The sequence below is a fragment of the Myxococcus sp. AS-1-15 genome (assembly GCF_020037055.1).
GTDB classification, from domain to species: Bacteria; Myxococcota; Myxococcia; order Myxococcales; family Myxococcaceae; genus Myxococcus; species Myxococcus fulvus.
Map to the genome: position 1 here is coordinate 459112 of NZ_JAIQDF010000004.1, position 226209 is coordinate 685320.

Below are 226209 nucleotides of genomic sequence, written 5' to 3' on the forward strand. Positions count from 1 at the left end.
GCGTCCTGACGAGGGCCCGTGACGCGGCACGTCATGGGGCAGCCGGGCGGCCGAACGCTCCCCGGTCGCCCTACCCCACGGGGTCCAAAGCCTCCCTCCACGGCCCATCCTACCCGCACCCACCGTCCCGCCCGCTGGGGAGTCTCGCGCGCCCCGGCCGCCGGAATTTCAGGGGGTTACAGAGATGTTCCACTCGGAGGCGGGCCTGGACGGAGATTCAGGTGGGATGCCTCGGAGTACGTGCAACCCCCCGAATTCGTTCCCTTTGTCAGGGGGGCATGGTAGTCCCGCCGCTTTGTTGAAGATTTCAGAGTCCATGGCGCGGAGTGCGCGAGTCACGCACCGCGTTCGGGTACGAGACGTTCTCACCTGGGTTCGAAGAGCATGCGCGCAGAAGCCGAATTGAAGACGCGAAAGAAGCAGGGGGGCTCGGGCGGCGGGGGTGGTGCCGCGGGCTCCGGTGGTGGGGGTGATGGGTTCGTCCCGGCCTCGCTGGCCGACGAGGCGCGTCGCCGGTACATCAACTACGCGCTGTCGGTCATCACCTCGCGCGCCCTGCCGGACGTGCGCGACGGCCTCAAGCCCGTGCAGCGCCGCATCCTGTACGGCATGTGGAACGACCTGAACCTGTCGTTCGACACGAAGTACCAGAAGTGCGCCCAGGTCGTCGGCGCCATCATGGGTCGCTACCACCCGCACGGCGACGCCTCCATCTACGACGCGCTCGTGCGCATGGCGCAGGACTTCTCCCTGCGCTACCCGCTGGTGGACGGCCACGGCAACTTCGGCTCGCTGGACGGCGACTCCGCCGCCGCCTACCGCTACACCGAGTGCCGCCTGGACAAGCTCGCCACCGAGATGCTCGGGGAGCTCGAGCGCAAGACGGTGGACTTCCGGCCCACCTACGACGGCACCCGCAACGAGCCCATCGTCATCCCCGCACGCGTGCCCCAGCTGCTGATGAACGGCACCACGGGCATCGCCGTGGGCATGGCGACCAACATCCCGCCCCACCACCTGGGCGAGTTGGTGGACGCGCTCGTGGCCCTCATCGAGACCCCGACGCTGCTCACCAAGGACCTGCTCAAGTGGGTCAAGGGACCGGACTTCCCCACCGGCGGGCAGATCCTCAACGACAAGAAGGAGCTGCGGGAGATCTACGAGACGGGCCAGGGCAGCGTGCGCATCCGCGGCGAGTGGGACACCGAGGAGCTCAAGCGCGGCGGGACGCAGATCATCATCACGTCCATCCCGTACACGGTGAACAAGTCCACCCTGGTCTCGAAGATCGGCGACCTGGTGCGCGAGCGGAAGCTGCCGCTCATCGTGGACGTGCGCGACGAGTCCACCAAGGACGTGCGCATCGTCCTGGAGCTCAAGAAGGACGCCAACGCCGAGCTGGTGATGGCGTACCTCTACAAGCACACGCCGCTGCAGACGACGTTCGGCGTGAACCTGACGTGTCTGGTCCCCAGCGAGGACAACCCGGAGGTCGGCACGCCGCGCCGGCTCAACCTCAAGGACATCCTCCAGCACTTCCTGGACTTCCGCTTCGCCGTCGTCACGCGCCGCTTCCAGCACGAGCTGGGCGAGCTGCAGAAGCGCGTGCACCTGCTCGAGGGCTTCGAGAAGGCCTACGACGCGCTGGATGAGATCATCCGCATCATCCGCCAGTCCGAGGGCAAGCAGGACGCGGCCCAGAAGCTGATGAAGCGCTTCCAGCTGGACGAGCTCCAGGTGGACGCCATCCTGGAGATGAAGCTCTACAAGCTGGCCCGCCTGGAGATCCTGGTCGTCCAGAAGGAGCTCAAGGAGAAGCGCGCGGAGATCAAGCGCATCGAGGGCATCCTCAAGGACAAGAAGAAGGTCTGGTCCACCGTCAAGGACGAGCTCGGGGAGATCAAGGGCCAGTACAACGACAAGCGCCGCACGAAGATTGGCGGCGCGGGCTCCGAGGAGGTGGAGTTCAACGCGGACGCGTTCATCGCGGACGAGGACGCCCACGTCGTCCTCACCCGCGACGGCTGGGTCAAGCGCGTGCGCGAGGTGAAGGACCCGTCCTCCACCCGTCTGCGCGAGGGCGACGCGGTGATGGCGGTGCTGGCCGGCAGCCTCAAGGCCAACCTGGTGCTGTTCAGCAACTTCGGCACCGCGTACGTCACCCGCTTCAACGACATCCCGGCATCCACCGGCTACGGCGACCCGGTGCAGAAGCTGTTCAAGTTCGACGACGGCGAGCGCGTGGTGGCCGCCTGGTCGCTGGACGCCCGGCTCGAGGCCCCGGCGAAGCTGGTCGGCGTGACGAAGCAGGGCATGGGCATGCGCTTCCTCCTGGAGCCGCACCTGGAGGTCTCCACGCGCGCCGGCCGTCGCTACGCGAAGACGGGCGAGGGCGATGAGATCATCGGCGTGCGCGAGGCGGGCGAGAAGGACCTGCTCGCGGTGCTGACCAAGAAGACCAACGCCCTGGTGTGCAAGGTGGCGGAGGTCAACGAGCTGGCCGGCCCCGGCAAGGGCGTCACCGTCATCAAGGTGGATGACGACGACCAGGTGGTGGAGTTCCTGGTCAGCGCGCCCAACCAGAAGGACGCGAAGATCGATTTCGACACGCAGAAGGGCCGCAAGCTGCAGCTCGCTCCCGCCAAGTACGGGGTGACGGGCCGCGGCGGCAAGGGCCACGAGATGTCCAAGCGCGACGCGGTGGAGGACGTGGCCCGGCCCGTCGTCTTCATCCCGTTGCCCGAGAAGAAGGATTAGCCAGAGGACGCCATGGCGACGAAGAAGGAAAGCTACACAGGCGCGGACATCCAGGTCCTCGAGGGCCTGGAGCCGGTGCGCAAGCGCCCGGCCATGTACATCGGCGGCACCGACAGCACCGGTTATCACCACCTGCTGTGGGAGATCCTCGACAACTCGGTGGACGAGGTCATCAACAGCCACGCCACCACCGTCGAGGTCGTGCTCCACAAGGATGGCCGCAGCATCACCGTGGTGGACAACGGGCGCGGCATCCCCGTGGACATCATGCCCAAGCTCAAGAAGCCCGCCGTGGAGGTCATCCTCACGACGCTGCACGCGGGCGGCAAGTTCGAGCAGGGCAACTACATCCACTCCGGCGGTCTGCACGGCGTGGGCAGCTCGGTGGTCAACGCGCTCGCGCGCAAGCTGACGATTGAAATCAAGCGCGACGGCAAGAAGTACGTCCAGACGTACGCGCGCGGCAAGGCCACCAGCCAGCTGAAGGTGGACGGCGCCGCCCGCGGCACCGGCACCTCCATCACCTTCGAGCCGGACCCGGAGATCTTCGGCGAGAAGCTGAAGTTCGACGCGGAGCTGGTGCGCGAGCGGCTGGAGGCCAAGAGCTACCTGCACAAGGGGATGACGGTCATCTGGAAGGATGAGACCGCCAGCCCCGCGACGTCCGTCACGTACAAGCACGACGGCGGCATCGCCGAGTACCTCACCAAGGTGGTGGCCGAGCGGCAGAAGCCCCTGGTGCCGGCGGGCAGCGCCACGTTCTACCACTCGCGCGACAACGGCGTGCGGCTGGAGGCGTCGCTGGGCTGGACGGAGGCCACCGACGAGCACATCCGCTCGTACGTCAACGGCATCCCCACCAACATGGGCGGCACCCACGAGGCGGGCCTGCGCGGCGCCGTCGTCAAGGCGGTGCGCAACTACATCGAGACGCACGACCTGACGCCCAAGGGCGTGTCGCTCACCGCGGAGGACATCCGCGAGGGCATCACCGCGATTCTGTCCGTCTACGTGGTGGAGCCGCAGTTCCAGGGGCAGACGAAGTCGCGTCTGAACAACCCCGAGGTGACGGCCCAGGTGGACGGCGTGCTGCGCCCCGCCCTGGAGAAGTGGCTCAACGACAACAAGAGCGTCGCCGAGGCGGTGGTGGCCCGCATCATCCTGGCCGCCCGCGCCCGCGAGGCCAGCCGCGCCGCGTCCCAGGCCGTCAGCCGCAAGACGGCCGTCAGCCACCGGCTCAACCTGCCGGGCAAGCTGGCGGACTGCTCGTCCACGGACCCCAACGTCAGCGAGCTGTTCCTGGTGGAGGGTGACTCCGCAGGCGGCTCCGCCAAGCAGGGCCGGGACAGGCGCACCCAGGCCATCCTCCCGCTGCGCGGCAAGGTGCTCAACGCGGAGCAGGCGTCCACGGACAAGGTGGCCGGCAACAAGGAGCTCCAGGACATCGTCAGCGCGCTGGGCTGCGGCATCGGGGCGGACTTCGACATCTCCAAGCTGAGATACGGCCGCGTGTTCCTGCTGATGGACGCCGACAGCGACGGCCACCACATCGCCACGCTGCTGCTCACCTTCTTCTACCGCCACCTGCGCCCGCTCATCGAGAGCGGCGCCATCCACATCGCCCAGCCGCCCCTGTTCCGCGTGGACATCGGCAAGGAGACGTACTGGGCGCTGGACGAGGCGGACCGCGACCGCATCATCCGCGAGAAGGTCAAGGGCAACGCCAAGCCCAACATCATGCGGTTCAAGGGTCTGGGCGAGATGACGGCCGACGAGCTCAAGCAGACCACCCTGGACGTGAAGAACCGGATGAGCCTGCGGGTCACCATCGACAACCCCATCGAGACGGACCGCGTCATCAATGACCTGATGGGCCGGGACGTGAGCGCCCGCTTCCGGTTCATCATGGAGCGCGCCGGCGAGGTCGAGGCGCTGGACGTCTAGCCATCCGTCATCCTGCCGCGAGTCCCCGCCACCCCGGGTGTTGCCCCGAGGGCCGAGGCGGGGGCTCGTGACGGCCCTTTCTAGCTCGGCTAGATTCCGACGCCGTGAACACCTTTCGCCGACTCGCCCTGCTGCTCACGCTGCTGTTGGCCGTCCTCCCCGCCCACGCCCAGACGACGCGCAAGAAGGCCGCGCGCAAGAAGGCCACCCCTTCCAGCAAGGTGGTGAAGGCGAAGAAGAAGCCCGGCATCAAGGGCCAGAAGAGCCCGGTCACCGCCGAGCCGACGGACGTCCAGGACGTCGAGTCGCCGCAGCCGCTCGTCTTCGGTGAGCCCGAGCAGCCCACGCCCCCGGAGAAGCCCGTCGGCACGGACAAGCCCACGGTGGCCACGCCCGTGCCGCCTCCGGCGACGAAGCCCCACGAGCCCGTCAATCCCAACGCGCGGCCCTCGCTGGCGAACACCCCCGCGGTGGCGTCCGGCACGGTGGCGCTGTTCTCGGTGGCCCGCACGCCGGCCGCCTCCGACGCCGCTGCCCGCCTGGAGGGGGAGCTGACGAGGCACCTGCAGCGCGGCGGGGACATCCCGTTCGTGGACCTGGGCACGGCCTTCCCTCCCCCGGAGCCGACGCCGCTGACGCAGGCGGATGGCCTCTACGACGAGGGCCGGGCCGCGTACGACAACCTGGACCCGGAGGCCGCGGAGACGAAGTTCCGCGCCGCCGCGGAGGCGTACGAGAAGTCCCCCGGCGACTTCCGCCCGGAGCGGCTGGGTGAGACGTACCTCTTCCTGGGCGCCGCCAGGCTGCTCAACGGCGACGCCGCGGGCGCAAAGGCGGCCTTCGTGCGCGCCGCGGTGGCCGAGCCCTCCACCCGTCCGGACAAGGCGCTCTTCGGCCAGGACGTGCAGAAGGCTTTCGAGGACGCCCGCGCCGAGGTGGGGGCGCGCCCCGCCGGCACGCTGGTGGTGGAGTCCAAGCCCGCGGGCGCCAAGGTGAGCGTGCGCGGCCAGGAGCTGGGCGTGACGCCCCTGAGGGGCGTGACGGTCCCCGCCGGCCACCACGCCGTGGTGGTGACGCTGCCGGGCCACACGCCCCACGCCGAGTACACGGAGGTGAAGTCCGGCGCGAGCGCGCAGGTGAAGGCGGAGCTCAGCCCCGGGCCGGGCCTGACGGCCATCCGCGACGCCTCCGTGCGCGCAGGTTCCCAGGCCGCCTTCGACAGCGAGACCTTGCCGCCGGACACCGCCGCCATCGCCGACCGGCTGGATGCGCGCTACGTGGTGGTGGCCGCCGTGTCGCAGGACAAGAAGGGCCGGCTCAAGGCGGAGCTCCAGGCGTGGGACGTGCGCACCCAGGCGCGGCTGCGCGGCGTGGACATCGACCTGTCGGGCCGCGAGCGCGACCAGAGCCCGGAGGCCGCCGCCCAGCAGGCGCGCGACTTCATCCAGGGCGCCATCTCCCCGCGCGTCGCCGAGAGCGGCGCGTCCGGCCAGTCCCTGCTCAAGCGGCCCTGGTTCTGGGCCGTCGTCGGAGGCGCCGCGGCCGTCACGGCGGGCGCCGTCTTCGTGGCGACCCAGGACAAGGGCCGCCCGTTCAACCCCATCACCGGAGGAACAGGCTTCTGAGCTCCGGGTTGAATGACGGTTCGCCCGCTCGCGTCGCTCGTTTCTGAGGTTACCCCATGAGAGCCCTCGTCCTCGCCCTGCTTCCCTCGCTCGCCCTGGCGGCGTCCCCCGCACCCGCGCGGCGCGCCACCAGCCTCCTCATCCCCATGGACCCCGCGGCCGAGTCCGGCAGCGTGAAGATGGAGGGCTACATGAACGAGGCGCTGGGGAACTTCGCCGGGTTCACCGTCCGCAAGTCCGAGGAGATCTTCGGCCTGCCCGCCGACCCCAACGCCCAGTCCGCGATGGAGCGCGCGCGCAAGGGCTACTCGGAGAGCGCCGCCGCCTTCGACAAGAAGGAGTACGACGACGCGGAGACGAAGGTGCGCGCCACGCTCAAGGAGCTGCAGAACGCTCCGGCGGCCATGCGCGGCTGCTCGCCTCTGTGCGAGTCGCTGGCGCTGTACGCGGCGCTGTTGCACCTGCGCGGTGACGTGGAGGAGGCGAAGCTGGTCCTCATCGACCTCATCGCCGTGTCCCCCACCTTCGAGCTCAACCCCAAGCGCTTCAGCCGGGACTTCATCGCCCTGCGCGTGCAGGTGGCCACCGGGCGCACGTCCCAGCTGCGCGGCAGCGCCACGGTGAAGTCGCGCCCCGCCGGCGCCCGCGTCTACGTGGACGGGGAGATGGCCGGGTACACGCCGGTGACGATTCCCGCGCTGACGGTGGGCAAGCACCTGCTGCGCGTCGAGCGGCCCGGCTTCCGCCAGTACGGCCAGCTCATGGAGGTGACGCCGGATGACGTGGAGGTGAGCACGGAGCTGGTGCCCACGGCCGCGTACAAGGCCTATGACGCGCAGTTGGACCGGGTGGCCAGCGAGGTGTCGCGCGGCATCAGCCAGGCCAACGGCGTCGCGGGGCTGGGCAAGTCGCTGGGCCTGGAGCGGGCCATGGTGGGCACGGTGAGGAGCCACGGCGAGGGCACCGAGCTCATCCTCGGCTACTACGACCTGCGCAACGGCCGGAAGCTGGGCGGCCGGCGCGTGGTGCTCCAGGGCGACGAGTTCGGTCAGCTCAAGTCGGAGATGGAGCGCATGGTGAATCAGCTGGTGAACACCAGCGAGGGCGGCGGGGAGAAGGTGGTGCGCAGCTCGGATCCGCTCGACAACCGGGGCGGCACCGAGGACTGGGGCGCCGAGGACCGCGGCGGCCGGACGCGCAAGCAGGAGAAGGCGAAGAAGCCCGGGGATGATCCGCTCGACGGGGTGTCTGGAACCGAGGACTGGTGACACGAGGCGCTTGTCCCCGGACGGGCGATGCCTAGAGTCCGGGGCTCTATGCGCCTGCTCGCCCTCCTGCTGCTCCCATCGCTCGCGCTCGCCCAGACGAGCTCCATCGTCCAGGCCCCCCTGCCCTCACGGGGGCTGACGTTGCCACCCACCGGCGCCGCGCTGGTGGACGAAGCCACGGCCCTGTCGCTCAACCCCGCGGGCCTGGGCTTCGTGCGCTCCGGTCAATTGTTCTACCTGCACGAGCGCAACCTCGAGCAGGACAGCACCGCCGACGGCGTCTTCCTGGGCGCGAAGCTGTTGGGCCTGGGCCTGGGCGCGTCGATGGAGTGGATGCGCCCCCGCCACGGGCCGGACTACCGGCGCACGTCACTGGGACTGTCCCTGGGTGCCCCCACGCTGCAGTTGGGCGCGTCCTGGCACACGTTCGGCTCGGACGACGAGGACGTGGACTCGCTGGACACCTTCGACGTGGGCCTCACCGCCCGGCCCGCCCGCTACCTGTCGCTGGCGGCGGTGGCCAGGAACCTCAACGCCCCACGGGAGGGCGCCTTCAAGATTGAGCGCGCGTACGACTTCGGCCTGGGCCTGCGCCCGCTGGGCGAGCGCTTCACCCTGGGCGTGGACTGGCTCTTCTCGGAGGGGGCCTTCCGCCAGGGGCAGGCCACGTACACGCTGCAGGCGGAGGTGATTCCGGGCCTGCGGCTGGGCGGCGGCGTGTCCCACGGCTTCGTCGACGCGGTGCCCCTGGCGCTCCAGCTGGCCGTCACGGTGGACACCGGCCACCTGGGCCTCACCTACGCGGCGGGCGGCGGGGAGAACGGCACGAACCACGTGGCGCAGGTGCGCCTGTCCACGGAGAACTACCGCTCGCTGCGGCCGCCCGGCGGCGTGGTGACGATGCTGGACCTCAACGACGTGCTGGCGGGCGGCGGCAGTCCGCTGCTGTCGCTCTTGGGCGTGAGCGAGGCGGACCCGTTCCTCCGGCTGTCGCGGTGGCTGGACCTGGCGGCGAAGGACGAGCGGCTGTCGGGCGTGGTGCTGAAGATGGAGGGCCTGCCCGGCGTGGACTGGGGCAAGGCGGAGGAGCTGCGCCAGGCGGTGCTGCGGCTGCGCGCGTCCGGCAAGCGGGTGATGGCGGTGCTGCTGTCGGCGGATGACCTGGGCTACTTCGTGGCGTCCGCCGCCGAGCGCGTCTACGCGCTCCCCGAGTCGTCGCTGCCCATCAACGGCCTGGCCGCGAGCCTGCAGACGTACGGCGGGACGATGCAGAAGCTGGGCGTGACGTGGGACGTGGCGCGGGTGGGCAAGTACAAGACGGCGCCCGAGCAGCTCACCCTCACCGAGCCGAGCGAGGCCTCGCGCGAGGTGGTGAACGCCTACCTGGACAACGAGGTGGCCTGGTACGAGCGCGCCGTCACCCAGGCTCGCAACGTGCCGCTGGAGAAGCTGCACGAGCTGTGGGCCGCGGGGCTGGCCACGCCGCAGCTGGCGCTGAAGCTGGGCTTCCTGGACGGCCTCATCCTTCCCTCGGAGCTGGACGGCAAGGTGCGCGAGCTGGTGCCGGGCGGGCGCTTCAGCGCCACGTACGCGCCGCGCGACGAGCGCGAGGGCCGCTGGGGCACGCGCCGCCGCGTCGCGGTGGTGCCGGTGCTGGGGACGATTGCCGGCGGCAAGAGCCGCGAGGACCCACTGGGCTTCAGCCGCATCGCCGGGGCGGAGACGGTGGTGCGGGCGCTGGAGGCGGCGAAGTCGGACCCGTCCGTGGTGGCCATCGTGCTGCGCGTGGACTCGGGCGGCGGCGAGGTGCTGGCCTCGTACCTGATGTACCAGGCGGTGGTGGACGCGGCGAAGGTGAAGCCCGTCATCGCCTCCATGGGCGACGCGGCGGCCTCCGGCGGCTACTACGCGGCCATGGGCGCCACGGAGGTGCTCGCGCTGCCCACGACGATCACCGGCAGCATCGGCGTCTTCTACTTCAAGCCCGCGCTGGAGGGCCTGTTGGGCGAGAAGCTCGGCGTGAGCCAGCAGACCCTCTCGCGCTCGCCCATGGCGGACGTCTTCGGCATGTGGAAGGCGTGGACGCCCGAGCAGCAGGCCGCGGTGCAGCAGTGGGTGGACACGTCCTATGACATGTTCATCACCGAGGTCGCCAAGGTGCGCAAGAAGGACAAGGCGGAGGTGGACGCCGTGGCGCGCGGCCGGGTGTGGAGCGGCAATGACGCCCTGGCGCGAGGGCTGGTGGACCGGCTGGGCGGCCTGCAGGACGCGGTGGAGTCGGCCCGCCGCCACGCGGGCGTCCCGGCGTCGGAGGAGCTGGACCTGGTGCTGATGGGCGAGGCGCGCGGCTTCTTCTCCAGCCTGGGCGGGGAGCCGGGCGTGCAGGCGGCGCTCGCCCTGCTGCCCGCTCCCGTGGAGCCCTTCCCGTCCGCCCTGCGGGAGCTGGCGCGGCAGGCGGGCGTGGACCTGGAGATGCTGCGCCCGGGGATGAAGGCGATGATGCCCTTCACCCTCACCGTCCGCTGAGCAACCCCCAGGCGGGCCGCGAGGTCGGCCCGCCAACACCGGCTGAAAAAACCGGGAGCGCCGCGAGCCTCCTCTGTTAGTGTTGTCTCCGCACTCCGGTCGGCCTTGGGCCACCAGGGTGTTCCAGGGACCGGCGGTTCGGCCTTTCGCGTATCTCGAAGGCCCCGCGCCCGGCTTCCTGTCCCACAGCCTGAGTCACCCTGCGTCCCCCCGCCCTCCCCTCGGGATGGCCCGTGAGGGGCGCACACGGTCTGGAAACCTCATGAGCGAAAACTCCGATAACCGCGACCCCCGTGATGCCACCCCGCCGCCCGCGGCTGCCCGTCCCGTCCCTCCTCCCGAGGCGGATGACGACGGCGACGAAGGCGACGACGAGGGTGGCGACGAGGGCGAAGGCGGAGGCGCCTCCGCGTCGGGCGGCCAGCCCGGTCAGCCCGGGGGACGCCGCCGCCGTCGGCGCCGTCGTCGTCGTGGCGCGCAGGTGCTCTTCACGCCGGAGGGTCAGGCGTACCGCATGACGGCGGGCCCGGACGGCCAGCAGGTCCAGGTCTTCCTGACGCCGCAGGAGTTGGAGCAGTACAAGCAGCGCCAGGCGCAGCAGCAACAGCAGGGCCAGCAGCAGCCCCAGCAACAGCAGCAGCATCAGGGCCACGGCGGCGGCCAGCAGCATCAGCGCCAGCACCACGGCGGCCAGGGTCAGGCGCAGCAGCAGTCCAACCTGGCGCCGGTGGAGGGCGTGCTGGACACCGAGGTCAAGGGGCCCAACGCGTTCCTGCGCCAGCTCAAGCGCAACCTGCTGGCGGCGCCGGACGACCCGGAGCTGCCCAAGAACCTGGTGCAGAAGCTGCGGCTGCGTCAGGGCCAGTACCTGACGGCCTTCGCGCAGATGCGCGGCAACAAGGGCATCATCCAGAAGGTGGACACGGTGGACGGCCGCCCGCTGGAGGGCGTGTCCCGGCTGCCGCACTTCGCGGACCTGACGTCGGTGGACCCCACCGAGCGGCTCAAGCTGGAGAACGGTCACAAGGAGATGGTGACCCGGGTGCTGGACCTCATCTCGCCCATCGGCAAGGGACAGCGCGCGCTCATCGTCGCGCCCCCGAAGACGGGCAAGACCATCATGCTCCAGCGCATCGCCCAGGCGGTCATCTCCAACCACCCGGAGGCGCACGTCATGGTGGTGCTCATCGACGAGCGGCCCGAGGAAGTGACGGACATGCGCCGCAGCATCAAGGCGGAGGTGCTCGCGTCCAGCTCGGACCGGCCCACCGGGGACCACCTCAAGGTGGCGGAGCTGGCGCTGGAGCGCGCCCGGCGCCTGGTGGAGACGGGCAAGGACGTGGTCATCCTGCTGGACTCGATTACACGGCTGGCGCGCGCCTTCAACAAGGAGGTCGACAACTCCGGCCGCACCATGTCCGGCGGCGTGGACAGCCGCGCGCTGGAGCGCCCCAAGCGCATCTTCGGCGCCGCGCGGGCGACCGAGGAGGCGGGCTCGCTCACCATCATCGGCACGGCGCTCATCGACACCGGCAGCCGCATGGACGAGGTCATCTTCGAGGAGTTCAAGGGCACGGGTAACTCCGAGGTCACCCTGGACCGCCTGCTCGCCGAGAAGCGCGTCTTCCCCGCGGTCAACATCGCCCAGTCCGGCACGCGCAAGGAGGAGAAGCTCTTCACCCAGCGCGAGTACGAGAAGGTGAAGAAGCTGCGGCAGATGCTCTTCGCGGTGAAGCCCGTGGAGGCGATGGAGGCCCTGGTGAAGCGGCTGTCGCGCTACACCTACAACGACGAGTTCCTCGACGAGCTCTGAGCCGCGCGCTGGGGGTGGTGTGGCGGGCCCGGCTCTGCTTAAGGTGGCGGCATGATTCAGGGCTCGGGCCGCTGCCACTACCACCCGGAGCGCGCCGGCCTCGGTGTCTGCGTGGAGTGCCGGCGGGTCATCTGCCGGGAGTGCACCACGCAGTTCGAGGGCATCAACCGCTGCGCGAGCTGCCTGGGGCGACGCCTCCAGGCGCTCGAGGGCCCCGCCGAGCGACGCGAGTGGACGGTCGGCAGCGGCCTGCTCGCCGTGGCGGGCCTGGGCATCGTCTGGGGGGCGGTCTACATGACGCTCCACCTGGTGATGGGCTGAGCCATGGCCGTCTCCGCGCTCGAGTTGCGGCCCCGGAACGCCATCGCGGTGATGGACGCGGCGCTGCGCCTGTGCGCCCGGAGCACGGGCGTCTGGGCCCTCACGCTGCCGGGGGGAGCCGCCGTCATCGCGTCCGTGCTGTACCTGGCGGAGGCGGCGCGGATGGGGCACTCGCTGGTGCTGCCGTCGCTGGCGTTCACCCTCGCGTGGTTCGCGCGGGGCGTGGGCCAGAGCGCGGCCGCGCACCATGTGCAGGCGGTGTTGCTGGGCCCGGCGGAGCCCACCACGTGGGCCTCGCTGAAGGCGGTGCTGGCAAGGCTGCCCTCGATCTTCGTCGCGGTGGCGTACCTCTTCGTCTTCAACTGGCTGCTGTTCAACCTGACGCTGGGCATCGCGTTCTTCGTCGTGTCGGCGCAGAGCGTGGGCTACGCGGCCGTGATGGAGGGGCGCGGCTCGGTGCTGCGGCTGTACGGGCAGTGCTCGCGGCTCCTGGGCCCGGCGCGAGGCACGGCGCTGAAGGTGCGCTTCCTCATGTCCGTGCAGGTGCTGGTGTTCTTCAACCTGCACATCGGCCTGAACTTCCTGCTCATGATGGCGCGCAAGCTGTTGGGCGTGGACCTGACGTTCGCGGAGCGTTACGCCTCGCTGGACAACATGCCGTGGCTGCTGTTCCTGGCCGCCCTCACCTTCACGCTGTTCGAGCCCGTGCGCGCCGCGACGGCCACGCTGCTGCTCGTCGACGGGCGCGTGCGCCAGGAGGGGTTGGACCTGCTGGCCGCGGCGCAGCAGCTGCCCCCGCGCTCCACGGGCAAGCCCCTGGGACAGCGGAGCGCGGCGATGCTCGCGGTGGTGTTGGGGCTGGGGCTGCTGACGGGCACGCCGGCGCGGGCGCAGGAGGACGCGCCTCGCGCGCCGGTGACGTCGAGCCGCGAGGCCGTGCGTCGGCTGGGCCAGGTGGCCACGGTGTGCGAGGGCGCGGGTCCGGAGGAGGACGCGCGCTTCGAGAAGCTGGGGGCGCTGGGGACGGGTGAGCGCGGCAAGCTGGACCGGCTGGTGCGCGCGGTGGAGCGGCAGGCCTACGACGACGAGGACTGTGACTCGGCGCTCGGCACGCTGGAGCAGGGGCTGGAGCAGGGCTCGCGGACGGTGCAGGCGCAGGCGGCCGTGGATGCGCGACAGGCCTCGGCGCGGGCGCGGGACATCCTGGCGCGGCCGGAGTTCGCGGTGGCGCCGCCGGTGGAGAAGGCCGCCGAGGAGCCCCCGGAGCCAACCCAGCCTCCCGACTGGTGGCGCCGCTTCACGACCTGGCTGGGGGAGTTCCTCAAGAAGCTCTTCGAGCGGGACGAGGCGCCGCCCACGCGGAACTTCACGCCGCCCGTCGTGTCCGGTGGCGCCGTGGCCAACACGCTGGTGGTGGTCATCGCGACGCTGACGGTGGCGGTGCTGCTGTATGTGCTCTGGAGCGCGCTGAAGAAGAACGTGCGCCGCAAGGCGGGCGAGGGGCTGGAGGTGTCCACCCTGGACGCCTCGACGCTCGCGGGGGACGCGGGCCATGCGCTGTCGCGTCCGCCGGAGGGCTGGGCGCAGCTCGCGGACGAGCTGGCCGCGAAGGGCGAGTATCGCGAGGCGGTGCGCAGCCTCTACCTGGCACTGCTGTCCCGACTGCACCGCGACGGCGCGATCCTCTACGACGTGACGCTGTCCAACTGGGACTACCTGAGCCAGTTCAAGGGGCGCATGGAGTGGAAGCCCCGCTTCCGGGAGCTGACGCTGCGCTTCGACTTCGCGTGGTACGGCAACACGCCGGTGGGCAGCAGCGGCTACCAGGAGTTCCGCGCCCTCAGCGCGCCGATGCTCGCCGCCCCCACGCCCCAGGAGGCCGCCGGTGCGTGACCGCCGCCTCGAGCTGATGGTGGGCCATGGGGTGCTCGCCGTGGTCAGTACGTCGATGCGCACCGCGCGCCCTCGCCGGGAGGCCGCCGGTGCGTGACCGCCTCCCATTGCTCGCGGTGGGCGGCCTGGTGCTCACCGTGGTGCTCGGTTCGATGCTGATCTCGAGCGCGCGTCGTGGCGAGTTCGCCGACACGCTGTCCACCTACCGCGCGCAGGAAGATGGCGCGCGCGCGCTGTACCTCCTGGCGGAGGAGAGCGGCCTGCCGGTGACTCGCCGCATGGCGGACCTGCGCATCGGCACGACGGGCTCGACGACACCGGTGCTGCTCGCGGTGGAGGTGCAGGGCGCTCGCGAGGATGACCTGGAGCAGACGCAGCTCGCCGCCGAGCCGGACGCCGGTCTGGGTGACGAGGACGTGCCGCGCACGGGCTTCAACACCTTCCGCGCCAGCGCACTCGACGACCGCGAGGTGACGGAGCTGCTCACGCACGTGTCCGCGGGCGGCTCCGCCGTCTACGTCCCCTGGGGCTCGCGGGAGAACCCGCTGCTCGACGCCTTGAGCGTGAAGCTCATCAAGGCCGACACGACGCTGCCCATGCGCACGCTGGTGCCCCCCTTCCCCTCCCCCTACACGCTCGGCGTGGAGCGGGTGGAGGTGAAGGTGCAGGCGTACCTGGAGCTGCCGACGACCGCGGTGCCGGTCCTCGAGGACGAGCGCCTGGGACGCATGGTGGCGGCGGTGGTGCCTCACGGCCAGGGCCGGGTGCTGGTGCTGGGCGCACCGGAGCTGGCGATGAACGTGGCGCTGTCGCGCGCGGACAACGCGCAGTTCTGGCTCTCCGCCCTGGCGGCGCTGGGCCCCGGCCCGTACGAGTTCGACGAGTTCCACCACGGCTTCACCAACGAGCGCTCCGTCGTCGACTTCGCGCGCCGCTACGGCCTGCACTTCGCGGTGCTCCAGCTGCTCGCGGGCGTGGCGCTGTGGTCCGTGGCGCTCAAGCGCTTCGGCCGCCCCCGCCCTCCGCCCGAGTCCGTGCGCGTGGGCGCCACCGATGCCCTGTTCGCCATGGCGCGGCTGTACCGCGAGGGACGCCACCACGGCTTCGCGGCGAAGCTGGTCGCCCGAGGGCTCACCCAGGAGTTCGCGCTGCACGCGGGCCTGCCCGCGCACGCGGCGCCCAAGGCCGTCTCGGAGGCGCTGCAGGAGCGCGGCCGGGAGGACCTCGCGCGCGGCCTGCGCGAAGTGGTCGGCCGGGCCGACACGGTGAACAACGACTCCGACCTCCAGCAGCTCACCGCGCGAGCGGCCACGCTGCGGCAAGGTCTCCACCCCGCCGGCCAGGCCCGGCGCAGCACTTCCGGTACCCCATGAACGCGAACGACCCCGCCTCCCCGCTCGTCCAGACCGGCTCCGCCGTGCAGGCCGCCCATGCCATCCGCGAGGGCGTGCTGCGCGAGGTGCGCAAGGCCGTGGTGGGCCAGGACGAGGTGCTGGAGCTGATGCTCTGCGGCCTCATCGCCGGCGGCCACGTGCTGCTGGAGGGCGTGCCCGGCGTGGCCAAGACGCTGATGGCCAAGGCGCTCGCGCGCAGCATCGGCTCGGACTTCAAGCGCATCCAGTTCACCCCGGACCTGATGCCCGCGGACATCCTGGGCACCAGCGTGTTCGACTTGAAGTCCCAGGGCTTCGTGCTCGTGAAGGGCCCCATCTTCACGGACCTGCTGCTGGCCGATGAAATCAACCGCGCCCCGGCCAAGACGCAGTCCGCGCTGCTGGAGGCCATGCAGGAGCGCGGCGTCTCGCTCGAGGGCCGAAACCTGCCGCTGTCCCCCCTCTTCACGGTGTTCGCCACGCAGAACCCGGTGGAGTCGGAGGGCACGTACCCGCTGCCCGAGGCGCAGCTGGACCGCTTCCTCCTGAAGATCGACGTGGGCTACCCCGCGCCCGAGGAGGAGGACGCCATCCTCGCCTCCGTGCACCGCGGCTTCGACGCCGGCGACCTGGCGCGCGCGGGGGTGCGCCCGGCGGTGACGAAGGAGGGCCTCCTGGGTGCGCGCGCCGCGCTCAACGAGGTCAACGTGGAGCCGCCGGTGCTGGGCTACATCCGCAAGCTGGTGGCGGCGACGCGGACCTCCAGTCGCATCCGCCTGGGCGCGGGTCCTCGCGCGGGCGTGCACCTCTTGCTCGCGTCCAAGGCCCTGGCCGCCCTGCGCGGGCGCAACTTCGTCACGCCGGACGACGTGCGCTTCCTGGCGGGCCCCGTGCTGAAGCACCGGCTGCTGCTGTCGCCGGACGCGGAGCTGGACGGAGCCACGCCGTCGGACGTGCTGCGCGAGGTGGTGCAGGCGGTGGAGGTCCCCCGGTGATTCCGACCGGGCGCCTCTGGGCGCTGTTCGCGCTGCTGGCCGTGCCCATGATGGCCGCGGGGTTCTTCCCCGGCCTGGGCGGCGCCGTGCTGGCGTTGGACGCGCTGGCCCTGGCGCTCGCCGTGCTGGACTTCCTGTGGGCGCGCGCGGTGCGGCTGGAGGCGCGGCGCGTGTTGCCGCAGCGGCTCAACGTGGGCGTGCCCAACAAGGTGGAGCTGCGGCTGGTGCACCGGGGCGGCCGGACGGCCCGGGTGCGCGTCAAGGACGGCGTGCCGGAGTCCTTCACCGCCGTGCCCGACGAGGCCACGCTGGAGCTGCCCCCGGACAGCGAGACGCGCTGGGTGTACCGGGTGACGCCCGCGAGGCGAGGCCGCTTCGACTTCACGGAGGTGACCGCGCGCGTGTCGGGCCCGCTGGGGCTCGTCCTCCACGAGCGCGTGTTCCCCACCACGCAGACCCTCTCGGTGTACCCGGACCTGCGAGGCGCCAGCCGACTGCTCCTGTCCGGCGCCGCGCTGGACCTGGTGAACCTGGGCCTGCGGCAACTTCGCCGTGACGGACGCGGCAGTGAGTTCGCGCGACTGCGCGACTACGCGCAGGGAGACAGCGCGCGCGACGTGGACTGGAAGGCCACGGCCCGTCGCGGACGGCCGGTGACGCGGGTGCTGGAGTCGGAGCGCTCGCAGTCCATCCTCATCTGCGTGGACGCGGGCCGCTCCATGGCCGCGCAGGTGGACGGGCTCACCAAGCTGGACCACGCGGTGAACGCCGCGCTCTTCCTGGCCTTCGTCGCCGTGCGCAACGGAGACCGGGTGGGGCTCGCCGTCTTCGCCGACGGCGTGAAGACGTACCTGCCGCCCGCGGCGGGGCGCACGCAGTACCGGAAGATGGTGGACGCGCTCTACTCCACGACGCCCAGCCTCACGTACGTGGATTATCTGGCCCTCTTCAAGGAGCTGAACGTCCGCCTCACGCGGCGCAGCCTGCTGTGCGTCTTCACGGACTTCCTCGACGAGGAGCAGGCGTCCACCATGGTGGCCCCGCTCCACCGGCTCGCGCGGCGGCACGTGCCCCTGTGCTTGTCGGTGAAGGACACGGCGCTGCAGAAGCTCCTGCGCACGCCGCCTCCGGGCCCCGAGGAGTCTTTCCAGCACGCGGTGGCCTCGGAGCTGCTCACGGACCGCGAGGTGCTCAAGGCGCGGGTGAGCCAGGGTGGCGTGCAGATGCTCGACGTGCAGCCGGATGACCTGAGCCTCGCGGCCGTCAACCGCTACCTCGACATCAAGGCCCGGGGCGTCCTCTAACCCCGCCATGCACCCGCTCTTTCAATCCGGCGACGTCGCCGCGCACCGCATCGGCGACGCCGAGGCCGAGCGCTTCCAGCCGCTGATGGAGCGCTGCGAGGACTTCTTCCGTCTGTGCTACGGCCGCCCCGCGCGTGCGGACGAGGCCCTTCGACTCACCCTGGAGCGTCCTCCTGGCGTGACGCCCGAGGAGGGGCACCTGCTCGCCCTCGTGGACCCGACGGGCGCGTGGGTGGGCCTCTTCGAGGGGCTCCAGGACTTCCCGACGCGAGGCGAGGCGTACCTCGGCCTGCTGCTCCTGGAGCCCGGGGCGCGGGGACACGGGCTGGGCGCGGGGTTGCTCGCGGGCTACGAGGACTGGCTGCGCGCCTCGGGCCAGCACGTGCTGCGCGTGGGCGTGGCCGAGCCCAACCCGGCGGCGCTGCGCTTCTGGACGCGCGAGGGCTTCCAGCCGGAGACGTGGGTGGGGCCGATGGCGCTGGGCGAGCTGAGCTACCGCGTCCTCAGGATGCGGAAGACACTGACGGAACCGGCAGCCACCCCGTGAAGCGGGTGTCGGTGTCGTTGCCGCGCACCAGGTGCAGGCCCCGCTTGAAGAGCGCGTAGACGCGGAAGAAGGACTCCAGTCCCGCGCGCTCGGCGGCGCTCATCGGGGCCGCGCCGCAAATCACCTTCGGGTCGCCCCGCCCCGAGTCGACGAAGCCCAGCACGCCCACCACCGGCAGCCGCACCCGCTGCCCGCGAGCGAGCCGCGCGCCCAGCACCACCGCGTCGAGCGGGTCTCCATCATCCGCCACGAGCCCCGGGATGCTGCCGTAGTTGTACGGACACGGCACCGGCGACACGAAGTCCACCGAGCCATCCGCCCGCCGCTTCACGAACGAGAAGCGGGGGCACTCGATGAGGACCTCGGGCAGGGGCGGCAGCGGGGGCAGGAGCAGCACCCGCCCCGTGTAGCACGGCCCCGTCGCCCACGATGCCCGTCAGGACGCCGGGGGAGCGTCCGGGCCCGGCCCGGCCGGGTGGGAGTCTCGGAGCCAGTCCGAGAACAGGTACGCATAGACGCCCGAGCCCACCACCAGGGCGAACGTCACCTTGAAGGCCACCGACAGCCTGGGCGGATGGATCTGCGACACGGTGCCCTCGATGAAGCCCGCGAGCACGAACAGCGCGAGCGTCCCGAACAGCAGCTTCACCGCCGTCACCGCCTCCAGGCGCAGCGCCTGTCCCCGGGTGAGACCCTTGGGGGCCACCAGCCCGCGCGCGATGACGAGCCCCGCCGCGCCCGCGATGCAGATGGCCGTCACCTCGGGGATGCCGTGCGGGAGGATCCACGCCCAGAACCAGCCGGCCATGCCCTTCGCCGCGTACACCTGCGCCAGCGCCCCCAGGAACAGTCCATTGACGAACAGCATGATGGCCGTGCCCAACCCCAGCGTCACGCCCAGGGCGAAGGCCAGGAAGGCCACCTGGATGTTGTGCGTGAAGAGGTACGATGAGAAATGGGCCTGCTGGTCGGCCGTCATCCCCTCGCCCTTCGCCTCGTCGGCGGCGCGCTGGACGGGGTCCAGGTCCAGGTGCTCGGCGGGCACCAGGTAGTGCGCCGCCTCCGGGTCCACCAGCATCCCCAGGTAGCCGAAGCCCCCGCCCGCGAGGAACAGCAGCACCGCGGCGAGGTACATGCGCACCTCGCGGTGGAAGAGCGCCGGGAAGCCCCGGGCCACGAAGCCCCACACGTCCGCGAACCGGGGACGCCGCCCCGGGTAGGTCAGCGCATAGGCCCGGCCCACCAAATCATTGAGGTACGCGCTCACGTCCGCCGAACCGCTGCGCGCCCGGACCCAGAGCAGGTCGCTCGACACGGCGCGGTAGAGCTTCCCCAGCGTCCGCGCGTCCTCCAGGCTCAGGCCCCGGAGGCCCCGGGTCTCCGACTGGTCCAGCAGCCGTTCGAGCTTCTCCCAGCGAGGCCGGCGCGACGCGATGAACTCCGCCATCTCCATGACGACACTCTAGCCCAGCGAGGAGGGATGCCCACCCTGCCCTACGGGCGTCAGTTGTGGGAAAACAGGAACATGACGTGTCGGCTGGCGTTGCTGGGGTGCCTTCTGGCCTGTGTGACGGGGTGCAGCTCCATGCGAGCACTGTGCCCCCTCGAGGGCGGCCGCCCCTGGGTGGAGGTGAAGAGCCCGCACTTCACCGTCCGCACGAACCTGGACGCGGAGACGTCCGCCGAGGCCGCGCGGGAGCTGGAGCTGATGCGCCAGGGCCTGCTGCAGGCCTGGGGCGGCAGCTTCGACCCGCCGGGCACGGTGGAGGTCATCGTCCTGCGCAACCGCCGGGAGCTCTCCGAGTTCACCCAGGTCAGCATCGAGGGCTTCTCCGCGACGATGGCCGAGGGCCCCGTGCTGGTGATGGCGGGCCACAGCTACGCGCTCAGCGAGGAGGGCGCGGACATCTCCACGCAGGCCCACGAGCTGACGCACTACCTCTCCCAGTTCGCGCTGGTGCGTCAGCCCCGCTGGCTGTCCGAGGGGCTGGCCACCTACCTGGAGACCATCGCCCTCAAGCCGGAGAAGCAGGAGGTGGTGCTGGGGGCGAAGCACGGCCCCTTCCTGGACATCGCCCGGCGCCAGGGCTGGCGCACGCTGGACGAGCTGTGGGAGTGGGACCGCCGCGGGCCGATGAGCAGCGCCGAGTCCCAGCAGTACTACGTGTCCGCGTGGCTCTGGGTGCACTTCTTCATCAGCCAGCACGCCGAGCGCTTCGAGCGCTTCCAGAAGCGGCTGATGGGCGGGGAGGACCCGCGCGTCGCCTGGGATGCGGCGTTCCACGGAGTGAAGGACCTGGCCGGACAGGTCCACGCCTACGCCCTGGGCACGGTGCCCATGCGCTCCCCGACCATCACCGCGCCGCTGCTGCCCGTCTCCGGGGACATCGACATCCGGCCCCTGGAGCCCGCGGAGGTGCACGCCATCCGCGCGCGCCTCTTCCTGATGACGCCGGGAGGCGCCACCCCCGAGGAGCGGCTGGAGAAGGCCGAGTTCGAGATGGCCCAGGCGCTGAAGGAGGACCCGGGCAACCTCACCGTGGCCCTGCTGCGCATCCGCAACACGGCCGAGCCGCAGGAGCAACTGGAGCTCGCGAGGGAGCTGGTGGGCCGCAGGCCCGAGAGCGGCAGGGCGTGGGACGCGCTCGCCCAGGCGCTGGATGCCGCGGGCTACGCGACGGAGGAACAGGAGGCCGCGAGGCTGCGCGCGGTGGAGTTGATTCCCGACAACGTCGCCGCGCAGGAGGGGCTCGCCCGCTACTACGCGCGCACGGCCCAGCCCGAGCGGGGACTGGCGGCGGCGCAGCGGGCCCTCGCCCTCGCGCCGGGGAACGCGAGCGTGCTGGACACGTACTCCACCATCCTCTTCCAGCTCGGCCGGTGCCAGGAGGCGCTCGCCACGCAGCAGCTCGCGGTGGAGGTCCTCTACGAGGGCACGCCGGTGCGGCTGAGCCAGACGGTGCACGACACGCTGGCCCGCTATGAGGCCGTGTGCGGCGCCGCACCTTCGGCGACCTCGCCCATCGGCGGCGAGTAGCCGCGCAGCCCAGGCCCCCGGGGCCACGTCCCCTGGGGCCCGCAACGACGAAGCGCCGGAGGAGCCCAGGTGGGAGCTCGTCCGGCGCCTCGTGGAGCCGCGCGTGGGCGCGGGTTACTTCAGCTGCTTCTCCAGCGGCTTCTTCTCGTTGGAGTCGAGCTGCTTGGTCCAGTCCACCACGGGCGTCTGCCACGCCATGCCCGTCTCGGTGGGCTCGGGGGCCAGCTTCTCGAACTCGAAGCCGTCACCGCCGAAGTACAGGTATTCGACGGTGGCGACCGTGTACTCCTTCGCGGGGTCCAGCGCCTTGCCCTTGGCGTCCTTGAACTTGCCCTTGCCCGCGGCGGTGAAGCCGGAGATGAGCGCGTTGGGGTTGGCCAGCTGCTTGGCCAGGTCCTCGCCCTTGAGCTTCACGACGAGCAGCGAGTTCTCGAACGGCATCACCGTGTAGATGCTGCCGCGAGTCACCGGGCCCGCCGGCAGGTCGCCGCGGATGCCGCCCTTGTTGAGGATGGCCGCGTCGGTGCCGAGCGACTCGCGCACCGCGCCCGCGACCCACTTCGCCATCTGCGGCGAGGCCTGGGGGATGCCCGTCTTGGTGAAGCCGATCTGCTGGCCCAGCACCTCGTCGAGCTGCGCCTTCCACTTGGCGACCAGCTGCGCGGTCTCGGCGTCGGGCGTGCCACCGGCCACGTCGACGAGCTTGCCCTCGAACTGGGTGACCTTCTCGCCCGCGGGCTTCGCCGGGTCGAAGGTGATGTGCGCGCGCAGGTACTTGGAGAAGCCGCGGTCCAGCGACGCGAAGATGGTGCCGTTCTCCTTCGAGTACACCTGCGCGGGGCAGCGGCCGCCGGCCACGAGCGCAAGCTTCCACTCGGGGTGCTTGGCGACCACCGGCTGAAGCTCGGTGACGCACGTGTCGGCCACGACGACGACGGTGTCCGCGCCGGCCTTGCGGGCCTCGGGGACGGCGCTGGCGAGCGCCTCCTCGTAACCGGTGACCTCGAGCCCGTCGGCGCGGCCGGCCATCGCCGTGCGCACGGTCTTCTCGGAGGCCAGGCCCACCACGCCGATCTTCAGGCCGCGACGGTCGAACACCTGGAACGCGGGCAGGGACATGTCACCCGCGAGCGCCGGGTCCTTCACGCGCAGATTGGCGGCGAGGAAGGGGAAGCCGCCGGAGGCGCGGTTCTTGAGGAAGGCCTCCTTGCCGAACGCCAGCTCGTGGTTGCCCATGGCGGAGGCGGCGTAGCCCATGCGGCCCATGACCTCGGCCGTGGGGGCGCCCAGGAAGAAGGACGACAGGGCGGGCCCGTTCCAGTGGTCACCGGTGGCGAGCGCCAGGGTGCCCGAGTCCGCGCACGTGGCCTGGCCATCCTTCACGGGGCCCGGACAGTGCTTCTCGTTGTTCACCCATTGCCCGAGCAGCTCGGCGGCGCCGCCCTTGCCCTCGACGGGCTGGAGCTGGCCGAAGGTGCCGCCGGTGACCAGCAGCGTGACCTCGCTGGGCACCGCGGGCTTCGCGGGAGCGGCGTCCGGCTGTTCGGTGGCGGGCGCGGCGGGGGGAGGACTGCTCTTCTCGCAGCCGGCCAGAGCGCCGAGCGCGAGGACCAGCACGCCAGACAGGCGCGACTGGCGGGAGGGACGGAAGCGATAGCAGGGGGTCGAGTTCACAGCAGCGCCGTTTAGCACAACTCCGGACGTGATACGGTGGCCGGCGTGTCGGATCATTCGGCCCCTGAAGCCCCACCCTCACGCCGAGGAGAGCAGAGTCAGGACGCGGCGCGCGGGGAGAACCCTTCCGGTCGTACCTCGACCCAGCATTTCTGGGAAGAACTGCAAAAGGGAGCCACCCACTTCCAGGAGCATGGCTCCGGTGTGGGCCAGCAGGGTCGGCTGAGGCAGTTCGCGCATGGGATGAGCCTGCCGTTCCACATCGCCCGGGCCTTGTTGGCGGACTCCGCCGCGCGCTCCCGGTACCTGCGTGTGGGGATGATGCAGACGATGGTCGCCCTGGCGCTCGCGCTGACGTGCATGGGGTCGGCGAAGAAGGCCGCGAACGCGGTGGACGAGCGACGGGACGCGGCCGTCGAGGCGGAGGTCTCCCGGGTCATCCAGGCGGCCGCGCACGCCATGGCGGAGGACAAGGCGAAGGACGTCGACCCGGAGGTGATGGAGCGCCTGCGCGAGCGGCGCCGACGACGCATCGCCGCCCGGGAGCGTGAGAAGCAGGAGGCCTCCGCGGGCCCCCAGGCCGGGGAGGAGACCTCCGTGGCACGGGGCACGGCCGTCGCAGAGGCCGAGGCCGCCGAGCAGGGTGACGGGGATGAGCCCGCGGAAGCGCAGGCGGCGCCGGGTGACGAAGAGGCGGCCGCTGAACAGGAGCAAGGCTCCGGGACGGTGGCGCCAACGCACTTCGCGAAGAAGCCTGGCTCGATGTCCTCAGCTGGAACGACCGAGACCGCGTCGGCAGAGAAGTCCGCGAAGCCAGGAGACGAAACCCGTGGAGGGGAGCGCCAGGCACCGGCCTCCGAGAAGCACGCGGCCCCTCAAGCCACGAAGCCGGACGAACCCCCGGCCTCCGAGAACAAGGCTCGACCTTCCGAGAAACTCGCGGCAGCGGCGGAGCCGGCGGATGAGCGTCCGGCCTCCGAGAACTCGGCGCGAGATTCCCAGGCCCCTGCGGGGGCAGGGCTCGCGGAGACCGCCATCCCGGGCGCGCGTCCGATGGGGTCAGGAGCCATCGCGGACGACACCCTCAAGGCCCCGGCGAGCACCGAGGCCGTGCTGGATGACGTGGACTCTCTGCCCCCCGACGTGCGCGAGAGCCTCAAGGCCGCGAGCGCCGCCATGCAGCAGGCCCTGGAGGCCGAGGCCGCGCGCGACAAGGCCCTCGAGCAGCGGGTTCGCGACGTCGAGGCCGCGGCGAGCGGACAGGGCGACGGGGGACCGTCTCTCGCGAGTGCGCTGGGAGCGCTCATCGCCGAGGCGATCACGACGGAGGTCCAGCAGGGCGGCGCCGAGGCCCCCTCTGACGGCGGCGTCGCGGGAGCCCCCTCGTCGAGCGAGCCCCGGAAGAAGGTCCATCCCCCTCCGCCGGAGGAGGACGCCCTGCCCTTCCTCTCGTACAAGGGCTTCTCGTTGCTCAGCCTGCCGTTCTGGATCGCCCTGTTCGCGGCGATGCAGCTCGCGCAGTGGGTCATCATCGCGCTCTCACGCGACTACCACGACGTCATCTCGCGCGACGCGAGCCTGCTCACGCGCATCGAGCCGGAGGACGAGGCCTTCACGCCACACGTCCGGCTGAACGTGCAGTGGCTGCGCAAGAAGGTCCAGCGTCGGGTGCGCGCGATGCTCCTGTTCGCGGTGGGAGTCCCGGCCGCGGTCTTCGTCGCCTCGCCCTTGTTCTGCACGGGCCTGAGCGGCCCGTTGCTCACGGCGATCACCTCGCTGTGGGGCATGTGGTGGCTGATGGTGTTCACCGCCGCCAAGAGCTGCCGCGCCTGGGATGAAGTGGAGGGCCAGCGGCCTCCGTGGTTCCTGCGCGCGTGGACGACGCTCACCACCCGTGTGCCGGGCCTGCGGTGGGGGATTCTCCAGCGCTACGGCGCCATGTGGACCCAGCGCACGAGCGAGGTCTACGCGCCCGTCGCCTCGGTGGAGCGCCACCCCTGGGCGTATGCGGGGCTGTCGCTGGTCCGCTTCGTGGGCTCCTTCGCTCCGCTGAAGTTCTTCGTGCGGCCGCTCATCCCGGTGGCCTCCGCGCACATCCTCCAGCACGAGCGTGCCCGCCGGCTCCCTCCCTCCAGCCCGGACCAGGACCACCCGGCCAAGGACTCCTGAGAGAGCGCGCCTCGTCACGGGGCGCAACGAACGACGCCGCCACCGCCACTCAGGCATCAACCTCACGGGCAGCCGCACGAAGCAGTCGGCACCTGGTCCCAGAGAAGCCGGAGCGCGGCGAGCCACTCAGGTGTCGCCGCCCCGGGAGCATGTCTACGTCATCGGCCCCAAGCCCTCGGACACGGCCCCCGCGGGCAGCGCCACGAACCCGTCGGCTCGAAGCCCTCGGTCAACCCGAGCACGCCGAGCCGCTCAGGCGTCTCCACCCCGGGTGCGCTTCTCCGTCGTCGGCGGCTCCGAGCCCTCGGGCGCGGGGCCCGTGGGCAGCGGCGGCGCGGTGGGAGCCGCGGGCGCGGTCATCTCCAGCCGCTCGCCCGTCTCGCGCGAGTCCGGCAGCGCGATGAGCGCCTGGAGTTGCAGGCTCACCGCGCGGAAGAACCCCGTGAGCAGTTCGGGACGGTCCGCGAGCAGGTCCAGGAAGTCACGCCGGTCGATGATGAGCACCCGCGTGTCCACCGCGGCCACCATGTCCGTGGGACGCGGCGCGCCATCCAGCAGGCTCACCTCGCCGAAGGCCTGCTTGCCCTGGAAGCGCAGCACGTGCTCGCCGTCGTGGAACGCATCGATGGCGCCGTCGACGATGACGTAGAGCGCGTCCCCCGGGTCGCCCTGCGCGTAGATGCGCTCACCGGCGCGGAAGAAGCCCTCGCGGGCCACCGCAGCGATGGCCGCGATGTCATCCACGTCGCTCTGGGAGAAGACGCTCACGCCCTCCAGCTCGAACATCCGTTGGACAATGCGGTCGCTCAATTCACCCTCCTGCGGGAGCACGTCCAGCCCGTTCACCCGCGCGATGTGGCGGGCGCACGCGCGCAGCACCACGTCCTCGCTCTGCACCAGCGCCGCCAGCCTGCGCCACAGCCGCCCCGACGCCCCGGGAGGCAGCTCCCGGTGGTGCGCCTCCACCTGCTCCATCACCAGCTCCCGGTCCTCCTCGGAGAGCAGGTTGTCCAACAACTCCAACGCCAGCGCCCGCCGCCGCGCATCCTGCCCCACCAGGTTGTAGTGGATGCCGCGCATGCGGTGCGACGAGTCCAACAACCCCAGCAGGAAGAACGACAGCTCGAGCGCCTGGTCCAGCCGGTCGCCCACCGCGCGGGTGAGCAACGAGCCATCTCCCAACGCCGCGCGCACGTCGCGATAGGCCCCCACCAGCGCCCGATACGTGTCCCGCCGGCGGCCCAGCGCCTCGCGCACGCGGTCCACGTCCACCGGATGCTCGGGGTGCTCGTCGCGAAGCCGCGACAGCTGCGCGCCGATGCGGAAGTGCAGCGAGGCATCATCCCGCACGTTGGAGAACAAGAGCGCGTCCAGCGCCGCGGGCGTACCGATGCCCCGCAGCACGCGAGGCAGCTGCAGCCGCATCGCCAGCGGCGCCTTCTTGTTGTTGAGGTGCTCCTCCACCAGCGGCGTCACCGCGTCGCCCAGCGCGATGAGCGCCTCGCGGGCCGTCTTGCGCTCCTCGCGCCACGTCAGGAAGGGCAACAGCCGGGGCGCGAGCTCCACGTAGCCGCCCTCCCCCACCGCGGCCAGCGTCACGCGCCGCACGGTGGTGTCCCCATCATCCAGATACCGGGCGAGCGGCCCCGCGAAGCGCGCGTCCTGGAGCCGCCCCAGCAGCTTCGCCACCTCACGGCGCTCCATCACCGGAGCCCCTTCACCGCGCGCGAGCAGCTCCTCCAGCGACGCGAGCGCCGCCGCGCTCCCCGTCGACTTCACCAGGGCGCCGATGGCCGCGCACCGCAGCCCCACGTCCGGGTGGTTGAGCAGCGCCGGCAACAGCCGCTCCGCCCGCTCCGGAGACAGCCGCGCCAGCGCCCACACGGCCTGGTCCCGAGGCCGACGAGGCCCCTCCTCCACCAATCGCTCCAGCACCGGCGCCAGCTCGCGAGCCTCCAGCTCCAGCGCCAGGGCCACGCCCCGCTCCAGCACGCGCTCATGCGGATGTCGCAGCAACGCCGGCAGGTGCTGCCGCAGCGACACCTCCGCCTGCTCCATCAAATCCACGGCGCGCAGCACGCGGTCCGGCATGGGGGCCGACAACGCCTCCGTCAACAGGCGCTGCTCCTCCTCCCCCTCCAGCTCCACCTCCTCTTCCTCGTGCGCGCCCACCTGCTCACCCAGCGCCGCGACGTAGGCGGGCTTGAGACGCACCAGGAGCAACCCGAGCGCCGCGCACATGGCCACCACGGCCACCGCCATCGACATGCCCGTGGCCGCGCGCCCCGCGCCGATGAGCAGCAGACCGGCCACCACCACGCCGCTCTTGCGCAAGAGCCCATCCACCGCCGCGCGCAGCCCCTCGCGCTGGTCATCCGGCACCGCCGCGTAGAGCAGCTGGATGCCCACCGGCAGGATGGAGTAGCTCACCGCCGTCTCCACCAGCCGCAACAGGTGCACCGGCCACAGGTCGGGCGTCACCAGCGTCGCGCCCGCCAACGGCGCGAGCACCAGCGGCACCAGCGCCACGTAGCGCAGGAGCCCCAGGCGCTTGAGCAGCCGCTGCGTCAACAACAGCTGGAACGCGACGCAGAACAGTCCAATCCACAGCTGCAGCGAACCGAAGAGCGCCGCCAGCGCGTCCTCGCTGAGCTGGCCCTCCAGCCGGATGCGGAACAGGTAGTCGACGAAGGACGACAGCACCGCGAACGAGATGCCCAGCGCCGCGAGCACCTGCGCGTAGGGGCTCTCCGCCAGGTAGCTGAACGCCATGAACGACGTGGGCGCCGGACGCCCCCGGGGCGGAGGCGGCGGCTCACCGCGATACAGGTGGTGGAAGATGGCGCCCGCGGCCAAGAGCCCCAGGCCGCCGCTCACCACCATGGCCGGCGTGCCCAGCCGCTCCGCCAGCCCCTGGACCAGCAGACCTCCGACGATGCCGCCGCCCATGGCGAAGCCATTGAGCGCGGTGAAGGCGCGCCGGGCCTCGCGCGCATCGAAGGCGGACGCCATGCGCGCCCAGAACCGGAATGACACGAACGTCGAGAACGTGTCCGCGAACAGGTACAACGCCAGCGCCGACGTGCTCACGCCCACCGACAGCGCCACCGCCAGCCCCATCGACACCACACCGCCCAGCCCCGTCAGCACGCCCGGCGACTCGAACGGCGAGCCCGGCTTGAAGCGCGGCAGCACCGTCAGCGCCGCGGTGATGAGGGCACCCAACAGGTACAGGTAGGGCAGCGCCTGCGAGTCGAAACGCGACAACACCAGCGCGTTGGCCGCCGTCTTGAGCTGCGTCACCCCAGCGATGAGCGCGAACTGAAAGGCGGCCGCCGGCAAGAGGCGGCGGTTCCAGGATGAGGTGGCGGAGGGGGGCACGTTGCGCGAGGGGCGGCGAGGCTACCCCACCACCCCGACAGCCATGATTAACACAGACGCCCGTCCGCCCGCGCCCCCCACGGGGCACTCGCCGGGTGGTCGGCCAGGCAGGGCCCCCGAAGGGCTCACCTGGGAATACCCGCATCCCCCCATGCTCCCCCGCATGCCCGGAGAGCCGGCTACACTGCCCGCCGTGACGACGGCCACCGACACCTTGCTGGACGGCACCCACACGGTGCTCACACCGGAGTACGTGGAGTTCCGCTTCACGCTCGCGGGCCTGTACTCGCGCTTCCTGGCGTGGCTCCTGGACTCGGTCATCGTCGTGGTCATCAGCCTCGCCGTCATCCTGGGGCTGAGCCTGGTCATGGCCGCCTTCCCCGGCGTCGCGAGCGCGCTGGGCATCGTCGTGTACTTCCTGGTGGACTGGGGCTACGGCATCACCCTGGAGACGCTCTGGAGCGGCCAGACGGTGGGCAAGCGCGCCCTGTCCCTGCGGGTCATCCAGGAGAGCGGCGTGCGCATCGGCTTCTACCACGCGGCGCTGCGCAACCTGGCCCGTCCCGTGGACCGGCTCCCCCTGCTGTACCTGGTGGGTGGCGTGACGGCGCTCGTCTCCGGCTCGCAGCAGCGGCTGGGGGACATGCTCGCCGGCACCATCGTCGTGCGGGAGCGGCGGCTGAAGGTGCCCTCCGCCATCAACGCCTCCGGCGAGGAGGGCCTGCTGGCGGATCCGCTCTTCGTCTCACGCGTGAAGCGGCTGTCCACGGAGGAGCGGGAGCTGGTGCTCACCGCCGTCCTCCGCCGGGACGAGCTGCGCATGGAGGCCCGCCTGCGCCTGTTCGCCGCGCTCGGCGCACGGCTGCAGGACGCGCTGGCGATGGAGAAGCCCGCCCACCTGTCCGACGAGAAATGGACGCTGCTCGTCGCCGCGGCCCTCCTGCCCAAGCGCTAGAAGTACGCCGCCACGCCCGCTGACAACGTCAGCGAGTTCTGCGTCTTCTCGTTGAGCGCGATGTAGAAGTTGTACTGCGCCCTGAGCCCCACGCTCACCGAGTCCGACATGAAGAAGTCCACGCCGGCATTGGGCCCGATGCCGACGAAGTTGCTCATGCTCTCCTTGAAGACGATGAGGTAGCTGATGTCGGAGCCGAGGTAGGGGCGGATGCTCTCCTCCATCAGCAGGTAGCGGATGCCCAGCGACGGGGCCAGGCCCACCACGCGCTTGCGCGCCGGGTCCGTCGTGTCGCGGGGGAAGGCCACCTTCGACAGGGACACCAGCTCGAAGCCGTTCTCGATATAGAGGCTCGCGTCGATGCCCAGGAAGAAGGCGTCGTCCAACCCCTTGGTGCGGTTGAAGTCCATGTAACCCAGCGACAACCCGAGGCTGCGATTGGCGAACTGGGCGTGAGCCGGGGCCGCCCCGAGCAGGGCCAGCGCGAAGGTGAAAGCACAGAGCAAGGTACGCATGGGCGGCCACTCTAATCGTGCAACCCACCGAAATCAGCCCGGATTCAGGCCCCGCCGAGGCGTTGCGCCAAAGGAGGCGCTCTCCTACACTCGGTCGGCCATGCGTCTTGCCCGTCTCGTCACCGCGCTTTCCCTGGTCTGCACGCTTCCGCTCGCCGGCTGTCTGTCCACGCCGCCGCCGCATGAGCGCGCGCTCATCAACAACGAGCTCTGCGCCCAGGAGCTGCACGCCCAGAACCTGGTGAAGGCGGAGGTCTACTGCGACCTGGGCCTGGAGTTCTCGCCGCAGTACGCGGACCTGTGGGCCAACAAGGGCATCATCGCGATGATGGCCGGCCGCAAGGAGGACGCGAAGAAGCACTTCATCAAGGCCCTGCGCTACAACCAGGAGCACCTCCAGTCCTACCAGAACCTGGGCTACCTCTACGCGGAGGAGGGAGCCTACGGGAAGGCGCACGACAACTACCGGCGCGCCCTGAAGGTGAACCCGGACAACCTGGACACGCGCTACAGCCTCGCCGTCACGATGATGAAGATGAAGAAGTACACGGAGGCGAAGAAGGAGTTCCGCACCCTGCTCGCCATCAATCCGAACCTGGCCGCCGCCCACCACTCGCTGGGCATCATCGCCTTCGAGGAGGACCAGTACGAAGAGGCCGCCGAGCACATGGCCCAGTCCGCCGCGACGGACCCGAACAACCCCGACGTCTGGCACGACTACGGCAACACGCTGATGGAGCTGGGCCGCTTCGTCGACGCGCGCGAGGCCTTCGCCAACTGCATCCAGCTGGACGCCAAGCTGACCAGCTGCGTCAACAACCTCGCCCTGGCCCAGCGCAAGGCGGCGCTCACGGACGCGGGCCTGCGTGAGGTCAAGGACACCCAGCAGGCGGAGAACTCCGCCCCCGCGCTCTTCACCCTCGCCCGCACCTTCCGCGAGAAGGGGCTTCTGGCCGAGGAGGAGACCACCTACAAGAAGTGCGTGAAGCTGGATGGGAAGTACGCCCCCTGCCACTTCGGACTCTTCGAGCTCTTCCAGGACGCCAACAAGCACGAGCACGCCGAGGTGGCCTGCAAGAACTTCCTGAAGTATGCGACTTCCGAAGAGTTCCCCACCGAGTATCAGACGTGCGAGAAGTACCTGAGCAACGCGACGTTCTGATGCCCCGCAGTTCCCTGCAAGCACCACCCCCTCGATGAGCGTCCGTCTCACCGTCACGCAGCGCAGCGAGGCCGGAGCCAAGGGCACCGAGCACGTCCTCACCGAATCGGTCATCACGCTGGGGCGAGACAAGTCCTGCCAGGTGGTGCTGGCCCAGCAGGCGGTGTCGCGCAACCACGCGCGCATCTGCCAGGAGGGCACGCTATTCTTCCTGGAGGACCTGGGCAGCGCCTATGGCACCCAGGTCAACGGCAAGCCCCTGCCCAAGGGCGAGAAGCGCCTCTTGCGCAACGGCGACGTCATCGCCATCGCGCAGTACGACGTGCGCTTCGACAAGGTGACGGAGCTCATCAACGGGGACGCCACGTCGGAGAAGACGTCCTTCATCGCGCGCGACAACCTGAAGGACGTGATGCGCGGACTGTCCTCCTCGGAGGAGCGCTACCTGCGCATCATGAACGGCCCCCGCGAGGGCGAGCGCATCGAAATCGCGGACGCGTCCGAGCTGGTCATCGGCCGGGACGAGAAGGAGGTGGACATCGTCCTCAAGGACGACCTCACCTCGCGCAAGCACGCGAAGATCCGCCGCGACTGGTCCGGAACCCACGTGGAGGACCTGGGCAGCCGCAACGGCATCAAGGTCAACAAGAAGCGGGTGAACCGCAAGGCGCTCAAGGACAACGACGAGGTGGAGGTGGGCGGCACGCGCTTCCTCTACGTCGACCCGGCCGAGCCCGCCGAGGAGCCCGTCCAGCTCGCCACCGACGTGAAGAAGGCCCCGCCTCCGTCGCCCTCGCGCCCCGCGCCGGTGCGAAAGGAGAAGCCTCCGGAGCCGGAGCCCGAGCCCGCTCCCCCGGAGCCGGAGCCGGAGCCCGCTCCCCCGGAGCCGGAACCCGAGCCCGAGCCCGGCCCCATCGAGGAGCCCATCCAGTCCTCCCAGGAGAACTCCGTCCCGGACGAGGTCGCTCCGGGCGGCGCCATGGCGATGCTCAAGGACAAGCAGAAGCTCGTCCCGCTCGTCGTCATGGGCGTGGTGGGGCTGGTGTTCCTGGTGCTGCTCATCGCCGTGGTCGCCGGCGCCTGAGGGGGCACGGGAGGCGCGGGCGCGACATGCGCGCCCGCACGCACTCACCGCGGGGACGGCGTCACGTCAGCGCTTCGGCCGGGCGGCCTTGAGCGTCTCGGCCTGCTTCTTCAGCGCGAGCAGCGTGCCCTTGGCGCGCTGGGTGGAGCGCTTCTTCAGGCCCGGGTCCAGCTCGATGGCCCGACTCAGGTCCTTGAGGCCCTCCGGGACGTTGCCCCGGCGCAGCAGGATTTCGCCGCGGCCCACCAGCGCGTCGCCGTGCGAGCCATCCAACGCGAGCGCGCGCTGGTAGGCGTCGAACGCGGCGTCCACGCGCTCCATCGTCAGCAGCGTGGCGGCCAGCTGGGTGTGGAAGGCGGGCTCCTGGGGCGCGGCCGCCGTCAGGCCCTGGAAGATGTCCAGCGCCAGCCGGGTACGGCCGGCCTGGAGCATCTTGTGGCCCACGGCGGCGTACTCGAAGAGCCGCTCACGTGTCATTCCCAGGAACTGGCCCAGCTGGAGCTCGCCCTTGACGAGCTTGTCCACCAGGGCCTTCGGAATCCGCACGTCCGGCGTTCCACCGCTCTCCGGTTTGCCGCTCAAGACCACCTCGCGAGAGGCCCCTCGGACAGGGCCCCTCTTGTTGCCATGGGTCAGATGAAGATGTTGCTGCGCGGCTTGACCATATCATTCAGCGAGTTGATCTCATCCAGCGCCTTGAACATGTCGGCGACGGACTTGAAGCGGTCCTCGAGGGGCTGCTCCTTCTCGGACTCCTTCGGCTTGCCCAGCACGGCGATGGCCTGGGTGATGTGGTCGTTCACCTTCTGCATCAGCGCGTCGCGCTGCTGGGTGACGTCCCCCGCCTTGGACGTGTCCTTCTTGTCCTTAGCCGGCTCGGGCAGCAGGTTGAGCACCGAGGGGGTGTCCTTGTACTGGAACTCCAGGTCCTTGCCGTGCTTGAAGGTGGCGCCGCCGCCCTCGTCGCCCAGGACTTCCTTGCCCTGGTTGGCCCAGTCGTCGGAGTCCTTGCCCATGACGAGCAGGTCCCGGCTGTTGTTCTGGAAGGTGTCGTTCCACTGGAAGGCGACGGTCGTCTCGTAGCCGTCCTTGGTCAGTTCACCGACCTTGCCCTTGCCCTTGTCGATGTCCGTGACGGCGATGTGGTCCGCGCCGTTGGTGATGTCCAGCTTGCCCGTCACCGTCATCCCGTTGTTGCCCCAGGGCACGGTGGTGCAGTTGATCTCCGTCCCGTCCGGCAGCTGGAACGTGGTGTTGCGCTTGAAGTCGAACTTGCCGCCGTCGCTCTCGTCGACGTGCGGGTCGCCCCAGATGCGGGTGCTCTTGCCGTCCGGACCGGAGATCTTCCACTCGAACTGGCCCAGCTGCTCGATCTTGTAGCCGCCCGGCGTGGTGATGGTGCCCTTGTCGTCCACCTTCAGCTTGTCCGCCGGGCGGAAGGTGTTCTCGTCGATGAGCGGCTTCTCCGTGGGGAACACGTTCCCGGAGTCCACCGTCGCGGTCAGGTCGCTCACCCGGACCGGCTCGGTCGAGAACGAGTTCTCGCTGAGCTGGTTGAGCGCCTTCACCGCGGACTCGATGTCCGCGAACGCGCTCTCCACCGTCTTCTCGATGAGACCGAGGTTCTTCGTCAGCTCCGCATCGCTCAGCCCGACCTTCGTGCTGCCAGTGCTGAGGGTACGGGAAGCGTTGCCGGCCTGATTGACACTCGTCATGACTTCCTCCCGAATCTCGGGGAATCCGCGCTGGAGAGCACGCACTCCCGCCTTCCTTCCATTGTCGGTGTCCGGCCTCGCGAGTTGCGTTGAAACGCGAGGATTCCGATCACGACGGCGGGGGTCGGAAGTGACGCCCCCGCGCCCTGCCCTGCCCCGGGACTACCGGGTGGAGATGCGGGCCACCGGCTGGATGTTCAGCTCGGGGGACAGCTCCTGGTAGCTCAGCACGGAGAACGAGGGGTTGAACTCGTACTCCAGCAGCTTGCGCACGTAGCGCCGGATGTCCATGGCGGTGAGGATGACGGGGCGCTGGGCGGACGGGGGCAGGTGGCCACACTCCGAGCGCACGGCCTGGACGATCTCCTGCGCCAGCTCCGGCTCGAGCGCCAGGTGCGCGCCCGCCGAGGTGCGCTTGATGGAGCCACGGATGGCCTCCTCGATGTTGGGGTCCAGCAGGTAGACCACCAGCGTGCCGCTGCCGCGCGCGTACTTGTGGGAGATGTAGCGGCGCTGCGAGGCGCGCACGTGCTCGGTGAGCATCACGTTGTCCGCCTCCACCTGGCCGTACTCCGACAGGGCCTGGAGGATGCCGCGCAGGTCACGGATGGAGATCTCCTCCTCCACCAGGCGCTGGAGGATGTCCGTGAGCTTCAGGACGTTGACGACCTTGGGGATGACCTCCTTGACGATGGCGGGGAAGGCCTTCTCCAGCTGCTCCAGCATCGTCTGCGTCTCCTGCACGCCGACGAACTCCCGCGCGTTGCGCCGGAGGATGGCCGCCACGTGGAGGATGATGTAGCCGGGCACGTCCCACGTCGTCAGGCCCGCGGCCTCCAGCGTGTCGCGGTGCTGCTCGGGCACCCACGCGGCCGGCTGGCGGGTGGCGGGGTTGATGGCCTCGAAGCCCTGGATGTTCATCAGGCGCAGGCGGTCCACCGTGTCGTTGACGAGCACGTGGCCCAGCGTGGCCTGCCCGGTGACGACGGGCACCTCGTTGATTTGAATCTGGTACGCCCCCGGCGGCAGCGACGAGTTGCCGCGCGCGCGCACGCCCGGGAAGCGGACTCCCAGCTCCACGAAGAGGCCATCGCGCATGAACGGGATGAGCTCGAAGAGGAACTTGCCGTTGTCCTGACGCGAGTCCACGTACGGCACCAGCGCGTCGGAGACCTCCAGGACGATGGGCGTGACGACGGGGATGAAGAGCTCGGAGTCCGGGTTCATCGGCTCCTTGGGCGCCGGCTCCGACGACATCGGCGTGCCCAGGTCCGACTCCATGGCCGGCCCGGCCTCCTCCACCATCTGCGCTTCCTTCTGCTTCTTGAGCATCGTCCACGCGCCGAAGCCCGCGCCGAAGCCCAACAGGAAGAAGGGAATCTTCGGCAGACCCGGCACCAGGCCCAGGATGATGAGCATGCCCGCGGCGATGGCGATGGCCTTGGGGTAGGCCGTGAGCTGGCTGCCCATGTCCTTGCCCAGGTGGGCCCCCTCCTCCTCGCCGCCGACGCGCGTCACGATGATGCCGGCGCAGGTGGAGATGAGGATGGCGGGAATCATGCCGACCAGGCCGTCACCGATGGTGAGCAGCGTGTACTTCTGGGCCGCGTCGGCCGCGGACATGCCCTTCTGCGTCACGCCGATGATGAGGCCACCGACGATGTTGACGACGGTGATGATGATGCTGGCGATGGCGTCGCCCTTGACGAACTTCATGGCGCCGTCCATGGCGCCGAACAGCTGGCTCTCGCGTTCCAGGTCGCGGCGCTTCTTCTTGCCCTGGTCCTGGTCGATGGAGCCCGCGCGCAGGTCCGCGTCGATGGACATCTGCTTGCCCGGCATCGCGTCCAGGGTGAAGCGCGCGGCCACTTCGGCGACGCGCTCCGAGCCCTTGGAGATGACGATGAAGTTCACGATGACCAGGATGAGGAACAGGATGGCGCCGACGACGAAGTTGCCCTGCACCACGAAGTTTCCGAAGGCGACCACCACCTCACCCGGATCTCCCGTCAGCAGGATGAGCCGCGTGGTGGAGATGGTCAGCGACAGCCGGAACATCGTGGTGATGAGCAGGAGCGTCGGGAACACCGACAGGTGCAGCGCCGCTGGCACGTAGAGGGACACCAGCAGCAGCACCACCGAGATGCTGATGTTCAGCGTCAGCAGCACGTCCAGCAGCAGCGGCGGCAGCGGGACGATCATCATCCCGACGATGGCCACCACGACAACAGCCAGGACGATGTCGGAGTACTTCGAGAGGAAGCTGTTCGGATTGGAGGCGGACATCAGAGGATACCCATCCTAGTCCGCGCCCGGCCCCGGGCCCAAGGGGGGCCTCACGAGCCGGGCGGGGGTGTTCCGTCCAGGGGGGAGACGGGGGGACTTCAGGGACGCTCGGAGCCGGAGTCGCGCTCGGGGGCGCCGGACTGGGCCTCCTCCACGCTCTCCAGGGCGGCGGCCGCCAGCATCCGCGCGCGAGCGCTCAAGGGATCCTTGCCCTCGGGGTCCAGGGACACCGCGTGGTTGAAGTCACGCGCCGCCTCCATCACCTTGCCCTGGCGCAGATGGACCTCACCCCGGTTGACGAACGGCGTCAGGTCCGAGGGGTCCAGCTCGATGGCCCGGTTGAAGAAGGCCTCCGCCTGGTCCAGGTTCTCCAGCGCCAGGTGGCAGGCGCCGAGGGCGGTCTGGAAGTACGCCTCCGAGCCATCCATCGCGGCCAGCTCCTCGAAGAGGGCCAGCGACTCCTGGAAGCGGCCTTCCTGGAACAGGTCGAAGCCCTGCGTGGCCCGCTCCAGCAGCGCCGGACCGGACAGCGGCTTCACATCATTCTCGGAGACCGGCGCCTTGGCTTGGGTCGTCGTCATCTGGACTCATTCCCGGGGCGGAACATGGAGGCGGCCTGGAGTCTAGCCCGCCTCCAGCAGGCCCACCAGTCAGGAGACGCCGAGCGAGCTAATCGTCGAAGCCGTCGCGCGTCTTCTGCAACTGCTTCTTCAGGTTGGCGATGGCCATGTCCACGCCCTTCTGGGCCACCACCGCGCTGAACATCTGCGCCTTGAAGCGGTCGTCGACGTGCTTGTCGATGTCCTTCAGGGACGCGTTGGGGTTCTGCTTCATGAAGCTGGCGACGTCCTCGTCCAGCTTCTTGGCGATGGTCTCCGACACGGAGTCGGGGAAGAAGCCGAGGAACGCCTTGTTCTCCAGGATCTTGTCCGTGCCCAGGGCGCTCGCGTAGTTGTCGCGGTCCGCGCCGGTCAGCTTGCTGGGGTCCTTCTTGCGGATTCCATCCATGGTGGCCTGCTGCTTGGCCCGCTCCGCGGCCGGATCCGACGGCGTCTGGGTGGAAGACTCGGACGCGGTCTTCTGCGTCGAGGAGGTATAGCGGGGACCGCCATTGACGGGAGCGACCATGGATTTCTCCAAAAGGTAGGGTTGAAGGAATTCTCGTGGAGCGGCGCGGAAAGTTTCGGACGCTCGAGGGCCGCGTGTCCACCGGCGGCCAGAAATGAACCGGCCCCGCAGCAGCTCGGAGAGCTGTTGCGAGGCCAGGGTGCTGCGACCAGCGCTGAACCGAATTAGCGCATGTTGCTGGTGATGGCGCTCTGCATCTTCTCGATGGCCTTCATCGAGTTGGAGATGAGCTCCACCAGCTTCGCCTCGCGCTGCATCTGCTCCTGCGCGCGGAGGAACGGCTGCTGATCCTTCGGGGCCGCCGCGATCATGTCGTTGGAGGCCTTGGAACCGGCCAGGATGCTGCTCGCAGCGGCGTTGAAGTTGGCAGAGATGCTCATGGACGTTCTCCTGTGATTAATTCGTGAGTGCTGCGAGGTGAAGTGCAGCGGCGGCTACAAAAAGATTATCGGGGGAGGGGGCCAGAAGTTTCCTGCGAATTATCCGGATCATTTCCGGCTTATCCGCCCGTCCCGGGTCCCCTCCGGAAACAGGCCTAACCCTTGATCTTTCCAAGGCTCGGGTTCTTCATCCAGGCCTTGAAACCCTCCAGCTTCTGCTGCTCCTGCTTCGGGTCCGCCGCGGGCGGAGGGGGGTTGGCCTCGGGGTCCAGCGCCAGGGCCCGGCGAGAAGAGCCGCTCTCGAAGCCATCCTTGGCGGCGGGGGCGCGGGCCGCGGCGGCCGGCGCCGCCGGTGCGGGGGCCGGCTGGGCGCTCGGAGGCGTGAACGCGAGCTTCGCGTGCATCTCCGGGTTCGCCTCCTTGACGGCGTTCTGGATGGTCATCCCGTAGGTGTTCAGGCGCTCCGACAGGTACGTCACCACCATGCCCAACGCGGGAGGCACCGGGAGGATGGGGTCGGCCATGAAGCGCTCGAGCGCGCTGGACACGTCGCCGTAGAGGCGCTCGTCGAACGGGGCGCCCGGCGTGGTGGACGACACCAGCATCTTCATGGTGCGGACGACCTGGAGGAAGGTGCCCTGGGCCGTCTTCGACTGCGTCTCCAGCTCCGCCAGCAGCTTCTCGCGCTTCTCCACCAGCGCCGCGGGCTCTGGCGGCAGCGCGCCCATCTTCGCCTTCTGCGTGCTCATCGAATGACTCTCCACCTCTCCACAAAGAGGGTTGGGGTGAGTGAACCCGGCGAGCCTAGCAGACTGTTCCAGGCTCACCTACCCGGCGTCTGGCCGAAGCCGGACGCCGGAGCGTGCTGGACTCAACGGCGGGTGAGCGCCGTCACCATGGCGCCGGCCTTGCGCACCACGGGATCATCCTGGGGCGTCATCGCCGCGGCGCGGCGAAGGTCCTCCAGCGCCTGCTGCTTCTGACCCAGGGCCAGCTTCACCTCGGCGCGGCCCACGTAGACGGAGGGGTCCTGCGGGGACAGCTTGGCGGCCACGTCGAAGGCGGCCAGGGCGCCCTGCCCGTTCCCGGCGGCCATCTCCACCACGCCCAGGGCCTTGGCGAAGTAGCCGTCCGTGGGGTTGACGGCGTACAGGCCCTGGAAGAGCGTGCGCGCCTCGTTGATGCGCCCCTGGTAGAAGAAGAAGTACGCCGTCTTGGCGATGGCGTAGAGCTCGTCGTTGGAGTAGCCGCGCACCTCGCGCAGCGTGGACTTGCCGTCCGCCCAACGCTGCAGCCGTGCCGCCAGCTGCGCCTCGTCCTGAGGGTCCTCCGGCATGGCGCTAGTAACCCTCGTCCTTCTGCTCCGCCCACATCCGGCGGATGATCTCCTTGGTCTCCTCGTTCACCTGGTCCACCAGGGTGAGCATGGAGGCCTCGCGCTGGAGCAGGGCCTTGAGGCGCTCCAGGCGGTCCGGCGAGGCGTTGATGCGCGACAGGCCGCGCTCCAGCAGGTGGCGCGACTCGTCGCTCCCCCGCCCCGCCACGCTGGCCAGGTGGGGCCTGTCACTGAAGCCCTCCAGGTCCGCCTCGTGTCCGCCGGGGTGCGGCGGCAGGGGCAGGCGGAGCTCCTCCGAGGAGTGCGCCGGACCGATGAAGTCCAGCAGCGCCGCGGACGCGAGCGCCGGGTTCTTGGGGTTGCCCGTCTTGCGCAGCTTCTTGCGGTCGACCTGGGACGGGTCGACCAGCCGCTCACGGACGCTGCGGGGTCCCCCCCAGGGCCACTGGGGTCCACCGGGGGGCTGATTGTTGATTCTGGCCATCGTCGATTCCGGAGCACACCCCAGACAGGGGGGGGCCGTCCAGCCCCCCTCGCCTACCTGCCGCCCGAGGCGGCCTGTTCCCGCTGGAGCTCGTAGATGAAGTTGAGGACCTCGGCCACCGCGTCGTACAGCTCCTCGGGCACCTCCTGGCCCACGTCCACCCGGTACAGCGCGTTGGCCAGGGGGATGTTGCGCATCACGGGGATGCCGTGCTCCTTGGCGATGGCGCGAATCTTCTCCGCCTTGAGCCGCAGGCCCTTGGCCACCACGCGCGGAGCGCCGTCCTTCTCCTTGTCGTACTTCAGCGCGATGGCGATTTCGGCGTCGTCACTCATGGGCAGCTCCGCGAAGTCCCGGCGATTGTAGCCCCACCCCACCCCGTCATGCGCGGGCCGCGGGGGCCTGGGGGGCGCCGTTCTTCAGCTCGTAGACGAAGTTGAGGACCTCGGCGACCGCGTCGTACAGCTCCTCCGGGACCTCGTGGCCCACCTCCACCCGCAGGAGCGCGTGCGCCAGCGGCACGTTGCGCAGCGTGGGGACCTCCTGCTCGCGGGCGATGCCCTTGATGCGCTCGGCCTTGTGGTCCACGCCCTTGGCGAGCACGCGAGGGGCGCCGTCCTTCTCCCGGTCGTACTTGAGGGCGACGGCCACGTGGTCGGGGTTGGTGACGATGACGTCCGCGTCCCGCACGGCCTCCATCTGCTGGCCCTCCATGATCTCCTGATGGAACTCCTTGCGCTTGGCCTTGTGATGCGGGTCGCCCTCGCTCTCCTTGTACTCCTTCTTCACATCGTCCTTGGACATCATCATGTCCTTCATGAAGGACTTGCGCTGCCACCAGACGTCGAAGATGGCGAAGATGACGAAGAGCAGCGCCACGCGCGCGGCCACGCGTGTCACCAGCTCCCCCATGATGACCATGATGGTGTGAGTGTCCTGGCGCACCGTCTCCAGCACCATGGGCATCGCGTCGCGCACCACGCCGTAGACGACGTAGGCGGTGACGGAAATCTTGATGAGGTTCTTGAGCAGCTCCACCAGCGACTTCTTGCTGAACATGTTCTTCAACCCGGCCAGCGGGTTGAGCTTGTCCAGCTTGGGCATCAGCGGGTCCATGGTGAACAGGGAGCCCACCTGCAGGAACTCCATCAGCCCGCCAATCACCGCGCCCCCCAGGAGCACCGGCAGCGTCACCAGCAGCAGCGCCCGCACGCCCAGGTAGAGCAGTTGGCCCGTCGCGTCGGCCAGGTCTCCGCCCCGCGCCACGTGGTCGAAGCTGAAGAGGAAGAGACTGGAGATCTCCTTCTCGAGGTTGTCCCAGGTCGCCTTCACGGCGGCCAGGCCCACCACGAGCACCGCCACGCCGCTCAGGTCCTTGCTCTTCCAGACCTGCCCCTTCTTGCGAGAGTCGTCGAGCTTCTTCTGCGACGGCTCCTCTGTCTTGTCTCCACTATCGTCCGACATGGGCGCGAGGTTCCCGTGGGCGCTAGGCCAGCAGCCGAAGGGCGTCGTGGAGCACCTTCAGCATGTGGGCCAGCTCGTCCTGGATGCGGCCGATCAACGTCCCCAACACCAGGAAGGTGATGAGCACGCCGACGAGCGGCTTGATGGCCATGGAGATGAAGAACACCTGGATCTGCGGCGCCACGCGGTTGATGGCGCCCAGCGCCACGTCGGTGAGGAACGCGGCCAGCGTGGCGGGGGCCGCCAGGGCCAGGCTGACGCGCAGCATGTCCGCGAAGACGCGGATGAGCACGTCGAAGAAGGTCCACGAGCCCTGGCTGAAGCGCGGGAAGCCATCCAGCGGCACCGTGGTGAGGCTGTCCGCCAGGGCACGGATGACCAGGTGGTGGCCGTCCAGGGTGAGGAAGAGCACCACGGACAGCTGCACCTTCAGGTTGGAGAAGAGCGAGACCTGCTGCCCCAGCTGCGGCACGTAGAGCTGGGCGTTGTTGCTGCCGGACATGGTGTCCGCGAGCGTGCCGGCGATGCGCGCGGCCTCGAACACGCCGTTGACGACGAAGGCCATGGAGAAGCCGATGAAGATCTCCTTGGCCATCAGCGCGATGTACGGCAGCGCGCTCAGGGGGATGGTCGTCACCGAGTGCGCGATGGACGGATACAGGACGATGGCCAGCGTCAGGCCGATGCCCATCTTCATCTCCGTGGGCACCACCTCACCGCCCAGGAACGGACTGAAGATGAGCACGGGCATCACCCGGCACATGAGCAGGGCGACCGTGAAGATGGCGGCGGAGAAGTTGGTCCGGGCAGCCAGCTCGGACACGAGTTCCGCGGCGTTCATTTGATGAGGGCGGGGAACCGGTCGAAGACGTGGAACGTGAAGCGCACCAGCTGGCCGCCGATCCACGGGCCCGTCATGGCGAGCACCCCGAAGACGATGATGACCTTGGGGGCGAAGGTGAGCGTCTGCTCCTGGATCTGCGTGGTCGCCTGGAACAGGGAGATCATGAAGCCCACCAACAGGCTCATCAACACCGGCGGGGCCGAGACCACGAGCACCAGGAACAGCGCTTCCTGGGTGATGAACGTGAGCTGGTTCATGGGTGCCTTCCTCTTACAGGTAGCCGACGACCAGGCCCTTGGCGATGAGGTACCAGCCGTCCACGAGCACGAACAGGAGCAGCTTGAAGGGCATGGAGATGGTGGTCGGCGACAGCATGTGCATGCCGAGCGCCAGCAGGATGTTGGCCACCACCATGTCGATGACGATGAACGGGACGAAGAGCAGGAAGCCAATCTGGAAGGCCTCCTTCAGTTCGGACACGACGAAGGCGGGGATGATGACCATGAAGTCCTCGCTCTTCACCGAGTCGCGGTCCTCACCCGTGCGCATCTTCTTGGCGAGGTTGTAGAAGAGCGAGCGGTCCTTCACGGTGACCTTCTTCATCAGCCACGCGCGCAGGGGCTCCTTGGCGCGGTCGGCGCCCTCCAGGAGCGTGCCCACCTTGGCGGAGGAGAAGTTGCCCGCGCCGCCGGTGTCCCAGATGTCCACCTCGGAGGCCCGGTACATGGAGGTGCCCACCGGGGCCATGATGTAGACGGTGAGGATGACGGCCAGGCCCGTAATCACCTGGGTGGGCGGAATCTGCTGGGTGCCCAGCGCCGAGCGGACGATGGAGAGGACGACGGAGATCTTCACGAAGCTCGTCACCATCATCAGCGCGAAGGGCACCAGGCCCATGGCGGCGAGCGCGAGGATGAGGACGAGGGGGCGCGAGGTGAAGGTGTCGGCGCTCACCGCTTCGTTGGCGACGGAGTCGGGGATGCCGCCCGGGCGCTTCTTCTGCGCGAGCGCGATGAAGGGATGCAGCGACACCACGGCCGCGAACAGCCAGGGCGCGACGCGCGGAAGACGAGGGAGGGCGGGTGTCAGGGCGTTCACGGGAAGGGGGCCATCAGGCGCCAGGGGGCTCGGACGACGAGCCCCCGGAGCGACGGGAAAGGAGCTTCTGGAGGAAAGGGCTGAGGGGAACCACGTTCGTCTGCGGGCGCTGTGCCCGGATGCGCTCGACGGCTTCCGCATCCAGCTTCGACAGCAACTGCAGGCCCGCCTCGCCGCCGCCCACCAACAGGTATTCGTCCGCGGCCTTCACCACGAAGAGAGCGCGCTTGGGGTCCAGGGGGAGCCGCTCCACCACGGAGACCACCGTCTGCCGCCCCGTCGAGGTGGACTGCAGGCCCATCAGCCGGCGAAGGCCCACGTTCAACGTCAGGTAGATGGACGCCACCACCGCGCCCAGGACCATCAGGGTGCGCACGAGCATCCAGCCCATGCTCTCCGGCTCCGCCTCCGCAGCCGCGGCGGCGTTGATGGACGGGTCCTCCCAGACGGGGGACGAGGCAGGAGAAGGCGCGGCAGGAGGAGGCGCGGCCGGGGCGCCCTGCCCTGCCTGTGGCGGCGCCACGGCGTCCCCGACCGCGGCCCCAGTGGGCGCGGCGGGAACGGGCGAGGGGCTCGGCGCGGGCGCCTGCGCCCACACGGACGCGGGCGCGAGCAGCAGCGTGACGCCCAGGGTCAGGCGCGGGAGGGGGTTGCGGAGGACTGCCATGGCTGGGGGCGAGGCTAGTTCAAAGGCCGGAGGACCGCCACGGGCCCCGTCTGGCAGCCCGCTTGCTTCCAGTCCTCGCGAAGGTGCTCAGCTCGCCAACGTGGTGACGCGGACGCCGAGCTGGCCTTCCATCTCCACCAGCTCACCGCGGGCCACCACCTTGCCGTTGATGGACAGCTCCACCGGCTCGCCGGGGCCCCGGCTCAGCTCGATGACCTGACCGGCCCGCATGCCCACCACCTGCTCGGCGGTGACCGGGATGCGCGCCAGCTCCACGGCGATCTGCAGCGGCACGTCGCCCAGCAGGTCGCTTCCGTCCGGCTTGTTCACGTCGTCCAAGGGCGCCCCTTCGAGCTCCGGAGGAACGTCCAGCTCCGGGTTGGTGAAATCCTCTTCCTCGTCCCGCCCCCCACCCTCCTCGGTGGCCGAACGCGGGTTCCCCGACTCCCCGGGGATGATGCGGGTGATGCGCGCCTGGTAGCGCCCGTCCTCGACGAAGACCTCGGCCTCGGCGTGCCCCGAGCGCCCCGCGCCCAGCCGCAGCTGCGCCGTGCCCGGCTCGCCCCGGTCCGGCCGCGCCGACAGCACGTCCACCAGGACCACGTCCTTGACGCGCAGGCTCGCCAGGTCCTGGCCGGTCAGCTCCGCCGTGCCAATCTCCGCCCGCAGCCACCCGCGCACCGCCGACAGCCGGCCCGCGTTCGCCGCCAGGTCCGCCTTGACGCGGGCGCGCCGCTGGGCGCTCTCCACCGCGGGCTCGGCCGCCTCCAGCACCGCCGCCGGCACCACCAGCCGCACCATGCCGCCGTGCGGTCCCAGCGTGGCGTTCAGGTGCACCGTCAACATCGGCCCGTCGTCCCCCAGGCGCGCGGACACCTCGTCCACGCCCCGGGCGACCCCGTCCAGCCTCGGGCGAGGCACGCCGGCCTGGAGCGCGGGCACCAGCACCCGCAGCGCCTCCAGGATGACGTAGCCCATCACGCCCTCCTCGATGTCCGTCAGGGGCCTCAAGCCCACCGTCTCGCCCGCGCCGCCCAACAGCAGGTCCACCGCCGTGTGCGCCAGCGCCAGCTCCACCTCGAGCACCGCCCGCCCCGGCAGCGCCCCGGGCGCCAGCACCGCAAGAAAGGTCGGGTCCCCCAGGAAGCGGCGCAGCTCCGCCATGGGCCGCACCTGCACGGACTCCAGCGACAGGCCGACCTCCGCGTCGAAGAGCCCCTTGAGCCGGGCGGACACGCCCGTCAGCGTCCCCTCGTTGGGCGTCAGCCAGCGCAGCCGCTCGGCGAGCTGCCCCTGGGCGCGCGACACCTTCTCCAGCCCCTTGAACGTGAAGGGACGCCAGGCGCTCCGCGCGACCTTCTCCGGCCGCTCGGCCTTCTCGGGACGCGGCTCCGCATTCTCCGGCGCGCCGGCCTTCTCGGGAGGAGGACGGACGGGCTTGAGGTTGCGCAGGTCCACGAGCATCGTGCGCTCGTGCACGCCCGGAGACTCGTCCTCCGGCTCCACGCTCATGTCTTCGCCTCGAAGCGGACCGTCTCGAGCTTCAGGCCCCGGCCCCCGAGCGCGGTGCGAAGCCCGTCGCTCTGCTCCTCGAGCATCCTCAGCACGTCACGGTTGGTGCCGCTGAAGGTGGCGGAGATCTTCCCGTTGCGCGCGCTGACCTTGATGGACAGGCCGTTGAGCACGTCCCCGCGCAGATCAATCTGGAACTCGGCCAGGCCCGCGGCGTTCGTCCCCACGCGCACGCGGTCGACGATCTTCTGCGCGATTTCGCTCGCCATGGCGCGCAGCCGCTCGGAGCCCGCGGTGTCCTTGGGCTTGGCCACCGGCACCGGCGCCATCAGCGCGGGGTTGAAGCGGAAGCCCGCCCCCATCTCCGTGCCACCGCCGCCCTTCTTGTCCTCCTTGCCACCGCCGCCGCTGCCCTTGCCGCCCGCGTCCGCGTCCGCGCGGATGGCCGCGCCGCGCTCGGAGCTGACCTGCCCCAGGGCCGAGTCGGCCTTGTCCAGGTCCTTCTCCCGCCCCTCGGAGGTGCGCTGGGTCTCCTTGGCGTCCGAGGCGCGCGAGCCGGAGCGGGCCTCCGAGGTGTTCGTGTCCGCCCGACGCTGCGTCTGGGCCAGCGTGGAGGCGGGGTTGCCGCCCATCTGGGGCGGCTGCTGGAGGGCCTCGCCGAAGGTCTTCCCCTGCTGGGTCGCCTTGGCCAGCACCTGACGGGCCAGGCCTCCCGGCGTCTGCGGCGTCTGGGTGGGGGCCGTCGCCTGGGGCTGCGCCTGCGGCTGCATCAGCTTCTGGAAGGCGGACGTGCCCTCCTGGCGCTTCTTGGCCTGGCCCTCGGCGAGCTTCTTCTCCTGCATGATGCGCTCGGCCAGGCGCGCTGCTTCACGGTCGTCGTCGACACGGCTCATGACATCTTTCCCGAGGGATGGGGTGGCGGCAGGTTACTTGCGCTGCCGAGCCAGGAACAAGGCGTTGCCAATCTCCTCCTGGCTCAACTCCTCGCGCTGCTGGCGCTCATGCTTCACCTGCTTCTGCCAGGTCTCCTTGTGCTTCTCGATGGCCTTGAGCTCCTTGGCCGCCTCGGCCATCTCCCGGCGCCGCTGCTCGACCAGGCGCTCGGCCACCTTCACCGCCTCACGCTGACGCTCGACCTCCAGCGCCACCTGCGCCTCCTCGTCCTTCAGGCGCTCCTCGAAGCGGCCCATCATGTTCATGCCGTTGATGCCGGCACCCTTGGCCATGATCTCCTTGAGGTAGGCGGCGACCTTCTCCTTGCGCTCGCGCTTGCGTCGCTCCAGCTCATCCATCAGACGCTGGAGCTCCACCTTCTCGCGCTCCAGGGCCTTGATGGCGTCGGAGAAGGCCTGCTCGGCCTCCTCCTTGGCCCGGGTCCGCATGTCCAGCAGGGTCTGCAACCGGTACGGGGGCATGGTGTCCCCATCCTACCCCGGTTTCCCGGAGGTGCACCCCCGTCCAGTGGACCAGGGGGCCCCAAGCCCACCCTCCTGGGTGGACCTCACTCGTCGAACAGCCCCACCAGCTGGCCCACCGTGTCCTCGAAGTCCGAGTTCGAGTGGGTGTCCTGCTTGAGGAAGTCGATGATGGAGTCGTACTTGTCGATGGCGTAGTCCGTGCGGGGGTCCGTGCCGTACTGGTAGGCCCCCAGCAGGATGAGGTCGCGCTGCTTCTCGTACGTGGAGAGCGTCTCGCGCAGCTTGCCCGCGGCCTTCTTGTGCTCCTTCGAGACGATGCCGCTCATCACGCGGCTGAGGCTGGCGAGCACGTCCATGGCGGGCCACTGGTTTCGCTCGCCCAGGGCGCGGTTGAGGATGAAGTGGCCGTCGAGAATACCGCGGACCTCGTCCGCGATGGGCTCCTCCATGTCACCGCCGGCCACCAGGCACGTGTAGATGGCGGTGCACTTGCCCTTCTGCGAGTTGCCCGTGCGCTCCAGGATGCGCGGCAGCATGGAGAACACGCTCGGCGGATAGCCCTGACGCGCCGGGGGCTCGCCCACCGCGAGGCCAATCTCACGCTGGGCTCGCGCCAGACGCGTCACCGTGTCGAGCATGAAGAGCACGTTGCCGCCGCGCTCGCGGAAGTACTCGGCGATGGCCGTGGCCACGTAGGCGGCGCGCAGACGCACCAGGCTGGGCTGGTCGGACGTGGCGCACACGAGCACGGAGCGCTTCATGCCCTCCTCGCCCATGGCGTCCTCGATGAACTCGCGCACCTCGCGACCACGCTCGCCGATGAGGGCGACGACGCACAGGTCGGCCTTGGTGTTGCGCGCGATCTGCCCCATCAACGTCGACTTGCCGACGCCGGAGCCGGCGAAGAGGCCCACGCGCTGGCCCTCGCCCACGGTGAGCAGTCCGTCGATGCAGCGCACGCCCAGGGGCAGCGGCCGCTCGATGCGCTGACGCGTGAAGGGGTCCGGACAGTCGCGGTCCACGGACCAGTCGATGAGCCCCTCGTCCGGCAGGGGGCTGCCGTCCATCGGCTCGCCGATGCCGTTGAGCACGCGGCCCAGGAGCGCCTCGCCGCACTTGATGCTCAGCGGCTTGCCGGTGGGAATCACCTCGCTGTCCGGACCGATGCCGTACAGCTCACCCAGGGGCATGAGCATGACCTCGTCGCCCTGGAAGCCGACGACCTCGGCCTTCACGGCGCCGCGCGCGCGGCTCTTGATGAGCACCAGCTCGCCCACGCGGACGTTGGGGACGCTCGCCTTGATGATGAGGCCCGTCAGCTCGGTGACGCGGCCGCGGACGCGGACCGTCTGGGCGTCCTTGATGAGGTCGAGATAACGAGAGAGGTCGATGGCCATGGACGTGGGCTCCTTCCCGTCCCGGCTACGCCGGGCCTTCCTTCGGGCCGTTCTGGTCGGGCAAGAGCACGCTCTGGAGCATCTCCAACTGCGTGGGCAGCTGCGCGTCCACCGTGCCGAACTCCGTCTGGACGATGCAGCCCACCGGGGCCACCTCGGGGTCCTCCTTGATGGCCAGGTCCACCGCGCGACCGATGAGCTCCATCAACACCGGCTTCTTCGCGCGCAGCACCGCCGCCGTCTTGGGATGAACCCGCAGCACCATGGAGCGGGCGCTGCGCAGGTTGTCGATGGCCGCCGCGCACAGCTCCAGCATCAGGTCCGGGTCCTTCTCCAGGCTCCGGCCGATGATCTTCTCCCCGACGCGCAGCCCCAGCGCGATGACGTCCTGCTCGTAGGTGGCCAGGATCTCCCCCGCCTGCATCTTCGCCCGGAGGATGATCTCCGTGGCCTGGGCGAGCCCCTCCTGACGTCCCTCCTCGCGCGTCTTCACGAGGAGCGCCTCACGCTCCCGCTGCGCCTCCGCGAGGATGCGCTCCTTCTCGCGCTGCGCCTCCTCGAGGATGCCCTGGGCGCCCTGGCGCGCCTCGAAGACCTCGGCGTTCATCACCCCCGCGCGCGGAGGCCGCAACACCGGCCGCTCCGACACGACGGACGGCTCGGCCGTCCCGTCTCCCTTGATCACCTTGCCGATCGCCATGCGCCGCTCCTTGCGGGCCGGATGCTAGCGCGTTCCGCCGCGAGGTCCACGCCCGCCCGAGCCCGAGGACGAAGAGTCGTCCGTCCCGGACGGTGAACGTGGCCTGCGCTGCACGGACGTCCCCTCCTGCCCGCCCGCGGGCGCCTGCCCCGCGGAGGTGCCAGCCCGACCGGCCAGCACCCGAGGAGGCCGCTCCGCCCCACCCTCACGGGAGGGCTCGGGGCGCACCGCCGCGATGGAGACCGACGAGCGCGAGCGGAACACGCGAGAGACCTCCTGGGCCTCGGGGGCTTCGGGACGAGGCCGCACGCGGGACCCTGCCTCGGGGGGACGCTGGATGCGCGAGCCGCCGGCCGCGGGCGCCACGCGTGAGCCATCGCTCGCGGGCGCTACCCGGGAGCCCCCAGCGGCGGGCCCCACTCGCGAGCCATCACCGGCAGGCGCCACCCGCGAGCCCCCGACGGGCCCGATACGAGAGCCATCACCCGCGGGGCCCACTCGCGAGCCATCACCGGCAGGCGCCACGCGCGAGCCCCCGGCGGGCCCGATACGAGAGCCATCACCCGCGGGCCCGACTCGCGAGCCATCACCGGCAGGCGCCACGCGCGAGCCCCCGACAGGCGCCACCCGCGAGCCCCCGGCGGCTGGCCCCACACGGGAACCATCACCGGCGGGCGCCACCCGCGAGCCATCCCCCGCGGGCGCCACCCGCGAGCCCTCGGCGTCGGGCGCCACACGGGAACGCTCTCGGGCACCGGGAGGCAGGGGCTCACCAGCGGCCGCGCTCGAGGGGCGAGGGCCTCCCAGGCGCGACGGAGGCGGTCCGATGCGAGCACGCGCCGGGGCCTCGGGCGAGCCCGCGGCAGCGCTCGACGGACGAGGACGAGCCCCACCCTGTCCCAGGCGCGACGGAGGCGGTCCGATGCGGGCACCCTCCGGATCCACCCTTCCAGGTCGAGCGGACCGGGGGTCGGCTCCGGACGGCTCCCTGCGGGCCACCGGGGCCGAGGGGTCTCGCCGGGCTTCCCGGTGGTCCCCGGTGGCCTCCGGGGAGGCCCCAGGGTCACGGCGCGGCGGAATCCGATGCATCGCCGAGCCATCCGAGGCCCCGTCCTTGGGGCGCGCGACACGCGAGCCCTCGCGGCTGGACATGGCGCCCGCGTTCCTCGCGGCGCGCTCGGCCATGAAGTCGCGACGGACGGCGGGCGCCGCGCCAGGAGGACGACGAGAGACCGTCCCACCCTGTCCGGGCGCGGCCTTGGGAGCCCCCGGAGCGGGGCGCGCGGCGGCGGGCTCGCGGGGCGGAGGACTCGCACCCTCCCGCCCCGCGGGAGGCGCGGCATCCCGCCCCGAGGACGGCGCGGCGGGACGTGCGGCAGCGGCGGCAGCGGCGGCCTTGCGCGCGCCGGGCGGAGGCGGCAGCACCGCGGACTGACGCGGCGGGGGCGGCGTGGCCAGGCGCACCGGGCGCTCGATGAGCCCGCGCGAGGCGAGCCGCTCCAGGTCCATGACGATGTCCGTGCGGCCACCATCGCCCCGCGCCGGCTGCCGGTTTCGCTCCTCGCGCAGCCACTTCGCGATGAGCCCGCCGAACTCGCCCCGGTACTTCTCCACCATGCGCGCGGCGAACTCCGCGGACTGGGCCACGCACGCGCGCACCAGGCGCTGCACGCCCGCGCTGCGGATGGAGCCCGCCGGATTCCTCAGCGCATCGTGCTGCTCCAGCTGCGCGCGAGCGTCCTCCTCGGGCAGCTTGCGCGGCGCGTTCGCCGCCACCGACTTGGAGGCGAGCAGCTTCAGGTCCGGAGGCAGCGGCTCGAACAGGGCCTCGCGCTCCGCGTCGGGAAGCCCCGCCAGCGCCGGCCCCAGCACGCGCGCGCCCAACCGGTCGCACACCGTGAACAGCTCGCGCTGCGTCAGCAGGAGCACGTCGGAGAACTTGAACCCCGCGGACTGCGAGTCGCCCGTCTCGCGCGCCAGCGCCTCCTCGAGCTTCCACCGGACGATGTCGAGCACCTGGGGCCGCACCTCGCGGGTCAGCTTCACCCGAGGCGGCGGCAGGTGGCCTCGCACGGCCTCCGCCAGGGGCGCGGGCAGCGCGCGCAGGACGATCTCCACCAGCGCCCCGCGCTCGCGCTGCAGCAGCGCCGCCAGCCGCTCCGGCTCCGCGGTCCACAGCTGCCCGCGGCGGTCCTTCACCAGCCGCTTGATCTCCTGGACCAGCGCCGGGATGCGCTTGTCGCGAGGAATCTGGAGGATCTCCTGCGCGCGGTGGCGCAAGAGCTCACCTTCCTCCGTCGGGAGGTGCTCCATCGCGCCCAGGCTCTCCTGACCGCCGAACGTCACGGCGGTCAGCAGCAGCATGCTCTGGCGCTTGTTGAGCGAGGTGAAGAACGAGTCCAAACGTCACCTCGCGGGCCCCACCGACGCCCGCTGGGAGGAAAGAAGGCGCCCCCTCGAAGGGGGGCGCGGAACCGGTCAGGCCTCGGGCGGGCGGACCCGGGGGCGGGGGCCACGCGCCGTGGGGGCGTTGCCGCCGCCCCCGCGCATGATGGACCACGCCGTGACGCCCATCATCCCCAGGATGAGCGCGAAGGCTCCGGCGATCATCACCTTGAACTGGCTGGCGCTGGAGGCCGTCATGCGCAGACCCAGCACGTCCTGCTGCCGGTTCTCGTCGGTCTTCTCCGCCTTGGGTCCCAGCGCGGGCGTCATCAGCACCGTCACCGCGTCCGGCTTCATCTCCGGCACCGCCGTGGCGACGAACGCCTTCACCGCGTTGACGTCGATGGGCGGCTTGCCCTCCGCGCCGGGCCGGAACTTGATGAACACCGACGCGGACGGCATCGGCTTGTTCTCCGGCTGCGTCAGGTCGTTGTTCTCCGGGACGCTCACGATCGCGCGCGCCTCCAGCACGCCGTCGATCTGGTTGAGCGCGTTGGAGACCTCGCCGCCCATCGCCTTGAGGAGCATGGCGCGCTCCTCCGTGGCGGTGGGCACCATGCTTCCCTTGGCGAAGTGGGACAGGCCCTTCTCCACCGGACGCGGAAGCGAGTTGAGCTTGAGCAGCTCCGCGGCCTCGGCGGCATCCGTCTTGGGCACGGTGATCATGAACCGGACCTCGTTGCCGCCCTCCTCCTTCTCCTTCTTCGCGTTGATGCCGTTCTTGCTGAGCAGGACGTAGATTTCGTTGGCGTCCGCCTCACTCAGCTCGTGCTGGAGCTCAATGTGACAGCCCGTCACGAGCACGAGGGCGAGGAGCGGGGCGACAAACGCTTGCGGTCGGCGAATCATGGGCACGGGGAGCTTACTAGGGCCTCGGAAAACGCGGAAGGGCGCCCCCTCCAACCAGGAGGAGCCGCCCTTCGTCAAGCGCCACCAAGGACGGTGGACGGACTCAGACCTGCGTCTTGACGACGTCCTTGAGACCGGTGGTCGCCTTCTCCACCACCTTGCTCGTCAGGTCCAGCTGCTGGGTGTACTGATACATGGACGCCTGCAGGGAGAGCAGCTCCGCGTTGGAGAACTGCTTGCCGCTGGCGGCCTGGGAGATGATCTTCTCCAGGTTGCCCTGGCCCTTCTCCAGGTCGCCGAGCACCTGCTCCATCATGTCGGTGGCCTTGGCCGTCTTGCCGGTCTCCGTCTTCGCGGCGACGGGCTCGGCCGCCTTCGCGGACACGGGCTGGGCGGCGTTGGCGTTGACCTTGTTCAGGCCCGCCTTCTCCGTCTTGTTGACCGTCTCCACCTGACGGACCATGTCCGTCTTCTGCGTCGCCTGGGCCTTGTTCACGCCCTGCGCGGCGTCCACCTGACCGGCGCCCTGCGCCTTGTCAGCGAGAACTCCGTCGAACTTCGACGCGCCCTGCTTCGTCGTCTGCTGAGCGCCCTGATCCTGCAGCTTTTGCTGCGCCACCTGCGCCGCGGAGATGCCCGCCATCGGACCCGCCATGTGACAGCCTCCTTGCATCCGTCGAGGTCGGAGGAAGTTCCTCCTCCTCGTTCAAGAGTTCCTTGAGCCGGTCGATGGCGCGCGCATGAAGCCGAGACGCCCAACTCTTCGACTGCCCGATTTCCGCCCCCGCCTCTTCCAGCGTCCTGCCCTGGAAGTAGTACCCCTGAAGGAGCTTTCGCTCCTTCTCCGGGAGCTTCTCGATCGCCGCCCGCACCCGCGTCTTCAGCTGCTCCTGCTCCAGCCGGATGTCCACCGGCAGGGACTCGTCGGTGTAGCCCGCGCTGTCCGCACCCTCGAGGCTGGAGGCGAACACCATCGCCAGCCCCTGCACAGCATCCGAGATGTCACTGACATCATCGTCGAATGAGCTGCCGCGGTTGCTTGAGCCCGACTCGCGGTCCGACAAATTCCCCAAATAGGCCGCCGCCCGCTCCCCGACATACGCCGTCCGGGCGTCCGAGCCCCGCAGGACGCCCATCTTCCGAAGACCGTCGAAGATGGCGCCCTTGATGCGGTAGTGGGCGAAGGTGAGGAAGTTGGCGCCCACCTTCGGGTCGAAGCGCTCGGCGGCCTCCAGCAGGCCTATCTGTCCGTACGCCACCAGCTCGTCCAGCTCCAGCTGGGCGTTGAACTGCTTGCGCACGGTCGCCGCGAGGGACCGAACGTAGGGGCCGTACTTCGTGAGGATGGCCTGTCTGTCGTCGCCCAGTGGCAAGCGCTGCTCACTCGGCCTTGGACCACAGCCGCTCGAGAACCTGGTTCAGCCGCGGGTCATCCTGCAGTGCGTCCGCAATCTTCGTGGTGAGGGAGGAGGACTTCATGCGCAGCTTCTCCTTCAGGACCTCGGCGACCAACGCCCGGGTCGCCTCTTCCTTGCTCTTGAAGCCCCCGTTCTTCAGCCCGCGGGCAATCGCCATCGCCTGCGCGGCGACCGGATCCGCGGCCTGGGGGCCCTGGACGTTGCTGGAGCCTACCAGACCGGAGACTCCGACGAGAGACTCGGCCTTGTCCACCCGGGCGCCGAAAGCCCCACCCGCGGGCGCCGCGGACGACGGCCCCTTCGCGCCACCGGCGCGCCCCTTCCCTCCACCGCGTCCAACGCCACCGACAGCCATGGGTGAACCTCCCCTGCCCCTACTTCTTCGCGGGAGGCAGGACTCCCGCATCCTTCGCCTGGAGGAGCGCCTGCGCAAGACGCGCCCCGTCACCTTCCGGCTCCAGGTCGATGGCCGCCTTGAGCTCCTTGAGCGCCTCCGGCACCTTGCCCAGGAACAGGAGCGCCTCGCCCACATGCGCGCGCGGCAGCGACGCCTGCGGGGCCAGCCGCTGCGCGGAGCGGTAGGCCTGGAGCGCCTTGTCGTGACGGCCCTGCGCGAACTCCACGGCGCCCAGCCCCAGCTGCGGCACCTCGCTCTTGGGCATCAGCGCCGCGGCCCCGGCGAAGATCTCCTTCGCCTTGTCGAACTGTCCCATGTCCAGCCACAGGTAGCCGGCCTCCAGCAACACCATGGCCTGCTGGCGCCCCAGGGGGACCAGGCTGTTCGAGATCTCCGAGACGCTCTCCGCCATGAACTTCGCTCTTCCTTTCCGCGCGCGGCCAGGAGGGAAGCGGCGCCGCTCCCCTCCCCGCCGTGCTTCGGCCCGACCCAGGCCCTACGGGCCTAGCGGACGTTGCTGATGGAGTTCTTGATGCAATCGTGCCGCGACTTCATCACGTTGGAAATCGCCGTGAACGTCTGCGACTCCTGCTGGATGGCCGCCTGCAGGTTGAGCAGCTTGGAGTTCTCCGCCGCCATCTGGTTCAGGGAGAAGTTGCCGCCCACGGTGTCCGACGTGCTGGTGCCCAGCGCGCCCGTGCCCGGACCGGCCACGCCGCCGCCGATGCCACCGGCCACGCCGCTGATGCCCACCGCCGCGCCGCCCACGGAGGCGCCGCCGACGACACCGCCGCCGCCCGCGCCCACCGCGGTGCTCATCACACCGGCGTAGGGGCCAGCGCCCGAGCCGCTCGTGTTGGACAGCGTGTGCACGGAGGAGACCGCCGCGGAGACGATCTGCCCGCCAGGAATCATGCCGGCCACCGCGCCGACGCCCGTGCCCACCGCGCCCGCCGCGCTGTTCAGCCCGTTGTGGAGCCGAGCGCCGAAGCCCGTCTCAGGGGTCTGGCGCGCCGTCGTGACGTGGGTGGAGAGCCGGATGCTGGGGCCCTGCATGCTGTTGATGTTCGCCATTTCATCCTCCAGGCGCTGCGAGAAGAAGAAGACAGAGCTCCCGGATGATCCAGTGCTCTTTCTCCCATTATCGTCCCGGCGCTCCGCCAGTTGCCTGCCCGGAGCCAAAAACCGTGACGAACGGGTAAAAGCCCGTCATTTCCGACCCTTGGCCCCCTTGGCCTCGGCGATCAGCCGCTCGCGGGTGTCCACCAGCAGCTCCAGCAGCTGCTCGGCGTGGGCCAGCGCGACCTGGGCCTTCTTGCCCACCTCCACCTTGGGGCCCTTGAGGCCGGCCAGGCCCTCCTTCACCGGGGCGAACAGCGCCCGGACGTCCTCCGCGGGGGTCGCCTCGAGCAGCGACTCGATTGCGGGGTACGACGGCGCCGGCAGCTCCTGCGGCGGGGGGGCGGACGACGGCTTGGCGGACGGGGGCATCGCGGAGGGGGTCTCCTGTCGGGCCCACGGCACCAGGGCCGCGGGACGCTTGCTGGCTGGACGGTAGGGGAAAAGCGGCCCCTGCTTCAAGCCGCCTCCCATCCTGCCCCGTGGGATTGGCTGGCCCCAGGCCCACCGGCAGGGGAGGAACCGGGCACGCGCCAGCCTTGCCCCCCCAGCCCTGTCCCCTTCCACATCCGCACCTAGCTTTTGGAACAGCGGGGGATGACGCACCACACAACGCCCCCCGTCGCACTCACACAGGAGACTCTCCCATGAAGAAGCTGATCGGGATTTTCGCGGCGCTGGCGCTGGTCGGTTCCGGAACGGCCCTGGCGGGCGACGACAAGAACAAGCCCCAGACGGACACCTCGGCGCAGGGCGGCTCGGGCACCTCAGGTAGCACCAGCATGCCCCAGGACAGCACGATGCAGCCCGGCAGCTCCGTGGGCGGCTCGGGCTCCACCATGGGCTCCAGCGCCATGGGCCAGAAGGAGCTGAGCGGCAAGGTGGTGAAGACCGAGAGCAGCAAGGTCTTCGTGCAGGACGCGCAGGGCGCGGTGGTGCCGCTCGACATCGACAAGAGCACCATGTTCACCGACCCGACCCTGAAGAAGGCCAAGGACCTCAAGGAGGGCCAGGAGATCCGCGCCAGCTTCGAGGTGAAGGAGACCAAGAACATGGCCAAGAGCATCTCGCTGTCGGGCACCGGCGGCGCGGGCACGGACGTCATGACGCCGGACTCCTCCATCAACCAGGGCACGCCGCCGCAGGACAACGGCACCCTGGACCCCGGCGGCACCCTGGATGAGCCCGGCACCGGCGGCTCCGGCATGGACTCCAGCAAGAACCGGGACATGGGTGGCGACACCAGCGGTGACAAGAGCACCAGCCCCGACACGTACTAGCGCCCACGGGCACACGCCCGCATGACGCCCTCTTCCCAGAGGGAATCCCAGGCCCACGGCCCCACCTGGCCGTGGGCCTTCGCTTCACCCGCCCCACCTGACGCCTCGGGGCGGTCCATTCACTTCATTCAGTATTGACTGAATGGCCTGAACGAACTAGATGCCGGGCGCCACCCTGGGCCCCGGCGGAAGCGCGTCGCGCGCGGCCCCCACGCGGGTGGGACGGAGGCCGTGCATGAAGGAGCTGGGCGTCGCGGAGCAGCGCTTCATCGAATCGATGGGGCTGTACTTCGAGCGGCAGGGCGGCACGCGCATCGGCGGGCGCATCCACGCGCTGCTGATGCTGACGGACGAACCTTTGTCGCTGCAGCAGCTCGCGCGCGTGCTCAAGGTGAGCGCGGCCTCCGTGTCCACCAACATCCGCGCCAGCATGGCGATTGGACTGGTGGAGCCCGTCAGCGTGCCGGGAGACCGGCAGCACTACTACGTCGTCAACAGCAATGGCTGGGAGAGCCGGCTTCGCACCGCCGAGGACAGCGTCAAGGCGTTCGTCCGCGTGTGCCAGGAGGCCCTCTCCGTGCCGCAGCTCGCGAACAAGCACCACCTGCGCGAGGCGGCGGACTTCTGTGACTTCTACCTGGCCGAGATGGCCGGTATCGCCGAGCGGTGGCGAGCCTCGCGCGCCGCCCGCCCCACACCCCGCACTTCCAAGGCCTCGAAAGGACGCACCGCATGAATGGCGCTGTCGCGCAGTCTCCCATCGTCTCCATCACCCAGGTGACCAAGGACTACACCCTGGGCAAGGTGGTGGTCCCCGCGTTGAGGGGCGTGGACCTGCAGGTGCACCCCGGGGAGTTCATCTCCATCGCCGGCCCGTCCGGCAGCGGCAAGACGACGCTGCTCAACCTCATCGGCTGCGTGGACACCGCGACCTCGGGCGTGGTGAGCGTCGCGGGTCAGGACACCAAGCAGTTGAGTGAGCGTCAGCTCACGCACCTGCGCCTGCACACCATCGGCTTCATCTTCCAGTCGTTCAACCTGGTGTCGGTGCTCAGCGTCTTCCAGAACGTGGAGTTCCCGCTGCTCCTGCAGCGCAAGCTGGACAAGAACCAGCGCAAGGAGCGGGTGATGCAGCTGCTCGAGCAGGTGGGCCTGGCCGACCATGCGAAGCACCGCCCCAACGAGCTGTCCGGCGGCCAGCGTCAGCGCGTGGCGGTGGCGCGCGCGCTCGTCACCCGGCCGCAGCTGGTGCTCGCGGACGAGCCCACGGCGAACCTGGACTCGGTGACGGGCCAGCACATCATCGACCTGATGAAGGAGCTCAACCAGAAGGAGGGCACCACCTTCATCTTCTCCACGCACGACGCCAAGGTGATGAACCACGCGAACGCGGTGGTGCGCCTGGCGGACGGGAAGATCCTCGACCGGCTCACCCCCGCCGAGGCGAAGCGGGCCATGGCCGCGGGCGCGGAGGGTCACTGACATGGGGCAGCTCCGGTTGCTGTTGCAGGTGGCGTTGCGCAACCTGTTCACCAGCAAGATCAACATCCTCATCGGCGGCATCATCTTCTTCGGCACCCTGCTGGTGGTCGTGGGCGGCGCGCTGCTCGACAGCATGGACAGCGCGATGAGCCGCAGCATCATCGGCAGCGTCGCGGGCCACATCCAGGTCTACTCGGATGACTCCAAGGACGAGCTGAGCCTGTACGGCGGCATGAGCGGCGAGCCGGACCTGGCGGTGGTGGACGACTTCAGCCGCATCAAGCCGGTGCTGGAGAAGCACCCCAACGTGAAGACGGTGGTGCCCATGGGCACCAGCGGCGCGCTCATCACCTCCGGCAACACGGTGGACCTGACGCTCGCGCGGCTGCGCGACCTGTACAAGAAGCGCCAGACGGAGGGTGAGTCCCCTGCCCTTCGCGAGAACATCGACAGCGTGAAGGGCCACGTGCGGCAGATGGTGGCGCTGATGGAGGAGCAGCGGGCCAAGAGCCGCGAGCTGCTCACCGAGGCCGCCCAGGACCCCGTGGAGGTGGAGGCGCTGGCGCGCGCCCGCACCGACGCGTTCTGGAGCGCCTTCGAGGAGGACCCGTTCGGCTCGCTCGAGTTCCTGGAGAACCGCATCGCCCCGCAGCTGCCGGACGGCGACCTGCTGGACTTCCGCTACGTGGGAACGGACCTGGACGCGTTCCAGAAGTCGTTCGACCGCATGGAGGTCGTGGACGGACAGGCGGTGCCCGCGGGCAAGCGCGGCATGCTGATGTCCAAGTTCTATTACGAGAACTTCCTCAAGCTGAAGTCCGCGCTGCGCCTGGACAACATCAAGCAGGAGCGGGACGTCAACCAGAAGCGCATCGACACCGACCCGACCCTGCAGCGCTGGGTGAAGGAGAACCAGACCCAGACGCGGGAAATCCTCTTCCAGCTGGACCCGGTGAAGACGCGCCAGGCGGTGGAGCGGCTGCAGAACGTGCTCGGCAGCCAGGAGCCGTCGCTGGAGAAGCTCCTGTCGGAGTTCTTCACCACCACCGACGACAACTTCGACACGCGCTACCAGCAGTTCTACGCGGAGCTGGCGCCGCTGCTGGATTTGTACCGGCTGCGCATGGGGGACTCGCTCACCATCACCGCCTTCACGCGCACCGGCTACGTGCAGAGCATCAACGTGAAGGTCTATGGCACCTACCAGTTCAAGGGCCTGGAGAAGTCCTTCATGGCGGGCGCCATCAACCTGATGGACCTGATGACCTTCCGCGACCTCTACGGCTACCTGAGCCCGGAGCGCAAGGCGGAGATCACCGAGCTGCAGAAGGGCAGCGGCCTGAAGGAGCTGGACCGGGGCAGCGCGGAGGAGGCGCTCTTCGGCGAGGACAGCGGCAACACGCTGGTGGCGGACGCCACGCCCGGGCTCATCGAGGAGTCCAAGGTGTTCGAGGGCGGGCTGGGCGCGCTGGCCCGAGAGGACCTGGTGGCGCGCGTCTACTCGCAGCAGGAGATCGAACAGGGCGAGGCGCTCAGCGCGGCGGTCATCCTGAAGGACCCGGAGCAGCTGGACCGGACGATGGAGGAGCTGCGCGAGTCGACCCAGGCCGCGGGGCTCAAGCTGCGCGTGGTGTCCTGGCAGCAGGCCGCGGGCATCATCGGCCAGTTCGTGCTGATGGCGAAGCTGGTGCTGTACTTCGCGGTGTTCATCATCTTCGTGGTGGCGCTGGTCATCATCAACAACGCGATGATGATGGCGACGCTGCAGCGGGTGCGCGAGGTGGGGACGATGCGGGCCATCGGCGCGCAGCGCTCCTTCGTCTTGAGCATGGTGCTCATCGAGACGGTGCTGCTCGGGGCGGTGTTCGGCCTGGGCGGGGCGCTGGTGGGCAGCGGCATCATGAGCGCGCTGGGCAGCGCGGGCATCCCCGCCGGCAACGAGGCGCTGTACTTCTTCTTCTCCGGTCCCCGCCTCTACCCGACGTTGAGCGCCGGCAACCTCGTCGCGGCGTTCGTCATCGTCCTGTTGGTCTCCGCCATCTCCACCCTCTACCCCGCGTTCCTCGCGACGCGCGTCTCGCCCCTCCAGGCGATGCAGACGGACGAGTGACCCATGTTCCAGCTCTTCCTCATCGCATTCCGAAACCTCGGCACCCACCGGCGGCGCACGCTGCTGCTCGGCGGGGCCATCGCGGGTGTCACCGCGCTGCTCGTCATCCTCATGGGCCTGTCCACGGGCATGAAGGAGACGCTGCTGCGCTCGGCCACCATCCTGTCCACCGGCCACGTCAACGTGGGCGGCTTCTACAAGGTCACCGCCGGCCAGGCCGCGCCCGTGGTGACGTCCTACCCGAAGGTCATGGAGCTGGTCCGGAAGGAGATTCCGGAGCTCGACTACGCCGTCCAGCGCGGGCGCGGCTGGGCGAAGATCGTCAGCGAGAAGAGTTCCATGCAGGTGGGCATCGGCGGCGTCGACGTGAAGAACGAGCCAGGCCTCCACAAGGTCCTCCAGATTCGCGAGGGCTCGCTCGACGGGCTGTCGGAGTCCGGCACGGCGCTGCTGTTCGAGAAGCAGGCCAAGCGGCTGGAGGTGAAGGTGGGCGACACCATCACCATCTCCGCGCCCACCATGCGCGGCACCAACAACACGGTGGACGTGCGCGTGGCGGCCATCGCCGGTGACATGGGCATGATGAGCGACTTCAACATCTACGTCGAAGCCTCCACCCTGCGCTCGCTCTACCAACTGCGCGAGGACACCACCGGCGCGCTCTACCTGTACCTGAAGGACGTCTCGCAGGTGCCGCAGGTCCAGGCGCGGCTGCGCGAGGTGCTGGCCAAGGCCGGCTTCACCGTGATGGACAACGACCCGCGCGCGTTCTGGTTCAAGTTCGACGTCGTCAACCGCGAGGCGTGGACGGGCCAGAAGCTGGACATCACCAACTGGGAGGACGAGCTGTCCTTCATCACCTGGACGCTCACGGCGCTCAACGGGCTGACGGGCGTGCTCATCTTCGTGCTGCTGGTCATCATCGGCGTGGGCATCATGAACACGCTGTGGATCGCCATCCGCGAGCGCACCCGCGAGATTGGCACGCTGCGCGCGATTGGCATGCAGAGGACGCGCGTGGTGGCGATGTTCCTCTTCGAGGCGATGACGCTCGGGGCGCTGGGCACGCTGGTGGGGGCGCTGCTGGGCCTGGCGGTGTGCCTGGGCGTGACGGCCGCGAACGTGAGCGTCCCCGAGGTGGTGGCGATGTTCATCATGTCCGAGCGGCTGAACCTGGTGGTGGACGCGGGCGCGGTGGTGGGCGCCATGGTGTTCATCACGACCTGCACCACGCTCATCTCGTTGATTCCCTCCTTCCTCGCCGCGCGGCTCAAGCCGGTGACGGCGATGCACCACATCGGGTGATTTCCATGAGCCTCAAGAGCCTGCTGTCCGCCGCGGTCGTCACCGCGGCCCTGCTGTCCGCGCCCGTGGCCCTGGCCCTGGAGCCGGCCGTCATGACGCAGATGCTGGCGACCATCGATGATCGCCAGCGCAATGGTGGCGACTACAAGGCGCTCATCTATCTGGAGCAGAAGGAGAAGGACAAGACGGACAACGTGCGCGAGGCGTTCGTGTACCGACGCGACGCGGACGACAAGCTGATGATCCTCTTCAGCAAGCCCAAGACGGAGGCCGGCAAGGGCTACCTCCGCATGGACAAGAACCTCTGGAGCTACGACCCCAACGTGGGCAAGTGGGAGCGTCGCACGGAGCGCGAACGCATCGCCGGCACCGACAGCCGCCGCGCCGACTTCGACGAGTCCCGCCTGGCCGAGGAGTTCGACCCGACGTACGAGGGCGAGGCCAAGCTGGGCAAGTACACCGCGCACAAGCTGTCGCTCAAGGTGAAGCCCAACGTCGACGTGGCCTACCCCGTCGTGAAGCTGTGGGTGGACAAGGACTCCACCAACATCCTCAAGCGCGAGGAGTACGCGCTGTCCGGCCGGCTGATGCGCACCGCGCTCTACCCGCGCTGGAAGAAGATCTTCAGCGAGTCCAAGGGCGCCGACGTCTGGTTCCCCGAGGAGATCCGCATCTACGACGAGGTGGAGAAGGCCAACTCCACCATCATCCTCATCAAGTCGGTGGACCTGCGCTCGCTGGAGGCCAACCTCTTCACCAAGGCCTGGCTCGAGAGCAAGAGCCGATGAGCCCCCGCGCCCTCACCCTGGCCACGGCGCTGTCCGTGGCCCTCATTGCTCCCGCCGCGCTGGGCCAGTCGGCGCAGCGGGACGACGATGCCTTGTTCGGCGGAGGGGACGACCCGCCCGCGCGAGCGGACCCGTCCTCGACGCCTCCCTCGGAGGCTCCGTCATCGGAGCGTCCGAGCGAGGATGCCCTGTTCGGCGGGGACTCGGAGCCCTCGGCGGACGCGGATGCCAGCAACACGGGCGACGCGACGGAGCGACAGCGGCCGCTGACGGAGGCGCCGCCGGAGCCTGGAGACCGGGACTCACGCTCGCTTTCGGGGCCGGCGACGCGCAGCGCGTTCGACTCCGAGGAGGCGGTGGATGATCCGCTGAAGATTGGCGGACAGTTCTACCTGCGCGGCTTCGCGGCCGCGACGCAGGGCACGTCCTTCGGCGACACGGCGTTCTCCGCGCCCACGCTGGTGGACGGGTACTTCGACGCGCGGCCCATGGACCGCCTGCGGGGCTTCGTGGTGGGCCGGTTGAGCTACGACCCCACCGTGTCCACGCAGTCGGGGACCGCGGGCGCCCTGGCGAATCCTCGCGTCCTCCTGGACCAGGCCTGGCTGCGCTTCGACATCGAGCGGACGGTGTTCCTCACCGTCGGCAAGCAGCACGTGAAGTGGGGCACGGGGCAGATCTGGAACCCCACCGACTTCCTGTCCCCGCAGCGGCGCAACCCGCTGGCCTTCGTCGACCTGCGCACCGGTGTGTCGATGCTGAAGGTCCATGTCCCCTGGGAGGCTCGGGGCTGGAACTTCTATGCGCTCGCGGTGATGGATGACCTGGGCACCGATACGGGCGTGCTCACGGACAACACCGGCGGCGTGCCTCGCGCGGGGGTGTCCGAGCCCGTCAACAGCCTGAGCCGCATCGGTGGCGCGCTGCGCGCCGAGGTGGTGCTGGGGCCCGCGGAGGTGGGCTTGAGCACGGTGGCCCAGCGGGAGCGCAAGCCCCGCTTCGGACTGGATGTGTCCTCCGCGCTGGGGCCCATCGATGTGTATGGCGAGGTGGCGCTGAAGAAGAGCACGGAGCAGCCGCTGTACCGCGTTCCTCCGGGGACCACGGCGGAGGATGTGCTCGCCAATCCCGACATCGTCGAGGCCTACTTCCCCTCGGGTCTCACGCCCCAGGTGACGACTGGCGCGAACTACAGCTTCGCGTACGGTGAGAACGACATCGCCGTGTTGGGCGTGGAGTACTTCTACAACTCGACGGGCTACACGAGCTCGTTCGGCTATCCGTTCCTGCTCTTCAAGCAGGCCTTCCAGCCGCTGTACACGGGGCGCCACTACGGCTCCGCGTACCTCTTCCTGGACCGCCCCGGCTCGCTCGAGCGGACGTCGTTCAACCTGTTCACGTTGAGCAACCTCTCGGACAAGTCGTACATCAGCCGGCTCAACGTCACCCACCGCGCGCTGAGCTATCTGACGGTGGAGGCGTACGGCGCGGTCCACTACGGCCACAAGGGTGGCGAGTTCCGCTTCGGCGGGTTCACGCTTCCTGGTGCGCCGGCGGGCGAAGGCGAGCCGCCCAATCCGCCGATCACCATCAACTACCCCACCTTCGAGCTGGGCGCGGGCCTGCGCATCAGCATCTGAGGCGGTGGTCAGCGGAGGGATTCGAGGGGCCGTGTTCCCGAGTGGGGACACGGCCCTTCGACTTCTCCCAGCGGGCGGCGGGGTGGTCGCACGTCGGGCATGCGAGCGAGGGGAAAGCGGGCCGCCGAGGTGCCGGAGAATTCGAGCAGTGAACACTCTGGCGACATGAACCTGTGGATCGCCCTCGCCGCGGGGTTGAGCGTCGCTCAGGGACAGAGCCAGACGCCCTACCCCTCTCCCATGGACCCGAACGTCCGCGACCCGGCCGCGGAGGCCCTGCGCGACGCGAACGAGCAGGCCGCCGAGGAGGCGGATGGCGCGTGGCTCCCCCCGAACTACGTCATCCAGCAGCCCACCGCGGACGGGACGACGCCGTACAGCGGCTATGTGGTGACGCCCGCCCTCCCCGATGGGACGGCTCCGGCGACGCCGAGCGAGATCGCCGTCGACGAGACCTATCAGACCTATATGCCCATCCCCGCGCAGGTGCAGGAGGGCACGGGCGGGAGCGGTGCGGAGCAGACGGAGAGCGCCGCTTCGACCGTGTCCGATACGGACCTGGGCGTTGGCGGTTCGGGTGATGTGGGCGATGAAGGGGGCGATGCTCGGGTGAATCAACCCGGAGGCTCGAATACGTCCGCGCTCTCACAGCCCGCCCCCGCTCCGCTGGGCGGACAGGATGTGACTGGCGCCTCGGGGAACTACGGCGCCGAGGCTCCGCAAGGCTCGGATGTGAGTGGACAGGTCGACGGTACGGGTGGCTCGGGTACGACGCCTCAGACCTCTGTTCCGAACGACTCGAGTGGCGTCGGGACTGGCACGACGACTCAGCCCTCGACGCAATCGGGCACGGGCGGCTCAGGCGCGCAGCCCGAGCCTCAAGACTCGCTGGGCGGCTTCGGTCCCACCGAGGCCGAGCAAGGCGGTGGCCAGGGCACCACGGGCACGTCGCCCGTCTCTCCGAACGGCACCGGTGGCTCGGGCTCGAACACCGTGCCTCAATCCACCGACACGCAGGGCACCTCCGTGCCGCAGAACAACAACGCCCCCTCCGGACAACAGCAGACCTCCGCGACCTCGAATCCCCCCGCTTCGAACGACACGGAGGTCGCGCAGCTGCGCGCCCGACTCGACGAGCTCGAGGAAGAGCTCCGGGCTCGCGACGACCAGATTGAACAGAACGCCGTCGCCACCCAGCAGCAGGTCGACACGTTCGGCGAGCGCGCCGTCGAGACCGAGCAATCACGCCAGCAGCGGCTCTCCGCGCTCCAGAGCGCCGGCGAATGGATGATGGCCGCCGACGCCGCCATCCAGCAGGGCGCGGATGACGTCGACGATGCCCTGGACATCGCCGACAGCGCCTTCGTGGAGATTCGCCAGAGCGCGGCTGCGTTCGGTCAGGGCAACGTCATCGTCCATGCGGACCGTGCCCGAGCGCTGCTCAACCTCGCTCGTGACGCGGCGGGACGCAGCGACGGATACGCCGCGCGGCTCGCGCTCCAGGAGGCCGGCATCGAGCTCAACCTCGCACGCGGCGCCAGCCTCGGCAGGAGCGGAACGGGCAACTCGCTGCTGTCGCCCTAGACTCCGACACAGCACCACGACCGCGTGAGGCGCCTCCAGCATGAGGCGCCTCACCGGAAGTCACACCAGACTCAGGGCGCCGGCGTCTCGCGGAAGATGAGCAGACCCCGCGACGACTCCGTCGTGTAGATGTACCCGTCACCCGGGACCGCGATGGCGTTGAGCCCCTCGAAGAACGACAGGCCACGGCCCGCGTCCGTCTCGCGGTAGGTGTTGAAGTACGCCACCTGCCGAGGAACGCCGGGGTTGCTCACGTCCACCACCCGCAGACCGTCCTGGTAGTGCGCGACGTAGAGCTTCGTCCCCGACAGCGCCATCGCGCGCACGGAGACCTCCGGGCGGACCCGGAACTCCCCCACCTGGAGCGTGCTCGCCGGATTGGACACGTCCAGCACGCTGACGAACGCCCCCCAGTCCTCGCCACCCGAGAACACCAACGGACGCTCATTCACCGAGCCCACCGCCAACGAACGGGACGAGATGCCTCCGAACCGGCCCAGCAGCTTCGGCGCCGAGGGCGTCGTGATGTCCGACACCGTGACGCCGAACGTCCAGTTGCTCACGTAGAGCCGGTTCCCCACCGATACCACGTCGAAAGGCACCTCCCCGCTCAAAGGCTCGGCGCCCTCGATGAAGTAGCGCTTCAGCAGCTTCGGCTGCAGCGGCGTCGTCACGTCGAAGACCAACACCTCGCCGTTGGGCGCCGGCGACGCGGCGAACAGCAGGTTGCCGTTCAGCGCCAGGGAGCCCACCTCCACCGACGGGTCCGTCAACGAGCGCAGCACCACCGGCTTCTCCGGGTCCGCCACGTCGTAGATGACCAGGCCGCTCTTCTGGCTGGCCACGTACGCCAGCGTGCCGTGCACCACCAGGTCGTTGTAGACATCACTCGACGGCTTGGGGCCCGACAGCTTCCGGGTCTCCGACGGGACGCTCACGTCGTAGATGGCGAAGCCATCCTTGCCGAGCGTGACGTAGGCGCGGCCGCCCACCACCGTCAGCTCCTTGGGGACCAGTTCCTCTCCCAGGTGGATCTCGCGCACCAGCTCCACCCCGGAGCCCTCGACCTCGTCCGCCTTGCGCTGCAGGCGCGCCGCCTCGAACGTGCCCTGCAGGTCCAGCTCTCCGTCCACGCAACGACGGAAGGTGCCCTTCATGCGGCTGGGCGAGCTCGCCTCGCAGCCGGCGAAGGCGTAGCGCACCGTGCGCTCGAACGGGTCGACCACGTCCGCGGCCAGGTAGTACGAGTCCTCCGTGTGCTGCTGCTCCGTCACGGTGAAGCCCAGCACCTTCGCGCCGTCCGCACCCGACAGACGCAGCGCGCCCGCCGAACCCGAGCCATCGTTCAGTTCGACATTGACGTTCCACACGCCCGCGGGTTGCAGGGCCGCGAGGCTTGAACGCTGACAGGACGACAGGTTGATGGCGGCAAGGTGACACTCCGCCTTGTTCTTGGAGTCCCCGTCCTTGCCGCAACCCAGGGCAAGGACCAGCGTGCTGCTCAGTACGAAGAGGCGTCTCATGACCCGTATGCATACCGGGCCATGCCACACAACGAAAGCCCCTCCCTCACTCTCCCCAAGGGATGCGGGACGCCCACCGTCGGGCAAGTAAACGGAAAGAAATAAACGAGGCCCTTGTATAGGCTCACTCCTGAGAGCGAGCCTCCCAGGAAGCCCTGTCTCGCCAGTACCCCACCCATGAGGTGTTCGTGAACCCCCGTCTCCTCGCTGCCGCCGCGCTGGCCCTGCTCCTGCCGGAGCTGGCGCTGGCCCAGGTCTTCGTCGTGCCTCGCCGCCCGGGCAAGACGCCGGTGAACAGCTACGAGTTCGAGTGGCGGCACGTCGACATCCTCGTCGGCCCCCAGGCCACGGGCGAAGAGGCCAGGCCTCCGGACAGGACGGCGCATGACCAGCCCCCCGGCGTCCAGGGTGGCGCCAACCCGGACGCCCCCACCGCCAACGCGGAGGCCGGAGACACGAAATCCCCGCCCTCCGGCGCGGCCGCGCCCACCGAGCCGTCCACCACGCTGTCGCCCAGCCCCGCACCCGAGCTCGTCCAGACCGAGGATGCCGGCCCCCCGCCCCCTCCGGGCTCCGTCGCCTCCAACGAGGACGGCGGCACGCCCCTGAGCACCGCCGCGCTCGGCGCCCCCGACGGAGGCATCGCGCTGGGCGACCCCGACGGAGGCACCGCGCTGGGCGCGCCCGCGTTGGGAGGCCCCGCGCTGGGCGGCTCACCGGATGGCGGCTTCAACTACACCTACGCCAGGTCGCTGGGGGCGAAGGCCGGCGGGGTGCGCTTCTACTTCTACGAGCGTGAGCGCATCGTCGCCGAGCGCGCCGCGCCGCTCATCGAGGAGGCCTACCGCTACCTGGTGGACACGTTCCAGTACGTCCCCACGGAGACCTTCCCGTACATCCTCTACAGCAGCTACCAGGAGTTCCTGCAGACCAACCTCTTCCCGCTGTCCGAGGGTACCCTGGGTGTCACCAGCACCGAGGGTGACCTGAAGCTCACCCTGCCGTACCTGGGTGACCACCGGCTCTTCGAGGAGGTCAGCACGCACGAGCTCGCGCACCAGTTCACCATCCAGAAGGTGCGCACCGTGACGGAGCAGGCGAAGGTGTTCGGCGAGCCGCTCCAGGCCATCCCCCTGTGGTTCATCGAAGGCCTCGCGGAGTTCTACGCCAAGCGGGGCATGGACCCCGAGGCGGAGATGCTGGTCCGGGACCTGCTCGTGAACCCGGACCTCTACAAGGGCTACGCGTTCCTCGACTTCTTCTCCCCCGGGCCCTACGGCTACCTGTGGATCTACAAGGTCGGCCAGGTGCGCGTGGCCTTCCTGGAGGAGGAGTACGGCAAGGGCTTCATCCAGCGCGTGCTGGAGGAGTCGCCCCGGCTGGTGGGCGGCGCCAAGGACACGCCGTCGCTGAAGTTCGAGGAGCTGCTGGAGCGGCTGACGGGCGATGACCCGAAGCGGCTGTCGGCGCGGTTCGAGAACTGGCTGAAGCGGCGCGCGTACAAGACGTACCTGGGCTCGGAGCAGTCCGCGCCCGCGTTGGACCTGCTCGACAAGGCGCCCGGCTACATCACCGCGTTCACCAGCTCCCCGGACGGCTCGGTGCTGGCCATGCGCACCATCGTCCCGGAGACGGGCGAGAGCCGGCTGTACATGATGGACCCGCGCGCGCCGGACAAGAACGTGCGGGTGGCCAGCGACGGCATGCCGGGCGTGGAGTCCCTGCACCCCATCTCAGGCCGCAACTTCGCGCTGTCGAAGGACAAGCTGGCGTTCGTCGCGGAGATCACCGGGCGCGACGTCATCTACGTGCAGGACTACAAGCACACCGTGGAGAAGCGCTCCCAGGACGTGCTGGTGCGCCGCAACCCCATCCGCACCGGCATCGACCGGGAGGTGGGCACGTCGGTGAACCTGGAGCTGGGGGACCGCAAGACGTACCGCATCGACAAGCACGGGCTGCTCGCCGCGTACTCGCCGGCCATCTCCCCGGACGGCCGCTGGGTGGCCTTCATCGGCATCCAGGACGAGGGCCTGCGCGACGTGTACGTCATCGACCTGAACGCCAGCCCCGACGCCAAGCCGCTGCGGCTCACCGACGACGTGTTCTCCGAGCGCCAGGTGACGTGGGGCCCCTCGGGCATCGTCTTCACGTCGGATGCGACGTCTCACCGCAAGTTCAACCTCTTCCGCGTGAAGGTGGACGCGCCCCGCCAGGTGGAGCGGCTGACGAGCGAGGACCGCGACCACGCGGACCCGGTGGCGCTGGCGGACGGGCGCGTGTTCTTCACCGCCTTCAACAACAGCAGCTCCGACCTGCACGAGCTGATGGCGGACGGCCGCATCGTGCGGCGCACGGACCTGACCACGGGCGTGTTCGAGCCAGGCCCCGGCCCCGAGGGCAGCCTGTGGATGCTCTTCCACGTCTCCGGTGAGCGCAAGCCCGCGGTGCTCCGGCCGCCGCGCATGCTCGCGCTCGACGTGCCGCCCGAGCCGCCGCCCGAGCCGCCCAACCCGCTCGCGGTGCGCCCGCTCACGGACGCCACGCCCTACCGGCCCTTCGCCCGACAGAACCTGGAGTTCGGCCCCATCTTCGGCTTCGCGGGCGCGGGCGGCGGCGGCTTCGTCGGTCAGCTCTTCGCCGCGGCGAGCGACCGCATGCGCGACCACCAGTTCATCCTGACGCTGGCGGTGTACGGCAGCTTCGACCTCACCGACGGCTACATGCTCTACATCAACGACGAGCGCCGCACGACGTGGGGCGGCGGCCTCTTCCAGTCGCTGCGCTTCCGCGTGGACCAGACGTTCGACGACCTGCCCGTCTTCTTCACGTCGGCGGAGCGCTACTTCGGCGCGCTCGGCAGCCTGCGCTACCCGCTGAGCACCTTCCTGTTCATCCAGGGTGACCTGAGCGTGGGTGGCACCAAGTACTTCCTCGACGACGACACGGAGTTCCGCCTCTTCTTCCCGGACCGCAACGAGGCCAACCGGGAGCTCTTGTCGCTGTGGAACCAGAAGAACGGCTCCATCCGCTTCCAGACGGAGCTGAGCGGGCAGATCGGCTACGACAGCCTGAAGTACCACTACGCCACGGGCCCGCTGTCGGGCAGCTCCGCGCTGCTCGAGACGACGGTGGGTGTGCAGCCGTTCAACTCCGAGGCCTACGGCAACGTGCGCGTCGACGCCGAGCGCTACTTCCCCATCTACGGCCGCACGCACCTGTTCCTGCGCGGCGGCGCGGGCACCACGCTGGGCGGACGCTACGCGCGCTCCTACTTCCTGTCCTCGTTCGACACCCTGCGCGGCGTGAACTTCGGCGACGAGCGGTGGCTCTTGGGCCGCAACTTCGTCTACTCCACGCTGGAGCTGCAGCTGCCGCTCAACGACATCATCCGGGTGGCCTTCCTCAACGACCTGGAGGCGGTGGCTGGCGTCGACGTGGGCGGCGTGGGCAACAGCTCACGGGACCTGTGGGACCACCGCGTGCTGAACGCCGCCATCGGCTTCAACGTGTCGCTGGGGCCGCTGCTGATGCGCCTGCACTTCGCCCGGCCGCTCGACATCAACGCGGCCGCGGGCAAGCCGGACTCGGGCTGGGTGACGAACTTCTCGCTGGGCATCGCCGGCCTCAACGGCTTCTTCGACACGGCCGACACGGGCGCCAAGAACGGCGCGCCGCAGCCGTCCTCGCCCGCGCTGATGCCGGCGCTGGGTGGCGGCTACACCTCGCCCCGGCACTGAGAATCGTCCGGGCCCCCGCTCGCGCTGTCGTGAGCGGGGGCAGGACAGCTCAGGACTGCGCGGCCACCAGCGCCGCGTTGGCGCGGGCCATGGGGCCACCGTCATTGGGGATGCGCTCGAAGTCACCGCGCAGCGCCTTGATGGCGAACTTCTCCAGATCGATCTCCCGGCGCGTGCGGATACCCAGCGCGCGCAAGGGAGCGGACAGGGGGCCGAAGCCCAGGACGCCATGCTGGAGGAGCACGCCGGCGGCCACCGCGCTGAGCCACCGCCAGCCGCCGCCGTCCCGCCTGCCCAGCAGGAGGCCCAGCGCGCCGGCCACGGCGGTGCCCACCATGACGGCGCGGTTGAGGTCCCACTCGCGCTCCAGCGTCTGGAGGTAGCGGCTCATCTCCGGGCGGTCGGCGTGGGTCGCCATGTGCCGCACGCACGCCTCCACGTGCTCGTCGATACGACGGTTCACCATCAGCGGCGTGTGGCTGCGGGCGGAATCAGACGACTGGTTCCAGGTCTCCATCGCGTCTCCCTGTCGCGGCGATCCCCTCTTCTCGATGAAGCTAGGGGCGCAACGGCGCGTCGGGAACAGCGACGGGTGGGAAGAGAAGTGGCTTCCCTGACTGCCTGCCTGCCCCGCCAGAGGGCCCGCTTCCGGGGGGGCCGCTCCAGCTCCGACCCAGGAGGCGACGCGCGGCGCGACGGGTCCTCTGCCCTCCAGGGTGGGGCGATTGACCGGACCAGGATGGGAAATCCCTTTCATCGACTTCCCACCCCATGGCCCCAAGGCGCAGTGGATTCGTCCACTACCGGGCAGCGCACCTTGGCCTCCATGAGGCACGCGCCTTGCTCAACCCCGGTCGATGACTCGCTCACGACTCTTGCTCTGTCTTCCATTGATGTGGATGTGGGCTTGTGGTTCCGAGGCCCCGTCTCCGCCGACGCAGGCGCCACCCGTCATCGAGGACCCGACGCCGTCGAATCCGACGCCCGTGGACCCGACGCCGAATCCGACGCCCGAGGACCCGGGGCCGGTGGACCCGCCGCCGCCTCCTCCTCCACCACCACCGCCACCTCCGACGCCCGAGGCCCAGCGGCCCTACGTCATGCCGAAGCTGCAGACGAGCGTGCCCGAGTACGAGCTCATCATCCCTCCGGAGGCGATGAAGAAGTTCGCCGAGGACGTGTGGACGCCCGAGCAGGACGCCGTCTTCAAGGCCAAGGGGATGACGTACCCGGTGAAGGTGCGGCTGCGCGGCGCGTCCGCGCGGTTCTTCGACAAGAAGAGCTGGAACGTGAGCTTCGCGGACGGCACCCGCTTCGAGGGTCGCACGTCGCTCAACCTGGTGGCCGAGTTCGCCGACGCGTCCCTGCTGGCGGAGAAGATGGCCTTCGACCTGCTGGAGGCGATGCGCGTGCCCGCGTCCAAGGCGACGTACGTGCTCCTGACGGTCAACGGCAAGAACGAGGGCGTGTTCCTGGAAATCGAGCAGGTGAACAAGGCCTTCCTCAAGGCCCACGCCTTCGCGGATGACGACGCGACCATCTACCGATGCGGGTGGAAGGACTGCGAGATGAAGACGTGGAAGGTGCCCTACCAGGGCAACTGGACGAAGAAGACGAACGAGCGGCAGCCCGACGACGCGCTCGTCGCGATGATGGACGTCATCAACCACTCGCCGGAGCCCGAGTTCGCCGAGAGGCTGGGCAAGCATCTCCAGCTGGAGCACTACCTGCGCTCCATGGTGATGGACGCGCTGATGTCCAACAACTTCGTCGAGGACTCGGAGAGCTACTTCATCTACGACCGGGCCGTGGCGAAGTGGTCCTATGTGCCGTGGGACCTCAACAACGTGGACGCGCGCTGGTGGTACCTGAACCCGGTGCCCGACATGGCCACGAGCACCAACAGCATGCGCCACCCGCTGTTCAACTTCACGCTGTCCGACGCGTGGACGGAGAAGATGTACCTGCAGCGCAAGAATGAGTCGCAGTCCTACCCGGGCTACCTGCCCGTGTTCTCCAACCTGGCCACGCGCGTGCTGATGAACCCGGAGCTGCGCGGGCGGCTGGACGAGCGGCTGGAGAAGGCGCTGGACGAGCTGTTCAAGCCCGAGGTGCTCAACCCGTACATCGACGCGGTGCACGCGCTCATCGACTCGCACATGCGGACGGCCCCGTACATCGACTACGCGCGCTTCCACGCCAGCCGCGACTACATGAAGCGCTACGTCCGGGAGCGCCGGGCCTTCGTGGAGAAGGACTGGGCGCGGCTCAAGGCGCAGCGCTCGACGCTGGTGTTCGACGCGTTCGACCCGGTGGAGGGCTGGGTGGACGTGGCCAACCACGGCACCACGGCCGTGTCGCTCCAGGGCATGGTGCTGACCACCAACCTGCGGGTGAGCCTGGCGCAGAGCGACCATGCGCCCACGCAGGTGCGCGCGCCCATGGGCGCGGTGCTCCCGGCGCTCACCGTGGCCCCGGGCGCGAAGGTGCGGCTGAAGGCGTCCGAGCTGGGCATCCAGCTGCCCCCCAAGGGCGAGCTGGGCCTGTTCGACGGCAAGTCCGTGGTGGGCGTGAAGGACTTCCTCTTCTACGGCGCGCTGCCCTCGGGCCAGCAGTACCAGCGCGGCGAGGCGGGCTGGGAGGCCCGCTGAGAGCAGCGCCCTCGCGGCCGGGGCCTACCGCCGCTCGCGGACGACGAGCGTGCGGCGGGCGGTGAGGCCCCGGTCATCGGTGACGAGGATTTCGTGCGAGCCCACCGACGGCGTCCACCAGACCCGCTCGTCCGCGCGCGCCGAGCCGAGCAGCGCGCCGTCCACGAACCAGGTGAGCGCGCGCTCGTGCGAGGCCTCCGCCTCCAGCGGCACCTCCTGCTGGTTGGCGGGCACGCCCGGAATCAGCAGCGCGACGTGGCCGGGGGCCGGTGAGACGATGGAGGGCGCCGCCCGGGCGCCGCCGGGCTCACACCCCGGAGCGGGCGCGGGGGGCTCGGGCAGCCGGCGGTGCTGCTCCTCCAGCCAGCGGCGAATCGTCGCCGGCCACGTGACGAAGACACGCGACTCCGTCTTGCGCCCCGTGCTGCACGTGGGGCCCACGGACAGGCCCGTGGCCACGTCCACCTCCACGCGCTGGTGATACGGACACACCGCGGTGGGCACGGCCGAGCGGCGCGCGTGGACGTGCTTGCGCTGGGTGCACGCCTCCGTCGGCAGGTGCCCCGAGTACGCGCAGACCTCCACCCGCATCAGGTCCTCCGGCACCACCGTCTCGTCCTCGGGCAGCGAGCGGCCCCGGGGCCCCAAGCCCTCGAGGATGTCGAACAGCACCGGGCCCGCCGCGTCCGCGCCCACCAGGTGCACGCTCGGCGCGTGGTTGAAGTTGCCCAGCCACACGACGGCGGTGTGCCGGGGGCCGGAGCCCGCGGCCCAAGCGTCGCGGTGGCCGAAGCTCGTGCCCGTCTTCCAGTGCACCCGCGCGGGCAGGCCCGTCAGCCGGCGCCGCTCCGGGAAGTCCGGCCGGTCCCTGAGCGCCAGTGCCTTGCGCGTCAGCCACGCGGCGCCCGGGGACATGACCTCCACCGGAGCCTCCGGCGGCTGGCCCTCGTCGAGCAGACGCAGCGGACGGGCGCGGCCATCTCCCGCGATGGCCACGTAGAGCCCGGCGACCTCCAGGGGCGTCAGCTCGATGCCGCCCACGGCCGCGGACAGGCCATAGTGGCCCGGGTCCGGCACCAGGCTGGTGACACCCGAGGTCCTCAGCGCGGCCAGGAAGCGCTCCACGCCCACGCGCTCGAGCAGCCGCACGAAGGGCATGTTGAGGGACTGGGACAGCGCGTACTCCAGCCGCACGAGCCCCAGGAAGCGGCCGTCGAAGTTGCGCGGCGCATAGCCGCCGTACGTCGTCGGGATGTCCGCCACGAGCTGCTCGGGGCCGGTGAGGCCCTGGTCGATGCCCATGGCGTACAGCAGCGGCTTGAGCGCCGAGCCCGGCGAGCGCGGCGTGGCGAAGCCGACAATCTGCCCGCCGTGCTCCGCGTCGAAGAAGTCGAAGTTGCCCACCAGCGCGAGCACCGCGCCCTGCTCCCGCTCCACCACCACCGCCGTGCCGTTGTGGATGCCCTTGGCCTTCAGCTCCCGGGCCGCGTCGCGCATCACCCGCTCCACCAGGCGCTGCGTGCCCCCATCCAGCGTGGTGGACAGCCGCGTCTGGCCGGGGCGCTGGGCCCTGAGCCACACGGCCACGTGGGGTGCCTCGCGAGGGAAGGCCTTGAGCCCGCCCGGCACGTCCGAGGCGCGCACGTCGGCGAGCACCTGCTCGGCGGGCACCCTCGCCTCCTCCGGTCCACGCGGAAGGGCCTCCGCCTCCAGCAGCCTGCGGGCCACGTCGTCGCGCGCCGCGCGCAGCCGCTCGCGGTTCTCCGGCGTGGGGAAGCGGCGGTTGGGGTTCTGCGGCACCGCCAGCAGCGTGGCGATTTCGGCCGGGCTCAGGTGCGCCGCGGTGTGGCCGAAGTACGCCAGGGCCGCGGCCTCCACGCCCTCCACGTTGCGCCCGTAGGGGACGAACTGGAGATAGGCCGCGAGCACCTCCTGCTTCGTCAGGCGCAGCTCCAGCTGCACCGCTCGCAGGGACTCCACGAGCTTCGAGGTGAAGGTGCGCGGCCGGGGCTCCAGCATGCGCACCAGCTGCATCGTCAGCGTGGAGGCTCCCGACACCCGGCGCCCCCGCGCCACGTTGAGCGCGGCGGCGCGCGCCACGGCGAGCGGGTCCACGCCGGGGTGTGAGTAGAAGCGCTTGTCCTCCAGCGCGAACAACGCCCGGAGGTAGGCCGGGTCGATGCGCTCGACGGGCGCGGCGATGCGCCAGCGCTCGTCGGGCGCGAGGAAGACATGGGCCGGGGTGCCGTCGCGGTACTCCATCACCACCGAGGGTGGTGCGGAGAGCCGCGACGGCAGCGGCACGGACCACGCCGCCGCCACTCCCACCGCCGCGAGGAGCAAGAGCCCCGCGGCGGTCCAGAGGAGCTTCTTCAGGAGTGGACGGACGCGGCGCATGTCAGAGGAGGTTGTCCTTCCACGGGCCGGACACCTGCACCGTGCCGCCCGCCTCGCGGGCCCACAGGCGAGGGTCGTACATCGCCTCGGCCTCCGCCGTGGGCAGCGTGAAGGCACCCGCCGTCACCGCGCGCACCGCGTAGACAATCTTCTTCGACTCGCGAGCCCCCAATGCGCCGAAGACCTCCATGCGGTCATCCCGGATGTTGACGTAGTCCGGGGTCCACAGCGCGTCCGCCTGCACCCAGTCCACCGAGCCGCCCCGGCCCAGCCGCGCGTTCTCGATCTCCCAGCCCGCGGGCAGCCGGTCGACCAGCGCGATGTTCTGCACCCGCTCGGCCGTGGTGTTGGTCAGCTCCAGCTCCACGTAGACCAGCTGCGCGAGCGCCACCGGCGCGCTCTTCAGGTCCACCTCCGAGCCATCCTGGCCGCGGTACTTGCGGCTGAGCTTCAGCCCCTCGCCGCCCACGCGCGGCGGGCCATCCGAGCGCACGCCCTCGCTGCTCAGCACGAGGAACAGCGTGCCCGCGGACTTCTCCTTCAGGTCGAGCTGGAGGCTCTTGCGCTCGCTCGCGCGGGCCAGCGCCCAGGTGCGGTCCGAGGCGCGCGCGTCCTTGGCCTGCTTCGCCGCCACCTCCTTGCCATCCACCGTCAGCGTCGGCGGGGTGAAGCTGGTGGCCGCGCCCTTGAGGCGCTTGCCCAGACCGGTGATGCCCCAGACCAGCTCCTGCGTCGTGTACCAGGAGCTGGGGCTCGAGCTCAGCGCGCTGGCGACCATGGCGGCCAGGGGCTCACCCGCGGCGTCGGTGCCGAAGAGGTCCTGGTAGGTGCTCAGCATGAAGCCGCGCCGGCGTCGGTCCGAGTAGAAGGACCAGCTGTTGCTCCGCTCTTCGGTGACGGGCGACAGGTCCGGGCTGCGCAGCTCCTTCTCGTAGCGCCGGTCTCCGGCGAGCCACAGCGCCGCCTTGAGCATGTAGTCCTCCTCCCGCTGCTCGCCCTTGAGCGGGGCCTTCTTCGCGCTCTCCGCGAGGGCGTCCACCAGCTTCTGCACACGCGCCTTGCGGCCCTTGCCGGACAGCGCCAGCACGTAGTGCATGTAGGCCTCCGAGCTGCCGTGGTAGTCCCGGACGTTCGCGTTGCCCTCCAGGGAGTTGAGCGTGTTGCCCATCCACAGGAGCGCGTCGTCCAGCCGGTCCTGCGGGACGGGGAACTTCTGCTTCTGCGCGTCCAGGAGCATGTGCGTCGCGTACGCGGTGCCCCACAGCTGCGGCTCCATCGCGCCCGGCCAGTAGCCGAAGCCTCCCGACGGCGTCTGCATGGACAGCACGCGGTTGATGCCCGCGAGCACCATGTCCCCCACGTCCCCGTGCTTCTTCAGCGTGGGGTCCACCTGGTCCACCAGCTCCGACACGAACAGCAGCGGCCGCGTGGAGGACGTCGTCTGCTCGATGCAGCCGTACGGGTACTGCACCAGGTACGACAGGTGCTGGAGCGACTGCGCATAGGGATTGGCCGTCACCCACAGCGTCGAGCGCTCCGTGGTGGGCACCCACCCCTGCAGGTGCTTGGAGACATCCGTCACGCCCTGCGCCAGCTCGATGCGCTGCACGCGGCGCTCGCGAGGACCGGACGGCGACAGCGGCACGTCGAGTGTCTCCTTCGACGTGTAGCCGCCGCCCTCCACCACCACGCTCAGCCGCGCGGCGCCCACCGACTGCACCGCGCGGGCCTGGAAGACGAACGTGGTGGACTTGCCGTCCGCCACGCGCGCGCGGCCCTCGCTCTTGCCAAGCAGTTGCAGCGGCGACGCCGTGTCCGCGGGCAGGGCGAGCCCGGGCACCGGCAGTGACTCCGCGGCCAGCGTCACCTTCACGTCCTGCGCCTTGCCGGACAGGTTGGTGACGAAGACGGGCACCTGGATTTCGTCGTTCTGCGTGAGGAAGCGCGGCAGCGTCGTCTGGAGCACCAGCGGGTCCCTGACCAGCACCTGCGCGCTGGCGCGGCCCATGCGCTTGGGCCCCGCCGTCACCGCCATCACCCGCACCGCGCCCCGGTACTGCGGGAGCTGGAACGGCAGGCGCAGCTTGCCGTTGGCCGGCACCGGCACCACGCCGCTCCACAGGGCCACGGGCTTGACGGGCTGCACGCGGCCCGCGGCGTCCCCTTCCGCGTCACCACCGGTGGAGCGCGAGCTGCCGCCCGGGGGCACCAGCAACGTCCAGCCGATGGTCTCGAAGGTGTCCACGCCCAGGGCGCGCTTGGTGAAGATGTCCTTGAGCGGGTCCGGGCTCTGGAAGCGCGTGAGGGAGAGGATGCCCTCGTCCACCACGGCCACGGTGGCGAAGGTGGCGCCCTCGAGCGCGCCCAGGTCCAGGTCCACGGTGAGCGTGTCGTTGGAGCGGACCTCCTTGGGCACGTTCAGCGCGACTTGCTGCGTGTAGTCCACCGGCTCCAGCACGACGCTGGCCACGCCGAAGGCGCGGTCGGGCATGAAGGCCTCGGCGGACTCGAGGTGCGGGTCCTTCACCAGGAAGGTGCTCACGTAGACGTTGGGCGCGAACTGCTTGGGCGTGAAGCTCCACGTCACCTCGCCCGGCTCCACGGCCTTCCACTCGGTGGCGAGGACGCGGTCGGTCTCCGCGGTGAAGAGGATGCGGCCCTTGTACGGCGCCTTGAGCTTCACGTTGATGGGCTTGCCGACGACGGCCTTCGCGGGCACGGCCACGTCCAGCGACGTGGGCTTGAGCGGACGCGGCGTCTGGTCGACGCGCGAGCCCTCGCCCCACCAGTAGTAGCGGCCCTCTCCCTCCAGCTCCAGGTCCGTCTGCGCGTTGCCGGAGCGCACGCGCACCAGGTAGCCCGCGGCGTCCGCGCCCGGCGTGACGGTGAGGTTGAAGCGGCCGTCCACCACCTTCACCGTGGCGCTGCCCTCGCGCAGCGGCCTCAGGTAGCGCTGGTAGCGGTCATAGCCCTCGCCCTCGTCGTAGTAGTAGCCGTACTCCTCCTCCAGCCGCACGTACTCTACCTGCACGGTGGCCGGCGCCAGCGACGAGGACGCGACGAGCTTCCCGTCCCAGTCCACCACCACGCCGTTCACCGTGAAGGGCTTGCCCGCCTTCACCTTGCCCACGCTGGCCTGCAGACCCACGTAGTAGCGCTCCGGGTGCACGGGCACGCTGGCCTCGTTCACCGTGGAGCGGCCGCTGCCGGACTCGAACACGCTCGCGAGCGCGCTCAGTCGCGCGGCCCCGCGCAGCCCGCCCATGGCCGCCAGCGCCGGGCAGTGGATGAGCGCCTGGCCCTTCGCGTCCAGCGCGCCCTTCGCCTGGCCCAGCGTCACGGGGCGCGGCTCCTTGCCGTCCTGGCGCCACAGGCCGTAGGTGAACTGCGCGTTCTGCTTCGGCTTGAAGTCGGACGGCACCAGCCGGCAGTTGAGCTCCACGGGGCTGCCCTCGGCCGAGCCGCCGAACAGGTACGCGGCCTCCACGGCGACGGGAATCTCCATGCCCTGCACGTAGCCGGGGGCCTCCGCGGTGGCCGTCACCTTCATGCGCTCGGGGACGAACTCCTCCACGTTGAGGCCGTAGGAGGCCACCTCGCGGTCGGCGACCTTCAGCGTGACGCGGTAGTGGCCCGTGTCCTGGAACGCCTCGAAGGGCACGTCGAGCGAGACCAGGCCCGCGTCGTTCGTCTTGAGCGGCACCTTCTTGAGCTCACGCTCGCGCGGGTCCACCACCACCAGCTCCACCGGCATGCCCGTGGGCGGCGCCAGGTCATCCTGGCCGCGCAGCACGCCCGCGATGTGCGCGGTGTCGCCGGGGCGGTACACGCCGCGGTCGGACCAGAGCGAGGCGCGGTAGGCCTTCTCGGAGCGGTACGGCTCGCCCTGCACGTCGGAGTTGGCGATCTCCGTCTTGAGCTCGTTGTACTTGAGGTACGTCATCTCGTCGCCCTGGCGCGCGATGAGCGCGAAGGGCTGGCTGTCATCCACGCCGCCCGGGGGCACGTTGAGCACGCACCCGTCCGCGCCCTTGGTGACGCAGCGGCTGACGGCCTGGCCGCTCTTCTTCACCAGCGACACCTCCACGCCGGACACCGGGTCCGTGCTCTCGATGCCGAGCGCCCAGACCCACACCTCCCCCGCGTCCTTCGAGCCCGGCGCCGGTCCGCCCCGCTTGGCCACGAGGCTCAGGTCGGTGAGCAGCACGCGCGTGGCGGCCGACAAGTCGTTGCGACGGACGGAGACCTCCACCAGGCCCCGCGTCGACGCGGGCACCAGGCTCGCGACGTCCAGGTACGTGGTGGTGAGCGTGTCCGAGGCCGACTGGAGCGGCAGCGTCTTCTTCACCACGAGGTTGGACGTGCGCTCGTCCGCCGTCTCGCGCTGGTCATCGCTCATCCAGAAGATGAGGTTCTCCGGCGGGACGTTGCGGATGGTGAGCTCCACGGCGTCCAGGTTGAGGTGCTGCAGGGGCAGGTTGCGCCACGCGCCGCGCGGCAGGTAGCGCCCCGCGGAGGTGAAGGAGAGCTGCGACTGGCGCGCGGGGATGGACAGCTCCTGCTCGAAGTCCGCCAGCAGCGTGCCGCCGCCCACGGACGTGGTGCCCGCGTCGATGCGCAGCGTGTACGTGCCGCGCTTGAAGTCGCCGAAGATGCGGAAGCCCTGCCGCGTGGGCGCCACGGAGACCTTCACCGGGGGCGTCACGTGGATGGAGGCCTCCGCCGTGGCGTCGTCCAGCACGCAGCCCTTGTTGCCCGACTCCCAGTAGTAAGAGTCGTACTCCTGATAGTAGCGGGGGCTGGCCGGCGCCTCCGCGGCCACGTCACGGCAGGCCACCTCGAGGTAGTGCCCGCTGCTGCCCTCCTTCCGGTTGACGCCGGTGATGTCCATGCGCTGGCCGCCGTGCAGGACGAAGGTGGCCTCGGCCGCGGGGGCGAGCGCCTTCGCGTCGGACGCGGCGGCGAGGCCCTGCTTGAGGGTGAAGCGCAGCGCGGCGGAGGGCTTGAGGCCGGGGCTCGCGAGCTCCGCGGTGACGGCGTTCGACATGCCGGCGACCGAGCGCCACTTCACGTCGGAGATGGGCTGGGTGCCCACCAGGAACGTGCCCTTGCCGCGCATGGCGCTGGGGGACACCGGACCGGAGAAGACGACGTCCACCTCGATGCGGCTCTTGGCCAGGTCCAGCTGCTTGGGCTGGATGCGGAGGAACTGGAAGGTGGGCGTCTTGAAGACGTGCTTCCAGGCGTCGTCGGAGGGCGCCTTCACCACGCCCGCGTCGGTCTCCAGCGAGACGACCTTGACGGTGTACTCGGTGCCGAAGGCGAAGGCCTGACCGGACGAGGTGTTGAACGTCAGCGTGGAGGGCCCGCTCCAGGTCAGGTTCCCGGCCACCTGCGGCGAGATGGAGACGACGGTGCCCGGCTTCACCTCGTGGTCATCGGGGCGCAGCGGCCGCGCCAGCTCGATGACGATGGACTGGGGCAGCACGCCCACCGCGCCCTGGGGGCGGATGATGGGGGTGACGGCCTCCGGCTTGGGCGGCACCTTCACGACGGCGGCGGTCGTCCCCGCGTCACCGCCGGAGACCGCGGGTGACGCCGTGGTGGTGTCCGGGGTGCTCGGCGAGGGGGTGGCGGGCTGCTGCTCGTCCTTCTTGCAGCCGGAGATGGAGATGCCCAGGAGCAGCGCGGCGACGAGCCAGCTGGCGCGTCTGGCGCGCGGTGGCGGATTGGAGACGACGGACTGCGGACCCATGTTTCCTCCGGAAGGTGCCTGCTGTTCTTCATGCGACGTGCCGACGGCGCACACGCCAGGAAGCTTGGGGAGTGCGGTCGAACGCCCACGGCCCGCACGCGTCCCCCACGCGTCCTCGGGCCCACAGGGTGTACGCGGAGCCACACTCCCGGTGGCCTCCGAGCACGCACCCAGCGGTCGATGGCGCCACGCTATAGGAGGGCCACGCATCGGGGTCAACGCCCCCAGGGAAGCGGGTATGGTGGTCCGGCATGGTGCTGCCCGTCCGTTTCGTCCTGATGCGTCCGCGCAACGCGGAGAACCTGGGTGCCGCTGCTCGGGCGCTGAAGAACTGCGGCCTGTCGGATTGGGTCTGGGTGACGCCCGAGGTGGAGGATTTGACGCCCGCGCGCCGGCTGGCGGTCCATGCCGAGGACGTTCTCGACGGCGCGCGTCGCGCGGACACGCTGGAGGAGGCCATCTCCGACTGCGTGTGGGTGGTGGGGACGAGCTCCCGCAAGGTGGAGGGCAAGCGGCGCCTGGCCCCCCGCGCGGTGGCGGAGGAGTGGGTGTCGCGCTCGACGCAGGGCACGGTGGCCGTGGTCTTCGGGGATGAGCGCAGCGGGCTCACCAACGCGGAGGTGGAGCGGTGCCATGACCTGTCCGCGGTGCCCACCGCGCCGGAGCAGCCCTCCATCAACCTGGCGCAGGCGGTGTTGCTGTACGCCTATGAGGTCCGCGTGGCCACGCTGGAGGCGCACGCCCCGCCGCCCGGCCCCCTGCCGGTGGCGGCGACGGACACGGAGCTGGCGCAGGTGGAGTCGACGTTGGAGGGCGTGCTGAAGTCGGGCGGGTTCCTCATCGACGAGCAGCCGGGGCGCACGGGCTTGCGGGACTTGTTCGCGCCGCTGCGGCGCTCACGGCTGACACGCAAGGAGGCGCGGCTGTGGCTGGCCGCGCTGCACACGCTGCGCAAGCGAGGTTAGACGGGGCGGCGATAGCGGGGGGTGGCGCGCGTGGACCTGGGAGGCGGGGCCTTGCGCTTGCGGGCCAGCGCCACGGCGACCCACGCGAAGACGGCCGCGGCCAGCACGAGCAGCGCCACCCAGTACCAGTAGCTGTGTCCCGTGGCGCCCTCGGGAGAGACGGACACCTCCTGGGGCACCTGCGCCAGCGCGAAGAGCGGGACGGTCAATGCGGCAAGTGGAGCCTGGGCGTCACTCATGGGCATCCTCGTCCAGGTAACCTCTCCATCCTCGCGGGCCACTACAAGCCATGGGGCTCGCCGGGTCCGCGAGGTGGCGTGCCCAGCGCTCGGGTCCCTGCTCGGTGGGCGCGGGGCTACTTCGCGATCTTCAAGCGCGCGAGGAGCTTGGGGTCATCGGGGAGCAGGCCCGCGGCGGGCAAACGGGTGAGGAGCTCGCGCCAGCGGGGGTCGGCGGCGTAGGCGCGCTGGAGGAGCGGCAGGGCCTGGTCGACGCGGTCCACGCCCACGAGGGAGATGGCGTGCCAGAAGATCATCTCCGCGTTGCCCGGCGCGAGCTTCTCCGCGGAGGAGTACGCGGCGAGGGCGGCGTCGGTGTCCTTGTGTTCCAGGGCGAGGTCACCTTCGTTCATGAAGTTGTAGGCGCGCTGGAGGGTGACGAGGCGGCGGAGCTCCTTGAGGGGCTCGGGGTGGTCGTCGACGCGCAGGTCGAAGCGGCGGTCCATCCAGGGGCGACCCGAGGGCTTCGCGGAGACGATGATGAGGGCGGCGGATTGCTTGCCGCGGAGGTCTCCGCCCTGGCTTTCGGCGGCCTCGAGCGCGGCGAGCATGCGCTCGGCGAGGTCTCCCTTGGAGGCGCGATAGGCCTTGGCCATGGCGGGCCAGACGGTGTCCTTCTGCATCATGTTGGCCTGGACGGAGAAGCCCTCGCCCACGAGGTGTCCGGCGGCGGCGATGCAGCTCGAGCCCGTGTGCGCGGAGACGCGGCCCTGGGCATCCACCATGGCGACCTGGCGCACCTGGCTGGCGGAGTCGGCGGCGAGCAGCCCCTTGAGCGCATCGGGGGCGGAGCGGCCCGCGCGCATGAGGTCCAGACCGAGACGGCCGTAGGACGGGTCGACGAAGGACTGGGTGGCGACGGCGCCCACGCCGGCCTCGGCCCAGGGCACGGTGGCGCCCACGGAGAACCAGTGGGATTGCACGGCGACACCCAGGTCTCCTGTCGCCGGGTCCCGGGCGACGATGGAGTAGGTGTTCACGGGGCGGCGCGGCACGGTGGAGGGCTCGGCGGCCACGGCGTGGAGGGACAGGAGCACGAGGCAGAGGGCGAGTCGGGACATGCGGGGACTCCCACGGAGGAGGGGCGCAGGCTGAGCGAGGGGGCGTGCGACCGCAAGGCCCGACGCGGCATGGGGCGCGACGGCGGCCTTACCTTCGAGGAAGTCCTGAACCCACGTGAGGAGGACGCAGCATGGACCACATGCCCTATGAGTCGATGGAGGTCGGTGACGAGGAGCCGGGACAGAACGGCCGGCGGCGGAGTTCTCCCGAGGAGGAGGCCCCGGGGCGTACGCCCAAGTCGGCGGAGGCGGGTGGGCTCGAGGAGGAGCGCCGGATGCCTCAGGAGGAGCCCGGGAAGACACCTGGGAGCGCCGAGGGCGAGGAGCCGGCTCCGCGGAGGTAGCAAGGAGGGTCTTCTCTTCGTCGGGTAGTTCCGACCGAGGCTCCGTGGCTCATCGAAGCGCGCGACATGTCACGACGCTTGGCCGCGCAACGAAGGGTTCCTATGCTCCCGCGCTCCTACGCGGGGGCTGTGCTCGATGTCGTTCCTCGAGGAGTTTACGAGTCATCTTCAGTCGATCGACGGACGCAATGGGGACGTGGAGGTCCGCCATGAGTCGGTGGTCGTTCCTGCGCTGGTCAGGAAGCAGCTCCTGAACGCGCTGGAGAAGCTCCGGGATATCGCCCCCAAGAAGAGCGCGCTCCTTGCCTCCACCACACTGGTGGACTCATTCAACGGGAATGCATCGAATCCCAAAGCACGCTTGGCAACGTGGCAGGAACAGGACCGCGTCGTTCGGTTCGCGAAGCAACTCGAGAAGCTCCTACGCGACAGCTTCGCCCAAGAGGCTTCGCCTCTTGAGGTCCAGGAGCTACTCTGCGTTGCCATCGAGCGGCGTAATGGAGTCCCTTCCACTCTGAGTAGCGAGATTCTCACGTTGGAGTTGGATCGCCTCTCACGCATCGCGTTCACCCGCGTCTTCGAGACACTGACTCGTCACTTTGAGCTTGAGCCCGAGATCTATGCCAATCAGATCCGAGCCGTCCGAACGACTGCCGGGAGAAGCACCCTCACCTCGATAGGCAGGGTCTTTCTCGAACTGACGGGGCGCGAATCCATTCGCTGGCTTCTTCACGTCGAAGCTGCTCAATCGACCGGCTTTGCAGATCCTTGGAGAATTAGTCCAGAAGTCGCGCTGGCGCTCCTTGACGACGCGGAAGCAGACTTCCCTGCTCTGACCGACGCAGAGTTCCCGTTTGAATGGCGGGTGCTGCTTCGCATGGAGAGCCTGGGCCTCATTTACGTTTTTCCCGATAGCCAGAAGACCTCATTCAGCATTACGCCAATGGGCGCAGACCTGCTTGCCGGAGTTGCGCAGCGCAAAGAATCACCCATGTCAGTTCTCGCGAGTTCTCTACTCGCGGACATGACGCTCTCCGCCACCGAGGCTGTAGCGCGACGCTCCTCAACAGGGGGAAGTGACTCCGCTCGCGCGAGTACGGCAGCCGAGGCGACATCGCGCCAGGCCCGGTTGGTCGCGCATGAACTCCGAAACACGTTGGTCCCCGTGAAGACCGCCCTGAACGCCATGTATCGCGAGCTTCTGGTCGGAGCACCGAGCGAAGTCCTCGCCCGACGACGCGACCGCATCGACCGCGGGATGGACGCAACGTTTCGATTCATCGAACAACTGGTGGACCTCTCGAATCTCGCGGCAACACCAGTCCAGCCCTTTGAACCACTGACTGCGATTCGTGATGTCCTCACCAGCCTCGAACAGGAGACCGGCTATGGCTTCAACGCGGTGTTGAGCCCATCCCTCCCCCCTGTCTCCGGGCATCGCGCACGAATGGTGATGGCGCTCGCGAACATCCTACGGAACGCAACCCAGGCCACGCTCAAGGGTGCCGCGGTCATCCAGGTCCACGCGGAAACCGTCGACGCGGCGAAGGCCATCCGCATCACAGTCGAGGACAACGGACCCGGCGTGCCGGAGCACATGCGGCGGGCCATCTTCGACGAAGGGGTGTCCCTCCGCCCCGGGGGCAGTGGACTGGGCCTTGCTCTCGTGCGCGAGGTGTTCGAAAAGGAGATGAAGGGGCTGGTTGCCTGTGACGCGTCGCCACTCGGTGGGGCACGCTTCATCGTCCGCATCCCCGTCACTGGCGCGGAGCCCCTATGAAACCATCCGGAAGAATCCTCATCGTCGACGACTCACCGGACTTCCTCGACACGTACAGGACCATCCTGGACACGGAGGGACATACCGTCGTCACCGTCGAGGACGCGAAGTCCGCGCTCGCCAAGCTCGACGAGCGAGGCTGGGACCTGGTCCTCCTCGACCGGAAGCTCCAGGGACGCTCGGGCCCGGATACAGGCCTGGACCTCATGCGTGACATCCAGGCGCGTGCCCCCAGCGCCAAGGTCATCCTCGTCACCGGCGTCGCCGACGCGGAGTCCGTCGAACGCGCCTTCTCCAGTGGCGCCTACGACTATCTGGAGAAGAACGCCTACCTGGAGGCCATCCTCAAGATCAAGGTGCGCAATGCCCTGGAAGGCGCCCGCGAGCGACGCATGGCCGCCCTCGCCAATGGGAAGCGTGAAGAGGCCATCCGGGAGCTCTGGCGAAGTGTCCAGACCGAGGCAGACCCTCACCGGAAGGGGCAGCAACTCGAGGACCTCGTGGCCCTGCTCTTCAAGTCGATTCCCGGCTTCGAGCGCACGGAGACGAACCGCAAGAGCCTCGACGAGCAGATCGACATCCTCATCCCCAACGACTCGGCGGATCCGTTCTGGCAGCAGTCCCAGTCCCAGTACTTCCTGGGGGAATGCAAACACTGGGCGAAGCCCGTCGGCCCGACCGAGCTCGACTCCTTCCGTCTCGACATCAAGCGCCGCTTCGGCCGTTGCAAGCTGGGGTTCTTCATCGCCATCGGCGGCTTCACCGATGGGTTCAAGACCCGGCTCGCGGCGTCACGCGAGGACGATGCGCTCATCGTGACACTCGACGCGGCGCAGCTTGGCGAGCTGGTGGAAACCCGGGACCGCAACGCGAAGCTCAAGGATCTACACACCCGCGCGCTCATGGCCAGCACCCGGGACACCTGAGCCAACGAAGCGCGCCACCCTGCCCCTCAACGTCGAGGGGCCAGGATGATGATGGCCATGCCAGCGATGGCGACGAGCGCGCCCACGACATCCCATGGGGTGGGCCGCTCCCCCTCGACGAGCCAGAGCCACGCGAGCGCCACGGCGATGTAGACGCCTCCATAGGCGGCGTAGGTCCGCGCGGCGCCTGTCGGATGCAGCGTCAGCAGCCACGCGAAGAGCGCGAGGCTCGCGGCCGCGGGGACCAGCCACCACACGGAGCGCCCCTGCCGCAGCCAGAGATAGGGCAGATAGCAGCCCACAATCTCGGCCAGCGCCGTGAGGATGAAGAGCCCGAAAGCGCGCGCGAACAACATGATGAATGAGTCCCTAGGCCAGGGCCTATGCCACGGGGACTCGTACCATGCCCCCGCGACGCTTGCTCCGAACGGCGCGAGGCCTCCAGCTCATTGACCCGAGCGATGCACCGCGTCCCGGATGGCGCCCCGGAGCGCGGCACCCGACGTAATCACCGCGGAGATGTGTCCCGCGTCCACGATGCGCAGCTCGCTTCCAGGCCAGTGCGCATGGAGCGCGCGTGCTTCCGCCAAGGGAACGAAGGCATCCCTCGCGCAAGCCAGGATGACGGCGGCGCTCGGCTTCACGGGCGGCGGCAACAGGCGCGCGCTCGCCGCATCCAGGATGGTCGCGAGCCGCGCCCTCGCCTCCGTGTCGTCCGGTGAACCCGCCAGCCTCCTGAAGTCGATGGAGCGCGAGTGCACGCCCTTCGTGAACACCGGCGCCGGCGAGGCCCCCGCCGCGAGCGCCGCGACGCCCACCGGCTCCGGAATCGTCGCCGCCGTCAACGCCGCCATGTACCCACCCATGCTGTAGCCCGCGACCGCGACGCGCTCGTAGCCCTCGCGCCGCGCATGAGCCACCAGCGCCCTCGCCTCCTCGATGGACGCGATGTTCATCTGGAGCTGCTCGCTCACCGTGCGGATGTGCGGCCCCTTCTGCCCCAGCGCCCGCCGCGTCCCGTAATAGGGGTTCTCCAGCAGGAACAAATCCACCCCCTCCTCCACCAACGGCGCGAACAACCAGCTCCGCAGCCGGAACCCCTCGTCCCGCGACGCCGCGAGCACCACACACGCGTCGCGCCCCCGCCCCCGCTCGGACGTCATCCATCGCACCGAGCCCAACCGCACCTCTGACGGCAACGCCACCCACGGCGAATCGAACGCCCCATCCCGGAACCTTCGACGCCCCGCCGCCTGCTCCGCGCCCCAGCGGACCTCCAGCGGCGACACCGTCGCCGCGAGCCGCCCCGACAACGGAGCCCCCGCGAAGGTCTCCTCATCCCCCCAGCCATCACAGAACAGCCGACGACTGGCCAGGGCGGCCATGAACGCATCCAACGGATGCATCCGTGATTCATCCCCGACAGACGGATTCCCGGCACGAGCGGTCATGTCCCCGACTCTACGCGGGCCAACGGCGTCACGGAGGCGCCACGCGCTCCAGGTGACGATGATATGACGCCCGACTCCATCGTCCCCTCTGGAAGCCCATGCCGCGCAAGCCCGACAAGACCAAGCCCCCGCAGCACCAACGATGGGAGGGCAAGGAGAAGCCGGACTGGCTGTCTCGCGCCCTCGCACGCGCGGGCGTGTTCCCCCAGAAGGAGGCCGAGGACGCCATCACCGCCGGACGCGTCACCATCAACGGCCGCGTCGCCAAGATGGCCCTCACCCCCGTCCCCCCCGGCGCCACCGTGCGCGTCGACGGAAGAGTCGTCCCGCTGTCCGCCCCCGCCACCCGGGTGCTCGCGTTCCACAAGCCCGCGGGCGTGCTGTCCTCCACCGTGTCGCAGCACCGCACCGGCACCGTGTTCGAAATCCTCCTCCGACAGCTCCCTCCCGAGCTCGCCGGCTACACGTGGCACGCGGTGGGCCGGCTCGACGTGGACTCCACGGGCCTGCTGCTCTTCACCAATGACGACAAGCTCGTCGCCCACGCCACGTCACCGGACACGCACCTGCCCAAGCGCTACGTGGCCACCGTCTTCAGCACCGCGGATGACGAGCGCGTGGAGCCGCTCCGCAAGGGCATGGTCCTCGACGACGGCCCCGCCCGCCCCGCCACCGTCCGCGTGCGCGACGAGAAGACCGTGGAGGTCACCCTCACCGAGGGCCGTCACCACCAGGTGAAGCGGATGCTCGGCGTCGTCGGCCTCCCCGTGCGCGCCCTCCACCGGGAAGCCGTGGGCGGCATCGAGCTCGACATCCCCGAGGGCACCTTCCGGCTCCTCACCGATGACGAGGTCCGCGAGGGCCTGCGCTACACGGGACGTACCGAGTCACCAGAATAGACACGCCCGAGCTCGCGGGATGTCTGCCCCTCGGCGCACAATCCGCGCATGAGCCCTCGCATCCTCCGGACGTGGTGTGGTGCCGCCGCGCTGCTGCTCAGCGTGGCCTGCGGTGACAGCGGTCACGACGACACCCGAGCCGACGCGGGGACGCATCCCCCCGACGGCTCCGTGCCCACCCCGGACGCTGGCGCACCCGACAGCGGCACACCCGAAGAGGACGGCGGCACGAATACCTCCCCGGATGGAGGCCCGAGCGGAGGCCCCGACGCCACCGTCCCCGGCGCCGTCACCCTCCCCTTCCCGACGCTGCAACACCTGACGGTGGAGTGGGCCTTCACCGGCGACGCCAACGCCAACGGCACCGTCGCCGTGCGCTTCCGCCCCGCGGGCTCCAGCACCTGGCGCAAGGCCCTGCCCCTGCGCCGAATCCCCGCCGGGAGCAACGAGGGCTTCTCCTGGGCCCAGCGACACTCCGGCAGCATCTTCGGGCTCCAGCCCGCGACGCAGTACGAGTTGGAGCTCACACTCGCCGACCCGGACGGCGGCGGCGCCGTGCGCACGGCGACAGCCACCACGCGCGCGGTCCCGGCGCCCATGGCGAACGCACCCGTCAAGGCCGTGACGCCCGCCACCTTCGCCAGCGTCGCCGCGAGCGCCCAGCCCGGAGACCTGCTCGAGCTCGGCAGCGGGACGTACACCGGCTTCGACTGGTCGCGCAGCGGCACGGAGGGCAAGCCCATCGTCCTGCGAGGCACGTCGGGCACCGTCATCAACGGCCCCGTCAACCTGTTCAACCAGAACCACGTGCACTTCGACCGGCTCACCATCAACGGCCGCCTGCGCTTCAACGGGACGAAGAACTTCGCCCTCACCCGCTCCACCATCAACGCCACCTCCGCGAACGGCGGCGATGCGGTCGTCACCTTCCTGCGCGCGGAGAGCGCGTACATCGCCGACAACGTCGTGACGGGCATCACCCCGTGGGCGGAGTCCTCGCTCGGCGTCAATGGCAACAACCAGGGCGAGGGCATCTGCGTCACGGGGCCTGGACACGTCATCCAGAACAACCGCGTCACCGGCTTCCGCGACGGCATCTCCTTCATGGAGGACGACGCCGCGGTGGACCAGTACAGCATCGACGTGCTCGACAACGACCTCATCGGCAACGCGGACGACGGCGTCGAGGCGGACTTCTGCGCCCACAACTGCCGCATCGTCGGCAACCGCCTCACCAACAACTTCATCGCCCTGTCGTCCCAGCCGAGCCTGGGCGGGCCGACGTACTTCGTCCGCAACGCCGTCTACAACGCGGTGCACATCGCCTTCAAACTCTACCGGGGCAGCTCGGGCGACGTGCTCCTGCACAACACCGTGGTGAAGCACGGTGACGGCTTCGGCATCACCGCGACCACACCCGTGGCCCGGCTCCACGCTCGCAACAACCTGTTCATCGGCGGGCCCGGAGGAACTTTCAACGGCTACAGCAGCGGCAGCGCCCAGGGCAGCGTCCTCCACCTCCCCTCGCTCACCACGGCGAACGCCGACCTGGACCACGATGGCTATGGCTCCACCTCCGGCACCTTCAACGTCAACTGGGGCGGCACGCGCATCACCTCCCTGAACGACCTGCGCGCCAACACCACCGAGAAGCACGCCGTCCAGGTGGACCTGGGGGTCTTCGCCGCGACCGTCGCGTACCCGGCCTCCCCCATGACGCTGTACGCCGCGCCCGACCTGCGTCCTCGCGCGAGCTCCACCGTGGAGAACGCCGGCGCGCCGCTCGACAACATCACGGATGGGTACACCGGCTCGGCCCCGGACCTCGGCGCCCACGAGGTCGGCGCCCCCATCCCCACCTACGGCCCGCGCCCCTGAGGACTTGCGCTCGCGCCAGGAGCGCTCAGACTCGCGAGGGCCCCACCCCTCACGGGGTCCTCTCACAGTCGAGGCGTTCCATGCCCGGGTCCCGCCCGTCGTCGTGTCAGCGCATCTTCCTGCTGGCCCTCTTCATCACGCTCCCCGTCGCGGCCGCGCCCGCGCCGGAGCCGGCCACGCTGCTCGCCGAGTTGCGCGAGGTGACGAAGCATGACGCCACCGCGCCGCTCGACGTGAAGAAGGTCCGCGAGCAGAAGCGCGGAGACGTCACGGTGACGGAGCTGACCTATGCCAGCCCCAAGGGCGGACGCGTCCCCGCCTTCCTCGTCACCCCACCGGGCCCAGGTCCCTTCGCGGGGCTCGTGTTCCTGCACTGGGGTCAGGGCTCGAAGAACGAGTTCCTCGACGAGGCGCTCTCCCTCGCGCGCTCCGGCGTGGTGTCGCTGCTCGTCGATGCACCGCACGTGAGGCCCGAGCCCTGGCGCGGCTCGCTCCGGGGCGCGGCGCTGTACCCCACGCACCTCCAGACGCTGCTCGACGTGCGGCGCGGCGTGGACCTGCTCGTCAGCCGTCCCGAGGTCGACGCGAACCGGCTCGGCTTCGTGGGCCACAGCATGGGCGCCATGGTGGGTGGAGCGCTGGCCGGCGTCGAAGCCCGCGTGCGCGCCTTCGTGCTGATGAACGGCGTGGGCGACTACTCCAAGAGCATCCTCACGCTGGAGCGCGAGAACGAGAAGAAGCTCGCCGACGCGATGTCCGAGCAGGACTTCGCCGTGTTCGCCCGGAAGATGGCGGCCCTCGACGGCGTGGTCGGTGTCGGCGCCGCGAGTCCCCGGGCCCTGCTCTTCCAGTACGGCCGCTCGGACCCGTGGGTCACGCCCGAGCAGGTCCGCGCCTTCATCGACGCGGGCACCGAGCCCAAGCTCGCCCGGTTCTACGAAGGCGCGCACGAGCTGGGTGACGCCGCGCGAAGGGACCGGGCCCAGTGGCTGCGCATGCACCTGGGCTTCGGCGAGGTGCCCTCCTACGGCCCGCCCATGTTCTTTGCGCCCGCGCTGCCCGCGTCCCTGGACACGCCGGTGCCCGAGTGGGCCAAGGCCCGCCCCGTCCTCACCATCCCCGGCATGGAGGAGGTCCAGGTGCGCCGGGGACTGACGTACACGCGCATGGGCAACCGCGACTACAAGCTGGACCTCTACATCCCGGATGCCATCTCCCAGGGCCCCGTCCCCGTGGTCGTGCTGGCCCACGGCATGCTGCACCCGGGCCTCACGCCCTTCGTGAGGGACCTGCCCGCCTTCGCCGGACAGGCGCGCTGGGTGGCCGCACACGGCTACGCGGTGGCGCTGGTGGAGCTCGGCTCACCGGCCACCGGCGCGGAGCCCGCCCAGTGGTACACGCGCGTCGCGGACCTCCAGAAGCGCCTCGACTCGGCGCTGGCCTTCGTGCGCAAGCAGGCCGCCACCGAGAAGCTCGACGCGAGCCGCGTCTGCCTGATGACAATGTCCGCGGGCGGGCTCTGGGGCCTGTCGCCCGCGCTGCGCAAGGAGCCTCCCGCCTGGCTGCGCTGCGCGGTGGCGTGGTACCCCTTGCTCGACGCTCCGGGCGTGAGCCCCTCGCCGCTCTCTGCCCTGAAGGCCACCAACGCGAAGAAGGTGCCGCCCCTGCTCGTGCTGCGCGCGGGCCAGGATGCGCCGGCGCTCAACGCCGCGCTCGATGACTTCGTGAAGGAGGCCCGGACGCGAGGTGCGCCCCTCACACTGCTGGAGCTGCCCGAGGGCCACCACGGCTTCGAGCTCACGGACGACGTCGAGAGCGCTCGGGAGCTGATGCGGCAGACCGCTCTCTTCCTCGAGGAGCACCTGACACGGTGAGTTCGCTTCAAAGGGTGCGTGGGGTCGCGTAGTTTGGGGTCCTATGAGGGACTTCGACCTGGTGGTGATTGGCTCCGGCCCGGCCGGTGAGTGGGGGGCGGTGCAGGCGGCGCTGGCGGGCAAGCGCGTGGCGGTGGTGGAGCGTGAGCCCGTGCTGGGTGGAACCGCGGCCAACACCGGGACGCTGCCGTCCAAGACGCTGCGCGAGACGTCGCTGCACCTGTCCGGCCTCAAGGCGCGAGGCCTCTACAGCGTGGAGACGACGCTGCGCCACGAGGCCACCGTCTCCGACTTCCTCTACCGCGAGCGCCGCGTGAAGGGCATGGAGCGCGAGCGCATCGCCCACAACCTGGAGCGCCACGGCATCCAGGTGTTCCAGGGCAACGGCACGCTCCTGGACGAGCACACCGTCGTGGTGCGCCGCGCGGGCGCCGACGACGTGCGCCTCACGGGCGCCTTCATCCTCGTCGCCACCGGCTCCAAGCCCTACCGGCCTCCGCTGTACCCCTTCGGCGACGTGCGCGTGCACGACTCGGACGAGGTGCTGGAGATCGGCCAGCTGCCCAAATCCCTCGTCGTGGTGGGCGGCGGCGTCATCGGCTGTGAGTACGCGTGCATGTTCGCCGCGCTCGGCATCCCCGTGACGCTGGTGGAGGTGAAGCAGGAGCTGTTGTCCTTCCTCGACGACGAGTTCTCCGCGCTGCTCGCCCAGCGCATGGAGGCGCTCGGCATCCGCCTGCGCTTCGGCCAGACGGTGGAGAAGGTGGACGTGCCCGCCGCGTGCGAGGTCCCCATCCGCCTGACGCTGTCCTCGGGTGAAGAGGTCTCCGCGGACCAGGTGCTGGTGGCCTCGGGCCGCTCGGCGAACACGGACGGCCTGGGGCTCTCCGAGCTGGGCGTGAAGCTGGGCTCCCGGGGACAGGTGGAGGTGGGCCCGGGCTTCCAGACCGCGGTGCCGCACATCTACGCGGTGGGAGACGTCATCGGCTTCCCCGCCCTGGCCTCCACCTCCATGGACCAGGCGCGCGTCGCGGTGGAGCACGCCTTCTGCCTGGGGGGCCCCCTGGCCATCGCCACCGTGCTGCCCTACGGCATCTACACCATCCCCGAGGTCTCCACGGCGGGCGAGACGGAGGAGGGCCTGCGCGCCAAGGGCATCCCCTACGTGGCCGGCCGCGCGCGCTTCGCCACCAACCCGCGCGGGCAGATCATCGGCGAGACGCACGGCCTCCTGAAGCTGCTCTTCCACCGCGAGAGCCTCAAGCTGCTGGGCGTGCACGTGCTCGGCGAGCAGGCCTCGGAGCTGGTGCACATCGGCCTGGTGGCCATGCTCACCGGCTCCACCGCGCGGCTCTTCCTGGAGACGTGCTTCAACTACCCGACGCTGTCGGAGGCCTACAAGTCGGCCACCTTCGACGCGATGGACCGCCTCAAGCGCGGCCTCGTCTGAGCGCGCTCAGCGGCGCTGGGACTTCGGCGCCGCGCCAGCCCCCTTCAGGCTGCCCACGGTGAGCCCCGACGGGCCCGGCGCCGCGCGGTGGACGTCATCCGCCGAGGCCCGGGCCAGCGAGGACTCGGGGGACTCGCCCGCGGCGGAGCGCCCGCCGCCCTTGCCGCTGGCGCCGCGCAACAGCTCCCGCGCGCGCTCCCAGCGGACCTTCTCCTCCGCCATCAGTCGCGTCAGCTCCTCGCGGGCCTGGGGGTCCTCGAGGCCCGCCGCCGCGGCGGCCACCTTGTCCAGGAACGGGAGCAGGTAGCCGAAGTCCTTGTCGAAGGCGCTGGGGTTCGTCGCCATGGGGGCACCCTATCCCGGTCTTCAGCCGTGGTACACGCGCGAGGCGACGATGCGTCCACCCTTCACCTCCAGCACCTCCGCCACCGGCATGGGCTCCTCGCCGGGCGCGTGCCGCAGGTACTCCATGAAGACGCGCTCGCCGTCCGCCGTCAGCGCCGTCTCCTCGTAGCGCAGGCCAGGCAGCCGGGCGATGGCCTCCCGCCACCACTTCGCCAGGGCCGGCCGGCCCACCAGCTTCCCGCCCGTCTCCGGGTGCAGGACCCTGATCTTGGGCGAGGTGTGCGTGCAGGCCTCGGCGTACAGCGCCACCAGCCCCTCCACGTCATGCGCGTTGAAGGCGGCCAGCCAGGCCCGGGCCACGGAGAAGTTTTCGCTCGCGCTCATGGTTCTGAAACCCTCGGAAGAATTCGGTGACAGTCTCTCGACAGCGAGAGTCCAAGCCGCCTCTTATATAAGGTAGGGCCCAGATTGTAGGACAAGGTAGGAGTATTGGACTCCACCGTCATGCGGATTTGGCTGGAAACCAAGTCCCGTGGGAAGTAAGGGCCCCGCCTGCTCTGTTCCGTCAGGCACATTCAAGAAAAGAAGGACCGGATCGTGGCCGCCAACGCACCCATCGAGAAGATTCGTAACATCGGTATCTCCGCCCACATCGACTCGGGCAAGACGACGCTCTCCGAGCGCATCCTGTTCTATACGGGCAAGATCCATGAGATCCACGAGGTCCGCGGCAAGGACGGCGTGGGCGCGATCATGGACTCGATGGACCTGGAGCGTGAGAAGGGCATCACCATCCAGTCGGCCGCGACGTACGCGATGTGGGGCGACTTCAACATCAACCTCATCGACACGCCGGGACACGTGGACTTCACCATCGAGGTGGAGCGCTCCCTGCGCGTGCTGGACGGCGCCATCCTGGTGCTCTGCTCGGTGTCCGGCGTGCAGTCGCAGTCGATCACGGTCGACCGGCAGATGAAGCGCTACCGCGTTCCGCGCATCGCGTTCGTCAACAAGATGGACCGCGCCGGCGCGAACTATGACCGCGTGGCCGCGCAGCTGAAGGAGAAGCTGTCGCACCACCCCGTCAAGCTGCAGATGCCCATCGGCGGCGAGGACCGCTTCGAGGGTCTGATCGACCTCATCCAGATGAAGGCGTTCTACTTCGACGGTGAGAACGGCGAGAAGATCCGCGAGGAGGAGATCCCCGCGAACATGCTGGAGGACGCGAAGGAGCGCCGCCAGCAGATGATCGAGGGCGTGGCCGAGGTCGACGACCAGCTGGGCGAGCTGTTCCTGTCGGACGCCGCCATCCCGAACGACGCCATCATCGCCGCCGTCCGCCGGGCCACCATCGGCCTGAAGATGACGCCCGTGATGTGTGGCTCCGCCTACAAGAACAAGGGCGTGCAGCTGCTGCTCAACGCCGTGTGTAACTTCCTCCCGAACCCCAAGGAGGCGACCAACAAGGCGCTGGACCAGAAGAACAACGAGGCGGAGGTCATCCTCGAGTCGGACCCGGAGAAGCCCTTCGTCGGTCTGGCGTTCAAGCTGGAGGACGGCCGCTACGGGCAGCTGACGTACATGCGCGTCTACCAGGGCCGCGTCACCAAGGGCGACTTCATCGTCAACCAGGTGAACCAGAAGAAGGTCAAGGTGCCGCGCATCGTGCGCATGCACTCCAGCCAGATGAACGACATCAACGACGCGACGGCCGGCGACATCGTCGCGCTGTTCGGCATCGAGTGCGCCTCCGGCGACACGTTCACCGACGGCTCGGTGAACTACACGATGACGTCCATGCACGTCCCGGACGCGGTGATTTCGCTCGCCGTGGAGCCCAAGGACCGCTCGGCGCTGCAGAACTTCTCCAAGGCGCTCAACCGCTTCACGAAGGAAGACCCCACCTTCCGCGTGCACCGCGATGAGGAGTCCGGGCAGACCATCATCCGCGGCATGGGTGAGCTGCACCTGGAGATCTACATCGAGCGCATGAAGCGCGAGTACCAGTGCGAGGTGAAGGCCGGTAAGCCGCAGGTGGCGTACCGCGAGACCATCAGCCAGAAGGGCGAGTTCGCCTACACGCACAAGAAGCAGACCGGTGGTTCCGGTCAGTTCGCGCGCGTGTGCGGCTACATCGAGCCCCTGCCCTCGGACGCGGTGCAGCAGTACGAGTTCGTGGATGACATCGTCGGTGGCTCGATTCCGCGCGAGTTCATCCCCGCGTGCGACAAGGGCTTCGCCGAGGCCGTCAAGAAGGGCAGCCTCATCGGCTTCCCCGTCGTCGGTGTGCGCGTGGTCATCAACGACGGCGCGTTCCACGCGGTCGACTCGTCCGAAATGGCGTTCAAGACGGCCGCCATCATGGGCTTCCGCGAGGGCTACGCCGCCGCCAAGCCCATCATCCTCGAGCCGATGATGAAGGTGGAGGTCACGGCGCCCGAGGACTTCCAGGGCTCCGTCGTCGGCCAGCTCAACCAGCGCCGCGGCACCATCCTCTCCACGGAGACCGCCGAGGGCTACGTGACGGCGGTGGCCGAGGTTCCGCTGAACACGATGTTCGGCTACTCCACGGACCTTCGCTCCGCGACGCAGGGCAAGGGCGAGTTCACGATGGAGTTCGCCAAGTACACGCCGGTGCCGCGCAACGAGTCCGAGGCCCTGATGGCCGCGTACAAGGAGAAGCTCGCGGCCGAGCAGGCGGCGCGCAAGTAGTCCGCGCCTCCCAGGCGTCCAGGTTGTAAGGAAGGCGCTCCTCTTCAGTGAGGGGCGCCTTTCGCCTTTTCGGGAGACTCACCGTGACGCTGCTCCGTGCCGCCAACGTCCAGCTCAGCTTCGGCAGCCGCACCGTGTTCGAAGGCCTCACCGTCACCATCGAAGAGGGTGAGCGGGTGGGCCTGGTCGGCGTCAACGGCTCGGGCAAGACGTCGCTGATGAAGATCTTGGCGGGCGCGGCGAAGCCGGACACGGGGGAGCTGCAGCTGCGCCGTGGAGCCCGGGTCACCTACCTGCCCCAGGAGCCGGAGTTCGCGGAGGGCGCCACGGTGGCCTCCGAGCTGTCCGTGGCCCAGGGGCCGCTGCGCGAGGCGCTGGCGGCCCAGGCGGAGCTGGCGAAGAAGCTGGAGTCCTCGCCCCCGGAGGCCCACGAGAAGCTGATGGAGCAGCTGGCGGCGCTGTCGGACCGCATCGAGCAGCTGGGCGGCTGGGACACCGAGCACCACGCGAAGACGCTGCTGGACCGGCTGGGCGTGAAGGACTGGGACCGGCCCGTGGCGCAGCTGTCGGGCGGTCTTCGCAAGCGCGTGGCCATCGCCCGGGCGCTGCTCACGCGTCCGGACATGCTGCTGCTCGACGAGCCCACCAACCACCTGGACGCGGACACGGTGGACTGGCTGGAGGAGGAGCTGGACAAGCTGCCCGGGGCGCTGCTGCTCGTCACGCACGACCGCTACTTCCTGGACGGGCTGGTGGACCGCATCGTCGAAATCCAGCCGGGCGCGGGCGTCACGTCGTATCCGGGCAACTACCAGGCGTACCTGGAGCAGAAGCTGGTGGCGCAGGAGAACGCCGAGGTCGCCCAGCACAAGCGCGAGCGGTGGATTGCGCAGGAAGTGGCGTGGCTGCGCCGCGGGCCCGAGGCGCGGCGCACCAAGAGCAAGGCGCGCATCGAGCGGGCGCAGAAGCTGATGGCGGAGAAGGGCTTCCAGCGCCCCAAGGTGGCGGACCTGCGGGTCATCGCCGCGCCCCGGCTGGGCCACACCGTCATCGAGTCCGAGGGGCTGACGAAGGCCTTCGGCGAGCGCAAGGTGCTCGACGGCGTGGACTTCCGGCTGCAGCGCGGCGAGCGCGTGGGCCTGGTCGGCCCCAACGGCGTGGGCAAGACGACCTTCCTGCGCGTGCTGTTGGGCGAGCTGCCCCCGGACGGCGGCAAGCTCGTCATCGGGAAGAACACGAAGGTGGCGTACTACGACCAGAACCGGGCGCAGCTGGATCCGGAGATGACGGTGTACGACGCGGCCTCGCAGGGCGAGGACTGGGTGGACCTGGGAGACCAGAAGGTCGCGCTGCGCGACTACCTGGACGACCTGCTCTTCCCGGTGCCCATGCAGCGGATGCGGGTGAAGGCGCTGTCGGGCGGCGAGCGCAACCGGTTGCTGCTGGCGCGGCTGTTCCTGGAGGGCGCCAACGTGCTGGTGCTGGACGAGCCGACGAACGATCTGGACATCGTCACGCTCAACGTCCTGGAGCGGCTGCTGCTGGACTTCGGGGGCAGCACGCTGCTCGTGACGCACGACCGGTACTTCCTCGACAAGGTGGCCACGAGCATCGTGACGTTCGACGGCAACGGCCGCGTCACGCGCTACGAGGGCAACTACACGATGTACCGGCGGCTCAAGGAGCAGTCGGACGCCATGGCCGCCGCGGAGGCCGCCAAGGCCGCGCCGAAGAAGGTCGAGCCCGCCGCCCCCGCCCCCGCGCCGAAGGCCGCGAAGAAGCCGGGCAAGCTCTCCTACAAGGACCAGCGCGAGCTGGACGGCATGGAGGCCGCGATTGAAGCGGCCGAGACGCGCAAGGCGGAGCTGGAGGCGCAGCTGGCCGACCCGACCATCTACAGCAAGAGCGGCAAGGTGGCGGAGGTCCAGAAGGAGCTGGACGCCGCCGTCGCCGAGGTCGACCGGCTCTACACCCGGTGGCAGGTCCTCCAGGACCTCGCGGGCACTGGGGCCTAGTCACCCCATTTGCCGGCGCGCGAAGTCCGCCCTTGAATCCAGGGGCTCCCGTGCGGAGCCATTCCTTCCCTCCCAGGGAGTCCCTGACATGTCATTCATTCATTTCGTGCCGCCCGGTGTGCCGGGTGTTGTCACCGTTGTGTCTGCTGTTGGCGTGGGGCTGTCGTCCGGAGGAGGGCCCTGCCGGCTCAGTCGTACCGGAGCGCGATGATGGGGTCCACGCGCGAGGCCCTGCGCGCGGGCAGCCACGTGGCGACGAGGCCCACGGCGAGCAGCGCCAGGGGCGCGAGGAGGAAGGCCCACGGGTCCAACGCGCTCACCCCGTGCACCAGCCCGGACACCACCCGCGTCAGCGCCAGCGCGCCCACGAAGCCCAGGCCCACGCCCGCGCCCACCGAGCCCAGGCCCTGGAGGAACACCAGCCGCACCACCTCGCCGCGCGTGGCCCCCAGCGCCAGGCGCACGCCCATCTCCCGCGTGCGCTGGCTCACCAGGTACGACAGCACGCCGTAGATGCCCACGGCCGCCAGCCCCAGCGCCAGCGCCGCCATCAACCCCAGCAGCACCATGTTGAAGCGCTCGGAGCCCAGCGTGCGCGCCACGTGCGCGTCCAGCATCAGCGTCTCCGACACGGGCTGCCGCGGGTCCACCGCCCACAGCTCCTTCTGCACGGACGCCACCACCGCCGCGTGACTCCCGGGCGACTTCACCACCAGGTTGCGCGGCAACATCCGCACGAGCAGCTCGTTGAGCCTGCGCGTCACCTGCCCCGTCGGCACGTACAGCACCGCGGGCGCCTCCTGGTCCAACCCCCGCTCACGCACGTCGCGCACCACGCCCACCACCCGGCGCGGCGTGTCGTCCCGGAGCGACGGCACCGAGTGCGCCACCCGGATGGACTTGCCCACGGGGTCCTCGCCCGGCCAGTACTTGCGCGCGGCCGCCTCGTTGATGACCACCACCGGCGCCGAGCGCGACGTGTCCGTCTCCTCCAGCCACCGCCCTCCCACCAGCCCCAGCCCCAGCGTGCGCGCGTAGCCCGGCGACACCGGCCGGTACTGGCCGAAGCCCACCCCGGGGCCGTCCTCGCGGCCCTCGTACTTGCCCTCGATGGCGAAGCCCATGCTGGAGCCCATCTCCATCGGCAGCGTGGGCGTGGAGCCCACCTCCACCACGCCGGGCAGCGCGCGCACCCGCTCCTCCACCTGGCGCAGGAAGCGCTCCACCGCCTCCGGCTCGCCGTAGCGGCCCTCCGGCAAGGACAGCCGCAGCACGTGCACGTCCGTCGCGTCGAAGCCGGGCTTGACCTCCTGCAGCGCACCGAAGCTCCGGATGAGCAGCCCCGCCCCCACCAGCAGCACCACCGCGAGCGCCACCTGCCCCACCACCAGCACCTTGCGCGTGCGCCCCGCCCCCGCCCCCGCCGTCGCCCGCTGGGCCCCCTCGCGCAGCGCGTCCTGGAGCCTGGGCCGAGAGGCCTGCCACGCCGGGAGCAGCCCGAAGAGCAGCCCCGTCACCACCGACAGTCCCAGGGAGAACAGCAGCACCGTGCCCTCCAGTTCCACCTGAGTCCCCGGCGTGAGCAGCTCCGGCGGCGCCAGCGACAGGAGCGCGGGCAGCGCGCTCGACGCCAGGAACACCCCCAACCCGCCGCCCACCAGCGACAAGAGCAGGCTCTCCGTCAGCAACTGCCGCACCAGCCGCCGGGGCGCCGCGCCGAGCGCCGCGCGCACCACCAGCTCCCGCTGCCTCGCCGCGGAGCGCGCGAGCTGGAGGTTGGCCAGGTTGACACACGCGATGAGCAGCACCAGCCCCACCGCGCCCAGCAGCACCCAGAGCGCCAGGCGCAAATCCCCCGCGAGCGCCGCCCGCAGGTCCACCGCGCCGAAGAACTCGTGGGCGCGCATCAGGTGCGGCTTCTGCGCCGTCAGGCGCGCGCTCAGCGTCTTCAACGCGGCCTCCACGCCCTGGGGCGACAGCCCGTCACGCACCCGCCCGGTGACGAACAGGAAGTTGGAGGCCTCGTTGTTCGTCATGTCCAGCTGCAGCGGCGTCCACAGCTGCGCCTCCGCCGGGAAGCGGAACGACTCCGCCGCCACGCCCACCACGGTGTAGGGCTCGTCGTTGAGCGTGAGCGTGCGCCCCACCACGTCCGGCGCCCCACCGAAGCGGCGCTTCCACAGCCCCTGGCCGAGCACCACCACGCGCGGCCCCCCCGGGACGTCCTCCTCCGGCAGGAAGCCGCGCCCCAGCTGAGGCCTCACGCCGAACGTCTCGAAGAAGTTCCCCGTCACCCGGACCCCCGCCAGCCGCTCCGGCAGCCCGTCCCCCACGAGGTTGAAGCCCGAGGGCAACATCTCCGACGCGGAGACCTGGGAGAAGGGCGAGCCCTCCGACGTCAGCCAGGCGTAGTGGGCGATCGCCAACGTCGTGTTGGGCCCGTCCGCGTCCCGCGCGTCCACCCGCACCAGCTGCTCGGAGCGGGGATAGGGCAGCGGCCGCAGCAGCACCCCGTGCACGACGCTGAAGATGGCCGTGTTCGCGCCGATGGCCAGCGCGAGAGTCAGCAGCGAGACGGCGGTGAACCCCCGATTCTTGAAGAGCAACCGGACGGCGTAGCGGAGATCCTCGAGAAGGACGGCCACGGATGACTCCTTGGGCGGGAATGAGAAATCCTACGCCCGGCCGGCGCCTGCGATTGCACGGTGTTTTGCTTTCCCATGATTGGGATACGCGTGCGCGGGATTGGGACTTCACGGCAAGCCCCGGAGAATCGGGACGAATCGCGCGTCAAGTCGTTCCACGCGGAGGCTCAGGGATACTTTCCCGGGATGAGGCACCTGGGCGTGAGCTTGCGCATCCCCTCGGCGCCATGCGACTCGTTCGTCTTTGGAGCTCACGGCTCACGTGTGAGCTGTCATTCCATCCTTCAAGGAGTCGTCGTGTCGTTCCGGCCCGCGTTCGCGTTGCTGTCGGCGCTGTTCACCCTCGCCCTGGTGCTCCCCTCCGCCGCCTCCGCCCAGGCGAAGACGCTGCCGACCTTCAATCTGCAGCGGATGGAGCTGGACCCGGCGGGGCTCGGCTCGCTGGTGGTGAGCACCGGTCGCACGCTGCCCGCGGGCCTGGTGCGCGTGGGCGTCCAGGGTCACTACGAGCAATTGCCCCTCCACTTCCAGACGCGCTGGGAGCCGGGCGGTGGCATGGGCCTGGTGGAGAACAAGTTCACCATGGACCTCACCGCGGCCATCGGCGTGACGGACTGGCTCCAGGTGGACGCGGAGGTGCCCTTCATCGTCACGCAGGGCGGCTCGAAGCACCTGAACGTGAACGCCCCCGAGGGCCAGGGCCTGGGCTCGCCGTGGGTGGGCGCGCGCGCGGCGCTCCTGCGGCCGGACTTCGGCTTCCAGGTGGCGCTGGATGTGTCCGCGGCGATTCCGGTGGGCAGCAAGGCGCTGCTCGCCAGGGACCGGTACGCGGTGCACCCCAGCCTCCAGCTCGGCTTCCTGGCGGAGACGTGGCAGCTGGGCCTGGAGACCGGCGTCCTGCTGCGAGACAAGCAGGACCTGGGCCCGCTGTCGGGCACCAGCGTGGACGTGGTGGGCAACGAGCTGCGGCTGGGCGGCACCGTGACGTCGCGCGCCGGAGACCTCACGCGCGGGGAGATCAGCATGCTCGTCGGCGTGCCGCTGCAGGGCGGTCAGGCGGGCGCGGAGCTGCTGGTGGCCATCCGCCGCCACACCACGTCCTGGATGGACCTGTTCGTGATGGGCGGCCCGGGCGTGGGCGCGGGCCTGGACACGCCCACCTTCCGCTTCGTGGCCGGCGCGTCGTTCGCCACCGGCCGCGTGGACTGACGCCTACTTGGGCATCACGCCGAAGGCCTTCGCCATGGCGATGGCGATGCCCAGCAGGCTCTCACCCGCGATGAAGCCCGAGGAGACGGGGAGCACCATGTCCTCGGCCAGCTTGGGCTTCTTGCGGCGCAGCACCTCGGCGATGGCCGAGCCCAGGAAGAAGGCGATGGAGCTGGAGGCCGGGATGACGATGGCCAACCCGAAGCCCGCCGGCGAGGGGATGTAGCCCTTCAGCTTCGCGGGCGCCCAGCGCTCCAGCAGCACCAGGCAGATGCCCAGCGTCGCGCCGCACAGCGCCCCCCAGCGCGCGGTGACGGGCATCGCGGAGACGCCCGTGGCCAGGAGCTTGGACACGCCCGCCCACACCATGGTGGCCGGCGCGGGGAACTCCTCGGTGCCCAGCGCCTCCGCGTTGGGAATCAGCAGGTTGAACACCGGCACCACCACCGCCGCGCCCGCCACCACGCCGAACAGCTGCGCGACGAACTGCTGACGCGGGTTGGCGCCCAACAGCCACCCGGACTTCAGGTCCGTGAGCAGGTCCGCCGAGTGCAGACCCACGCCGCCGGTGGCGTTCGCGCTCATCACGTTGGCGGGGATGTTCCCCGGCGCAAGGCCTCCGAAGATGAGCTGCGTGACGGGACCGAGCGCCTTGGTGGGCGTGGTGTCCGTCTCGCCGGTGACGCGGCTGGCGACCACGCCCATCACCACCGCCAGCGGCATGGCCAGCACGCCCGCCCACCACGGAATCTGGAACAGGTACGCCATCAGGAAGATGGCGATGGGCCCCAGCACCGCGAAGCCCAGCGGGAACCACGACGGCGGACACTCGATGCCGGCCAGCGGGTCCGTCTCCTCCTGCTGCGCGCCCTTGCCCCGGAACAGCCCCGACAGCGCCTTGAACGAGCGCGCCACGCTGCGCCACTGGAAGGCGAACGCCAGCAGGCCCGACGACACCAGCAGCGCCGAGCCCGTCCACACCATCCAGCTGTTGATGGCCTTGTAGGTGATTTCGGGGATGGAGCCCTGCGTCACCATCGCCGGGGCCAGGAAGCCGTACGACAGCACCGCGCCCAGGAACATGGACCAGCCGGTGCGGAAGCTCACCAGCGCGCCCGCGCCCACCAGCAGCAGGCTGAAGTCGAGCGACATCGTCCACGCCGAGGCCTTCTTGCCCAGCATCGTGAAGGGCAGGCTCACCTTCTCCGGGATGTTGGTCAGCCACGGGAAGCGCGCGTCACGCACCAGCACCAGCAGCGCGCCGACGACGCCCGCGCCCGTGAGCAGCCGCGACTTGCGCCGCGCCACTTCACCGTGGCCGTGCAGCGCGCGGATGGTCTCCGCGGTGGCGGTGCCGGTGGGGAACGGCAGCGCCTCGATGTTGATGAGCTGGCGCTTGATGGGGATGGCCGCGAAGACACCCAGCGCGGAGATGACCGCGAACCACACCACCAGCCAGCCCGCGGGCGGCAGCGTGCCGGTGAGCATCAGCAGCGCGGGCACCGCGGCCATGTTGCCGCCGCCCGTCATGTACCCGGCCGCCGAGGCCACCGAGCCCATGGCGTTGTTCTCCAGGTCCGTGAAGTCGTTCTTCAGCACGCGCAGCGAGCGCAGCGTGCTGAACACGGCGAAGGCCAGGATGCAGGCGGTGATGGTGACGCCCAGGCTCCAACCCGTCTTGAGGATGACGTACAGGTTGGACAGACACATCACCGCGCCAATCAACATGCCCGCGATGACGGCGCGCACGGTGAGCTGCCGCGAGCCGCCCTGGTAGACGTGTTTGAGCCAGTACAGCTCCGGGTCCTTCTCCGCGGACGCCCCGGGCTCGTCGGCGTTGGCGTCGGTGGGCTGGAGGCGGAGCCCCGTGGGGCTCGGTGTCTGTTGGGACGGGGACTGGCTCATTGGGGGCGAAAAGATAGTGCACGGCCCCCGCTGTCACGAAGCACGGACTCCAGCAGGCAAGCAAAAGGGGCGGGGTACTCCTGCCCCGCCCCTTCGCTCGTCGCCGCAGGGCGTCACGCCCTGGGGTCAGCCGTGGTCGTGCCCGCCCGGCCCGTGGACGTGGCCGTGGGAGAGCTCCTCGTTGGAGGCCTGGCGGACCTCCTTCACGGTGACGTCGAAGTGCAGCGTCTTGCCGGCGAGCGGGTGGTTCAGGTCGATGACCACGTCGTCGCCCCGGACCTCGGAGATGCGCAGGGGGATGTCACCCTGGTCCGTCTGCGCCATCAGCGTCTGGCCGGGCTGGGGCACGAAGCCCGCGGGGAGCATGGCGCGAGGCACCACGCGCACGCCCTCGGGATCATGCTCGCCGTAGCCCTGTGCGGGCTGCACCACCACCTGCTTGCTGTCGCCGGTGGACAGGCCCTCCAGCGCGCCCTCCAGGCCGGGGACGATTTGACGGTGCCCGTGCAGATAGGCGAGCGGCTGGCCGGGCTCGCTCTGGTCGATGACCTGTCCATCACCGAGGTGCAGCCGGTACTCGAGCGAGACGATTGAATCCTTGGCGACCCTCATGCGGGCTCCTTGGGTGCGACGGTGGGACGACTCCGCGGAGAAGGATGGGGATGGGTTCATCCCGATGTCAGGAGGTGGAAGGCCCCGCTGCCCGCTCCACGTCCGTGCGAGCGGGCGGCTCTCCGCGCGCCACGTACACGGCGGCGGCCAGGTCCCCGGTGACGTTGAGCGTGGTGCGGCACATGTCCAGGAAGCGGTCCACGCCCAGCACCAGGCCCAGCCCCTCCACCGGAATCTTGAACATGGTGAGGATCATCGCGATGACGGGGATGGAGCCTGCGGGCACGCCCGCCGTCCCGATTCCCGCCAGGATGCAGATGAACATGATGAGCGCCTGCTGCGACAAATCCAGCGGCACCTCATAGACCTGCGCGAGGAAGAGCACGGTGACGCCCTCGAACAGCGCGGTGCCGTTCTGGTTCATCGCCGAGCCGGCCGTCAGCACGAAGCGCGACACGTTGGGGGGCAGCTTGAGGTTCTCCTCGGCGACCTTGAGCGCGGTGGGCAGCGTGGCGCTGGAGGAGGACGTGGAGAACGCGGTGACGATGGCCAGCCGGCAGTCGCGGAAGAACTCGATGGGATTGCGCCCTCCCAGGAAGCGCACCGACAGCGAGTACACGATGAACATGTGGACCGACAGCGCCAGCAGCACCGTGCCCACGTAGGCCGCCAGCTGCTGGAGGATGCCCAGCCCCAGCCTGGCCGTCATGGCGAACAGCAGCGCGCCGACGCCGTAGGGGGCAAGCCGCAGCACGCCGTCGATGAGCTTCATCATCACGTCGTAGAGGCCCTGGAGGGTCTCCTTCAGGCGCTGCACGCCCTCGGTGGGCGTGAGGGCCACGCCCAGGCCGAAGATGAGCGAGAAGACGATGAGGCCGATCATGTCCCCGTCCGCCGCGGCCTTGAGCGGGTTGGTGGGCACCATGGACATGAGCACGGCGCCGAAGGACGTCTCGGACGGAGGGGGCGCGGCCTTCACCTGGGTGCCGCCCCGGGCGAGCGCGCGGGCCTCCTCGCTCAGGCCGTGGCCGGGCTGGATGACGTTGACGAGCACCAGGCCGATGAGCACGGAGATGGCGGAGAACACCACGGTGTAGCCCAGCGTGCGCGCGCCCAGCCGGCCCACCTGCCGCAGGTCCAGCTCCGCCACGCCCATGACGAGGGCCGCGAACAGCAGCGGCACCACGAGCATGAGGAGCAGGCGGATGAAGATCTGCCCCACGGGGGAGGCCACGTTGTTGACGGCCCAGTCCAGCCAGGGTGCACCGCCCGCGAGGGCATTCGCGCCGAGCCCCGCCACCGTGCCGGTGACGATGCCGATGAGCATCTTGTGGTGAGCCTTCATCGCGCAATCTCCGCGTCCTCCCGGCGGGAGGGCAATGGGGCGCGCAGCCTACTGGCAAAGGAAGGTGGCGCCCACCCTCCGCATGAGACAAAGCTGCGCCTCGCCGTGGAAACCCTCGTCCAGCTCACCGAAGCCGCCGTGCCCCCCGCCCTCTTCCGCCGGCTGCTGCGGCGCCTGGGAGTCCTCGGCCGCGAGCGGCTGAAGGACACGTACCAGACGACGTTCTGGTACGACTTCGGCCCGCCGACGAACGTCGTGGAGGACATCGTCACCGCGCTGCGTCCGGCCATCGCCGGCCGGCGGCGCATCGCGGGCGTGGAGTGGTGGCTGTCGCGCATGTACCCGACGGACGTGCGCGTGGACTTCCATCAGGACCGGGACGAGAAGCTGGCGCTGCGCACGGGGAAGCTGGTGCACCCGCGCATCGGCTCGGTGCTCTTCCTCAACCGCGTGCGCGGCGGCGCGCTGGTGGTGACGCGCGAGAAGCCGGACGAGTCCAACCCGTCCCTCGCGCCGTCGCGGCTGGACACCGCGGACCTGGTGACGCCCAGGCCCAACCGGCTGGTGGTGTTCGACGGCTCGCTCACGCACGGCGTGCTGGACGCGCGGAACCAGGTGCCGGACGGGAAGCTGCCGGGGCGCTCGCGGCTGCGGCGCACGCTGGTGATGAACTGGTGGGGACACCGTCCCACCGACGTGCCCCGCTGGTCGGAGACGAAGCTCTACCGGGCACTCGGGGGCTGACGGCGCGTGAGCAGAGGACGCGCCGACCTCGGCGATTCGAGACGCGACGCTGCCGGACGCTGCGGCGCGTGATGCGGAGGACGCGCCGCTCCTCGCGGCATGCCCCGAGGGCTCGAGGCGCGACGCGACCGGGTGATGAGTCGCGTGATGAACATGGGCCGCGCCAGGCCCCGAGGATTCGAGTCGCGGCGCTACCTGCCGCTCGGGGGCTGAGGGTACGCGGCGACCGTCTCACGCAGGCGGTGGGTGACGCGCTCGGCCCACTCGGGCTCGATTTCGAGGCACGCCGTCTGTCGACCCAGGCGCAGCGCGGCGGCGGGCAGCGAGCCACTGCCAGCGAACGGGTCCAACACGGTGTCACCGGGTCGGCTGTACGTGCGCACCAGCGGCTCGACCACGGAGAACGGCTTGTGGTGGGGATGACTGCCCCAGCGCGCGGCGTCGCCGTCATCGTCATAGCCGCCGACGACGGCCCAGACGGTGGGCAGGTCCCCGGGCGCGAGCACCGGCTCGGGCGTCCGGGCGATGACGAGCGCGACCTCGTAGACGCGCAGGGTCTGCTCGTTCGCGTTCTTGTCCGTGGTGCGCTTGCCCCAGGTGAACTCGCCGCGCAGGTGGGGATAGCCCAGCGCGCGCGCGGCGGTGAGGATGGGCTCCTTGCCGAGCAGGTTCGTCCAGATGACCAGCGGCGCGTCGGGCGTCAGGTGTGCCAGGGCGCGCGTGAGCCAGGCCTCGGAGAACGCCCGGTAGTCGCGCACCGTCTCGAAGCGGACGATGGGGTTCTGGTCGATCTTCTTGTGCGCGCGCGGGTCCCTCAGGTCCCCGCCCTTGCGACGCCGCGTGAGCAGACAGTACGGCGGGTCGGTGAGCAGCAGCGAGGCGCGGCGCTCGCCCAGGGCTTCGCGATAGCCCGAGGGCTCGCGGGAGTCGGCGCGGATGCAGCGCGGGGCATCGGAAGGAGGCGGAGGGGTCATCGTCCGGGGCGGCACCCTACACGGTGGGCCACGAGGCTCAAGACCCCTCGCGCCGTCACTTCACCACCAGTCGATCCACCGTCAACGTCCGGCCCCGTACATCCCAGAGCTTGAGCGTGTAGCGCCCGGGTGTCAGGGCGGCCTCGTCCGCCAGGAGGACGACCACATCCTGCTCCTCCTCCGCGCGCAGCGGCGTTGATTGCCAGGGAGGCTTCAGCTCCAGCACCTGCCCGGAGTCCCGGATGAGCGAGCCGCCACTCGCCACCCAACCCAGGCCCTCCGACTCAGCGGAGATGCCCAGCACCAGGGCGCTCCAATGTGAATGGAGGGCCACATGGCGAATCGCCTTGGCGTACAGGTCAGGCCCCTGTGGGGAGGCGGACTCGAGCACCTGGACGTAGAGCGACCTCGAGGACCGCCCCAGCATCGCGACCAATTCCTCCAACGAGCTCGAGGCGCGCCCCGTGGACTGGAGTCGCTCGAGTTCGGAGCGAGCCTGCGCCAGCCGTGCCCTGAGCTCCTCGACCTCCCGCCGATAGGACTCCGCGGTGCGGACGCGACGGAAGACCTCGACCTGCGGTTCACCGCGCATCGGGTCCACCACCAACCAGACCACCAGCTGCTCCGGAGCCGCCCCATCGAGGAAGCGGACCTCGAGGCGCAGCCGCTCCCCCTGGCGGAACGTGGTCGACGGCACGAGCACCAGGTGGTCATCCGCCAGGCCCACGCGATGGAAACGCTCACGCCCCTCCAGCAGGACCTCTTCGGTCCGGATGCGGGCGTCGAAGAAGAGGGTCGTGGCGCGCCCTGGGGAGATGCGGATGTCGAGGGACGGCGCGGCCACTTCGCCGCCCACCTCGAGCCGACGCACAGGGGGCAGACTCGAGGAAGGGGTGGGCCCAGGGCGCTCCGCACCCGAGCTCAGCAGAACGCCCCAGGTGAGCGCGAGGACCGGGAACACGGCGAGCAAGTCACGGCCTTCCGAAGTAGTCGGTAGAGGTGAGCCCCACGATCGTGCTGATCATCTTCTGCTCAGGTGTGCTGTTGACACTGTCGTAGGTCATGCCCACCTGCACGCGCTCGCCGAGATTGGCCACCGACACCTGGAGACAGACCGCCATGCGCTTGCCATTGGGAGTCTCCGCTTCGGACACCCAGATGTAGTACCTCTTCTGTCCGTGAAAGAGCCTCCCGTGGAACTTCGTCCCGCGCGGGAACGCTTCGACGAGGGCTGGATCCGGCAGGTTGCGGTAGAGGTAGATGGAGATGGGACCTTCGGGAGGAAGCGGAATCACCGACACATACCGCTCGCCGGGGGCCTGCAGTGAGAAGTCCGTCCGCGACAGCTGCGAGCTCGGGGAGTAGCCCAGCGCATTCAGACGCTCGATGGAACCCGCCGGGCACTCCCCCTCGGGCGACGTCAGGCGTGTCTGGGGTGAGCCGCCCGCGCAGGCTCCGGCCAGGCACGCCACCGCCGCCGTCTTCCCCAAGGTGCCGCTCACCGAGCCACGCTTCCGCGAAGGGGGCGACTCAGGAGTTGGCGCGTCCGAGGGAGCGGGAATCGCGGAAGCCCACCGGGTGGGAGCCTCCGCGGGCTCGGCGGACGGTGAAGAGGGACGGGCTGTGTCGGGGGGCGTGAGGGGACGACTCGTCACGACAGGACTTCCTTTCTCTGCAGGAGGTGGGAGGGGGACGACCGCCTGCGTGGAGCTCGAAGCGGGCGACTCGCGACGCGAGACACCCAGGGCCACCGCGCCCAGGACGAACAGCACCAGCACGCCCACCGCGACACCGCGCGTCCAGGAAGGCTCGCGGGACGGCGACGTGGGAGCGGGCGGCGGCGGAGAGGACGGGAGCGCGTCCGCCGGCGCGGCGACGGCCTCCGGTGCGAGGGGATGCGAAGGTGTGTTCTCGGCGTCGGAGTCCTGCTCCGCGTCCGACGCGGAGGGCTCGGGCATGCGCACGAGCTCCGGCACCATGCGCACCCGGGGCGTGTTCGAGTCCACGTCACGCGGGGACTCGGGCTCGGGAGGCAGGTCCAGCGACAGCCTCCAGGCGGGCTGACGCTTCTCCTTGGCGACCTCCCACAGGGCCTGCAGCAGCGCCTCGGTGTTCGGGTAGCGGTCCTCGGGGCGCTTGGCGAGCAGCCGCAGCGCGAGGTCTCCCAGCGCGGGAGGCACCTTGGGGTTGACCAGGTGGGGCGCGCGCGGCGTCACCGTCTCGATGGCGGGCAGCAGCCTGTCGTAGGGCAGCCTGGGGTCGAAGGCGTACCCGTCCGTGAGCGCTTCGTAGAGCAGCGCGCCCAGCGCGTAGAGGTCTCCGGGGATGCCCGCGTCGAAGCGCGCGCCCTGCTCCCAGAGGCCCTCGCGCAGGAAGGCCACGCACTCGGGGGGCAGCAGGTGCGGAGAGGCTGGAGCCACGCCCACCGTCAGCGTCGTCGCGCCCGGCATGCGCACGGTGCCCAGGTCGATGAGGAACGGGCGCTCGTCATCGCGGCGGATGAGGAGGTTGTCGCCCTTCAGGTCGCGGTGGTGCAGGCCTCGGCGGTGGAGGTCGGAGACGGCGCGCACCACCTCGGTGAAGACGGACAGCAGGTGCGCCGCGGAGGGCTTCACGCGCCAGCGCCACTCGTGGAAGGTCTCTCCGTCGATGAAGTCGGTGACGAAGAACAGGTAGCCCTCGGGGGGCTCCGGCCAGCGGTCCACGGCGTGGAGGCGCGGGAGGTTCGGGTGCGGCGCGCAGGCGAGCAGCGCGGCCACCTCGTGCGACAGCCGACCGTTGACGTCCTCCTCCTCGGAGACCTGGGGACCGGCGGGACGCAGCGCCATCTTCATCGTGAAGAAGCGCCCTCCCCGCTCGACCTTGAAGACGCGGCCGAAACCTCCCGCGCCCAGCGACGCCACCACGCGCCACGGGCCCACTTCGCTGCCGGGAACGAGCTGGTCCGGATGGAACGGCGCCGACATCACGGCGGAGAGCCCTCTTGTCGCGAGACCATGCCTTCCCGGCAAAGCACGAGCGCATCCGCGCGGAGGCATGGGACGGCCTCAATGCCAATGCGGGCACGTGAGTCTGGCGCGAGGGGCGCTGTGACCACCCAGGAAACGGGGCCGTACAAGGGTAACCTCCAGGGTTGACCCTAGCCTCGATTCAAGGCCTGTCACGAATTTTCCCCACCCGCCAGGTGGGCAACATCGGGTCCGGGAGACCCAACGTCCCCCGTAGTCTCGTGGAGCGGGAGGCCCCGACCGAGCACGGCGCCCCGGGGGGCCCGTGGCGAGGAGGCGTCCGGCTCGCGACCCACCGCCTCAGGCGCCGGTGAGGGACGGCGCGCGGGCTGGCGGACTCGCCGCTCGAGGCACGCTCGGCGCGTCAGTCGACAGACGCGTTGCCGCACGAGGCACGCATGGCGCCCTCAGGCGATGGGCGCTTCGTCGCGAGAGGCGCCTGGAGGATTCGCCGCTCGAAGCCTGCTCGGCACGTCAGTCGATGGGTTCTTCATCGCTCGCGGCGGTCGAAGGACTCGCGGCTCGGAGCCTGCTCGGCACCTCAGGCGACGTGCTCGTCGCAGCTCGAAGCCTGCTCGGCACGTCAGTCGATGGGCTCTTCATCGCTCGCGGCGATGTCGAGCGCGGCTTCTGCCCAGCGTCCACGCAACCTCGCCTCGGCGGCGAGCGCTTCATCCCAGGACGGGCCATCCGGCAGCAGCCGTGTCGAATGCGCAAGCACGAGTCGCTCCAGCGCCCGCTCTTCACACAGCGCGCGCAGTCCCTCCGGGTCCAGCCCGCTCGCGGACAGGAACGCATCGCGCTTGCGCACGGGGACACGGCGCTCGCGCCACCACGCCTCCTGCTCACGCGCCACCTCGTCCTCGGTGACGGACAACCCCATCGTCCTCGCCCAGCCCGCGAGCAACGCGCGACGCAGGCCCGCTTCGGCCAGCTCGCGCGCGTCGGGCGCCTGGCTCAACACCTCGAGCACGTGCCCCGAAGGAACCCGCGCATCAGGCACGCGGGTCACGTCCTCCACGAGTCGCCGCCGCCGTACCAGCGAGGAGGGAACCCGACGCGCCCCTCGGCTCGACGGCGCCCCCGAAGCCACCCACTCCTGTGCCGTGCGGATGCAGGCCACCGCGTCGGCGCGCTTCAGGTCCTCCACGCCACGGGAGAACCACTGCGCCCACCCGCGTCGCGTGTCCTCGGGCCAGCGCACACGCTCGCTCATCCGAGCCCAGGTGCGCTCCTGGTAGAACATCTCCGCCGCGACCGACACCAGCTCGCGGGCCCGGGGCGCGCTCAGCACACCGGCCTCACGCGCGAGCTCCGCCACGTGCCGGACGTTGACGAGCGGCACCGTGAGGGGACGCCAGCCGTTCTCGGCATCCGCATGCAGCAGCGCCACCTCCGCGTCGTCCGCCACGACCCCATCGCGGTACCAGCCGAAGATGCGCCCCACGCCCACCATGCCGTGCGCAGCCAGCTCCACCGCGCGCAGCGCTCCCATGCTGGAGCCGCCGAAGACCGCCACGCCCGCCTCCAACGCGGCCAGCAGTTCGTGGTGCCACACCGAGGGCTGTGCCTCGAAGACACCGTCCACCAACGCGATGGCCCGGGGCCTCGCCCCCAGCGCTCGCCACACGTCGCCCTGCCGCGCCGGAGGCAGCACCACGCACGGTCCCAGCCGCTTTGCCTCTTCGGCCGGCAGCGACGGGCCCAGGAAGACCACCACGTCCTCGGCTCGCCGCTTCACAGGAGCTCCGAGACGCGCATGCCGGGCACCACCACCCGCCGCACATGAAGGCCCGACACCGGCGCATCCAGCTCCACCGAGGCCACCTGCGTGAATCCCGCCCGCTTCAGCCGCGCCAGCACCCGTCGCACCTGGACCTCCGCGTCCTCTTCCGCCACCGCGCCCAGGTCCGGAAGCTCCGTCACCCGCCGCCGCGCCTTCACCCCCGCGCACGCCTCCGCGAACCCCCGCGCCGCCTCCCGGTCCGTCGAGCCCACGTCCTCCCTGGCCCCATGGATGTCCGTCAGCCGCGACTGCGCCGCCTCGAGCAGCGCCTTCAAGAGCGCCACGTCCCGCTCCAGCGCGCACGCATAGCCCGCCGTGAGCGGCACCGGCCCCTCCTCCAGGTCCACCAACACCGCCGCGCCCACGGGCAGCCCCACCGCCCCCGCGGTCCGCGCGGACGGCGTCGCATCGAAGAGGTACACCCCGAAGCCACGCTCCCGCAGACGCTCCGCCAACGCGGCCGTCCTCGGCGCCGAGCGCGCCAGCTCCGCGCCACGCAGCAGCCGCCCCCGCACCGCCTCCTCCGTCCACCCCTCGGGGAACACCCGCGCCAGCTGGTCCCGCTCCGTGGCCTCCAGCAACGCATGCAGCAGCGCCCGCGCCGGCTCCGGATGCGCGCCCGAGCCATTGCTGGTCCACGCCACCGACACCGGCCCCAGCGACACGCCCCCCGGAGGCGTCACGTGCACCCCCTGCGCGGGCACCCAGACGCTCCGCCCCGAACCCAATTCCGTGGCCTCGCGCCACGCACACCGGACACCCTCACCCCACAACCTCGGCTCCACCAGCGCGCCCGCCGAGCCCAGGGCCTGCGCCCCCCACAACGTCCCCAGCCGTCCCTCCAGCTCCGCGAAGGAGCCCCAGGCGAGCCGCCCCGGCGCCACCGTCTCCGCCGCCCACAGCTCCGCCGTCTCGAACAGCGCGCCCCAGGCCGCCTCGTCCGCCGTGAGCCCCTTGCCGTTGCACACCTGGAGCACATGGCCCCCTGGACGCACCGCGCAGGCCACCTCCACGCCCGTGCGGTCCAACCCGGTGACCCGCGCCACCCGCGTCACGCCCATGGCCCGGGCCAGCCCGGACGAACTCACTCGCTCGCTCGACACGCCCGGGCGGATAGCACTCCTCAACAGTTCTTAACACCCCGGCGACATCAACCATGCGATGCAGGACGCGGCCCTCCCTGGGACTCGGGAAGGACACAGTCGCCCCGTCCTGGGGCGAACGCGGCGGGAGCTGGCGAGCAATCGCCACCCAGACCCGCACCGAAGACGTGGTACCGGTGGACCGTCGCGGCCACCAGAAAGGGAGCTGCCGGAATGCTCGCCATCGGAGACCTCGCGCCTGACTTCGTCGCCATCGACTGTCATGGCGTGCCCCTGAGCCTGTCCGCGCTGCGAGGACGCCGCGTCGTCCTCTTCTTCTTCCCCAAGGCCTTCACGCTCGGCTGCACCATCGAGAACCGGGCGTTCCGCGACAACCACCTGCACTTGCAGGAGCTGGGCGCCGAGCTGGTCGGCGTCTCCGTGGACACCCAGGCCACCCAGTGCGCGTTCGCCGAGAAGGAGGACATCCACTTCTCGCTGCTCGGAGACCCGGACCGCGTCATCAGCCGCGCCTACGACGTCCTCTGGCCCGTGCTCCGCGTCGACCGCCGCGTCACCTTCATCATCGGCCCGGAAGGCCGCATCGAGGACATCATCCGTCACGAGGTGCGCGTGTACCGCCATCTGGACGACGTGCTCGCCTACCTCGAGTCCCACCCCATGACGGCCGCGTACGACTCGGCCGCCTGAGTCACTCCCAGGCGCAGTGGTACTCGCAGTGGGCCGCGCCCCGCGCCCGGCACATCGGATGCGTGACGCGCGGCGACAGCCCGCCCGACAGCTCGATGGCCCGCTCGTGCCAGCCGATGATGGTGAGACAGTCCGCCTCCGTGACGTTCTCCGCGCTGAAGGTGCGCAGGATGGCGGAGCGAGGCCCCGTGGACTCGTACGTGCGCGAGCCCACCGCGTAATAGAAGCGGTAGATGCGCGGCGCCTGGCTCAACAGGAAGTGCGGCTCTCCGCGCCGGATGAACGCGCTCTGCTCCCCGTGCAGCGCCTCGTCCGCGGACGAGCGGCCCATGTCGATGAAGGCCCGTCCCTCGTCCTCCGGCGACAGCACCTCCGCGATGGCCGAGTCCAACCGCAGGTTCAGCTCCAGCGGATACCAGGCCACCGGGAGGATGGCCTGGCGCAACACGGCCTGGTCCACCGGGGGCAGCCGCCCCAGGACCTCGTCCACCCGAACCTGCCCGCCCACCCGGCGCAGCATGTTCAGGCGCGCGATGAGTACGCCCCCCTTGATGCGAGAGCCCGAGCCTTCCAGAACCATGAGAAGTCCGTGGGTTGCACCAACCTCACGCATTGTGACAGCCGGGTGGCGGAGGCGGCAACCATCCCCTGCCCGGCCGTCCCTCAACACGCTGTTATTTCTAGGGAAACATGATTTCAGATTCACCGCGGCCGTGAAAAATAACCTGGGGGGGTGCTGGGGGTTGAGGCAGTCGTGAGCATCAGGGAGACAGGCGGCCAGGTGGTGGCGATGCCGTCTCGCCGGCTGGCCCTGGAGGGGGCACCGGACGAGGTGCTGTGCCGCGCCTTCCTGGACGGGGAGACGGCGGCGTTCGAGGTGCTGGTGCTGCGGCACCGGGCGCTCATCTTCTCGCTGGTGCGCCGCTACACGACGCGGCCCGAGGACGCCGCGGACCTGACGCAGGGCGCGTTCCTGCGCGCGCTGGAGGCCTCGCGGCGGGTGTTCTCGCGCTTCACGCCGACGGGGCCAGCGCCGTTCCGGGCGTGGCTGGTGCGAATCGCGCTCAACCTGGCGAAGAACCACGCGCGCCAGGGGCAGCGGTGGCGGCCGGTGCTGGTGGAGGCCCCCCGCGAGGACGTGGCCGAGGCGCCCGGGGAATCCGCGCAGGACGGGTTGGAGCGGGCCGAGCGGGCGCGGAAGGTTCGCGAGGAGGTCCTCACCCTGCCCCGTCGTCAGCGCGAGGTGCTGACGCTGCGCGTGGACGCGGGCCTGGCCTTCAAGGATATCGCGCAGACGCTCGGCATCACCGAGAACAATGCGAAGGTTCAGTTCCACCATGCGGTGAAGCGCCTGAAGGCGCGGGTGGGTGAGCCGGAGGAGAAGCACTGATGGCCGCATGCCCGGACATGGAAGCCCGACTGGACCTGCACGCCGCGGGGGCCCTGGAGCCCGAGGAGTCGGTGCCGCTGTTGCGGCACGTGGAGGCGTGCGCGGGGTGCCGCGCGGCGCTCGCGCAGTCGATGGAGGTGCTGTCGCTGGTGGCGCTGCCCGCGCCGACGGCCGCGGAGAAGGCCGCGCAGGACACCGTCCCCCAGCGCGCGCTGGAGACGTGGAGGCGCGAGCGCATGAGCCAGACGCTGCGACGGCGCACGGTGGGCTCGCTGCTGGCCGCGGCGGCGGTGGTCGCGGCGATGGTGCTGATGCCGGGCCTGCCGCGTCCGTGGACGACGCAGGGGGCCTCCCCCACCGAGTCCGCCGATGTCCGCGCCGAGGAGCGCGCGGTGGAGGCGCAGACGCTCGCGGACTTCGAGGCCTGGGCGGGGCTGGAGCCGCTGGAGGGCGGGGCGACGTGGGAAGACGAGGAGTCCTTCGAGGACCTCGAGAGCTGGGACGACGACCTGCTGGGAGAGACGTTGTGAAGACGATGACGCGCACGTCGTGGGTGATGCTGTCCGTGGTGCTCGTGCCCTGGCTGGCGCTGGCGAAGCCCGGTGACAAGGGCGAGGAGCGCTCCGCGCGCGTGACCGAGCGGATGGAGCGCCTGGAGAAGCGGCTGCGGCTGCGGCAGGTGCTGGCGCTGTCGGAGGCGCTGGAGCTGGACAACCAGCAGGCGCTGAAGATGGAGCAGACGCTGCGCCAGTTCGACGAGAAGCGCAGGCCCCTGCGCGAGCAGGTGCGGGAGGCCGCGCGCACGCTGCACCAGGCGGCCCGGGGTGACAGCGCGGCGCTGGCGCAGGTGGACGCGGCCGCGCAGCGCGCCTTCGAGGCCCGTGAGCGCATCACCGTGCTGGACCGGGAGATGTACCAGGCGCTGGCAAAGGAGCTGCCCGCGGACAAGCGGGCGAAGCTGGCGCTCACCCTGGCCAGGGACGGTGGCCGGATGAAGCGGCCCTGGAGGGGCGAGGGGCCGGGCGACGCGGGCGCGGACGACTGAGCGCGGGTGCGCCCCGGGTCCGGGACAAACAGGCATCCAACCCGGAGTGCGGCGCGGGGGCATGACTACCGTCAGGGAGCCGACGGCGCGTGTCGCGCCGTCACCGAGGAGGCTTCCATGCGTCCGCTGATTCGACTCGCGCCCCTGTTGATGGCGTGTGCCCTCACGGCCTGCGCCGGCATCGACGTGAGCACGAACTACGACCCGAGCGCCGTCCAGCAGCTCGACGGCTACAAGACCTACGCGTGGCTGCCGCAGCCCCAGGGCAGCGACAAGCGCGTGTACAACCCCATCGTCGGCGGCGAGGTGGAGCGGGCGGCGGACGCCTATCTCCAGTCGCACGGCTACCAGAAGGTGGAGGCCAATCCGGACTTCCTCCTCGGCTGGCACGGGGCCATCGACAACAAGCTGGAGGCGGACACCGTCAACGCGTACTACGGCTATCCGTACGACCCGATGTGGGATCCGTTCTATGGGGGCGGCCCGGTGGCCATGTCGGCGCCGGAGACGGTGGTGCGCGAGTACGAGCAGGGGACGCTGATCATCGACGTGGTCGACGCCCAGTCGAAGAAGCTGGTGTGGCGCGGCCAGGCCCAGTCGGAGATCGACGACAGCGCCAAGGCGGAGAAGCAGCAGTCGCGCATCAACAAGTCGGTGGAGGAGATCCTCGAGCGCTTCCCACCCCGGGGTGGGAAGTAGCCAGGTGCGCGTGTCCGGCGCCGGGGCGTCGGACGCCGGACACGCCCGCTGTCCTGGAGGTCCGGTCGTGACGTGGCGGGGACGTGAGCAGCTTGAGCCGGCTCCATGTCCCCTCCGCGCCGACTCGTTGGATGCGTCCTGCTGCTCCTCTGGGTGAGCGGCTGCTCCGTCGCGGCGCCCCGCTCGGAGCTGGTGCGGCGGGTGGGACGTTCGGACCTGTCCGTCGAGGCGCTGCGCGTCCGCGTGCGGGACATGGCCCGGCGCTTCTCGGGGTTGTTGGAGGCCTCCGCGGATGAAATCGCGGCGGAGTCCGGCTCCGAGGAGGTGCGCGCGGCGATGACGCGGTTCAAGATCAACGCGGTGCCCGCGATGCAGGCGGCCCTGCTCCAGCCGGACCCCGTGGCGGCGCTGGTGGATGCGTGGGCGCTGCTCGCGCAGCTCGAGCTCGCCCTGCCCCCGCGGGCGACGGGCGCGGGCGCGTCACCGGAGCTCGTGGCCCGGGCGGAGCGGATGTTGCGCCAGCAGGAGGCGGAGGTGGAGGCGCTCTGGAAGGACGTCTGCGGACGTCAGGACGTGGAGGGCGCGCGGGCGCGGGTCCATGAGTGGGCCGCGGAGCACCCGCTGGTGGGCCCGCTCGTCACGCGGGTGTCCACGGTGTCGTTGCTCGCGGAGGTGACGTCGATGTCCGGCATGGGGGCCCTGGGAACGGCCGGAGTGCTGGTGGAGGATGTCCGGGACCTGACGGCGCGCGTGGACCTGTATGCGGCGTCACTGCCGCGACAGGCGCGCTGGCAGGCGGAGTCGATGGCGCAGGATGCGTTGAAGGCGGTGCCCACGCGCGAGGTGCTGGCGGACCTGGGGCGCGCCGTGGACACGCTGGAGCAGTTCGGAGCGCTGGCGGCGGGGACGTCCGCGCTGGTGGCGCGGGAGCGGAGCGCGATGCTGTCCGCGCTCACCTCGGAGCGCGAGGCGCTGCAGCGCTTCGTCGAGCAGGAGCGACGGGCCTTGATGGTGGAGGTGGCGGGCGAGCGACAGGCCGTGCTCTCCGCGCTCCACACGGAGCGGGTGGAGACCCTTCAGCAGGGCGAGCACATCGGGCTCGGGATGGTGGACCTGACCTTCCAGCGCGCGACGCTGCTGGTCGACCGGGTGTTCCTGTGGCTGCTCGGGATGACGCTCGTGGGCGTGCTGGGGGGGCTGGGCCTCGCGGTGCTGCTGCTGCGCGCGTGGAGGCGCAAGGCGGGTTGAGTCGCGCGACCTCCCGCCGGGCGCGGAAGCCACGCCCCCGTCCGCTCTCGCCCCCCATCCGCCGCTTGCGGCCACCTGCTGAGCGCGGAGCCACGCGGCCTCGTTCGAACAAACCCTCACGAGGCCACGCGGACCGCCACCAGCTCCACTCAGGGACTCGCGTCGGCGGGAGGCTGCTCGGGCAGGGTGACGCTCCTCCACGCGCCCTTCACGCTCTCGGGGATGATGAGGGGCCGCTCGCAACGGGCGCGGTCCCACTTCCCCAGGTCCGCGCACGCGTCGTACGTGGACTGGAAGAAGTCGAGCAGGAAGGCCCTCGGGTCCTTCGCGCGCCGCACGGCCTCGTACGGCAGCAGGAACTCCTTCAGGTTCGCGTCGTACCCCGCCCCCGAGGGCTTCACGCTCGCTTCAGCGAACCCCTTCGGCTCGGGCGCCGCGTAGCAATAGAACGCCGCGCCACCGAGCGCCTCGGTGCCGGGCCAGAAGCCCACGCTGCACACCTCCTCGCAATACGCCTCCGCCGTCACCGCGTCCGCGCCCGGCCGCGCCGGAGCGGGCCGCCCGCCGAAGCGCGTCACCGCCAGGTCGAAGCTCCCCCAGAAGAACTGCACCGGGCTGCACTTGCCCGTGAAGCCCGCGCGGAACGCCTTCATCGCGATGTGGGCCTGCAACAACGCCCGCCACCAGTTGCGCACGTGCCCGGGCACATACGTCGCGTGGTGCGTGTCCTGGCTGAAGGGCGTCGTGTCATCGGGAATCTCCACCGGCTGCTCCCAGATGCGCACCTCCACGCCCAGCTCGCGCAGCGTCGACATCACGTCCCGATAGAACTCCGCCACCGAGCGCGCCGTCAGCTCCATGACGCGCACGTCTCCACGGCTCGTCAGGAAGCGCAGCTCGCTGGCCAGGAAGTCGAAGTCCACCTCGAAGCTCCCATTCCCATAGGGAATCAGCCCCGTGGTGAGCCCGCGAGACGTCACGCGGAACGACACGTTCCACCAGTGGTTCTCCGGCGGCGTCAGCGCCAACCGCACCTTGCCGAGCACCTGGGTGTAACGGTGCAGCGTGGCATAGGTGTCCTTCCACTCCGCGAAGGGCAGCGCGGGCCACGCCTCCTCCCGCGTCCCGAATCCGGATGTCGACAGGGCCATGCGGCTCCCTCCTCAAGGGCCACGTCCACCTGGGACGGTGACCCCAGGGGCACGCCCGCGCCACACGAGCCCCCAGGCCCGCATGCCGTGAGGGCGGAGGAAGGAGCGCCGGCCCACGAGGACACCCAGTCCCTCACGAACGACGCATCACCCGCCCGGGCGGCTGTCCCCACCCGGGCCGGCGAACAAGGCCCCGCTCAGGGCTGGGCGAGCGCGGCGTCGACGGCCTTGCGCAGCTCGTCGCTCTCCGGCGTCACCTTGCTCGGGAAGCCCGCGCGCACCTGGCCGTCCTTACCCACCACGTACTTGTGGAAGTTCCACTTCGGCGCGTCGTGGTCCTTCGACAGGAAGGCGTAGACAGGCGACTGGCCCTCGCCCTTCGTCTTCACCTTCTCGAACATGGGGAACGTCACCTTGAAGCGCAGCTCACAGAACTTCGCGATCTGCTCCGAGCTGCCCGGCTCCTGTCCACCGAAGTCGTTGGACGGGAAGCCCAGCACCACGACGCCCTTGTCCTTGTAGTCCTGGTAGAGCTTCTCCAGGCCCGCGTACTGCGGCGTGTAACCACACTCGGACGCGGTGTTCACGATGACCAGGACCTTGCCCTGGTAGTCGGAGAGGTTCGCGGGCTTGCCATCGAGGCGGTTGGCGGACAACGCGTGTAGGGACATGGGCTTCTTCTCGCTGGAGGGCTGGGACTTCGCGGGAGTGGACGGCTTCGTCGCCACATCACCGGCCAGGGCCGGGGTGACGGCGAGCGCCGAGGCGACGCACAGGACATGAAGGGTTCGCATGCGGCCGGAAGGATGCCGAAGCCCCGGCCCCGTTTCACGCCCTTCTGTCCTGTCCGTGACAATCACCGCCGCCCCCCCGACGCGCCACGTCGCGATGACGGGGCCTCCTCGCCCGTGAAGAGCGAGCGCAGCACCCGGCCCGTCGCCGTCTTCAGCTTCGCCACCTCGCGAGGCGTGCCCGCCGCGACGATGTGGCCACCCTCCTCGCCGCCCTCGGGCCCCAGCTCCACCAGGTGGTCCGCCGCGCCGATGACCGACGGGTGGTGCTCGATGACCACCAGCGTGTCGCCGCGGTCCACCAGCCGGCCCATGAAGGTGATGAGCTTCTCCACGTCGCCCACGTGCAGGCCCGTGGTGGGCTCGTCCAGCACGTAGAGCGTGGGCTCGTGCCGCGAGGACGCCGTCAGCTCGGCCGCCAGCTTCAACCGCTGCGCCTCACCGCCGGACAGCGTGTTGGAGCCCTGGCCCAGTTGGAGGTAGCCCACGCCCAGGTCCGCGAGGCACTGCAGCGGCGCCGCCACCTTGGGCAGGTTCTGGAAGACGTCCTTCGCCTCGTCCGCGGACAGCCGCAGCACGTCGCCGATGGACAGCCCGTGGTAGCGCACCTCCAGCGTCGCCGCGTCGAAGCGCGCGCCCCCACAGGCCTCGCACGGCGTCACCACGTCCGGGAGGAAGGACATCTCGTGGGAGATGGAGCCCTGGCCCTCGCACGCGGTGCACCGTCCACCGCTCGCCGTGTTGAAGGAGAAGCGCGCGGCGGAGAAGCCGCGAATCTTCGCCTCGGGGGTCGCCGCGAAGGCCCGACGCAGCTCGTCCCAGATGCCCAGGAACGTCGCGGGCACCGAGCGCGGCGTGCGGCCGATGGGAGACTGGTCCACCGACATCACCCGCTTCACCGCCTCCACGCCCTTGAGCGAGTCGAACGGTCCGGGCCGCGAGGACACCAGCTCCAGCGCCTCTCGCAGCGCCGGGTACAGCACCTGCCGAATCAGCGTGCTCTTGCCCGAGCCGGACACGCCGCTGACGACGTTGAGCCGGCCCACCGGCAGCCGCAGGTCCACGCGCTTCAGGTTGTTGGCCCGCGCGCCCTTCAGCTCCAGCCACTGCTTCGGCTCCCCGCGTCCTGAGGGAGGCCGCACCTGGGACGCCCGCAGCGCGAGCGCCGTGGGGGACTCGCCCTGGAGCACCACGTCCGGAGGTCCCTCCGCGAGGATGCGCCCACCGCCGCGTCCGCCCGTCGGGCCCAAATCCAGCAGGTGGTCCGCCGCGCGGATGGTGTCCGAGTCATGCTCCACCACCAGCACCGTGGAGCCGGTGTTCACCAGCGCGCGCAGGTTGTCGAGCAGCCGGTGCGTGTCGCGCGGGTGCAGGCCGATGGTCGGCTCGTCGAGCACGTACATCGCGCCGGTGAGCCCCGCGCCCAGCTGCGCCGACAGCCGCAGGCGCTGCATCTCCCCACCCGACAGCGTGGCCGCGTTGCGGTCCAGGGACAGGTAGCCCAGGCCCACCCGCTCCAGGAACTCCATGCGCCGCAGCAACTCCTGCCGCGAGGGCTCGCCGAGCAGCGCCCGATCTCCCTTGAACTTCCAGCCCCGCACCCGCGCCAGCGAGGCCGCCACGGACTGCTGCACCACCTCGTGGTAGCGCGCTCCTTCCAGGCGCACGCCCCGAGGCACCGGCGCCAGTCGACTGCCGCCGCACTCACGGCACGGCGCCGTCTCGCCCTCGGCCTGCGCTTCGGGGCCACCCTTCACACCCGTGCCCTCGCACGACTCGCAGCGGCCCTGCTTGGTGTTGAACGAGAACCAGCGCGGGTCCAGCTCCGGCACCGCCGTGCCGCACTTGGGGCACGTGCGCTCGGTGGACAGGAGCGTCTCGCCCTTCGACGTGCGAACCTTGAGCGCGCCCTGCCCCCAGCCCAGCGCCTTGTCGAACACGTCCCGGGGCAGCTTCGACAGCTTGCCCTCGTGCATCACCAGGTCGATGTCGTGCTCGCGCGTCTTCGCCAGGCGCGGCGGGTCGTCCGTGGAGGACAGCTGCCCGTCGACGATGGCCGTGGTGATGCCCGCGCGCGCCGCGGCGGCAAAGACATCCAGGTACGTGCCCTTGCGCGAGCGCACCGCCGGCGCCAGCACCGTCCCATCCCCCTTCATCTGCGAGAGCTGCGCGAACAACACCTCCGGCGACGTGGAGGTGATGGGCGTGTCGTCGTTGGGGCAGTGCGGCTCGCCCAGCTTGGCGAACAAGAGCCGCAGGTAGTGGGCCACCTCGGTGACGGTGGCCACCGTGCTGGTGCCGCCCGCGCGCGAGGTGCGCTGCTCCAGCGCCACGCTCGGCGGAATGGAGCTGACGCGCTCCACGTCCGGCCGGGGCATGGTGGGCAGGAACTGGCGCGCGTACGGGCTGAGCGTCTCCAGGAAGCGCCGCTGCCCTTCCGCGAACACCACGTCGAACGCGAGCGAGCTCTTGCCCGAGCCGCTCGGCCCCGTGACGACGGTCATCTTCCCCAGGGGAATCTTGCAGGACACGTCCTGGAGGTTGTGCTCGCGCGCGTGCTCCACCTCGATGGCGGGCGCCGCGTCCTTGCCCGGCCGCCGCGCCTTCACCACGCGGCCCAGGGGCTTGCGCTCGCCCCGGAGCGCCACCGCCGTCGCGCCCTCGCCGCGCGCCACCGACTCCGGCGTGCCCTCGGCCACCAGCCGCCCGCCGTCCTTGCCGCCCACCGGCCCCAGGTCGATGACCCAGTCCGACGCCTTCATCACCGCGACGTCATGGTCCACCACGATGACGCTCGCGCCCTTGTCCACCAGCGCGTGCAGCGCGTCGATGACGTGACGCACGTCCTCCGCGTGCAGGCCCGCACTCGGCTCGTCGATGAGGAACAGCGCGCCCTTCGCCTCGCTGGCCAGCGCCCGCGCCAGCTTCAACCGCTGCGCCTCGCCGCCCGACAGCGTGGACAGAGGCTGTCCCAACGGCAGGTAGCCCAGGCCCAACCGCGCCACCGGCCCCAGCGCGCGCTGCAGGGCCGCGTCGCTCCCGAAGTGCTGGAGCACCTCCGCCACCGTCATCTCCAGCACCTGCGCCACGCTGAAGCCCTGGTGTCGGACGGCGAGCACCTCCTCCTTGAAGCGCCGGCCCCGGCACACCGCGCACAACAGGGCCACGTCCGCGAGGAACTGCATCTCCACCGTCTCGTAGCCCTCGCCCGAGCACGCCTCGCAGCGCCCCTTGTCCACGTTGAAGGAGAAGTGCGCCGGCGTCAGGCCGCGCACCTCGGCGTCCGGCTCCGCGGCGAAGCGCTCGCGCAGCCGGTCCCACGCCTTGGTGTACGTGGCCGCGTTGCCACGCGAGGTGCGCCCCAGCGGAGACTGGTCCACGAAGGTGATGGCCTTCACCGCGTCGGCCCCCTCCAGCGCGTCCACCGCGCCCGGGGCCTCCACGTCCTTCACGCCCAGCCGCCGCGCCAGGTGCCGGTAGAGCACCTCGTCCACCAACGTGCTCTTGCCCGAGCCGCTCGGCCCCGTCACCGCGCACAGCACGCCCAGCGGCACCTTCACCGACAGCGCCTTGAGGTTGTGCTCGCGCGCGCCCTTCACCACCAGCTCACCGGTCCGCTCGCGCAGCGCCCGCTTCGTCTCGGCTCCACCCGCGAGCAGCCGGCCCGTGGGCAGGTCCTTGCGCTTCGCCAGCGCCTCGGGAGGACCGTCGAAGCACAGCTCGCCGCCCTCGCGGCCCGCGCCCGGCCCCAGCTCCAGCACGCGGTGCGCGGAGCGGATGACCAGCGGGTCATGCTCGATGACGAGCGCAATGTTGCCGCGCTCCGCCAGCTCCGCGATGGCCTCCGTCAGCGGCGGCACGTCGCCCGGGTGCAGCCCCACGGTGGGCTCATCCAGCACGAAGAGCGAGCCGGTGAGCGAGGTGCCCAGCGCGGCCGTCAGCGACACGCGCTGCGCCTCGCCACCGGACAGCGTGCGCGCCTGCCGGTCCAGCGTCAGGTAGCCCAGCCCCACGCGCTGCAGGTAGCGCAGGCGTCCGGCCAGCTCGCGCCGCGCCAGCTCCCCCTGCCCCGTCGTCGTGCCCAGCGCGTCCAGCCGCGCCAGCGCCTGCGTCAGCTCCAGCCCGTGCCACCCCGGCAGGTCCAACCCGCCCACGCGGTAGGCCCGCGCCTGCTCGTTGAGCCGCGCGCCGCCGCAGTCCTTGCACAGCGAATACGCCCGGTAGCGCGCCAGCAGCACGCGCACGTGCATCTTGTACGTGCGCCCCTCCATCCACCGGAACCACGCGCGCACGCCCGGATACGCGCGGCCGTCGTCGTAGTCCCCCGCGCCCTCCAGCACCGACTCGCGCTGCGCCGGCGTCAGCGAGGACCAGGGCGCATCCAGGGGAATCTTCTTTTCGCGGCACCAGCGCTGGAGCATGCCGCGCTCCCACTCCGTCGACGCGCCGGACCACGGACGGATAGCGCCCTGCGACAGGCTCAGCGCCGGGTTGGGAATCACCTTGTCCCAGTCGATGCCGATGGTGCGGCCAAAGCCCCGGCACGCCGCGCACGCGCCCACGGGCGACTGGTAGCTGAACAGGCCCGGCCGCGCCGCCTCGAACTCGCGCGCGCACTTCGGACACACCAGGCCCCGGCGCACCCGCTTCGCTTCCGCGCCGGGCAACAGCACCACCGCCTCGCCCTCGGCGCGGTTCCACGCGTCCTCCAGCGCCTGCGTCACCCGCCCCACCTGCGACGACGACAGCTTCACCCGGTCCACCAGCACGCGGGCGATGCCCGCCGGATCCGTGGCCTCCGAGGGCTTGAGCGACTCCAGCTCCCGCACCTCGCCCTGCACCACCAGCCGGTGGTAGCCGTCCTTCAACAGGCGCGCGCGCACGTCCAGGAACGACGCCGTGTCGGGGATGCGCAGCGGGAAGGCGATGAGCGCCGCGGCGTCCGGGGACTCGGCCACCAGCGCGCGGGCCGCCACGCCCGCGTCGGTGCGCACCGCCTCCACCCCGCATGCGGGACACACGGGCATCGCCTCGCGCGTGAAGAGCGCGGACAGGTACGGCTCCACGTCCGCCAGCGTCGCCACCGTGGAGCGCGAGCTCTTCACCGGCGCCCGACGGTCCACCGCCACGCCCGCCGCCACCGGCTCCAGCGCCTCCATGGGCGGCCGCTCCAGCCGCTCGAGGAACTGCCGGGCATACGGGCTGAAGCTCTCCACGAAGCGCCGTTGTCCCTCGGCGTACAGCGTGTCGAGCGCCAGGCTCGACTTGCCCGCGCCCGAGACTCCGGTGATGCAGACCAGCTCCCCCTCCGCCAGGTCGACGGAGAGGTCCTTGAGGTTGTGGGTGCGCGCGCCTACGAGGTGGGTCTTGTGCATTTCGGGTCGGAGGTTTAACGACCCGACACTCCAACGCCACAGACAAGTGAAGCTGTTTACCGATGCGAGCCCTCCCCGGTTGGGTGGAGGCCGAGCGGCTTGATACAACGGGGGTACAATCGAGCGCGCGAGGGCGGCACCCGGCCCGGTGCCCATCCCAGCCTCGCGACGCAGGAGGCCTTATGGCCGAGGGAGTCGTCGACAAATCCCCCCCCCGTGACGCGCTGTTCTCCGCCTCGCCCTCCCTGGTGTTGCTGGAAGTCGATGGACGCCCCGCCTCGGGCTTCGTCGCCACCGGGCAGGGACACCTCGTCACCAGCCTCCACGCCGTCGCCGGCGCCCGCGAGATTCACGCGGTGATGGCGGACGGCACGCGCACGGAGGTGGTCCAGGTCGTCGCCATGGATGACCGCCGCGACCTGGCCGTGCTGCGACTGCCCGTCCCCGAGCTCGCCCCGCCGCTCGACCTGGCTCCCGTCTGCCTGCCCGGCGAGGGGGACACCGTCTATGTCCTGCGGGCCACCGCCAGCCCCGCACCGGAGGTCCGCTCGCAGGAGGTCCGGGCCGTCCAGGTGCTCGGCGACTGGCTCACCCTGCTGGAGCTCACCCGCACGCTCCCCGACGACTTCTCCGGCGGTCCGGTGCTCGACCTGCGAGGCGGCGTGGTGGGCGTGGCCACCGCGGCGCTCGCCAACGGCCGCTCGCTGGGCCTGGTCATCCCCACCCGCTACCTGCTGCCGCTCCTGCAGGGCGCCGGAAGCCTGCCCCTGTCCGCGCTGGAGACGCCGCGCCGCCGCGCCAGCCGCGTGCGCCAGGTGCCACGCCACCCGCTGAGCCTGCTGGAAGGCGCCAACACCGACGCGCTCGAGTCCATCGCCACCACGCTCGGCCACGCCATCAACGCCGGCGCGCCCGCGTACAACCGCGGCGACGTGGACGGCTGCTACCGGCTCTATGCGCGCACCGCCGAGAAGCTCATCGCCACGTGCGAGGCCTTCCCCGGCGCCCAGCGCGCCCTGCGCGACGGCCTGTCACGCTGCGCCGGCCTGCAGGACTCCGACGACCGCGCCTGGGCCCTGCGCGACGCCTTCGACGGGCTGCTGGACGTCATCGGCCGCTGGCTCCAGGTCCGGCCCACGTCGCCGCGCCCCTCGCCCAAGTCCAGCCCGGGCACCCCCAGCCTCGTGGTGGCGCCCGCGACCAAGCGCTACCTCAACTAGTCGCGCGCGGCTCCTCCCACCAGACCCGCAGCGCGTAGCCCGCCGGGGCGCGCTCCAGCACCTCCACCCGCGCCGTCACCCGGGTGCGCAGGAGCACGCCCTCCACCACGCCCGCCACGAAGTCCGGCAGCGGGTCCGCGTCCACCACCCGCACGCACCACTCGCGCTCGCGCACGGGCGCAAGCTCCATGCGCATGTCCTCGCGGCCCGCCTTCAGGTACGTGGGCAGCCGCGTCAGGCACCGCTCCGTGCCCAGCAGCGGCGCCGCCGTGGCGAAGATGCGCCCCACCAGCGTCTGCGCGAAGCCCTCCACGTAGGACAGCCCCAGGGCCCGGTTCGCCGCCTCCGGCGTCTGCCCCGCGCACACGAAGCGCCGCGCCACCCCTAGCGCGGCGCGCCACACGGTGAGCGGATAGGACTCCTGCAGGTCCTCTTCGTCGTAGCCGATGTCCTTGAGGGACTGGGCGAACGCCCCGGACGGCTTCAGCGCGTGCACGAACAGCCCCTCGAAGTTGCGCCGCGGCACGCAGACGGCCACCTGCGCCCTGCGCCCCACCGTCACCACGTCCTGTGAGCCCCGCCGTTCCATGACCACCCCCCCGTGCTTCGAATCCACCCGTCGTCCCGCAGTCTAACAGCCCGCCGGGCGCGAGGCTTTGGTTGCCCTGGAAAACTAGACCCTCGGCGCACTTTTACAACCGGAGGGCTCGTGCAACGATGGCCGTTTGCAATGCGAGGAGTCCCATGCGGGTCCTGATAGTCGCTCAGGGAGGGGCGGACCTGTCGCCACTGGAAACCCTGCTGGAAGAGCGGGGCATGACGGTGGTCCACGTCTCCAGGGACGTGGATGTGCCAGCGGCATGGCGCGCCGGCCCCTGCCCACTGGTGGTGCTGGATGCACGCGAGAGTGGCTCGCGCATGCCGCTCGTGCGGGCCCTGCGCAGCCTGCCCGGCGGCGCGTCCGCCGTGGTGCTGCTCGTGGGACGCCGCGGCGCGCTGCGGGCCCTGGAGCCGGCGCTGGAGGACGGCGCCGACGAGGTGCTGGCCTGGCCCCCGGACCTGGAGGAGCTGCGGGTGCGGCTGGACATGGCCGAGCGCAGGTACGCGCGGCGCGAGTCCCGGATGGGGGTGCCCTTCGGGGACGAGCTGCGCGACACCATGCTCGCCGTCAGCCCCGTGCCCACCTCCATCACCACGCTGGGCGAGGGCAAGGTCGTCGCCGCCAATGACGCGTACTTCCGCGCCTTCGGATACACGCGCGAGGAGATGCTGGGCAAGACGACGGTGGACCTGCACCTGTGGGAGCGCCCCATCGACCGCGCGCAGGTGATGGAGCGGCTGCGCCGGCACGGCTCGGTGCGCGGGGTGGACGCCCAGTACCACACGCGCACGGGCGAGGTGCGCCACACGCTGCTCTTCATGGGCTTGGTGCCCTACGCGGGCGAGCCGCACGTCATCTCGTTCTTCCCCGACATCACGCCGATAAAACAGGCGGAGGAGGAGGTGCGCCGCTCCGAGGTGAGCTTCCGCACCCTCATCCAGAGCCTGCCGGACCTGGTCGCCGTGTTCGACCGCAACGCGCGCGTGCGCTACGCCAACCTCAAGGTGGCGCGCGCGCTGGGCTACTCGGACGTGAAGGAGCTGGTCGGCAAGCACATCTCCGACATGATTCCCCCCGAGGACTTCGCCTCCGCGGACGCGCGCATGCACGAGGCCCTGCGCACCGGCCGCAACGCCCTGCAAGAAAGGCGCATGGTGCGCCGCGACGGCGGCATCCTCCACGTGGAGTCCACCACCTTCCCGCTGCACTTCGACGGCGAGGACTCCATCGTCTCCGTGGCGCATGATTTGACGGAGCGCCACCAGATGCAGGCCCGGCTGATGCTCGCCGAGCGCATGGCGTCGGTGGGCACGCTCGCCGCGGGCGTGGCGCACGAAATCAACAACCCGCTGGCGTACCTCACCGCCAACCTCGCCTTCGCGCGCGAGGAGCTCTCGCGCGTGCCCGCCCCCGGCGTGGACGCGTCGTTGTCGGAGGCGCTGTCGGACGCGCAGGCCGCGCTCTCCGAGGCCCAGCAGGGCGCCGAGCGCGTGCGCACCATCGTCCGCGACCTGAAGACCTTCAGCCGGGTGGACTCGGTGGAGGACTCCGTCGTGGACGTGCGCGCGGTGCTGGAGTCCACGCTGAACCTGGCCACCACGGAGATCCGCCACCGCGCGCGGCTGGTGAAGCTCTTCGAGGACGTGCCCCCCGTGCGCGCCAACGAGTCGCGGCTGGGCCAGGTGTTCCTCAACCTGCTGGTCAACGCCGCGCAGGCCATCCCCGAGGGCGCGCCGGACCGCCACGAGATTCGCGTGGGCGCGCGCCTGGGCGAGGGCGGCCGCGTGCTGGTGGAGGTGACGGACACGGGCGTGGGCATCGCCACCGAGCACCTGCCGCGCCTGTTCGACCCGTTCTTCACCACCAAGGCCCCAGGCGTGGGCACCGGCCTGGGCCTGTCCATCTGCCACAACCTGGTGACGGCGCTCGGCGGCGAGATCCAGGTCCGCAGCGCTCCCGGCCGGGGCTCCACCTTCCGCGTGCTGCTGCCCTCCGCGGAGCCCGTGCGCGTCGAGCCCGCCCCGCCCGCGCCGCGGCCCGAGCCCGCCGCGCCGGTGGAGAAGCGCGGCCGGCTGCTCGTCGTCGACGACGAGCCCCTGGTCTGCACCGCCCTGGGCCGCACCCTGCGCCCCCACCACGATGTCACCCTGGCGACACGCGCACAGGACGCGCTGGAGCGCATCGAGGCCGGCGAGTCCTACGACGTCGTCTTCTGCGACTTGATGATGCCCGGCATGAGCGGGATGGACTTCTACTCCACCCTCATGAAGCGCCATCCGGAGCAGGCCCGCCGCGTCATCTTCCTCACCGGCGGTGCGGTGACCCCCCAGGCCCGCGCCTTCCTCGAAACCGTCACCAGTCCCCACATCGAAAAGCCCTTCGCGGGACGCGAACTGCTGTCCTTGGTGCAGGAACGACTGGCCCGCGCCTGATCCGGGTCACTGTCCACCTGTGGAAGAATCGGACAGGCTCACTCGCCGGCTGTCCTTCAATTCCCCAGCGACTCTCCGGGCCTCCCCACCCGGTGTCCAAGAAGGCCATCACAAGCCCCCAGTTTCATTGAGCTCAAACGAATCCCTCCGAGGAAGACCTTGAGATTCCTGAAGAATTTCCAGCATCCAGGCCCTCTGACGCGGGCTGGTACGCGGGTTGCTCCAGGACTGACGCGCCGCACCGAGGAGGCCTCTCGGAGCGGCGGAACCGGGTGAGCTCCAAGCAGTCTGAGGCTCGCCCGCCCCCTCGGTCTCCTGGAGGCAGCAGGCGTGACGTCGGACAGCAACAGGCAGGGCGGGATGCGCGCGGTGTGCGTGCGGTGGCTGGGCGCGGCGATGGTGGCCACGGCGGGCACGGCGTGCGCGGCGACTCCAGCCTCCGCGGCCCAGACGCGCGGCGCCCAGACGTTCTCCGCGGACACGGTGGTGGAGCTGGCCCGGCAGAAGGCGGCGCGGCCGTACGAGGCGCCGGTGTCGACGTTGCCGGAGTCCTACAAGTCGCTCGACTACGACGCGTACCGGGACATCCGCTACCGCCCGGAGAAGGCGCGCTGGCGTGACGCGAAGCTGCCCTTCCAGGCGCAGTTCTTCCACCCGGGCCGCTCGTTCCAGTTCCCGGTGGTGATGCACGAGGTGGCCGAGGGCAAGGCCCGGCCGCTCGCCTTCTCCCCGGAGCTGTTCACCTACGGCCCGCTGGTGAAGCCCGGTCCGCTGAAGAAGGCGGATGGCTTCGCGGGCATGCGCCTGTCGCATCCGCTCAACCGCGAGGACGTGTTCGACGAGCTGGTGGTGTTCCAGGGCGCCAGCTACTTCCGCGCGCTCGGCCGGGGCAGCCTGTATGGCCTGTCCGCGCGCGGGCTCGCCATCGACACCGCGACGTCGCGCCCCGAGGAGTTCCCCGACTTCAGGGAGCTGTGGCTGGAGAAGCCCGCGCCCGGCGCGGACCGCGTGGTGGTGCACGCGCTGATGGACAGCCCCAGCGTCACGGGCGCCTACCGCTTCACCATCATCCCTGGGGCGAACACGGTGATGGAGGTGGAGGCCACCGTCTTCGCGCGCAAGGCCGTGGCGGAGCTGGGCGTGGCGCCGCTGACGAGCATGTACCTGTTCGGCGAGAACGACCGCGGCGACTACGACGACTTCCGCCCGGAGGTGCACGACTCGGACGGCCTCTTCGTCTGGACGCGCGCGGGCGAGCAGCTCTGGCGGCCCCTGCAGAACCCCGAGCGCATCAACGTCTCCAGCTTCCAGGTGGAGAGCCCGCGCGCCTTCGGCGTCCTGCAGCGCGACACCACGTTCGCCCACTATGAGGACCTGGAGGCGCACTACGAGCGCCGGCCCTCCGCGTGGGTGGAGCCCGTGGGCGACTGGGGTCCGGGCGTGGTGCGGCTGGTGGAGCTGCCGACGCCGGACGAGACGAACGACAACATCGTCGCCTTCTGGGTCCCGAGGAAGACGCTGGGCCCCGGGGACTCGCTGAAGGTCGCGTACAAGCTGCACTGGGGCGCGCACTCGCCCTGGCCGGTGACGGGCTCCACGGTGGTCGCCACGCGCGTGGACGCGGGCGACTCGTGGAAGGGCGCCCGGCTCAAGGACGCGCGCCCCATGCGCCGCTTCATCATCGACTTCGCGGCGCTGCCCGACTTCGCGGAGGACGACGTCCCGGTGGAGCTGGTCGTCAGCGCCTCCTCGGGCAAGGTCCTGCGCCCCATCGCCACGCGCCACACGCCCACCGGCGGCTGGCGCGCCACCTTCGAGCTGCACCCCACCACCCCCGTCCCCACCGAGCTGCGCGCGTTCCTCAAGCGCGGCCCGGAGACCCTCACCGAGACCTGGAGCTACCTGTGGATTCCGTGACGACACTGACCACCTGCCCTTCCGTCCCGACCACCGTGTGGGCCGGCCCGCGCGCTCGCGCGGCGCTCGACACCTTCTTCAAGGGCTTCGGCTTCACCGCCGAGGCGGACCTCTCCACGCTGGCCGCGTGGGTGCTGGATGGCTTCGGCGCGCACGGGGCCCAGCCCCAGGCGGCGGTGGCGCTGGCCCGCGCCCGGATGGAGACGTGGCTGTCGGGCGTGCTGGGACTGGAGCACTCGGGTCCGGGGCTGCTGTCGCGGGGCCGTGCGGCCTTCGTGCTGTGCGACGGCGCGAGCCGGGGCGCGCGGCTGCTCACCCGTCCCGCGGCGCCGGAGGACTTCGTCCGGGCGGTGCGCGCGGCGGTGCCGGTGCCGGCGCCCGCGCAGGTCAGCTCGGTGATGCCCGAGCAGCAACTGGTGCTCAACCCGTTCGGGGAGATGCTGCGCCGCTGGTGGCGTGGCGCCACGGCGGGCATGTCCACCTCGCCCTGAGGCGGGCCTGGGGAGCCTCGCGATGCAAGCCCACTCGTTTTCGCCCGAGAGCGCCGGCTACCGGCGCGCCGGAGTGCTGGGACTGGCGGCCGTCACCACCGTGGTGGGGACGTGCGAGATGCACCGCCTGCTGAGCGCTCAAGGGACGTCGGTGCCGGAAGTGGTGCTGGTGGGGCTCTTCGCGCTGTGCTTCGGCTGGATTGCCCTGTCGTTCTTCACGGCGGTGGCGGGCTTCCTCCAGCTGGCCCTCGCCTCGCGGATGCCCGGGCTGCGCTACCCCACGGCGGAGGAGGAGTCTCAGCCGCTGGGGTCGCGCACCTCGGTGGTGATGCCCATCCACAACGAGGACCCCGCGGCCGTCTTCGCCAACGTGCAGGCCACGTACGAGTCGGTGGCCGCGACGGGGCACCTGGACGCGTTCGACTTCTACGTGCTGAGCGACTCCACGCGCGCCGAGTCGTGGGTGGCCGAGGAGCTGGCGTGGTCGGACTTGTGCCGTCGGGTGGGCGGACAGGGCCGCATCTTCTACCGGCGGCGCACGGACAACACGGGCAAGAAGGCCGGCAACCTGGGTGACTTCTGTGAGCGGTGGGGACGCCGCTACGACTTCACGGTGGTGCTGGACGCCGACAGCCTGATGGATGGCCGCACGCTGGTGAAGATGGCGCGGCTGATGGAGCTCAACCCGCGCGCGGGCATCCTCCAGGCGCCGCCCTTGAACGTGGGCCGCACCACGCTGTTCGCCCGGCTGCAGCAGTTCGCCGGCCGGGTGTACGGCCCCGTGGTGGCGGCGGGCGCGGCGGCGTGGCAGCTGGGCGAGTCCAACTACTGGGGCCACAACGCCATCATCCGCACGGAGGCGTTCATCAACCACTGCGGGCTGCCGGTGCTCCCGGGCAAGCAGCCCTTCGGCGGCCACATCCTCAGCCACGACTTCGTCGAGGCGGCGCTGATGCGGCGCGCGGGCTACACGGTGTGGCTGGTGCCGGAATTGGGCGGCAGCTACGAGCAGCCCCCGCCGAACCTGCTGGCGTACGCGCAGCGGGACCGGCGCTGGTGCCAGGGAAACCTGCAGCACCTGAGCCTGGTGATGGCGGGGGGCTGGCATCCGCTCAGCCGGGGCCACTTCCTGATGGGCGTCATGTCGTACGCGGCCTCGCCCTTGTGGTTGTTGTTCCTGACCGCGGGCCTGGTGGCCGCGCTGCACGACCGCTTCCTCCTGGACGTGTCCACGCTGGAGTCCCCCGCGCTCGCGTTCGACGCGCCGGGCGCGCTGCGCCTGTTCGCGGTGTCGATGGGGATGCTGTTCGCGCCCAAGTTCCTGGGGCTGACGCTGGCGCTCTTCAAGAAGGGCGAGGCGGCGCGGATGGGCGGAAGGTGGAAGCTCATCCTCAGCGTGCTCGCGGAGAGCGTGCTCGCGTCGCTGCTGGCGCCGGTGATGATGCTGTTCCAGTCGCACTTCGTGTTCGGCACGCTGCTGGGCTACCGGGTGAACTGGTCCAGCCAGCAGCGCGAGGACGCGGACCTGCCCTGGTCCGAGGCGGCGCGGCGGCACGTGGCGCACATGGCGGTGGGCGTGGCGATGGTGGCGGTGGCGGCGCTGGTGTCCACGGCGCTGGTGGCGTGGCTGATGCCGGTGGTGGTGGGGCTCCTGCTCGCGGTGCCCCTCACGGTGCTGACGGCGCGCGCGTCGCTGGGGCTGTGGGCGGCGCGTCGGGGGCTGTTCCTGATGCCCGAGGAGACCGAGCCGCCCGAGGTGGTGGAGCGCGCGCAGGCCATCACCGAGGAGCACGGGGTGGAGCCGGTGCCGGACGCCATCGAGCGGGTGCTCACCGACGCGAAGACCCACGCGCTGCACGTGGCGCTGCTGGAGTCGCAGCCGGGGCTCGCGGAGACGACGACGCCCGCGGCACTGGAGTCCGCGCGGCGCAAGCTGCTGGGGGACAATGCAGAGCCCCTCTCCGCGCAGGAGAAGGTGGCGGCGCTGCTGGATGTCACCACGTTGAGCGAGGCCCGCGAGCAGCGGCTGACGCGCACGCTGTCGTGAGCCTGGAGCGGGCACCCGCGTCACGCGGATGCCCGGGCTCCTGGGAGCCGTGTCAATAACACTCGGCGCAGTTCGAGGTGATGACGCTGCCCAGGTACATGCCTCCGCCCGGCGTGTAGCAGTAGTAGCGCATCTGGTTGCCCCAGCGGCCACCACACTCGTCGAGCGACAGGCACTCCCAGACGGGATAGCCCGTGTCCCCGGGTGCGCAGCCGTCATAGAGGGCCTGCTGCTGGCTCTCCGCGGCCACGTCCGTCGGTGCCTCTGCTTCGACGCCACCGCAGCCCACCGTGAAGAGACTCATCATCAGCGCTGCCGACACTCCGTGGACTCGCATGGACCACTCCAGTTGTGAGGGGGTTGAGACGGCACTGCGACGAACGGCGGTGAGAGACTCAGCCAACTGGCTGAGCACTGTCCAGACGGCCAATTCGGACCCTGATGTGTCTTTCCCGACCCGCGACATCTCGCAGGGGCGAGCGACTGCAATGTTTCACTTCAGGCGGCTCGTCATCCGCGAGACACGACGTGTCCTCGCCCGCGGACCTCGGGCGCTCGATTGAACGCGACACCGTAGACGACTCGCTCCCGCTGACGGATGACCGCCGGCTCCGGCTCGCGACCGCGCACGGAGGGCCGCCAACCCGGTCTCGCGACACGAGGCCTGAGTCCGCACTCGCGGGCCTCGGGCCTATCGACGACCAGGCCTCGCCGTCTACTCGTCCGAGTCGCGCAGGATGCCCGCCGTCAGCGGCCACGGCAGGCCCTGCTCCGCGGTGCGACGGACCTCGCGGTCCTCGAGCCTGCGAGTCATCAGCCCGCGCAGGTTGAAGCGCGCCGCCCGCGCCAGCGGTCCCGCGCGAGCCTTCAGCGTGCCACGCGAGACCTTGCGTGAGGTGGTCAACCCCACGAACACACGGTTCGCCGTGGTGCGCGCATCGAAGGCATGCAACTGCTCGAAGCTCGCGCGCCACGTCTGGAGCATGGCGGGATAGAGCGGATTGGGGGAGCGGTGCACGTTGCTCACCACCGCGCCGTCGGGCGTCAAGCGCGAGCGCACGGCCCGGAGGAACTCCCACGTCGCCAGCGAGCGCGGCACGCCCCGGGGGCCAAAGGCATCCAGGAGGATGACGTCGTACGCGGGCCCGGGCGTCTCGATGAACCGCCGCCCGTCCTCCAGGTGCAGCCGCAGCTGGGCGTCCTCGCGCAGGCCGAAGTAGCGCCGGGCCACGTCGAGCACCTCCGCGTCACAGTCCACCGCGTCGATGTGGACCTGGGGCAGCGCGGCACGCAGGAACATCGGCAGCGAGCCCGCGCCCACGCCCACCATCAGGATGCGCCGGGGCTGCGCCACGAAGGCCACGCCGGCCACCATGCCTTGCGTGTACTCGAGCTCCAACTGCAGCGGGAAGCCCTGCCCCGTGACGCTCTGATAGGCGCTGTCCCAGCCGAACTGGAGGTAGCGCCGGCCCTCCGTGTCCTGGCTGACGATGCAGCGGTAGGCGCCGGGCTGGCCCACGTACAGCACGGTGCGCGGGACGTTGAGCCAGCGGAAGACGCGGGACAGGGTGCGCCGGGTGCGCGCGGCGCGGGCCCCCGGCGACGTCAGGCCGAGCGAGGCCCCGGAGCGCGAGAGGACCCGCGTCCAGGGCGCCTGTCTCCACCAGGGACCTCGTGCGCGTGGCCAGGTCACGGGCCCAGGTCTATCACCTCCGCGCGCAAGGCTGGCGGACATGGCCTGCTAGGCGAAGAACCTGCGCAGCACGGCCACCATCGCCGCCACGTCGCTGGCGCACGCCATCTCCCGGATGGAGTGCATGGACAGCATGGGATTGCCCACGTCCACCGTGCGGATGCCGAGCTGCCCGGCGGTGATGGGCCCAATCGTGCTGCCGCAGCCCAGGTCCGTGCGCGTCACGAAGTGCTGGGCCGTCACGCCCGCCTCGCGGCACAGCGCGGCGAAGTGCGCCCACGACTCGCCATCCGTCGCGTACGACTGATTCACGTTGGACTTGATGACCGGGCCCAGGCCCATCTGCGGCTGGTGCTTGGGCTCGTGCAGCGAGGCGTAGTTGGGGTGTACCGCGTGCGCCATGTCCGCGCTGACCAGGAAGGACTGGGCGATGGCGCGGTGGAACGCGTCGGGCTTGCCGTCCGAGTGCGCCAGGGTGAGGCGCTCCAGCAGCGTGCGCAGGAAGGGGGACGCGGCGCCCTGCGCGCTGCGGCTGCCCACCTCCTCGTGGTCGAACAGGATGACGCCGCTGGTGGCCTCGCGCGACGCCGGGCCCGTCAACAGCGCCGTCAGACTCGAGTGGCAGCTGGCGAGGTTGTCCAGGCGCGCGGCATGGAGGAACTCGTCGTGCGCGCCCGAGCGCGTGGACGGCTGCAAATCATAGAGACACAGGTCGTAGCCGAGGATGTCCGCGGGCTCGGCCTTCACCCCACCCTTCGCCAGCTCGTGCACGAGCAGCCCGCGCAGGTCCACCGCGCCGCCGCTCTCCAGCCCCAGCACCGGCACCATGTGCTCCTGGGCGTTGAGCTTCAGGCCGTCCGAGTTGACGGTGCGGTTGAGGTGGATGGCCAGGTTGGGCACGCGCAACAGCGGCCGGCGGAAGTCCACCAGGTGGCCCCTGGGCTTGCCGCCCTCCATCACCACGACGCGGCCGGCGAGCGACAGGTCGCGGTCCGTCCACGTGTGCAGGAGGACGCCGCCGTAGATTTCGACGCCGAGCTGCTGGTAGCCGTTCTTCGACACCTGCGCGTTCGGCTTGAGCCGCAGGTTGGGCGAGTCCGTGTGCGAGCCGACCAGCCGGAAGCCCGAGCGGTCCACCGGCGCCGTGCCCAGCTGGAAGGCGGCGATGCTGGTGTCGCCGCGGGTGACGTAGACGCGCTCGCCCGGCTTCAGCGTCCAGGACTCGCGCTCGTCCAGCGCGCGATAGCCGGCCTTCTCCAGGCGGCGGGCCGTCTCGCGCACCGCGTGGTACGGCGTCGGCGAGGCGTCGATGTACGCGAGCAAGTCATTGGCCAGGGCATCGGTATCGGTCGGGCTCATGTCGGCCCGAAGCTAACCCCTGGCGGGCGTCGCGCCACGTCCGAATCACGCCACCCGGACGGGGGAGCGGCCCCCGGGCTGTCCCGGGGGAACCACCACGGAGGCTGGCCGGGCCTTGGGCGCCGCGTCCAGGAACGTGCCCAGCAGCACCCAGCGCCGCGCCTCCCCTTCCGCGCCGCGCCGCGCCACCACCGGCGTCGTGTAGTGCCAGAAGGGCAGCCGGTACACGGTCATCCCTCCCACGGTGCTCACCTTCGCCATCTCCGACAGGTGATGGTCCTTCTCGTAGACCAGGTACTGGTGCTCCACCCCGGGCATGGTGAGGCTCAGGTGCATGTCCACGTAGCCGTCGCGGGCCTCGGCCTCCTCGGGGTGGTGGTCATTGTGCGGCCCGGAGTAGTCCCCGGGGCCGTAGCACAGCACCTGGATGCCCCAGTTGCGGCGCAGCACGCGGCCACTGACGGCGGCGGCGAAGCCCGCGAACGTGTCCGAGCGCAGCATCCCCGTCAGCCCCACCGCCTCCGCCGCCTTCCAGGAGCGCGAGCGCCGGTTCTCCAGGAGCGCGGTGCGCACCCGCACCGTCTTGGGCAGCAGCTCCATGTAGTTCATCGTCATCCCGGAGATGGAGTCCACGGGGATGGGGTCCTCCATGGGCACCACCAGGTCGCGCAGCGCCGCGTCGAGCGCGTCGCGGCACGCCGTCGCCTTGGCCACGTCCACCACGCCCTGCAGCGCGACGAAGCGCCGCGCGGGGTCCAGCAGCGCGCCCGCCACCGCCTTGTCCTTGCCCTCCAGGATGCGGCGGCCCTTGGGGGTGAGCAGGTCTGCGAACTGGCTGGGGAATCGCTTCATGCCGCCCCGAATACGGCTTCACGCGCCGGTTGTCGTGCGGAATGCGCGAGCCGACGTGCCCGGTGTTCCAGAAGACCCACGACGTCTCGACTCAGCGCGTCACACATGGCGTCCGGGTGAAGTGACGCTGGGCGGAAACCTTTACCGGACGACTGCGATAACCTCCCAATCGTCGAACTCCGGAGACTCCCCCAGGCATGGACCCCATCCGCAGCCGTCCCCGCGTCGTCACCTCGAACCCCTCCACGTCGCTCCAGCCGCAGGCGGAGGCGCGTCCGACGGCCGCTCCCGCGCGGGCCAACGCGGTGGGGCACACGCAGCTGAGCTCCTTCGAGACGAAGCTGGTGGCGCCGGCGCAGGCCCAGGCCGCGCAGCCCACGCCGGGCGCGTGGCGTGGCGGGCCGGACACCGAGGTGGGCAAGGCCGTGAAGGCCATCTGGGACCGGATGCAGACCATGCCGGGCGCGGACGTCACCATCAAGGGTGACACGCCCGCGTCGCTGCTCGGCCGCGCCATCCTGGACGGCAAGAAGGTCACGAACGAGCAGATCATCGCGATGTCGAAGGTGACGCTGGAGCAGCTCGCGACGGATCCGAAGGACCGCGAGAAGGTGCTCAAGAAGGTGCCGAACGCGCGCGAGCTGCCGGTGCACAAGTTCACGGTGGCGATGCTGTCGGCGGCCACGGGGATTGATCCGCAGAAGCTGTCCGAGGCCTGCCCGGACCTGGGCCTGACGGGCGCTCCGGGCACCCCGCTGCTGTTCGCGGCGGACGGCGCGGGCCTGCAGCGCTCCACGGCGCTGCACGACTTCACGGACTACCTGCGCGGTGCGGGCATCAAGGGCCTGAACAAGGCCGTCTGGGGCGTCGAGGGCCGCATCCTCTCCGCCATCGTCTCCGCGGTGGGCGGCGGGCGGTACTGAAGCACCGGCCACGCGCCGATCCTGGCACCTGGGCCGTGTTCCTCGAGGGGAACACGGCCCTTCGTGTTTCCAGGGGTCCAGGTGTCCCGCTGATCACCGCGTGCTGATGACTGGAGCCAGTCCCCTGATGTCTGCAGTCATCGGCTGGGGGGCCGAGTGGGAGGCATCGGCTCAGTGAAGTCGCGGGGTTGCGAGGCCGGAAGGGCTGGCATCCGCGCTGCAATGAGGGAGAGCACGGGCGAGACGACGAACTCCTCGCCGCAGCGGTCCCCCATCGCTGTCCTGAAACAGGTGCTCTCATGGTCAAGCTCAAGGTCCCGTCGTTCTCCTCCCCGAAGCTGAACAAGAACCCGGCCGACTCGATCAGCCCGCCGAAGAAGACGCCCACCCCGGCCCCCGCGCCGCAGGACACGAAGTTCCGCAACCCCACGAACTCGCCCGGAGCGTCGGACCCGAAGTTCCGCAACCCCACGAACTCGCCCGGGGCGTCGGACCCGAAGTTCCGCAACCCCACCAACTCGCCCGGACAGTCGCAGCGGCCGACGGACGGGTTCGAGGGCAAGAACCCCTTGGGCGGCCGGGGCACCCGGGCGATGGATGCGCTGTCGAACATCTCGGGGGTCGCCGCGCCCGCGATGGAGACGCTCGCGAACGTGTCGGGGGCGGCCCTGCCGGCGATGCAGGCGCTCTCGCCCATGATGGCCGGCGGGATTCCCGGGGCGGCGCAACTGTCGCCCATGATGGCCGGCGGACTGCCCGGGGCGGCGCAGCTCTCCCCGATGATGGCCGGCGGACTGCCCGCGATGGACACCCTGGCGCCGATGCAGCAGGGCCTGCCCGCGATGGACGGCTTCTCGCCGATGCAGCAGGGCCTGCCCGCGATGGGCGGCTTCTCGCCGATGCAGCAGGGGCTGCCGGCGATGGACACCCTGGCGCCGACGCAGCAGGGCCTGCCCGCGATGGGCGGCTTCTCGCCGATGCAGCAGGGGCTGCCGGCGATGGACACCCTGGCGCCCATGAACGCGCCGATGCAGAGGGGGATGCCCTCGCTGGACGCGCTCCCGCCGGAGCTTGGGCTCCCGATGGCGCCGCCGATGATGACGCCGAACATGCTGGAGGGCCTGCGGGTGCCGTCGCTGCCGGGGCCGGCCGAGTTCGGGCCTCGCGGGATGCCCCCGGAGGCCCAGAACCTCTCTCCGACGCTCCCCCACGAGACCGCCAACCCCGCGCCGCGCGGGCTGCCCCCGCAGCTGCGGGACATGATTCCGGCCCGTGAGACCACGCCGCGCGTCACGCAGCAGGCCGAGCCGGAGTCCTCGGGCATCCCGAGCGCCAATGACAAGCGTCCGGCCGGGGACAAGCGCTCGGCGGCGCAGATCGTCGACGACTCGCCGGCGCTGAAGAACCTGGGCCGTCAGAAGGACATCAAGTTCGACCTGCTCTGCAAGCAGACGGGCATCGACCCGAAGCTGGACCTGAAGGACGCGAAGCAGAACCCGGACGCGGTGTTCCGCCTGGCCAAGGTGCTGGAGTTCATCGACAGCGCGAAGGCGGCCAACGGTGGGGACCGGGACAACAAGGTGAAGAACGGTAAGGGCGACGGCAACATCGAGGGCATCACCAAGGACGGTGATGCGCGCCACGGCACCGAGGCCGGCATGGTGAAGGACTTCGCGGAGAAGGGCTACTCGTTCCTGGGCGAGCAGAAGCTGCCGGAGACGAAGGACACGCACGTCAAGGCGGACGGCAGCAACAAGGACAACTTCCAGTGGGCCGCGGGTGAGGCGGGCAAGCACCTGTGGTTCCTGCCGGGAGTGAGCAACGTGCTGACGGGCATCGGCAACTCGGAGGGTGGCGTGAAGGGCGTGTTCGAGGGCGCGGCCAAGGGCTATGTCAACACGCTGAAGGGCGCGGCCGAGGGTGTGCTCGGCGCCGTCACCACGGGCCGCATCAACCCGGCCTCGCTCATCCTGGGTGGCGCGGCGGGCGCGCTGGCCAACACGGAGGCCGCGCCGCAGCCGGTGAAGGACATCGCCAGCATGCTGTGAGCTTGAAGTGAGTCGTGACGCGAGCGGGGGATCTGCTCGGTAGAGGGGCCCTCGGAGCAACCTTGCGGCGGCAGGGAAGCTCCGAGGGTCTTTCTATTTCAAGCGCCGGGGCGTCAGGCGTCGGGTGTCGGCGCACCACCGGCGAGCTTCACGCGAGCGGCCTCCAGGCGCTTGGCGCGGACCTTCCCCGCGACGCCGAGCAGACGCCGGTCACGCTCCCATCGCTCACGGGTGGGAGCATCGACCTGGGCCCACAAGGGCTCGATGGAGGTCAGCGCCCGATTCACCAGCGCCAGTCCACCGCCGAGCGCCACATGCGTCGAGGCCGCCGTCGGATCCGCCTGAGCGAGGCCCCGCATCATCAACGAGAGAGAGAGCAACTCCTCGCGCACGACCTCCGGCCAGCCACAGCGCCGCGCCAGTTGGATGAGCCAGCCGAGGAGCGCGAGTTGGACGTGACAGTCCTCCACGGTGCGGAACGGCTTCAGATAGCGCGTGTAGCCATCGCCCGGGAGCACCTCGCCGTCGGCCACCGCGACGCCTTCGAGCCGCAGCTCGGCGTGTGGCACCTCGGGCACGAAGGGGAGCTCGGGCAGCTCGCTGACGACGATGCCCGCGCGCTTCGCGTCGACCGTCACCATGCGAAGCCGGTTGCGCCCCTGCGCATCCTGTCCTTCCGTCGCGACGACGAGCAGCACCTCCGCGCGCGTGCCCAGCGTGACGAAAGCCTTCTCACCCGTGAGGGAGAAGCCGGACGCGGTGGACTCGAGGCGCGTCTGGATGGCGTTGGGATGGCCGCCCATGGGCTCGGTGGCGCAGAGCGCGACGGGCTTGTCCGCGGGGAGCGAGGGGAACAGGAAGCGGTGCGCGGCGTGGTACCCGGAGGCAAACGCATAGCCGAGCCGGTCCGCGCGAAACCCACCCGCGAGCGCCAGGTCCGCGGGCTCGGGAAAGCGGGACACCAGTTCCACATGCCGTCGCCACCAAGACTCGATGGAATCGAGCACGACAGGCTCGGGCGACTCAGTGAGCAGGAAGTTCAGGATGGCATTCACGGGGGCATCGTACGTCACTCTCGACTCGTGCCCCAGTCAAGTCGGCCCCAGGGGCCGTAGGCTAAAGTAGCACCGCCTCTAGAGAGGTGAGACACCTGCCGCCCTTCCCACAAACTATGAATATCTGCAGGAGCCTTGGCGCCATCTTCAAGCTCAAGCACAGCCATCCGTCCAAACCAGACTGAATGAGCGTGGGGAAGTCGTGTCACTTGGACCTGAGTCGACTTTGTCCCAGGCTGTCACTCTTGGCGCGCACAGGGACCGGCATCTTGAAGAAATCCACCAAACCTGCAACCATTCAGCAACCATTGTACCGAGGGGTGGACATGGTCTCCATACTCGTGTTGCTCGTGTGTACCAGCATGTCGACTCCACCAACGGAGGAGGCGGCCACACCACCTCCGACAGAAACAACTCCTGCTGGAGCACCGAGCACAAGCCTTCCTCAAACCATCAAGCTCGTTGCTCCTGGCGTCGTCACCATCAAGACCTATGACAGTCAAGGCGCTCCTCTCGGTTTGGGAAGCGGATTTCTTGTCGAGGGTGGCAGAGTCGTTACCAATGCACATGTAGTCGAGAACGCTGCGCGCGCCGAAGTCTACGACTCGGAAGAACAGCTCTTGGGCGTCACGGACTATGCCGAGAGCCTCAGCGCGCACGTCGACCTGGCGGTACTTCCAGCAATGCCCAGCCCTCCGAAAACACTGCATCTCGCGACAAGCGAGCCACTTGTTGGGGAGAACATCTTCGTCATAGGAGCCCCGCAGGGTCTCTCCAACACCGTTTCAACAGGCATCGTCAGCGCCCTTCGCGGAAACGAAGGAAAACGCTGGATTCAAATTACGGCGCCAATCTCACAAGGCTCTAGTGGAGGCCCCGTTCTCAACCACTCGGGAGAGGTCGTTGGTGTCAGCGTCGCAGTGCTCCGTGATGGGCAGAACTTGAACTTTGCGGTCCCAATCCGAGACGTGAAAGCTTTGATTGGAAGCCCACCTGGTCGCATTACCTTTACAGTACCCCGGCCACAAAGCCAGCCCCAGGACACCGCTCTCGCATCAAGTGAACCAGAGCCCCCACCCAAACCTGACTTCAATAGGGCCCTTCTCGCATATCCCCGTATCTCCCCCAATCAACCCCTCTACGGCGAGATCAATGACGACGACCCCCCGCTCCCTTCGGGAGGACGGACTGATATATTCTCTGCGGAAGGCAAGAAGGGAGACGTCTACACTGTCGTCGCAGTTAGCGAATCATTCAGCCCATCCATTGCAGTGGTCATTGCGAACAGTAATGGTGTGCCCGAAAGCATCGGCACCATGGACGGCTCCGGTGCGCACCTCTCCCGACTCGTCATCCGGCTTAGAAGTTCAGGTCTATTCGGACTTCTCATATCCACAGTCACATCCGACGTAACCGGCAGCTATAAAATTGGCCTCTTCAAGGGAGAACTCGGCCTCCTTGACGCTTCCAAGCGTATATCCAGCAATCGCTGGCTGCTTCTAACAAAGGAATCAAAGTACTCCATCTATCTCGACAAAACCTCGTTCCGCAAAGTCACACAGACCCACCGCAAGGCATGGGTGTGGTGGGAGTACCGTGGTTGGGAAAGCCATAACCTAGGCCGCTACAACAACTACAAGTCGCAACAAGAATACGACTGTACCGAGCGGGCAACTCATCATCTCAGCGATGCCTACTATGAAGACGGCAAACTGGTCGACTCGGATGGAGCATCAAGTCGCTGGTTGCCCTGGACACCGGGAAGCATCGGGGAATTGATCGGAGAGACTGCTTGTGGGCTGTAGCCGCTGGGTCCCCGACACCCCTCAGTCAGACAGTCTCACGCTAGAAAGCGAAGCCCGGCGCCCACCGCCGGGCCTCTAAACCAACGCATCACCCCGCCAAGCGCTTGCGACCACCCGCGGACTTCTTGCCCTTCGTCGACTTCGCTGGCTTCGACGTCTTGCCCTTCACGGGCTTCTTCGCCGAGCGCGACTTGGACGCGGACTTCGTCCCCTTCTTCGCACCAGACTTCTTCTTCACGGCCTTCTTCTGCGCGGGAGCGGGCTTCACCGGGGCGAGGATGGTCCCCCGGCACTTGGGCGAGCCACAGCGGCACACGTACAGCGCCTCGGACTCCGCATCCATCTCCGGGGTGCGCTCGTAGGCGTAGTCGTAGACCAGCTCCTCCCCGACGGCGATGTCGCGCAGGGCGAAGATGTAGATGCGCTTCTTGTCGATGAGCGCCTCGCAGTTCGGATCACACGAGTGGTTGATGTAGCGCGACTCGTTGTGGAGCGTGCCGGCGTCGAGCACCGTCTTGCTGTCCAGGTTGAACAGGAAGGTGTGGTGGCGGCCCATCGCCTCGTCGTCGTAGCGGCGGTCGGCCTCCGCCTGGTTGATGCGCTCACCGACGTACTCGATGAGGCGCTCATCCTTGCGGATGCGGCGCGTGGCGAAGGCGCCCGTGCCCTGGATGGACGACGGACGCAGCTCGAAGGGGAGAGGCTTGGAGGAAGGAACGAAATTGGGGGATGTCATGCGGAGTATGAGCGGCCCGGAGTTCACGTCGGCCGGGACGCTCCATCAACTGCCGGTGTAGCGTGCACCAGTCGGACTCTCGATGAAAGGCGCACGATGATGCGGTGGTGGCTCGTCCTGGGTGCTGTGAACGCGTTCCTGTCCGTGGCGGCGGGAGCTTTCGGGGCCCATGGCCTCAAGTCCCGGCTCTCCCCGGACCTGCTCGTCATCTTCGAGACCGGCGCGCGCTACCACATGTACCATGCGCTCGGCCTCGTCGCCGTCGGCCTGCTGGGCACCCTGCGCCCCGCGCCCCTGCTCAATGGTGCGGGCTGGGCCATGCTCGTGGGCATCCTCCTGTTCTCCGGAAGCCTCTACGCGCTCGCGCTCTCCGGCGTGCGCGCCCTGGGCGCCATCACCCCCCTGGGCGGCCTGGGCTTCCTCGCCGGCTGGGCCCTGCTCGCCGTCGCCGCCTGGCGATCCACGCCCTGAGCCGCCCGAGTCATTCGCGAACCAGCGGCGGCATCGGGTACATCAGGTCCAGCTCCCGGTTGTTCCGGATGCCGCACGCCTCGCGCTGCACCATGAGGTTCCACCGCTGGACCTCCGCCTCCTTGCGGACCTCCCGGTAGCGCGCATGGCGCGCCGCACGCGCCGTCCCCTGGGAACTCAGCAGCTCCCGCTCCGCGAGGGCCAGCGCCGCGAGCGCCTTCTCCAGCTTCTCGCCGGTGCGCCTGAGCGCGGACGCCTTCTCCTTCTGGAACTCGACCTCGACCGGCAACAACGCGTTGACGTTCTCGTTTCGGGCCATGCCCTCCCTCTAACCATCCGCGCGCCCACCGGCAGCGCCGTCGATGAGCCCCGCTGAAGCGGCCTCTCAGCCCCGCTTGTCCCCACACCACCCGGGCGGCGAAGTGGCCCCTCTCCTGGTGGCGCGTCATCATCCCCTCCCCCACACCCACTCCCCGGCACCGCCATGCGCGCCCTCCTCCTCGCCCTCGTCGTCACCACGGCCTCGGCCCAGCAGCCCGCGAGCCCCACGCCGCCCAAGAGCTACGTGCTCCGCCCCACGAGCGTCTTCGACGGCGTCACCGCGAAGCCCCACGCGGGCTGGGTGGTGGTCGTCACCGGTGAGCGCATCACCGCCGCCGGCCCCGCGGGCCAGGTCCAGGTCCCCGAGGGCGCCGAGGGGGTCGACCTCGCCGGCGCCACGCTCCTGCCCGGCTTCATCGAGGGCCACTCCCACCTCTTCCTCCACCCGTACAACGAGGCGAACTGGAACGACCAGGTCCTGAAGGAGGCCCTGGCCCTGCGCGTGGCCCGCGCCACCCAGCACGCGAAGGCCACGCTGCTCGCGGGCTTCACCACCGCGCGCGACCTGGGCACCGAGGGCGCGGGTGACGCGGACGTCGGCCTCAAGCAGGCCATCCAGCAGGGCATCATCCCCGGCCCCCGCCTGCTCGTGGCCACGCGCGCGCTGGTGGCCAGCGGCACCTACGGCCCCAAGGGCTTCGCCCCCGAGTGGCACGTCCCCCAGGGCGCCGAGGAGGCCGACGGAGTGGACGCGCTGGTGCGCGCGGTGCGCGAACAGATGGGCCGGGGCGCGGACTGGGTGAAGGTCTACGGCGACTACCGCTGGGGCCCCGGTGGCGAGGCGCGCCCCACGTACTCGCTCGAGGAGCTGAAGCGCATCGTCGACACCGCGCGCGACGGCGGCCGCCCCGTCTCCGTGCACGCCAGCACACCCGAGGGCATGCGCCGCGCGGTGCTCGCCGGCGCGGAGAGCATCGAGCACGGCGACGGCGGCACGACGGAGGTCTTCCGCCTCATGGCCCAGCGGGGCGTCTTCTTCTGCCCCACGCTCGCGGCAGGCGACGCGCTCTACCGCTACCACGGCTGGAAGAAGGGGGTGGACCCGGAGCCCGCCGCCATCCAGGCCAAGAAGGTCGGCTTCCGCGCGGCGCTCGCGGCCGGGGTCCCCATGTGCGTGGGCGGGGACTCGGGCGTGTTCGCGCACGGGGAGAACGGGCGCGAGCTGGAGCTGATGGTGGAGTACGGCATGACGCCCGTGCAGGTGCTCCAGGCGGCCACGTCCGGCAACGCGCGGATGCTGCACCGCGAGGACTCGCTCGGGCAGGTGAAGCCCGGGCTCTTCGCGGACCTGGTCGCCGTGGACGGAGAGCCCACCAGGGACATCTCCGCCGTGCGCCGCGTGCGCTGGGTGATGAAGGGCGGCGTGCCCTACCGTCGCTGAGCGGCGAGCCCCACGCTCGCGGGGTCCACCGGCTCCGTCGCCGCGGGGATGAAGTCCACCGACGGCACGGAGGCGTCCGGCGCGGAGGCGCTCACCGAGGCCCGGCGCCACGCATCACGCACGAGCAGCACCGCCGCGGCCATCAACAGCCCGTTGCGCGTGAGCAGGAGCAGCGTCTGCGGGATGCCCAGCCCATGCTTGTACGTGGGGCCCACGAAGACGCCTCGCGACAGGATGGCCGCCACCAGGACGAGCACCGCCACCGAGCGCGAGCCGGACAGGAGCGACAGCGCCGCGGCGCCCATCAGCCACGTGAGGAACTGGGGACTGAGCACCGGGTTCAGGATGATGAAGGCCACCAGCGGCCCCAGCGCCAGCCGGGCCAGGTCCTCCACCCGCTCCGGCATCTTGCGGCGCACCGACCACATGCCCAGCGCGGCCATGCCCAGCGAGCCGGCCACCCACAGCCAGCGCGTCGTCGCCCTCACGCCCTCGGCCACGGCGCCGTGCAGCTCGTACGCCGCCGGCGCGTGCACCCAGAGCACTCCCTTCACCAGCCCCAGGTGGTGCGCCGCCCACAGGAGGGACGCGCCCAGCGACTCCACCTGCAGGCCCCGGTCGACGTGGAACGACGCGAAGCCCCACCACGGCCACACGAAGCTCAGCGGCACCAGCGGCGCCACGCCCAGCGTCAATCCCATCACCAGCTTGCCCAGCGTGCCGCGCTTCCAGCACACCGCCACCGCGAGCGGCACCAGCACCACGGGGTAGAGCTTCGTCACGATGCCCACCGCGAGCGCCAGGCCCGCGAGCGCGTCCCGCCGCCGGGCCAGCGCCACCAGCGCGCCCAGCGTCAGCACCGCGGGGATGAGGTCGTAGCGCTTGAGGTAGTAGAGCGCCGCCGCCCACGACGTCACCGAGTACGCCAGGCACGGGACGACGGAGCGCCACTCGCGGCCCCAGCGCCGCGCGCCCTCGCGCAGGAGCGTCCACTTGATGAGCCCGTCCATGATGGCCAGCTGCAGGCCGAACACGGGGACGAACTCCCACTGCGTGGAGCGCAGCCACGCGGCCGGCACGAACCAGAGCAGCGCGTAGGGCGGATACTCGAAGCGGAAGTCCTGGTTGGGCGTGGCCCCGGTGAGGAACGCGCGCGCCGTCCGGAAGTAGAGGTCCAGGTCACCGACGCGCGGCGAGAACGCGTACACCACGAGCGGCGTCACGCCGACGAGGAGCGCGACCCAATGCCAGGGGCCGAGGCGGACACGGGAATCAGCGGGGAGCGGCGGAGTGGGGGCGGACACGCGAGCGCACTCTGTCCAATCCCGGCCATCCTTGTCGAGACATGCCGCCGCCCCGCCCGGCGGGCGTGCGAGGAGGCAAGGCCCACCCGGGTTACGAACGCGCCACGGGCAGCGCCTTCACCAGCGTGAACAAACGCTCGACGTCGGCCCGGGCGCACAGGTCGGTCCCCTGGGACAGGAGCGCCGCGGTGCCGGAGGCGATGCCCCAGCGCAGGGCCTCCTCCAGGGACTGTCCCCGGGCGAGCGCCAAGGTCACCCCGGCCACGAAGCTGTCCCCGGCTCCGACGGAGCTGTGGGTCTCCACCGGAGGCGGCGAGGCGCGGAGCTGGACGTCGCGGGTGGTGAGCAGCGCGCCATCGGCGCCCATGGACACGGCGAGCACCTCCGCGCGGCCCCGGGCGACCAGCTCCCGGGCGGCCGAGGCCTGGGCGTCCAGGTCCTCCACCTGCATGCCCGTCAGCTCCCGCAGCTCGCGGCGGTTGGGTTTGGCGAGGAACACGCCCTCCTCCAGGGCGGCGGCGAGCGCCTTGCCGCTGGTGTCCACCACGCAGCGCACGCCCAGCTTCTTGGCGAGTCGCGCGACGCGCGCGTAGAAGTCCTCGGGGACGCCCTGGGGCAGGCTGCCGCTGGCGACGATGAAGGCGGCGCCCTGGGACACCTCGCCCACGGCGTCCAGGCAGCGCTGCCATTCGCGCTCGGTGAGGACGGGGCCGGGGAGGATGAAGCGGTACTCGCGGGCGCTGTTGCCCTCGGCGACGGTGAAGCTCTCGCGGGTGGAGCCCTCCACGGGGATGGAGCGGCGAAGGAGGCCCTTCTCCTCCAGCAGCTCCTCGAGCAGCAGCCCCGTGGCGCCGCCGCGGGTGTAGACGGCGATGGACTCACCGCCGAGCTCGCGCACCACGCGGGCCACGTTGATGCCGCCGCCGCCCGGGTCCCTGCGCACCGAGCCGCAGCGCAGCTTGTGCTCCGGCGTGACTTCCGGCACGGACGTCGCGACGTCGATGGCGGGGTTGAGCGTCAGCGTCACGATGTGAGCCATGTGCGGGGTCTCCAGCAATCAGAAGGGGACGTCCCCACGGGGACGCATCGCGACAGAGTGCCCCAGCGGACGCGCCGGGCGCCAGCGAAGCGTTGTCATGGCCCGCCAGGGGTGCGAGAAGCGCCCCATGCCCGCATCACGGCGACCCACGCGCGAGGAGCTCGATGCCGCCATGGGCCACACCATGCCGGACCTCATCGGCCCGGGGTTGCGCGTGCTGTTCTGCGGCATCAATCCCAGCCTGTACTCGGTGGTGGTGGGGTACCACTTCGCGCGCCCGGGCAATCGCTTCTGGCCGACGATGCACCAGTCGGGCTTCACGCCCCGGCAGTTGTCGCCCTCGGAGCAGGGGGCGCTGTTGGGGTTCGGGTTGGGCATCACCAACGTGGTCGACCGGGCCACGGCGACGGCGGACCAGCTCGACGACTCGGAGCTGAGGGCAGGCGCGAAGTCCCTGGAGGCCAAGGTCCGTCGCCATCGGCCGCGGTTCCTCGCGGTGCTGGGCGTGGGGGCGTACCGCACGGCCTTCGCGAGGCCCAAGGCGAAGCTCGGGCTCCAGCCGGAGACGCTCGGCGCCACGCGCCTGTGGGTGCTGCCGAATCCCAGCGGGCTCAACGCCCACTACCAGCTTCCAGACCTGGCCAGACTCTTCGCGCAGCTCCGCCACGCGGCGGAGGAAGCCTGACGGCAAGGTCCGCCGGGTCCTCGACGCATCAGGTTCTTGATGGATATTCCCTGATTGGCCAATGCTGGCGCGGGGGTCTTCATGCAAACAGTTGTCTGTCGGAACTGGCGCTCTTGGTGTCTATCGATTCTCGCATTGGCGTGGATGGCCTGTGCCGCGACACCGCCACCTCCCATGCAGGAGGCATGGGAGTCCGCGGAGCTCGAGTGCGAAGCGCCGCACGAGGACCAGTGCGTCACGCTGTTGTGTCTCGGCGATCGCTGCGGCTTCTATCGCTGCGAGGACCGCTTCGAGGGAGTGATTGAGCCGGCGCGGTTCCCACCGTCCCGTCCACCCGCCGCGGCAGCAGCTCCGGGAAGTGGGCCTCGTCGGAATTGGGGAGATGCCCAGAGGCTGCCGGGCGAACCCATCATGACGTTCCCCAACTGGAATGGCGCGGAGCAGGTCGTTCCGCCATCGCACCGACTCCCGCCTGGGCGATGGGAGAAGCACCACATCTTCCCCCAGGAGGAAGGGCTCGCGAGATGGTTCAGGCGCCAGGGCGTCAAGATCCACAGCTACACGCTGCCGATTCCCTATGAGGTTCATCGGAGGATCCACAGTGGAGGCAATCGCGGCGGAGAGTGGAACGAAGCCTGGCGACAGTTCCAACGGGACAATGGCGAAGCGTCGCCGGAGGCGATTTTCAGGCACGCGGGTGAGCTCATCTATCGCTTCCAGCTACTGGGTGGCCCCATCCAATCGTACTATTCGCGGCCAGGGACGTGAGGGTGAATGCGGCGATTTTTCTGGGTGGACGAAGACCGCGTCGCGGCGGCCCAGCGAGGTGGGCTGGTGGACGCGTCCCACAAGTGGGGACTGCCGGGCCTGCGGACATGCCCCGCCTGCGCGGTCACCTGGAGTAGCGCGGGGCACCACCTGCCCAGTGTCGACTTGTCGCGACTGGCGGAGAGCGAGTCCTTCGAGGAGGCTCGACCCGAGCCCTACGAAGAGTTCATGCGGCTGCGCGACCTCGTCCGCCCGCTCGTGCCGCCCGAGACACAGCTCCCCCCAGGGACTGAGTTCGGACCACTCGTCGGTCGGGTGACTGGGAAGGTCCCGGACTTCGCGTGGTCGGCAACCGCCCTGATGATTCAGAACGAGCCCTTTCAACGCCTTCAGGAGCAGGCGGTGAACGGCCTTCGTGGATTCCCTACCGAGCTGCGGTTCCGTCAGAAGCAGGCCCCAGCGCTTCTGGAGCTTGAAATCCCACTCCAGGGGCACCTGCATCGAGACTGCATGCCGCCAGACCATCCGGGGCCGTGCAAGACCTGCGGTCGAATGGGACTGAAGCGCCCCGATGACCCGATTCTGGACGCAGCCTCATTGCCGACCGAGGTGGACCTGTTCCGGCTCGGCAACCTCGCGACGATGGTCATCGGCACCGAACGATTCAAGGACGCCGTGAGTCACCTCGGGCTCGAGGGGCTCACGTTCCGCGAGGTGCCGACACGGTGAAGGGCTGTCCGCCCGAGGATGTCCCCTCGAACAGGTCCGCCTGCTCAGTCGAGCAGCCCCGCCTCGCGAGCGAAGCGGGTGACCACCGGCTGCACGTGGGGGAAGGCCGCGGCGTTGCAGGCCAACAGGCCGCGCAGGTTCTGCAACTCCGCGGTGTTGTAGCGATACGGCGTGCCGCCCAGGTCCGTGAGGATTCCGCCCGCGGAGCGCAGCACCGCCTCCGGCGCGCAGTTGTCCCAGCGGTAGCTCTTGGCGCTGACGTGCAGGTAGAGGTCCGCGACGGACTCCGCGAGCAGGCCGCACTTGATGCCCACCGAGCCGGACTCCTGCTCGCGGGTGATTCCCAGCCGCGCCACCACCTGGTTCGTCAGCTTCGAGCGATGCGAGCGTGACACCACCAGGCGCAGCGCCGAGGGCTCCGCCACGTCCGACACCCGCAGGGCCCGGCGCGCGCCCGCCTCCTCCACGAAGCCGCCCTCCCCCACCACGCCCGAGTAGAGCTTGTCGCCCACCGGCCGGTAGACGACGCCCAGCCGCGCCTCGCCGCCGATGGCCAGACCGATGTGGATGGCGAACTCACCGTTGCGATGGACGAACTCCTGGGTGCCATCGAGCGGGTCCACGAACCAGCACCGCTCGAAGCGGGTCGCCACCGCGTCGTTCTCCGACTCCTCCGCCACCACGCCGTCCTTCGGGAAGGCCCGGTGCAGCGCGTCCACGATGAGCGCATTGGCGCGGGTGTCCGCCTCCGTGACGGGCCCCTGCCCGCCCGCCTTGTCCTCCACCGCGAAGGGTGTGGCGTAGACCTGGAGCAGCACGGCGCCTGCTTCACGGGCGATTCGACGGGCGGTTTCCAGCTCGGTGTCGAGGGAGGGCATGGTCCTCACAGTCTGCCCCCGTTGACGCGTTCCGGGGAGCCCCAAGCGAACGGGCATGGGGCGAACCGCCCCACGCGGGGCGAATTGCCCCATCGCCGGATGATGGCCCCGAGGAGAGATGCTGGCGCGGCTTCTGCACTGCAGGAAGCGAACCGTGAGCCCTGGGGCCTCCCCGGGCCAGCGCGAGGACAGGCCGAGATGATGAAGGGATTGATGACGGGGTTGATGCTGCTGTTCGGCGTGATGCTGGCCTACGGAGGCGGACGCCTGCTGTACCGCGCGCATGCGAGCGAGCAGTGGCCCACCACCGAGGGCACCGTCGTCTCCTCGTCCGTGCAGACGATGCACGACCGGCGCAACACCCGCTTCCACCCCGAGGTGCGCTACGAGTACACGGTGGGCGGCAGCCACTACACGTCCGACACCGTCTCCTTCGGAGGCAACGACACGGGCGCGCTGCCGGACGCGCAGCGGCTGACGCGCCGGTATGCCTCCGGCACGAAGATGGCTGTCCACTACGCGCCGGACGACCCGGCCATCGCGTGCGTCGAATGCGGTGGCGCGGGCGTGTCCAGCTACGTCGTGATGTTCGGCGGCCTCGCCGTCGCCGGCGTCGCGGGGACGAGCATGGTGGACATGATCAGCGCCGACGCCCGCGAGCGTCGGCGCAACAAGGGCAGGCAGCTCTCCGCCTGACTCACGGACCTTTTGGTCACAGGGCGGGACGCGGGGCCACCGGCGCTTCGTCCCCCAAGAGACCTACAGCACCTTCGTGAGCACCAGGGTCTGGTTGCCGCTCATCCTGGGAAGGCCCTCAGGGGAACGGCACGCGTCCAGGTCCGTGGAGGCGAAGGTGACGGTGTTGACGGCCTGCGCGCCCTCGAACTTCCCCGACAGCACCGTCCCCGACTGCACCACCACGAGCAACGGTCCGTCCACGCGCGCCGAAATCTGCGTCAGTCGGAACGTCGAGACCTCGCCCGTGTTCCAGACGACCTGCCCCGCCGGCACCGGTAGGATGCCCAGCAGGTCCGCGCAGCTATAGCCCTGCCGGATGCCGTCCGTCCCGGACGTCCCGGACGTCACGCGCTCTCCCAGCACCGTGACGCAGTTGCTGAACACACTCTCACCATTGGTACGGACATCCTGAGGGAAGTCCCGCAGCGGCGGGGTGTAGCGGATCTGGATACCGCCCACCGGACACGTCACCACCGCCAGCGTCAGGACCTCACGCGGCGAGGCCCCTCCCTCAACGCTCGGCTCCGCGGACACCTGGCCACTCACGAGCAACAGCGACATCATCAGGCACGAAGCAATCTCACGCATGTCACACACCCCTTCCGATGACAGAGGTCCCAGGGCTTCCCGGTCCCATCCGCATCGACGCAATCAGGAACAGCGCCTAACAACAGGACACAAGACACACCCATCTCACCGCGCCACGAACAGACAGCCATTGCTTCACCAGGCGACAGGCCGCGGTGTTCTTGACAGACAGCATCGTCCCTTCGAACGATGGACGTGCTGCCTCCGCCCGGCGACTCAGAGCACCCGGGTCAGCACGAGCGTCTGGGTAGCGCTCATGCCACGGAGCCCCTCGGGACTGCGGCACGCATCGAGGTCGGTGGAGGTGAAGGTGACGTTCATGACCACCGTGGCCCCCTCGAACTTCCCCGACAGCACCGTCCCCGTCTGAACCAACACGAACAGAGGCCCATCGGCTCGCACCGCCCCCTGCGTCAGTCGGAACGTCGAGACCTCTCCCGTGTTCCAGGTGAGCTGATTCGTCACAGGGACGATCTCCAACAGATCCGAACAAGAGGCGCCCCTCTTGACGAAGTCCGCCGCGCTCGACGTCGACCTGACGTCCTCACCCAGCAGCGTGTAGCAGTTGCTGAACCCTCCCGCCCCCTGGATGCGTACGTCCTGAGGAGTGTCCCGCAGCGGCGGGGTATACGTGGTCTGGAACGCTCCCACGGGACAGGTCACCACCGCCAGGGGCAGCAGTTCCTCCCGGTCGCGGTCCACCTCGCCTCGCGGCTCCGCCGACGAAGGACTGCCCGCGAGCATCATCCATCCCATCAGACATGAGGCCATTCCGCGCATGTCACGTCTCCTTCTCAGCATCGTGAGCCAACTTGCCGACGGCGCTCACAGCAGCCCCGTCAGGACGAGCGTCTGGGTTCCCTCCAGTCGATCCAACCCTTCGGCGGACGAACAGGCCTCCAAGTCCGTCGAGAGATAGGAGAACGTCCGGACGACCGTCGCCCCTTCGAACTTCCCGGACCGGACCGTCCCCATCTGCACGAAGACGAGCGAGAGCCCCTCGGTGCGCACTGTCACCTGGGTCTGCGCGATTTCGGAGATCTCCCCTGTGTTCCAGGTCAGGCGCGCGAGGACCGGGACAATGGCCAGCAAATCCAGACAGCTGTACCCAGGACGGAACGTCTCCGTCCGGTTGCTCGCCGAAGAAACCTGGGCCCCCAGCAATCCGATGCATCCTCTGAGTTCCCCCGCCCCACGGACCGTCACGTCTTGGGGTTCGTTTTTCAAGGACGGAGAGTACTCGCTGACCGTCGTCCCCAACGGACACGTCAACAACGTCAACGCGGGAAGGACTCCTTCGCCCGACGCGCCGAACGCCGGACCACTGCCAAGCATCGCCAGCACCCACAGCCATGAAGCAAGTCCACGCATGTCCCCCACCTCATAGCGCCAGTTGCGCTCTCTTCGGGTCAAGGCCTTTCGCGCCAGACGCCCATGACACCAGACATCAAGCACGCGCGACGCCGCCCACGCTCGCGCGCACAAAACAGACATCGCGCGTGTCCCGACAGACAATGGACGGTGTCGGGACATCCCGTCCTCATCATGACGACGCACCGACGAACCCAGGACAAGGCCCGCGTCCCAGTCCGCCGCTCCGCAGTGGTGACGAGCGCCGTGCACGCACCTCGCGCCCGTGTGAGGCTCGCCGCCCCGCACCCTCGCGCGGCCTGCGGAGGAGCCTCGCGTGACCGGCCCCCTCCGTCCCCACACGGCCCTCCGACGATCCCGCCCTGGCCTCATGGGCGCGGCGTTCGCCCAGCTCCACCCCAGGTCCAGGTGCGTGAAACGGAGTGCTTTACAGCAGCTTCGTGAGCACCAGGGTCTGGTTGCCGCTCATCCTCGGAAGCCCCTCGGGGGAACGGCACGCATCCAGGTCCGTGGCGGCGAAGGCGATGGTGTTGACGGCCTGCGCGCCCTCGAACTTCCCCGACAGCACCGTCCCCGACTGCACCACCACGAGCAACGGTCCGTCCACGCGCGCCGAAATCTGCGTCAGTCGGAACGTCGAGACCTCGCCCGTGTTCCAGACGAGCTGCCCCGCCGGCACCGGTACGATGCCCAGCAGGTCCGCGCAGCTGTAGCCCTGCCGGACGCCGTCCGTCCCAGTCGTCCCGGACGTCACGCGCTCTCCCAGCACCGTGACGCAGTTGCTGAACACCCCCTCACCCTGGATACGGACATCCTGCGGGGTGTCCCGCAACGGCGGGTTGTAGCGAATCTGGACGCCGCCCACCGGACACGTCACCACCGCCAGCGTCAGGACCTCACGCGGCGAGGCCCCTCCCTCAACGCTCGGCTCCGCGGACACCTGGCCACTCACGAGCAACAGCGACATCATCAGGCACGAAGCAATCTCACGCATGTCACACACCCCTCCGATGACAGAGGTCCCAGGGCTCTCCGGTTCCATCCGCATCGACGCAATCAGGAACAGCGCCTAACAACAGGACACAAGACACACTCATCTCACCGCGCTACGAACAGACAGCCATTGCTCCACCAGGCAATCGCCGGCGGCAATCCCGACAGACAGCATCGTCCCTTCGAACGATGGACGTGCTGCCTCCGCCCGGCGACTCAGAGCACCCGGGTCATCACGAGCGTCTGGGTGGCGCTCATGCCACGGAGCCCCTCGGGACTGCGGCACGCATCGAGGTCCGTGGAGGTGAAGGTGACGTTCATGACCACCGTGGCTCCCTCGAACTTCCCCGACAGCACCGTCCCCGTCTGAACCAGCACCAGCAGGGGCCCATCCGCCCGCGCCGTCACCTGCGTCAGACGGAACGTCGAGACCTCTCCCGTGTTCCAGGTGAGCTGAATCGTCACCGGGAGGATCTCCAGCAGGTCAAAACAGTCGTAGTTCGGCCTGACGAAGTCCGTGGCACTCACCGACGATGTCACCCGCTCACCCAGGAGCGTGTAACAGTTGCTGAATCCTCCCTCCCCCTGGATGCGTACATCTTGAGGGGTCTCCCGCAGCGGCGGCGTGAACGTGGTCCGAAAGGCCCCCACGGGACAGGTCACCACCGCCAGGGGCAGGAGCTCCTCCTGGGCGCGGTCCACCTCGCCTCGCGGCTCGGCCCACGACGGACTCCCCAGGAGCATCATGAGCCCCAGCAGACACGAAGCCATTCCGCGCATGTCACCCACCTCCGGCGTCGAATATCGTCGGCCTCCCCAGCGCCGACGCGGCATCCACACCGGAACAATCACTAACACCAACTCCCAAGAACAAGCGAATCCCGACGAATCCCCACCCCACAAACCAGACAACAGCCTTGTCCCTTCCGACAATGGACGCACCAACCGCGTCAGGGCAGCATCTGTCATTGTCCTTCCAGACAATGGACGCGGTGGACATCGCCCCCGTCCACCACCCCACAGAGATGACGCGAGGGGTGCACGCGCCTCGGGCCTGTGTGAGGCTCGCCGCCCCGCGCCTCTCGCGCGGCCCGCAGAGGAGCCCCGCATGACCATCACCCTCCGTCCCGCACAGCCCTCGGATGAACCCGCCCTGGGCCGCATGGGCGCGGCGCTCGCCCAGCTCCACCACGACTTCGACAACCAGCGCTTCATGATGCCCGACGACGTCGAGGCCGGTTACCGCTGGTGGCTGGGACGCGAAGCGAAGAAGCCGGACGCCGTCGTCATCGTCGCGGAGATGGATGGCGAGGTCGTGGGCTACGCCTACGGCCGCGTCGAGCCCGTGGACTGGAACGCCCTGCTGGACCGCTCCGGAGGCTTCCATGACCTCTGGGTGGACGCCAAGGCGCGCAAGGCGGGCGTGGGCGCCCAGCTCGCCGAGGAGCTGATGCGTCGGCTCACCGCCCTGGGCGTGCCGCGCGTCGTGCTGCACACGGCCGCGAAGAACGAGGCCGCCCAGCGCATGTTCGCCCGCCTGGGCTGGCGCCCCACCATGGTGGAGATGACCCGCGAGGCCACCAAGCCCTGAGCCCGGCTCACCTCACAGGTCGATGATGCCCCGGCGCATCGCCACCACCACGGCGTGCGTCCGGTCCCGCGCGGAGAGCTTCGTCAGCACGTTCTTCATGTGCGTCTTCACGGTCTCCTCGGAGATGCCCATCTGCGCGGCGACCTCCTTGTTCGCGTTGCCCGCGGCCACGCGGATCAGCACCTCCCGCTCGCGCGCCGTCAGCTCGTCATCCGCCACGTGCTCCGCCAGCTCCGACGCGATGTCCGCGGCGATGCGGCGACGGCCGGCATGCACGCTGCGGATGGTCTCCACCAGCTCCTTGCGCAGCATGCTCTTGAGCAGGTAGCCGGACGCCCCCGCCTTGATGGCGCGCAGCGCCTGCGCATCTCCCTTGTACGTCGTCAGCACGATGATGCGCGCCGCGGGGAACTCCGCGCGGATGGCCGTGATGGCATCGATGCCGTTCATCCCCGGCATCTGCACGTCCATCAGCGTGATGTCCGGCGTGTGCGCCCGGTACGCCCGCAGCGCCTGCTCGCCCGTCTCCGCCTCCGCCACGAGCGTCATGTCCGGCTGACCGGCAATCATCCCGCAGAGCCCTTCACGCAACATCGGATGGTCGTCGACCACCAGGATGCGGATGTTCGCGTCCTTCGAAGTCATGCGTCGCAAGGTACCCCCGTCGTCGCCCCGTGAAAAGACTCACATCCGCGAGGCTGCCCATCGAAACGGTGCATCCCCCATTCGGGTGATGCCGACACGGGCCTCCCCGTGTTTCATGACAATGACTGGAATCAATTCCCTGACACCCCCGAAGCCCCGCGAGACGCCCCATGCCCAACGCCTCCCCCACGCCCGGCAAGAGCCTGCTCACCCCGGACAACCACGCGCTCATCCTGGTGGACCACCAGTCCCAGATGGCCTTCGCCACCCACAGCATCGAGCTGCCGCTGCTGCGCAACAACACCGCGCTCGTCTGCAAGGCCGCCGCGGGCTTCCGCGTCCCCACGCTGCTCACCACCGTCGCGGAGAAGAGCTTCTCCGGCCCCCTGTTCCCCGAAATCAAGGAGGTCTTCCCCGAGGCGAAGGTCATCGACCGCACCACGATGAACTGCTGGGAGGACCCGAACGTCACCGAACAGGTCAACCGCTTCGACAAGGCGCGCGTCGTGTTCGCCGGCCTCTGGACGGGCGTGTGCATCGTCGGCCCGGTGCTGTCCGCCATCGACCAGGGCTTCCAGGTGTATGTCATCACCGACGCCAGCGGTGACGTGTCCCAGGAGGCCCACGAGCGCGCCGTGCAGCGCATGGTGCAGGCCGGCGCCATCCCCATGACCAGCCTCCAGTACCTGCTGGAGCTCCAGCGCGACTGGGCGCGCGGCGCCACCTACGCCATGACCACGGGCGTCGCGGTCGCCCACGGCGGCGGCTACGGCCTGGGCGTGCAGTACGCCAAGAGCATGTTCAACGCCTCCGAGGGCGGCGGTCACTGACGTCCGCCGTGCCCCCTTCGTACCCCGGCGGCGGACTCGAAGCCCCCTCTCGAGCGCTCCGCCGGGCCGTCGTCCCGCCTCCCCCTCAGCACGAGCTCCCCTCATGGCCGACCTGATTGTCCGCAACGCCCGCGTCACCACCCTGGACCGGGACCTCCCCCAGGCCCAAGCCCTGGCCGTCACCGACGGCGTCGTGGAGGCCGTGGGAGACGAGCGAGACATCATGGCGCTCGCGACCGCCTCCACCCGGGTCATCGACGCGGGCGGGCGCAGGCTCATCCCCGGCCTCAATGACAGCCACATCCACCTGATTCGCGGCGGGCTCAACTACAACCTGGAGCTGCGGTGGGACGGCGTGCGCTCGCTGGCGGACGCCATGGCGATGCTGCGCGAGCAGGCGGCCCGCACGCCCGCGCCCCAGTGGGTCCGCGTGGTGGGCGGCTTCAGCGAGCACCAGTTCGTCGAGAAGCGCCTGCCCACGCTCGCCGAGCTCAACGCCGCGGCGCCCGAGACACCGGTCTTCATCCTCCACCTGTATGACCGGGCCCTGCTCAACGGCGCCGCCCTGCGCGCGGTGGGCTACGGCAAGGACACGCCCGAGCCGCCCGGGGGCCGCATCGAGCGCGACGCGCGCGGCAACCCCACCGGCCTGCTGCTGGCCAGCCCCAACGCCCTCATCCTCTATGCCACGCTCGCGCTGGGCCCCAAGCTGCCGCCGGAGTACCAGCTCAACTCCACGCGCCACTTCATGCGCGAGCTCAACCGGCTGGGCGTCACCTCCGTCATCGACGCGGGCGGCGGCTTCCAGAACTACCCGGAGGACTACGACATCATCCAGAAGCTGCACGCCGACGGCGAGCTGACGGTGCGCATCGCGTACAACCTCTTCACCCAGAAGAAGGGCTCCGAGCAGGCGGACTTCGAGCGCTGGACCCGCATGCTCTCGCCCCGGCAGGGCGACGACATGATGCGCCACAACGGCGCGGGCGAGATGCTGGTGTTCTCCGCGGCGGACTTCGAGGACTTCCGCGTGCCCCGCCCGGAGCTGCCCGCGGGCATGGAGGGTGAGCTGGAGTCCGTCGTCCACCTGCTCGCCAGCAAGCGCTGGCCCTTCCGCATCCACGCCACCTACGACGAGAGCATCAGCCGGGTGCTGGACGTCTACGAGAAGGTGAACCGCGAGGTGCCGCTGGACGGCCTGCACTGGTTCATCGACCACGCGGAGACCATCTCCGAGCGCAACCTCGAGCGGGTGCGCGCGCTCAGCGGCGGCATCGCCGTGCAGCACCGCATGGTCTACCAGGGCGAGTACTTCCAGGAGCGCTACGGCCAGGACGCCCTGCGCCGCACGCCGCCCGTCCGGAAGATGCTGGAATCGGGCGTGCCGGTGGGCGCGGGCACGGACGCCACGCGCGTGGCCAGCTACAACCCCTGGGTGGCGCTGTACTGGCTCGTCACGGGCCGCACGCTGGGCGGCCTGTCCATGTACGGCGAGGACAACCTGCTCGAGCGCGAGGAGGCCCTGCGCCTGTGGACGCACGGCAGCGCGTGGTTCTCCTACGAGCAGGAGAAGAAGGGACTGCTCAAGCGGGGCTACCTCGCGGACTTCACCGTGCTGTCCTCGGACTACTTCCAGGTGCCCGAGGAGTCCATCCAGCACATCACCAGCGTGCTGACGGTGGTGGGCGGCCGGGTGGTGCACGGCACGGGAGACTTCGAGCCGCTGGCGCCCGAGCTGCCCCGGCCCATGCCGGACTGGTCCCCGGTGAATCGCTTCGGCGGCTACCAGGGCGGCACGCTGGCCCAGGCCCGCGAGGCCCTCGCCAACGCGTCACACGCCCACGGCGACGCCTGCGCCGTGCACGGCCACGGGAGGACACACGCGTCGCGCCACGAGGTGCCCACCTCCGACGCGACGGGCTTCTGGGGAGCGCTGGGGTGCCTCTGCTATGCCTTCTGAAGCGAACGTCGCGGTGAGCCCCGCCCCCGTGGCCCAGGAGGTGGGGGCCCTGGCGCCCCTGCGTCACGCCACGTTCCGCACGCTGTGGCTCGCGGTGCTGGCCAGCCACATCGGCACCTGGGTGCACGACGTGGCCGCGGCGTGGTTCATGTCGGAGCGCACCGGCTCGCCGCTGATGGTGGCCGCGGTGCAGTCGGCCACCACGATGCCCGTCGTCGTGTTCGCGCTGGTGGCGGGCACGCTGGCGGACATCGTCGACCGGCGGCGCTACCTCATCACCATCCAGGTGTGGATGCTGGTCATGGCCACGCTGCTCGCGTGGGCCTCCATGGTGGGGGAGATGACGGAGTGGACGCTGCTGGGGCTGACGTTCGCCCTGGGCATGGGCGCGGCCATGGCCATGCCGGCGCAGGCGGCCACCACCGCGGAGCTGGTCCCCAGGCCCCTGCTCGCGCCCGCCGTGGCGCTGAGCTCCATCGGGATGAACATCGCGCGCTCGGTGGGCCCCGCGCTCGGTGGGCTCATCGTCGCGCGCTTCGGCGTGGGGTGGGCCTTCTCCATCGACGCCGTCTCCTATCTGGGCGTGCTGCTGGCGCTCGTGTCCTGGCGGCGGGCGAAGGCGGAGTCCACGCTCCCGTCGGAGCCCTTCGGCACCGCGCTGCGCGGAGGGCTGCGGTATGCGGCGCGCTCGGGAGACCTGCGCTCGGTGCTGCTCAAGTCGGCCTGCTTCTACGCCTTCGCCAGCGCGCTGCCCGCGCAGCTCGCCATCGTCGTGCGCAAGGAGCTGGGCGCGGGCGCGGGCACGTACGGGCTCTTGCTCACGTGCATCGGCGCGGGCGCGGTGGCGGGCGCCGTCGTGCTGCCCCGCATGCGGGCGCGGTGGGGCGTGGACCGGTGGGTGCTGGGAGCGACGCTGCTCTACGCGCTCACCATGGTGACGGTGGCCTTCGTGCGCAGCCTGCCGGTCTTGGGCGTGGCCATGGTGGCCAACGGGCTGGCGTGGATCAGCGTGCTGTCCTCGCTCCAGACAGCCACGCACCTGTCGGTGCCCACCTGGGTTCGCGCCCGCGCGCTGTCGCTCTACATCGTGGTGTTCTCCGCGGGAATGGCCGGCGGCGGCCTGGTGTGGGGCTCGGTGGCCCAGCGCTTCGGCGTGCCCGTGTCGCTGACGGTGGCGGCGGGCGCGGCGGTGCTCGCGGGCTTCTTCTCGCTGCGCTTCCGCCTGGGCCAGGCCATGGCTCGCGACACCGCGCCGTCCGCCCACTGGCCCACGCCCCAGGTCTCCGAGGACGTCGAGAAGGACCAGGGCCCGGTCCTCGTGACGGTGGAGTACCGCGTCGCCCCCACGGGTCGCGCGGCGTTCCTCCCCCTGGTGCACCAGCTGGGCGACACGCGACGGCGCGACGGCGCGGTGCAGTGGGGCGTCATGGAGGACACGGCGGAGCCCGGGCGGTTCCTCGAGTACTTCGTGCTCGGCTCCTGGATGGAGCACCTGCGCCAGCACGAGCGCGTCACCCGCGAGGAGAAGGCGCTGCAGGAGCAGCTGCGCGCGCTGCACCAGGGCGCACATCCCCCCGTGGTCCATCACTACGTCGGCGCCGCGCCGATGGTCCCCCGCCGCACCCCCTTGGAGAACGACGCGTGAACTGGAAACTGTGTGTGGGACTGCTGCTGGGCCTGGGCATCGGCTTCGGCTGTCGCTGGCTGGGGGTGCCCGTGCCCGCGCCGCCGGCGCTCGTCGGCGCGCTGCTCGTCGTCACCATGACGACGGGCTACACGCTCACGGACCGGCTGCTCGCCTCGCGCCCGTCGCGCAATCACATCCACTGCGGTGGGCCCACCGGGGAGACCCAGGAGAGCAGGTCATGACCCTGGCCCTCTTCGGCGTCGCCCTGGCGCTGCTCATCGGCGCGGGATGCCGGCTGCTCGACATCCCCCTGCCCGCCCCCCCGAAGCTCCAGGGCGCCCTGCTCGTGGTGGCCATGACGGTGGGGTTCCTCCTGGGGGAGCGGCTGCTGGGCTGAGCCCTCCGACCTGTATCAATCACACCGGGGGAGCGGGCCGGGCCCCACCTCCCGGCGGGGCGAAACAACGCTTCTCTTCCGGGGGGCCACGGAACAGGATGTCGGAGGATGTCTTCGCGCGTTGCCCTCCGCCCCCGATGTGACCGCTGCTATCTCCCGTCGCACCTGTGTCTGTGCGCGGAGATTCCCCGCGTGCAGACGCGCACGCGGTTCCTCCTGGTGCAGCACGCGCTGGAGATCCGCAAGAAGAGCAACACCGGCCGGGTGGCCGCGCTCGCCCTCACCAACGCCACCCTCCTCACCCACGGCTCGCCCGCCGACGTCCTGGACAGCTCCCTGTTCGCCGAGCCCGGCACGTGGCTGCTCTTCCCGGACGGGCCCGAGCTCCCCGAGGACACCCCGCCGCCCCGGCAGGTGGTGGTGCTGGATGGCAGCTGGTCCCAGGCGCGGCGGATGAGCCAGCGGCTCCCCACGCTGCGCCTGCTCCCCCGGCTCGTGCTGCCACCGCCGCCCCCGGGAATGCTCCACCTGCGCGAGCCGAGCCACCCTGCGGGCATGTCCACCCTGGACGCGATAGCCCGCGCGGTGGAGCTGCTGGAGGGGCCCCAGACGGCGGCCCCCCTGGCGCGCCTCGCCCAGCTGCGCGTCCAGCGCATCGCCGAGTGCGGCTCGCTCAACCGCGAGGCGATGGGCCCCAGCCGCTGAGTCACGGCCTCGGGATGAGCACCATGTCCTCGTCCTGCTCCAGCTGGTAGGTGCCGTCCGGACGCAGGCAGGCCTCCGCGTGCAGGCGCAGCTTCCGGTCCATCTCCCGCGACGCCTCCGGCCCCATCGCCGCGAGCTGCTCGGCCGTGAAGCACCCCTCCAGCACGAAGAAGCGGCAGAGGGTGAACATCTCCTCGAAGGTGCGCGCGGTGAAGCCGCTCATCGCCGGGAGGACCTCGTGCGAGAGCGACATGCGCCCCAGGGTGTCCAGGAGCAGCTGCCCGAAGTTCAGCGTGTCGGCGAAGTCGCGGCACAGCTCGAACGTGGGCCCGCGCCCCGCCGCCATGATGATGAGGGCGTGGCCTCCGGGACGCACGAACGACAGGAGCCGGTCGATGAAGCCCGGCCAGTCCGAGGGCGGCACGTGGTACAGGACGTGGGAGCACAGGACCAGGTCGAAGCGCTCGGACGAATCGAACCGCTCGAAGGGCTCGATGAGCACCTTCGCCTTCTCCAGCCGCAGCTGCGCCACCTGCTCCGGGTTGGGTTCGAGCAACGTGAGCGAGCCGAAGCGCGTCGCCAGCGCCTGGGCCACCTTGCCGGAGCCCGCGCCCACGTCCAGGAGCGACGGCGCCTGGGACATGCGCGCAGACAAGCGCTCCTCGACGAGCCGCGCGATGTTCTCCGGATGGCGCGCGGTGGATGCGAGCAGACGGAACGCGGTGGCGTACTCCCGCGGGGACAGCGTGATTCCCATCGTCAGACCCCCAGCTCCAGTTGAACGGCCCCTCCCCCAGCCAGGGAAGGTGCCCCGAGCGTACAGCGGACGCTGCCCGCCGTTCACATCCCCAGTCGGCGCACCAGCTCCCGCGGCACCGGATAGACGGCCTCGCGGGGCAACAGCCGGGTGGCCTGCTCCGCGCGCCCCTCGTCCAGGTGCTTGCGCAGCTTGTGCACCAGCGGCGTCACGTCGGTGATGGAGACCACCCAGTCCTCCACGTAGCGCTGGATGATGGCGCGCCCCAGCCCCACCTGGATGCTGTCGTGCGGCAGCCCCGCGCCACGCAACGAGCGCTCCGGGTCCCACTGGACGTGGACGGGCGCCACCTCGAAGGCCTTCCTCCAGGCCTCCGGTGAGCCGTGGGCGCCGGGCTCGTACGCGGTGAGCACGCCCACCGCCAGCGCCGCCTCCCACCCCGCGCGGTGGATGCGCACCGCCAGGGTCCGCTCCTGCCCGCTCTTGCGCCCCCAGTTGGAGCGGTGCATCAGCCACAGGAAGCTGGGCTTGATCCAGGTCATCCGCCCCACGGAGAACGGCGGCCCGAAGCGCTGCGTCGCCACCGCCACGTCCGCGATGGCGTCCGGATAGGCCTGATACATCACGATGGAGCCCCGGTCGAAGTCCGCGCGAACCTCCCGCCGCGCGCTCATGACACCCGCCTCCACCCACATCCTCGTCGCATGACGCGCACCGTAGCAGCTTCGCGTCCTTTCATTCCCTGAGAATCCCAGACATGGCGGACCCTGTCCTGGAGTCCCAGACGAGCGGGTGATGGAACACGCGTTCCCAGGTCCTCCGGACACCGCGAGCGACCAACATCAGGCAACGGACGCTGTCGCGGAGGGAGGTGTTCAGGACAAGCAAACTCCGACGGGGAGGGAGAGGGCACTGCCGGGGCCTCGCGATAGATTGCGATGGGGTTGCCAGTACCGAATTCTCCTTCGGGTTGTGATTGCACAGGCTGGCGACTTCATCTCTCGCTGGGGGGTAGTGCATGTTTGTGAAACGGGGACGCGGTGTCCTGGGTGCCACGCTGTTGAGCCTGACACTGGGCGCCTGCACCGATGCCGACACACCGAAGGACCTACACGACGACGCCGCCACCCAGGCAGCAGCGGCCCTCGCCCAGGGCCATGAAGTCCTCTCCGCGGACCCGGACCAGGTCCCCACCTTCCTCCGAGGCAGGTTCGGTGAGGTCCCCACCGGCAAGCTCGCCCTCAAGGGACTTCAGACCCACTCCCTCGCGCCGGTGCTCGCCCGGGTGGCGCCGCTCTTCAAGCTCGACACCGAGCAGCTCTTCTTGAAGAAGGCCTACGTCGGCTCCGACGGGGACACGCACTACCGCTTCGGCGTGCGCTACCACGGCGTGGAGGTGCTGGGCGCGGAGCTGCGGCTGCACGCGCGCGACGGCCAGGTCTTCGCCGTCAACGGCAACGCGCGAGGAGGCCTTGCCGCCCTCCAGAGCGACCCCATCGGCGTGGACCTGGCGAAGGCCAACGCCCTGGCGGACAAGGGTTCGGTGCCGGGCCTCGTCGTCCGCAAGGCGCCCGCGCTCGTCTACTGGAGGGACCAGGACCAGCTCATCCTCTCCTGGCGGGTGCTGGTGACGGGCGCGAAGCAGGACGGCACGCCCGTGAAGGAGTCGGTGCTCGTCAACGCCCGCTCCGGCGAGGTGTTCGAGCGCTTCAACCACATCCACTCCGCGCTCGACCGCATCGTCTACGACGGCCAGAACACCAACGACCTGCCGGGGACGGTGGCGCGCCGGGAGGGAGAAGCGCCGCACGCGGACCCCGTCGTCAACGCGGCGTACGACAACACGGGCGCCGTCTGGCGCTGCTACAAGGAGCTGTTCGACCGGGACTCCTACGACGACCTCGGCGCGACGCTCCACTCCACCGTCCACCACCGCGTCAACTACGTGAACGCGTACTGGGACGGCGAGCAGATGGTCTTCGGCGACGGTGACGGCACCACCGCCATCAACCTGGCCTACGGCCTGGACGTCATCGCCCACGAGCTGACGCACGCGGTGACGGAAGTCGACTCGGACCTCATCTATTCGGGTGAGTCCGGCGGCCTCAACGAGTCCATCTCCGACATCTTCGGCGCCGTCTGCGAGTGGCACAGCGAGGGCAGGGTCATCAACGAGGGCACCTACCTGGTGGGCGAGGACGTGTGGACGCCCGAAGTCCCCGGCGATGCGCTGCGCTACATGAACAACCCCACCCAGGATGGGGACTCGCTGGACGACTACCACAACTACAGCAACGGCGTGGACGTCCACTACAGCTCGGGCATCTCCAACCTGGCCTTCTACCTGCTGGCCCAGGGCGGCACGCACCCGCGCTTCCCCACGCGCCCGGCCGTGACGGGCATCGGCATCGAGATGGCGGGCCGCATCTTCTACAAGGCCAACCGGGACCTGCTGATGCCCAACTCCACCTTCGACGCCGCGAGGATCGCCACCGAGCAGGCCGCCGTCCAGCTGGGCTACGACGCGTCCGTCGTCGCCTCCGTCGCCGCGGCCTGGAAGGCCGTGAACGTGGGCGTGGTGTTCGAGCCGACCGACCCCTTCGAGCTGGAGCGCAACGTGCCCGTCGTCCTCTCCGGCACGGCGAGCGGCGCCAAGGAGTACGGCTGGGCCGAGGTGCCCGAGGGCGCCACCAACCTGCGCTTCACCCTGTCCGGCACCACGGGCGACCCGGACCTGTACATCCGCCAGGGCAACTACCCCACGACGGGCCTCTATGACTGCCGGCCCTACCGCTCCGGCGCCAACGAGGAGTGCGTCTTCCCCACGCCCACCGCCGGCAAGTGGTACGCGATGGTCAACACCTATACGCCCTACACCAACGCCTCGCTGGTGATGAAGTTCGACGGCGGCTTCTTCCCGCTCGAGCCCAACGTGGTGGTGAGCGGACTGTCCGCCCCCGCCAATGGCAGCCATGGCTACATCGTGCAGGTGCCGGCGCGCGCGAACGGGAAGCCGCGCAGCGTCACCGTGCAGTTGCTGGGCGGCACGGGCAACGCGGACCTCTACGTGCGCATGGGGGCCATCCCCAACCATTACGAGTACGACTGCCGCGGCATGAAGGAGACCAACGCCGAGAAGTGCGTCATCCCCCAGGTCACCTCCGGCAAGCTGTATGTCTGGGTCGTCGGCGCGAAGGGCGGCTATCAGAACACCGCCATCCTCGTGTCCTATCCTCCCTGACACGTGACACCCGCCCTCGCGGCCTCCACCTCCGCCCGGACCGACGGGCGGCGGGGACGGCCGCGCGGGGCCCCACGTGTGTCCGCGCCCGGAGCGGGGCTACACTGCCGGGGTCATGCTCCCGCTGAACGACAGGTCTGGGTTGTCCCCCGAGGAGCGCTCGGCGCTGGAGCGGGAGCTTGGGCCGCTCACCCTGCTCCAGGACGTGGTGCGGTGGGGCTTCGCGAGCACGCCGCCGCGCGACGTGACCGAGGTCGTCGTCCAGGACGAGTTCACCCACGACGTGGTGCTGCCCTGGAAGGACGGGGGCTACCTCGTCTTCGACACCACCTGACTGGGCGGTGTGAATGCGGTCTCCGTGTGGGACCGTCGACCCAGCGCGGATGAGCTCCTGGACGCCCGGCTCCAGGCGGGCTGGACGCCCACGCCCACGAGCACCGTCGACGGGGACGTCATCCTGGGTCACGCCGCGTGCAGGGTGCCGCCCGGCAAGGGCCCGGCGACACCCTGAGCGTCCCGTCCGTGACTACTTGCCCTTCTCCTTCACCCACGAGTCCTTCAAGGACACGGTGCGGTTGAAGACGGGCTTGCCGGGCTGCGAGTCCTTCGGGTCCGCGAAGAAGTAGCCCAGCCGCTCGAACTGGAAGCGCGACTCCGGCGCCGCGTTGGCGAGCAGCGGCTCCACGCGCGCCGAGCGCAGCACCTCCAGGCTGTGCGGGTTCAGGAACGTGGTGAAGTCCGTCGCGTCGTCCGAGTCCGGGCTCTCCACGGAGAAGAGCCGGTCGTACAGGCGCACCTCCGCGGTGGGCGCGTTGCCCGGCACCCAGTGCAGCGTGCCCTTCACCTTGCGGCCATCCGGCGAGTCCCCGCCGCGCGTGGCCGGGTCATAGGTGCAGCGCAGCTCCACCACCTTGCCGTCCGCGTCCTTGATGACCTCCTTGCAGGTGATGAAGTACGCCGAGCGCAGGCGCACCTCCTTGCCCGGCGCCAGCCGGAAGAAGCCCTTGGCGGGGACCTCCATGAAGTCGTCCGCCTCGATGTAGAGCTCGCGCATGAACGGCACCTGGCGCGTGCCCATCTCCGGCTTCTGCGGGTGGTTCTGCACCTCCAGCATCTCCACCTGGCCTTCGGGGTAGTTCTCCACCACCACCTTGAGCGGCCGCAGCACCGCCATGGCCCGGGGCGCCGTCTCGTTCAGGTCCTCCCGGATGCACAGCTCCAGCACGCCCATGTCGATGAGCTGCTGCGTCTTGCTGACGCCCGCGCGCGTGGCGAAGTCGCGGATGGACGCGGGCGTGAAGCCCCGGCGGCGCAGGCCGCTGATGGTCATCATCCGCGGGTCGTCCCAGCCGGAGACGTACTTCTCCGTGACGAGCTTGAGCAGCTTGCGCTTGCTCATCACCGTGTAGTTGAGGTTCAGCCGGTTGAACTCGTACTGGTACGGCCGGTCCCCTTTGATGAGGCTGTCGACGATCCAGTCGTACAGCACCCGCCGGTTCTCGAACTCCAGCGTGCAGACGGAGTGCGTGATTCCCTCAATCGCGTCCGACAGGCAGTGCGCGAAGTCGTAGAGCGGGTAGATGGGCCACGCCTCGCCGGTGCGGTGATGGTGCGCGTGGCGGATGCGGTAGATGGGCGGGTCGCGCAGCACGGGGTTGGGCGACGCCATGTCGATTTTGGCGCGCAGCGTGTGCTTGCCGTCGGGGAACTCCCCGCCGCGCATGCGCGAGAACAGGTCCAGGTTCTCCTCCACGGAGCGGGTGCGGTACGGGCTGTCACGACCCGGCGTGGTGAAGTCGCCGCGGTACTCGCGAATCTCCTCCGGCGACAGGCTGCACACGTACGCCTTGCCCTGCTTGATGAGCTGCACGGCGAAGTCGTAGAGCTTCGGGAAGTAGTCGGAGGCGTAGAACTTGCGGTCCGCCCAGTCGAAGCCGAGCCACTTCACGTCGCGCTGGATGGCCTCGACGTAGTCGGTGTCCTCGGTGACGGGGTTGGTGTCGTCGAAGCGCAGGTTGCACAGCCCCTCGTATTGCTTCGCCAGTCCGAAGTTGAGGCAGATGGACTTGGCGTGGCCGATATGGAGGTAGCCGTTGGGCTCGGGCGGGAAGCGGGTGTGCACGCGTCCTGCGTGCTTTCCCGTGCGCCGGTCTTCCTCGATGATCTCCTGGAGGAAGTTCAGGCCCTGCGTTTCGTTCGTCGTCGTCATGATGGGGGCGAATCCTCGTGAAGCCGCCCGGGGCCGGCAAGGGATTCCTTTCAGAGCGAGTCCAGGAGCGCCTCCCAGGCCCCCAGCGCCTTGGCCGAGGACAGCTCCTCCGCGCGGGCCCGGGCCTTCCGGGCCAGGTCCTTGCGGTGCACCTCGTCCAAGACGGCTCGGGCCAGCGCCTGGGCCAGCGCCGGGGCGTCCTCCACTGGAACCAGCACGCCGTGCCGCCCATTCTCCAGCACCTCCGCGGGGCCGGACGGGCAGTCGGTGCTCACCACCGGGCACCCCAGGGCGAGCGCCTCCAGGAGCACCATGGGCAGCCCCTCGAACCGGGAGGACAGCGCGAACACCGCCGCGCGGCGCATCAGCGCGTGCGGATTGGACGCGAAGCCCGGCATGAACACGCTCGACTCCACCCCCAGCGAGCGCGCCAGCGCCTTCAATTCGGCCTCCAGCGAGCCCACCCCCAGGATGAGCAGGTGGTGGTCCACGCCCTCCTGGCGCGCCAGGGCATGGGCGCGGATGAGCACGTCGAAGCCCTTCTGGGGCTCCAGCCGGCCCACGGCGATGACCACCGGGCGCTCGAAGACGGGGCCCGCCCAGTCCGGCACCGGCCCGTCCGCGGCGGCGCGCACCACCTCCCCGTCCACGAAGTTGGGGATGACCTGCAGCCGCTCCTCGGGCACGGGGACCAGGGACTGGAAGGAGCGCGCCGTGTCATGGCCACACGCGACGATGCGCTGCATGCGCGGGTAGAGCAGCCGCAGGCCCCAGAGCTGGCGGCGCGGCTGCTCGCGGTGGAAGGCGCCCCAGTCGAAGTGGATCATCCCCACCACGGGCTTGCCGAGCAGCTTCCCGGCCAGGCAGGCCAACAGCGCCGCGCGCCCCTCCTGCCCCGCGACGATGACGTCCGCCTCGCGGGCATGGCGCAACAGGTGCCACAGGTACAGGGGCAGGTTCTGCCGGTGGTAGTCGTAGGAGTCGGTGGCCCAGGAGACCTCGGTGTTCGCGGGCAGCCGGTCCTCGCGCCCCGGTGGAGGTCGGTGGTGGAAGAACAGCCGGGTGGCGAAGCGCCGGGGGTCCAGCCCCGCGAGGACGTTGCACACCGAGCGCTCGATGCCGCCTCCGCCCAGGAACACGAGCGTGAACAGCACTCGCTTCCTCCCAGGGTCTTTCGAGGCGTCTCGTGGCACCGGCACCAGCATCCAGCCCCCCACTCCCTGAAGGCGGGTGCACCGTAACCCAAGGGTGTCACGGCCGCCAACAAGACGGACGGCTGCAACGTCTCCTGGCGACACATCGCGCGCATCCCGGCGTACGCTCTGCCGGCGCCCGGGCAGACCGCCGGGCTCTCCCGTCCTGTCACGCTCCGTGATGACCGCGCTCCGTCCACGACTCCTCGTCCCCCTGGTCCTGCTCCTCGGCGTGCTCGCGTCCGTGGGGCTGCTCGTCGTGAAGGGGCACCGCATCGGCCAGGGCCTGCTGCACCCGCCCCACGTGCCGGTGACGCGGCCGTCCGCCGCGCCGGAGCTGGACGCGATGCGGGACGTCGCCTTCACCAACGCGGACGGCCTGACGCTGCGCGGCTGGTACGTGCCCTCGCAGAACCGCGCCGCGGTGGTGCTGGTGCATGGCTTCGCGGACAACCGCGCGCAGCTGCTCTTCGAGGCCCGCGCGCTGGCCCGGGCCGGCTACGGCGTGCTGCTGTTCGACCTGCGCGCCCATGGGGAGAGCAGCGGAGACCGCGTGACGTGGGGAGACCTGGAGCGCCGCGACGTGACGGCCGCGCTGGACTTCGTGGCGGCGCGGCCGGACGTGGACCCCGCCAGGCTGGGGCTCTTCGGCTTCTCCATGGGCGGCACCACCGCGCTGCTGGTGGCCGAGCACGACGCGCGCGTGAAGGCGGTGGCCGCCGCGGGCGCGTACCCCGCCCTGGAGGCGGACGTGTACTCGGGCTACGGCAGGTGGGGCGCCTTGAGCGCGGAGCCGGTGCTGTGGACGCTGCGCCGCGCGGGCGTGGACGTGGACGCGGTGCGCCCCATCGACGGCATGTGCCAGCTGAAGGGCCGCCCGCTCCTGCTCGTCAACGGCGACGTGGACCCGGACGCGCCCGCCAAGCTCCAGGCCAGCCTGTTCCGCGCGGCCTGCGAGCCCAAGACGCTGTGGGTCGTCGAGGGCGCGGGCCATGGCGAGTACGCCCGCGTGGCCCCGGAGGAGTACGCGCGCCGGCTCCGCGAGCACTTCGACCGGGCGCTGTTGGGCGCGGGCTGACCCACGCGGCTCAGGGCCCGGCGCCGGACTCCGGCTCCGGCGCGTCCGACGCGGGCACCCAGGTGGGCTCGGCGTCCAGCGCGGGCCGCCCCTCGAGCAGCTCGTGCGGACGGAAGCCGCCCTTGTAGCGCAGCGACGCGCACGCCTGGACGCGGAAGCCCAGGTACACGTGGGGGATGCCCCGCGCCTTGGCCAGCTCCACCTGGAACACCACGTTGGCCGTGCCCGGGGACAGCCGCGCGTAGTCCGGGTCGTAGAAGAAGTACACCGCGCTCCACGCGCGCGGCGTCTCGTCGCAGATGCCCAGCGCCACCAGCCGGGGGCCGCCCTCCGCCGCGTCGTCGTACCAGGCCACCTCGCGCGCGGAGGGGTGCGGGAAGGAGAACTGGAGCGAGTACTCGCGCACCGTGAGCGGCGAGGGCTCCCACTCCCGTGCGGCCTCGCGCTCCGCGTGCCAGGCCCGGTAGAGCGCCAGCCGCTCCTCGTCGGCCCTGGGGACGCCCACCTCCACCCGCAGGTGGGCGCACGCGGCCCGGGCGCGGCGCTGGCTGCGGTTGGGCCGGAAGCCCTCCACCGGGACGCGCAGCGACACGCACTCCTGGCAGTCCGCGCAGGCGGGCCGGAAGTACACCGGCCCGAAGCGCCGCCAGCCGCGCACCAGCAGGTGCTCGTACTCCTCCGGCGACACGTCCCGCAGCACCAGGTTCTCCAGCGAGGCCTGCCGCTCGGGCAGGTAGCTGCAGGGGCGCGGGGGCTCGACGTCGTGTGCCAGCAGGAGGGCCATTTGCGTCCATGTTCCTGTCCGGCCCTCGGTCCGGCGTCAAGTCGCCGGAGGGCTCCAGGACGCCCACCGTGGCCGGCGGGCCACGCCCCGCACGCCCTCCTGTCACGCGTCCGACGGCCCCCCGCCCTACCAGGTCCATGGCATGACGACTGCAACCGCTCCCCGTCAACCCCCACGCGAAGGCGGAAGCACATGGCGAGAGACTGCCTGCAGCCCTGGATGGACCGGCTGGCCCATGTCGACGTGGAGGTCCAGGACACCTCGCCCCGCGCCCGGCTGGGGGGCCGCGAGTGGGATGGCCAGGGCCTGGCGATGCGGCGCCCCCGAGTGGAGGCCCGCCTCGCGGAGCAGGACATCGTTGCCCCACGGACGGCGATTTCCCGGCAGGTCGAGCAGGACCCCGGGTGGGATTCCGACGACTTCGATTTCGCGGTGGCGAGCTACTGACGCCCGCGCCGCTTCTCAAGCTCATCCATTTTGAGAACGCACGTTCCCGCAACCCTTGCGCGTGGAGCAGGCGTGCGCGCAAGCCTGGCGGCGGCGCCAACCCGGAGGCGTCTTCTCAGGCCCCGGCGCGAACGCATATAAGCCTGACATGTCCGCAATCGATGTCTCGGTGGTGATGCCCACCCACCGACGAGAGAAGGAAGTGGTGGAGGCCATCCGCTCGGTGCTCCGCCAGGAGGGGGTCCACGTCGAGGTCATCGTGTTGGATGACACGCCGGAGGGCACCGCCCGGGCGTCGGTGGAGGGGCTGGGCGACTCTCGCGTGCGCTACGTGGTGAACGACCCGCCGTCCAAGGGGCGCCCCGCTGTGGTGCGGAACCACGGCGTGACGCTCGCCCGGGGCCGCTACCTGCACTTCCTGGACGACGACGACATGCTCGCCGACGGCGCACTGCACGCCATGGTGAGCGCGCTGGACGCGCGGCCCGACGCGGGCGTGGCGGTGGGCTGGGTGGTGCCGTTCGGTGACGACGCGGACTGGCTCAAGGACAAGAGCGAGTACTTCCAGTGGGCGGCCAAGGTGGGCGCCAGCACGCCCAACAGCGCGTGGACGGTGGCGCACATCCTGTTCCGCGGGACGCTGTACGTGAACTCCGCGTGCATGGTGCGCCGCGAGCACTTCGCGACGCTGGGCGGCTTCGACGCGTCCATCCCCGTCTACGAGGACGTGGACTTCTACCTGCGCGGCATCCGCGCCTTCGGCCACGTCTACGTGGACCGCCCCATCCTGCACTACCGCACCGGCCGGCCCTCGCTGATGCACAACCTGGGCAAGGACGGCACGCTGGTGATGCAGTCCAACGAGATGATCCACGGCAAGTACCGCAAGACGAACGGCGCGCTGGAGTACCGCGCGCTGCAGCTGCTCATGCGGACCCTGCCGTTCGACATCGCCAAGAAGCTGCCCTTGTGGCTGCCCAAGCAGGGCCGGGTCTCATGAGCTTGAAGAGTCGGTTCGTCGGCACGGCCAAGCGTCAGGTGAAGCAGACGCTCAGGCCCGTGCTCCAGCGGGCCATGGCGCCCGCGCGCACGCAGATTCCCGCGTCGTACTGGGGGCTGCAGCACGTCCCCGGCCAGGGGCTGAGCCTGGAGGGCGTGGCGCTCAAGTCGCTGGTGCAACGCTTCGGCTCGCCGCTGCACGTGGTGCACCTGGCGGCGCTCCAGCGCAACGTGGAGCGCTTCCTCGCGGTGCCCCCGGGGCGCGCGGGCGGGTGCGAGGTGTTCTACTCGTACAAGACGAACCCGATCCCCGGCGTGCTGGAGGTGCTGCACGGGATGGGCGTGGGCGCCGAAATCATCTCCGCCTACGAGCTGTGGCTGGCGCTGCGGCTGGGCGTCGCGCCCGAGCGCATCGTCTACAACGGCCCGGTGAAGTCGGAGGCCTCGGTGCGCGAGGCCATCGGCCGGGGCATCCAGCTGCTCGCCGCGAACCACGCGGAGGAGCTGGGCCTGTTCGCGCGCGTCGCGGCGGAGCTGGACCAGCGTCCGCGCGTGGCGGTGCGGGTGAGCACGGACAGCGGCTGGGCGGCGCAGTTCGGCACGCCCATCGCGGGCGGCGCGGCGCTCCGGGCGTATGCGCAGGCGCGGGCGTCGTCGCACCTGGACGTGGTGGGCCTGCACGCGCACCGGGGCGCCACCATCCGCACCGAGGGCGAGCTGACGGGCTTCGTGGAGGCGGTGCTCGGCTTCACGGACACGCTGCACCAGGAGCTGGGGCTGGACCTGGAGGTGCTGGATCTGGGCGGCAGCCTCTGCACGCCGTCGGTGGAGCACATCGCCGAGCGCGACTGGCGCCTCAACCTCACCTTCTTCCGGGACGTGCCGGCGCCGGACCCGGCGGCATCGCTGGACATCTCGCGCTACGTGGCGCTCGTGGTGGAGATGGTGGAGTCGCACTACGCGAGGAAGGGGCGCGCGCGACCGCGCATCTTCCTGGAGCCGGGCCGCGCCATGACGGGCGACACGCAGCTCTTGCTCGGCAGCGTGCACACGCTCAAGGCGGGCGAGGACCGGACGTGGGCGGTGCTCGACGCGGGCGTGAACCATGCCGAGTGCGTGCGCAACGAGTACCACCAGCTCTTCCACGTGGACCGGCCGGACGCGCCCGCCGAGCGCGTCTACACGGTGGTGGGCCCCATCTGCACGCCGGGCGACACGCTGTACCACGCCAAGCGGCTGCCCCAGCTGGTCGAGGGTGACACGCTGGCCATCATGGACGCGGGCGCGTACTTCGTGCCGTTCGCGACGTCCTTCTCGTATCCGCAGCCGGCCATCATCGCGCTGGACGGCGGCGAGGCGCGGCTGTTGCGCCGGGCGGAGACGTTCGAGGACCAGGTGGCGCTCGACACGGTGGCGAAGAGCCCGGGCAAGCCCGAGGCGGCCTGAGCGCTGCGTCGAGGTCCGCCGCCCGTGCGCTGACACACGGGCGGCGAGGGCCTGCTAGCGGTTGAGCACCATCATCCGCAGGAAGGCGCGCGGGTGGCGCGCGGAGCCGTAGAGGATCTGCGCCACCTCCACCGCGGACGGCATCGGGTCATCCGAGTCGATGAGCGGGTCCACCGCCACCTGACGGTGCGTCCGCAGCCAGCGTCGCCACTGCTTCGCCTCGTCGGCGGGCAGCGCGCCGGACAGCCGCTGGAGGTTGAGCAGCATCTCCAGGGCGATGCGGTTGCAGAACACCTCGCCGCGTCCGGTCCACGCGCGCGCCGACTGCCCCACGCGCGCCAGCGCGTCAAAGTCACCCAGCGCCGCGTGATAGGCCATGAGCGGCAGCGGCAGCCCGCGCGCGATGTCGAAGCCCATCTGCCCGTAGTAGCGCGGGTTGAAGTCGATGAGCAGGAAGTCGTCCTTCGTCTGGATGAACTCCACCTCGAAGACGCCGTGGTAGCCCAGCTTCGCGCACAGCTTGCGCAGGCCGTCGGCCAGGTCCTGGCGCACCGGCGCGGACTCGAAGCACACGCCCACGCCCAGCCGGCGCGGACGCTGGAGCACCTTCATGGCGCCGCGCACCTCGAACAGCGCGCCCGTGCGGTCCACGAAGCCCGACAGGCTGTAGATGCCCTGGGCCGCCTCGGGGTGGAACTCCTGCACCATGGGCCGCGCCACGGCCGGGTCGAACTTCACCAGCATGGGCGCGTAGCCGTCGCGCGCGAAGGCGCGGTACTCCTCCACGAGCTGCGAGGGCTCCGCGACGGGCAGGCCCTTGCGGTGCGTGGAGTAGAGGATCTGCGTCGTCGGCTTGATGAGGACGGGGAAGCGCGCCTCGCGGGAGATGCTCTCCAGGTCCGCCTCGGACTCGGGGAACCAGGTGCGCGGCAGCGTCAGCCCCACCGACTGGCCCGCCTCGAAGAGCTTGCGCTTGTTGAGCAGCCCGTAGACGGCGTCGATGCCGGGGTCGTAGAGGTGGAAGTAGCGCGACAGCTCCTTCGCGTGCACGGACACCAGCCACGCCAGCTCGTCGCTCGTCGGATACAGCACGTGGCTCATGGGCGCCCGGGCTCCGAAGTCGAGGAGCCACGCGAGGAACGCCTCGGGCTGGGACTCGGGAGGGCACTGCACGCGCTGTCCGACGAAGCGCGACCAGCTCGCGGGGCCCAGCCGTCCGGGGTCCGCCACGGTGACGCGGATGCCATTGCGCCCGAAGCACCGCGCGGCGGCGAGCGTCCCATAGAAGCCAGCGGAGAAGAGCAGCGCGGCCGGCCGCTCTCCCACGCGCTCTGTCGCCGACTGCTGCACCTTCACGTCTTCTGCCTGCACCTGTGCTGTCTCCCGTTGGAGGGCCCCACACCATATCCGCCCCCTCCGCCATTTGCCCCTCCCTCTTCGCGGCGCTTGATTGGAGGGCGAATCATCTGGGGTGGATGGGGATGGGGTTGCCCGGCCCCATGCGTCAGGACGCCACACCTGTCGGCGGCCGCCATAGCAGGTAACCGGAGTCGAGCAGCCATGAGTCCGTGGAGACGCCGTCCACCTGATGACACAAACGTGAGACAGACTCGCGGAAGGCATCCGCGGGCGCGGAGTGGCCGGCGTCGCGAGCCTGTTTCCACGCGTCGACCCAGGACATGAAGAAGGCGTGGATGGGCTCACCGGGACGCACGCGGCGGCGCAAGTCACGCGGCAGCCAGTCGCGGAACAAGAGCGGCGCGAAGCCCTGGCGGAAGTCGGTGTGGAAGAGCAGGGCCTCGCGAGCGGGCGGCGACTCGGGAGCGCTGTCGGAGCGACGCAGCAGGTGCGCGGTGAGAACGGAACCCTCCGGGTCCGAGCTGCCCTCCACGAGCAGCCCCGAGGGGAGCAGGAAGCGGCTGAGCGCGTGGTGCACCTCGGCGACGCGCTCCACGGGTCCCTGTCGCAGGAGGTTCATGGCCCGCACGAGGCGGGCGGGCTCCTCCGGGGACAGCGGCAGCGCGAAGCCGCCTTGACGGAAGTAAGTGCGAGGCCCCGCGTGGGCCTGGGCCGCGAGGGCCCGCGCGTCATCGAGCTCCACGCCGATGACGACGAGCTCGGGGTGGAGCGCGCGAAAGGCGCTGGCGCTCTCGAGCGTCGTCCACGGATGTTCGCCGAAGCCCACGTCCACGAAGACGGCATGGGCCCACGGACCGTCGACGCGTGACAGCAAAGTGGGCTCGAAGCGGCACAGGAAGGCATCGAGCGCGCGCAGCCTTCCGGGTGCGGTGCGCCCCCGCGTCTTCGCGTCGAGCGTGGACATGTCCTGGTCTTCGATGAGGCGGCCCCATCGCGTCAAGCACCCCGGTTTTCGTCTGGAGCGCGGAGGCTTTAGGCTCCACCTCCGTGCGCCCCGCGTCCGCCCTCACCTGCCCCGGCTGTCAGGCGCCCCGAGTGCAGGGGGCCGAGTGTCCTCGCTGCGGTATCATCTACGCCCGCGCCGAGGCCCGCGCCGCGCGCAAGGCCGAGGAGGAGCGCGCCCAGCGCGAGGCCGCCGAGCAGGCCCCCGCGCCCTTCGAGGTCGACCCCGCGTGGCTCGCGCCTCCGGAGCTGCGCTCGGAGGTCCTGCCCGCGAGCACACCGTCAATCGACGCGGGTGAGGAGGACGCCGTCCACGAGCTGCGCCTGCGCCTCGTCGTCGTGCCCCTGGCATTGCTGGTGGGCTATCTGGTGGCCACCGGCTCCGCGCGCTTCATCGTGCGGCTGCTCACCATGTACGTCCACGAGGTCGGGCACGCGGTCACCGCATGGCTGTGCGGCATCCCCGCCATCCCGGCCCCGTGGGTCACGCCCACGGGCTCCGAGCGCTGGTACTCGCTGGCGGCGATGCTCGCGGGAGCCCTCGGCTTCTGGGCGTGGCGCGGCTGGAAGCTGCGCCGCTGGGACTGGATGGCCTGGAGCACGGCGCTGCTCGTCGCCCAGGCCTTCTGCACGCTGGTCATCCCCCTGTGGCGCACCGAGGTGTTCATCGTCTTCGGCGGAGACGCGGGGATGCTGATTCTGGGCACGCTCCTGGTCGCGTCCTTCCACGCCCGGCCCGGCGGCCACCTCCACGCGAGAGGCCTGCGCTGGGGCTTCGTCTTCATCGGCGCGCTCGCCTTCTGGGACGGCTTCCACACCTGGTGGCGAGCGCGGACCGACGCCGAGGAGATCCCCTTCGGCCGCATGGAGGGCGTGGGCCTGAGCGACCCGAGCCGACTGGTCGAGGACCACGGCTGGTCCGAGGGTGACCTCATCCGTCGCTACGTCACGCTCGGCATCGCCTGCCTCGTGACCCTGGCCGTCTTCCACGGCCTCCAAATCTGGAAGGAGCGGGCCCGGCTTCGCGCCGCCCTGCGAGCGCTCCCCTTCTTGAATGGGCGATGAAACGTCCCGGGTTGTGACAGCGGCGTGGAACGCCGGTAGCCTCCCGGCCCAATGGCATCTCCCGTCCAGCCGCTCCCCCACCCGGAGCCCCCCTCGTCCTCGACGCCCCCCGACTCCGACAACCTCCAGCCGCGCTTCGGCTGGCTGCCTCCCGTCGGGACCTGGAAGTACCACCTGCTCTTGAGCGCGGTGGCCCTGTTCATCCTCGGGCCCCTGGGTGGCATCGCCGCGTCGTACATGAACTTCAGCGTGGGCTTCTTCGTCGGAGGCCAGGTGCTCGCCGGCATCCTCGGCAGCGCCGTCACGTACGGCTACGGCGCGGAGGGCAAGCACGGCGCCAACTACATGCAGACGATGGCCGCGTCGGTGGCCTCGCTGTGCGCCATGTCGGTGCTCATCCAGGCCATGGTGTGGCTGGGCATGGAGATGCCGCCCGCGTGGCACCTGATGCTCTTCGTCGGCTGCGTGGGCATGTTCGCCGTGGGCGTGGGCATGCTCTACACGCCGCTGCTCGTGGACCGGCTGCAGCTCGACTACCCGTCGGGCTTCGCGGTGGCCAACATCCTGCGCGCGCTGACCGACAAGCGGCTGCTCAAGGCCTCCATCTCCAAGCTGGGCGGCGGCACGCTGCTGGGCGCCATCGCCGCGTGGATGACGGAGAAGATCGCCGTCGTGGCCGCCATCGGCACCAGCGCCGCCACGCTGGGCGCGGGCATGATTGTCGGCAGCCGCATCACCATCCCCGCGGTGTTGATGGCCGTCATCGGCGCATGGCAGGTGCCGCACCTGCGTGAAATCGGCTGGCTCGGCCCCGAGGACCCCTTCCGCAAGATTGGCTTCCTCATCGGCCTGGCGATGATCTGCGGCGCCGCGGTGGTGGACCTGTCGCTGCTCGCGGTGCAGGCCGTGGCGCGCGTGAAGGCCCGGGCCGACGCGCCGAAGGACGACGAGCCCGCGTGGAAGAAGGTCAACCTGCCCCGGCTCTTGGCCTGGGTCCTCGGCTGGGGCGCGGCGACGTTGGTGGTGGGCACCGCGGTGCTGGGTCAGCCCCTGGGCTGGCTGCTCTTCGGCCTCGCGCTGGCGCTGCTGTTCGTGCTCATCAACGGCATCTCCTACGGCATCACCGACCAGAACCCCATCTCCAGCGCGTTCGTCATCTCCATCATGATGATGTCGCTGCTGGGCCTGAAGAACCCGCTGGTGGCGCTGATGGCCGCGACCATCCTGCTCATCTCCACCTCCGTGGGCTGCGACATGCAGCAGGACCGCTCCACCGGATGGCGCCTGGGCACCAACCGCGTCATCCAGTTCCGCTACCAGGTGATGGGCGTCATCATGGGCGCCCTGCTGTGCGTGGGCCTGGCGCGCGTGTTCATGACCGCCTACCCCGCGCTCGCCATCAACCAGCTCGACAACCCCAACGCCGAGGTGGGCCAGTGGGGCTCGGCGATGACGTACAAGCTGGTGGGCGCCATCCGCGACCTGGGCTCGCTGTCGGACACCAAGGTGAAGGCGATGCTGCTCGGCCTGGGGCTGGGCTTCGGCATCCAGGCGCTGCGCAAGGTGCTGCACGCCAACCCGGGCTACCAGCGCTACATCAAGGGCTCGCGCGCGGGCTTCGCGGTGGGCTGGACCATGGACTCGCTGGTGCTGGCCAGTCCGTACGCGTCCTCCTTCGGCGGCTTCGTGGCCTTCCCCGTGGCGCTGTGGTTCGGCGCGGGCGGTGTCATCGCGTCCGTGTGGAACACCGTCACGAAGAAGCGCGCGCCGGCGGCCGCGGGCAGCCCCGCACAGGGCGAGGCGCTCCCCGAGGACATGAGCACCATGTCCCTGGCGGGCGGAGGCCTCATCGCGGGCGAGTCGCTCTTCTTCCTCATCGCCGGAATGATTGGCCTCGCGTCGCTGCTGGCGTGAGTCGAAGTCACGGGCGCTGGGGGCTCGACGCTCCCGGCGCCGCTGGCTGTGGACAGACGTCCGTTCGCGAGCACTTCACCGCGGGACACCGCTCGCATCAATACGAGCTCTCATGGAAAAACGAGGAACCGACCCACATGGGTCGCAGGTGGTTCCACGTCGTTCTTCCGCGGGAGTTCTCATGAAGCGCGCATTCGTGATGCTGGTGGCGATTCTTGGTGTCTCGTTGCTGGCCTGTGGTGGCGAGGCGCTCGAGGTGCAAGTCGATGAAGGCCCGGCGGACGTCGAGCTGGCGCAAACCAGCCAGGAGCTCGTCACCTGTACGACGGCCTGCGCGAACGGGACGTTCATCTCCTGCACGGGAAGCACCTGCAGCACCTTCGAAGGAAGGAGCGTGACGTGTGACGGGGTCAGGAAGGACTGCCCGCCGGCGGTGTGTCCGGGCGACTATCGCTCGTGCTCGGCGATGGATGGACAGAGCTGCCGGAGCGGCACGCAGCCGTGCTGCCGTGGCGATGTCGAGGGCTATTGTTACTGCATCGCCGGCCGCTACGACTGCTGAGTCCCCTGACCCGTGAGGGGTTGCCCGCGGGTCTGGTTGACAATTTCCAGACCCGCTTGCATCTTGTTCCGCGTGAGCATCGTCAACGTCACCACGACCACCCGCACCACGACTCGCTACGGCGAGGTGTGGAGCGGTGCGCGTCGTGAAGTGAGCTGACGACCGCACGGCTTCTCGCCCCGCCTTCACCGGCCGGGGCAACCGTGTGTTCGCTCAGCGCTCCGTCCGGCAAGGCAATTCCAACCTTCCGTAACGGAGACGAAGCAATGCTCGACGAAAACGACCACCGAGCCCTCGGCCAACGCCTGGACCTCTTCCACCTGCAGGAGGAGGCAGCGGGAATGGTCTTCTGGCACCCCCGAGGGCTCTTGTTGTTCCGCCTGCTGGAGGAGCACATCCGCCAGCGCATGCAGCGCGAGGGCTACCTCGAGGTCCGTACGCCGCAGCTCTACGCGCAGCCCCTGTGGGAGCGCAGCGGCCACTGGGAGAACTTCCGCGAGAACATGTACCTCGTGGAGGACGGCGGGCGGCCGCTCGCGCTCAAGCCGGTGAGCTGCCCGGGCCACATCGAGCTGGTGCGGCGCATGTCCCTGAGCTACCGCGACCTGCCCCTGCGCATGAGTGAGTTCGGACTGGTCCACCGCAGCGAGCCGGGCGGCGCGTTGCATGGCCTGTTCCGGCTGCGTCAGTTCACGCAGGACGACGGGCACATCTTCTGTGCCCCCGAGCAAGTGGTGGAAGAGGTCGTGAACTTCGCGCGCTCGCTGCGCGAGTTCTACGCGGGCCTGGGCTTCCACGACGTCCAGGTGGCCTTCTCCGGGCGTCCCGCCTCCCGCGCGGGGAGCGACGCCGTCTGGGACCAGGCCGAGGCCTGGCTCTCGGACGCGGCGAGACAGGCGGGGTTGGAGTGCAAGTACCAACCGGGTCAGGGGGCCTTCTACGGCCCCAAGCTGGAGTTCGTCTTGAAAGACAGGCTGGGGCGCGAGTGGCAGTGCGGGACGATTCAGCTCGACCTCGTGCTGCCCGAGCGCTTCGACCTGCGCTACCAGGACTCCCAGGGCCTGCGGGTCCGTCCGGTGATGCTTCACCGCGCGCTCCTGGGCAGCCTGGAGCGGTTCATCGGCGTGCTGCTCGAGCACCACCAGGGCGCCCTGCCCGCGTGGCTCGCGCCCGAGCAGGTGGTGGTGGCGCCCGTGGGTGACGCCGCGCAGGAGTACGCGCGCGACGTCGCCTTCAGCCTGCGACGGGCGGGCTGCCGCGTCCGCGTGGACGCGCGACAGGAGTCGCTGTCGCGCAAGGTGCTGGACTCGCACCAGGGAGGTGTCCCCTGGCTCGTGGTGGTGGGCGCGCGCGAGGTGCAGGCGAAGGGCCTGCGCCTGCGACAGCGGGATGGCGCCCAGCGGGACGTGTCGTGGGACGCGGGCCTGGCGGAGCTGGTGTCCGCGTGTGTCCCCGGAGTCCCGGCGTGATGAAGCCCCGAGGGGCGCGAGGGCGGTCTGCTCCTCGCGCCCCTCGGTTCCTGGAGGACGGCTACGCGTGTTGCAGGTGCTCCAGCACCACGCCGGCGCGCAGCACCTCCGCGGGCACGGTGGCCAGGTCATCCAGGCTCAGGATGCCCAGCGGGCGACGGGCCTCGTCCACCACGACGAGCCGGCGCACCATCTTGTCCTCCATCATCTGCTCGGCCACATCGAGCCCCGCGTCCGGCTCGCAGGTGATGAGGGCTGTCGTCATCACCTCACGCACGCGCGTGGTGTTGGGGTCCTGGCCCAGGGCGGTGGAGCGCACGGTGATGTCGCGGTCCGTCAGCATGCCCACCAGTTGTCCGCCCTCGGTGACGGGGAGCGCGCCGATGTTGCATTCGCGCATCCGCAGGGCGGCGACCCGCAGCGGCTCGTCCGCCTCGATGGTCTCCACGTTCCGCGTCATCAGTTCGAAAATCCGCATGGCGCCTCCGCTGACGGGTTGAGGGTAGGACTGCGTCCTTAACCATGAGGTCGGCGCGGCCCTCCGGCAGGAAGGCACCCGGGCTCGGCGGAGCAGCGGGCGGGCACACGGCCGCCGTCATTCCAGGTTGGCCAGCGAGCGCGACGATTGGGCAGGATGCGCATCTGACTGAAGCTCCCGGGCGTGGACCCGGGCAAAGGAGCGTGACGGCATGGTCGACAAGCTCACCCTCAGCGATGCGCAGTGGCGCGAGCGCCTGACGCCCGAGGAGTACGACGTCCTGCGCAGGCACGGCACGGAGCGTCCGGGCTCGGGGTGCTTCCTGGGCACGAAGACGCCGGGCACCTATGTGTGCGCCGGCTGTGGCAATCCGCTGTTCAAGTCGGGCACCAAGTTCGAGTCCGGCACCGGCTGGCCGTCCTTCACCCAGGCGGTGGGACCGGACGCGGTGACGCAGATCGATGACCGCTCGTACGGAATGGTCCGCACCGAGGTGCGCTGTGCCCGCTGCGACGGCCACCTGGGGCACGTCTTCCCCGACGGCCCCCCGCCCACCGGCCTGCGCTACTGCATGAACTCGGTGGCGATGAAGCACGTGCCCGAGGGCCAGCCGCTGGAGCTGGTCCGGGCGTAAGCGCCGCCCCCCGGCCCCGCTCGGTTCATCGAGCCCGGGCCGGGTGTTCGTCGCGAGCGCGGAGCAGGAGCGGGGACGACCTGACACCTGCCGAAACCTCGGCCCTGGCTCGCGACATCGAGCCGGGACCTTCTGACAGCGCCTCAGCCCAGCCAGGCGCGGGCGTTGCGGAACATGCGCATCCACGGGCCGTCATCGCCCGTCCACTCGCGGGGCCGCCACGAGTGCTGCACCAGCCGGTGGACGCGCTCGGGGTGCGGCATCGTCACGGTGAAGCGGCCGTCCTTCGTGGTGACGCCCGCGATTCCGTGCGGCGAGCCGTTCGGGTTGGCCGGGTACGTCGACGCCACCTGGCCGTGGTTGTCCACCCAGCGCGTGGTGATGAAGCCCGAGCCGTTGACGCGCGAGGCCTCCGCGTCGTCGGAGAACTCCGCGCGCCCCTCGCCGTGCGCCACGGCGATGAGCATCCGGCTGCCCTCCATGCCCTGGTAGAAGAGCGACGGCGTGCGGGCAATCTCCACCAGCCCCAGCCGCGCCTCGTACTGCTCCGAGGCGTTGCGCACGAAGCGCGGGAAGTGCTCCGCGCCGGGGATGATGTCCTTGAGCCCGGACATCATCTGGCAGCCGTTGCAGATGCCCAGCCCGAAGCTGTCCGAGCGCGCGAAGAAGCCGGCGAACTCGTCGCGGGCGCGCGGGTTGAACAGGATGGACTTGGCCCAGCCGCCACCCGCGCCCAGCACGTCTCCGTAGGAGAAGCCGCCGCACGCCAGCACGCCGTGGAAGTCCTTCAGCGACACCCGGCCCGCGAGGATGTCGCTCATGTGCACGTCCACCGCGAGGAAGCCCGCGCGGGTGAACGCCGCCGCCATCTCCTGCTGGCTGTTGACGCCCTGCTCGCGCAGCACCGCCACGCGGGGACGCGCGCCCTTGCCCACGAAGGGCGCGGCCACGTCCTTGGACACGTCGAACGTCAACAGCGGCGACAGGCCCGGGTTGGACGCGTCGCACTTGGCCGCGTACTCCTGCTCCGCGCACAGCGGGTTGTCGCGCAGCTTCTGCAGCTCGTAGCTGACGCGCGACCAGACGCGGCGCAGGTCCATGGTGCCCTCGGACAGGAGCACCCGCTCACCGTGCCGGACACGGACCTCCAGCTTCGGCGTGGGCCGCCCCAGCTCGTGGCAGTGCACCCCCAGCCCGTGCTGCTCCAGCACCTCGCACACGCGCGCCACGTCGCCCGCGCGCACCTGGACCACCGCGCCCAGCTCCTCGTTGAAGAGCGCCGCCACCGCGTCGGGCCCCAGCTTCGAGAGGTCCACGTCCACGCCGCAGCGGCCCGCGAAGGCCATCTCGCACAGCGTGGCCCACAAGCCACCGTCGGAGCGGTCGTGATAGGCGAGCAGCCGCCCCTCGGAGCTCAGCGCCTGCACCGCCGAGAAGAAGCCCGCGAGCAGCGCGGGGTCCTCCACGTCGGGGACCTTGGGGCCCACCTGCGCGTGCGTCTGCGCGAGGATGGAGCCGCCCAGCCGCTGCTGCCCGCGCGCCAGGTCCACGAAGACCAGCCGCGTGTCCAGCTCCACGTCCACCAGCTGCGGCGTGAGCGACTTGCGCACGTCCAGCACCGGCGCGAAGGCGGAGATGATGAGCGACACCGGGGACGTCACGGTCTTCTTCTCGCCGCCGTCCTGCCACACGGTGCGCATGGACATCGAGTCCTTGCCCACGGGGATGGTGAGCCCCAGCGCCGGACACAGCTCCATGCCCACCGCGTTCACCGCGGCGTAGAGCTGCGCGTCCTCACCCGGGCTGCCCGCCGCCGCCATCCAGTTGGCGGACAGCTTCACGTCGGACAGCTTGCCGATGCGCGCCGCGGCGATGTTGGTGAGCGCCTCGCCCACCGCCATGCGCGCGGAGGCCGCCGCGTCCACCACGGCCAGCGGCGTGCGCTCGCCCATGGACATCGCCTCGCCCGTGGTGCTCGTCACCGTGGACAGCGTCACCGCGCAGTCGGCCACCGGCACCTGCCACGGGCCGACCATCTGGTCCCGGGCCACCTGCCCCGACACCGAGCGGTCGCCGATGGTGATGAGGAACGACTTGTCCGCCACCGTCGGGTGGCTCAGCACGCGCTCGGCCATGGACTTCAAGTCCGAGGGCAGCGACAGCGGGGCGTGCTCCAGCGCGCGCGTGGTCGCGTCGCGATGCATGCGCGGCGCCTTGCCGAACAACACGTCCATCGGCAGGTCGATGGGCGGCGTGCCCAGCCGCTCGTCGGACAGCTTCAGCACCTGGGACTCGGTCGCCTCGCCCAGCACCGAGAAGGGCGCGCGCTCGCGCTCGCAGAACGCGGTGAAGCGCGCCAGGTCCTCCGGCGCCACGCCCAGCACGTAGCGCTCCTGGGCCTCGTTGCACCAGATTTCGAGCGGCGACATGCCCGGCTCCGCGTTGGGCACCGCGCGCAGCTCCAGCCTCCCGCCCAGCGCGTTGTCGTGCGCCAGCTCCGGCAGCGCGTTGGACAGGCCGCCCGCGCCCACGTCGTGGATGGAGCGGATGGGGTTCTTCTCGCCCAGCGCGCAGCACTGGTCGATGACCTGCTGACACCGCCGCTCCATCTCCGCGTTGTCCCGCTGCACGGAGGCGAAGTCGAGGTCCGCCGCGCTCGCGCCCTGCGCCATGGAGGACGCCGCGCCGCCGCCCAGGCCGATGAGCATCGCCGGGCCGCCCAGCACGATGAGCTTGTCACCGGGCTGCAGCTGGCCCTTCTTCACGTGCTCGGCGCGGATGTTGCCCAGGCCGCCGGCGATCATGATGGGCTTGTGGTAGCCGCGCACCTCCACGCCCTCGGGCGTGGACACCTGCGCCTCGAAGCTGCGGAAGTAGCCCGCGAGGTTGGGCCGGCCGAACTCGTTGTTGAACGCGGCCCCGCCCAGGGGGCCATCCATCATGATGTCCAGCGCGGAGACGATGCGGTCCGGCTTGCCGTAGGGCTGCTCCCACGGCCGCTCGTGGCCGGGGATGCGCAGGTGGCTGACGGTGAAGCCCGTCAGGCCCGCCTTCGGCTTCGCGCCGCGACCGGTGGCGCCCTCGTCGCGAATCTCTCCGCCCGCGCCGGTCGCCGCGCCTGGGTACGGCGAAATCGCCGTCGGGTGATTGTGCGTCTCCACCTTCACCATGATGTGGGACGGCTCGCGCACCGTGCCCCACTCGCCCGTGTCCGCGTCCGGGAAGAAGCGGTCCACCGTGAAGCCCTCGATGACGGCCGCGTTGTCCTTGTAGGCGGACAGCACGCCTTCCTGGTGCTGGGCGTAGGTGTTCTTGATGGCCTGGAAGAGCGAGCGCTCCTGCGGCTTGCCGTCCAGCGTCCAGCTGGCGTTGAAGATCTTGTGCCGGCAGTGCTCGCTGTTGGCCTGCGCGAACATCATCAGCTCGACGTCCGTGGGGTTGCGCGAGAGCTCCGTGAAGCGCGCCACCAGGTAGTCGATTTCATCGTCCGCGAGCGCCAGCCCCAGCTCGCGGTTGGCCCGGTCCAACGCGCCCTTGCCGCCGCCCAGGATGTCCACCGTGGTGAGCGGCCGGGGCTCGTGCGTGGAGAACAGCACGGCCGCGTCCTCCATCCGCGTGAGCACCGCCTGCGTCATCCGGTCGTGCAGCACCGGCGCGAGCGCCTCCACCTGCTCGCGCTCCAGCGGACGTCCCTGGGGACCCGCCACGAAGTACGCGAGGCCGCGCTCCAGCCGGCGCACCTTCGCGCCCAGGCCGCAGTTGTGGACGATGTCCGTCGCCTTCGAGGACCAGGGAGAGATGGTGCCAGGACGCGGCACGACGAGCAGCAGGCTGCCCGCGCGCTCGCCCGAGGGGACCCTGGGGCCATACTCGAGGAGCTGGCCGAGCATCGCCTGCTCGTCACCGGACAGGGGCTCCGGGGCGTCGAGGAAGTGCACGTGCTCCGCGTAGACGGACGACACGGAGGGCACCTGCTCGCGGCACTGCGCGAGCAGCTTGGCGAGCCGGAATTCGGAGAGGACGGGAGCGCCGCGCAGGAAGTGCATGCTGGACATGGGAAAGGGTAGGCCCTGGGTAACAGCCGGGGCGTCCTTATCACCGTGTGTCGCGAGGGCGAGCACAGACTTCGTGCCAGCCCGCTCGCTGCCCGGACGGACAGGGGGCACGGTGGGTGCCCCTCACACGTCAGCGCTGGCGCGGCACGTAGGAGAGCCGGAATTACCCGCCCTTGCCGGAAGCTGCGGGCACGGGCTTCGGCGCCTCCTGGGCATTGCGCCACAGCGCGAGCAGCTCCGCTTCACGCTCCCGTGGCAGGCCCGCGCGCGGCTTGTCGCGCCGCTCCTGTGGCAGGCCCTTGAAGTACGCCAGCGTGTCGCGGACGGTGACGTCCACGGGACGGAACGTGAGCCCGGCCTTCACCGCCTTCGCGTTGGAGCGCAGGTGCGTGCCCGCGCTGGTGCCGGTGGGCGGCATGTAGATGGGCAGCCTCACGTCGCCCGTCTCGCCCTGCTTCTCCAGGAACTCCGCGGGCACCCACGTCACCTTCGTGTCCTTGCCCGTCACCTTCCGACAGGTGTCGAGCATGGCGCCCATCGACCACGCCTCCGCGGGCCCCACGGCGTTGAACACGCCGTTCACCTGGCCCTCGATGAGCAGCACCAGCCACTCGGCCAGGTCGCGCACGTCGATGATCTGCAGCGGGTCCTTCGGCGAGCCGGGCGCCAGCATCTCCCCGCCCTGGTCGAAGCGCACGGGCCAGTACGTGAAGCGGTCCGAGCGGTCATCCGGTCCGACGATGTAGCCCGGGCGGATGTTGGCCACGCGCCCCGGCAGCGCCGCCTCGGCGGCCTCCTCGCACGCGCGCTTGAGCCCGCCGTAGAACTCGTAGTCCTTGCCCATCGTCTCCACGTTGGGGTCCGCGAGCGTCGCGGTGGGGCCGCGCTCGTCCTCGCCCGGCGTCTTGTCGCTGGCGTACGCGGAGACGCTGGAGATGAAGACATACTGTTTCACGTTCGGCGCCAGCAGCGCCGCCGACGCGCGGACCATGCGCGGGTAGTACCCGGACGTGTCCACCACCGCGTCCCACTTGCGGCCCTTCAGCGCCTTCAGGCCCTCGTCCTTGTCGGGGTCTCTATCGCCGCGCAGCTTCTCCACGTCGGGGAAGAGCTCCGGGCGTGTCCTGCCGCGGTTGAAGAGTGTCAGCGAGTGGCCTCGCGCCCGCGCGGCCTCCACCACGGCGGGCCCGAGGAAGCCCGTGCCTCCCAGGATGAGGATGCGCTTCTTCGCCACCTTCTTCGGCGCGGCCAATGACTCGGGCCCGAGCGCGAGCAACGACGCACCCGTGGCGGAATACACCAGGAACTTCCTACGCGAGGTCTTCATGACGACGGCTCCAGGGGCCGTGGTGTGCTCGGGGGGACGCGCCGGACAACGCGAGCCCGCCTGTTTCATTCCCGGGCAAGCGTCGGGTCAGCGGTCTCCCAGCGCCACGCCCCATCCCAGCGTCCACACGAACCCATGGGTCCAGTCGTCGGTGAGCGGGCGCAGGCCCTGGTAGCGCGCCTCCGCGCTCGCGATGAACAACGCCCCCAGCGCCGCCTGCGCCCGCAGGCCCACGGGCACCCCGAAGCGCGAGCCTCCCTCCCCTGAGAACACGCCCGCCCCCAGCGAGGCCCGCACGTCCACGCCCACCGCGTACGTCGGCCGCCACGCCCACAAGGGTGGCGACGACAACGACAGACTGAAGCCTCCCGTCGCCAGGGGACGACGTCCCAGCCCTACGCCGCGCATCCACTCGAAGGACAACCGCGACGCGTACGGAAGTGGCAGCCCCGCGCGAAGCCCGGCGACGGGGGCGCCGCCTCGCGTGTCGCGTGTCATGCCGCCCAGCAACTGGAAGGACAGCTCCGGCGCGGGGCTGTAGTCGCCGGTCGAAACCCAGACGGCGCCGGGCTCGGCGACCTCCTGGAAGCGCTGAGCCGCCCAGGTGAGGAATGACTGGGTATAGGCAATCGCCGCGGCGGCACGGTCCGCCATGAACACATCAAAGGCCTCCGGCGAGACACCCTCCGTCTGTCCAAAGACCTTCCCAGACGCGCCATACACACCGAACGCCCCCGGCAGCGCAGCGTCCGGCTCCACCCAGAACGCACGCCAGGCCATCAGCGTCCCATCCTCGGCGCGCAGTGATTGCGTGCGCACCACCTCCAGGGTCTCCCGCGCCAGCGCCAGCTGCGCGTCGGGCCCGGACATCGGCGCCACCTCGCGCGTGGGGAGCTGTTCCAGCACACCGCGCAGGCCCCAGCCCTCGAACCCGTCCGAGAAGCCATGGCTCACCGGCACCACGTGCGGCGGCGAGGCCACGTCCTGGATGTGGTGCGCCAGGTGTCCGGCCCTGTCCCACGCGCGCGCCAGGTCTCCTCCACGCGCCGCGTCCAGCGCCTCCTCCCACAACTTGAGCACCCGCGCCGCCGAACCCTCGCGCGGCCCCGAGTCCACCCTCCCCTCCGGCCGGAAGTAGTGGTGCCACCCGGTCCACTTCACGTGGAGGTTCAAGTCCTCCGCCGTCGCACCGTGCAGGACCGCGTCACGGTGCTTCTCCAGGCCCGGCGACGCCTGGGTCGCCCGCTCGAGGGCGACCCGCGTCAGGGCCTCGTGGTCCTTCACCCAGAAGGCCCCCGCCCCCATCGGCGCCAACAAGGCCGCGAGGACGGCGAGCCGCGGCGCCACGACCCGTCCGCTCAGGCGGCCTCCGCCCGGGGCACGTCGAGCGAGTCCAGGTGGGCGCGCGCGATGTGCAGGTTGTCGTTGTCCAGCGGGTGGAACGACGGCCGCAGGTACTCCTTGAGCCCACGCCAGAGCACCCGCACCAGCACCGGGTCCTTCTGGTGCGCGCGCCGCAGCTCCCGCCAGATGCCACCCCACCCCAGCCCCGGCTCCTGCTTCAGCAGCGTGACGGTGGCCGCGAACCACAGGCCGTACAGGGCGATGATGCCCGCGAACATCCCCGTCACGCGCAGGCCGTAGCCCGGCGCCACCTTGCGCAGCACGTCGAAGGCCACGGCCTTGTGCTCAATCTCCTCCGCGGCGTGCCACTCGATGAGCTGGCGCATCGCGGGGTGGCCGTCCTTGAACACGCCGAGCGTCAGCGTGTTCTCCCCCATGATGGCCGTGTAGTGCTCCAGCGCGGCGGTGATGGAGAGCCGCAGGGAGGCCGGGAAGTACTTGTCGATGAAGCCCCAGACGATGCGCTGGTACGCCCTCATGAAGCCGGTGATGACGTAGCCCTGTGACTCCAGCAGCTCGATGTAGTCCTGGTGCTCGCGAGCGTGCTGCCCCTCCTGGGCGAAGAACGCCTTCACCTGCGCGCGCAGCTCCGGGACATCGGCCAGCGCGGGGAGGTAGTGGTTGACGCTGCGCACGAAGAAGCGCTCGCCCTGGGGGAAGAGCAGGTTGAGTCCGTTCCACAGGTGCGTCGAGCCCAGGCCGTTGTGGTGCCAGACCCGGGGGAAGGTGGCATCGAAGTGGAACTTCAGGTGCGGTCTGGGGACGATGCGGCCGGGGTCGGGGGGATTGACCATGAGTGGGGGGATTCTCGTGCGCCGGAGGGGGACGGCGGGTCAGAAGGAAGGGGGCGTGACGGAACGCACCCTTCGGGGGAATTCGCGCTCGAGCTCGGTTCGGAAGGCGATGAGCCGCTCCCGGGCGGTGAAGGGACCGCTGCCAGCGATAGCGCCGAAGAAGCGCTTGCGCACGCCTTTACGCGTCACGCAGAGCACCTCCGTGACGCACAGTGCCACCCCGCCGCCCACGGCGGGCAGCGGCCGCATGGTGTTGAAGTGGATGGGCGCGTGCCGCTCCAGCGCGGCCTCGTCCTCCACCTCCAGGGTGATCTTCGACAGGAGCGCGTTGCCGCACAGCGCGGAGGCCACCTGCCGCAGCCCCGGCGTGTAGGCGAAGCCGTGCGTGGTGAGCGACGGCATCCACCAGGGCAGCGACGGCGAGTACAGGGTGGAGAAGATGTCCTCCAGCACGCCGCCCTCCGTCCGGGTGTGCTCGAGCAGGTGGGAGACCCGCGCGGGCGTCACCGGGCCGTCTCGGGTGAGGGAGGGAATCACCGCGATGCGGATGCGCCGCCAGGGCCTTGGCACCGACGTGGGCGCGTCCGGCAACACCGGCACCAGCATCGTCGGGTTGTCCGTGCGCAACAGCCCCCCGTGGGAGCGCCCCAGCGCCCCCAGCACCGCGCACGCCAGGTTGCGGAAGTCGAGCTGCTCGGGCAGCGCCACGCGCAGCAACGGAGAAGGGTCCGAAGGCCCCGTCAACCACTCCCCGCCGTCGGCGCCCCGGGGCCCGCGAGGCAGCTCCGCGGCAATCGCCCGCGACACCTCCATCATCGCCGTGCCGTCCATCACCAGGTGGTCGAACGCCAGCTCCAGCGAGCCCGTGGTCCGCTCCACCCGCGCCCCCAGCCAGGCGCTCGACGTCAGCAGATGGGACGTCCAGGCGCTGTCGCCGTGGCCCGCGGCGTCCACCACCACCTGGGGATGCAGCCCGTCGCGGCGCGCCTCGGAGAGCGAGCAGGGGGCGCGGGACTCGAGGAGCGCCGCCACCGCCTCGGAGGTGAGCGACGCGCCCACCAAGGGGAGCCGGGCCACCCGGAAGCCGCCTCCGGGCACGGTGACGGCCACGGTGAGCACCCCGTCATCCGCGACGCGCTGACGGGCATCCAGGCCCATGCGCCCCAGCCCCGCCAGCCAGACATCCGTGGGCTGGTTGTGCCGGCGTCCCCGCGTGCCCACGTGCCAGCGGGCCACCTGCGCGAGCAGCGCGGACACCCACCCTCCCCCCCGGGTGTCGATGCCCAGCGGCTGCACCGTCATCATGACGCGGCGCGAGCGCGGCTCGGTGGACAGGAAGCGCTCCCACGACGTCAGCTCCGGCACCACGTCCGACACCTGGCTCGCCGGGAAGGTCCGCTGCCAGCCGTCGCACGCCCCCACCAGCACCGACAGCGCCTGACGCGCCACCGGCACGAAGTGCGGGAACTTGTGCGCCATCGACTCCCGCACGCGTGAGCGGGTGTCCCCGGCACGGTGAACAGCGAACGAAGGAAAGGAACCAGAGCCGTCCATGGCACGTGTCCCGCGCAAGCGCACCGGCGAGGTGACCCACTGCATTGGCCGTGGAGTGTACCGGACACTTCCCGCCAACGGGATTCTGTCGCACGTCCTCATGTCGAGACACACCCCGCATTCATACGGGTGGTGAAGGACTCACGCCCTCATCCCCGTTTCATCGCCGGCAGGGAACCGCGACCAGCACCTCACCGAGTCCCAGCCCGCCACACGCACAGCGCGGGCCGCCCCCAAGGTCTCCAGCCGGGCGCAGCGGGACGGGACACTTCCGCTCCCAGCGGCCCGCGTGGACCGTCCACCCGGACGCCCTCCCACGTCCCTGCCAGGAAGGCTCCGGGTCCGTCTTTCGCGCCGCGCACGGGTGTGTCACCCGCCGCGCCAGTGCACGACGCACACCGACGTGCGGTTTCCACGCAGACATCCCATCCAAGCACTTGCATCAGAACGACAGGCTTCACGCGCGTGTGACGTGTCGCCCCCGAGGCTCGCGCCGACCCCTCGGGAAACCCAAACAAAATCAAACTAGATTTCACTGACAAAACAACATTGAACGACAAAGTCGCTTTAACCCAACCCGCACTGGCAGTCACACCCGCAATCGGTAGGATGGGTTTGTCCAGGAAGAAGCACCCCGTCTGGACAGAGGGGGGAATCCAGCCACACAGCACCTGGCCCGGCTTCGGTGCCTGCTCGGTGACGGGCGGGTGACCGCGACGCCAGCACGCGGCTTGCGCGCCCATGGCACGCAGGCACGGGACGGGTGCGCCCTCTATTCCTCACGCCACGCAAAAGGAATGCAATCCATGAAGAAGCTTCTCGCTACCACCGCGGCCGCGGCGCTCTCGCTCACCGCGACGCAGGCGCTCGCGGCGCCCATGTCCCCGTCCGCCAAGCCCATGGCGCAGTACTTCTCCCCCACGGTCCAGGACGCGTTCACCCTGCTGGGTGACACGGACAACAACAACCTCGTCTACTACGTCCCGCGCCGCGGCGGCGTGGCCGTGCAGTCGCCCCAGACGACCAACCCCATCCCCCGCTTCCAGATCACCTCCTTCATCCCCATCTTCGGCTACTTCGCGGGCCTGGAGCTGGCGAACCTGGGTGGCTCGTTCTCCACCACCAGTGACCTGGGCGCGCTGAACCGGCTGTCCACGGAGGCCGCCGCGCTGGGCTTCCAGATCGCCCCGGCCCCGGCCAACCGCTCCACCACGCAGTTCGTGCTGTCCGGCTACGCGCCCGTCAACGGTCGCGTGGAGGTCGACTGCGACTTCGAGATCCTCGTCGTCAACGGCCGTGAGGTGCGCGTCCCCGTGTGCTTCACGCACCTGGACCCGTCCCAGCCGTACGACATCAACACCAACGTGATGTACAAGTTCAACACGCTGCCCGCCGTCAGCGGCAGCGTCGTGGCGCAGGACATCGCCTTCCAGGCGACCACCCTGCCCGGCTGGACGCCGCAGCTGCGCGCGCTGATGGCCACCGGCGCCCAGTGGGACAACATCATGACGGCGCAGATCGACTGGGACATCAAGACGCACAACCTCACCCGTCAGGCGCGCTTCACGGTGAACTGGCGCTCGCTGTTCGAGCAGGCCAGCGCGTTCGCGGCCTTCCACCTGAGCTCCTGCGTGGACATCGAGGTTCGCGCCTTCTTCGAGCGCCTGGTGACGTGTTCCGCGGAGAACGCCTGCGGCATCCGCATCGAGTACCTCGGCAGCAACGGCCAGTGGGGCCCCACCGCGCCCAATGACGCCAACTTCATCAACGTCGTGAACGCCGTCCAGGCCCGCCTCCAGGACGAGCTGTTCAACGAGGTGCGCCGCTACACCACGCCGGTCAACGGCCAGGTCTCCAACCAGACCAACTCCATCTTCACCATGCGCGCCAACTACGAGAAGCTCATCCTGGAGCGCAACGAGGTCGTCTACATCCAGTACAACCCGGGTCCCACGGACTTCACCGTCAAGACCAACCTCAACGTCACCTGCCTCATGGATGGCTTCGAGATGGGCCGCGTGAACTGGAACATGAACGACGCGGGCTGCCGCGCGCTGCTGGGCCAGCCGTAATCCGTCGCTGGCGCTGATTCGACTCCGGGGCGGAGGCCACCTTCCTGGCGGCTTCCGCCCCCCCTTTCCATCCTCACCCCAGGCCCTGCACCCATGCGATTGCTCTCGCTCTGTCTCACGCTCGCCCTGTGTCTGGCGGCAGCCCCCGCCCAGGCCCAGACGGACACGCCCCCGCTCGACTACGCGCGCACCCTTCGCGAGTCGGAGATGGTGTTCATCCCGTACATGGGCATGAACCGCGGTCCCATCTTCTATACGCAGTACGCCCAGGTCGCGACGGACTCCGTGGCCACGGTGGGCGGCATGCGGCGGCTGTTCGTGAACCTGCACCCCACCGCCCATACGCTCAACCTGTACAACGGCTTCATCAGCCGTCACGGCATCACCGACGCGCGCCTGCTGCCCACCTTCCCCGCCACCGGTTGCCAGCCGACGCAGGCCATCATCGACCTGCTCCCCGGCATCCCCGCCAGCTACAAGCCGAAGGCCGTGGGCGGCAACTACCCGCTCGTGTGTGGCATCAGCGTCCACTTCCTGCCGGCGGACGAGGCCATGGTGCGCGCCCACATCGCCGCCAACCCCGTCATCACCCTGCGCGTCAACGTGCCGCTGTGCGCGCCCTCCAGCCCGCTGCTCAACGTGCCGGGCATCAACCAGGTGCTGGTGACCAACGGCGCGCTCCAGTCGCAGCCCACCGGGGGCGTGACGGGCAACAGCTGGGACGTGCTCTTCGAGTCCGCGAAGCTCGCGCAGACCAATCCCTCGCTCTTCGTCACCGCGGACCCGCAGGTGGGCTGGGAGACGTATGTGAAGGCCTTCACGCTGGACCTCGCCGCCCAGACGGCGACGATGACACCCGCGGTGGCCGGGAGCTCCTCGGCCATCTGCACGCCCGCGCCGCTGGCGCTCGAGCACGGCTGAGACGCCGCGCCCGGACATTCGAACCCTCACATCGGCAGCCGGGGGCGGACATGGCGTTTGCCATGACGCTCCCGGCTCGGGAGCTTTTCATGAAGACACGATGGGTCTGGGTCCTGATGGGACTCGTGGGCGGCATGGCGTGCTCGGGCAAGGACGACCCCGACGAGGGCGAGACGCCGGGGCAACGCCGCGCGAAGCTCCAGCGCTGCATCGTCACCCGGCTGCCCCGGCCCACGGGCTCCGTGGAGCCCACGTGGTCCGTGTCCGGCTTCGCCTTGGTGGGCGCCTACCGGGCCTGTGAGCCGGACGCGGAGCGCGCCACGGCCTCGGACTTCGGCCAGGTGGTGGAGGACATCGCGCGATGGGAGTCCGAGGACGTCTCGCGCGTGAGGCTCACGCAGCCGGCGGAGCTGGCGCCGTGAGGCGGCTGGCCGTGCTCGCGCTGGTGCTGCTCGCGGGGATGGCGTCCGCGTCCGCGCGAGGCGGGGTGGCCCAGGAGTGCACCGGGTGCCACACGTCCCAGCGCACCGAGCCCCAGACGCGCTTCGCCAACGGCCTGGGCCGGTGGACCGACAGCCAGTGCTACGGCTGCCACGCGGAGATCAACGACGTGGCCCGCAAGCGCCAGAAGCGAGAGCCGGACCCGCGCTACTTCGCGGTGCCGGTGCGCGAGGAGAAGCTCGCCCACCTGGCCACCACGCCGCTGTCGTACATGAACGCGCCGGAGCTGCTCGAGGAGCCCGGACACGCGGTGCCGCGCATCTCCGCGCGGGGCCTCGCGGCGTTCCTCAGGCGGCCGAGCACGCTCTCGCAGAAGGAGGGCAGCCGCGCCCCCCGGATGATGGCCTACCCCGCGCTCCGCCCGGGCGACGTCCAGGACATCGCCGCGCTGCTGGCCGTGCGCCTGCCGGCGAAGGAGGCGCCGCTGGCCAGGTTGACGCCGCACGAGCGCCCCGCCGCCGACGCGCTGTGGAAGGCGCGCTGCGCCGCGTGCCACACCGGCCCCCGTCCGCTCTCCGGACGCGACGGCGTGTCGCTGGGGCTCTACACGCCCGAGTGGACGTACGAGTACTGCCGCGAGCCCTCGCCCCACGCTCGCCAGGGGCGGCAGATGCCGGAGGTGCCGCTCACGCTCGACGAGGCGAAGCTGCTGCATCGCCTGTTCGACGAGCAGCGGCGCGAGAAGGAGCGCGAGCTGGATGCACGCGTCACGGGCCTCGCGGTGAAGCAGGCCGCCGCGCCGGGCCCGGTGCCTCCGACGATGCTCGCGTACCTCTGGGGCCCGTTCTTCCGGGACGCCACATGCGTGCACTGCCACGCGACGAGCCCTCGCGCCGCCAGTGCCTTCACGGCGGATGCACAGGGGCTGAAGACCTATCTGAAGAAGAAGTCCGGCGAGGAGTTCTGGCGGCGGCTGGAGACGCGCGCGCTGGAGGCCGAGCACGGCCTGGTGGCCGCCTCGCCCGGCATGCCCATGGCGGGCGTGGAGCTGCCGCCAGAGCTGCGGGCGCTCGTCGCTCGGTGGGTGGTGGACGGCTGCAAGGACACCGAAGGCAGGTCCTGGTGCCGTCGCTGACGGCCTTTGTGGGGGACGTTCGCGCAGGTTCCGCGACACCGCATGGCGCGCCCCTCGGAGCTGCGGGCGCTCGTCGCTCGGTGGGGGGGTGGAGGGTTGAAGGAGTTTCCGCAAGCAGGTCCTGGTGCCGTCGCTGACGGCCTTTGTCGGGGAGGTTCGCGCATGTTCCGCAACGCGACGTGGAGCAGTTCCGTCCGGTGGTGCGCCGTCCTGGCGCTGTGGCTCCTCGCGGGCTGCGGCGAGTGGGCGATGGCGCCGGCCCCCGCGCTGAGCCAGGTGCGCGTGCCGCTCGCCGGCCGGAGCTCCGCGTCGCGCCTGTCGCTGGGCCAATACCACTCGGTGGGCGTGCACTCGGACGGCACCGTGTGGGCCTGGGGCTACAACCGCCAGGGACAGCTGGGCAACGGCCAGCTCACCGACAGCCCGACGCCGGTGCAGGTGAGCCAGCTCACGGACGCGGTGGCGGTGGCCTCGGGGGACTACCACTCGCTGGCGCTGCGCTCGGACGGCACCGTCTGGGGCTGGGGCGACAACTACTCCGGACAGCTCGGCACGGGGACGACCAGCGCGAGCGTGCAGCCGGTGCGGGTCCAGTCCCTGACGGGTGTGCTCTCGGTGGGCTCGGGCTTCTCGCACTCCGTGGCGCTGCGCTCGGACGGCACCGTCTGGGCCTGGGGTGACAACCGCTACAAGCAGGTCGGTCCCCACTCGGCGACGAGCAACTCGCTGCCCATCCAGGTCCCCGGCCTGCGCGAGGTCATCGCGGTAGCGGCCGGTGGCAACACTTCGCTGGCGCTGCGCGCGGACGGCACCGTGTGGGCCTGGGGCGACAACCGCAGCGGTCAGCTCGGCGACGGCACGGTGACGACGCGCGGCCAACCCGCCCAGGTGCTCGGCCTGACGGGCGTGGCGACGGTGTCCGCGGGCGCGTCACACTGCGTGGCCTTGCGCTCGGACGGCACGGCGTGGGCCTGGGGACTCAACGCCACCGGGCAGCTGGGAGACGGCACGGTGAGCAACCGCACCGCGCCCGTCCAGGTGCCGCTGACGGAGGTGATGGCGGTGGTGGCCGGCAACTACCACTCGCTGGCGGTGCGCTCGGACGGCGCGGTGTGGGCCTGGGGCGACAACCGCTACCGGCAGCTCGGCAACGGGACGCTGACGAGCAGCCGGGTGCCCATCCTCGCGGGGCTCACGGGCGGCGTCACGCTGGTGGCGGGCTTCAAGCACTCGCTGACGCTGCGCGCGGACGGCACCGTGTGGGCCTGGGGCGACAACGCGTTCGGCCAGCTGGGTGACAGCACCTTCCAGCCGCGCATGTCGCCGGTGCGCGTGGGGACGACGCAGACGCTGGGCAACCCGGGTGTCACGTCGGGCCAGCTGCACTCCGTCTACCTGGACGCGTCCGGGAATGTCTGGAGCTGGGGCGACAACGAGAGCGGCCAGCTGGGCAACGGCACGGGCGCGGACCGGCTGACGCCCGCCCTCATGGGGCTGTCAGGCGCGGTGTCCGTGGCCGCGGGCGACAAGCACACCGTGGTGCTCAAGGCAGACACCACCGTGTGGGCCTGGGGAGTCAACAGCCGGGGCGAGGTGGGCGACGGCAGCAACGTGGACCGCTCGCAGCCCGTGCGGGTCTCCAACCTCACGGGCATCTCCGCCGTCTCCTCCGGGGCCCTGCACTCGCTGGCGCTGCGCAACGACGGCACGGTGTGGGCGTGGGGCTTCAACCGCTACGGACAGCTGGGGGATGGCTCCACGGCGGACCGAAACGTGCCCGTACGGGTGACGGGGCTGACGGGCGTGACGGCCATCGCCGCGGGCCACAGCCACTCCATGGCGCTGCGCTCGGACGGCACCGTGTGGGCGTGGGGCTACAACTTCGACGGACAGATTGGCAGCGGGACGAACGCTTGGCACATCGTCCCGGTGCAGGTGGTGGGGCTCACCGGAGTGACGAGCATCATCGCGGGGGGCTACCACTCGCTGGCGCTGCGCTCGGACGGCACGGTGTGGTCCTGGGGCTACAACGGCTCGGGGCAGCTGGGGAATGGCTCGACCCTGAACCTCAACGCGCCCGGGCCGGTGTCGAACCTGACGGGCGTCGTCTCCATCGCGGCGGGGAACTTCCACTCGCTGGCGCTGCGCTCGGACGGCACGGTGCGCGCGTGGGGGTTCAACTTCGACGGCCAGCTGGGAGATGGGCTGCTGGAGAACCGCCACGTGCCGGTGATGGTGGCGGGGATGAGCAACGCGGTGGCCATCATCGCGGGGGACCACCATTCGATGGCGCTGCGCTCGGACGGGACGGCGTGGGCGTGGGGATACAACGGCGAGGGCCAGTTGGGGGACGGCACGCGGGATGACCGCCTCATTCCCACGCAGGTGGAGATGTTCTGAGGCGCCACGCTTCACGGGACGGCCGTTGGGTCCCTTCCGCAGCACCCGACTAGGAGACACCCATGTTGCCTCGAAGACTGAACGGGCGGGCGCCTGGAGCGCTCGCGGCCAGCGGACTCGCCCTGGTGTTGCTGGGCGGCGCCGACGCGCGGGCCTTCACCGAGGAGCACGTCATCATCCTCATCGACCGCAGCGGCTCCATGCTCACGACGCGCGCCTCGGGCCAGACGCGCTTCGTGGAGGCCGTGACGCGGGGACGCGACTTCGTGCAGACGCCCAATGTCCTGCCGCGCCGCTTCGCCGTGTGGACGTTCGAGGGGGCCACCTACCGCCGTGAGCAGGGCTTCATGGACGGGGCGTCGACGGTGACGACGCTGAACAACCTGACCTCGGGCCTGGGGGCCACGCCGCTGGCGGTGACCGTCTGCGATGCCGCGGACGAGCTGCTCCAGTTCGAGCCCGGCGTGGACGCACGCAAGGTGGTCCACCTCATCTCCGACGGAGAGGAGAACAGCACGCCCGAAGACTCGCTGTGCTGGGGTCCTCCCAGCACCACGCGCTACCCGACGCTGGCGGAGGGCTCGTGGCAGTGGAAGGTCCGCAACATGCTCAAGACCGGCGACCCCCTGCGCGACAGCCCCAACCCCTTCCAGCTCGTGTTCGACGCCGACGTCTTCTACAACCACCTCACCCTGTCGCCCTCGGCGAACGCTCCGGAGCCAGACTTCCACACGCTGCTCCGGGGGCTGTCTCAGGACTCGGGCGGGCGATACACGCCCATCGAGGACAGCAAGCCCCTGCCCATCCCCGGCGACACGGATGGCAACGGCTGCATCGACTCGAAGGACTACTACTTCGTGCTGGCCAACTACGGGCTGAGCGTGCCGCCCGCGGACCCGAAGGCCGACTTCAACGGCGACAAGGTGGTGGACTTCACCGACTTCAGCACCGTCCGGGGCAACCTGGGTCGAGGCTGCGCCCCGAATCCCCAACCCGCTCAGCCCCGCCCAGGCGTCCGCGAGGAGTGACGGAAGCGACGGCGGCCCGGCGCGGTACGCTCGCGCCGGACCGGGTGTCTCGGGGGGAACGGCGCTACTCGCGCCCGTTCAACGGCGCGGCGCAGCTGCCGCCCATGCCCCAGTTGCTCATGACCACGGCGTAGTCGTTGTAGTCGACGACGCCATCGCTGTTCACGTCGGCGGCCGGGTCGCCGGGAGGAACCGAGAAGCCGAAGTTCGCGAGCACCAGATTGTAGTCGACGTTGTCGACACAGCCGCTCTGGTTGGTGTCGCCATAGACAGGCGGCGGCGAGCTGTCAGCCGCCTGGATGAAGCGCCCGCCGGTCTCGGCCGCGATGCCCTTGAGGAACTCCTTGAAGGGGTCGCTGACGGTCGGGCCCGGCGAGGCCGGCGCCAGCCATTCGCCCGACTCCGAGTACTCGGGGATCCCCGGCACCACACCATTCAGCGGCGAGATAAGGGTCGTGAAGTAGTCGATGTCGGCGATGAGGGCGAAGGTGCCCGGGTCGTTGGGATTCTGGGGATTGCCCGTCCGGAGCTTGTTGAGGACCTTCCACTGCCAGGACTGCGCCGTCAGGTTCGGATAGACGCCCGCGCTCGGATTGCCGGCGCACTCCGACGTGGAAGGCGAGCTGTTCTCCTCCCCATCCGAGCTCAGGCGGAGCTTCTTCCGCGCGAAGACCTGCGGGCGATAGAGCATGAGTCTGTCGACCGCCGCGCAGGAGGCATAGGCCAGCGGCGTTCCCCCTCCTGGCCCCGCCAGGTTGTTCAGCGCGGCGATCGCCGTGTCGGCATTGGGGGTGAAGGGCTGATGCTCGAAGTATGACGAGCCCTCGAACGACCAGACCGCGAAGTGCCTTGTATTGTTTGGACTGGGCAGCCGGACTTCCTTCAAGGCGCGATCGATGGCGGCGGCATATCGAGTCGTGCCGTCGGAACGGATCTGGAGCATCGAGCCGCTGCGGTCGATGAGCAGGAGAACGTGCTCCTCTCCAGCCCTTGCTTCCTCTGGGACAGCCAGGAAGATCAACCCCAGTGCCCCGAACAGATGTGCCGCTGTCTTGTATGACTTCACGGGTTCATCCTTTCGTCACGGAATCAGGGTCAGGCCCGCCCCATCTGGACCTCGACGTCGACGAGCGGGCCCGAAACGCCAGACATCTGGCGCCATCATTTCTATGCCACGCATTGCAATATCAAGAAATAGTGGACAATCCTTACTTTCAGTAAATTCACAACAATCTAGAGTGAAGCCACCCAACGCCTGACTCACTTCACGAAAAGGCCACCGCCATGATGCACACGACGCTGAAGAGCCTGTTGCTGCTGCTGGGGTTCTTGCTCCTCGCGGGCCCCGGGGGAGGAATGGCGACCGCCCACGCCGAAGAGCAACACATCATCCTGCTCATCGACCGAAGCGGCGCCATGAACGTCCTCGAATCGGATGGACAAACCCGCTTCCAGAAGGCCATCGGTCGCGCCCAGCAACGGGTCCTCGCGCCTTCGACAGCGACGCGCCACTTCGCCGTGTGGTCCTTCGAAGGGTCGAGCTACATCGAGCATCTCGCCTTCACGCCGAACATCGACTTCGTCATGAGCAGCCTCTTCCACCTGCGCGCCGGCTTCGGGCAGACGCCGCTCGCCCTCGCCCTCTGCGCGGCGGTCGACCACCTGACGCAGTACCGACCCTCGGTCCTGGCGACCAAGGACATCGCGCTCTTCATCGGCACGCGGGAGAACAGCACGCCCCTGGGCGCGCAGTGCGCGGGCCCCTGGAGCCCCGCGCAGTATCCCTTCTTCTCGCCCCAATCCTGGCAGTGGAAGGTCCTCAACAAGCTCCGGACGGGCAATCCCCAGAACCCCAACTCCGTCCCCTTCCCTCTCATCGCGAACTACGACAGCGTGTTCCTGGCCCTCGCGAACGCCGGCCCCGTCATCCCCTGAGCCTCCACCGTGCGGGGCACGTCCGACAGGACTGGCCTTGGGAGGTCGGCTCCGGAGAGAATGCGCGCGCGCCGGTGGGTGGCCGGCGACCTTGGGGGAAAGCGCATGAGCCAGGAGCGCGTCATCTTCGGCAACACGGTGGACAGCCTGTATCTGAAGACCCTCGACAAGGACTTGTCCTACGACCTTCGCAACGAGCTGCGGGAGATGGGCATGGACCTGGACGGCCCGCTCCAGGCCGCCTATCCCCACGCCGTCTGGGTGCGCTGCCTGGACACGGTGGCCCGCGCGCTCCATCCGGACCGGACGCTCGAGGAGGCGCGCCGGCTGCTCGCGCGGCGCATGATTGAAGGCTACGCGCAGACCGTCATGGGCGCGGCGGTGCTCACCCTGGCGCGCGTGCTGGGCCCCATGCGCTCGCTGGGCCGGATGACGCACAACTTCAGGAGCGGCAACAACTTCACCGAGACCCGCGTCACGGTGGTGAACCCCACCACCGCGGACCTCTGGTTCAACGAGCCCGCGGCCACCGAGGGCTTCGTCGAGGGTGTGCTGGAGGAGGGGCTGCATCGCATCGGTGTCCGGGGGCTGACCATTTCCCGCACCCGTCACGACGAGGACTCCTGTACCTATCGGCTCGAGTGGTACGACCCCTCCGCTCGCTGACCTCCTTCCCCGAGCCCCTCGATGCCCCGCCTCCTCGACTCCCTCCCCGAGCTCTACCGCGAGCTGCTCCCCGGCTTCTTCCGCCAGGACGTCCCCGAGGAGACCAAGGCCACCTGTTCGAACTGCGCCATGTGCGAGGGCTCCGCCCAGGGCAGCGTGGAGGCCGTGGACGGCGTCAGCCGCCTGTTCCGCCCCGACACCAAGTGCTGCACCTACTTCCCGCGCCTGCCCAACTACCTGGTGGGCGCGCTCCTGTCGGATGAGCGGCCGGAGCTGTCCGAGGGCCGCTCGCGCATGGAGGCGCGCATCGCCGCGCGCATCGGCGTGACGCCGCAGTGGGTGAAGCCCCCGGCCAAGTTCAACTTCCTCTACAAGAACGGCACCCAGTTCTTCGGCCGGGCCGCGTCGCTGCGCTGCCCCTACTACGCGCAACACAGCGGCGGCTGCACCATCTGGCCCTACCGCGAGGCGGTGTGCTCCACGTTCTTCTGCAAGTACGTGGCGGGCGCGGACGGCCGCAGGTTCTACATGTCCCTCAAGACGTACCTGACGCTGACGGAGATCCAGCTGTCGCGCTGGACGACGCTCCAGCTGCTGCCCGACTACATCCTGTCCGGCAAGGACCGCCCGGAGCTGCAGCCCTCACCGCTCGCCGTCGAGGACCTGGACGACGCGCCACCTCCCGCGCGCGCCTACGCGGACCTGTGGAAGGGCTACGTGGGCCTGGAGGTGGACTACTACCGCGAGTGCCACCGGCTGGTGCGCGGGCTGGACGCCGCGGGGCTCGACAAGCTGCTCGGCCTGGACGGCCTCATCGAGCTCAAGGCGCTGGAGGCGCACCTGGGCACCGCCGTGTCCTCCCAGCTGCCGCGCACGCTCAAGTTCAACGCGGACGCCACCGTGCAGTGGATGCCCGACGGCAGCGTGGCCCTGGGCGCGTACAGCGACTTCGACGCCGTGGCCCTGCCCGGCGAGGCCTACGGACTGCTCGTGGAGTTCACCGGGCGACAGAGCGTGGAGGCCGTGCGCCACCACCTGCGCGAGCACAAGCAGGCGGACCTGTCCGAGGACGTGCTGCTGGAGCTCTACCGGCACCGCATCCTCGTGGAGGTCTAGGCTCGGCTACGGAGGGCCGGACAGCGCTCCCAGCTCCTGCAACAGGCGGCTGGACGCGTGCGCCTCCCGCCACGCGGGCACCGACGCCGACAGGTGCTCGGCCAGCCACGCGCAGAAGCCCGGGTCTCCAGCACCGAGCCACTCCGCCGACTCGGTCAGCTCCGCCTGCGCGGCCTCCCACGCCCGGCGGTAGGCGCTCGCCGAGGACATCACCTGCGTCACCGCGTGCGTGAAGGCATCCAGCGACGCCCTCAGCTCCAGCGCCGCCGAGGGCTCCTTGCCGCGCGACTCGCGCAGCCGTCCCAGGTGCAACAGCAGCCCCTGCTCCAGCGCCGCGGTGGTGCCCAGCCGCGCCTGCGCCCCGCGCAAGAGCAGCTGCAGGTCCTCGTTCAACTCGCGCAGCAGCTCCTCCGTCGAGCGCGCCACCGGGCGGCCCAGCCGCGTGCAGACGGCCTGCCAGAGGTTGCTGTACGCGAGCAGCTCGCTGACCCCGCGGCGGACGTGAGGAGGGATGCGGTCCAGGAACTCCAGCGCGGCGCCACGCGCCTCGACGGCCAGCGCGCCGGAGCCCTTGGCCAGCTGCAGCAGCTTCCAGGCCCACGGAAGGGCCTGCTCGGTGGAGCGGAACAGCGCCTCGCAGCTCGCGCTCAGCGCGCCCGCGTGGCTGCCCTCCTTCGGCACCGCGGGGGCCTGGGCCATCTTCAAGGGCTCCGGTTCCTGGGGCTCATGCTGAACACTTCCTTCGTGCTCGCGCCGCGCGCCTTCCGACGAGGAATGTTCGCGTTCCGAAGAGCTGTCGTCCAGCCACATGCATCTCCTCCGGCCTCGTCGGCGGACCCCCGGTTATCGCACGCCCCGTCGGCAACCTCCAAGAGCCTCGCGACCCGGCATGAAGGACACCCGACGTGCGTCCCGGACGTCGACGCCCGTGGCCGTTCGGGCATTCAAAAGGTCACAGGCATTCCCGAAAGTTGAGAGCCCCAACAAAAGCGGGCCCGGACCCGCGACGCGCGCAGGCCCGGACCCAGTTGAGGAGGGCGCCCCAGGCCTCAGTGCAGGGTGTGCTTCAGGTGGCTGAGCTTCTTGTGCGTGCTCTTCTGCTTGGGCAACAGCTCCATGCGCACGAAGCGGCGCAAGTCACCGTGGACCTTGCCCGCGTTCTGCTCGTAGTCGCGAAGACCCTTGTCCTCGCCCTCCTCCAGGGCGGAGATGGCCTTGTCCTCGCCCAGGAGGTCCGCGCCGCCCTGGACCACCTTCGCGAAGACGCCCCACACGCCCGAGCCCTCCGCGGGCTCACCGTCGAGCTGCCGGATGCGCTCCTTGAGCGCCTCCACGCGCTGCTCGTGGTCCTTCAGGCACTCCTCGAGCGTGCGCCGCCGCACGTCGTGCTCGATGTGCCCCATCGCCTGGCGGTAGGTCTCCACCGCTGAAATCTCGCCCCGCAAGAAGGAATTGAGCGTCTCGACATCCTTGCCAGCCTGAGCCATCGACGGCCTCCTGGTGAGGGTGAACGGATTGCTGTTCCAAGAAGTTGAGGCGCGGCCGGCGGCTCGCAACGAGGGCCCCCTCCCCCGCCACCTCCCCCGGGCCACACGCACCGTCCGTGTTTCCACGCGGGCCGGCGCGACTGTCCGGGTAGTCTGTTTGCAAGAATGCGTCAGGGCTGTGAAGCTGATCCCAGAGTACCCCGGTTCCTGTGCCGTGCCCCTGGCCCGTGGGAAGCTGGCCAGGCAACCCAGCTCGCTCCTCCTCGACGAATGACCGCCCCGTCGCCTGCTTCACCGTCGCGCCCGCTGCTCACGTTCGCCCTGGTCTGGCTGGGTCAGTTCGTCTCCCTGTTCGGCTCCGGGCTGACATCGTTCGCGCTGGGCGCGTACGTCTACCAGCTCACCGGCTCCACGACGCGCTTCGTGCTCATCTCGTTCTGCGCGACGCTGCCGTTGGCGGTGTTGTCGCCGTTCGCGGGCGTGCTGGTGGACCGGTGGGACCGGCGCAAGGCGATGCTCTGGAGCGACGTGGGCTCGGGCGTCACCACGGGGCTCATCTGGACGCTGCTGGTGGCGGACAACGCCGGCTGGCTGAAGTTCCAGAGCTGGTACATGTACCCCATCGTCCTGCTGGGCGGTTGTTGCACGGCGTTCCGGTGGCCCGCGTGGCAGGCGACGACGCCGCTGCTCATCCCCAAGCGGCACCTGGGGCGCGCCAGCGGACTGGCGGAGCTGGGCGCGGCCATCAGCCAGATTGCCTCGCCGGTGTTCGCGGGCGTGCTGGTGGGCAGCATCGGCCTGCACGGCGTGCTCTTCATGGACGTGCTGAGCTTCCTGTTCGCCGCGAGCGTGCTCGTCGCGGTGCGCTTCCCGTCACCACCGCCGAGCGCGGCGCGGGCTCCGGGCCAGCGCTCGATGCGCGCGGAGCTCGCCGAGGCGTGGCGCTTCGTGCGCGAGCGGCGGGGGCTGACGTACCTGCTGTGTTTCACCACGTTCACCAACGCGAGCATGGCGCTGGTGCTGCTGCTCATCACGCCGCTGGTGCTGAGCTTCACGGACGTGAAGAACCTGGGCGTCATCGGCTCCGTGTCCGGCCTGGGCATGCTGGCCGGGGGCGTGCTCACCAGCGTGTGGGGCGGCCCCAAGCAGCGCATGCGGGGCGTGGCGGGCTTCCCGCTCATCGCCGCGACGATGTTGCTGCTGGCCGCGCTGCCCCCCAGCGTTGCGTTGCTCGCCACGGCGGCGATGCTGTTCCTGTTCTCCATGCCGCTCACCGCGGCCAACTCGCAGGTGCTCTGGCAGACGAAGGTGCCGCTGGAGATCCAGGGCCGGGTGGCCGCGCTGCGAAAGACGGTGGGCCAGTCCGCGGTGCTGCTGGTCACGCTGGTGGCGGGTCCGCTGGCCGACCGCGTCTTCGAGCCGTGGATGGCTCCGGGCGGCGCGCTGGCGGACAGCATGGGGCGCCTTCTGGGCACCGGCCCCGGCCGCGGCATCGCGCTCCTCTTCGTCGTCATCGGCCTCACGGTGTTGTGCGCCGTGGGCCTGCTGCTTTCGTCCCCTCGCGCGCGGCGCGTCCAGGAAGAGCTTCCGGACGTGATTCCCTCCCATCCGCTCGCCTCGACGCTTCCTTCCGAACCGCCCGCGGCCAACGCCGTGCCCGAGAACAGGCTCTCGGCGACGGGGAACACCCCGTCTTGAGCACGTCGCGGTTCTGGCCGTCCGCGCCCATGTATCCACTGGAGTATCCGTGAGCACGCGCATCGACTCTCCGACGTCCGTCGGCCCCGTCACCCCATCCGACGCCCCCGTGGCCGCCTCCGGCTCGCCGCTGGTGGTCCTGCGCGCCGGTGACGAGAAGACTCCGCCGCTCTACCTCGTGCATCCGCTGGACGGCCGGCTGGACTGCTACGCCGCGCTCGCCGGGCACGCGCCCGCGTCCCAGCCCGTGCTGGGCTTCCAGGCGCGAGGCCTCACCGACGGCCGCGCCCCGCTGGAGTCGCTGGAGGCGATGGCCGTCTTCTACGTGGAGGCGCTGCGCGCCGAGCGGCCCGAGGGGCCCTACCACCTCGCGGGCTGGGCGCTGGGCGCCGTCATCGCGTGGGAGATGGCACGCCTGCTCCAGCGCGACGGGCACGCCGCGCGGCTCACGCTGCTCGAGCCGCCCCCCGCGGCACCCGACCGGAGCGTGTCCGCCACCGCGCTCGCGGCCCACGCGGCCCTGTTCGCGAGGGACCTGGCGCTCCAGGGGGGATTGGCTCCGCTGGAGCTGCCCGCGGCGCTCACCACGGGAAAGGACCCGGAGCCCCTGCTCGCGCACCTGCATGGCGCGGGGCTGCTGCCCGAGGGCACGCCCATCGAGTCCCTGCGCGCGCGCTTCAAGGTCTTCTCCGCTCACCTGCGCGCCGCCCGCCGCTACGTCCCGGAGCCCTTCCCCGGCTCCGCGCTCGTGGTCCGCGCCGCGGAGGCCACCGGGGCCAGCGACACCGAGCAGGACCGGGGTTGGGCGGTGCTGGCGGAGGAGGGCTCACGGCTCGAGGTGACGCCGGGTGACGGCTACACGCTGCTGCGCGAGCCGCACGCGAAGGCGCTCGCCGCCCGGCTCTTCGACGCCGCGCGCGCGGGCGAGGGGCCCATCCCCACGGGGCATGGCGACGGCGCGCCGCTGTCCTACGCGCAGCAGCGGCTGTGGTTCCTGGACCAGCTCCAGCCGGGCAGCCCCGCGTACAACATGTTCTACGGACTGCGCTTCACCGGGCCGCTGGAGCACGCGCTGCTGGAGCGCGCCTTCACGGAGCTGACGCGGCGCCACCAGACGCTGCGCACCACGTTCCGTGCGTTGCCGGAAGGCCCCGTGCAGGCGGTCTCCGAGCCCGCGCCGTTCAGCATCCCGGTGGTGGACCTGCGCGCGCTGTCGCCGGAGGAGCGCGACGCCCAGGCCCAGCGCCTGGCGGACCAGGCGGCGCGCACGCCCTTCGACCTGGCGTCGGGACCGCTCTTGCGCGCGACGCTCTTGAAGCTGGACGCACACGAGCACGTGCTGCTCATGGTCATCCACCACATCATCTCGGATGGGTGGTCCATCGGCGTGCTCACGCAGGAGGTCCCCGCGCTCTACCTGGCCTTCGCGCGGGGACAGCCAACGCCGCTGCCCGAGCTGCCCGTGCAGTACGCGGACTTCTCCGTGTGGCAGCGCGGGTGGCTGACGGGGGACGTGCTCGAGTCGCAGCTGGCGTACTGGCGCACGCAGCTGGCCGACGCGCCGCACGCGCTGGAGCTGCCCACCGACAGGCCCCGCCCGCCCATCCAGACCCTGCGCGGCGACATGCTGCGCGTGGACATCCCGGAGAAGCTGGCGCCGGCCGTCTACGCGCTGTGCCGCGAGGAGGGCGTCACGCCCTTCATGGTGCTGCTGGCCACGTTCCAGACGCTGCTGGCGCGCTACTCCGGCCAGGACGACATCATCGTCGGCTCGCCCATCGCCAACCGCACGCGCGCGGACCTGGAAGGGCTCATCGGCTTCTTCGCCAACACGCTCGCGCTGCGCGCCCGCTTCAAGCCGGGCATGACGTTCCGCGAGCTGCTCCTCCAGGTGCGCGAGACGACGCTGGGCGCGTACGCGCACCAGGACGTCCCGTTCGAGAAGCTGGTGGACGAGCTGCGTCCGGAGCGGGACCAGAGCCGCACGCCGCTGTTCCAGGTGATGCTCGCCCTGCTCAACACGCCGAAGGCGGTGGGCCAGGACGACGGGAGCTCCGCGCTGAAGGTCCGCCCGCTGGACGCCATCAGCGGCACGTCGAAGTTCGACCTGACGCTGCTGATGTCCGATGACGGCACCGCCTTCCACGCGGTGTTCGAGTACAACCTGGACCTCTTCGACACGGCCACCATCCAGCGGATGGCCACGCGGCTGGTGCGCCTGCTGGAGGCCGCCGTCCGCGAGCCGGGCCAGTCCGTCTTCCGGCTGCCCCTGCTCGAGGACGCCGAGCGCCACCAGCTGCTCGTCGGCTGGAACGACACGTCGAAAGGCGACTTCACGCCCTCGCCCATCCACGTCCCCGTGGAGGCGCAGGCCCGACGCACGCCCGACGCCGTCGCCATCACGGACGGCACCCACGCGCTCACGTACGCGGAGCTGGACACGCGGGCCAACCAGCTCGCCTGGCACCTGCGCGCGCGCGGCGTCGCGACCGGGAGCACCGTCGGCATCTGCCTGGAGAAGTCGCTCGACATGGCCATCGCCGTCCTGGCCACGCTCAAGGCCGGGGCCAACTACCTGGCGCTGGACCCGACCTACCCCTCCGAGCGGCTGGCCTACATGCTCGCGGACACGCTCGCGCCCGTGGTCCTCACGCACTCGAGCCTGAAGTCCGCCCTGCCCTTCCTGGAGTCCACCCGCGTCATCACGCTGGATGACGAGGCGGACGCGCTCGGACGGCAGCCGCGCCACGCGCCCGGCATCGACGTCCCGGTGGATGCCACCGTCTACGTCATCTACACCTCCGGCAGCACGGGCCTGCCCAAGGGCATCGTCATGCCCCACCGCGCGCTGAGCTCGCTGCTGACGTGGCAGGTGGGCCAGTCCGCGCTGCCCGGGGCCACGACGCTCCAGTTCGCCTCGCTCAACTTCGATGTCTCCGTGCAGGAGCTCTTCTCCACCTGGTGGACGGGCGGCACCGTCGTGCTGCCCACCGGGGCGCTGCGCCAGGACATCCCCGCGCTGCTCGACTTCATGCACCAGCAGGGCGTCGCGCGACTCTTCCTCCCGTTCGTCGCGCTGCAGGCCATGGCGGACGCCGTCGCGCACGGGGCCACGCTTCCCACCGCGCTGCGCGAGGTGGTCACCGCCGGCGAGCAGCTGCAGGTGAGCGCCAGCGTCGTGGCCTTCTTCGAGAAGCTCCCGGGCTGCTCCCTGGAGAACCAGTACGGCCCCTCCGAGGCCCACGTCGTCACCGCGTTCCGCCTGCGCGGCGAGCCCGCGGCCTGGCCTCCCCTGCCGTCCGTCGGAAGCGCCGTGGGCCACACGCGCATCTACCTGTTGGACGCGCTGGGACAGCCGGTGCCCGTGGGCGTCGCCGGTGAGGTGTACGTCGGCGGTGAGCACCTGGCGCATGGCTACCAGCGCAAGGCGGACGTCACCGCGCGCAGCTTCGTGCCGGACCCGTTCTCGCGGACGCCGGGCGCGCGGCTGTACCGCACCGGTGACGCCGCTCGCTGGCGCGCGGACGGGACGCTCGACTTCCTGGGCCGCCTGGACTCGCAGGTGAAGCTGCGCGGCTTCCGCATCGAGCTGGGCGAGGTGGAGACGGTGCTGCGCTCCGCGCCGGGGCTGCGTGACGCGGCCGTGGTGGTGCGCGAGGACGTCCCGGGGGACCGGCGGCTCGTCGGCTACGTCGTCTCCGCCTCGGACGCGGCGCCGGACGTCGAGGCCCTCCGCGTCTTCCTGCAGGAGCGGCTGCCCGAGTACATGGTGCCCAACGCGTTCGTCGCGCTGGAGGCGCTCCCGCTCACGCCCAGCGGAAAGCTCGCGCGCAAGCGGCTGCCCGCTCCGGACGCGGAGAGCCTGCGCGGCGGCGCCTTCGCCCCGCCGCGCACGCCGCTGGAGGAGAAGCTCGCGACGCTCTTCGCGGACGTGTTGCACGTGCCGCGCGTGAGCGTCACCGACAACTTCTTCGCGCTCGGGGGGCACTCCCTGCTCGCCACGCAGGTGGTGTCGCGCGTGCGCTCCGCGCTCGGCGTGGAGCTGCCGCTTCGCACCGTCTTCGGCGCGCCCACCGTCGCGGCGCTCGCGGCGCAGATCGACACGATGCTGCTGATGTCGGGCAAGCGGCAGCCGCCTCCGCTCGTCCCCGTGCCGCGCTCCGGGCCCCTGCCGCTGTCCTTCGCGCAGCAGCGCCTGTGGTTCCTCGACCAGCTCCAGCCCGGTACCGCGACGTACAACATGCCGTCGTTCGTCCGGCTGGACGGACCGCTGGACCGCGCCGCGCTCCAGCGCGCCTTCGACGAGCTGGTGCGGCGTCACGAGGCGCTGCGCACCACGTTCCTCCAGCAGAACGACGAGCCCTACCAGCTCATCGCACCGCAGGGCGAGCTGCCCGTGACGCACGTGGACCTGAAGGCCCTGGAGGCCGAGGCGAAGCAGCGGGAGGTGGAGCGCCTGCTCCACGAGGAGTACCTGCGCCCCTTCAACCTCTCCACCGGGCCGCTGGTGCGCGCGCTGGTGCTGGAGCTGACCCCGACGGAGCGCATCCTCGCGCTCAACATGCACCACATCGTCTCCGACGGTTGGTCCATGGGCGTGCTCGTCCAGGAGGTCGGCGCGCTCTACGGCGCGTTCGCGATGGGGCTGCCGTCGCCGCTGCCCCCGCTGGCCCTCCAGTACGCCGACTACGCCGTGTGGCAGCGCGACTGGCTCCAGGGCGAGGTGCTGGAGCAGCAGCTCGCGTGGTGGCGGGGACGGCTGGGCGGAGTGCCGCCGCTGGAGCTGCCCATCGACAAGCCCCGGCCTCCGGTGCAGACGTTCAACGGAAGCCAGGCACCCATCACCTTGAAGCCGGAGGTCTCCCGGCGGCTGAAGACGCTGTGCAACCGCGAGGGGACCACGCCGTTCATGGCGCTGCTCGCCGCGTGGCAGCTGCTGCTCTCGCGGCACACGGGCCAGGACGACATCGCCGTCGGCTCTCCCATCGCGGGCCGTCAGCGCGCGGAGCTCGAGGGCCTCATCGGCTTCTTCGTCAACACGCTGGTCTTCCGCGCGCGCGTGGATGCGCGGGCGTCCTTCCTGACGCTGCTCCGGCAGGTGAAGGAGAACGCGCTCGGCGCCTACGCGCACCAGGACGTCCCCTTCGAGCGGCTGGTCGAGGAGCTCCAGGTCCGCCGGGACCTGAGCCGCAGCCCGCTGTTCCAGGTCCTCTTCGCGCTCCAGAACACGCCCGGCACCTCCGCCCAGAAGCAGGACACGGCGCTCGAGCCCGTGGAGGTGAAGGACACCGTCATCAAGTTCGAGCTGGAGCTGAACTTCGTGGACGGGCCCGAGGGGTTCCTCGGCGCGCTGACCTACAACACGGACCTGTTCGAGCACGCCACCATCGCGCGCATGGCGCGGCACTTCGAGGTGCTCGTCGAGGCCGTCGTCACCCGGCCCGACGCGCCCCTGGCCACGCTCTCCATGCTGCCGGAGGAGGAGTCCCGTCGGCTCCTCGTCGACTGGGCCTCCACGCCCGCCCGCGTCCCGGTGGACGTCACGCTGCCGGAGGTCTTCTCCCGCGTGGCCGCCGAGCGGCCCGACGCCGCCGCGCTCCTCTCCGGCGACACCACCGTCACCTACCGGCAGCTCGATGAGCGCTCGAACCAGCTCGCCCGGCACCTGCGCTCGCTCGGCGTCACCACCGACTGCCGCGTCGCCGTCTCGCTGGAGCGCTCGCCCGAGCTCATCGTCGCCCTGGTCGCCATCCTCAAGGCCGGCGCGGCCTACGTCCCGCTCGACACGTCCTATCCGCGGGAGCGGCTGGTCTTGATGCTCGAGGACTCGCGCCCCGACGCGCTCGTCACCACGGGCGCGCTGCGCTCCCTTCTCCCCGCGGACGGGCTCACGTGCGTGCTGCTCGAGGAGGCCCCGCTGGACGGCCTCGCCTCCACGCCGCTCGCGCCCGCCGCGCACCCGCATTCGCTGGCCTACATCGACTTCACGTCCGGCTCCACGGGCAGGCCCAAGGGTGTCGCCTGCACCCATCGAGGCGTCATCCACACACTGGTCGGCATCGACTACACCCGCTTCGGGCCCGAGCAAACGCACCTGATGCTCGCGCCCATCTCCTTCGACGCCTCCACGTTCGAAGTCTGGGGCGCGCTGCTGCACGGCGCGCGGCTGGCCCTCCTGCCGCCGCGGACGCCGTCGCTCGAGGAGCTGTTCCAGACCGTCGCCCGCCACGGCGTCACCACGCTCTGGGCCACCAGCGGTCTGTTCTCGCAGCTCGTCGAGAGCCGCCTCCCCGTGCCCGCCTGCCTTCAGCGCCTCCTCACCGGTGGCGACGTCGTCTCCGCGCTGAACGCGCGCCGCGCCGTGGCGGACTGGGGCATCCAGGTCACCAACTGCTACGGCCCCACCGAAATCACCGTCGTCGCCACGACCTTCACCGTCGCGAGCCCCGACGACGTCGGCGTCTCCGTCCCCATCGGCCGTCCGACGAACGGAACGCACCTGCGCGTCCTCGACGCGTCGCTGCAGCCCGTGCCCGTCGGCGTGACGGGGGAGCTGTTCATCGGCGGTGACGGCCTCGCGCGAGGCTACGTCGGGCAGCCCACCTTCACCGCGGAGCGCTTCGTCCCGGACCCGTTCTCCACCGTGCCCGGGGCGCGCCTCTACCGCTCCGGCGACCTGGTGCGCTGGAGGCAGGACGGCGCGCTGGACTTCGTCGGCCGCGCGGATGCGCAGGTCAAGGTCCGCGGCTTCCGCATCGAGCTGTCCGAAGTCGAGGCGGGGCTGCTCTCCCATCCCTCCGTGCGAGAGGCCGTGGCCATCGCCCGCGAGGACGTCCCCGGCGACAAGCGCCTCGTCGGCTACTTCGTCTCGGACGAGCTCGACGCCGTCACGCTCCGGGCCTTCCTCAAGTCGCGACTGCCCGAGTTCATGGTGCCGTCGTCCCTGCTGCGGCTCGAGGCGTTCCCGCTCACCGCGAACGGGAAGGTGGACCGCAAGGCGCTGCCTCCGCCCGAGGCCGTCCTCACGCCGACGTCCTCCGCCGAGCTCGTCCCGCCGCGGACGCTCACCGAGGAGCGGCTCGCCACACTCTGGATGCAGATCCTCCGCGTCCCGCGCATCGGCGTCACCGACGACTTCTTCGCGCTGGGAGGACACTCCCTGCTGGCCACGCAGCTCGTGTCGCGCATCCGCACGGCCTTCCAGGCGGAGCTCGCGCTGAGGGAGCTGTTCGAGGCGCCCACCATCGAGACCCTGGCCGCCCGGCTCGACGCGATGGCGCTCGCGGGCAGGGGGCCGGTGCGTCCGCCGCTGCTCCTGGTGCCGCGCGATGGCGCCCCGCTGCCGTTGTCCTTCGCGCAGCAGCGCCTGTGGTTCCTGGACCGGTTCCAGCCCGACAGCCCGTTCTACAACGTGCCGTCCGCGCTCCCCCTCGACGGAGCGTTGGACCTGCACGCGCTGGAGAAGGGCATCCAGGCGCTCGTGCAACGACACGAGGCCCTGCGCACCAGCTTCCACGTGCAGCCGGACGGAGTGCCCTTCCAGCGCATCCACGAGCACGCGGAGCTCCGCCTCCCCATCGTCGACCTGAGCACGCTTCCGGAAGCGGAGCGCGAGGCCCGGGCGTTCGAGCTGGCCGCGGCCGAGGCCCAGAAGCCCTTCGACCTGGGACAGGCGCCCCTCCTCCGCGCCTCCGTGCTGCGCCTGTCCGACGAGCGCCACGTGCTGCTCGTCACCCAGCACCACATCATCTCCGACGCGTGGTCCAACGGCATCATCTCGCGCGAGATTGGCGTGCTCTACGACGCCTTCGCGCGCGGGCAGCCCTCTCCGCTGCCGCCGCTGACGTACCAGTACGCGGACTACGCCGTGTGGCAGCGAGGCTGGCTGCAGGGCGAGGTGCTCGCGCGGCAGGTCGGGTGGTGGAGGACGCAGCTGGAGGGCGCGCCGCGGGTGCTGGAGCTGCCCACGGACAGGCCCCGGCCGCCCGTGCAGACGGCGAACGGCTCGACGCTCAACATCCGCCTCGGACGCGAGCTCACCGCGCGGCTCCAGGCGATGTGCAAGCGCGAGGGCGTCACGCCGTTCATGGCGCTGCTGGCCTCCTTCCAGGTGCTGCTCGCCCGCTACTCCGGTCAGGACGACATCGTCGTCGGCTCGCCCATCGCCAACCGGCACCAGTCCGAGGTGGAGGGAATCGTCGGGTTCTTCGTCAACACGCTCGCCCTGCGCGCCCGGCTCACGCCCGGCCTGAGCTTCCGTGAGCTGCTGAAGCAGGTGCGTGACACGACGCTGGGGGCCTATGCCCATCAGGACGTGCCCTTCGAGAAGCTGGTGGAGGAGCTGCGGCCCGAGCGCGACCTGAGCCGCTCTCCGCTCTTCCAGGCCCTGCTCGCGCTCCAGACCTACGAGCGCACCGGCGGCGACGGCGGCGACTCCGACACGCTGGACGTGGACAGCGGCACCGCCAAGTTCGACGTGTCCCTGCTCCTGTTCGACTCCGGCAACGACATCGGAGGCATGCTCGAGTTCAACACGGACCTGTTCGACCGGAGCACGGCGGAGCGGATGCGGTCGCACTGGACGCGGCTGCTCACGTCCGTCGTGGACGCCCCCGAGCAGTCCATCTGGAGCGCCCCGCTGTTGGCCGAGGAGGAGCGCGGCAGGCTCCTGGTTGACTGGAACAGCACCGCGAAGGGACCGCACACCGCCACGCCCATCCACGAGCCCGTGAGCGCGCGCGCCAGGCTCACGCCGGACGTCATCGCGGTCACCGATGGGACGCGCGCGCTCACCTACGCGCAGCTCGAAGGCCGCGCCAACCAGCTCGCGCATCGGCTGCTCGCGCTCGGCGTCGAGGCGGGTGTGCCCGTGGGCATCTGCCTGGACAAGTCGTTGGACATGACCGTCGCCGTGCTGGCGTCGCTCAAGGCCGGCGCGTCCTACCTCCCGTTGGACCCGAACTACCCCGCCGAGCGCCTGGCCTTCATGCTCGAGGACTCGGCGACGCCCGTCGTCCTGTCGCACTCCACGCTGCGCGCCTCGGTGCCCGCGTCACGCGCGAGGCTCGTGCTGCTGGATGAGGAGGCACAGGACCTGGCCACCCGGTCCACGCACGCCCCGGAGGTCTTCGTCTCGCCGGAGTCCCCCGCCTACGTCATCTACACGTCGGGCTCCACGGGCAGGCCCAAGGGCGTCGCGCTGCCGCACCGCGCGCTGAGCCACCTGCTGACGTGGCAGCTGAGTCAGTCGCCAGTGCCCTCGGCGACCACGCTCCAGTTCGCGTCGCTCAGCTTCGACGTCTCCTGCCAGGAGCTGTTCTCCACGTGGTGGGCCGGCGGCACGCTGGTGCTCCCCACGGGAGGACTGCGTCAGGACATCCCCGCGCTGCTCGACTTCATGCACCGGCAGGGCGTCGCGCGGCTCTTCCTCCCCTTCGTCGCGCTCCAGGCCATGGCGGACGCCGTCGCGCACGGCGCCACGCTGCCGGTCGCGCTGCGCGAAGTCGTCACCGCCGGTGAGCAGCTCCAGGTGACGCCCGCGCTGGTGGCGTTCTTCGAGCGGCTCCCGGGCTGCATCCTGGAGAACCAGTACGGCCCATCGGAGACGCACGTCGTCTCGGCGTTCCGACTCCAGGGCCCTCCCGCGTCCTGGCCCCGGCTGCCGTCCATCGGCGGCCCGTTGCCGCACACGCAGCTCTACGTGCTGGACGCGCTCGGACAGCCGACGCCCGTGGGCGTTCCCGGCGAGCTGTTCATCGGCGGCGCCCACCTCGCGCTGGGGTACGCGGGCCGCCCCGAGCTGACGGCGGAGAAGTTCGTCCCCCATCCGTTCAGTCCCACGCCGGGCGCGCGGCTCTATCGCACGGGCGACTCCGCGCGGTGGAAGGCGGACGGCACCGTCGAGTTCCTCGGCCGCCTGGATGGTCAGGTGAAGCTGCGTGGCTTCCGCGTGGAGCTGGGCGAGGTCGAGTCCGCGCTGCGCGCCCTCCCGGGCATCCGCGATGCGGCCGCCACGGTCCGCGAGGACGTCCCCGGCCTCAAGCGCCTCGTGGGGTATCTGGTGCCCACGGCCGAGTCCGCGTCGCCGGGCCTCGAAGCCCTGAGGGCCGCGCTCCTCCAGCGCCTGCCCGAGTACATGGTGCCCTCCGCGTTCGTCACGCTGGAGGCGCTCCCCCTCACGCCGAGCGGCAAGGTGGCGCGCCGCCAGCTGCCCGCGCCGGAGGTGAGCGAGCAGGAGCGCGAGGCGCCCTACATCGCGCCCCGGACACCCCGGGAGGAGAAGCTCGCGGAGATCTTCTCCAACGTGCTGCACGTGCCGAAGGTGAGCATCACCGACAACTTCTTCGCGCTCGGTGGGCACTCGCTGCTGGCCACGCAGGTCATCTCGCGCGTCCGCTCGGCGTTCGAGCTGGAGCTGCCGTTGCGCGCGCTCTTCGAGGCGCCGACGGTGGCCGCCCTCGCCGCCCGCATCGAGGACGAGACACCTGGAGCCGGCCGCGCGCCTCCCCTCATCGCCGTGCCGCGCGACGGCGCGGTGCCGCTGTCCTTCGCCCAGCTGCGCCTCTGGTTCATCGACCAGTTCCAGCCCGGCGGCGCCGCGTACCACATGCCGTCGTTCGTCCGGCTGGAGGGACCGCTCGACACGGCGGCGCTCCAGCGCGCCTTCGACGAGCTGGTGCGGCGTCATGAGGCGCTGCGCACCACGTTCTTCCAGCAGGACGACCAGCCCTTCCAGCGCATCGCGCCGCACGGCGAGCTGCCGCTGGCCCGAGTGGACCTCCAGTCCCTGGAGTCCACACAGGCCCACGCGGAGGTGAAGCGCCTGCTCCTCGAGGAGCTCGCCCGCCCCTTCAACCTGTCCACCGGGCCGCTCATCCGCGCCCAGCTCCTGGCCCTGTCACCCACCGAGCACGTGCTCGCGCTCAACATGCACCACATCGTCTCCGACGGTTGGTCCATGGGCGTGCTCATCCAGGAGGTCGCCGCCCTCTACGACGCCTTCGCGCACGGCAAGCCGTCACCGCTGCCGCCGCTGACGCTCCAGTACGCCGACTACGCCATCTGGCAGCGCGCCTGGCTCCAGGGTGACGTGCTGGAGGGACAGCTCTCCTACTGGCGCCGTCAGCTCGCCGGCGTCACGGCCCTGGACCTGCCCACGGACAAGTCGCGGCCGCTGGTCATGTCCTCGCGCGGTGGCAATGTCGGCGTCTTCCTGCCGGCCACCACGGCGAGGAAGCTCGCGGAGCTGTGCCAGCGCGAGGGCGCCACGCCGTTCATGGTGCTGCTCGCCGCGTGGCAGGTGCTGCTGTCGCGCTACTCGGGCCAGGACGACGTCACCGTCGGTTCTCCCATCGCGGGCCGTCAGCGCGCGGAGCTCGAGGGCCTCATCGGCTTCTTCGTCAACACGCTCGTCTTCCGCGCGCGCATCGATGGGCAGGCGTCGTTCCAGCACCTGCTCAAGCAGGTGAAGGAGTCCGCGCTCGGCGCCTACGCGCATCAGGACGTGCCGTTCGAGCGTCTGGTGGAGGTGCTCCAGCCCGCGCGTGACTTGAGCCGCAGCCCGCTGTTCCAGGTCCTGTTCTCGCTCCAGAACACGCCGGCCTCGGCCATCCAGAAGCAGGAGCTGACGCTCAGCCCCGTCGACATCGACGACACCACGTCCAAGTTCGAGCTCAACCTCAACCTCGTGGAGCTGCCGGACGGATATGCCGGCTCGCTCGGCTACAACTCCGACCTGTTCGAGCACGCCACCATCGAGCGGCTCGCGCTCCACTTCACCCAGCTGGTCGAGTCCCTCGTCTCGCGCCCCGACGCGCCCATCGCCGGCCATGCGCTGCTCACCGCGCACGAGCAGCGGAAGGTCCTGGTCGAATGGAACGACACGCGTTGGGACATCCCCACGGAGCCCTTCGTCCACCGGCTCGTGGAACAGCAGGCGCGGCTCACGCCCGAGGCCGTCGCGGTCCTCTCCGATGACGGAGCGCTCACGTACCGTCAGCTCGAGGCGCGCGCGAACCAGCTCGCGCGGCTTTTGGTCTCCCGTGGCGTGAAGCCGGGAGACTTCGTCGCCCTCCTCTCGCACCGCACGCTCCAGCTCCCCGTCTGCCTGTTCGCCATCCTCAAGGCGGGCGCCGCGTACATCCCGCTCTCGCCCGACTATCCGCGCGAGCGCCTGGCCTTCATGCTCCGCGACAGCGGCGCGCGGTTGGTGCTCACCCAGGAGTCCCTGCTCGACCTGCTGCCCGAAGGTGTCACGGCCGAGCGGCTGGACTCCGCGGAGCACCAGGAGGCCCTCGCGCGCGAATCCACCGAGCCGCTCTCCGCGCGTCACGAGCCCGAGGCGCCGGCGTATGTCATCTACACGTCCGGCTCCACGGGTCAGCCCAAGGGCGTGCTCATCCCGCATCGAGCCCTCGCCAACCACATGGCGTGGTTCCTCGAGGCCTTCCCGCTCACGGCCCAGGACAAGGTGCTCCTCAAGACGCCGCTGGCCTTCGACGCCTCCGTCTGGGAGTGCTGGGCGCCGCTGCTCGTCGGCGCGCCGCTGGTCCTCGCGCCGCGGGATGCACACCGCGACGCCGCGCTGCTGCTCGACTCCGTCATCCGGCACGGCATCACCGTGCTCCAACTGGTTCCGTCGCTGCTGCGCTTCGCGCTGGATGAGCCCTCGCTGTCGCGTGTCACGTCGCTGAAGTGGCTGTTCTGCGGAGGCGAGGCGCTGTCCACGTCGCTCGCATCGAAGGTCCGTGAGCAGCTCTCCAGCACGCGGCTGGTCAACCTCTACGGCCCCACGGAAGTCACCATCGATTCGACGTCCACCGTCGTGGGCGAGGCCGTGGCAGGAGGCTCCATCCCCATCGGCCGCCCGGTCGCCAACACGCGTGCCTACGTCCTGGACGGCGCGCTGCACCCCGTGCCCGCGGGCGTCCCGGGCGAGCTGTATCTGGGCGGCGCGCAGGTGGCACTCGGGTACCTCGGCAGGCCCGCGCTCACCGCGGAGCGCTTCATCCCCGACCCGTTCGCTTCCACGCCCGGGGCGCGGCTCTATCGCACGGGTGACCGGGCGAGGTGGCTCGCCGAGGGACAGCTCGAGTACCTCGGCCGCACCGACTTCCAGGTGAAGCTGCGCGGTCTGCGCATCGAACTGGGGGAGATCGAGACCGCGCTCCGCACTCAACCGGGCATTCGCGACGCCGTCGTCCTGGTGCGTGAGGACGTGCCCGGCCAGCACCGACTCGTCGCCTACCTCGTGCCCGGGGCGGTCGACACCGTGGCCCTGGTGGCCGCGCTGCGCGAGCACCTGCCCGAGTACATGCTGCCCACGGTCTTCGTGCCCCTGGAGGCCCTGCCGCTGACGCCCAACGGCAAGGTCGACCGGCAGGCCCTGCCCGTTCCGGAGCAGCGCGCCGAGGACACGCTCTTCGTCGCGCCGCGTGACGCGCTCGAGACGGCCCTCGCCGGCATCTGGGCCGAGGTCCTCCAGCTCGACCGGGTCAGCGTCACCGCCAACTTCTTCTCCCTGGGCGGACATTCGCTGCTGGCCACGCAGGTGGTCTCCCGCGTGCGCAGGACGCTCGACCTGGAGCTGCCGCTGCGCGCGCTCTTCGAGTCGCCCACCGTCGCCACGCTCGCCGCTCGACTCGCGCAGACCTCCGGCACGTCCGCGGGCACGAAGACACCCGCGCTGGTGCCGGTGCCACGCTCGGGAGAGCTGCCGCTGTCCTTCGCCCAGCAGCGCCTGTGGCTCATCGACCAGTTGGAGCCGGGCAGCTCGACGTACAACATCCCGCTCGCGCTGCTCCTTCAGGGGCCGCTCGACGTGGTGGCGCTCCAGGGTGCCTTCACGGCGCTCGTCGACCGACACGAGGCCCTCCGCACCACGTTCGTGACGCACGAGGGCGCTCCGCGTCAGCACATCCACGCCTCCTCTCCGGTCCACCTGGCCGTGGTGGATCTCCAGTCGCATCCCGAGGTGACTCGGCTCGACGAGGCTCACCGACGGGTGAGCGAGGAGGCCTCGCGCCCGTTCGACCTGGAGCGCGGCCCGGTGCTGCGCGTGCTCCTGCTGAAGCTGGAGGCCGAGCGGCACGTGCTCGTGGGGACGGTGCACCACATCGCGTCGGATGGTTGGTCCATGGGCGTGCTGCTCCGTGAGCTGGCGGAGCTCTACTCCGCGAAGCTCAACGGACGGGCTTCGCAGTTGGAGCCCCTGCCCATCCAATACGCGGACTTCGCCGCGTGGCAGCGTGCGTGGCTGCGTGACGAGGCGTTGGAGCGGCAGCTCTCGTATTGGAGGCAGCAGCTCGCGGACGCTCCGCCGTTCCTGGAGCTGCCCACGGACAAGCCCAGGCCTCCCGTGCAGACGAACCGGGGGGCCACGGTCCCCGTGCGTCTGCCTCGCTCCGTGGCGGAGCGACTCGCGGCCTTCTGCCAGCAAGAGGGCATCACGCCGTTCATGGCGCTTCTCGCCGTGTGGCAGGTGGTGCTGTCCCGCTACTCGGGGCAGGACGACATCGCCGTGGGCTCACCCATCGCGGGCCGCACGCGCGCGGAGACCGAGGGACTCATCGGCTTCTTCGTCAACACACTGGTCCTGCGCACGCAGGTCCCCGCGTCGCTGCGCTTCCGTGAGCTGCTCGCGCGGGTGAAGCGCACCACGCTGTCCGCCTATGAGCACCAGGATGTGCCCTTCGAGAAGCTCGTCGAGGAGCTCAACCCCCACCGCACGCTCAGCCACTCGCCGCTGTTCCAGGTGATGCTCGTCCTGCAGAACGCGCCGACGACGAGCATGGAGGTGCGTGGAAGCACGGAGGTCAAGGCACCCTTGCGCCTGGAGGCGTTCGACTCGGGCGCCCCGAGCGCGAAGTTCGACCTCACCCTGACGCTGGGCGAGGGACTCGAAGGCGGACTGGGCTACCGCACGGACCTGTTCGAGGAGGCCACCATCATCCGGATGGTGGAGCACTTCGGAACGCTGCTCGAGGCCGCGCTCGGTTCGCCGGACTCACGGCTGAGCGAGCTGGAGATGTTGTCCGCCGAGGAGCGCCGCCGCGTGCTCGTCGATTGGAACTCGACGCGCCGGGAGATGCCCTGGAAGAGTGCCTTCCACGAGCTCTTCGAGGCCCAGGCCGCTCTCACGCCTGACTCGCTCGCCGTCCTCGACGACTCCGCCTCCCTCTCCTTCTCTGCCCTCAACCAGCGCGCCAATCGGCTCGCGCACCTGCTTCGCGCTCGCGGCGTCGGGCCCGAAGTCCGGGTCGCCTTCTGCCTCGAGCGCTCCGTCGACTCCCTCGTCGCCCTCCTCGCCATCCTCAAGGCCGGCGCCGCCTACGTCCCCCTCGACTCCGCCTACCCCCGCGAGCGCCTCGCCTTCATGCTCCAGGACTCCGGCGCTCCCTTCGTCCTCACCCAGTCCCACCTCCTGCCTCGTCTCGACACCGGCGTCTCCACGCCTCTGTGCCTCGATGACTCAGCCCTGCGTGACTCCCTTGCCGCGCTCCCGGACTCCAATCCGCACCGCGTCTCGCTGCCCTCTCACGCCGCCTACGTCATCTACACCTCCGGCTCCACCGGCAGGCCCAAGGGCGTCCTCATCCACCACTCCTCCGTGGTGAATCTCCTCCACGCCCTCTCCTCTTCCGTCTACTCCGACGTCCAGCGCCCTCTTCGCATCTCCCTCAACGCGCCCCTCTCCTTCGACGCCTCCGTCAAGCAGCTCGTCTTCCTCGCCCTCGGACACGCCCTCTGCTTCGTCCCCCAGGCCGCTCGCGAAGACGTCCCCCTGCTTCTCTCGTGGCTGTCCCGTCACCAGCTCGACGTCCTCGACTGCGCCCCCTCTCACCTCCGCCTCCTCCTCGACGAGGGCCTCGCTTCTTCTTCTCGGCCCCTTCGCGTCCTCATCGGCGGTGAGGCCATCGACGACTCCCTCTGGACGACGCTCTCCTCCTCGCCTTCCCTGCGCGCCTTCAACGTCTACGGCCCCACCGAAACCACCGTCGACGCCACCGCGCTCCCCATTACCTCCGCCTCTCGGCCTGCTCTCGGCCCTCCTCTCCCCAACGTCTCCACCTTCATCCTCGACGCCTCCCTCCAGCCCGCTCCCATCGGCGTGCCTGGAGAGCTCTTCGTCGGTGGTGACGGTGTCGCGCGTGGCTACCTCGCCCGGCCGGACCTCACCGCTGAGCGCTTCATCCCCAATCCGTTCTCGGACATCCCCGGCTCGCGCCTCTACCGCACCGGTGACAAGGCTCGCTGGCTGCCTCACGGCCACCTCGAGTACCTCGGCCGCATCGACTTCCAGGTGAAGCTGCGCGGCTTCCGCATCGA

General features: G+C 70.3%; 179 protein-coding genes (1 of these 179 only partly in view). 90 read left to right on the plus strand and 89 right to left on the minus strand.

Annotation, left to right across the window (positions count from 1 at the left end; genetic code table 11):
- From K8625_RS15035 to K8625_RS15095, 13 genes are all read left to right on the plus strand, one after another.
- Nucleotides 1-9, plus strand: partial view of an efflux RND transporter permease subunit gene (locus tag K8625_RS15035; protein ID WP_223783092.1) — the final stretch only. It extends 3126 nt beyond the left edge of the window; only the last 9 of its 3135 coding nucleotides appear in the window; its start codon lies off the left edge, out of view; it ends in the stop codon at nucleotides 7-9.
- A gap of 375 nt (nucleotides 10-384) precedes the next feature.
- A complete protein-coding gene (locus K8625_RS15040) occupies nucleotides 385-2757 on the plus strand; it encodes a DNA topoisomerase (ATP-hydrolyzing) subunit A (protein ID WP_223746624.1) in 2373 nt (790 codons plus the stop codon).
- 12 nt (nucleotides 2758-2769) lie between these two features.
- Nucleotides 2770-4701, plus strand: a complete 1932-nt coding sequence (locus K8625_RS15045; RefSeq protein ID WP_223746623.1) for a type IIA DNA topoisomerase subunit B — start codon at nucleotides 2770-2772, stop codon at nucleotides 4699-4701.
- 104 nt (nucleotides 4702-4805) lie between these two features.
- Nucleotides 4806-6326: a PEGA domain-containing protein gene (locus tag K8625_RS15050; RefSeq protein WP_223783093.1), complete on the plus strand. Its 1521-nt coding sequence runs from the start codon at nucleotides 4806-4808 to the stop codon at nucleotides 6324-6326.
- Between the two features lie 56 nt (nucleotides 6327-6382).
- Complete coding sequence (locus K8625_RS15055; protein ID WP_223746621.1) at nucleotides 6383-7594, plus strand: PEGA domain-containing protein; 1212 nt, start codon at nucleotides 6383-6385, stop codon at nucleotides 7592-7594.
- Between the two features lie 48 nt (nucleotides 7595-7642).
- Complete coding sequence (sppA, locus tag K8625_RS15060; RefSeq protein WP_223783094.1) at nucleotides 7643-10120, plus strand: signal peptide peptidase SppA; 2478 nt, start codon at nucleotides 7643-7645, stop codon at nucleotides 10118-10120.
- A gap of 262 nt (nucleotides 10121-10382) precedes the next feature.
- Entirely contained in the window at nucleotides 10383-11933 is a 1551-nt protein-coding gene (gene rho, locus K8625_RS15065) for a transcription termination factor Rho (RefSeq protein ID WP_223783095.1), read from the plus strand.
- 51 nt (nucleotides 11934-11984) lie between these two features.
- On the plus strand, nucleotides 11985-12254 hold the full coding sequence (locus tag K8625_RS15070; protein WP_223746618.1) for a hypothetical protein: 270 nt from the start codon (nucleotides 11985-11987) through the stop codon (nucleotides 12252-12254).
- A 3-nt stretch (nucleotides 12255-12257) separates the two neighbouring features.
- Nucleotides 12258-14147 (plus strand): DUF4129 domain-containing protein, encoded by a 1890-nt coding sequence (locus tag K8625_RS15075; protein WP_223783096.1) that lies wholly within the window; start codon nucleotides 12258-12260, stop codon nucleotides 14145-14147.
- 89 nt (nucleotides 14148-14236) lie between these two features.
- A complete protein-coding gene (locus tag K8625_RS15080) occupies nucleotides 14237-15520 on the plus strand; it encodes a DUF4350 domain-containing protein (RefSeq protein WP_223783097.1) in 1284 nt (427 codons plus the stop codon).
- A complete protein-coding gene (locus K8625_RS15085; protein ID WP_046712731.1) occupies nucleotides 15517-16515 on the plus strand; it encodes a MoxR family ATPase in 999 nt (332 codons plus the stop codon). Before K8625_RS15080 ends, K8625_RS15085 begins: the two co-directional genes overlap by 4 nt.
- A complete protein-coding gene (locus K8625_RS15090) occupies nucleotides 16512-17819 on the plus strand; it encodes a DUF58 domain-containing protein (RefSeq protein WP_223746615.1) in 1308 nt (435 codons plus the stop codon). The genes K8625_RS15085 and K8625_RS15090 overlap by 4 nt, the downstream gene beginning before the upstream one ends.
- A 7-nt stretch (nucleotides 17820-17826) precedes the next feature.
- Nucleotides 17827-18366 carry an N-acetyltransferase gene (locus tag K8625_RS15095; protein WP_223746614.1) on the plus strand — a complete coding sequence of 180 codons (540 nt, stop codon included), beginning with the start codon at nucleotides 17827-17829 and terminating at the stop codon, nucleotides 18364-18366.
- On the opposite strand, the gene K8625_RS15100 is transcribed toward K8625_RS15095, so the two are convergent.
- Nucleotides 18323-18763 (minus strand): inorganic diphosphatase, encoded by a 441-nt coding sequence (locus K8625_RS15100; RefSeq protein WP_223746613.1) that lies wholly within the window; start codon nucleotides 18761-18763, stop codon nucleotides 18323-18325. The genes K8625_RS15095 and K8625_RS15100 overlap by 44 nt on opposite strands.
- Before the next feature lie 39 nt (nucleotides 18764-18802).
- Nucleotides 18803-19819, minus strand: a complete 1017-nt coding sequence (locus K8625_RS15105) for a stage II sporulation protein M (protein ID WP_223746612.1) — start codon at nucleotides 19817-19819, stop codon at nucleotides 18803-18805.
- Nucleotides 19820-19951: 132 nt separating this feature from the next.
- On the opposite strand from K8625_RS15105, the gene K8625_RS15110 reads away from it, so the two are divergent.
- Entirely contained in the window at nucleotides 19952-21403 is a 1452-nt protein-coding gene (locus tag K8625_RS15110; RefSeq protein ID WP_223783098.1) for a hypothetical protein, read from the plus strand.
- A 114-nt stretch (nucleotides 21404-21517) separates the two neighbouring features.
- Here the strand turns inward: K8625_RS15110 and K8625_RS15115 are convergent, their stop codons facing one another.
- Complete coding sequence (locus tag K8625_RS15115; protein WP_223746610.1) at nucleotides 21518-23077, minus strand: bifunctional UDP-sugar hydrolase/5'-nucleotidase; 1560 nt, start codon at nucleotides 23075-23077, stop codon at nucleotides 21518-21520.
- 204 nt (nucleotides 23078-23281) lie between these two features.
- Here K8625_RS15115 and K8625_RS15120 point away from each other — a divergent pair, with 204 nt between their 5' ends.
- Nucleotides 23282-25246: a hypothetical protein gene (locus K8625_RS15120; RefSeq protein ID WP_370641914.1), complete on the plus strand. Its 1965-nt coding sequence runs from the start codon at nucleotides 23282-23284 to the stop codon at nucleotides 25244-25246.
- A gap of 252 nt (nucleotides 25247-25498) precedes the next feature.
- Here K8625_RS15120 and K8625_RS15125 read toward each other — a convergent pair whose 3' ends face one another.
- A complete protein-coding gene (locus tag K8625_RS15125) occupies nucleotides 25499-28627 on the minus strand; it encodes a cyclic nucleotide-binding domain-containing protein (protein ID WP_223783099.1) in 3129 nt (1042 codons plus the stop codon).
- Nucleotides 28628-28778: 151 nt separating this feature from the next.
- Between K8625_RS15125 and K8625_RS15130 the strand changes: the two genes are divergently transcribed.
- Nucleotides 28779-29582 carry an RDD family protein gene (locus K8625_RS15130; RefSeq protein WP_370640325.1) on the plus strand — a complete coding sequence of 268 codons (804 nt, stop codon included), beginning with the start codon at nucleotides 28779-28781 and terminating at the stop codon, nucleotides 29580-29582.
- Here K8625_RS15130 and K8625_RS15135 read toward each other — a convergent pair.
- Nucleotides 29579-30097, minus strand: a complete 519-nt coding sequence (locus K8625_RS15135) for an outer membrane beta-barrel protein (protein ID WP_223746608.1) — start codon at nucleotides 30095-30097, stop codon at nucleotides 29579-29581. The two genes, K8625_RS15130 and K8625_RS15135, sit on opposite strands and share 4 nt — an antisense overlap.
- Before the next feature lie 100 nt (nucleotides 30098-30197).
- Between K8625_RS15135 and K8625_RS15140 the strand changes: the two genes are divergently transcribed.
- Entirely contained in the window at nucleotides 30198-31259 is a 1062-nt protein-coding gene (locus K8625_RS15140) for a tetratricopeptide repeat protein (RefSeq protein WP_223746607.1), read from the plus strand.
- Nucleotides 31260-31293: 34 nt separating this feature from the next.
- On the plus strand, nucleotides 31294-32343 hold the full coding sequence (locus K8625_RS15145; protein ID WP_223746606.1) for an FHA domain-containing protein: 1050 nt from the start codon (nucleotides 31294-31296) through the stop codon (nucleotides 32341-32343).
- A gap of 66 nt (nucleotides 32344-32409) precedes the next feature.
- On the opposite strand, the gene K8625_RS15150 is transcribed toward K8625_RS15145, so the two are convergent.
- From K8625_RS15150 to K8625_RS15285, 28 genes are all read right to left on the minus strand, one after another.
- A complete protein-coding gene (locus K8625_RS15150) occupies nucleotides 32410-32931 on the minus strand; it encodes a tetratricopeptide repeat protein (RefSeq protein ID WP_370640324.1) in 522 nt (173 codons plus the stop codon).
- Nucleotides 32932-32975: 44 nt separating this feature from the next.
- On the minus strand, nucleotides 32976-34058 hold the full coding sequence (locus tag K8625_RS15155; RefSeq protein ID WP_223783100.1) for a DUF1521 domain-containing protein: 1083 nt from the start codon (nucleotides 34056-34058) through the stop codon (nucleotides 32976-32978).
- 162 nt (nucleotides 34059-34220) lie between these two features.
- Nucleotides 34221-36344, minus strand: a complete 2124-nt coding sequence (gene sctV / locus K8625_RS15160; RefSeq protein WP_223746603.1) for a type III secretion system export apparatus subunit SctV — start codon at nucleotides 36342-36344, stop codon at nucleotides 34221-34223.
- A 98-nt stretch (nucleotides 36345-36442) separates the two neighbouring features.
- Complete coding sequence (locus tag K8625_RS15165; RefSeq protein WP_223746602.1) at nucleotides 36443-36925, minus strand: tetratricopeptide repeat protein; 483 nt, start codon at nucleotides 36923-36925, stop codon at nucleotides 36443-36445.
- Nucleotides 36926-37013: 88 nt separating this feature from the next.
- A complete protein-coding gene (locus tag K8625_RS15170) occupies nucleotides 37014-37472 on the minus strand; it encodes a hypothetical protein (protein ID WP_223746601.1) in 459 nt (152 codons plus the stop codon).
- A 164-nt stretch (nucleotides 37473-37636) separates the two neighbouring features.
- Nucleotides 37637-37852: a hypothetical protein gene (locus tag K8625_RS15175; protein WP_223746600.1), complete on the minus strand. Its 216-nt coding sequence runs from the start codon at nucleotides 37850-37852 to the stop codon at nucleotides 37637-37639.
- Nucleotides 37853-38007: 155 nt separating this feature from the next.
- On the minus strand, nucleotides 38008-38601 hold the full coding sequence (locus K8625_RS15180; protein WP_223746599.1) for a hypothetical protein: 594 nt from the start codon (nucleotides 38599-38601) through the stop codon (nucleotides 38008-38010).
- Between the two features lie 122 nt (nucleotides 38602-38723).
- The gene (locus K8625_RS15185; protein ID WP_074957228.1) at nucleotides 38724-39188 is read right to left on the minus strand and encodes a SycD/LcrH family type III secretion system chaperone; all 465 of its coding nucleotides are present in this window, start codon (nucleotides 39186-39188) and stop codon (nucleotides 38724-38726) included.
- 4 nt (nucleotides 39189-39192) lie between these two features.
- On the minus strand, nucleotides 39193-39672 hold the full coding sequence (locus tag K8625_RS15190; protein ID WP_141323022.1) for a hypothetical protein: 480 nt from the start codon (nucleotides 39670-39672) through the stop codon (nucleotides 39193-39195).
- A gap of 53 nt (nucleotides 39673-39725) precedes the next feature.
- Nucleotides 39726-40007: an EscU/YscU/HrcU family type III secretion system export apparatus switch protein gene (locus K8625_RS15195; protein ID WP_141323021.1), complete on the minus strand. Its 282-nt coding sequence runs from the start codon at nucleotides 40005-40007 to the stop codon at nucleotides 39726-39728.
- A gap of 46 nt (nucleotides 40008-40053) precedes the next feature.
- Entirely contained in the window at nucleotides 40054-41136 is a 1083-nt protein-coding gene (sctU, locus tag K8625_RS15200) for a type III secretion system export apparatus subunit SctU (RefSeq protein WP_223746598.1), read from the minus strand.
- A 22-nt stretch (nucleotides 41137-41158) separates the two neighbouring features.
- Nucleotides 41159-41977 carry a flagellar biosynthetic protein FliR gene (locus K8625_RS15205; RefSeq protein WP_046712712.1) on the minus strand — a complete coding sequence of 273 codons (819 nt, stop codon included), beginning with the start codon at nucleotides 41975-41977 and terminating at the stop codon, nucleotides 41159-41161.
- The gene (gene fliQ / locus K8625_RS15210; RefSeq protein WP_223746596.1) at nucleotides 41974-42237 is read right to left on the minus strand and encodes a flagellar biosynthesis protein FliQ; all 264 of its coding nucleotides are present in this window, start codon (nucleotides 42235-42237) and stop codon (nucleotides 41974-41976) included. The genes K8625_RS15205 and fliQ overlap by 4 nt, the downstream gene beginning before the upstream one ends.
- 13 nt (nucleotides 42238-42250) lie before the next feature.
- Complete coding sequence (gene sctR, locus K8625_RS15215) at nucleotides 42251-43078, minus strand: type III secretion system export apparatus subunit SctR (RefSeq protein ID WP_223746595.1); 828 nt, start codon at nucleotides 43076-43078, stop codon at nucleotides 42251-42253.
- Between the two features lie 13 nt (nucleotides 43079-43091).
- The gene (locus tag K8625_RS15220) at nucleotides 43092-43745 is read right to left on the minus strand and encodes a flagellar biosynthetic protein FliO (RefSeq protein WP_223783101.1); all 654 of its coding nucleotides are present in this window, start codon (nucleotides 43743-43745) and stop codon (nucleotides 43092-43094) included.
- An 87-nt stretch (nucleotides 43746-43832) separates the two neighbouring features.
- Nucleotides 43833-45257, minus strand: coding sequence for a type III secretion system cytoplasmic ring protein SctQ (gene sctQ, locus K8625_RS15225; protein WP_223746593.1), 1425 nt, complete (start codon nucleotides 45255-45257; stop codon nucleotides 43833-43835).
- Entirely contained in the window at nucleotides 45254-46150 is an 897-nt protein-coding gene (locus tag K8625_RS15230) for a flagellar hook-length control protein FliK (RefSeq protein WP_223783102.1), read from the minus strand. The genes sctQ and K8625_RS15230 overlap by 4 nt, the downstream gene beginning before the upstream one ends.
- Before the next feature lie 33 nt (nucleotides 46151-46183).
- Nucleotides 46184-46672 carry a flagellar assembly protein FliH gene (locus K8625_RS15235; protein ID WP_046712706.1) on the minus strand — a complete coding sequence of 163 codons (489 nt, stop codon included), beginning with the start codon at nucleotides 46670-46672 and terminating at the stop codon, nucleotides 46184-46186.
- An 86-nt stretch (nucleotides 46673-46758) separates the two neighbouring features.
- The gene (gene sctN, locus K8625_RS15240; protein WP_141323014.1) at nucleotides 46759-48072 is read right to left on the minus strand and encodes a type III secretion system ATPase SctN; all 1314 of its coding nucleotides are present in this window, start codon (nucleotides 48070-48072) and stop codon (nucleotides 46759-46761) included.
- 25 nt (nucleotides 48073-48097) lie between these two features.
- A complete protein-coding gene (locus tag K8625_RS15245) occupies nucleotides 48098-48772 on the minus strand; it encodes a FliH/SctL family protein (RefSeq protein WP_141323013.1) in 675 nt (224 codons plus the stop codon).
- Between the two features lie 24 nt (nucleotides 48773-48796).
- Complete coding sequence (locus K8625_RS15250) at nucleotides 48797-51175, minus strand: hypothetical protein (RefSeq protein ID WP_223783103.1); 2379 nt, start codon at nucleotides 51173-51175, stop codon at nucleotides 48797-48799.
- 75 nt (nucleotides 51176-51250) lie between these two features.
- Complete coding sequence (locus K8625_RS15255; RefSeq protein WP_141333049.1) at nucleotides 51251-52066, minus strand: type III secretion protein; 816 nt, start codon at nucleotides 52064-52066, stop codon at nucleotides 51251-51253.
- Nucleotides 52067-52169: 103 nt separating this feature from the next.
- Nucleotides 52170-52721 carry an ATP-dependent helicase HrpB gene (locus K8625_RS15260; protein WP_223746590.1) on the minus strand — a complete coding sequence of 184 codons (552 nt, stop codon included), beginning with the start codon at nucleotides 52719-52721 and terminating at the stop codon, nucleotides 52170-52172.
- Nucleotides 52603-53439 (minus strand): sigma-70 family RNA polymerase sigma factor, encoded by an 837-nt coding sequence (locus tag K8625_RS15265; RefSeq protein ID WP_223746589.1) that lies wholly within the window; start codon nucleotides 53437-53439, stop codon nucleotides 52603-52605. The genes K8625_RS15260 and K8625_RS15265 overlap by 119 nt, the downstream gene beginning before the upstream one ends.
- Nucleotides 53440-53446: 7 nt before the next feature.
- Nucleotides 53447-53839 carry a hypothetical protein gene (locus K8625_RS15270; protein WP_223746588.1) on the minus strand — a complete coding sequence of 131 codons (393 nt, stop codon included), beginning with the start codon at nucleotides 53837-53839 and terminating at the stop codon, nucleotides 53447-53449.
- A gap of 19 nt (nucleotides 53840-53858) precedes the next feature.
- Complete coding sequence (locus tag K8625_RS15275; protein WP_046712699.1) at nucleotides 53859-54293, minus strand: tetratricopeptide repeat protein; 435 nt, start codon at nucleotides 54291-54293, stop codon at nucleotides 53859-53861.
- Between the two features lie 92 nt (nucleotides 54294-54385).
- Complete coding sequence (locus K8625_RS15280) at nucleotides 54386-54955, minus strand: hypothetical protein (RefSeq protein WP_223746587.1); 570 nt, start codon at nucleotides 54953-54955, stop codon at nucleotides 54386-54388.
- Nucleotides 54956-55090: 135 nt separating this feature from the next.
- Entirely contained in the window at nucleotides 55091-55372 is a 282-nt protein-coding gene (locus K8625_RS15285; RefSeq protein ID WP_046712697.1) for a hypothetical protein, read from the minus strand.
- Between the two features lie 275 nt (nucleotides 55373-55647).
- Here K8625_RS15285 and K8625_RS15290 point away from each other — a divergent pair, with 275 nt between their 5' ends.
- The 8 genes from K8625_RS15290 (at nucleotide 55648) to K8625_RS15325 (ending at nucleotide 65189) form a co-directional block, all read left to right on the plus strand.
- A complete protein-coding gene (locus K8625_RS15290) occupies nucleotides 55648-56280 on the plus strand; it encodes a hypothetical protein (protein ID WP_223783104.1) in 633 nt (210 codons plus the stop codon).
- A gap of 235 nt (nucleotides 56281-56515) precedes the next feature.
- Nucleotides 56516-57016: a GbsR/MarR family transcriptional regulator gene (locus K8625_RS15295; protein WP_223746585.1), complete on the plus strand. Its 501-nt coding sequence runs from the start codon at nucleotides 56516-56518 to the stop codon at nucleotides 57014-57016.
- Nucleotides 57013-57762, plus strand: a complete 750-nt coding sequence (locus tag K8625_RS15300) for an ABC transporter ATP-binding protein (protein ID WP_223783105.1) — start codon at nucleotides 57013-57015, stop codon at nucleotides 57760-57762. The genes K8625_RS15295 and K8625_RS15300 overlap by 4 nt, the downstream gene beginning before the upstream one ends.
- A 1-nt stretch (nucleotide 57763) precedes the next feature.
- Nucleotides 57764-59872, plus strand: a complete 2109-nt coding sequence (locus K8625_RS15305) for an ABC transporter permease (protein ID WP_223783106.1) — start codon at nucleotides 57764-57766, stop codon at nucleotides 59870-59872.
- 3 nt (nucleotides 59873-59875) lie between these two features.
- Complete coding sequence (locus tag K8625_RS15310; RefSeq protein ID WP_223746583.1) at nucleotides 59876-61177, plus strand: FtsX-like permease family protein; 1302 nt, start codon at nucleotides 59876-59878, stop codon at nucleotides 61175-61177.
- A 5-nt stretch (nucleotides 61178-61182) separates the two neighbouring features.
- A complete protein-coding gene (locus K8625_RS15315) occupies nucleotides 61183-61965 on the plus strand; it encodes an outer membrane lipoprotein-sorting protein (RefSeq protein WP_141330679.1) in 783 nt (260 codons plus the stop codon).
- Nucleotides 61962-63605: a hypothetical protein gene (locus K8625_RS15320; protein ID WP_223783107.1), complete on the plus strand. Its 1644-nt coding sequence runs from the start codon at nucleotides 61962-61964 to the stop codon at nucleotides 63603-63605. The genes K8625_RS15315 and K8625_RS15320 overlap by 4 nt, the downstream gene beginning before the upstream one ends.
- Before the next feature lie 165 nt (nucleotides 63606-63770).
- A complete protein-coding gene (locus tag K8625_RS15325; RefSeq protein ID WP_223746581.1) occupies nucleotides 63771-65189 on the plus strand; it encodes a hypothetical protein in 1419 nt (472 codons plus the stop codon).
- A gap of 71 nt (nucleotides 65190-65260) precedes the next feature.
- Here K8625_RS15325 and K8625_RS15330 read toward each other — a convergent pair whose 3' ends face one another.
- On the minus strand, nucleotides 65261-66712 hold the full coding sequence (locus K8625_RS15330) for an LVIVD repeat-containing protein (RefSeq protein ID WP_223746580.1): 1452 nt from the start codon (nucleotides 66710-66712) through the stop codon (nucleotides 65261-65263).
- A gap of 188 nt (nucleotides 66713-66900) precedes the next feature.
- Here K8625_RS15330 and K8625_RS15335 point away from each other — a divergent pair, with 188 nt between their 5' ends.
- Entirely contained in the window at nucleotides 66901-70452 is a 3552-nt protein-coding gene (locus tag K8625_RS15335; RefSeq protein WP_223746579.1) for a tolB protein precursor protein, read from the plus strand.
- Between the two features lie 49 nt (nucleotides 70453-70501).
- Here the strand turns inward: K8625_RS15335 and K8625_RS15340 are convergent, their stop codons facing one another.
- Nucleotides 70502-70969: a DUF2892 domain-containing protein gene (locus tag K8625_RS15340; RefSeq protein ID WP_223746578.1), complete on the minus strand. Its 468-nt coding sequence runs from the start codon at nucleotides 70967-70969 to the stop codon at nucleotides 70502-70504.
- A gap of 382 nt (nucleotides 70970-71351) precedes the next feature.
- On the opposite strand from K8625_RS15340, the gene K8625_RS15345 reads away from it, so the two are divergent.
- Complete coding sequence (locus K8625_RS15345; RefSeq protein ID WP_223783108.1) at nucleotides 71352-73103, plus strand: CotH kinase family protein; 1752 nt, start codon at nucleotides 71352-71354, stop codon at nucleotides 73101-73103.
- Between the two features lie 24 nt (nucleotides 73104-73127).
- Here K8625_RS15345 and pbpC read toward each other — a convergent pair whose 3' ends face one another.
- Nucleotides 73128-75500, minus strand: coding sequence for a penicillin-binding protein 1C (gene pbpC / locus K8625_RS15350; protein ID WP_223783109.1), 2373 nt, complete (start codon nucleotides 75498-75500; stop codon nucleotides 73128-73130).
- Between the two features lies 1 nt (nucleotide 75501).
- Entirely contained in the window at nucleotides 75502-81255 is a 5754-nt protein-coding gene (locus K8625_RS15355; RefSeq protein ID WP_223783110.1) for an alpha-2-macroglobulin, read from the minus strand.
- A 251-nt stretch (nucleotides 81256-81506) separates the two neighbouring features.
- On the opposite strand from K8625_RS15355, the gene K8625_RS15360 reads away from it, so the two are divergent.
- Complete coding sequence (locus K8625_RS15360; RefSeq protein WP_141330634.1) at nucleotides 81507-82220, plus strand: RNA methyltransferase; 714 nt, start codon at nucleotides 81507-81509, stop codon at nucleotides 82218-82220.
- On the opposite strand, the gene K8625_RS15365 is transcribed toward K8625_RS15360, so the two are convergent.
- Nucleotides 82217-82459, minus strand: a complete 243-nt coding sequence (locus K8625_RS15365) for a hypothetical protein (protein WP_223746573.1) — start codon at nucleotides 82457-82459, stop codon at nucleotides 82217-82219. The genes K8625_RS15360 and K8625_RS15365 overlap by 4 nt on opposite strands.
- 116 nt (nucleotides 82460-82575) lie before the next feature.
- Nucleotides 82576-83559, minus strand: a complete 984-nt coding sequence (locus K8625_RS15370; protein ID WP_223783111.1) for a DUF1028 domain-containing protein — start codon at nucleotides 83557-83559, stop codon at nucleotides 82576-82578.
- Between the two features lie 131 nt (nucleotides 83560-83690).
- On the opposite strand from K8625_RS15370, the gene K8625_RS15375 reads away from it, so the two are divergent.
- The 3 genes from K8625_RS15375 to K8625_RS15385 all read left to right on the plus strand — a co-directional run bounded on the left by K8625_RS15375 (nucleotide 83691) and on the right by K8625_RS15385 (nucleotide 86609).
- Nucleotides 83691-83903 carry a hypothetical protein gene (locus tag K8625_RS15375; RefSeq protein ID WP_223783112.1) on the plus strand — a complete coding sequence of 71 codons (213 nt, stop codon included), beginning with the start codon at nucleotides 83691-83693 and terminating at the stop codon, nucleotides 83901-83903.
- Nucleotides 83904-84039: 136 nt separating this feature from the next.
- Entirely contained in the window at nucleotides 84040-85683 is a 1644-nt protein-coding gene (locus tag K8625_RS15380) for a HAMP domain-containing sensor histidine kinase (protein ID WP_223783113.1), read from the plus strand.
- Nucleotides 85680-86609 carry a response regulator gene (locus K8625_RS15385; protein ID WP_141330626.1) on the plus strand — a complete coding sequence of 310 codons (930 nt, stop codon included), beginning with the start codon at nucleotides 85680-85682 and terminating at the stop codon, nucleotides 86607-86609. The genes K8625_RS15380 and K8625_RS15385 overlap by 4 nt, the downstream gene beginning before the upstream one ends.
- Before the next feature lie 26 nt (nucleotides 86610-86635).
- On the opposite strand, the gene K8625_RS15390 is transcribed toward K8625_RS15385, so the two are convergent.
- Nucleotides 86636-86965 carry a YnfA family protein gene (locus K8625_RS15390; RefSeq protein ID WP_223783114.1) on the minus strand — a complete coding sequence of 110 codons (330 nt, stop codon included), beginning with the start codon at nucleotides 86963-86965 and terminating at the stop codon, nucleotides 86636-86638.
- Nucleotides 86966-87055: 90 nt separating this feature from the next.
- Nucleotides 87056-88060 (minus strand): alpha/beta fold hydrolase, encoded by a 1005-nt coding sequence (locus tag K8625_RS15395; protein ID WP_223783115.1) that lies wholly within the window; start codon nucleotides 88058-88060, stop codon nucleotides 87056-87058.
- A 98-nt stretch (nucleotides 88061-88158) separates the two neighbouring features.
- On the opposite strand from K8625_RS15395, the gene K8625_RS15400 reads away from it, so the two are divergent.
- From K8625_RS15400 to sthA, 4 genes are all read left to right on the plus strand, one after another.
- The gene (locus tag K8625_RS15400; RefSeq protein ID WP_223746568.1) at nucleotides 88159-88959 is read left to right on the plus strand and encodes a pseudouridine synthase; all 801 of its coding nucleotides are present in this window, start codon (nucleotides 88159-88161) and stop codon (nucleotides 88957-88959) included.
- 48 nt (nucleotides 88960-89007) lie between these two features.
- Entirely contained in the window at nucleotides 89008-90837 is a 1830-nt protein-coding gene (locus K8625_RS15405; RefSeq protein ID WP_223783116.1) for a right-handed parallel beta-helix repeat-containing protein, read from the plus strand.
- Nucleotides 90838-90917: 80 nt separating this feature from the next.
- Nucleotides 90918-92711 carry a prolyl oligopeptidase family serine peptidase gene (locus K8625_RS15410; protein WP_223783117.1) on the plus strand — a complete coding sequence of 598 codons (1794 nt, stop codon included), beginning with the start codon at nucleotides 90918-90920 and terminating at the stop codon, nucleotides 92709-92711.
- Nucleotides 92712-92754: 43 nt separating this feature from the next.
- The gene (gene sthA / locus K8625_RS15415) at nucleotides 92755-94161 is read left to right on the plus strand and encodes a Si-specific NAD(P)(+) transhydrogenase (RefSeq protein ID WP_223746565.1); all 1407 of its coding nucleotides are present in this window, start codon (nucleotides 92755-92757) and stop codon (nucleotides 94159-94161) included.
- 6 nt (nucleotides 94162-94167) lie between these two features.
- Here sthA and K8625_RS15420 read toward each other — a convergent pair whose 3' ends face one another.
- Nucleotides 94168-94506, minus strand: coding sequence for a hypothetical protein (locus K8625_RS15420; protein WP_223746564.1), 339 nt, complete (start codon nucleotides 94504-94506; stop codon nucleotides 94168-94170).
- A gap of 21 nt (nucleotides 94507-94527) precedes the next feature.
- Nucleotides 94528-94890 (minus strand): nuclear transport factor 2 family protein, encoded by a 363-nt coding sequence (locus K8625_RS15425; protein ID WP_223783118.1) that lies wholly within the window; start codon nucleotides 94888-94890, stop codon nucleotides 94528-94530.
- Between the two features lie 213 nt (nucleotides 94891-95103).
- Here K8625_RS15425 and fusA point away from each other — a divergent pair, with 213 nt between their 5' ends.
- Entirely contained in the window at nucleotides 95104-97218 is a 2115-nt protein-coding gene (gene fusA / locus K8625_RS15430) for an elongation factor G (RefSeq protein ID WP_223746562.1), read from the plus strand.
- 83 nt (nucleotides 97219-97301) lie between these two features.
- The gene (locus tag K8625_RS15435; RefSeq protein ID WP_223783119.1) at nucleotides 97302-99233 is read left to right on the plus strand and encodes an ABC-F family ATP-binding cassette domain-containing protein; all 1932 of its coding nucleotides are present in this window, start codon (nucleotides 97302-97304) and stop codon (nucleotides 99231-99233) included.
- Between the two features lie 188 nt (nucleotides 99234-99421).
- Here the strand turns inward: K8625_RS15435 and K8625_RS15440 are convergent, their stop codons facing one another.
- Nucleotides 99422-101878, minus strand: coding sequence for an ABC transporter permease (locus K8625_RS15440; protein ID WP_223783120.1), 2457 nt, complete (start codon nucleotides 101876-101878; stop codon nucleotides 99422-99424).
- 297 nt (nucleotides 101879-102175) lie between these two features.
- On the opposite strand from K8625_RS15440, the gene K8625_RS15445 reads away from it, so the two are divergent.
- Entirely contained in the window at nucleotides 102176-103087 is a 912-nt protein-coding gene (locus tag K8625_RS15445) for a flagellar motor protein MotB (RefSeq protein WP_223783121.1), read from the plus strand.
- Nucleotides 103088-103090: 3 nt separating this feature from the next.
- On the opposite strand, the gene K8625_RS15450 is transcribed toward K8625_RS15445, so the two are convergent.
- The 3 genes from K8625_RS15450 to K8625_RS15460 form a co-directional block, all read right to left on the minus strand.
- Entirely contained in the window at nucleotides 103091-104992 is a 1902-nt protein-coding gene (locus K8625_RS15450) for an OPT family oligopeptide transporter (RefSeq protein ID WP_223783122.1), read from the minus strand.
- A 126-nt stretch (nucleotides 104993-105118) separates the two neighbouring features.
- Nucleotides 105119-105604, minus strand: coding sequence for a peptidylprolyl isomerase (locus tag K8625_RS15455; protein WP_141331737.1), 486 nt, complete (start codon nucleotides 105602-105604; stop codon nucleotides 105119-105121).
- A gap of 67 nt (nucleotides 105605-105671) precedes the next feature.
- Nucleotides 105672-106949, minus strand: a complete 1278-nt coding sequence (locus K8625_RS15460) for a dicarboxylate/amino acid:cation symporter (protein WP_223783123.1) — start codon at nucleotides 106947-106949, stop codon at nucleotides 105672-105674.
- A 105-nt stretch (nucleotides 106950-107054) separates the two neighbouring features.
- On the opposite strand from K8625_RS15460, the gene K8625_RS15465 reads away from it, so the two are divergent.
- Nucleotides 107055-107693, plus strand: a complete 639-nt coding sequence (locus K8625_RS15465) for a hypothetical protein (protein WP_223746555.1) — start codon at nucleotides 107055-107057, stop codon at nucleotides 107691-107693.
- A gap of 191 nt (nucleotides 107694-107884) precedes the next feature.
- Here K8625_RS15465 and K8625_RS15470 read toward each other — a convergent pair whose 3' ends face one another.
- From K8625_RS15470 to K8625_RS15490, 5 genes are all read right to left on the minus strand, one after another.
- Nucleotides 107885-108667 (minus strand): DNA methyltransferase, encoded by a 783-nt coding sequence (locus K8625_RS15470; protein WP_223783124.1) that lies wholly within the window; start codon nucleotides 108665-108667, stop codon nucleotides 107885-107887.
- 55 nt (nucleotides 108668-108722) lie between these two features.
- Entirely contained in the window at nucleotides 108723-109628 is a 906-nt protein-coding gene (locus K8625_RS15475) for a DUF2381 family protein (protein WP_223783172.1), read from the minus strand.
- 10 nt (nucleotides 109629-109638) lie between these two features.
- Nucleotides 109639-111633 carry a serine/threonine-protein kinase gene (locus tag K8625_RS15480; protein WP_223783173.1) on the minus strand — a complete coding sequence of 665 codons (1995 nt, stop codon included), beginning with the start codon at nucleotides 111631-111633 and terminating at the stop codon, nucleotides 109639-109641.
- A 625-nt stretch (nucleotides 111634-112258) separates the two neighbouring features.
- Complete coding sequence (locus K8625_RS15485; RefSeq protein WP_223783125.1) at nucleotides 112259-113416, minus strand: TfuA-like protein; 1158 nt, start codon at nucleotides 113414-113416, stop codon at nucleotides 112259-112261.
- The gene (locus K8625_RS15490; protein ID WP_223783174.1) at nucleotides 113413-114522 is read right to left on the minus strand and encodes a YcaO-like family protein; all 1110 of its coding nucleotides are present in this window, start codon (nucleotides 114520-114522) and stop codon (nucleotides 113413-113415) included. The genes K8625_RS15485 and K8625_RS15490 overlap by 4 nt, the downstream gene beginning before the upstream one ends.
- Nucleotides 114523-114777: 255 nt before the next feature.
- Between K8625_RS15490 and K8625_RS15495 the strand changes: the two genes are divergently transcribed.
- Complete coding sequence (locus K8625_RS15495) at nucleotides 114778-115254, plus strand: peroxiredoxin (protein WP_141333400.1); 477 nt, start codon at nucleotides 114778-114780, stop codon at nucleotides 115252-115254.
- Between the two features lies 1 nt (nucleotide 115255).
- Here K8625_RS15495 and K8625_RS15500 read toward each other — a convergent pair whose 3' ends face one another.
- On the minus strand, nucleotides 115256-115834 hold the full coding sequence (locus K8625_RS15500; protein WP_223783126.1) for a TIGR02265 family protein: 579 nt from the start codon (nucleotides 115832-115834) through the stop codon (nucleotides 115256-115258).
- 174 nt (nucleotides 115835-116008) lie between these two features.
- Here K8625_RS15500 and K8625_RS15505 point away from each other — a divergent pair, with 174 nt between their 5' ends.
- The 5 genes from K8625_RS15505 (at nucleotide 116009) to K8625_RS15525 (ending at nucleotide 119636) form a co-directional block, all read left to right on the plus strand.
- On the plus strand, nucleotides 116009-116644 hold the full coding sequence (locus K8625_RS15505; RefSeq protein WP_223746550.1) for an RNA polymerase sigma factor: 636 nt from the start codon (nucleotides 116009-116011) through the stop codon (nucleotides 116642-116644).
- Nucleotides 116644-117174, plus strand: coding sequence for a zf-HC2 domain-containing protein (locus K8625_RS15510; protein ID WP_223746549.1), 531 nt, complete (start codon nucleotides 116644-116646; stop codon nucleotides 117172-117174). Before K8625_RS15505 ends, K8625_RS15510 begins: the two co-directional genes overlap by 1 nt.
- Before the next feature lie 5 nt (nucleotides 117175-117179).
- Nucleotides 117180-117689: a hypothetical protein gene (locus K8625_RS15515; protein WP_255652834.1), complete on the plus strand. Its 510-nt coding sequence runs from the start codon at nucleotides 117180-117182 to the stop codon at nucleotides 117687-117689.
- A gap of 117 nt (nucleotides 117690-117806) precedes the next feature.
- The gene (locus K8625_RS15520; protein ID WP_223746548.1) at nucleotides 117807-118388 is read left to right on the plus strand and encodes a DUF4136 domain-containing protein; all 582 of its coding nucleotides are present in this window, start codon (nucleotides 117807-117809) and stop codon (nucleotides 118386-118388) included.
- A gap of 105 nt (nucleotides 118389-118493) precedes the next feature.
- Nucleotides 118494-119636 carry a chemotaxis protein gene (locus tag K8625_RS15525; RefSeq protein WP_223783127.1) on the plus strand — a complete coding sequence of 381 codons (1143 nt, stop codon included), beginning with the start codon at nucleotides 118494-118496 and terminating at the stop codon, nucleotides 119634-119636.
- Nucleotides 119637-119785: 149 nt separating this feature from the next.
- Here K8625_RS15525 and K8625_RS15530 read toward each other — a convergent pair whose 3' ends face one another.
- The 3 genes from K8625_RS15530 to uvrA form a co-directional block, all read right to left on the minus strand.
- Nucleotides 119786-120787, minus strand: a complete 1002-nt coding sequence (locus K8625_RS15530; RefSeq protein WP_223783128.1) for a DUF5996 family protein — start codon at nucleotides 120785-120787, stop codon at nucleotides 119786-119788.
- 197 nt (nucleotides 120788-120984) lie between these two features.
- Nucleotides 120985-121581, minus strand: coding sequence for a glutathione peroxidase (locus tag K8625_RS15535; RefSeq protein ID WP_223783129.1), 597 nt, complete (start codon nucleotides 121579-121581; stop codon nucleotides 120985-120987).
- Between the two features lie 62 nt (nucleotides 121582-121643).
- Nucleotides 121644-126953 (minus strand): excinuclease ABC subunit UvrA, encoded by a 5310-nt coding sequence (gene uvrA, locus K8625_RS15540; RefSeq protein WP_223783130.1) that lies wholly within the window; start codon nucleotides 126951-126953, stop codon nucleotides 121644-121646.
- A 182-nt stretch (nucleotides 126954-127135) separates the two neighbouring features.
- Here uvrA and K8625_RS15545 point away from each other — a divergent pair, with 182 nt between their 5' ends.
- Entirely contained in the window at nucleotides 127136-128173 is a 1038-nt protein-coding gene (locus tag K8625_RS15545) for a serine protease (protein ID WP_223746543.1), read from the plus strand.
- Here K8625_RS15545 and K8625_RS15550 read toward each other — a convergent pair.
- Entirely contained in the window at nucleotides 128166-128762 is a 597-nt protein-coding gene (locus K8625_RS15550; protein WP_223746542.1) for a DUF2378 family protein, read from the minus strand. The genes K8625_RS15545 and K8625_RS15550 overlap by 8 nt on opposite strands.
- A 227-nt stretch (nucleotides 128763-128989) precedes the next feature.
- Between K8625_RS15550 and K8625_RS15555 the strand changes: the two genes are divergently transcribed.
- The 4 genes from K8625_RS15555 (at nucleotide 128990) to mdoH (ending at nucleotide 135661) form a co-directional block, all read left to right on the plus strand.
- A complete protein-coding gene (locus K8625_RS15555) occupies nucleotides 128990-131206 on the plus strand; it encodes a PAS domain S-box protein (RefSeq protein WP_223783131.1) in 2217 nt (738 codons plus the stop codon).
- A 360-nt stretch (nucleotides 131207-131566) separates the two neighbouring features.
- On the plus strand, nucleotides 131567-133123 hold the full coding sequence (locus tag K8625_RS15560; protein ID WP_223783175.1) for a glucan biosynthesis protein: 1557 nt from the start codon (nucleotides 131567-131569) through the stop codon (nucleotides 133121-133123).
- Nucleotides 133120-133614 carry a hypothetical protein gene (locus tag K8625_RS15565; RefSeq protein WP_223783132.1) on the plus strand — a complete coding sequence of 165 codons (495 nt, stop codon included), beginning with the start codon at nucleotides 133120-133122 and terminating at the stop codon, nucleotides 133612-133614. The genes K8625_RS15560 and K8625_RS15565 overlap by 4 nt, the downstream gene beginning before the upstream one ends.
- 22 nt (nucleotides 133615-133636) lie before the next feature.
- Nucleotides 133637-135661 carry a glucans biosynthesis glucosyltransferase MdoH gene (gene mdoH / locus K8625_RS15570; RefSeq protein WP_223783133.1) on the plus strand — a complete coding sequence of 675 codons (2025 nt, stop codon included), beginning with the start codon at nucleotides 133637-133639 and terminating at the stop codon, nucleotides 135659-135661.
- Between the two features lie 52 nt (nucleotides 135662-135713).
- Here mdoH and K8625_RS15575 read toward each other — a convergent pair whose 3' ends face one another.
- The 4 genes from K8625_RS15575 to K8625_RS15590 all read right to left on the minus strand — a co-directional run bounded on the left by K8625_RS15575 (nucleotide 135714) and on the right by K8625_RS15590 (nucleotide 139565).
- Nucleotides 135714-135998, minus strand: coding sequence for a hypothetical protein (locus tag K8625_RS15575; RefSeq protein ID WP_223746538.1), 285 nt, complete (start codon nucleotides 135996-135998; stop codon nucleotides 135714-135716).
- A gap of 378 nt (nucleotides 135999-136376) precedes the next feature.
- Nucleotides 136377-137354, minus strand: a complete 978-nt coding sequence (locus K8625_RS15580; protein ID WP_223746537.1) for a spermidine synthase — start codon at nucleotides 137352-137354, stop codon at nucleotides 136377-136379.
- Nucleotides 137355-137402: 48 nt separating this feature from the next.
- Nucleotides 137403-138713, minus strand: a complete 1311-nt coding sequence (locus tag K8625_RS15585; RefSeq protein WP_223746536.1) for a M18 family aminopeptidase — start codon at nucleotides 138711-138713, stop codon at nucleotides 137403-137405.
- A 45-nt stretch (nucleotides 138714-138758) separates the two neighbouring features.
- On the minus strand, nucleotides 138759-139565 hold the full coding sequence (locus tag K8625_RS15590; protein ID WP_223783134.1) for a hypothetical protein: 807 nt from the start codon (nucleotides 139563-139565) through the stop codon (nucleotides 138759-138761).
- Between the two features lie 197 nt (nucleotides 139566-139762).
- Here K8625_RS15590 and K8625_RS15595 point away from each other — a divergent pair, with 197 nt between their 5' ends.
- Together K8625_RS15595 and K8625_RS15600 are read left to right on the plus strand one after the other, a co-directional pair.
- Nucleotides 139763-140488 carry a hypothetical protein gene (locus K8625_RS15595; RefSeq protein ID WP_223746535.1) on the plus strand — a complete coding sequence of 242 codons (726 nt, stop codon included), beginning with the start codon at nucleotides 139763-139765 and terminating at the stop codon, nucleotides 140486-140488.
- Nucleotides 140489-140787: 299 nt separating this feature from the next.
- Nucleotides 140788-142536, plus strand: a complete 1749-nt coding sequence (locus K8625_RS15600; RefSeq protein ID WP_223783135.1) for a hypothetical protein — start codon at nucleotides 140788-140790, stop codon at nucleotides 142534-142536.
- 113 nt (nucleotides 142537-142649) lie between these two features.
- On the opposite strand, the gene K8625_RS15605 is transcribed toward K8625_RS15600, so the two are convergent.
- Nucleotides 142650-143591 (minus strand): acyl-CoA dehydrogenase family protein, encoded by a 942-nt coding sequence (locus tag K8625_RS15605; RefSeq protein WP_223746533.1) that lies wholly within the window; start codon nucleotides 143589-143591, stop codon nucleotides 142650-142652.
- Nucleotides 143592-143917: 326 nt separating this feature from the next.
- Here K8625_RS15605 and K8625_RS15610 point away from each other — a divergent pair, with 326 nt between their 5' ends.
- Nucleotides 143918-145396: a S1C family serine protease gene (locus K8625_RS15610; RefSeq protein ID WP_223746532.1), complete on the plus strand. Its 1479-nt coding sequence runs from the start codon at nucleotides 143918-143920 to the stop codon at nucleotides 145394-145396.
- Nucleotides 145397-145484: 88 nt separating this feature from the next.
- On the opposite strand, the gene K8625_RS15615 is transcribed toward K8625_RS15610, so the two are convergent.
- Nucleotides 145485-146132 carry an SET domain-containing protein gene (locus K8625_RS15615; protein WP_223783136.1) on the minus strand — a complete coding sequence of 216 codons (648 nt, stop codon included), beginning with the start codon at nucleotides 146130-146132 and terminating at the stop codon, nucleotides 145485-145487.
- A gap of 96 nt (nucleotides 146133-146228) precedes the next feature.
- Between K8625_RS15615 and K8625_RS15620 the strand changes: the two genes are divergently transcribed.
- A complete protein-coding gene (locus K8625_RS15620; RefSeq protein WP_141326455.1) occupies nucleotides 146229-146603 on the plus strand; it encodes a DUF423 domain-containing protein in 375 nt (124 codons plus the stop codon).
- Nucleotides 146604-146613: 10 nt separating this feature from the next.
- Here the strand turns inward: K8625_RS15620 and K8625_RS15625 are convergent, their stop codons facing one another.
- Entirely contained in the window at nucleotides 146614-146922 is a 309-nt protein-coding gene (locus K8625_RS15625) for a hypothetical protein (RefSeq protein ID WP_141326453.1), read from the minus strand.
- A 165-nt stretch (nucleotides 146923-147087) separates the two neighbouring features.
- Here K8625_RS15625 and K8625_RS15630 point away from each other — a divergent pair, with 165 nt between their 5' ends.
- On the plus strand, nucleotides 147088-148365 hold the full coding sequence (locus K8625_RS15630; protein ID WP_223783137.1) for an amidohydrolase family protein: 1278 nt from the start codon (nucleotides 147088-147090) through the stop codon (nucleotides 148363-148365).
- Here the strand turns inward: K8625_RS15630 and K8625_RS15635 are convergent.
- Together K8625_RS15635 and K8625_RS15640 are read right to left on the minus strand one after the other, a co-directional pair.
- A complete protein-coding gene (locus K8625_RS15635; RefSeq protein WP_223783138.1) occupies nucleotides 148353-149669 on the minus strand; it encodes a glycosyltransferase 87 family protein in 1317 nt (438 codons plus the stop codon). The two genes, K8625_RS15630 and K8625_RS15635, sit on opposite strands and share 13 nt — an antisense overlap.
- Before the next feature lie 91 nt (nucleotides 149670-149760).
- Nucleotides 149761-150708: a 1-phosphofructokinase family hexose kinase gene (locus K8625_RS15640; RefSeq protein WP_223746528.1), complete on the minus strand. Its 948-nt coding sequence runs from the start codon at nucleotides 150706-150708 to the stop codon at nucleotides 149761-149763.
- Between the two features lie 127 nt (nucleotides 150709-150835).
- Between K8625_RS15640 and mug the strand changes: the two genes are divergently transcribed.
- The 3 genes from mug (at nucleotide 150836) to K8625_RS15655 (ending at nucleotide 152890) form a co-directional block, all read left to right on the plus strand.
- Entirely contained in the window at nucleotides 150836-151393 is a 558-nt protein-coding gene (mug, locus tag K8625_RS15645) for a G/U mismatch-specific DNA glycosylase (protein ID WP_305070895.1), read from the plus strand.
- An 81-nt stretch (nucleotides 151394-151474) separates the two neighbouring features.
- The gene (locus tag K8625_RS15650) at nucleotides 151475-152161 is read left to right on the plus strand and encodes a TIGR02269 family lipoprotein (protein WP_223783177.1); all 687 of its coding nucleotides are present in this window, start codon (nucleotides 151475-151477) and stop codon (nucleotides 152159-152161) included.
- A gap of 6 nt (nucleotides 152162-152167) precedes the next feature.
- Nucleotides 152168-152890, plus strand: coding sequence for a double-CXXCG motif protein (locus K8625_RS15655; RefSeq protein ID WP_223746527.1), 723 nt, complete (start codon nucleotides 152168-152170; stop codon nucleotides 152888-152890).
- A gap of 44 nt (nucleotides 152891-152934) precedes the next feature.
- On the opposite strand, the gene K8625_RS15660 is transcribed toward K8625_RS15655, so the two are convergent.
- Nucleotides 152935-153768, minus strand: coding sequence for a 3'(2'),5'-bisphosphate nucleotidase CysQ (locus K8625_RS15660; protein ID WP_223783139.1), 834 nt, complete (start codon nucleotides 153766-153768; stop codon nucleotides 152935-152937).
- A gap of 198 nt (nucleotides 153769-153966) precedes the next feature.
- On the opposite strand from K8625_RS15660, the gene K8625_RS15665 reads away from it, so the two are divergent.
- Nucleotides 153967-154464 (plus strand): DUF3592 domain-containing protein, encoded by a 498-nt coding sequence (locus K8625_RS15665; RefSeq protein WP_223746525.1) that lies wholly within the window; start codon nucleotides 153967-153969, stop codon nucleotides 154462-154464.
- A 63-nt stretch (nucleotides 154465-154527) separates the two neighbouring features.
- Here the strand turns inward: K8625_RS15665 and K8625_RS15670 are convergent, their stop codons facing one another.
- The 5 genes from K8625_RS15670 to K8625_RS15690 form a co-directional block, all read right to left on the minus strand.
- Nucleotides 154528-155094 carry a hypothetical protein gene (locus K8625_RS15670; protein ID WP_223746524.1) on the minus strand — a complete coding sequence of 189 codons (567 nt, stop codon included), beginning with the start codon at nucleotides 155092-155094 and terminating at the stop codon, nucleotides 154528-154530.
- Between the two features lie 216 nt (nucleotides 155095-155310).
- Nucleotides 155311-155874, minus strand: coding sequence for a hypothetical protein (locus tag K8625_RS15675; RefSeq protein ID WP_223746523.1), 564 nt, complete (start codon nucleotides 155872-155874; stop codon nucleotides 155311-155313).
- 45 nt (nucleotides 155875-155919) lie between these two features.
- Nucleotides 155920-156465, minus strand: a complete 546-nt coding sequence (locus tag K8625_RS15680; protein WP_223783140.1) for a hypothetical protein — start codon at nucleotides 156463-156465, stop codon at nucleotides 155920-155922.
- Nucleotides 156466-156892: 427 nt separating this feature from the next.
- Entirely contained in the window at nucleotides 156893-157459 is a 567-nt protein-coding gene (locus K8625_RS15685) for a hypothetical protein (RefSeq protein ID WP_223783141.1), read from the minus strand.
- 215 nt (nucleotides 157460-157674) lie between these two features.
- Nucleotides 157675-158238 (minus strand): hypothetical protein, encoded by a 564-nt coding sequence (locus K8625_RS15690; RefSeq protein ID WP_223746520.1) that lies wholly within the window; start codon nucleotides 158236-158238, stop codon nucleotides 157675-157677.
- A 328-nt stretch (nucleotides 158239-158566) separates the two neighbouring features.
- Here K8625_RS15690 and K8625_RS15695 point away from each other — a divergent pair, with 328 nt between their 5' ends.
- Nucleotides 158567-159049: a GNAT family N-acetyltransferase gene (locus K8625_RS15695; RefSeq protein ID WP_223746519.1), complete on the plus strand. Its 483-nt coding sequence runs from the start codon at nucleotides 158567-158569 to the stop codon at nucleotides 159047-159049.
- 12 nt (nucleotides 159050-159061) lie between these two features.
- Here K8625_RS15695 and K8625_RS15700 read toward each other — a convergent pair whose 3' ends face one another.
- Nucleotides 159062-159694, minus strand: a complete 633-nt coding sequence (locus K8625_RS15700) for a response regulator transcription factor (protein WP_223746518.1) — start codon at nucleotides 159692-159694, stop codon at nucleotides 159062-159064.
- Between the two features lie 170 nt (nucleotides 159695-159864).
- On the opposite strand from K8625_RS15700, the gene K8625_RS15705 reads away from it, so the two are divergent.
- From K8625_RS15705 to K8625_RS15730, 6 genes are all read left to right on the plus strand, one after another.
- Nucleotides 159865-160524, plus strand: coding sequence for a hydrolase (locus tag K8625_RS15705; protein ID WP_223746517.1), 660 nt, complete (start codon nucleotides 159865-159867; stop codon nucleotides 160522-160524).
- Between the two features lie 103 nt (nucleotides 160525-160627).
- Complete coding sequence (locus tag K8625_RS15710; RefSeq protein WP_223783142.1) at nucleotides 160628-162484, plus strand: amidohydrolase; 1857 nt, start codon at nucleotides 160628-160630, stop codon at nucleotides 162482-162484.
- The gene (locus K8625_RS15715; protein WP_223783143.1) at nucleotides 162474-164129 is read left to right on the plus strand and encodes an MFS transporter; all 1656 of its coding nucleotides are present in this window, start codon (nucleotides 162474-162476) and stop codon (nucleotides 164127-164129) included. The genes K8625_RS15710 and K8625_RS15715 overlap by 11 nt, the downstream gene beginning before the upstream one ends.
- A complete protein-coding gene (locus K8625_RS15720; protein ID WP_046712631.1) occupies nucleotides 164126-164353 on the plus strand; it encodes a DUF1427 family protein in 228 nt (75 codons plus the stop codon). Before K8625_RS15715 ends, K8625_RS15720 begins: the two co-directional genes overlap by 4 nt.
- Complete coding sequence (locus K8625_RS15725; RefSeq protein WP_223783144.1) at nucleotides 164350-164508, plus strand: XapX domain-containing protein; 159 nt, start codon at nucleotides 164350-164352, stop codon at nucleotides 164506-164508. Before K8625_RS15720 ends, K8625_RS15725 begins: the two co-directional genes overlap by 4 nt.
- 108 nt (nucleotides 164509-164616) lie before the next feature.
- Complete coding sequence (locus K8625_RS15730; RefSeq protein ID WP_141327100.1) at nucleotides 164617-165213, plus strand: tRNA-uridine aminocarboxypropyltransferase; 597 nt, start codon at nucleotides 164617-164619, stop codon at nucleotides 165211-165213.
- A 1-nt stretch (nucleotide 165214) separates the two neighbouring features.
- On the opposite strand, the gene K8625_RS15735 is transcribed toward K8625_RS15730, so the two are convergent.
- Entirely contained in the window at nucleotides 165215-165970 is a 756-nt protein-coding gene (locus K8625_RS15735; protein WP_223783145.1) for a bifunctional 2-polyprenyl-6-hydroxyphenol methylase/3-demethylubiquinol 3-O-methyltransferase UbiG, read from the minus strand.
- Nucleotides 165971-166053: 83 nt separating this feature from the next.
- Nucleotides 166054-166644 carry a DUF4291 domain-containing protein gene (locus K8625_RS15740; protein WP_223783146.1) on the minus strand — a complete coding sequence of 197 codons (591 nt, stop codon included), beginning with the start codon at nucleotides 166642-166644 and terminating at the stop codon, nucleotides 166054-166056.
- A 344-nt stretch (nucleotides 166645-166988) separates the two neighbouring features.
- Between K8625_RS15740 and K8625_RS15745 the strand changes: the two genes are divergently transcribed.
- From K8625_RS15745 to K8625_RS15755, 3 genes are all read left to right on the plus strand, one after another.
- The gene (locus K8625_RS15745) at nucleotides 166989-169211 is read left to right on the plus strand and encodes a M4 family metallopeptidase (RefSeq protein WP_223783147.1); all 2223 of its coding nucleotides are present in this window, start codon (nucleotides 166989-166991) and stop codon (nucleotides 169209-169211) included.
- 115 nt (nucleotides 169212-169326) lie between these two features.
- Entirely contained in the window at nucleotides 169327-169545 is a 219-nt protein-coding gene (locus tag K8625_RS15750; RefSeq protein WP_223783148.1) for a hypothetical protein, read from the plus strand.
- 24 nt (nucleotides 169546-169569) lie between these two features.
- Nucleotides 169570-169722, plus strand: a complete 153-nt coding sequence (locus tag K8625_RS15755; protein ID WP_223783149.1) for a hypothetical protein — start codon at nucleotides 169570-169572, stop codon at nucleotides 169720-169722.
- 15 nt (nucleotides 169723-169737) lie between these two features.
- On the opposite strand, the gene K8625_RS15760 is transcribed toward K8625_RS15755, so the two are convergent.
- On the minus strand, nucleotides 169738-171420 hold the full coding sequence (locus K8625_RS15760) for a glutamine--tRNA ligase/YqeY domain fusion protein (protein ID WP_223783150.1): 1683 nt from the start codon (nucleotides 171418-171420) through the stop codon (nucleotides 169738-169740).
- A gap of 50 nt (nucleotides 171421-171470) precedes the next feature.
- Entirely contained in the window at nucleotides 171471-172574 is a 1104-nt protein-coding gene (locus K8625_RS15765; RefSeq protein WP_223746510.1) for a glycosyltransferase, read from the minus strand.
- A gap of 220 nt (nucleotides 172575-172794) precedes the next feature.
- On the opposite strand from K8625_RS15765, the gene K8625_RS15770 reads away from it, so the two are divergent.
- On the plus strand, nucleotides 172795-173691 hold the full coding sequence (locus K8625_RS15770) for an alpha/beta hydrolase (RefSeq protein ID WP_223783151.1): 897 nt from the start codon (nucleotides 172795-172797) through the stop codon (nucleotides 173689-173691).
- A gap of 10 nt (nucleotides 173692-173701) precedes the next feature.
- On the opposite strand, the gene K8625_RS15775 is transcribed toward K8625_RS15770, so the two are convergent.
- Nucleotides 173702-174475, minus strand: a complete 774-nt coding sequence (locus K8625_RS15775) for an arginyltransferase (protein ID WP_223783152.1) — start codon at nucleotides 174473-174475, stop codon at nucleotides 173702-173704.
- A gap of 192 nt (nucleotides 174476-174667) precedes the next feature.
- Here K8625_RS15775 and K8625_RS15780 point away from each other — a divergent pair, with 192 nt between their 5' ends.
- The 3 genes from K8625_RS15780 to K8625_RS15790 all read left to right on the plus strand — a co-directional run bounded on the left by K8625_RS15780 (nucleotide 174668) and on the right by K8625_RS15790 (nucleotide 177367).
- Nucleotides 174668-174922: a hypothetical protein gene (locus tag K8625_RS15780; RefSeq protein ID WP_141327083.1), complete on the plus strand. Its 255-nt coding sequence runs from the start codon at nucleotides 174668-174670 to the stop codon at nucleotides 174920-174922.
- A gap of 148 nt (nucleotides 174923-175070) precedes the next feature.
- The gene (locus tag K8625_RS15785) at nucleotides 175071-175922 is read left to right on the plus strand and encodes a glycosyltransferase family 2 protein (protein WP_223746507.1); all 852 of its coding nucleotides are present in this window, start codon (nucleotides 175071-175073) and stop codon (nucleotides 175920-175922) included.
- Nucleotides 175919-177367, plus strand: coding sequence for a pyridoxal-dependent decarboxylase (locus K8625_RS15790; protein ID WP_223783153.1), 1449 nt, complete (start codon nucleotides 175919-175921; stop codon nucleotides 177365-177367). The genes K8625_RS15785 and K8625_RS15790 overlap by 4 nt, the downstream gene beginning before the upstream one ends.
- 54 nt (nucleotides 177368-177421) lie before the next feature.
- Here K8625_RS15790 and K8625_RS15795 read toward each other — a convergent pair whose 3' ends face one another.
- Both K8625_RS15795 and K8625_RS15800 read right to left on the minus strand, forming a co-directional pair.
- A complete protein-coding gene (locus K8625_RS15795; protein WP_223783154.1) occupies nucleotides 177422-178738 on the minus strand; it encodes a carbamoyl-phosphate synthase in 1317 nt (438 codons plus the stop codon).
- Nucleotides 178739-178871: 133 nt separating this feature from the next.
- Nucleotides 178872-179690: a methylase gene (locus tag K8625_RS15800; protein WP_223783155.1), complete on the minus strand. Its 819-nt coding sequence runs from the start codon at nucleotides 179688-179690 to the stop codon at nucleotides 178872-178874.
- An 83-nt stretch (nucleotides 179691-179773) separates the two neighbouring features.
- Here K8625_RS15800 and K8625_RS15805 point away from each other — a divergent pair, with 83 nt between their 5' ends.
- The 4 genes from K8625_RS15805 (at nucleotide 179774) to thrS (ending at nucleotide 184738) form a co-directional block, all read left to right on the plus strand.
- Nucleotides 179774-180793: a hypothetical protein gene (locus K8625_RS15805; RefSeq protein WP_223783156.1), complete on the plus strand. Its 1020-nt coding sequence runs from the start codon at nucleotides 179774-179776 to the stop codon at nucleotides 180791-180793.
- Nucleotides 180794-180844: 51 nt separating this feature from the next.
- Complete coding sequence (locus tag K8625_RS15810; protein WP_223783157.1) at nucleotides 180845-182707, plus strand: OPT/YSL family transporter; 1863 nt, start codon at nucleotides 180845-180847, stop codon at nucleotides 182705-182707.
- Between the two features lie 181 nt (nucleotides 182708-182888).
- Nucleotides 182889-183269 (plus strand): hypothetical protein, encoded by a 381-nt coding sequence (locus K8625_RS15815; protein WP_223783158.1) that lies wholly within the window; start codon nucleotides 182889-182891, stop codon nucleotides 183267-183269.
- Nucleotides 183270-183505: 236 nt separating this feature from the next.
- Nucleotides 183506-184738: a threonine--tRNA ligase gene (gene thrS / locus K8625_RS15820; protein ID WP_370641916.1), complete on the plus strand. Its 1233-nt coding sequence runs from the start codon at nucleotides 183506-183508 to the stop codon at nucleotides 184736-184738.
- A gap of 61 nt (nucleotides 184739-184799) precedes the next feature.
- Here thrS and K8625_RS15825 read toward each other — a convergent pair whose 3' ends face one another.
- A complete protein-coding gene (locus K8625_RS15825; protein WP_223746498.1) occupies nucleotides 184800-185216 on the minus strand; it encodes a CBS domain-containing protein in 417 nt (138 codons plus the stop codon).
- Between the two features lie 211 nt (nucleotides 185217-185427).
- Here K8625_RS15825 and msrB point away from each other — a divergent pair, with 211 nt between their 5' ends.
- Nucleotides 185428-185850, plus strand: coding sequence for a peptide-methionine (R)-S-oxide reductase MsrB (gene msrB / locus K8625_RS15830; protein WP_141327068.1), 423 nt, complete (start codon nucleotides 185428-185430; stop codon nucleotides 185848-185850).
- Between the two features lie 143 nt (nucleotides 185851-185993).
- Here the strand turns inward: msrB and purL are convergent, their stop codons facing one another.
- The 5 genes from purL to K8625_RS15855 all read right to left on the minus strand — a co-directional run bounded on the left by purL (nucleotide 185994) and on the right by K8625_RS15855 (nucleotide 194909).
- A complete protein-coding gene (gene purL / locus K8625_RS15835) occupies nucleotides 185994-189905 on the minus strand; it encodes a phosphoribosylformylglycinamidine synthase (RefSeq protein ID WP_223746497.1) in 3912 nt (1303 codons plus the stop codon).
- 163 nt (nucleotides 189906-190068) lie between these two features.
- A complete protein-coding gene (locus K8625_RS15840) occupies nucleotides 190069-191232 on the minus strand; it encodes an NAD-dependent epimerase/dehydratase family protein (RefSeq protein ID WP_223746496.1) in 1164 nt (387 codons plus the stop codon).
- Nucleotides 191233-191319: 87 nt separating this feature from the next.
- Nucleotides 191320-192579, minus strand: coding sequence for a hypothetical protein (locus tag K8625_RS15845; RefSeq protein WP_223746495.1), 1260 nt, complete (start codon nucleotides 192577-192579; stop codon nucleotides 191320-191322).
- Nucleotides 192580-192590: 11 nt separating this feature from the next.
- Nucleotides 192591-193430 (minus strand): metal-dependent hydrolase, encoded by an 840-nt coding sequence (locus tag K8625_RS15850; RefSeq protein WP_141327062.1) that lies wholly within the window; start codon nucleotides 193428-193430, stop codon nucleotides 192591-192593.
- A gap of 39 nt (nucleotides 193431-193469) precedes the next feature.
- Complete coding sequence (locus tag K8625_RS15855; protein ID WP_223783160.1) at nucleotides 193470-194909, minus strand: hypothetical protein; 1440 nt, start codon at nucleotides 194907-194909, stop codon at nucleotides 193470-193472.
- 881 nt (nucleotides 194910-195790) lie between these two features.
- On the opposite strand from K8625_RS15855, the gene K8625_RS15860 reads away from it, so the two are divergent.
- The 6 genes from K8625_RS15860 to K8625_RS15885 all read left to right on the plus strand — a co-directional run bounded on the left by K8625_RS15860 (nucleotide 195791) and on the right by K8625_RS15885 (nucleotide 202981).
- A complete protein-coding gene (locus K8625_RS15860) occupies nucleotides 195791-197056 on the plus strand; it encodes a hypothetical protein (RefSeq protein WP_141332117.1) in 1266 nt (421 codons plus the stop codon).
- A 93-nt stretch (nucleotides 197057-197149) separates the two neighbouring features.
- A complete protein-coding gene (locus tag K8625_RS15865) occupies nucleotides 197150-197977 on the plus strand; it encodes a hypothetical protein (protein ID WP_141332116.1) in 828 nt (275 codons plus the stop codon).
- 89 nt (nucleotides 197978-198066) lie between these two features.
- Complete coding sequence (locus K8625_RS15870; RefSeq protein ID WP_223783161.1) at nucleotides 198067-198399, plus strand: hypothetical protein; 333 nt, start codon at nucleotides 198067-198069, stop codon at nucleotides 198397-198399.
- Nucleotides 198396-199553, plus strand: coding sequence for a hypothetical protein (locus K8625_RS15875; protein ID WP_223746491.1), 1158 nt, complete (start codon nucleotides 198396-198398; stop codon nucleotides 199551-199553). The genes K8625_RS15870 and K8625_RS15875 overlap by 4 nt, the downstream gene beginning before the upstream one ends.
- A gap of 162 nt (nucleotides 199554-199715) precedes the next feature.
- Nucleotides 199716-201953: an RCC1 repeat-containing protein gene (locus tag K8625_RS15880; RefSeq protein ID WP_223746490.1), complete on the plus strand. Its 2238-nt coding sequence runs from the start codon at nucleotides 199716-199718 to the stop codon at nucleotides 201951-201953.
- A gap of 62 nt (nucleotides 201954-202015) precedes the next feature.
- Complete coding sequence (locus K8625_RS15885; RefSeq protein WP_223746489.1) at nucleotides 202016-202981, plus strand: VWA domain-containing protein; 966 nt, start codon at nucleotides 202016-202018, stop codon at nucleotides 202979-202981.
- A gap of 64 nt (nucleotides 202982-203045) precedes the next feature.
- On the opposite strand, the gene K8625_RS15890 is transcribed toward K8625_RS15885, so the two are convergent.
- Nucleotides 203046-204047: a dockerin type I domain-containing protein gene (locus K8625_RS15890; RefSeq protein WP_223746488.1), complete on the minus strand. Its 1002-nt coding sequence runs from the start codon at nucleotides 204045-204047 to the stop codon at nucleotides 203046-203048.
- A gap of 218 nt (nucleotides 204048-204265) precedes the next feature.
- On the opposite strand from K8625_RS15890, the gene K8625_RS15895 reads away from it, so the two are divergent.
- The 3 genes from K8625_RS15895 to K8625_RS15905 all read left to right on the plus strand — a co-directional run bounded on the left by K8625_RS15895 (nucleotide 204266) and on the right by K8625_RS15905 (nucleotide 206698).
- On the plus strand, nucleotides 204266-204916 hold the full coding sequence (locus K8625_RS15895) for a VWA domain-containing protein (RefSeq protein WP_223746487.1): 651 nt from the start codon (nucleotides 204266-204268) through the stop codon (nucleotides 204914-204916).
- A gap of 105 nt (nucleotides 204917-205021) precedes the next feature.
- Nucleotides 205022-205582 (plus strand): DUF2378 family protein, encoded by a 561-nt coding sequence (locus K8625_RS15900; RefSeq protein ID WP_223783162.1) that lies wholly within the window; start codon nucleotides 205022-205024, stop codon nucleotides 205580-205582.
- Nucleotides 205583-205603: 21 nt separating this feature from the next.
- Complete coding sequence (locus K8625_RS15905) at nucleotides 205604-206698, plus strand: hypothetical protein (protein ID WP_223746485.1); 1095 nt, start codon at nucleotides 205604-205606, stop codon at nucleotides 206696-206698.
- 6 nt (nucleotides 206699-206704) lie between these two features.
- Here K8625_RS15905 and K8625_RS15910 read toward each other — a convergent pair whose 3' ends face one another.
- A complete protein-coding gene (locus tag K8625_RS15910) occupies nucleotides 206705-207397 on the minus strand; it encodes a hypothetical protein (protein ID WP_223746904.1) in 693 nt (230 codons plus the stop codon).
- A gap of 350 nt (nucleotides 207398-207747) precedes the next feature.
- On the minus strand, nucleotides 207748-208185 hold the full coding sequence (locus tag K8625_RS15915; RefSeq protein ID WP_046712600.1) for a DUF2383 domain-containing protein: 438 nt from the start codon (nucleotides 208183-208185) through the stop codon (nucleotides 207748-207750).
- A 270-nt stretch (nucleotides 208186-208455) separates the two neighbouring features.
- Here K8625_RS15915 and K8625_RS15920 point away from each other — a divergent pair, with 270 nt between their 5' ends.
- Both K8625_RS15920 and K8625_RS15925 read left to right on the plus strand, forming a co-directional pair.
- Nucleotides 208456-209883 carry an MFS transporter gene (locus K8625_RS15920; protein ID WP_223783163.1) on the plus strand — a complete coding sequence of 476 codons (1428 nt, stop codon included), beginning with the start codon at nucleotides 208456-208458 and terminating at the stop codon, nucleotides 209881-209883.
- Nucleotides 209884-209932: 49 nt separating this feature from the next.
- On the plus strand, nucleotides 209933-226209 hold a 16277-nt coding region (locus K8625_RS15925; protein WP_223783164.1), incomplete at its 3' end, for a non-ribosomal peptide synthase/polyketide synthase.

Bases quoted from the DNA above. Each gene is read 5' to 3' on its own strand.
- K8625_RS15040 (WP_223746624.1), top strand. From the start codon at position 385: ATGCGCGCAGAAGCCGAATTGAAGACGCGAAAGAAGCAGGGGGGCTCG.
- K8625_RS15045 (WP_223746623.1), top strand. From the start codon at position 2,770: ATGGCGACGAAGAAGGAAAGCTACACAGGCGCGGACATCCAGGTCCTC.
- K8625_RS15055 (WP_223746621.1), top strand. From the start codon at position 6,383: ATGAGAGCCCTCGTCCTCGCCCTGCTTCCCTCGCTCGCCCTGGCGGCG.
- sppA (WP_223783094.1), top strand. From the start codon at position 7,643: ATGCGCCTGCTCGCCCTCCTGCTGCTCCCATCGCTCGCGCTCGCCCAG.
- rho (WP_223783095.1), top strand. From the start codon at position 10,383: ATGAGCGAAAACTCCGATAACCGCGACCCCCGTGATGCCACCCCGCCG.
- K8625_RS15070 (WP_223746618.1), top strand. From the start codon at position 11,985: ATGATTCAGGGCTCGGGCCGCTGCCACTACCACCCGGAGCGCGCCGGC.
- K8625_RS15075 (WP_223783096.1), top strand. From the start codon at position 12,258: ATGGCCGTCTCCGCGCTCGAGTTGCGGCCCCGGAACGCCATCGCGGTG.
- K8625_RS15085 (WP_046712731.1), top strand. From the start codon at position 15,517: ATGAACGCGAACGACCCCGCCTCCCCGCTCGTCCAGACCGGCTCCGCC.
- K8625_RS15095 (WP_223746614.1), top strand. From the start codon at position 17,827: ATGCACCCGCTCTTTCAATCCGGCGACGTCGCCGCGCACCGCATCGGC.
- K8625_RS15105 (WP_223746612.1), bottom strand. From the start codon at position 19,819: ATGGAGATGGCGGAGTTCATCGCGTCGCGCCGGCCTCGCTGGGAGAAG.
- K8625_RS15110 (WP_223783098.1), top strand. From the start codon at position 19,952: ATGCGAGCACTGTGCCCCCTCGAGGGCGGCCGCCCCTGGGTGGAGGTG.
- K8625_RS15130 (WP_370640325.1), top strand. From the start codon at position 28,779: ATGCTCCCCCGCATGCCCGGAGAGCCGGCTACACTGCCCGCCGTGACG.
- K8625_RS15135 (WP_223746608.1), bottom strand. From the start codon at position 30,097: ATGCGTACCTTGCTCTGTGCTTTCACCTTCGCGCTGGCCCTGCTCGGG.
- K8625_RS15140 (WP_223746607.1), top strand. From the start codon at position 30,198: ATGCGTCTTGCCCGTCTCGTCACCGCGCTTTCCCTGGTCTGCACGCTT.
- K8625_RS15145 (WP_223746606.1), top strand. From the start codon at position 31,294: ATGAGCGTCCGTCTCACCGTCACGCAGCGCAGCGAGGCCGGAGCCAAG.
- K8625_RS15155 (WP_223783100.1), bottom strand. From the start codon at position 34,058: ATGACGAGTGTCAATCAGGCCGGCAACGCTTCCCGTACCCTCAGCACT.
- sctV (WP_223746603.1), bottom strand. From the start codon at position 36,344: ATGTCCGCCTCCAATCCGAACAGCTTCCTCTCGAAGTACTCCGACATC.
- K8625_RS15165 (WP_223746602.1), bottom strand. From the start codon at position 36,925: ATGACGACGACCCAAGCCAAGGCGCCGGTCTCCGAGAATGATGTGAAG.
- K8625_RS15170 (WP_223746601.1), bottom strand. From the start codon at position 37,472: ATGGTCGCTCCCGTCAATGGCGGTCCCCGCTATACCTCCTCGACGCAG.
- K8625_RS15175 (WP_223746600.1), bottom strand. From the start codon at position 37,852: ATGAGCATCTCTGCCAACTTCAACGCCGCTGCGAGCAGCATCCTGGCC.
- K8625_RS15180 (WP_223746599.1), bottom strand. From the start codon at position 38,601: ATGAGCACGCAGAAGGCGAAGATGGGCGCGCTGCCGCCAGAGCCCGCG.
- K8625_RS15185 (WP_074957228.1), bottom strand. From the start codon at position 39,188: ATGCCGGAGGACCCTCAGGACGAGGCGCAGCTGGCGGCACGGCTGCAG.
- K8625_RS15190 (WP_141323022.1), bottom strand. From the start codon at position 39,672: ATGGCCAGAATCAACAATCAGCCCCCCGGTGGACCCCAGTGGCCCTGG.
- K8625_RS15195 (WP_141323021.1), bottom strand. From the start codon at position 40,007: ATGAGTGACGACGCCGAAATCGCCATCGCGCTGAAGTACGACAAGGAG.
- sctU (WP_223746598.1), bottom strand. From the start codon at position 41,136: ATGTCGGACGATAGTGGAGACAAGACAGAGGAGCCGTCGCAGAAGAAG.
- K8625_RS15205 (WP_046712712.1), bottom strand. From the start codon at position 41,977: ATGAACGCCGCGGAACTCGTGTCCGAGCTGGCTGCCCGGACCAACTTC.
- fliQ (WP_223746596.1), bottom strand. From the start codon at position 42,237: ATGAACCAGCTCACGTTCATCACCCAGGAAGCGCTGTTCCTGGTGCTC.
- K8625_RS15220 (WP_223783101.1), bottom strand. From the start codon at position 43,745: ATGGCAGTCCTCCGCAACCCCCTCCCGCGCCTGACCCTGGGCGTCACG.
- sctQ (WP_223746593.1), bottom strand. From the start codon at position 45,257: ATGAGCGTGGAGCCGGAGGACGAGTCTCCGGGCGTGCACGAGCGCACG.
- K8625_RS15230 (WP_223783102.1), bottom strand. From the start codon at position 46,150: ATGAGCCGTGTCGACGACGACCGTGAAGCAGCGCGCCTGGCCGAGCGC.
- K8625_RS15235 (WP_046712706.1), bottom strand. From the start codon at position 46,672: ATGCCCCCGTACCGGTTGCAGACCCTGCTGGACATGCGGACCCGGGCC.
- sctN (WP_141323014.1), bottom strand. From the start codon at position 48,072: ATGGCCATCGACCTCTCTCGTTATCTCGACCTCATCAAGGACGCCCAG.
- K8625_RS15245 (WP_141323013.1), bottom strand. From the start codon at position 48,772: ATGGCGATCGGCAAGGTGATCAAGGGAGACGGGACGGCCGAGCCGTCC.
- K8625_RS15255 (WP_141333049.1), bottom strand. From the start codon at position 52,066: ATGATTCGCCGACCGCAAGCGTTTGTCGCCCCGCTCCTCGCCCTCGTG.
- K8625_RS15260 (WP_223746590.1), bottom strand. From the start codon at position 52,721: ATGGCGGGTCCGATGGCGGGCATCTCCGCGGCGCAGGTGGCGCAGCAA.
- K8625_RS15270 (WP_223746588.1), bottom strand. From the start codon at position 53,839: ATGGCTGTCGGTGGCGTTGGACGCGGTGGAGGGAAGGGGCGCGCCGGT.
- K8625_RS15275 (WP_046712699.1), bottom strand. From the start codon at position 54,293: ATGGCGGAGAGCGTCTCGGAGATCTCGAACAGCCTGGTCCCCCTGGGG.
- K8625_RS15280 (WP_223746587.1), bottom strand. From the start codon at position 54,955: ATGGCGAACATCAACAGCATGCAGGGCCCCAGCATCCGGCTCTCCACC.
- K8625_RS15285 (WP_046712697.1), bottom strand. From the start codon at position 55,372: ATGCCCCCGTCCGCCAAGCCGTCGTCCGCCCCCCCGCCGCAGGAGCTG.
- K8625_RS15290 (WP_223783104.1), top strand. From the start codon at position 55,648: ATGAAGAAGCTGATCGGGATTTTCGCGGCGCTGGCGCTGGTCGGTTCC.
- K8625_RS15295 (WP_223746585.1), top strand. From the start codon at position 56,516: ATGAAGGAGCTGGGCGTCGCGGAGCAGCGCTTCATCGAATCGATGGGG.
- K8625_RS15300 (WP_223783105.1), top strand. From the start codon at position 57,013: ATGAATGGCGCTGTCGCGCAGTCTCCCATCGTCTCCATCACCCAGGTG.
- K8625_RS15305 (WP_223783106.1), top strand. From the start codon at position 57,764: ATGGGGCAGCTCCGGTTGCTGTTGCAGGTGGCGTTGCGCAACCTGTTC.
- K8625_RS15310 (WP_223746583.1), top strand. From the start codon at position 59,876: ATGTTCCAGCTCTTCCTCATCGCATTCCGAAACCTCGGCACCCACCGG.
- K8625_RS15315 (WP_141330679.1), top strand. From the start codon at position 61,183: ATGAGCCTCAAGAGCCTGCTGTCCGCCGCGGTCGTCACCGCGGCCCTG.
- K8625_RS15320 (WP_223783107.1), top strand. From the start codon at position 61,962: ATGAGCCCCCGCGCCCTCACCCTGGCCACGGCGCTGTCCGTGGCCCTC.
- K8625_RS15325 (WP_223746581.1), top strand. From the start codon at position 63,771: ATGAACCTGTGGATCGCCCTCGCCGCGGGGTTGAGCGTCGCTCAGGGA.
- K8625_RS15330 (WP_223746580.1), bottom strand. From the start codon at position 66,712: ATGAGACGCCTCTTCGTACTGAGCAGCACGCTGGTCCTTGCCCTGGGT.
- K8625_RS15340 (WP_223746578.1), bottom strand. From the start codon at position 70,969: ATGGAGACCTGGAACCAGTCGTCTGATTCCGCCCGCAGCCACACGCCG.
- K8625_RS15345 (WP_223783108.1), top strand. From the start codon at position 71,352: ATGTGGGCTTGTGGTTCCGAGGCCCCGTCTCCGCCGACGCAGGCGCCA.
- pbpC (WP_223783109.1), bottom strand. From the start codon at position 75,500: ATGCGCCGCGTCCGTCCACTCCTGAAGAAGCTCCTCTGGACCGCCGCG.
- K8625_RS15355 (WP_223783110.1), bottom strand. From the start codon at position 81,255: ATGGGTCCGCAGTCCGTCGTCTCCAATCCGCCACCGCGCGCCAGACGC.
- K8625_RS15360 (WP_141330634.1), top strand. From the start codon at position 81,507: ATGGTGCTGCCCGTCCGTTTCGTCCTGATGCGTCCGCGCAACGCGGAG.
- K8625_RS15365 (WP_223746573.1), bottom strand. From the start codon at position 82,459: ATGAGTGACGCCCAGGCTCCACTTGCCGCATTGACCGTCCCGCTCTTC.
- K8625_RS15370 (WP_223783111.1), bottom strand. From the start codon at position 83,559: ATGTCCCGACTCGCCCTCTGCCTCGTGCTCCTGTCCCTCCACGCCGTG.
- K8625_RS15375 (WP_223783112.1), top strand. From the start codon at position 83,691: ATGGACCACATGCCCTATGAGTCGATGGAGGTCGGTGACGAGGAGCCG.
- K8625_RS15380 (WP_223783113.1), top strand. From the start codon at position 84,040: ATGTCGTTCCTCGAGGAGTTTACGAGTCATCTTCAGTCGATCGACGGA.
- K8625_RS15385 (WP_141330626.1), top strand. From the start codon at position 85,680: ATGAAACCATCCGGAAGAATCCTCATCGTCGACGACTCACCGGACTTC.
- K8625_RS15390 (WP_223783114.1), bottom strand. From the start codon at position 86,965: ATGTTGTTCGCGCGCGCTTTCGGGCTCTTCATCCTCACGGCGCTGGCC.
- K8625_RS15395 (WP_223783115.1), bottom strand. From the start codon at position 88,060: ATGACCGCTCGTGCCGGGAATCCGTCTGTCGGGGATGAATCACGGATG.
- K8625_RS15400 (WP_223746568.1), top strand. From the start codon at position 88,159: ATGCCGCGCAAGCCCGACAAGACCAAGCCCCCGCAGCACCAACGATGG.
- K8625_RS15405 (WP_223783116.1), top strand. From the start codon at position 89,008: ATGAGCCCTCGCATCCTCCGGACGTGGTGTGGTGCCGCCGCGCTGCTG.
- K8625_RS15410 (WP_223783117.1), top strand. From the start codon at position 90,918: ATGCCCGGGTCCCGCCCGTCGTCGTGTCAGCGCATCTTCCTGCTGGCC.
- sthA (WP_223746565.1), top strand. From the start codon at position 92,755: ATGAGGGACTTCGACCTGGTGGTGATTGGCTCCGGCCCGGCCGGTGAG.
- K8625_RS15420 (WP_223746564.1), bottom strand. From the start codon at position 94,506: ATGGCGACGAACCCCAGCGCCTTCGACAAGGACTTCGGCTACCTGCTC.
- K8625_RS15425 (WP_223783118.1), bottom strand. From the start codon at position 94,890: ATGAGCGCGAGCGAAAACTTCTCCGTGGCCCGGGCCTGGCTGGCCGCC.
- K8625_RS15450 (WP_223783122.1), bottom strand. From the start codon at position 104,992: ATGAGCCAGTCCCCGTCCCAACAGACACCGAGCCCCACGGGGCTCCGC.
- K8625_RS15455 (WP_141331737.1), bottom strand. From the start codon at position 105,604: ATGAGGGTCGCCAAGGATTCAATCGTCTCGCTCGAGTACCGGCTGCAC.
- K8625_RS15460 (WP_223783123.1), bottom strand. From the start codon at position 106,949: ATGAAGGCTCACCACAAGATGCTCATCGGCATCGTCACCGGCACGGTG.
- K8625_RS15470 (WP_223783124.1), bottom strand. From the start codon at position 108,667: ATGACCCCTCCGCCTCCTTCCGATGCCCCGCGCTGCATCCGCGCCGAC.
- K8625_RS15480 (WP_223783173.1), bottom strand. From the start codon at position 111,633: ATGTCGGCGCCGTTCCATCCGGACCAGCTCGTTCCCGGCAGCGAAGTG.
- K8625_RS15490 (WP_223783174.1), bottom strand. From the start codon at position 114,522: ATGGGCGTGACGCGGGTGGCGCGGGTCACCGGGTTGGACCGCACGGGC.
- K8625_RS15495 (WP_141333400.1), top strand. From the start codon at position 114,778: ATGCTCGCCATCGGAGACCTCGCGCCTGACTTCGTCGCCATCGACTGT.
- K8625_RS15500 (WP_223783126.1), bottom strand. From the start codon at position 115,834: ATGGTTCTGGAAGGCTCGGGCTCTCGCATCAAGGGGGGCGTACTCATC.
- K8625_RS15510 (WP_223746549.1), top strand. From the start codon at position 116,644: ATGGCCGCATGCCCGGACATGGAAGCCCGACTGGACCTGCACGCCGCG.
- K8625_RS15515 (WP_255652834.1), top strand. From the start codon at position 117,180: ATGACGCGCACGTCGTGGGTGATGCTGTCCGTGGTGCTCGTGCCCTGG.
- K8625_RS15520 (WP_223746548.1), top strand. From the start codon at position 117,807: ATGCGTCCGCTGATTCGACTCGCGCCCCTGTTGATGGCGTGTGCCCTC.
- K8625_RS15525 (WP_223783127.1), top strand. From the start codon at position 118,494: ATGTCCCCTCCGCGCCGACTCGTTGGATGCGTCCTGCTGCTCCTCTGG.
- K8625_RS15530 (WP_223783128.1), bottom strand. From the start codon at position 120,787: ATGGCCCTGTCGACATCCGGATTCGGGACGCGGGAGGAGGCGTGGCCC.
- K8625_RS15535 (WP_223783129.1), bottom strand. From the start codon at position 121,581: ATGCGAACCCTTCATGTCCTGTGCGTCGCCTCGGCGCTCGCCGTCACC.
- uvrA (WP_223783130.1), bottom strand. From the start codon at position 126,953: ATGCACAAGACCCACCTCGTAGGCGCGCGCACCCACAACCTCAAGGAC.
- K8625_RS15545 (WP_223746543.1), top strand. From the start codon at position 127,136: ATGGCCGAGGGAGTCGTCGACAAATCCCCCCCCCGTGACGCGCTGTTC.
- K8625_RS15550 (WP_223746542.1), bottom strand. From the start codon at position 128,762: ATGGAACGGCGGGGCTCACAGGACGTGGTGACGGTGGGGCGCAGGGCG.
- K8625_RS15555 (WP_223783131.1), top strand. From the start codon at position 128,990: ATGACGGTGGTCCACGTCTCCAGGGACGTGGATGTGCCAGCGGCATGG.
- K8625_RS15560 (WP_223783175.1), top strand. From the start codon at position 131,567: ATGCGCGCGGTGTGCGTGCGGTGGCTGGGCGCGGCGATGGTGGCCACG.
- mdoH (WP_223783133.1), top strand. From the start codon at position 133,637: ATGCAAGCCCACTCGTTTTCGCCCGAGAGCGCCGGCTACCGGCGCGCC.
- K8625_RS15575 (WP_223746538.1), bottom strand. From the start codon at position 135,998: ATGCGAGTCCACGGAGTGTCGGCAGCGCTGATGATGAGTCTCTTCACG.
- K8625_RS15585 (WP_223746536.1), bottom strand. From the start codon at position 138,713: ATGAGCCCGACCGATACCGATGCCCTGGCCAATGACTTGCTCGCGTAC.
- K8625_RS15590 (WP_223783134.1), bottom strand. From the start codon at position 139,565: ATGAAGCGATTCCCCAGCCAGTTCGCAGACCTGCTCACCCCCAAGGGC.
- K8625_RS15595 (WP_223746535.1), top strand. From the start codon at position 139,763: ATGGACCCCATCCGCAGCCGTCCCCGCGTCGTCACCTCGAACCCCTCC.
- K8625_RS15600 (WP_223783135.1), top strand. From the start codon at position 140,788: ATGGTCAAGCTCAAGGTCCCGTCGTTCTCCTCCCCGAAGCTGAACAAG.
- K8625_RS15610 (WP_223746532.1), top strand. From the start codon at position 143,918: ATGGTCTCCATACTCGTGTTGCTCGTGTGTACCAGCATGTCGACTCCA.
- K8625_RS15615 (WP_223783136.1), bottom strand. From the start codon at position 146,132: ATGACATCCCCCAATTTCGTTCCTTCCTCCAAGCCTCTCCCCTTCGAG.
- K8625_RS15620 (WP_141326455.1), top strand. From the start codon at position 146,229: ATGATGCGGTGGTGGCTCGTCCTGGGTGCTGTGAACGCGTTCCTGTCC.
- K8625_RS15625 (WP_141326453.1), bottom strand. From the start codon at position 146,922: ATGGCCCGAAACGAGAACGTCAACGCGTTGTTGCCGGTCGAGGTCGAG.
- K8625_RS15630 (WP_223783137.1), top strand. From the start codon at position 147,088: ATGCGCGCCCTCCTCCTCGCCCTCGTCGTCACCACGGCCTCGGCCCAG.
- K8625_RS15640 (WP_223746528.1), bottom strand. From the start codon at position 150,708: ATGGCTCACATCGTGACGCTGACGCTCAACCCCGCCATCGACGTCGCG.
- mug (WP_305070895.1), top strand. From the start codon at position 150,836: ATGCCCGCATCACGGCGACCCACGCGCGAGGAGCTCGATGCCGCCATG.
- K8625_RS15650 (WP_223783177.1), top strand. From the start codon at position 151,475: ATGCAAACAGTTGTCTGTCGGAACTGGCGCTCTTGGTGTCTATCGATT.
- K8625_RS15655 (WP_223746527.1), top strand. From the start codon at position 152,168: ATGCGGCGATTTTTCTGGGTGGACGAAGACCGCGTCGCGGCGGCCCAG.
- K8625_RS15660 (WP_223783139.1), bottom strand. From the start codon at position 153,768: ATGCCCTCCCTCGACACCGAGCTGGAAACCGCCCGTCGAATCGCCCGT.
- K8625_RS15665 (WP_223746525.1), top strand. From the start codon at position 153,967: ATGATGAAGGGATTGATGACGGGGTTGATGCTGCTGTTCGGCGTGATG.
- K8625_RS15670 (WP_223746524.1), bottom strand. From the start codon at position 155,094: ATGCGTGAGATTGCTTCGTGCCTGATGATGTCGCTGTTGCTCGTGAGT.
- K8625_RS15675 (WP_223746523.1), bottom strand. From the start codon at position 155,874: ATGCGCGGAATGGCCTCATGTCTGATGGGATGGATGATGCTCGCGGGC.
- K8625_RS15680 (WP_223783140.1), bottom strand. From the start codon at position 156,465: ATGCGTGGACTTGCTTCATGGCTGTGGGTGCTGGCGATGCTTGGCAGT.
- K8625_RS15685 (WP_223783141.1), bottom strand. From the start codon at position 157,459: ATGCGTGAGATTGCTTCGTGCCTGATGATGTCGCTGTTGCTCGTGAGT.
- K8625_RS15690 (WP_223746520.1), bottom strand. From the start codon at position 158,238: ATGCGCGGAATGGCTTCGTGTCTGCTGGGGCTCATGATGCTCCTGGGG.
- K8625_RS15695 (WP_223746519.1), top strand. From the start codon at position 158,567: ATGACCATCACCCTCCGTCCCGCACAGCCCTCGGATGAACCCGCCCTG.
- K8625_RS15700 (WP_223746518.1), bottom strand. From the start codon at position 159,694: ATGACTTCGAAGGACGCGAACATCCGCATCCTGGTGGTCGACGACCAT.
- K8625_RS15705 (WP_223746517.1), top strand. From the start codon at position 159,865: ATGCCCAACGCCTCCCCCACGCCCGGCAAGAGCCTGCTCACCCCGGAC.
- K8625_RS15710 (WP_223783142.1), top strand. From the start codon at position 160,628: ATGGCCGACCTGATTGTCCGCAACGCCCGCGTCACCACCCTGGACCGG.
- K8625_RS15715 (WP_223783143.1), top strand. From the start codon at position 162,474: ATGCCTTCTGAAGCGAACGTCGCGGTGAGCCCCGCCCCCGTGGCCCAG.
- K8625_RS15725 (WP_223783144.1), top strand. From the start codon at position 164,350: ATGACCCTGGCCCTCTTCGGCGTCGCCCTGGCGCTGCTCATCGGCGCG.
- K8625_RS15730 (WP_141327100.1), top strand. From the start codon at position 164,617: ATGTCTTCGCGCGTTGCCCTCCGCCCCCGATGTGACCGCTGCTATCTC.
- K8625_RS15735 (WP_223783145.1), bottom strand. From the start codon at position 165,970: ATGGGAATCACGCTGTCCCCGCGGGAGTACGCCACCGCGTTCCGTCTG.
- K8625_RS15740 (WP_223783146.1), bottom strand. From the start codon at position 166,644: ATGAGCGCGCGGCGGGAGGTTCGCGCGGACTTCGACCGGGGCTCCATC.
- K8625_RS15745 (WP_223783147.1), top strand. From the start codon at position 166,989: ATGTTTGTGAAACGGGGACGCGGTGTCCTGGGTGCCACGCTGTTGAGC.
- K8625_RS15750 (WP_223783148.1), top strand. From the start codon at position 169,327: ATGCTCCCGCTGAACGACAGGTCTGGGTTGTCCCCCGAGGAGCGCTCG.
- K8625_RS15760 (WP_223783150.1), bottom strand. From the start codon at position 171,420: ATGACGACGACGAACGAAACGCAGGGCCTGAACTTCCTCCAGGAGATC.
- K8625_RS15770 (WP_223783151.1), top strand. From the start codon at position 172,795: ATGACCGCGCTCCGTCCACGACTCCTCGTCCCCCTGGTCCTGCTCCTC.
- K8625_RS15775 (WP_223783152.1), bottom strand. From the start codon at position 174,475: ATGGCCCTCCTGCTGGCACACGACGTCGAGCCCCCGCGCCCCTGCAGC.
- K8625_RS15780 (WP_141327083.1), top strand. From the start codon at position 174,668: ATGGCGAGAGACTGCCTGCAGCCCTGGATGGACCGGCTGGCCCATGTC.
- K8625_RS15785 (WP_223746507.1), top strand. From the start codon at position 175,071: ATGTCCGCAATCGATGTCTCGGTGGTGATGCCCACCCACCGACGAGAG.
- K8625_RS15790 (WP_223783153.1), top strand. From the start codon at position 175,919: ATGAGCTTGAAGAGTCGGTTCGTCGGCACGGCCAAGCGTCAGGTGAAG.
- K8625_RS15800 (WP_223783155.1), bottom strand. From the start codon at position 179,690: ATGTCCACGCTCGACGCGAAGACGCGGGGGCGCACCGCACCCGGAAGG.
- K8625_RS15810 (WP_223783157.1), top strand. From the start codon at position 180,845: ATGGCATCTCCCGTCCAGCCGCTCCCCCACCCGGAGCCCCCCTCGTCC.
- K8625_RS15815 (WP_223783158.1), top strand. From the start codon at position 182,889: ATGAAGCGCGCATTCGTGATGCTGGTGGCGATTCTTGGTGTCTCGTTG.
- K8625_RS15825 (WP_223746498.1), bottom strand. From the start codon at position 185,216: ATGCGGATTTTCGAACTGATGACGCGGAACGTGGAGACCATCGAGGCG.
- msrB (WP_141327068.1), top strand. From the start codon at position 185,428: ATGGTCGACAAGCTCACCCTCAGCGATGCGCAGTGGCGCGAGCGCCTG.
- purL (WP_223746497.1), bottom strand. From the start codon at position 189,905: ATGTCCAGCATGCACTTCCTGCGCGGCGCTCCCGTCCTCTCCGAATTC.
- K8625_RS15840 (WP_223746496.1), bottom strand. From the start codon at position 191,232: ATGAAGACCTCGCGTAGGAAGTTCCTGGTGTATTCCGCCACGGGTGCG.
- K8625_RS15850 (WP_141327062.1), bottom strand. From the start codon at position 193,430: ATGGTCAATCCCCCCGACCCCGGCCGCATCGTCCCCAGACCGCACCTG.
- K8625_RS15855 (WP_223783160.1), bottom strand. From the start codon at position 194,909: ATGGCGCACAAGTTCCCGCACTTCGTGCCGGTGGCGCGTCAGGCGCTG.
- K8625_RS15860 (WP_141332117.1), top strand. From the start codon at position 195,791: ATGAAGAAGCTTCTCGCTACCACCGCGGCCGCGGCGCTCTCGCTCACC.
- K8625_RS15865 (WP_141332116.1), top strand. From the start codon at position 197,150: ATGCGATTGCTCTCGCTCTGTCTCACGCTCGCCCTGTGTCTGGCGGCA.
- K8625_RS15870 (WP_223783161.1), top strand. From the start codon at position 198,067: ATGAAGACACGATGGGTCTGGGTCCTGATGGGACTCGTGGGCGGCATG.
- K8625_RS15880 (WP_223746490.1), top strand. From the start codon at position 199,716: ATGTTCCGCAACGCGACGTGGAGCAGTTCCGTCCGGTGGTGCGCCGTC.
- K8625_RS15885 (WP_223746489.1), top strand. From the start codon at position 202,016: ATGTTGCCTCGAAGACTGAACGGGCGGGCGCCTGGAGCGCTCGCGGCC.
- K8625_RS15895 (WP_223746487.1), top strand. From the start codon at position 204,266: ATGATGCACACGACGCTGAAGAGCCTGTTGCTGCTGCTGGGGTTCTTG.
- K8625_RS15900 (WP_223783162.1), top strand. From the start codon at position 205,022: ATGAGCCAGGAGCGCGTCATCTTCGGCAACACGGTGGACAGCCTGTAT.
- K8625_RS15905 (WP_223746485.1), top strand. From the start codon at position 205,604: ATGCCCCGCCTCCTCGACTCCCTCCCCGAGCTCTACCGCGAGCTGCTC.
- K8625_RS15910 (WP_223746904.1), bottom strand. From the start codon at position 207,397: ATGGCCCAGGCCCCCGCGGTGCCGAAGGAGGGCAGCCACGCGGGCGCG.
- K8625_RS15915 (WP_046712600.1), bottom strand. From the start codon at position 208,185: ATGGCTCAGGCTGGCAAGGATGTCGAGACGCTCAATTCCTTCTTGCGG.
- K8625_RS15920 (WP_223783163.1), top strand. From the start codon at position 208,456: ATGACCGCCCCGTCGCCTGCTTCACCGTCGCGCCCGCTGCTCACGTTC.